Below are 227,979 nucleotides of genomic sequence, written 5' to 3' on the forward strand. Positions count from 1 at the left end.
CTCTGCGAGCGCGATGGGGGTACGGGCGAGGGTGCCGTCGGCGAAGTTGATCCCGTCGAAGGAGTCCTTCCAGCCCTGGTTGATCAGTCCCTGGTCGGTCTTGCGCTGGTACCACAGCAGGCCGTCGGGCCCGCCGTATTGCTCGATCCAGTCGAGAGCGGCGTCGGCGTGCGGCAGCAGCTCCTCGGCGGCCCCCTCGTGCAGGCCCCAGCAGCGCAGTTCGCCCAGCAGCATGACGAACAGGGGAGTGGCGTCGACCGACCCGTAGTAGGCGTGGCCACCATGCGGCGACACCCCGCTCTCCACCCCGAACCGCAGCTCGTGCATGATCTTGCCGGGTTCCTCCTCGGTCAGGGGGTCGCTCTTGGTCCCCTGCAGCCGGGCCAGCCGGCGCAGCGTGCCAAGGGCGAGGGACTGGTCGAGCGGCAGCACCATCCAGGAGGTCAGCAGCGCGTCCCGGCCGAACAGGGTCATGAACCACGGCGCGCCCGCGGCGATCGCCGGTGGGTCCTCCGGATGGTCGGGATCGAACAGCCGCAGGCTCCCCAGATCCTCGCGCGAGCGGTGCAGCGCCTTGGCCAGACCGCTGTGCCCGGTGCGGACGACGGGGCTGCGGCGGGTCCAGTCGGCCAGCCGCCTGACCGGCTTGGCGTGCTCCAACGCGTGATCGACGGGGAACCAGGCGGACGACTCCTCCCCCTCGATGACCGGGTTCACCAGAATCGTGGTCCGCCACTCCCCGCGGGCCGGGACGACGATGCGGAAGCAGAGCAGACCGGGCGCCGCCGTCACCGGTGTGTCGGGTGACTCGACGACGATCCGGGCGCCCCGCGACCGGCTCGCCGCGAAAACCCGCAACCCCGTCTCCTCGGGCGCCATCTCGACATCGGCCACGTGCCGGGCGCGTCCGGCCTTCACCTCGAACAGGTCGGCCACGTCGGAACCCACGTAGATGGCCACGGTGCAGCCGATCGGCTCCTCCGAGAGGTTGCGCAACCGGAGATCCTCGCGCAGGCCGCCGCCGACGTACCGGTCCCGCACCACCAGCAGCGTGCTCTCCACCCGTCCCGGTCGCGGGTGCGCCCTGCCGAGGAAGGTGGAGTGGTACGGCTCGGCCGGGATCAACGCGAGCGTCTCCACGGGCGCGTCGTCCACCCGCAGCTCCCAGCGTGACAGCAGCCGGGTGTCAGAGTGATAGACCCCCTGCGCGTCGCCAGGCAGAATGTCCCCGCTGCGAGCGCACACGCAGAAGGAGCTCCCCTCAACCAGTGTGACCGTGTCGCCGAGCGCCCCTGGCTGTCCCTCGAAAGTCCACGCGTTCACTGACGTGCTCCTTCAAGTAGTCCCCCCGTGCACTCTTACCTGCCCACTTCCGAGGCGCCGAGTCGACTTCATCTCGGGCCCGGCGAGACGTCTTCGCTGGTCCGGGCGTGATCGTGGGGGAGAGGGGAGCACGTGACGGAAAACCTGCCGCCCAGTCTCGCGCTGGGCGGGCAGGCCCCCCTTACCGCGAGCTCCGCCTGGCCGGACGCGTGCCCTTCCGAAGGCCGAGGACCCCGAAGGTCACAGTCACCGCGGCTGCGGCCGCCGCCAGGATGGCGAGTGTTTTGATCATGGCATTCCCTCGATTACGGAGCGTAGCTGACTTCTACTGATTGCAGTGTCTCCGGAGGTTTGTCGCAGAAACGCAACAGATGCCCTTGGATCGTCAAAAGGTTCAGCGGCGACCCCAGGCCCGAGATCGGCACGGGCCCGGGATCGCCGCTGAGTTTCGGGGAAAACCGGGTCCTACCGGTTGCCCTCCGCTGCCGAGATGTCGGCCAGGGCGGAGTCGGAGTCTCGCTCGATCGCCAGATCGCCGATGCTCACGATGCCCACCGCGGTTCCCTTCTCCACGACCGGCACACGGCGTACCGCCGCCGAGCGCATGAGCTGGACGACCTGCTCGAGGCTCGTGTCGGGCCCGACGGTCTCGACGTCTTCGCTGCAGGCCTCGCGGACCGGAGTGTCGGATCCCTTCTCCTCGGCCACGACCCGCACCGTGATGTCACGGTCCGTGACGATGCCGCTGACTTTCCCGTTGTCGGTGACGATCACCGCCCCGGCGTCTTGCTCGACCATGAGCCGGGCCGCCACAGATACCGGCTGGCTCGCCTCCACGGTCGCTGGATTGGCCGTCATCACGTCGGCCACGGTCCTGGCCATGACGTTCTCCTCTCTCGGATCGAGTCCCCATACCCGCCCTGCCTCCGGCAAACGAAGACCGAGCTCGGCGCGGTCATCGGCCGTAGGTGCCGACCAGGGTGCCCGACGCGAGCACGGTTCCCTCGGTCGCGCGACGGAGGTCCTCCGCGGAGAAACCGTCGCTGAGGTCGGTCGGCGCGCTCAGTGCGTACAGGCGGAAGAAGTACCGGTGCGGATCGTCACCCGGCGGCGGGTGCGGCCCGCCGTACCCCTGCCGGCCGAAGTCGTTGCGGCCGACGACGTACGCCTTCAGCTCGGCGCCTGCCTCCATCTGCGTGGTGTCGGGCGGGATGCCGGCGACCAGCCAGTGGGTGAAGGTGCCGCTGGGGGCGTCCGGATCCTCGCATACCAGTGCCAGCTCGGCGCTGCCGTCCGGCACGTCGGACCACTGCAGCTGCGGGGAGACGTCCCCGGCCTCGTGGGAGTGGTCGCGGGGGATCATCGCGTGATCGTTGAACGCGGTACTGCGTAGCGTTATCCCAGCCATGCCGGTCCGCTGCCCCCAAGGCTCGCCTTCGAACAGGCAGAACATCTCGCCGAAGAGGACAACGGGTCGTTTTCCACCGATCGTGCTGGGCAGTCGGAGGACGAGACCCACCGCGGGCCCTCCTCGCCGTCATGGAGGTGCCGATGCTCGAGGTGCTGCAGGTCCTGGCGGTGCTCTTCTTCGTGCTGGGCACCGTCCCGGCGCTGGCGCACGCCCTGGAGTCGCCGGGCAAGCGCCGCCTGGACAAAGACGTGTATCTCGCCGTCCAGTCGATCTACCATCCGGGGTTCACGCTGGCGGCCGGGATCGGGAAGGCCGTGGGGCTGATCGTCCTGATCGTCCTGCTCCTGTCGACCCCGGCGGGCACCGTCCCGTTCTGGCTGACGCTCGTCGCCGTGCTCGCCCTGGTCGCGATGCAGGCCGTCTACTGGACGGTCACCCATCCGCTCGATCGCCATTGGATGGTGGCCGAGCTCCACCGGCGGCGGGATGAACACCGGCATCTCGCCTACCGGCTCCTGTTCGGTGACGCCGCCGCCACGCGAACCGGGCTCCACGTCGAGCCGGTGCCGGCGGACTGGCAGCCGGTGCGCGATCGCTGGGAGTACTCCCACGTCGCCCGGGCGGCCCTCGCCGTGGTGGGCCTGGTGGCGCTGATCATCGCGGTGTCGGGGTGAGAGCAGGGTGGTCATATGAGCCTGTCATGGAAGGAATGGCGCAGCCTCGCCGATCTGGAGCAGTCGCTGGCCCACGACGACCCGGAGTTCGTCCGGCGGGTCGAGGCGATCTACCGGGTCGAGTGCGGTGGCGAGGTCGCTCCACAAGGCGACTGGTCGGCTCTCCGGCTGTGGTTGGCGCGGGCGCGGACGGCACTGCTCTGGCTGGGCCTGGTCGCCGTCCTCATGGGCCTGGTGCTGGCCGTCGTCGCGGCCGGGTGAGTGGCGGTGCGGCCCGGAGCGATCGTGGAGCTGGTCGAGGAGACACCCTTCCGGTGGCGAATCGAACGCCAGGGCGCGATGCGCGTGCCAGGGGTTGTCTTCGCCACCCGCGAGCTGCTGCCCGACCCGTCGGCCGATCAGTCGCTGGCCCAGGTGGCGGCCGTGGCCACGCTGCCCGGCATCGTCGAGGCCGCCTACGCCATGCCCGACATGCACTGGGGCTACGGATTCCCGATCGGCGGCGTGGCGGCCACCGACATCGAGCGGGGCGGGGTGGTCTCACCCGGCGGGGTCGGGTTCGACATCTCCTGCGGTGTGCGGCTGCTCCTCGCCGACCTGCACGTCGACCGGCTACGGCCGCGCCTGACCGCGTTGATGGACGCGCTGGACGCGGCGATCCCGCGCGGCATGGGCCAGGGCGCGGTGTGGCGGCTGCGCCGTACCGCCGAGTTGGAGCAGATCCTGGCAGGCGGGGCCAGGTACGCCGTGGAGCGGGGCCATGGCGAGCCGAACGATCTCGACCGCTGCGAGGACCGCGGGGCCGTCGCCGACGCCGACCCGGGCGCGGTCGGGCGCCGGGCCCGTGACCGCGGGCTGGAGCAGGTCGGCAGCCTGGGCTCGGGCAACCACTTCCTGGAGGTCGAGGCGGTCGCCCAGGTCTACGACGAGCCGATCGCCCAGGCGTATGGGCTGTGGCCGGGCCGGATCTGCCTGATGATCCACACCGGGTCGCGGGGGCTGGGCCACCAGATCTGCACCGACTTCGTGCGGACCATGGAGGCGGCCATGGCCCGGTACGGCATCAGCGTCCCCGACCGGCAACTGGCGTGCGCACCGGTCGCCTCCGCGGAGGGCAGGGCATACCTCGCGGCGATGGCGGCCGCCGCCAACTACGGCCGGGCCAACCGGCAGCTGCTCGGCCAGGCGGCCCGCCGCGCCTTCGACCGCGCCACCGGCCACGGCGACCTGATCCTGCTCTACGACGTCTCGCACAACCTGGCCAAGCTCGAAACCCATCAGGTCGACGGCCAGGCCCGCCACCTGTGCGTCCACCGCAAGGGCGCCACCCTGGCGCTGCCGCCCGGCCATGAGGACCTGCCGCCCGACCTGCGTCCTGTGGGGCAGCCGGTGCTGGTGCCCGGGTCGATGGGGGCGGGCTCGTACGTGCTGGCCGGGATGCCCGGTGCGCCCGCGTTCGCCTCGGCCTGCCACGGAGCCGGTCGCCGGCTGAGCCGCCACCAGGCGATGAAGACCACCACGGCGGCCCGGTTGCGCGCGGAACTGGAGGCGGCCGGGATCGCCGTGCGAGGCGCGTCCGCCCGTGGCCTCACCGAGGAGACGCCGCAGGCCTACAAGGACGTCGACGCGGTGGTCGATGCCTGCCAGCTCGCCGGTCTGGCCCGCAAGGTGGCCAAGCTGGCGCCCGTCGGCGTGGTCAAGGGCTAAGGCGTGGTCAAGGGCCAGGCGTCGTCAAGGGTCAGACGTCCACCAGCACGTGCGCCCGCCACAGCCCGCACTCCCGTCCGAACCGCAGACTGTGCACGGCGATCGCCTTGGGCATCGCGCCCACCTGGTCGGCCGTCTCCACCGGTACGGTGGCCAGCCGTACCTCGACCTGGCCCTTGGTGGCGCCCGTCCGCTCGTCGATCGACACGTCCACCGCCAGGCGGCCGTACACCTCGATCTGGTAGATCACCTCGTCCAGCACGGCGACGAGCAACGCCTCGTCGGTCTCCTCGGCCATGGCGAGGGTCACGCAGTCGTCGGGTACCGCGCCCCCGCTGTCGGCGAAGCTCTCCACCAGCGCCTGGACCGCCTCGGCCAGGCACTCCTCCCGGTTGTCCGCCCACGCCTCGACCGCGATGTCGGCGGTGTGCGGGACCGCGCGATGGCCCTTGCTCATACTGCCACTCCACCAGCAATTCCGGCCGCTGGGAAGCCTTGGTAGGGACGATCGCGAAGGGGCAGGGAGTCAGCCATGACCACCGATGACGTGAGACGGCTGGCCCTGCCGCTGGCCGGCGGGGAGGATCTCGACCCGCTGCTGGATCGGGTGGGCGAGGCCCGCTTCGTCCTGATCGGCGAGGCCAGTCACGGCACGCACGACTTCTACTCCTGGCGGGCGCGGCTGACCCGGCGGCTGATCGTGGAGAAGGGCTTCGGGTTCATCGGCGTCGAAGGCGACTGGCCCGACTGCGAGCGGGTGCACCAGGCCGTCACCGGCGGGGCCGACCCCTTCCAGGCGCTGTACGGCTTCGCCCGCTGGCCCACCTTCATGTGGGCCAACGAGGAGGTCGTCGCGTTCGCGCGGTGGCTGCGGCTGTGGAACGACACCCGACCGGCGGAACGCCGCTGCGGCTTCCACGGCCTGGACGTCTACAGCCTGCTGGACTCCCTGCGGGCCATCCGCAGATACACCATGACCCACCTGCCCGAGCAGGCCGAGACCGTGCTGAGCGCGATGCAGTGCTTCGAGGCCTACGGGCATGATCCGCAGCAGTACGGCCTGCTGACCCGGCTGCTGCCGGAATCGTGCGAGAAGGAGGTCGTGGAACTGCTGTGCCAGCTGGCCGAGCGGACGCCGCGGGACGAGGCCGGCTTCGCCGCACGGCAGAACGCGGAGGTCGTGGCGGGCGCCGAGCGCTACTACCGGGCGATGGTTCGCGGCGGCCCGCACTCGTGGAACGTGCGGGACATCCACATGGCCGACACGCTGGACCGGCTCGCCGGCCACTACGGCGCCAAAGGCGTCGTGTGGGCGCACAACACCCATGTGGGTGACGCGCGCGCCACGGACATGGCCAGGGCCGGCATGACCAACCTCGGCCAGCTGGCCAGGGAGCGGCACGGCGAGGAGGCGGTGCTCGTCGGGTTCGGCAGCCACCGGGGCACGGTGATCGCGGCCCAGCGGTGGGGCGCCCCGTCGAGGATCATGGACGTGCCGCCGGCGCGGCCCGGATCCGTGGAATCGATCATGCACGACGCCGGGCCGGAGCGGGCGTTGTTCCTGCTCGATGGCTGGCCGGAGCAGCCGATCGGGCACCGGGCCATCGGCGTCGTCTACCACCCGGAGCGCGACCACCGGGCGAACTACGTGCCCTCCGTGCTCGGCCGCCGCTATGACGCGTTCATCTGGCTGGACCGCACCGAGGCGCTGCGCCCGCTGCACCAGGAGCCGCCGGAGGCCGCGGAGTACGAGACGTTCCCCTCCGCGGTCTGATCCTTCTTCAGAGGGGCGGGAGGGACGGGGCCTGCGGGCCGCGGTACGGCAGGGGCTGGCTGTAGACGAGGTTGGTGGTGGTGCTGCCGAACTCCGTCAGCTCGTTGACCAGTTGTTCGAGGTGGCCCATGGAGGTGGCGGCGACCTTGAGCATGTAGCAGTCGTCACCGGTGGTGCGCAGGCACTCCAGGATCTCGGCGCGCTCGCCCAGGAGCCGGTGCAGCGGCTCGTGCCGGTTACCCGGGTACTTCAGGCGAACCACGGCGAGCACGGGGAACCCGACCTTCTCCACGTCGACCTGCGCCCGGTAGCCGGTGATGACGGCCGCCGACTCCAGCCGCTTGACCCGCTCGGTCACCGCGGAAGCGCTGAGGCTGACCCGCCGGCCCAGCTCCGTCAGGGAGATGCGGCCGTCGCGCTGGAGCTCCGCCAGGATCATCCAGTCGGTTGCGTCAAGAGTCACGGCCATTTGGCCAGAATAGCGGGGGATCCACGGGGAACCGAGGGTTATGCCGTGAGAAATCCCTTCCAGTGGGATTGTCTGGTGAATAGTCTTGACCGGTGCAGATAGGGATAAACGTTCCGAACTTTGGGCCGGGCACCGACCCGGCCACGCTCCGGCAATGGGCGCAGACCGTAGAGGGCCTCGGCTTCGACCTGCTGATGGTCTCCGACCACGTGGCGATCACACCCGACGTCGCCGAGCAGTATCCGGCCCCGTTCTACGAGCCGTTCACCACGCTCGCCTGGCTGGCCGGCATCACCAGCACCGTCAGGCTCGGCACCACGGTGCTCATCGTCCCTTATCGGCATCCCCTGCTGATCGCACGCATGGCCGCCAACCTCCACCAGCTCAGCGGCGGACGCCTGGTGCTCGGCGTGGCCTCCGGCTGGGCCCGCCAGGAGTTCGAGGCGCTCGGTGTGCCGTTCGAGCGGCGCGGCCCGCTCACCGACGAGCACCTGCGTGCCGTACGGGAGGCCTGGAAGAACGAGGGTGACTACGGTCCAGGGCCGATCCCGATCTGGGTGGGCGGCAACAGCGACGCCGGCATGCGCCGCGCGGTACGGCTGGGCGAGGCGTGGCATCCGCTGCGCCGCACGATCCCGTGGCTGCGCGACGCGGTGGACCGGCTGAAGGCCATCGCCGACGCGGAGGGCAGGGCCGTACCCGCGCTGGCGCCGCGCATCATGCTGCGGATAACCGGCACGCCGGTCACCGGCGCCGAGCGGCGCGCGGGCGAGGGCACGATCGAGCAGATCATGGACGACCTCGACCGGCTGCGCGCCATGGGCGCCGACACCGTCGTGCTCGACCCGTTCGACAGCGACCCCGAGGAGACCCGCCACCCCGAGACGGCCTGGCACGCGCTCGCCGCCGTCGCGGCTCACAGAGAGAGGAAGCTTCCGTGACACCCGAGGACGAGCGTCACCTGCGCAGGGCCGTCGAACTGGCCGCCGCGTCACGAGAGGGCGGCAACCCGCCGTTCGGCTCGCTCCTGGTCGGCCCGGACGGCGACGTGCTCGCCGAAGACCACAACACCTCCATCACCGACTCCGACATCACCGCGCACCCCGAACTGAAGCTGGCCAGGTGGGCGGCGCGCGAGCTGGATCCGGGCACGGCGGCGGGCACCACCATGTACACCAGCTGCCAGCCGTGCGGCATGTGCACGGGCGCGATCGAGCGGTCGGGGCTGGGGCGGGTGGTGTTCGCGCTGTCGAACGAGCAACTCGCCGAGCTCAAGCCGGGCGGCGGCTTCCCGCAGCCCCTCCTGGAGGGCCCCGCACTGTACGACGTCGCCAGGATCCCGGTGGAGGGCTACTACACCGCTTGACGGAGGACCCGGCGCCGATGGTGGTCCGCAACGTCGTCGACACCCCGCGGGCCTCCGGCGGGGGTGTGCCGGTCGAACCCCCGCGGACCTGGAACCGGTGCTTCGACACCTCGCAGATCGCGTCATCAGCGGCGGTCCGGCTCGCGCCGTACGGGAAACTGGGAGGGTGACCACAGAGAACGGCCGACCCCGCCCGCCCGTGACGAGCACCTCCATCGTCGTGCTGACGCTGGCGCGCCGGATCGAGGTCGAGCTCAACGCGGCTCTCGCGCCTTTGGATCTCACGGTCAGCAGGCTCGGGCTGCTCGGCCACATCGCCGGTGTGCCGGGCGTCTCCTTCAGCGACCTGGCGCGGATGTCGGGCATCACGGTGCAGACCGTGCACGCCGCGGTGAAGTCGCTCGTCGGCGCCGGGCTGGTGCGTGACCACACCGCCCGGGCCGGATCCGCTTCGACGATCGAGCTCACACCGGAGGGCGCCCGCCTGCTCGAGGCGGCGACGCAGGCGGTGTCCGAGGTGGACGACCGCCTGTTCGGCCCGGACGCGGACCCGATCCAGCGGCAGGTCGCCGAGGCCGTCCGCGCGGCGTTCGCGGGCGAAGCCGCCTCCTGATCCGGCCGTCTTCACCGGCCGACCGGCCGGTGAACCCGCGAAGGCGCCGCCCTGCGAGGCGACGCGCACGCAGGTGAGGTCAGGTCTTCGGCTGGTAGTCGTCGTAGTCGTGGCCGGGTCGCAGGCCCTGCCGCTCGCCGAGGAAGCGTCCGTAGAGATAGGTCCGCATGCTGTGGTTGAAGATCGCCGGGTCTTCGATGCCGCGCGCGAAGCGCATGGCGTTCAGCGCCACGTCGGTGCGGGGAAACGGCAGGTCGCCGTATGCGTCCATCACGTCGACCCGCCAGGGGAATGGGTGCGCATCTGCCGTAGCGCGAGCAGCCCGCCGATTCCCGGGACGACGGCGCGCCATCTGATGCCGGACGAGGAGGCGGAGGGGGCCAGCAAGGCGGCCATGATGACCACGAGGTACGCCGTGCCGTGGACGGGGCCGACGAGCGACGTGATCGCTCTCGTGTGGGTGGTGAGCAGATTGCCCAGCAGGATCACCAGGGAGGCGGCCTCGATCCCGGCCGCGATGCGAAGTGTGCGCACGCCGATCACGTGTCCGAGCCGGGGCGGACGATCATCAGCACGACGACGATCGCCCACAGCAGGTTGTAGACGCCGGCGAGCATGCTGAGCGTGCGCAGCCGGGCGCCGTCGCCGGGTTCGGCGAGCGCGTCGCGCTGGCGCGGATAGATCTGCAGGGCCAGCAGGGCGCCTGCGGCGGCGGTGAGGATCATGGCGAGAGTGATCCAGATCTCGCCCATCCGGTTCTGGGCGAGGGCCAGGGCGATCCCGGCGGCGGGCACGATGACACCGAAGACGCTGTAGCCGCGGGTGATGCGGTGGAGCGCGACGGCGACGGCGCGGCTGCGCTCACCCGAAGCCTCCGGCGGCGAGCCGCTGGGCGCAGTGGCAGGTCCAGCGGCTGGAACGGCTTCGACGGTCGGCGCATAGCGGGGAAACAGGCTTGTCGCGACGGCCGAGCCGCCGACGAACACGATGCTGGCGAGCACATGCACGGACAGCAGTAGAGCTTCCACGGGTTCTCCCTTCAGGCTGCCTGAAGCCTAGCAGGTAAGCTTCAGGCTTCCTGAAGGCCCCTGTCGGACGGCGTCGCCTTCAAGGAGGGCGCAGGGAGAGCCGGGCCGCACGCCTCACGGCAACAGAACGATCTTCCCCACGAAGCGCCCGGCGTCGGCCCCGTGACCGCACGTGACCGGCCGCCGCCGGGAGGGGTGTGTCACGCCGGGTGGCCGATGCCGGGCAGGGCCGCTTCCAGGGCGGCGGCGAGCTCGAAGACCGTCACGTCGTCGTACGTGCGGCCGACCACCTGCACCCCCGTCGGCACGCCGTTGGCCGCCAGCCCGGACGGCACCGACAGGACCGGGCAGCGGCTGGCGATGTTGAAGGGGATCGTCATCACGCCCAGCATGTAGTGGCCGAGCTCGCCGTTGATCGCCAGCGGTCCGCCGTCGTGCTCGGCGGGGAAGGCGGGCACGGCCGTGGTCGGGCAGAGCAGCGCGTCGTAGTCCTCGAGCAGCTCGCCCAGCGGCCGGTAGATCTCGCCCTCCAGCTCCAGCCCCTGGTAGAAGCCGAGCTCCGAGCGCGTCATGGCGAACTCGCGCGCGTAGTCGGTCAGCAGGTCCGCGTGCTCGGCGGCGAGGTGGCCGATCCCGGCGCCGAAGATCCCGGCGAAGTGGGCGTCGGCCGCGGCCATGATCTGCTTCCTGGTCCAGGGCAGCTCGACCTCCTCCACGATCGCCCCCGCCGCGCGCAGCGCCTGCGCGGCGGCGAGCGTGCCCGTCACGACGTCCGGCTCCACCAGGTAGTCGCCGAGCGTCAGGGACAGCGCGACACGGAGTCCGCGCACGTCGCCGGTGAGCCGCGGCAGCTCCAGCTTGGGCCGGAGGGAGACGACGTCCCACGGGTGCGGCCCGGCGATGACGTTCTGCAGCAGGGCGACGTCGCCGACGGTGCGGGCCATGGGACCGTCGTGGCAGTACTGGTCGAGGTTGAACGGCGGCAGCGCGGGCACCCGGCCGAAGGGCGGCTTGAACCCGACCACCCCGCAGAACGACGCGGGGATGCGGATGGAGCCGCCGATGTCGGAGCCCGTGGCGAGAAGGGAGGTCCCGGCGGCCAGCGAAGCGCCGGAGCCGCCCGACGACCCGCCCGGCGAGTAGTCGAGATTCCACGGGTTGCGCGTCACGCCCCAGAGCCTGCTGTGCGTGAAGGCGGCGCAGCTGAACTCGGGGGTGGCGGTGCGGGCGTGCACGATGCCACCGGCCGCCACGATCCGGGTGACCACCGGATGGGTCACCGTCGCGATGGTGCCCTTGAACAGCAGCGAGCCCTCCTCGTGGGTACGGCCCTCGATCGGCTGCTCCTCCTTGACCGCGACGGGGATGCCCTCGAGGGGCCTCGCGGTCCCGTTGCGGAAGGCGCTCTCGGCCCGCCTGGCCTGCTCCATCGCCGAGTCGTACAGGCGCTCGGTGAAGGCGTTGATCCGTGGTTCCACCTCCTCGGCGCGGTCGATCACGGCGGTCAGCAACTCCACGGGCGACAGCTCGCGGCGAGACATGAGCGCGTGGGCCTCGGTGGCCGACAGGTAAGCCAGCATTTCGCGGAGTGTCCTCTCAGAAGGGGCGGCGCGGCACGGAGTCGAGCAGGAGCCGGGTGTAGTCGTGCGCGGGCGCGGTCAGCACGCGCGCGGTCGGGCCCGACTCGACGATCCGGCCGCGCCGCATGACCGCCACGTGGTCGGTGACGCAGCCGACCACGGCCAGGTCGTGGGTGATGAACAGGTAGGAGACGCCGCTGGCCGCGCGGATCTCGGCGAGCAGGCCCAGGATCTGCGCCTGCACGGAGACGTCGAGCGCGGCCACGGCCTCGTCGAGCACCAGGACCCTGGGCCTGACCGCCAGCGCCCTGGCAATGGCGACGCGTTGCCGCTGCCCGCCCGACAGCTCCCTGGGCAGCGCCCCCGCCTCCCGCGGCCCGAGACCGACCTGGTCGAGCAGCTCCGTCACCCTGGACGCGTGCGGCTCGCCGGGAAAGTGCAGCCGCAGGACCTCGGTCAGGGACTCCCGTACGGCGAGGCGGGGGTCGAGCGAGCCGAACGGGTCCTGGAAGACGATCTGGATCAGCCGGGCCCTGGCCCTGCGGTCGAGCACGGCCAGCGGCCTGCCGGCCACGAGCACCGTGCCTGCGTCGGGCCGCTCCAGGCCGAGCAGCAGCCTGGCCGTGGTGGTCTTGCCCGAGCCCGACTCCCCGACCAGGCCGAGCGAGCCGCCCGCCGCCAGGTCGAAGGAGACGTCGTCCACCGCGGTCGCCGTGCCGTATCGCTTGCGCAGGCCACGCACCTCGAGGTCATTGCTCATGATCCCGCCTTGACGCAGGCCACGCCGTCCGCCAGGGACGGGGCGGCAGCCGTACAGGACTCCGTGACGTGCGCGCAGCGCGGCGCGAACGGGCAGCCGGGCAGCGCGGTCAGCAGGTCGGGCGGGCGTCCGGGGATGGCGGGCGGCAGGGCGCCCAGGTCGGAGACGCGCGGGGTGGCGGCGAGCAGGCCGGAGGTGTAGGGGTGACGCGGGTCGGCGAACAGCCGTCGCGTCGGCCCGGTCTCCATGATCCGCCCCGCGTACATCACGTAGACGCGGTCGCAGATCATCGCCGCCAGCTCCAGGTCGTGGGTGATGAAGAGCATCCCGGCCGCGGTCCTGGCACGCAGGTCGCGCAGCAACCGGATGATCTCGGCCTGCGTGGTCACGTCCAGCGCGGTGGTCGGCTCGTCGGCCAGCACCAGCCTGGGCTCTCCGGCCAGGGCCGCGGCGATCACCACGCGCTGCAGCATGCCGCCGGACAGCTCGTGCGGGTGCTGGCGTACGTGCCGCTCCGGCTCGGGCAGGCCGACCAGGCCCAGCAGCTCGACGGCCCTGGCCCGGGCCGCCCTGGCGCCGAGCTCCTCGCGGAGGATCTCGGTGAGGAAGTCGCCGATCCGCCGGAAGGGGCTGATCGCCGCGCGCGGATCCTGGTAGATCATCGCGGCGCCGTGGGTCCGGTGGCGGCGCAGCGCGGCAGGCGACATGCGCAGCACGTCCGCGCCGTCCATCAGGATCCGCCCGGCCGTGAGCGCGGCGGCGGGCAGCAGGCCGAGCACGGCCCGGGCGGTCAGGGACTTGCCCGATCCTGACTCCCCGACCAGGCCGACGGTCTCGTTCTCCGCCACGGTGAGCGAGATGCCGTCGATGGCCGGTCGTGCGGTGTGCGGGAGCCGTACCGACAGCTCGTCGATCTCCAGCACGGTCACCTCCTGGAGACCCGGTCGGCGAGGCTCTCGCCGACGATGTTGAAGGCGATCACGCTGATCACGATGGCCAGGCCGGGGACGAGGATGGGGCCGAGGGCGCCCTGCAGCACGGCGGTCTGCCCTTCGTTGATCATCGCTCCCCAGTCGGCGGCCGGCGGCTGCACGCCCAGGCCGAGGAAGGCCAGTCCGGCCAGGTCGAGCAGGGCGTAGCCGAAGTTGATCGTGGACTGGGCGAGGATCACCGGCGCGATGTTCGGCAGCAGGTGGCGCAGGCAGACGGCCAGGCCGCCGAAGCCGAGGGCCCGGTAGGCGGCCAGGTAGGGACGGCCCAGCTCGGCTCTGGCCACGCCGCGGACCAGGCGGCCGACGAACGGGGTGTAGGCGACGGCAAGGGTGATCACGGGTCCGGTCTGGCCGGGGCCGTACATCGCGACCACCAGGATCGCCAGCAGCAGGCCGGGGAAGGCGAAGATCAACTCCATCGATCTCGACAGCGCGGCGTCCACCCAGCCGCCGTGCCACGCGGCCGTCAGCCCGACCACCACGCCGAGCAGCGTGGAGATGGCCACGACGCCCAGCGGGCCGAGCAGTCCCGTCCGGGCTCCGTAGATCACCCGGGAGAGCAGGTCGCGGCCCGAGGCGTCGGCCCCGAGCGGGTGGTCGCCGCCCGGTCCCGCCAGCGCGGCGGACAGGTCGACGGCGTCGGGATCGGCGGGGGCGATGAGCGGGGCGAGCAGCGCGGCGAGGACGAGCAGCGCGATGACGACGAGCGCGGCCGTACGGAGCCCGTCGCCCTTGAGCCTGCGCAGTCCCGGTCTGACGACGAGGGTCTCCATCAACGCCTCACTCGGGGGTCGGCCAGCGGCGCGATGAGGTCCACGACGATGTTGGCGAGCACGAACACGGCAACGGTCAGCAGGGTCAGCGCCTGCACGACGGGGAAGTCCTTGACCGTCACCGAGTACTGCAGCAGCTGGCCCAGTCCGTTGACCCCGAAGGCCGTCTCCACCAGCACGGTGGAGATCAGCAGGCCGGGCACCAGCAGGCCGCCGTAGGTCAGGGTCACGGTCATGGCGCCGCGCAGCACGTGCCTGCGCACGATGGTGCGCTCCGGCACGCCCCGGCCTCGGGCGACCGTGACGTACTCCTGGCCCAGCTGGTCGATCATCGCCGTGCGCGACACCCTGGCCAGCACCCCGGTGAAGGTGAGCGCCAGGGCCACGGCGGGCAGCGCGAGGTGGTGCAGCCGGTCGGCCACGCCCTCGCCCGCGCCGATGGAGGGAAACCAGCCGAGGTTCACGGAGAACACCGCGATGAGCACGAACCCCAGGACGAAGGACGGGGTGGCGACCGCGACCGAGCTGCCCACGAGCACCGCCTTGTCGACCGCTCCCGGCCTGGTCGCGCTCCACACGCCGAACGCCAGGCCGGCGACGATCGTGAGGACGAAGGCCATGCCGATGAGGGTGAGCGTGATCGGCACGCGGGCGGCGATCAGCCCGCCGACGTCGGTGCGGAACTGCACGGAGCGGCCGAAGTCGCCGGTGAGCACGCCCCCGATCCAGTGCAGGTACTGCACGGGGAACGGGTCGTCGAGCCGGTACTGGGCGCGGATCGCGGCGATCGCCTCGGGTGTGGCCGAGCGCCCGCTGAGCAGGAAGCTGGCCGGATCGCCGGGGGCGAGCTGGAGGGCGGAGAACACCAGGAACGACGCCGCCCCCAGGATTCCCGCCATCCCGGCCAGCCGCCGCAGCAGGAACCGGGCCATCAGCCCGCCGCCCCGACGTCGGCCGCCCACGGGTAGTAGAGGTAGGAGATGCTGGTGGGCGCGCCGGTGATGCGCTTGCCGAGGAACATCACGTTGTCGAGGTCGGCCAGCGGGATCCAGGGCAGCTGGGTGGCCGCCGTCTCCTGGAGCCTCGCGGTCAGCCGCGCCCGCTCGGCCCTGTCGTGCTCGGCGCGGGCCTCGGCCACGAGCTTGTCGTAGGCGGGGTCGGAGAAGCCGCCGTAGTTCTCGAACTGGCTCGACTCGAACAGGCCGTAGAGCTCCAGCGGGTCGGTGGCCGACAGATACCACAGGGTCGGGAACAGGTCGATGCCCTTGCGCGCCTCGGGGTCGGAGAACAGCGCGGTGTAGGCGTCGGGCGCGATGGTCCGCACCTCGGCGACCAGGCCGATCTCCTTGGCCGCGGCCTGCACGGCGTTGGAGATCACCGGGAACTCGGGCGCCGCGTTGGAGGTGGCGATCACGATCTTCCGGCCCGCCGCTCCCGCCTCGGCGATGAGCTTCCTGGCCGCCGCCACGTCCCGCTTCACCGGGGGAGCGGCCGGCCGCGCCTCGGGGACGTTGCGCCACGCCTCGACGGGAGCGGGCACCGTCGTGGGCTTGCTGTACTCGCCGAGCGCCGCCTTGACCAGGCCGTCCCTGTCGATGGCGAGGGAGAGCGCCTGCCGTACCCTGACGTCGGAGAGCGGGCCGCGGCGCAGGTCGGCCACGATCAGGTCGGCGGTGGTCAGGTTGGGGCCGCCGTAGACGGTGCCCGCGCCGGAGGCGCGCAGGCGGGCGATGGAGCTCGCGGGGATCAGGTAGCCGCCGTCCGCCTCACCGGTCACCAGGGCGTTCGTGCGGGCCGCGGCGTCGGGGACGAAGGCGAAGGTGACCTTGCCCGCCTTGGCCTTGGCTCCCCAGTAGCCGTCGAAGCGGTCCAGCCGGATCGACTGACCCTTGGTCCAGGTGCCGAGCTTGAACGGGCCCGTGCAGTCCAGCCCGCCGTCCGCGGTGCCGAACGCCTTGCCCATGGCCTTGATCGAGGCCGCGCTGGCCACGGTGCCGGGCGAGGCGCCCATCTCCAGGTTGAACAGCGCGTCCGGCTGCTTGAAGGCGACCGTCACCTCCATCGGCCCGGTCTTGGTGATCGACTCGACGTTGCGGAAGGTGGAGATCCAGTACGAGCCGACCTGCTCGTCGAGGTGCCTGTTGAGGCTGGCCACCACGTCGTCGGCGGTCATCTCCGCGCCGCTGTGGAAGCGCACGCCCTTGCGGATCGTGTAGACGAGGGTCCTGGGATCGGGCCGGTCGACCTTCTCCGCCAGACCGGGCGCCTCCTTCAGGTCCGGCGTCCACCGCATGAGGCTCTCGCAGACGTTGGAGAGCACCATGTTCTGCGGGTAGTCGAAGGCGTGGACGTAGTCGAGCGTCGGGGGCTCGGCATAGGAGACCCAGGTGAAGCCGTCGATGTCGCCCTTGGGCTCGGGGGTGTCCGCGCTCAGGCCCGCGCTCTGCGCGGGCGCCGCGCTCCTGCCGCCACCGCCGCCGCACGCGGCCACGCCCAGGGCCAGGACGGCTGTCGCCGCCAGCAGTCGTTTGCTCATGTGTCGCGCCTTTCGGGGGCTTCCGGGGGATGTATCAGTCTTGGAAGACGAGGCGGCCCTCGACGTAGGTCCTGACGACCCTGGTCGTGCCGATGGCCTCCGGCGGCCCCGCGAAGGGATCGCGGTCCAGCACCACCAGGTCCGCGTACTTGCCCGCCTCGACGGTGCCGGTGACGTCCTCGAGGTGGTTGATCCAGGCGCTGCCTGCCGTGTAGGCGGTGAGCGCCTGCGCCAGGGTGAGCGCCTGCTCGGGCAGGAAGGGCGCGCCCGGCTCGCCCTCGGGCGCCGTCCTGTTCACCGCGACGTGCACGCCCCACAGCGGGTTGGGGCTGCTCACCGACCAGTCGCTGCCGGCGACCAGGCGGGCGCCGGCGCGCAGCAGGTCGCCGAAGGGGTACTGCCGCACCGCGCGCTCGGCCCCCAGGAACGGGATGGTCAGCTCGTCCATCTGGGGCTCGTGCGCCGCCCACAGCGGCTGGATGTTGGCCGCCGCGCCCACCTGCGCGAACCTCGGGATGTCGGCGGGATGCACGACCTGCAGGTGCGCGAGGTGGTGGCGGTGGTCGTTGCCGCCGTTGGCCGCACGCGCCGCCGCCAGGGCGTCGAGTGCCTCCCTGACCGCGCGGTCGCCGAGGGCGTGGAAGTGGATCTGGAAGCCGAGCCGGTCCAGCTCGCCGACCGCCTGGCGGAGCAGCCCGGGCTCGACGAAGCTGATCCCGCTGTTGGCGGTGGCGCACCCGCAGGCGTCCAGGTACGGCTCCAGCATCGCGGCGGTGAAGTTCTCCGCGACGCCGTCCTGCATGATCTTGACGGTGGTGGCGGCGAACCTGCCGCTGCGGCCGTTCCTCCGGCGTTCGACCAGCTCGGGGATCTGCTCCAGGCCGCGCTCGCGATCCCACCACAGGGCGCCGACGACGCGGGCCAGCAGCGTCCCCTCCTGCGCGGCGCGCAGGTAGGTCTCGTAGATGTCCGGCCGGCCGGGGAGGGCGCCGACCATGGCGTCCTGCCAGCCCGTCACGCCCATGGAGAAGAGGTGACTCTGTCCGGCGAGCAGTCCTGCGTAGGCCTCCTCGGCGTCCGCCACCGGGACGTGCCTGCTCACCAGGGTCATGGCCCCCTCGTGCAGGGTGCCCTGCGGGGTGCCGTCCGGCTCCCGCTCGATCCGGCCGTCCACGGGGTCGGGGGTGTCGCGGTCGAGGCCCGCCAGGTGCAGGGCCAAGGTGTTGGCCCAGGCGCCGTGCCCGTCGCGGTTGGTCAGCAGGGCGGGCCGATCCGGCACCACTGTGTCGAGCAGCCGCCTGGCCGGCGTCCCGCCGGGGAAGACGTCCATCGACCAGCCGCCGCCGTGGATCCAGGCCGCGTCAGGGTGCGCCGCGGCGTAGGCGGAGATCGCCGCGAGGTAGCCCTCGACGTCGTGCTCGGCCGACAGGTCGCAGCGGAGCATCTGGCCGCCGCCGAACGCCGGGTGGACGTGGGCGTCCTGGAAGCCCGCCATGAGCAGCCCGCCGGCGAGATCCACCACCTCGGTGCCCTCGGCCGCCATCGCCCGCACACTCTCCTGGTCGCCGACCCGCAGGACGCGCCCGTCACCGACCGCGACCGCCGCCTCGATCGGGGCATCGGCGGTGCCGGTGAACACCCGACCTCCCAGGAAGATCGTCTCCACCATGTCAGCACCTTTCGTCGAGGCCCGTGTTGGAGAGGAGTGAACGCGAGCGCAACATAGATGTCAACACTGTTGCGCTATCCGGAGACCGAACCGATACACTGGCCCGATCATGGCGAAGACACCTGTGAGGACGAAGCGCTCCGGCAGCCAGCTCAGCCCCGAGGCGATCATCGAGGCCAGCCTGCGGCTGGCCGCCCGTGGCGGCGCCGACGCGTTCACCGTGCGCCGCCTGGGCGAGGAGCTGGGAGCCGACCCCACGGCGATCTACCGGCACTTCCGCGACAAGGACGAGCTGGTGCTGTCGGTCGCCGACCGGGCATACGGCGAGGTCCTGGACGGCATCCCCGACGGCCTGTCCTGGCAGGACCGCCTGCGGGCCCTGGCCAGGGAGTCGCTGCGGGTCGCGCTCAAGTATCCGGCGGTGGCCTCGTTCACGGCGAGCCGCACCACCAGGCGGAACAACGAGTTCAGGCTCGTCGAGCTCATCCTCGGCGCGATCGGCGAGGCGGGGCTCGACGGGGCGGAGGCGGCGCTCCACTACCGGGCGGTCGCCGACGCCCTGCTGGCGTACGCGGGCCAGTCAGCCGCCTACGCGCTGTTCGCCCCGGAGATCAGGGCGGGGGACGAGTCGTCGTGGGCGCGGGAGTACCGCATGGTGGACGCCGCGCTGTTCCCCAGGATCACCCGCCTCAGCAGGGAGCTCGCGGAGGTCCGCATCCAGGAGATCTACGACGTGCAGGTGGAGGCGCTGATCACCGCGATCGAGGTCCGCGCCCGCGCCGTCCAGAGGTGAGGAAAGGAAAACGGCTGCAACCTTTCGTCCGTCGAGTCGCGTTGGGAACGGGCGAGAGGAGATCACATTGGATCGTCACGACGACTTCCGCGAGTTCGTGCTCGCCCGCCAGCAGGCGCTGATGCGGACCGCGTACCTGCTCACGGGAGACGCCCACCTCGCCGAGGACCTGCTGCAGAGCGTTCTGATCAAGATCGTGGGGCAGTGGCCGAAGCTGCGCAAGGGTGGCAACCCCGAGGCGTACACGCGGAAGGCGCTGGTCAACCAGTACATCTCCTGGAGACGCCGGCCGCACCCCGAATTACCGAGCGCCGACCCGCCCGACCACGGCGCCTCCTACGACGAGGCCGCACTCGACCGCATCGTGTTACGGCAGGCGCTGGTCAAGCTCACGCCCAAGCAGCGGGCCGTGATCGTGCTGCGCTTCTGGGAGGACCTCACCGAGGCGCAGACGGCCGAGGCGCTCGGCTGCGCGGTCGGCACGGTCAAGAGCCAGGTCCATCACGCGCTGGCCCGGCTGCGCGCGCTCGCGCCCGAGCTGGAGCATCTGCTGTCCGATCCCGAGCTGCAGGAGGTCGCCCGATGACGAGACTGCGTGAAGTGCTGGACGGCATCGCCGACGAGGCCCCCGCGGTGAACCTGGTCGATCTGGCCGTCGCGGGCCACCGCCGCCGGCGGCGCATCATCCTGACGTTCACCGCCGTCGCCGTGGTCGTGGTGACGGCGCTGGGCGTGGCAGCGGCGGCGGTGGTGCTGCCGGGGCCGCGGGGGGCCGACACGGCCACGGCACAGCGCGTGGACACGGTGCCCGACCTGCCCGGCGGCAACGTGGGGCCGCTCAGCCACGCGTACCAGACGCGCTGCAAGTGGAACGGAGATCGGCGGCGGCCGCCTGACTGCAGTGCCGTCGAGTGGCGGGTGGTCACCCGCACCGGCACGGCCTACCGGGTGCCGCAGGCGCTCGTCAGCACCAGCAAGGGCCGGCAGGTGCCCGTCTCGATCAGCAGGGACGGGCGGATGCTCGCGTACTACAGCCGTCAGGCTCAGGCACACGTGGTCCGGGATCTGACGAGCGGCGCCGAGGTGATCTCCGCCGTCACGGTGGCGGAGGAGCGGATCGGCATAGGCTCCATGCTCGTGGTCTCCGACGACGGCCGCTACCTGATCTTCGACCCTAAGGAAGGGACCAAGGACCCCGGGCTGCTGATCGACCTGCGGACCGGCAGGACGGTGTCGGTGCCGGGCAAGTTCGAGGCGATCAGCATCAAGGACGGCGTCGCCGAGCTGGTCCGGTACGTCAAGACCGATCTGTGGCTGATGCCCGTCACCGGTGGCGGCCGGCCGGTGCGGTTCGACGGCGTGTTCATCATGTTCAGCGAGCTCGCCCCGGACGGTCGTACGGTGGCCGCCTTCGAGATGCCGGACATCGAGAAGCGCACGCTCACCCTTCTCGACGCCAAAACCGGGCGGACCTTGCGAAAGGTGGCCATCCGCGGCCTGCCCAAGGATCTCGGCGGCGTTACCGGCACCTCCCTCTGGCGGAGCGGATCCGAGGTCATGCTCCGCTACCTGGGCAAAGGTGGCACGCGCAGCTACGCGGTCGACGTCAACACGGGGCAAGCCCGGGAACTGGCCCGCTACACCGACAGGTACGCGCGCCTGACCCTGCCCGGAGCCGAGGGCGGCAAATAAGGGATTGCCCGCAAGGCGGAGTGGTTGCTAACGTCGCCGCGGCGAGAGAGACGCCTGATCACCGCGTGGCGAGGGAGGTTGATGAATATGGCTGCCAGCAGCCTTCTTCAGCATGCCCTTGTCCGGTCCGCGCGAGGCTAGCGCGCGGCCCGGTCGTTCGAACGACCAGGAGTGTCACGTGTCTTCTTTTCTCTCACCGACCGCCGCCGACCTGAGCACCGACCGCCTCATCCTGCGGACGTGGAGTAGCGGCGAGGTCGAGGCCGTCCTGAACGGCGCCCGGCCCGCGCACTGGGCCGAGGACTTCCCCGCCGAGGGCGACCACGTCATCGCCGGCCTGTTCGGCGAGCACCCCGGATGGCTGGGCGAGTACGGCCACCGGCAGATCATCGAGCGGGCCGGCGGACTGGTGGTCGGGTCCATCGGCCTGTTCTGGCCGCCCGCCGACGGCACCCTCGAAATCGGATACGGCATCGTCGCCTCGCGGCGGGGCCGCGGCTACGCGTCCGAGGCCACCAGGGCCCTGACGGAGTTCGCCTTCACCGCCCCGGGCGTCCACACGGTGTACGCCAACGTGGAGCTGTCGAATCCGTCATCGGTCCGGGTGCTGGAGAAGGCGGGCTTCGAGCGATGGAGCACTGAGGAGAACCTGGCCAGGTTCCGCGCCACCGCGCCGGCTCCCGTCCAGTAGCAGTACCTAGGGGGTTGGCAGTGGCCCGCCGCTGCCAACCCCACACCCTTGAGCGGACTCGATGTCATCGGTTGATCTCCGTGATCCTGTATGTGAAGTGTCTAGAATGTGCAGATTGGCGAAGGCGTCGAGTGGGCACTGCATTGCTGCCTGAACCTGGCCTGGGCCGAGCCTGGAGAAGCCGTCACGGCGGCGAAGCTGGCGGCCTTCTACGACCTGCCCCCGGCGTAAGCAACTGCAGGCGCTGGCGCGCGCGGGGATCGTCACCTCCATCTCCGGCCCGCGGGGCGGGTTCCGGCTCGCTCGCAGCCCCCGGGATGTCACCGTGCTCGACGTGGTGACCGCCATCGAGGGGCCGCGGGAGGCGTTCCGGTGCCAGCAGATCCTGCGGCGGGGGCCGGGGGGTCGCGAGAACGTCGACTACCGCAAGGCGTGCGTGGTCTCACAGACGATGGGCCGCGCGGAGCTGGCGTGGCGGCGCGAACTCGCCTCCCAGACCCTCGCCGACATCCAGGCCACGGTGGAGCAGCGCGCGCCGGGAACACCCGACGCGACCCGCCGTCACCTGGCCGGCCTGAGCAGGTCCTGGAGCTGGTGCGCCTGCGTGCCAGCCAGATCAACGGCTGCGGCATCTGCGTCGACATGCACGCGTACCAGGCCCGACAGGCAGGGGAGTCCGAGGAACGGCTGTGGGCCGTGGCGGCCTGGCGGGACGCGCCGTACTTCACCGAGGCCGAACGGGCGGCGCTCGCGCTGGCCGAGGCGGTCACCCGGATCGCCGACAACCCGGCGGGCGTGCCCGACGAGGTCTGGGACCGGGCCGCCGAGTTCTTCGACGACCGCGCCCTGGCCGTGCTGCTGATGGCCATCGCCGCCGTCAACGCCTGGAACCGGATCAACGTGGCCACCCGCCAGGTCGCCGGCTCCCACCGCCGGCACGCGGCGCGATAGGAGGCCCGACGGTGCGACCCAGTTCCTCGCCGCGCTCGTGATCGCGGTGACCGTGACGACGGCCACCAAGGCTCCGTGTTCGACGGCCGCTGGGCCGCGGGCGACCAGGCGGCGCGGGACGACTGGTTCCACCGCGGGGCGCACAAGCTGTCGGCCTGGGCAGGGATCTCCTTCCACGCCAAGCCGGGACCGGCCGCGCCCTGATCGCCCGCTACCTGCGATCATGCGTGAATCGATATCGATCCTTTCCCGATATCGGTATTAGACATCGGCCGTGCGGTTCTGCTTCGCTGCTGCCCTCTGATCGACGAGAGCAAGGACATGACATGCGACATCCCCACGCCCGCCGCTTCCCGGCGGCGCTGGAAGCCGCCGCGCTGACGATCTCCCTTCTGGCCGGCGGCGTCCTCGGCGCGGGCACCGCCTCGGCCGCGACCACGGGGACGCCGGTGACGGCGACGGCGGCGCCGTCCGCGGCGCAGGACGGCGCCGCCGTCGCCCGGAGGGAACTGCGGGCGCTGGAGGCCTCGTTCAAGGGCCGCATCGGCGCGTACGCCGTGGACACGGCCACCGGGAAGACGATCGCCTACCGGTCGGGGGAGCGCTTCCCGCTGCTGTCCACCTTCAAGGCGGTGGTCGCCGCCGCCGTCCTGCACAAGGCCCGCACCTCCGATCCTGGGCTGATGAGCCGGGTCGTACGGTGGACGGCCGCCGAGGTGAAGCCGCACTCGCCGGTCACGGGGAAGCACGTGAAGGACGGGCTGACCGTCGCCCAGCTCTGCGACGCGGCCGTCACCCAGAGCGACAACACCGCCGGCAACATGCTGCTGAAGCAGATCGGCGGACCGGCAGGCCTGACCCGGTACTTCCGCACGCTGAAGGACCCGATCTCGCGCCTGGACCGCTGGGAGACCGAGCTCAACGACTGGAATCCCAAGGAGAGGCGCGACACCACCACGCCCGCGTCCATGGCCCGCGACCTTCGCGCGCTCACGGCCGGTGACGCGCTCCACCCCAAGGACCGTGACCGGCTGAACGCCTGGCTGATCGCGAACCAGACCGGCGACAAGCGCATCCGCGCGGGCCTGCCCAAGACCTGGACCGTGGGGGACAGGACCGGCACCGGCGGCACGTACGGCACCGCCAACGACGTCGCCGTCATCTGGCCCGCGAAGGCCGCCGCGCCCATCATCATGTCGATCTACACCAACCGCCGGGCCGCGGACGCCGCCAACGACGAGAAGGTCATCGCCGACACCGCCACCATCCTCGCCCGCGCCCTCGGCACCCTCTGACGGGGGTGCGGTCCGCGACCGTAAGCGGCGGGCGCACGGGTCGCGCGTGTGGGCGGTCGCGAACGCACGGGTTGCGGGCCCAGGGGGCGCGCGCGTGGCGGTGGCGGGCGCACGTGTTGCGGGCGTGGGGTGGCGGCGGGCGGGTCGGACCGTGGGGCGGGGTTCGGCTTCGCGACGGCTCCCGATCAGACGGACCTCGCCCCCACCGCCCCGCCGCCCCACCCTGTCGTCTTCGTCGGCCCGCCCTCCTCGGCCGCGTCGCTGTCTCTTGTTGGCCCGCCGTGTCTCGCGGGCCCGCGGTCTCTCCGCGCCCCTGCGGCCTCCTCGGCCCCGTGGTCTCCTCGGCCCTGGCCCGTCCCCGCGGCCTCTCCTCGGGTCGCCGTTCTTCTCGGGTTGCGGCCCTCCAAAGGCTGCTCACCGGGCGCTGCCGTACCGAGCCCCCGTGGCAGTTCGAGCAGGCTCCTCTGCTCGTCGGCGCTACGGGATCAGGAGGGTGCGGCGTTTCGTGGTGGCTTCGGGATCCGTCGTCGCGCTCGTGAGAGACGTCAGGTTGGCGCCGCGGTAGGCGGCCTTGGTCTCCAGCGCGTCCCGAGCCGTGGCGCACACCGCGCGCAACGCCGGGCGGAGCCGGGCGCGGGCCACCGGGTCGGCGAGCCTGCCGAGGATGTCGAACTGCCGGGCGCCCGGGCGGACGGGCAGATCGGCGCCGTGCACGATCGCGCCGCCCGCGCGGAGGAGCCGGTGCAGCTCCGCCTGCGTCCACATCGCCTCATGCGGGCTCACGCAGGAGGTGACCACCGCGGCGGGCTTGCCCACCAGCGCCCCGCCCGCCATGGGTGACGACGCCCAGGAGAGGGCATGCGTCAGCTGGGGCGGCAGAAGGCTGTGCTCCGGAGCCGCGATCAGCACGGCGTCGGCCGCGGACAGCACCCGGCACAGCTCGGCGGCCTCCGCCGGGAGCGGTCCGCCGCGGATCGGGGGGATGCGTTCCAGTCCGTCCCACAGCTCGACGTCCTTCGGCTCGGGCAGTTCCAGCGCGATCGCCTTCAGCAGGCGGCGGACATACGCATGCGGGCGGAAGACGCCCGCGATTCCTACGATCTTCATCCTGTCCCGTTCGTGCGCCGGGGTGTTGAGCCCCTGGTGCCCTGGTGCCCGGGTCCAGGCGATGGCGAACGCCCGTTCAGGTATCCATCGCGTCGGGAACGGCAATATTGCGGCAAGCAGCACGGCTCGCCGAAGAATCTCCCGGACGAAGAACCACCAGCGCCTTCAGTCCTGCCGCTCCTGAAGGTCCACCAGCTCCAGGCCCGGGATCGGCACGATCCCGAAGACACGTGAGCAGCTCGAGCGTGGCCGCGTCCGCGGCGGCCTCGAGGCTGGTGCCGTACCGCTCGGACACCGTGGAGCACGTCCTAGCTCTGGCGGGGCAGGCGCAGGGCGAGTCCGTGCAGCCCGGCCTGGCCCGCCACGTAGAGGCGGGTGCCGCCGGGCGTCCACGCGCACCCGTTCAGCCCACTCTCCAGATGGATCGCCGCGATGCACTCGCCCGCCCGCACGTCCCAGACCCGCACCGCGTCGTCGAAACACACGGTGGCCAGCCACGACCCGAACGGGCCCACCGCCAGGTGCGTCGCCCCCGCGGCCGCCTCGAACTCGGAAAGGAGGTTGCCGTCGCGGTCCCACCGCAGGATGTCGCCCTGCCCGGTGGTGGCCGCGACCCAGTCGCCCTGCGGCGCGACGGCCAGTCCCGTGATGGTGGCGCCCGCGCCCAGCGCGGGGCCCAGCCGCCGCCCCCGCGCGTCGAAGAGCAGCACGTGGTCGGCGCGGGCGGCGGCCAGCCAGCTGCCGTCGGGCGCCATGGCCAGGTGCTCCGCCCCGGCAACGGGCACCTCGGCGCGAGGCTTGCCGTCGGCGTCCCAGAACCCGAGCTCCTCCTCCGTCGCCACGGCCGCCCACGAGCCGTCGGGCGCGATGGCCAGCGCCGCGCCGGGCCGGCTGAGCCGTACCTGGTGGCGGATCCGGCCGTCACGCTTCAGCAGCCACAGCAGGCCCTCGTCGTCGACGGCGGCGAGGGCGGAGCCGTCGGCGCAAACGGCCACCGCGGTGAACCGCTCGTCGTCGTGTGCGGTCAAGAGCGCGCTGCCCTCCGCGTCGCGGAACGTCAGTCCGCTCGTGCCCGCCGTGACCAGCACACTGCCGTCGCCCGCGACGGCGAGCGACCTGATGCTCTCATGACGAAGGTGCTCATCGGGGGCGGCACTGCCGGCGGGACCGTCGGCGTCCCAGAGGCGGACGGTGCCGTCGTGGCTGACGCTGGCCAGCCAGCCGCCGTCCGGGCTGAAGGCGATGTCGGTCGGCAGCATGCTGTGCCCGGTCAGGCGCGATTCGGTGACCGGTTCGAGGGTCCGCAGCAGGATGTCGGTGCCCGATCCCTCTCCCGCGACCATGGTTCCGTCGGGAGCCGCGGCCAGGGCGCCGAAGATGAGCCCGTCCGTCTTGATCGCGCCCAGCGGCACGCCGTCCGGGCTCCACAGCCGCAGATGGCCGTCCCAGTGTTCGGTCATCAGCAGGTCGCGGACCGGGTGGGCGGCGATCTGCTGGGCGCCGTCCTCGCCACCGGCCAGTTCGGCGCGCAGGCGGCCCTCGCGCGTCCACACCAGCACGCTCTCGCGCTCCTCGTCGAGATGCGCGACCCAGGAGCCGTCCGCGCCGATGACCGGCTTGCGGTCCGTCATGACCGTCACGTCCAGCCGCCAGAGGGGGGTGCCGTCCGCGGACCAGGCCCGCAGGTCCTCGGCGCACGAGACGAGCCAGCCGCCGTCCGGCGCGATCACCACGTGCCGCACCTCGTCCTCGTGCCCGTGCAGGACGGCGCGCTCCGTCCCGTCGGCGTCCCAGAGCCGCACTGTCTCGTCGTCGCCGGCGGTGGCCAGCCAGGTGCCGTCCGGCGCGATCGCCACGCCGTTGACGATGCCGTCGTGGCCGGAGAGCGTGGCGCGGATGCTCCCGTCGAGGTTCCAGATCGTGACCCTGCCGCCCGCGGTGGCCAGCCATGACCCGTCGGGGCTGATCGCCACGCCCCACAGCGGCTCGGCGCCGCCCATGACCCGGCGCAGCGCCGGATGGGGCAGGTCGGGCGGCGACCACAGGCACTCCAGCCAGGCGGCGCCCAGCCCGCCGAGCAGCGTCCGCAACTCCCCTGCCGTCTCGGGGATCCCGTGCAGCCGGGCGGCGAGCGTCGCCGCCGCCGTCGTGGACGGGGGCGCCGTCATCTCCGGCCGCTCCAGCACGGTCATACTCTGCGCGAGGGTACGGCGCAGCCGCTCGGCCAGCGGGGTCCCGGCCCGCATCAGGTCTCGCTCGACGGCCGCGACGCCGAAGCGGTGCAGCTTTCCGGCCAGCCACGCGCCGTCGCACACCACCTCGGCCACCTCCCCTCCGGCCTGTTCCGCATGGCCGGGCAGGTGGGAGAAGACATAGGTGACGTCCTCCGCGGACAACGCCACGCGGGGGGCCTCGTCGACGGCGTCCACCAGGGCGCGGTGGACCTCGCCGGGTCCGGCGGCCGCCAGCGCGGCGCGCAGGTGACCGCGTATCACCTCGGGGATCATCACCACCTCGCGGTCGGGCGCCCGGGTGAGCAGGCCGAGCGCGCTCAGCCCGGTGAGCGTGAGCTCGCAGTCGAGCGGTTCCAGCTCGGCGGTGCGCTTCCACAGCAGCCGCACCAGTCCGGCGGGGATGTTGGCGTCGTCGGCGAAGACGCCCAGCTCCATCAGGCGGGCCACGCTGCCGGGCGCCTTCAACCCGGGCAGCCCCGCACGCAACACCTCGTCCACGGCCGCCGCCCGCGAACGGGGATCGGTCAGGTCGGGCTCCTCGCCGGGCCGGACGCCGAGCTCGCTCGACAGTCTCTCCAGCAGCGGCCAGCGCGGTGTGGGCAGCCTGATGACCAGGGTGTCGTCGGGCAGCCCGCGAGCGGACCTGGCGGTGACCAGCACGCTGACGTGGTCGGCGATGGCCATGACCAGGATGGGCACATAGCCGTGGCGCAATCCGTCCAGGACCACCAGCCCGTCTCCCGGCGTGCCGGCCAGGTCGCCGTCATCGCCGATGGCGGCCAAGGCGTCGAACCAGTCCACGTCGGGGTCGGGCTCGCCGTTCACCCCGAGCGCCCGATCGACCAGCTGGTTCGTGACCGCCTCCGGCGGGTCGGCGCCCAGGCTCAGCCAGGCGACGCCGTTGGGGAAGCGCTCCACGACCCGGGGGTCGGCGCAGGCCAGGGTTGCGGCCGTGGTGACGCCCGCCCCCTCGAGCCCGTCGATCTCGGGCACGAGCGCGACGATCCGGCTCTCGCCCTCCGTCAACGCCTTGATCAGTTCTTCCATGCGTCGAGGGTCGCAGCTGCCCGTCGCGCCTGTCATCAGGAGCGGCCGAGGCCCGCTTCGCGGGCCCGGACGATGGCCTCGGCGCGGTCGGCCACGTGCAGCTTGGCGAAGATGTTCGACACGTTGTTGCGCACCGTCTTCGGCGACAGGAACAGCGCCGAGGCGATGTGCGCGTTCGGCCGGCCGGCGGCGATCAGCGAGAGTATCTCCCGCTCCCGCGGCGTGAGCTGCGGGAACACCGAGTCGGCCGCGGCCTTGCCGGCGAAGAAGTCGGCGACGCGGCGGGCGACGGCCGGGCCGAAGATCGCCTCACCGTGGGCCACCGCCGTGATCGCGCGGACGATCTCGGCCTGGTTGGCGCCCTTCAGCAGATAGCCGCGCGCGCCCGCCCGCATCGCGGCGAACAGCGTGGCGTCGTCCTCCGACATGGTCAGCACCACCACGCCGATGTGCGGGCTGTCGGCGGCGATGCGCCTGGTGGCCTCGATGCCGTCGAGCCCGGGCATCCGCACGTCCATCACGACCACGTCCGGCTGCAGGTCGGCGGCCTGCTCGACGGCCTCGAGACCGTTCGCCGCCGTGCCGGCCACCTCGATATCCGGCAGCGAGCCGAGCAGCACCGCCAGGCCGTCGCGGTAGACCGGGTGGTCGTCGGCGAGCAGCACCCGGATGGTCTCGTCAGACACCCGCCACCTCCATCGGGAGCCGCGCGCTGACCAGGGTTCCGCCGCCGGGCGGGCAGCCGACCTGGCAGTCACCGCCCAGCTCGGCCGCGCGCTCGCGGAGCGAGAGCATGCCCACTCCGGCGGCCCGGTCAGGGGCGATGCCGGCGCCGTCGTCGCGTACCGCCACCTCGAGCCTTCCCTCCCGCACGCCCAGCGTGATCTCGCAGCGGGTCGCGCCGGAATGCCTGGCCACGTTGGCCAGCGCCTCCGACACGATCCGATAGGCCGCCACCTCGACCGCCGCGGGCAGCATATCCAGCGCCTCGTCGCCGGTCACCACGATGTCGAGCGCGGGTGAGCGGAACCTGTCGGCCTGCTGCTCGATCGCCCGCAGCACGCCCAGCTCGTCCAGGGCCGGTGGGCGCAGGTCGTGCACCAGCCGGCGGACGTCGGCCAGCACGCCGGTGACCTCCTCGGCCGTCTGGGCCAGGATGCGGTCGGCCTCGTCCGGCCTGGCGCCCGCCAGGTTCCTGGCCGCCTGGATGCGCAGCGCCACCGCCCCCAGGCTGGGGCCGAGACCGTCGTGCAGGTCCCGGCGCAGCCTGCGGCGTTCCTCCTCGCGGGCCACCACCAAGCGGGCGCGGATGCGCTGGAGGTCGGTGCTGAGCTCGACGGCCCGCGCCGCCGCGGCCGCCTGCCGGACGAGGTCGCCGAGCAGGCGCTGGTCACGGTCGGTCAGGTCGGTACGGCACAGCACCAGCCGGCCCACCACCTCGTCGCGGTAGGCGACGGGCAGCGACACGGAAGGGCCACGGGGCGAGCCGTGCTCCACCACGGACCGCTCGCCGCCCGGCCGCTCGATCTCCACCCGCAGGTACGACAGCCGGAACGACTCGACCAGCGTCGTGGCCACCGCGAGCAGCTGCTTGTCCGGGTCGGTGGCCAGCTCCAGCCGCTCGGCCAGCGTCGAGACCGCGGCGTAGGGGTCGTCGCGCCTGCCGCGCACCAGCAGCCGCACCACACGCCACAGCCGGGCCCGCAACGGTGCGTAGACCACCGCCACGATGGCGACCGCGGCCAGCGCGGAGTCCCGCTCGCCCAGGACGCTGCCGGCCAGCGTGAACACCGCCACGTCGACCAGCACGACCAGCGCGGCGAGCACGCCGTACGTGACCGTGGCCGACAGCAGCCCGTCGATCTCGTACAGCCGGTACTTGGTCACCGCCACGACCACGGCGGCGGAGGTGAGCCCGATGGCCAGCCCGAGCAGCACGGCGGGGATCCGCGGCGGCAGCGTGAGCGGCATCAGCAGCACGATCATGTCGACCAGCGCCGCCCACATGAGCCACCGGATCTGCGCCCGCCGTTCCGGACCGGCCGCCCGGTGGCGACGCACCATCACCAGGAACGGCACCACCAGGCTCACCAGCACGGACGCGTACGCGACCCGCAGCGCCGCGTCCCACACCGGATACGGCAGCGCGACGGAGACGGGGTCGAGCCCGAGCCGCATGATCTCCGGCGGCGGCGAGATCCCGTGGAAGCGCCCGAGCACCGCCACCGGCACCACGATCAGCAGTGCCGGCAGCAACGCGGTCAGCCCGAGGCTGACGACCGACAGCCACCGCCAGAGTCGCGCGGCGGGCAGCCGCCCGTCCGGGAAGAGCAGGATCAGCGCGGGCAGCCCGAGCAGCAAGGTCGCCCCGAAACGGGCGTAGAACCAGAACGCGGCGGCGGCCCCTGGCGCTCCGGGGGACACGTACACGGCGTAGATCGCCCAGCTCGCGGCGAGCCCGTCCACCAGCCAGAGCAGCCCGAAGCCGGCCAGCACCCAGGCCACGGGGTGTCGGGGCAGCCGGCGCAGCAGCAGCACCCCCGGCCCGAGCAGGGCCAGCCCGGACAGCGCGGACGGCCACCCGGGCTCCAGCTCGGCGGCGGCCGGGACCGCCACCCCGGCGCTCCGGACGTCCAGCGCCACCGTCGCGGCGGTGATCGCCAGCGCCACGACGGCCGGCACCACCGGCAGCCTGGCCGTTCTCACGTTCAGCACGACAGGCATTACATCGGATTTCGCGCCCTATGTCCCGGGACCTGGGTCCCGGCGAAAGAGGGACACCGAGCTCTGCGAGCCCGGGGCGGCCCGCCACGAGTCTGGTGCCGCCAACAGAAAGGAACCACCGTGGACGCCCATCTCAGCACCACCCCGGCCAGAGCCCGCACCGACGTGCCGGCCGACCGGCCTGCCCCCGCCGAGCCCCCCATCGCCCTGGCCGCCGTCCGCCGCCGCGGCCTCGCGCTCGCCGCGGGTACCGTCGCGTGGGCGACGAGCATCTACCTGTACGGCACCGTCAACGACGGCTTCGAGGCGCGCGTCGGGGATCTGACCGCCCTGACGTTCCAGCTCGGCGTGTTCGCCCTGCTGACCGTCCAGTTCTGGACCATGGCCACGGGCCTCACCCGGGCCTCCCGGATCATGCTCAAGGTCGAGGCCGTGCTGCTCGGGCTGGCGAGCCTCTGGTCGCTGCTGCACGGCGTGCTTCCCGAAAGCGTCCAGGACGACGTGTGGCTGGCCGTCCTCGACGTCTTCTGGCCGCTGTCCATGCTCGGCATGTTCGTGATCGGCGTGAAGCTCGCCGTGGCCGGCCGCTGGCGGGGCCTGCTGCGCTGGTGGCCCCTGGTTGCCGAGAGCTGGGCCGCGGTGACGGTGCCGACGTTCGCCGTGGCCGGCGAGGAGGCCGGCCGCTGGGTCGGGGCCACCCACCTGCTCATCGGGTACGCCGCCCTCGGCGTCCTGCTCGCCTGGCGGCCGGAGTGGGTCTTCCCTGAGGCGGAGATCCGCTAGCCGGCTCCTCGCTCAGTCGTCGTCGGCCGCGAGGTGCTCCAGCACGAGGTCGGCGATGTCGCCCAGGGTCTCGAGCTGCTCGTCGGTCAGCAGGTCGATCAGGTGCCGGCGGACGGATTCGACGTGCATCGGCGCGGCATCCCGGATGGCGCGCCAGCCGCCCTCGCTCAGGACGATGACCGCGCCCCTGCCGTCGGTGGCGCACTCCTCCCTGATCACCAGGCCGCGCTCCTCCATCCGGCTGATGTGGCGGGACAGGCGGCTCTTGGACCACAGCATGCGGTCGGCCAGCTCCTGCAGCCGCCAGCGCCGGTCGTCTCTCGAGGTCAGGGCGGAGAGGACGTCGTAGTCGGCGTCCGAGAGGCCGGAGTCGCGATGGAGGTCGCGCGAGATCCGGGCGTCGAGGAGCAGGCGCATGCGCCGGTAGCCGAGCCAGGCCCGGAATTCGCGGTCGTCAAGCCAGCGTGGGTCGGCCATGCCGTCCACATTATCGCTTGTTGACATGTAAACAAAAGCCGGGCACGCTTGGTTTACACGTAAACCACATCCGGAGGAGCGCAGGCCATGCCCACCTTGAAGGTCATCGTCGCCAGCACCAGGCCGACCCGCATCGGACGGACCATCGGCGACTGGGCCGCCGCCCACGCCGTCCGCCATGGCGGCTTCGACGTCGAGCTCGTCGATCTGGCCGAGGTGGGGCTGCCGTTCCTGGACGAGCCCGAGGACGCGACCACGGGACGGTACGTGCACCAGCACACCAAGGACTGGAGCGCGAGGATCGACGCGGCCGACGCGTTCGTGTTCGTGATGCCCGAGTACAACTACTGCTTCAACGCGCCGCTGAAGAACGCCCTCGACTTCCTGTACCGCGAGTGGGCGCACAAGCCGGTCGGGTTCGTCAGCTACGGCGGCCTGTCCGGCGGCCTGCGCGCGGTCGAGATGATCAAGCCGGTGCTGGTCAAGCTGCGCATGGTCCCCGCGGGCAACGCCGTGGCGGTCTTCCGCCGCCAGATGATGGACGCCAACGGCCGCCTGATCGTCGACGACGACCTGACGGCCTCGGCCGACGGCATGCTGGACGAGCTGCGCCGGCTCACCGAGGCGCTCTCGGCGATGCGCCTCCCCGCGTGACCCGCCGTTCGCCGTGGCAGGCGTGCGGCGCGCCCTCAGTCCTGGCGGGCGGGGCGCTCCATCCTCGCCGGCAGCGCACGGCGGGCGCCGATCGCGAGCAGGAGGATCAGGGCGGCGGCCGTGCACGAGAGGGCGAATCGCGCTGGTCAGGCCCATCCCAGACGCCCCTTTGCGGGTGAAGTGTCCTGTAAGCGGGATCAGGTTGCCGCGAGGGATCACCCCTCCGCCGCCCGCTGATCCGCGTTCAGCCGCGGAACAGCTCGGGGGTGAGATCGGGCGAGAATCCCTCGTCGAGAGGGTGGATCGGCCGGTTCAGGTGGTGGTAGACCAGCCCGAGCAGGTCCTGGTTCACCGCGCCAGGGGTCAGGGCCAGGACCGAGCCGGCGGCGGCGCGGTACAGATCGGGCTCCAGGTAGCCGATCTTCACCACGGTCACGTCGTGCGCCGCGGGATCCAGCCCGAGCGCGGTGAGATCCGCCACGAAATGGAACGGCTTGCGCCGCGAGGTCAGCACCGCCGACACGCCTCCCGAGCGCACCACCGCCAGGTCGCCGCCCACCGGATCGCCGGCCAGCAGGCGGGTGACCGTACCGCGAAGGCGCTCGCCGGAGAGCCGGAGGTCGACGTCGGCCCCCTCGCCCGCGGCGACGCACGCGGCCACCGCCTCGGGGGCCACGCAGGAGGCCCAGACGGCGGTGCGCGCCCCGGAGGCCAGCTCGGGTGTGGCCAGCAGGACCGACAGCATCGCGGTGGCGTCCCCGGATCCGCCCGCCGTCGGGTTGTCGCCCGAGTCGCTGACGAAGTACGGCCGGGCGGGGGAGTGCAGCGCCTGCCCGACGGCCCATTCCGGGGTGCCCGCGGGAACGCAGAACGCGAAGCCGTCGCGGGCCGCCCACCACGCGCGCGCCAGCGCCTCGGCCGCCTCCCGCACGGCCGCCTCGGCGGTGCCCGAGACCAGCACCGCGACGGAGCTGCGCGGCTCGTCCGCCCACGCGTACCCCACCCAGGTGGAGGCGTCGAGCACGCCGGGACGCCGGTCGATCTCGCCGAGCCGGGCGTAGAGCGACAGCGCGGGCTCCAGCCGGGTGCTGGTCTTCTCGCCGGGCAGCAGCAGCGGCACCCGCACCCAGGCGCGCACCGGGCTGATCCCCTCGGCCAGGCACCTGGCCAGAAGCCGGCAGGCGCGCTCGCGCGTCTCCTCGACGTCCACGTGCGGCGCGGTCCGGTAGGCGGTCGGCAGGTCCACGAGCCGAGCGAACCGCCGGGAGACCTGGCCGTGCAGGTCCATCGACGCCGCCACCAGGCACGTCTCGCCCACGACCGACCTGACCCCGGCCACGAGGTCGGCCTCGATGTCGAAGCGGCCCTCGACGTGCATCGCCCCGTGCAGGTCGAGGTAGACGGCGTCGAACGGGCCCGCCGCGGCGAGCCGGTCGAGCAACTCCCTCTCCAGCGCGTCGTACGTCTCGGCGGTGACCGGGCCGCCCGGCAGCGCCCTGGCCACCATCAGCGGCACGAACTCCACACCGTCGACGTCATCGAGGAACGGGTAGCGGGCGGCGAGCTCGCCGCCGCGCCACACGGTGAAGTCCGCGGTCGTGGTCCGGTGCTCCGCGAACGTGCTCGACTCGGTCCCGATCCCGCACATCGCCACGCGCCAGGTCATGACCGAGGCTCCAGCGTGAGGACGGCGGCCGGCAGTCCCCGCAGGCCCTCGGGGACGGTGACGTTTCCGGACCTGTCGACGTCGGCGGGGCCCTCGCCCCACGAGGCGGTGGCCCTGGCGGGCGCCACCAGGTCCTCGGCCAGCCGCAGCCGCCCGGCCGCCGGGTCCAGGGCGATCACGTGGAGCGTGCCGTCCGGGGCGGCCGTGTAGCGGACGGGGTCACCGGCCGGTTCGGCGTGCCGGGCCCACGGCCTGGTGCCGTAGATCGCGTGGCCGTGCGCGTCGAGCCAGGCGCCCAGGCGGCGCAGCCGGTCCACCTGTGACTCGGGCAGCGAGCCGTCGGCGCGCGGGCCGATGTTGAGCAGGAGGTTGCCGTTCTTGGCGACCGTGTCCACCAGCAGGTGGACCAGCTCCTTCGGCCCGAGGAGGTGCCGGTCGTCCTCGGCCCTGTTGTAGCCGAAGGATCGGCCGAGGCCGCGCGTCGCCTCCCACACCCACGGCGAGGTCTGCTCCTCCGAGACGTACTCGCGGGTGCGAGAGCCCAGGTGCGGGACGCCCCACCGGTCGTTGACGAGGCCGTCGGGCACCCGCTCGTAGTAGAGCCGGAACAGCGTCTGCAGGCTGTACGGCCCGGCCGCCTTGGCCGAGTCCGGCCAGTCGATGTCGTTCCAGAGCATGTCGGGGGCGTGCGCGTCGATCAGCTCCATGGCCTGGTCGAAGCAGTACCGCGCGAAGGCCTCGTCGTTGCGGCGCAGCGTGAACAGGTCCGTCATGGACTGGATCGGCGGGAAGTCGGAGACGTGCCAGTCGAGCGCGCCCGAGTAGTACAGCCCGAACCGCAGTCCCGCCGCGCGCGCGGCGGCCGCCATCTCGGCGATCAGGTCGCGGCGCGGCCCGCGGTGCGCGCTGCTGAACGAGGTGGTGGCGGTGTCCCAGAGGCAGAACCCGTCGTGGTGCTTGGCCGTGGGCACGACGTAACGCGCGCCGCAGTCGGCGATCAGCCGCATCCAGCCCTGAGGGTAGAACGCCTCCGCCGTCCAGGAGTCGGCCAGGTCCTCGTAGGAGGTGCCGACGCCGTACTCCCGCTCGTGGAAGACCCGCGCGGGCGAGCCGGGGATGCGGACGGTGTTGGCGTGCCATTCGGCGTACTGGTGGTGGCTGAACTCCAGCTCCACCGGCACGTGCTCGCCCGGCAGCCGGGGGGTCGCCCAGGCGGACACCGAGTACAGCCCCCAGTGCACGAAGACGCCGAACTTGGCGTCCCTGTACCAGTCGGGCACGTCCCTCGCCGGGTAGTCGGCGCCCAGGTCGGGGCCGACACGGCGGTCGAAAAGCAACACTGCGATCCTTTCAGCGGCCGGCCAGACCGGCGGTGGCGATGCCCTTGACCAGATGCTTCTGCAGGGCGATGAGCAGCAACAGCGTCGGCAGGATGGACACGATGGACGCGGCCATCACCAGGTGCCACTGGTTGCCGTTCTGGCCGAAGAACAGCTGGAGGCCGAGCGGCACCGTGCCGCGCGCGGTCACATCATTGATCATGATGAGCGGCCACAGGAAGCTGTTCCAGTAGGAGATGAACGTGAAGACCGCGAGCACCCCGAGCGCGGGCCTGGCCAGCGGCAGCATGATCCGGAGGAAGATCCGCAGTTCGCCCGCGCTGTCGATGCGCGCGGCCTCCTGCAGCTCGCGCGGCACCGCCCGGAAGAACTGCCGCAGCAGGAACGTCCCGAACGCGGTGAACGCCCACGGGAAGATCAGCGACTGGTAGGTGTCCACCCAGCCGAACGCCTGCATGAGGATGAACATGGGCACGACCAGCACTTCCTGCGGCACCATCAGCGTGGCGAGGAACACCAGGAAAACACCGTCGCGGCCGCGCCAGCGCAGGGAGGCGAAGGCGTAGGCCGACAGGGCGGAGGCGGCCAGCACCACGAGCGTGCCGACCCCGGCCACCAGCACGCCGTTGAGGATGTAGCGCTGGAACGGCACGTAGCTGAAGACGTCGGCGAAGTTCTGCCAGCGGATCTGCGACCCGACCAGCGAGCCGGGGTCGGCGAACGTCTCGCCCGCGGGCTTCAGCGCGGTGGCCACCGCGAAGATCAGCGGGTAGAGGAAGGCCAGCGTGACCGCGGCCAGCAGCACGTGGGAGACGACGCTCTTAGCTCTCATAGTGCACCCACCGCTTCTGGCCGAGGAACTGCACGGCCGTCACACCCAGGATGATCGCGAACAGCACCCACGCTCCCGCGGCCGCCAGCCCCAGCTCGCGCGACTGGAAGCCGGCCTGGTAGACGGTCATGACGAGCGTCTCCGTGGCGTTGCCAGGCCCGCCCGCGGTGAGGATGTACGGCTGCGTGAACACCTGCATCGAGCTGATCACGGTCATCGTGGTGGCGAAGAACAGCGCGGGCGAGATCAGCGGCAGCTGGACACCGATCAGCTTGCGCCATCCGGTCGCCCCGTCGAGCGAGGCCGCCTCCAGGACGGACGGCGACATCTCGTTGATCGCCGCCGAGAACACGATCATGTTGTAGCCGAAGCCCTGCCAGACGCTCATCGCCACCACCGACAGCAGCGCGGTGCTGCCGTCGGCGAGCAGGTTCGGCTCGGTCCCGACGAGCTGGAACAGCAGCTTCCAGATCACCGCGTTGGCCACCATCGGGGTGATCGCCGGGATGAAGAAGAGCACCCGCCACAGGTTCTGCCAGCGCGACCTGCTGATCCAGAACGCCAGTCCGAGCGCCACGAGGATGTTCAGCGGGACGTACAGGCCGGTGAAGACGAACGTGTTGCGCAGCGACGACAGGAAGTCGGGATCCTCGCCGAACAGGTAGCGGAAGTTCTCCAGCCCGATGAACTCGCTCTCGCCCAGCATCGGCCAGTCGAAGAAGCTCATCACCACGGCCATGCCGACGGGGAACAGCGTGAACAGCCCGAGCCCGAGCACGCTCGGGGTGGCGAACCCGAGCGCGCTCCACTCTTCGCGTGATCTCACTGCCCGCGCGCCCCCTGCTGCTGGATGGTGGCCAGCGACTCCTTGGCGCTCTGCGCGCCGGTGTAGACTTGGAGCAGGTGCTGCGCCATCAGCTTGGTCACGTCGTCCCAGTTCTTGGTGGTGAACAGCGGCACGCCGCCGGCCAGACCCTCCTTGACCGCGGACATCGCGGCCTGCACGTCGGCGGCCTTGTCCTGGTTCTGCTTCACCAGGAAGTCCTCGTAGGCGGCCTGCTGCTCGGTCCTGGCGGGGAAGCCGCGGCCCTGACCGGCGAGGTAGGCCTGGGCCTCCTTGCCGCTCAGCACGGACACCGCCTTGATCGCCTCCTCCTTGTACGCGCAGCCCTTGGCCACGCCGAAGCCCGAGTTGGCCACGTAGGTCTTGGACCCGGCCTGGCCCGCCGGCAGCGGCGCGATGCCGACCTTGAACTTCGCGTCCTTGATGGTGGACCCGATGTTCCACGAGCCGTCGACGGCCATCATCGCGTTGCCGTTGACGAACTGCGTCTCGCCCCAGCCCGCCTCGGCGGAGCCGGCCGGCACGCTGGCCGACTTGCTCGCGCCCAGGCCGGCGTACCAGGTGACCGCGTCGATCATCGGCTGGCTGTCCATCTGCAGCTTCACGTCGTCGGTGACCGGCTTGGCGCCGTTGTAGGACAGCAGCAGCGACAGCGTGTGCAGGTCGGAGAAGGACATCCCGAACCCGGATTTGCCGCCGGTGCTCAGCGCCTTGGCGGCCTTCTCGAAGTCGGCGATCGTCCAGCCCGCCTTCGGCTCGGCGACTCCCGCCTTCGCGAAGGCGTCCTTGTTGTAGTACAGGAGCATCGGCGACAGGTCGTACGGCAGAGCGAGTTGCTTGCCGTCCATCTTGAGCGCGTCGAGCGAGGCCGGGGCGAAGCCCTCGGGGGCGGCCAGCGGCTCGAGGAGGTCGGCGTAGGCACCCAGGCGCAGGCTCTGCATCGAAACGACGCACGCCTGCTTGCCGGCGGCGAACTCGGTCTGCAGCTTGGTGAAGTAGGCGTTGAACGGCGCGGTCCGCAGCTGGAGCCTGATGTTCGGATGCTGCTTGGAGACCAGCTGCGCCAGGTGGTCGAGCTGGGCCTTCTCCTCCTCGCTGCCCGCCCACATCTCCCAGTCGAGCGTGACCGTGCCGTCGTCCTTCAACGGCAGCGAGGTGCGCCGTTTCACGCTGCCCTTCGACCCGCGCGCCGACCCGGTCGAGCAGCTCGTCGCGGTGCGCGCGGAACAGCTCGCCGACCCGGACACCGGTGACCGGATCCGCGGCATCGGGCTGGCCGTCCCCGGCGTGATCGACCCGGCCAAGGGCGTCGTACGGCTCTCGCCGCACCTGGGCTGGTCGGACCTGCCGCTCCAGCCGGTGCTGGCCGACCGCCTGCCCGTCCCCGTGCTCATCGACAACGACACCCGCGCCAGCACCACCGCCGAGCTGCTGTTCGGCACCGGCCGCGACCACGACGACTTCCTGGTGCTGGCCGTGGGCGGCGGCATCGGCATGGGGATCGTGCTCGGCAGGCGGATCCACCGGGGCCCCGACGGGGTGGCGGGGGAGTTCGGGCACGTGCCGATCGACGCCGCGGGGCCGCCGTGCGTGTGCGGGCGGCGCGGCTGCCTGGAGACCTACGCGGCGGACTACGCGCTGGCCGCCCGAGCACACGCGCGGGGGCTGACCGCCGAGGTCGTGCCGGTGGCCGAACTCCACCGGCTGGCCGCCGTGGACGCGCCGGGCATCCGCGACCTGATGGCCGAGGCGGGCGCGGCGCTGGGGCAGGCGGCGGCGGGGGTGGTGAACGTGCTGGCCGTACGGGCGCTGACGGTGATCGGCGAGAGCCACGTGCTGTGGCCGTACCTGGAGAAGGGGTTCCGGCCCGCGGTGGAGGGCGGTGTGCTGTCGGGGTTGGAGATCATGGTGCGGCCGTGGGACGACAGCGCCCACGCCCGGGGGGCCGCCGCCCTCGTCCTCTCCGCCACCGTCGCCTCCCGCTGACCACGAGCCGGGGGCCGTGTTACAGCCAGCCTCGTTCCTTGGCGAGCAGCGCGGCCTGGAAGCGGTTGCCTGCGCCGAGGCGGTCCATCAGCTCGGCCACATGGGTGCGGAACTTGCGCACGGAGATGTTCAGCGCGCGGGCCGCGGTCTCGTCCTTGTCGTGCAGGGCGAGCGCCTGGAGCACCTGCCGCTCGATGGGGGCGAGCTGCGGCTCGTTCAGGTCGCGCGCGCGGGCCCACATGCCCTCGAACATGTCGACGAGGACGGCGACCGCGCCGGGCTGGCGGATCAGCAGCGCCCCCGCCGTTCTGTCGGCGGGGTCGATCTGCACGAACGCGACCGACCGGCTGATGATGAGCACCTGCCTGGCGCATTCGGTGCTGACGCGGCACAGGTCTCCCAGGGTGTGCCCCTCGCGCGCGAGAGCCAGCTGCTCGGGGTCGGCCAGCGTCGCCTCGGGAACCAGGCTCCTGCTCACCAGACCCGCCGACAGCCGCTTGCGGAAGCGCACCACCTTCTCGTCGTCGCGCCGCAGGGTCGACACGACGTTCTTGATGTTCATGACCTCCTTTGCGGAGGAGAACTCCCTGATCCGCCGGTTGACGTTCTCCACCCCCTCGATCCGCTCGACGAGCTCGACGGGGCGGCCGCTGCGCTGCTCCTCCGCCAGGTCGCGCACGATGTCCCAGGCGGCGCTGAGCTGATGGAGCTCGCGTGAGGTCTGCTCCATGCGGCGCCGGATGAGCTGGGCGACGGCGACCGCCGGGGAGAGCGCGGCCAGGCTGTCGTCGATGACGCCCAGTGTCCTGAGCCTGTCGAGGACGGCGGAGAGGTGCGGGATGCCGAGATGGGCGGCGGCGGCGTCGAGGTCGGCGTGAGGTGATCGCAGGAAGTAGCGGTACACCCGCTCCTGCTCGGCGGTCAGCCCGAGGCCGGCCAGATTCAACGCCACCTCCCTGAGGGACGTGCCGCACGTCCACGCCTCCGCATCCTATTCACCGTCCGCCGGGTTCCCTGCGCCTGCCACCCCCGGCGTGGGGGCGGTCAGGAGTGGGCGGCGCGGATCTCCGTCACGGTGAACTCCTCGACGATGTGGCGGTTCTGCAGCAGGAACCCGACCACGCCGGCCACCGCCTCCGCGCCCAGGGCCGCCCTCACCTGCCCGCTCAGCAGGTAGACGAGGGGCGTCGACGGCTGGGTGAGCGCCAGATCGCGGTCGTGCCGGTGGACGTCCTGCAGGGCCCTGATCGGGATCGGCCGCGCGGTGGTGAACCAGGCCGCGACCTCCCACAGCGGCAACGCCGGATCGGCCTCGGCGGAGGCGTGGTAGCAGGCGACGCAGCCGCGACCGGCGTGCTCGCCGTGCGGGCAGGTCCACTGGACGACGTCGGCCTTGCTCTGGTCGCGGGAGTTCAGGATCGCCGCCTCGGTGACGCGGCGGCGCACCGGCGGATCCTGCGATGGGGGATACGAGTCGCTGATGATCAGATCCCTTCACGTCCGAGATCTCCGAGCCTAGCCCCGTACGGCGCCCGGCCGTCTCAGGCTGGCTGAAAGTTTCACGGCGGAGGTGCGCACGTGACAACGAGCCGTGAAACTTTCATCCGTCCGCCGTCGATGGCGGCCACCGCGGATCGTGGCTGGAGGTGAGAGGGGCCGCGCCGACCGGGCTCGAACCGGCGTCCACCCGGTCCCGAGCCGGGCGCTCTACCACTGAGCTACAGCGAGGCCGCTCTCATTGTCTCCCACTCCGCCGGCCGGGCTCGAACCGGCGCCCACCCGGAGGAAGAGCCGGGCGTTCTACCTCTGAACTACAGCGGAGTCAGGGCCAGTCTGCCGACCTTCCCGCCGCGGACGCCACCGGTTTACGCCGGGGCGTCCTTGACGGGCAGGTCGCTGACCACCACCCCGGACGCGAGGCCGTGCGCGGCCTCCGCCGCCAGCTCCGGCTTGACCGGTCCGCCGCTGAACACCCCCGCCCGGCGCAGCAGCGCGGCCCACACGGGGTCGGCGACGCTCACCCCGTGGACCAGCTCCGGCGTCGGGCGGAACACCGCGACGCCGCGCCGGGGCGCGGGCGCGGTCCACCCCGAGGTCACGGGATCCAGCCCGGCCGTACGGCAGGCGGCCTCGACGTCGGCCCGCGCGCACGTCTCGGACCCGTCGAGCACCCGCCACGGCAGCGGCAGCCGCGCCCACACCGCGGTGTTCGGATCGACGTCGCCGCCTGCGCCGCGGTGCCACGCCGCCAGGTCCGCCGCCATCAGCCGCATCACCTTGCCGGGGCATGCCACGTCCAGCAGGTCGAGCGCGTCGAGCGACTGGAGGCAGGCCAGCCATCCGGCACGGGCGGCGTTGTAGGCCACGGCCAGGTTGTTCCACGTGGTGGAGTCGTCCCCGCGCGCGACGATCATCGCTTCGCGGTCGGTGCCGTCCTTCCATCGGGTGCGCAGGAGATCCGCGCTGGCCCGCATGACCGCCGACCACTGCCCGAGCAGGCGTCCGCGCTCCTCGTCGGTCAGTCGCGCCAGCACGTCAGGAGTGGCTCTGACCTGTGCGATCATCCACCAGTCCGCACCGGTCCCGCAGCGGTCGAGCAGCATCCGGGCGATCTCGTCGAACGGGTTCTCCCGGCCGGAGAGGCTGAACTCCCTGCGCAGCTTGCGCCGCGCCGTGTAGTAGGCGACGAAGCACGCGGCGGCGACATCCGCCCGGAACCGCTCCAGCGGGATGTCCGCCGCGAACCCGGCCACCCCGATGAGGAGCAGCCGGCGCTTGTCGTGCTCGACGCCTAGCACGCCCGCCTTGCCGGCGATCCGGCGCAGGACACGGAAGCGGCGGTTGTACTGCCGCTTGGAGATGTCCATCCCGGCCGCCTCGCGGGCCTCCCTGTTGAGCCGGTCGGCCAGGAAATCGGTCCGCTCGGGCGCCCATCCGATGGGCTCGCCGGTGCGCGAGGCGAATTCCAGCAGGGCCGCCGGGTCGTCGGCGTCGACCGCGAGATCCTGCTCGAACAGCCGGTTGGCCGCCGCGACCTGCCGGGCCCCGCCCACCGGGCGGGCGTAGTCGGCCGACATCGAGGAGAACCACTCCTGGCGGCGGGCGGAGTGCTTGGCGGCGCGCTCGAGCACGACCCGCTCGCGCCGCGTCAGCTTTCCCGCCAGGAGCGCCAGCACCAGGTCGGCCACGTCCTCGGGCCGGTACCGCCGGTCCAGCGAGGCGTGCAGCTCGGCCAGGATCTCGGGGTGGCGGGACTTGTCGCGCTCCTTCCTGAAGATACTCATGCGGCCATCATCCAGGCACGTCCTCTTGGGTGCGACCGGATTATGGACCACTGGCCAGGGCGCCTGCCCGGGACCGCTGGGCCGGGTCCACTGGCCGGGTCCACTGGCCGGGTCCGCTGATCGGGACCGCTGACACGCGCCGAGGAGCCTTGGCGCGTCTGGCTGGGGAGCCGTTCCCAGGTGCTGTCCGCAAGGCGCGCGTCCGTCCACCTGCGTTCGCGCTCGGTGCGATCCGGCGGCCAAGAGAGGTCAACCGGGTAGCGCGAAGGCCCGGCGGGCATGGACGAGGAACTCGCGCACGGCGGGGCTGCGCGTGCTCCTCCAGACCAGTGCGAGCACCGCGGGCAGGTCGACGTCGTCGATGGCGACCGCGGTGAGCCGGTCACGGTAGTGGGCGGCCATCGACTCGCTGAGGACGGCCACGGCGAGCCCGCGGGCGGCCAGGTCCGCGATGGCGTCCGAGGCGCCGGCTTGCAGCGCGATCACCGGCTGGAGGTTCTGCGCGGCGCAGGCCCGGTCGAACACCGTGCGCAGGCCGGTGCCCGGCGGCATGCACACGAGCGGGTACGCGCCCAGCTCGCGCAGGGTGACGCCCGGTCGCGTAGCCAGAGGGTGCCCGCCGGGGACCACCGCGACGAGGCGCTCGCTGATGATCGTCAGTGCGTCCAGCCCGTCGGGGGTGGCGGTCGCGGTGCCGACCAGGGCCAGGTCGACGGCGCCCGCGCGGACTCCTTCGACGAGCCGGTCGGAGTTGTCCTCCAGCAGCGAGATCTCCACGCCGGGATGCGCCCGGTTGAAGGCGGCCAGCGCGTCGAACAGCGGGGTGATGGTGCAGCCGATGACCATCCCCACCGTGAGCCTGCCCCTGATCAGGTCGGTCACCTCGCCCACCGCCTGGCCGAGCGCCGCGGCGGCGGCGAGCGCGGCGCGGGCGTGCTGGAGTGCCGCCTTGCCCGCGACCGTGAGGGTGGCGGTGCGCGCCGACCGGTCGAACAGCTCGGCGCCGAGCTCCCGTTCGAGCTGGCGGATCTGGGCGCTGACGCCGGACTGGCTGATGTGCACCCGCTCGGCCGCCCTGGTGAAGTTCCGCTCCTCGGCGACCGCGACGAAGTACTCCAGCTGCCTCAGTTCCATAAGAGTCAATTCTAGTTCCTAGCATTTCAATCTGTTGGACTTCTGGTGGACGGCAGGCCAGGCTGGAAGCACCGAAAGCACGAGACCTTGGGGAACCATGACGGAGTACGAGAAGGCCATGCGGCCCGAGGACATCACCCGCCTGTTCGTCGAGCGATCCAACGCCGGTGACACGGCCGGAGTCGCGGCGCTCTACGAGCCGGACGCGGTCATGGCCTACCCGCCCGGCAGCCAGACGGTGGGCCGCGAGGCGATCCGCGCGTTGTGGGAGATGGTGCTGGCCAACCGTCCCCGCTTCGAGCCCGAGCAGCCGCTCCCGACGCTGATCAGCGGTGACCTCGCCCTCACCTCGACCCCGCCGAAGGACGGGTCGGGCGCCCGCGCGCAGGTCGTCCGCCGCCAGCCCGACGGAAGCTGGCTGCGCGTGCTCGACCAGCCCGAGTTCCGCGCCCCCACCAGCTGACGCGCCGCCCTGGCTGCGTGATCTCCGGTTGCCTCGTGGGTCAGACGCCTGGGAGGCGGGACAGGTCGTGCTCGGTCAGGGTCAGATCGGCGGCGGCGGCCGAGTCGCGGATCGTCTCGGGGCGGCTGGCGCCGGGGATCGGGATGACCGTGGGCGACAGGGTGAGCAGCCAGGCCAGGCAGACCCGCTGCGGGCTCACCCCCCGCTTGCGAGCGACCTCATGGAACGGCGTGTCCGCCGTCTCGCCGGCCGACGGCCCGTCCAGGGAGCTGCGCGAGATGCCGCCGAGCGGGCTCCAGGGCAGGAAGGCCAGGCCCAGCTCCGCGCACAGGCGCAGTTCCGGTGCGCTGTCCCGGACGGCGGGCGAGAAGCGGTTCTGCACCGAGACGAGCCCCTCGCCGAGGATCTCGCGGGCGGTCAGGATCTGCGCGGCCGTCACGTTCGAGAGCCCCGCCATGCGGATCTTGCCCTCGTCCAGCAGCGTGCGAAGGGCGCCGACCGAGTCGGCCCAGGGGACGTCGGGGTCGGGCTTGTGCAGCTGGTACAGGTCGATCACCTCGACGCCGAGCCGTCTCAGCGAGCCCTCGCAGGCGCGCAGCAGGTGGTCGGGCCTGCCGTTCACCGTCCAGGACCCGTCGCCGGGACGGCCCCTGCCGCCCTTGGTGCCGATCAGCGCCTCCCGTGAGAAACCCGCCAGCAGCCGCTCGTTGTGCCCGATCTCGTCCGCGTGCCAGTGGTAGGAGTCGGCGGTGTCGATCAGCGTGATCCCGGCGTCGAGCGCGGCGCGGACGGTGGCGAGCGCCCTCGCGCGGTCGGGACGTCCCTCGATGGACAGCGGCATGGCCCCCATGCCGATCGCGCTCACCTCTGCCTGTCCGATCAGGCGCATGCCACGGCCTTCCTCAGCCAGTCGTGCACGTTCGAGAAGGGGAAGCCGAGGCTCGCGGCGCGGCCGTTGTCCATCGCGTAGTAGCGGTCGAAGGAGTAGGGCGACGCGCCCCGCTCGTACACCGGCCGCCTGCCGACCTCGGCGGCGATCGCCTCGCACAGGTCGTGGACGTCCAGCTCGCCGTACGAGCAGGCGTTGACGGCGCCGGTGAAGTCCGCGCGTGCGGCCCACTCGAGGACGGCGGCGATCTCCCTGTCGTTGATGAAGCAGGCCGGCTTCGGATCGGCGTGGACGGCGACGGGGCGGCCCTGCCCGATCCGCTCCTTGTAGTGGGCGAGGCGGCCGGTGAAGTCCTGGCCGCCGAGCACGTGGGCGCTGCGCACGCTGACGAGGTCGAACACCGGGTCCTGGGCGAGGACCGCCTCGGCCTGCCGCTTGCCGTCGCCGTAGGCGTACTCCGGCAGGCCGGGCCGTACCGGCAAGGTCAGCGGATCCACCGCCGCCTCCGTCACGGGCCCGCTGTGCCGGAGGTCGGCGTACACCTCGATCGTCGAGGTCAGCACGTAACGGCGGGTACGGCCCGCGAAGACCTCCCGGGCGATCCGCGCCTGGCCGGGGGTGTAGCAGACCTGGTCGATGACGACGTCGAAGGTCTGATCGCCCAGGGCGCGCGCCATGGCCGAGGCGGAGTTCCTGTCGGCGACCAGCTGCCGGACCCCCGGGGGTGGCGGCGCGGAGCCCCTGTTGAGCAGGGTGACCTCCGCGGTGGCGGACAAGGACTCGACCAGGTGGCGGCCGAAGTAGCGGCTGCCGCCGATGACGCACACGGTTCTCATGAGCACCGAGCCTGCCCCGCTATGGTCGTAAGCAGAAGTGGCCGCCTGCTGAACGCGCCTTAAGGAGAACTGATGATCGACGTGGCGCGCCTGCGGGTGCTGCGGGAGGTGGCCAGGCACGGCAGCTTCAGCAAGGCCGCGGCCGCGCTGCTGTTCACGCCGTCGGCGGTCTCTCAGCAGATCTCCGCGCTGGAGCGTGCGGTGGGCGCGCCGGTGGTCGAGCGCAGCACGCGCGGAGTGGAGCTCACCGAGGCGGGGCGGCTGCTCGTCGAGTCGGCCGACGCGATCTTCGCCGAACTGCACCGCACCCGCGAGCGGATCAGCCGGCTGACGACGGGACGCAGCAGGCTGACGGTCGCCACCTTCACCAGCGGCGGACGCCGCCTGCTGCCGTACGCCCTGGAACGGTTCGTCGCCGCCCGGCCCGACGTCGAGGTCAACGTCGTGGAGGGCGAGCCGGAGGTCAGCCTGTCGCTGGTGCGCGAAGGAAAGGCCGATCTGGCCGTCGCCTACCATTTCGACGAGCCGCTGCCGATCTCCACAGGGCTGCACTGGACCCCGCTCATGGACGATCTCATGTCGGTGGCGCTGCCCCCCGGCCACCCGCTGGAGCGCAGAGACGATCTCGACCTGGCCGAGCTCGCCGCCGAGTCGTGGGTGATCGGGTGCACCAAGACCGAGGGCTTCCTGCGCCGCTACGCGGCCGCGGCGGGGTTCGAGCTGCGGGTCTCGGGCAGCACGACCGACTACTTCTTCGCCCAGGCCCTGGTCGCGGCGGGGCTGGGCGTCACGCTGGTGCCCGAGCTCGGACTCGACCCAGGAGCCGCCGACGCCACGCTCGTGCCGATCCGCCCGCCGCGTCCGGCCAGGTACGTCGGGGTCGCGACCTCGCGCAGGCACCACTCGCCGCTGGTCGAGGCGATGAGCGGCGCGCTGCGCGAGGCCGCGTCTCAGCTCGTGGACCGGACGAGCTCCTCGAGGGTCACCGGTCGCTCGAACAGCCGTCAGCGCGGGCGGACGCCTTCGGCCACCGCCATGAGCTCACCGGAGCCGAATCTCTCGGCGTCGATCGTGACGGAGACGCCGACGCCCGGCTCCACCAGCCAGAACACGTGACCGTCGGCGCGCAGCCCCGGCTGGGCGCCGACCCTGGTCGCGCTCCAGGAGTCCGGCGCCCGCTCGTGGTGGCGCGCCATGACCGAGCGCAGCTCGCCGAGCGAGGTCAGGCCCGCGCCGCGCAGGACGACGACGGTCAGGTCGACGGCGTGACCGCCGGACCCCGTCGATCGCTCCCAGACCCGCGAGGCGCAGGCGATGCCCTCGTCGGGCTCGTACGCGAAATCCGACACGCTGGAGCCCACGTCGCGCGGAACGTGCCCGATCATGAACCCGTCCAGCGGGGCGCCGGTCACCGTCGAGGGGCCGGCCAGCGCGAACACCAAGCCGATCGTCGCCAGAACTCCCTTGAGCACCCCGAGATCCTGTCACGGTTCGGCTCCCCACGGGGACGGCGCCGGCGGCGCCACGACCGGCGGGCGGTCGTCGCAGGTGATCGTGTTCGGCAGCGTCCAGGGGGCCGGCCACGGGCCCGCCGTCCCGCCGCCGTCGTTGCCGCCGAGGTCGGTCAGCGAGAACTCCGACCCGGTGGGCGGGAAGGCGAACGCTCCGCAGTTGTTGACGCCGACCGCGCCGACGTTGCGGGCGTCCACGTTCTCGAAGGTCACCGACCCCTTCACGCGAGGGAGGTGCCGCCGCCGTCAGGCCGTGGCGACCCAGGGCAGGTCGCCGCCGTGCCGGTGCTCCCGCGCGGCCTGGTGCGGCTCGCGGCCAGGGCTGTCGCCGCCGGGATCCGAGCACCGCCAGCACAGGGCGGGGCCGTCCAGCGGAACCGGGTGCGCGCAGCGCGCGCACGCGGCGCCGCCGCAGCCGATGCACAGGGGGATCTTGATCCCGGCCTCGGGGTGCTCCTGCGGCGGCGTGTGGGTACGGCAGCCGCCCGCGCAGCGCGTCCTGCCGACGGCGCGGTCGTGCAGGATCCGCCGCAGGTCCTGGTGGTGCAGCGGCCTGACGGCTGCGACCAGATCGGCCAGCACGGCGTGCACGTACATGATGGCCTGCTGTAGCTCGTCGCGGTCGGCGTCGGCGTGCCCGAGCTGGCCGGCCAGGAACTGGACGCACGCGCCGAAACGCGCGCACTCGCCGATGACCAGTGCGGCCGCATCCGCCGTCTCGGTGGTCCCGGCCGCGCCTGCCGGCAGGTTGTGGTTGGCGCTCACCCCTCCCACGGTAGGGCGCGAGGGCGGCCATGGCCGCGCGGCGCGCAGGCGGAAGATCGAGGTGTCACGAATCGTGCGGCTCGCGGGAAAGCCGCAGCTCACGCTGGTATGCGGACAAATGGGTCCCCTCAGCGGCGATCAGCCCGTTTACGCTGTCGAAAGCTCTCGTTCACCGTATAGACAGACAGCCGACCGGAAGCGCTCCACCTTGTCCCGAGGAGAAGCACACATGACCGGGCTTGATCGACGATCCTTCCTTGGCCGCGGCCTCACCACCGCCGGTGGTGTGCTGGCTAGCGGCATCGCCGTCCAGACCCTGGGCGCCCACGCCTCCTGGGCCGACGCCGGGCGGCCCGCCGCCGATCCGGGCGCGGCGGGGTACGGCCCCCTGCGCCGTACCCCCTCGAAGAACACCGGAGAGGAGCTACTCGCCCTGCCGGCGGGCTTCTCCTATGTCGTGCTCGGCAAGACCGGCACGCCCATGACCGACGGGGTGCCGACGCCCATCGCGCACGACGGCATGGCCGCCTTCCCCGGCACCCGCCGCCACACTGTCCGCCTGATCCGCAACCACGAGGTGCGCACCCCGCCGGGATCGCCGACGGGACGGGTGCACGTGCCCGGCTCCCAGCGCTACGACGAGCTCGGCGTCGCCGGCACCACCACCCTAGAGGTGGACCTCCGCACCGGTGAGGTGCTGCGGCACTTCGTCAGCCTCAGCGGCACCATCGTCAACTGCGCCGGCGGAATGATGCTGCACCGTCGTGGCTGGCTGACGTGCGAGGAGACCACGGCCGGCCCGAAGCAGGGCTGGCAGCGCAAGCACGGCTACATCTTCCAGGTGCCCCTGGACGGCCCCGAGCCGGGCAGGCCCGCCGCCTCGATGCCGCTCACGGCGATGGGACGCTTCTCCCACGAGGCGATCGCGGTCGATCCCCGTACGGGTTACGTCTACGAGACCGAGGACGACTCCGGCAAGCCCGACGGCTTCTACCGCTTCCGCCCCCATGACGCCCGCGATCTGTCCGCGGGCGGCGTCCTGGAGATGCTCAAGGTCCAGGGCGTCGACAACTACGACTGCAGGGAGGGCCAGAAGATGGGCGCCCGGCTCCCGGTGGAATGGGTCGTCATCGACGATCCCGACCCCGACCTGGAGAACGGCGCGCAGACCTGCACGCAGCAGGGGCTGGCGAAGGGCGGCGCGAAGTTCAACCGCCTCGAGGGCTGCTGGTACGGCGACGGCGGCATCTTCTTCAACTCCACCAGCGGCGGTGACGCCAAGAACGGCGACGCGCCCAACGCCGACGGCTTCAGGGAGGGGTACGGGCAGGTCTGGCAGCTGGTCCCGGGCCGCGGTCAGCGCGGCGACACGCTGGTGCTGGTCTACGAGTCGCCCGGCCGCAAGGAGCTCGACTCACCGGACAACCTGACCTTCACGCCGCGCGGCGGGATCGTCCTGTGCGAGGACGACGCCTCGTCGGCCGACGCGGACCCGCATCCGCTCGCGCCGGGGCTGACCAACGTCAATCGCCTGATCGGGCTGGCGCCGGGCGGCCAGCCGTTCGAGTTCGCCGTCAACATCAGCGACGACAGCGAGTTCGCCGGAGCGTGTTTCAGCCCCGACGGGTCCGTCATGTTCGTCAACAACCTCGGCTCCACCGTCGAGCTCGACCCGCCGGGGCGTACCTACGCCATCCGCGGACCGTGGCGGCGCGGGCCGCTGTGAACGCCGGCGCGGCCCGCCGTACGGACTTTCCGGTACGGCGGGCCGCGGCGGGCTCGATCAGAAGGTGGCGACGTTGAGCAGTCGCTCCTTGGTGCCGTCAGGGTCGTCGGCGGCGTTCCAGTCGGTGGTGCCGGCCGTCTGGAGCGCCGACTTCACCGTGGCGGGACTCGCCCCCGCGTGGGTGGCCTTGTAGAGGGCCGCGCCGCCCGCGACGTGCGGGGTGGCCATCGAGGTGCCGGAGATCGTGTTGTACCCGCCGCCCTTCCAGGTGGACAGGATGCACACGCCCGGGGCGATGAGGTCGACGTCCGCGCCGAAGTTGGAGAAGCCGGCGAAGGTGTCGTCGACGTCGCTCCGGCAGGTGGCGGCGGCGCCGCCGCCCGGCAGGCCGTTGAAGTCGGCCAGCGCGCTGACCGTGATGACCTCGTCGTACGCGGCGGGCACGTGGTTGGCGGCGTTGTCGCTCTCGTTGCCGGCGGCGACCGCGTAGGTCACGCCCGCCGCGACCGAGGCGCAGATCGCCTTGTGCATCGCGTCGTTGTTGGTGTTGCCGCAGTTGCCGTCGTCGGCGCCGAGGCCGCCGAGGCTCATGTTCGCGACCTCGATCTCGCTCGCATGCGCGGTGACGTAGTCGATGCCACAGATGACGTCGGACCAGCTGCCGCTGCCCCGGTTGTTGAGCACGCGCACCGGCCAGATCCGGGCGCCCGGCGCCACGCCGACGACGCCGTCGGCGTTGTCCAGCGCGCCGATCGTGCCGGCGACGTGGGTGCCGTGGCCGTTGCCGTCGTCGGCACTGCGCCCGCTCGAGCAGTTCACGGCGCCCGCGGTGTGCACGTTCAGGTCGGGGTGGTCCAGGTCGACGCCGGTGTCGATGACCGCCACGTCGACGTTCACCCGCTGGTCGGACCCGTCGATCCGGGCGGTCGGGCTGGCGTCCGCGTCGACCCGGTCGATCCCGGTCGGCAGGGTCTGCGCGCTGATGCTCACCACGCCGTCGGGCTGGACCCAGCGGACGCGGGAGTCCTGGGCGATCGCCCTGGCGGCGGCGGGGGTCATCTTCGCGGAGTACCCGCGAAGGGCGTGGCGGTAGACGCGGCCGGGCACGGCGCCCTTGTCTCGGGCGTGCTCGTTCGCGACGGATGGGGAGTCGGCGCCGTCCTGGAGCACCACGATGTAGTCGCGGGCAGGTTCGGCGTCGGCGCCTGCGGCGGGGCTGAAGGCCGCCACGAGGGCACCGGCTAACAGGACGGTGAGGAGGGACGTGCGCACAGGGGATCCTCCGCTCTGAGGTCCACGACAACAGAGCTGATATTGACGCCGATTGTCAGGATCTCCTAGATGAGGGGTTGATTGTTACCGGAAATTGACCGATAGCGATTTTCTCCCGCCGTTGGACGGCGGAGCCTGGCGAGATCGCCCGGTGGCGGCGAGTGCGGGGAGGCGGGGCTGTCCCCGCGCTCGCCGGCGCCCGAGGCCCTGTCCTGCGGCGCGGGCAGGGCGCGGACCTGTGGTGGCGGACCACGCGATGAGACGATGGAGGATGTCGCGGCCTCGCGGCCGAGGTGCCGAGGGGGACCTGCCGGGGGCCGCGGAGGGAGCGCGCGTGGTCGACCCGTTCGGTCATCACCCCGGTGGGCCTTCCCCGCCCGGCGGTCTGCTCGACATGCTGAACGTCGCGGCCGTGGTGGTGGACACGGGCGGGCGGATCGTGCTGTGGAGCCCGCAGGCCGAGCAGCTGTTCGGTTACCCCACGCAAGAGGCGCTCGGCCAGTACGCCGGGCGGCTCCTGGTCGATCCCGAGCACCTGACCCTGGTCATGGAGCTGTTCGAGGAGGTGATGGAGACCGGCAGGCCGTGGGTCGGCGTCTTCCCCGTCCGGGTCAAGGACGGCTCGATCCGGCAGGTCGAGTTCCGCAACATGCGGCTGCAGGATGACCGGCACAACCTCTACGCGCTCGCGATCGCCACCGATCAGGCCACCGTACGCCAGGTGGAGACCGACCTGGCGCTGTCGGACAAGCTGATCGACCAGTCGCCGATCGGGCTGGCGATCCTGGACACCGACCTGCGCTACGTCACGGTCAACCCGGCCCTGGAGCGCATCAACGGCCGGCCCGCCGCCGAGCACACGGGACGCACCGTGCACGAGGTCCTGACCTTCGTGGACGCCGCCGCCGTCGAGGCCGCGATGCGCCAGGTCCTGGCCACCGGTGTGCCGCTGATCGACCTGCACGAGGTCGACCTGCCGAGCGGGCAGCACGCCTGGTCGACGTCCTACTACCGGCTGGAGGACACCGCGGGCCACGTCCTGGGCGTGGCGGTCTCCGTGGTGGACGTCACCGAACGGCACAAGGCGGCCGTCGAGGCCGCGGTCGCCCGCCGCAGGCTGGCCATGGTCGCCGAGGCCACCGTCCGCGTCGGCACCACGCTGGACCTGCAGCGGACCGCCCGCGAGCTGGCCGAGGTGGTCGTGCCCGACCTCGCCGACTTGGCCACGGTGGACGTGCTCGAGGAGATCCTGACCGACCGGCGGGCCGAGTCCCAGGACGACGGCCTCGCGCGGTTCCGCGCGCTGGCGGTGGTGTCGGCCTACCCCACCGAGGCCATCGGCGCCGCCGACCCCGTCGACGAGGTGGTGACGTACGACGCCGACCGGCTGGCCGCGCGGTGCGTGACGTCGGCCGCCCCGATCCTGGTGCCGCGCGTGGAGCCCTCGGCCCTGCACCGCATCGCCAGGGACGCCGCCGCCGCCGTCCACCTATCCGGCGCGGGCGTCCACTCCTATCTCGCGGTGCCGCTGATCGCCCGCGGCGAGGTCCTCGGCGTGCTGTGCATGGTACGGGCGCGCAACCAGACCCCGTTCGACCAGGAAGACCTCGTGCTGGCCACCGAGCTGGCGTCGCGGGCGGCGGTGTGCATCGACAACGCCCGCCTGTACCGCAACGAGCGGAACACCGTGCTCACCCTCCAGCGCAGTCTGCTGCCCCAGCCGCCGCCGCACCGGCCGGGGTTGAAGATCGCCTATCGCTACCTGCCCGCCGGAGCGGGGAACGAGGTCGGCGGGGACTGGTTCGACGTCATCCCGCTGGCCGAGGGGAAGACGGCGCTGGTCGTGGGCGACGTGATGGGCAGCGGCATCGCCGCGGCCACCACCATGGGGCAGCTGCGCACGGCGACCTCCACGCTGGCCGCGCTCGACCTCGACCCGGCCGAGGTACTGCGCCACCTCGACGACATCGCGGCCGGACTGAGCCGTCCCTTCGTCACCTGCGTCTACGCCGTCTGCGACCCGGCCCATGGCCGGTGCCGCGTCTCCACGGCCGGTCACCTGCCGCCGGTGCTCGTCCCCGCCGAGGGCGCGCCCGAACTCGTCGCCATCCCGCCCGGCGCGCCGCTGGGAGTGGGCGGGGTCGACTTCACCACGGTCACGCTCCCGCTGGCCCCCGGCAGCCTGCTGGTCCTCTACACCGACGGCCTGGTCGAGACCAGGGACGAGCCCATCGACCAGCGCCTGGAGACCCTCTGCCGGCTGCTGGACGGCCCCCGCCGCCCGCCGGAGGAGACCTGCGAGGCGCTGCTCCGCGCGCTGCGCCCGCCCGACGACAGGGACGACGTGGTCCTCCTCGTCGCCCACATCCGTCCCGGCCCAGCGGAGGGACGGCCGGCGACCGGGTGATCTCACCAGCCACCCCCGGCACCCCCCCGGCGGGACGGCGCCCACCCGTCCTCGCGACACCCGCCCTCGCGACGCGTCGCCTCGCGACTCCTTGCCCAGTGACTCACGACCTCGCGCGCCCGGCGTTGCCCACTCGGGGGCGTCCGCCCGGGTCGTTCTCCAGGGGGTGGTCCGGCTGGTGTCGTCCGGCTGGCGTCGCCGTCCGAGATGGCTTGCAAGGTGGGAGGCTCGGGCCTCAGCGGTCGCCGTCGCCCTCGGGGGCAGCGGCGTAGCGAACCAGGAGGTTGTCCGAGCCCCCGAAGGAGCGGGTGCCGATCAGGCGCAGCCGTGGCGTCCCGCCGTCGGTGAACACCGGCGTGCCGCCGCCCAGGACGACCGGGCCGATCATCAGGTGCAGCTCGTCGACCAGCCCGGCGGCCAGCAGGTCGTTCCACAGGATGTGGCTGCCGAAGACCACGATGTCGCCGCCGTCCCCGCCCTTCAGCTCGGCGATCCGCTCGTGCGCCTCGGCGCGGCGGACGATGCGGGTGGTCGCGGTCCACGGCGCGGTGTCGCCGGGGGTCAGGCTGTCGGAGACGACGACCTTCTCGATCGCGTTGTTGAGCCGCGAGATCTCCTGGATGACGGCCCTCTCCCGCGGGTCGTCCCTGAACGTGGCCACGGTCTCGGCGTCGTCGGCCAATGACGGCCAGAAGGCCTTGAACCCCTCGTACGAGGCGCGCCCCACCAGTAGCGTGCTCGCGGCCCGCAGCCGCTCGGCGTTGTAGGCGTCGAAGGCGGCGTCCATGGGCAGGGCCATCACGTCGCCGCCCTTCCCCTCGAAGTAGCCGTCCAGCGAGACGATGTTGGTGACGATCAGCTTGCGCATCGGAACTCTCCTGTCGTGAGCGTGCTTCACAGGTGGAGAGACACCGGCCGCCGCGGATTCATCGCTCCGGCCCGGATTCGTCGACATTTTCTTTCGGGAGCTCTCGTGGCAGGCCGAACAGGTGGTGGAGCTCGGGGTCGAGAAAACTGCCCAGCTCGGTGATCCGTCCGGACCTGAGGCTCAGCACCGTGATCGCCCCGAGCCGGAACCGGCCGTCGTCCGGGTTCTGCGGGTAGCAGGCCAAGGCCGGCTGGCCGTTCGCCCGAACGGGGACCAGCCGCCACGCGGTGGCGAAGACCCGCTCGGTGAGGAAGCGGGCGACGTCGTCGCGCCCGTCGAACCAGGCGGGCAGCGGCGGCATGGTGAACCGGGCGTCGTCGGCGAGCATGGCCACGATGGCGTCGACGTCGGCGCGCTCCCACGCGGCCACGAAGGCGTCGACCAGCTCGCGCGCTCCATCGGAGCCGAGGGCGGCCAGCTCCGCCCGCTGGGTGACGGGCGGCACCCGCCGCTCGACCGCCTTCCTGGCCCGCTGCAGGGCACTGTTCACCGAGGCGGGGGTGGTGTCGAGGAGGCTCGCCACCTCGACGGCCGAGTACTCGAGCACCTCCCGCAGGATCAGGACGGCGCGCTGGGTGCCGGGCAGGTGCTGCAGCGCCGCGACGAAGGCCAGCTCCACCCCCTCACGCCGCAGATAGCTCGCCGCCGGGTCGGGCTCGTCGGCGGGCACGTCGTCGGGCCACGGTTCGAGCCAGACCGGGCCGGTCACCGGCTCGCCGAGATCGGCGGTGTCGCGCCGCGCGGGGCCGTGGTCGGGCGAGAGCAGCCGCCGGGGCCGCCTGGCGCTCATGCGCAGGCAGGCGTTGGTGGCGATCCGGTACAGCCACGTGCGCAGCGAGCTGCGTCCTTCGAACCCGGCGAGCCCCCGCCACGCGCTGAGCAGTGACTCCTGGAGGGCGTCCTCGGCGTCGTGCGGCGAGCCGAGCATCCGGTAGCAGTGCGCGGCCAGCTCCCGCCGATACCCGGCGACCAGCAGGTCGAACGCCGCCGCGTCGCCGCCGCGGGCCAGGGCCAGCAACTCCGCGTCGTTCGGTCGCGAGGTGTCCACCGGCCGAGCCTACTCGCCGGGGCCCGCTCCACGTTCGCGCATTCAGGTGGCCGTCGAGGGTAGGGGAAGCGTATGACAAAGATCATTGATCGGGTGCGCGCTTACCTGCGCAGCCCGCAGGGAAAACAGCAGATGGACAAGGCCAAGCGGATGGCCCGCGATCCACACAACCAGGAGAAGGCACGGCGGTTCTTCGACCGATTCCGCCGCCGACACCACTGAACGTGCCGGGGAAACCGCTGGCGGTCAGACCGTCAGCGCGGGGTGCCGTCCGCCTGCGGTCCGATCGTCCACGCCGGGGCGCCGTCCGCCGAACGGCCTGATTATCAACGGCGGAGTGCGAACCATGCGCGGGAGGAACGCGGGCCCACAAGCAGCGCGACGAGCGCCTGCAGGGCCATGAACACGGCCAGGACGATCGCCACCACCCGGGAGCCACGCCGGCCGCGCCATAGCCCCTGGGCGCTGGCGGCTGCCAGCAGCAGGACGACGGCGGCGAGCACGACCGCACCGACGACGGGCGCAGGCGGCCTGGACAGATCACGGGAGGACATGACGTGACCATACAGACACGACACCCACCCGGGTCAGGATCGCAGTCTCTTTGAGGACAGTCTCAGGCTCCCCGGAAACCCTTCCCCAGTCGGCAGGACCGCCTCCCCCCGAACCCCGACCCGTGCGGCAGGACCGCCTCCGAATTCCCGGAATAGCGCCCTCACCTAGCGGGACAATTGCCCTGAGCGGCGGGGCCGCCCCCGGATTCGGGCGATGCGCGTCGCCACTAGGCGGGCCGGTCTCCGTCTCCCCACGACGCACCCGCCACCGGCGGGGGCTGTTTCCTGCTGCTTGCCGCGGGCCTGGCGATGCGCGAATGGTCGGGTGAGGTCAGCGGGCCGGTTTCGGCCGCGGGGCTTCCGCTCCACCGCCTCGCCGTGCGATGAAGCGATCACGCCGTCTGGTGATCAGGAGGTGCTGACGACGTTCGGTGGACGCTGCGGATCGCGGCGACGTCCGGATGCGGACGAAGCTCCGGCACGGCCGCCGCCAACGCGTTGAGCTCACGTTTCACCCGGGAGGCGATGCCACCGCCCAGAACGTACCTGGTCGGGGCCGGCGCCCGCCGGGCGCCGGCGAGCAGGTGCAGCGCGCCCCGGCTGGTGAGGCCGGTGTGGCGCAGATCCACGTGGGAGAGTCGGTGCGGGGCATCCGACAGCGCCCGCGCGATCAGGGCCGCCGCCTCCGTGTCGAGGCGGTTGGCCGTCGCGCCGAGGTGCCCCGCCGCGGGCACACGCCCGAGGTCGAGTGTCTCCACCCCGGCCTGCGCCGCCGCCGTGACCAGTTCGACCAGCGCGGCGGGGCCGATGCCGTTGCTGGCCACCGACAGGCGGCGCAGCCGTCCTGGCCGCAGCGCGGCCGCCACGAGCGCCGCCCCGCGATCGCCCAGCCCGGCCGCGGAGACGTAGAGTTCCTCGGTCCCGTCCCCGGCGATGAGGCGGGCCAGCTGCTCGGCGCCCTCACCGCCGAGCGGGTTGCCACTGAGGAACAGCCGTCCCACCCCTCCGGCGCCCAGCAGGCGGTCCACCAGGACGGCGAGCCCCGCCGCGTCCAGGCCGGTCTGGACCAGATCGATGGTGCGCAGCCCCGCGCCGGCGGCCGCCCCGACGATCCGGCCGCCGTCCGGTCCCAGCGGGTTGCGCTTGAGCCAGAGCCCGCGCACGATGCCGGGAGAGGCGACCAGGCGGTCGGCGATGCGGCACGCGCCTGCCGTGGTGATGGCGTTGCAGCCCAGGTACAGGGTCGTCGCCCCGGAGCCGATCGCGCCCGCCGCGGCGATCTCGGCTCCCGCGTCGCCGAGTCCGTCGGTGCCGAGCAGCAGGTGGCGGGCGGGGCCGCCGACCGGCAGGGCGTCGGCGACCAGCCGCATGCCGTACGGCCCGAGCGCCTGCTTGCACAGGTCGAGCCGCCCGTCGGGCATGGCCGTGCCGGACGCGAAGTCCGTGCGCCGCGTCACCGGCTCGCCGCCGCGCAGCCACGCCAGCAGGTCCTCCAGCGGCGGGGTCACCACGGCGCGACCTCGTAGTCCTTGAGGAAGACCCCGTGCACCGGCTCTCCCGCTTCGCCGCGCACGATCGGGTCGTAGACGCGGGCGGCGCCGTCGATCACGTCCAGCGGGGTGCGCCGGTCCAGCCGGTCCCTGACGGGGGCGGGCTGCTCGTCGGTGATCCAGCCGGTGTCCACGCTGCACAGGTGCACGCCCTGCCGCGCGAGGTCGGCGGCGCTGGTGCGGGTCAGCATGTTCAGGGCCGCCTTGGCCATGTTGGTGTGCGGGTGGCGGCCGGTCTTGTTGGCGACGGCGAACTGGCCCTCCACCGCCGAGACGTTGACGATGTAGCGCCGCTCGGCGGGCGAGGCCAGCAGGAGCGGCAGCAGGCGGTCGATCAGCAGGAACGGCGCCACCGCGTTGACGAGCTGCGTTTCCAGCAGCTCCACCGGGTCGACCGCGCCGATCCGCGCCGACCAGGAGTTCGTCGGGGACAGGTCGGGCAGCAACCCCGACACGTCGGGCAGCAACCCTGGCACGTCGGGCAGCGGCCCCGAGAGGTCAGGCAGCCCCGGCACGTCGGGCAGCGGCCGTGACATGTCTGGCAGCCCCGCGACGGGGCCCGTGACGAGTGCGATGGCGGCGGCGCGCCGCTCGCCCTCGGCCAGCACGGCGTAGGCCGACGGGGGCCTGCGGATGGTCTGCGCGGCGTTGTTGACCAGGATGTCCAGCGGGTCACCCGCCTCGAGCAGCCGGTCGGTCAGCGCGATGACCTGACGAGGGTCGCGCAGGTCGACGCCGACGACGCTCAGGCGGCCCGGCCAGTCGCCTGCCTCGGCGAAGCGGCGGGCGGCGTCGTGGGGGAAGCGCGTGGTGACGGTGACGTGGGCCCCGTCCCGGAGCATCTTGAGCGCGAGCTGATGGCCGATCTTCACACGGCCGCCGGTGACGAGCGCGCGCCGTCCGGTCAGATCCGTGCGGGCCGTACGGCGAGCGGCGTTGGCCGCCGCGCACGCGGGGCACAGCAGGTGATAGAGCCCGTGCACCCGGTCGTAGCCGGCCTTGCAGACGTAGCAGGTCCGCGTCTTCCTCAGCCGGAGCTCGGTCGCGGTCTCCGGCGGGCCGACAGGAGCGTCCGCGATCCGGTCGCGCGCGCCCATGGCGGTGGCGGCCATGGTCTCGGCGTCGGTCCGCGCGGTGGCCCGCTCGCGCTCCCTGCGGCGGCGGCGCTGGCCGTCGCGGACCAGGGCGAGGGCGGCGTGTTCGAGGCGGAGGCGGCCGGGATCGTCCAGCGGCAGCTCGCGCGCCTGTCCGAGGTGCCGCAGCACCGCCGAGACGTCCACGTTCGTCCTCCCTCTGGGGTGGAGCCCGGCTGGAGTCGAACCAGCGTCCTCCTCCATGCAATGGAGGCGCGACGGCCACCTGCGCTACGGGCTCCCCTGCGAAGCGTGGGGTCCAGCCGGATTCGAACCGGCGTCCTCCGCCTTAGCTAGGCGGCGCGACGACCGCTGCGCTATGGACCCCACCCCGGCAATCTACCGGTGGCGATCACTGGGCCGACACCGGTTTGCACCAGCCCCGCGATCAGCGGGGCGGTGGGCGGTGCGGGAACCGCAGGTCCGCCCCGGCCGTGAGGCGTACCACGGGCAGGCCGGTGCCGGAGTCGAGGACGAGGCGATCGCCGAGCGGCCTGCCGAGCTTGACGGCGGCCTGCGCTAGGCGGAGCACGGCGGGGCAGGGCCCGCTCCCGGACTCCTCGTAGGCGTCGACCACGACGAGGTCGGCGCTCTCGTGGGCGCGGACCCCGTGGCGTCTGGTGCAGGCGCCGTGCCCGTAACCGAGGAGCAGTGCGTCCGGCGCCGTCAGGAGGTAGGCCCTCACCTCCTCGGACTCCTCTGGCCTGGCCGTCGGGCGCGGACGGATCGCCGACGGGTCCACCGCCACTCGCCGGAACGTCCCCTTCACGCCCTTCACCGTGAACTCCCACGCCGGCACCTGGGTGATCCCCCTGCTGGTGCGGAAGGCGACCTCTACCAGGGAGGCGCCGACGACCCGCAGCGCCCTGCACCCCGTGGCCGGGCATTCCTCGTCGATGAAGTTCGCCGGTCTGCTCAGCTCCGCGAAGGCCGCTGACGCCGAGACCAGCGGGACCGTCAGCGTCGAGCCGTCCGCCCACCGCAGCGTCGCGGGGCGCGGCGGGGCGGAGGGCAGCTCGACGTCCGGTTCCCAGACGCCGTTGTGTGCGCTGAGCCCCGCCCACATGGGGCTCGGCCGGTCAGGCGCGAGGTCGAAGTCCTCGAGCGGCACGAAGCCCTGCCGCCAGTTCCGGTCCGCCGTGGAGCCTCGCCAGCGCTCCATGACCTCTTCGGCGCGGTCCTCGAACTCGGCGGCGGATCGCCGTCCGTCGAGGAACGCGCAGCCCGAGGTCAGCGGCAGCGCCGCCAGTAGCAGCGCCAAGGGCCAGACCAGCGTGCGCATCGCGACTCCTCGGGTGACAGGAGTGATCTTCCCATGGATCCGCCGGTTGGTCGTCAGCGCTCGTGGACGACCTCGCCGCCGACCACCACGAGGTCGGCGCGCACCCCTGGGATCGCCTCCGCCGGGATCGCGAACAGGTCCTCCGACAGGATCGTGAAGTCGGCCAGCTTGCCCACGCTCAGCGAGCCCCTGTCGTGCTCGCAGAAGTTGGCGTAGGCCGACCCCATCGTGTACGCGCGGATCGCGGTCGCCAGATCCACCGACTCCTCCGGCATCCAGGCGGGGCCGCCGGCCAGGCCCTTCCTGGTGACCGCCGTGTAGATGCCGATCATGGGGTCCATCTCGGCCACGTTCCAGTCGCTGGAGAAGGCCAGGACCGCGCCGGCCGCGTGCAGCGACCGCATCGGCCACGCCTTGGACCAGCGGGACGGCCCGACCGCCTCCGCCCAGTCACGTCCGGGTCCGGCGATGTCGGGGGAGCAGTGCCTGGGCTGCATGCAGGCGACGACGCCCAGCTCGGCGAAGCGCGGCACGTCGGCGGGGTCGAGGCACTCCACGTGCACCACCTGGTGGCGGGCGTCGCGCGGGCCGTTGACGCGCCTGGCGTGCTCGACGGCGTCCAGGACCGTCCTGATGCCCCTGTCGCCCGTCGCGTGCACGAACGCCTGGAACCCCGCGGCGTCCAGCGCGGCCAGCAGGCCGGCGAACTCCTCCGGCGGGTAGAAGGTGTCGCCCCGGTGGTCGCCGTGCCCGCAGTACGGCTCCAGCAGCGCGGCGGTGTGCGGCTCCACCACGTCGTCGATGTAGAGCTTGAGCGGCCCCGCCCGGAGCCACTCGTCGTCGTACTTCGCGGCGGCCCGCGCGAACTCGGCCAGGTCGGCGGCGCCGGTCCCTCGCGGGTGGAACAGCGCCGCGATGAGGCGGGAGCGCAGCCGTCCCTCGGCCCTGGCGCGCTCGAACAGGGCCAGGTCGTCCACCGAGTTCTGCGGCTCGACGATGGTCGTGATGCCGTACGCGGTGGCCATGTCGAGGCTGTCGAGCAGGCGGGTGTAGGCCCGCTCTGGCCCCGCCCACGGCACGCCGAGCTCGGCCATCGCCCGGTGCCCGTCGCGCGAGAGGCCGCGTACGGCGAACTCCGTGACGAAGCCGGTGGGCCGTCCGGAGTCGTCGACCTGGGCGACGCCGAACGGCAGGTCGGTGTGGTCCTCGTCGATGCCGAGGCGGCGCAGCGCGGCGGTGTTCGCCCACATCGTGTGCACGTCGTAGCTGAAGACGATCGCGGGCAGGTCGCCGGTGAGCGCGTCGAGAACGGCGGCCGTGGGCAGGCCGGGGATCGCGGAGTAGTCGAAGCCCTCGCACTCGATCCAGGTCGCATCGGGATGCGCGGCCCGCCACGCGTCGATCCTGCGGCCGATCTCGGCCAGGTCGGTGGCGCCCGCGAGCTGCACGCAGGCCGCGTCGGAGCCGAGGCGCACGTGGTTGTGCGCGTCCACGAAGCCGGGCAGCACCAGGCGGCCGCCCGCGTCGATGGTCCGCGCCGCATCGGGCGCGTCGGCGTCCGCGCCGAGCCAGACGATGCGGCCGTCCTTGACGGCCATCGCCGCCGCCAGGGGAAGGGCGTCGTCGACGGTGTGGATGCGGGCGTTGCGGACGATCAGGTCGGCGGTCATCAGGAGTGCGTCTCTCAGTCCTCGGGAGCGGTGACGATCCAGTGGGTCGCGCGGCGCGGCCACAGGTAGAAGGCGTAGTAGGCGGTGAACAGCACGACGATCCCAGCCGCGACCAGCAGGTCGGTCGCGCTCTGCTCGAACAGGGCGTAGCCGAGGGCGGCGATCACGACCAGCGGGGGGAGCGGCCACAGCGGCATCCGCCAGGCGCGCAGCGGCCGGTGCGCCGCCGTACGGGAGCGGAGCGCGGCGGCGGCCAGCAGCAGCGACACGACGGTCACGATCACCGAGGTGAGACCGAGCAGCTGCTCGATGTCGAGCAGCCAGGCCATCACGGCGCCCGGCACGCCGACGACGAGGGTCGCGATGTACGGCGAGCCCCAGCGCGGGTGGATCCGCGTGAGCGCCCTGCTGACCGGCGCGGGCCAGGCGCGGTCGCGGGCGGAGGCGAACACGACGCGGCCGTTCTGCAGCACCATCACCAGGACGGCGTTGAGGATCGCGATCGCGATGCCCAGGTTGACCGCGGTCGCCACGCCGTCGCCGCCCCATGCTCGCACGTGGTCGGAGAAGGAGCCGTTGACCAGGTCGTCGAGGGAGCCGACGCCCAGCACGGTGGCGGTCACGGGCACGATGATGATGACGGCGGCCAGGCCGAGCGACCAGAACACGGTGCGGGCGATGTTGCGCCGGGGGTCCTTAATCTCCTCGGCCAGGTAGGTCGCCGTGCCGAACCCGTTGACGACGAACATCGCGACGGTGAGCCCCGCCATCAGCGCGGCCAGCCCGAACGCCGACACGCCGCCCTGCCCGTCCGGCACGACGGGCGACACCAGGGTGTCCACGCCGCGCTGGGTGTTGGCGAAGCCGAGGAAGGCGACCACTCCGGCCGCGATGACCTCGATGGCCAGGAAGATGCCGGTGATCAGGGCGTTCGACCTGATGTCGAGCACCGCGAAGGCCGTGGCCGCGAGCATCACCACGGCGCCGGCCAGCGCCCGGTCCACGGCGAACAGGTCGCTCAGGTAGTCGGCCGTGCCGAGGGCGATGATCGGCGGGATCACGATCAGCAGGGTGATGGACAGGGCGAAGGTGAGCCAGCCGCTCAGCCGGCCGAGCATGGCGGTCACCATGGCGTACTCGCCGCCCGAGCTCGGTTTGAGCGTGCCCAGCTCGGCGTAGCAACAGCCGACCGCGATCGAGACGGCCACGCCCGCGAGCAGGGTGAGCACCGCGCCGCCGCCCTGGCCCGCGAGCACCTCGGGAACGATGATGAACAGCGAGGACGCGGGCGTGATGCACGACAGGGTGAGCAGGACCGCGCCGAACAGACCGAGCACCCTGGACAGTGACGGCGGGGCGGACGGGGCGGGCGCGGCGGGGGGCGCGGTTTTCGGCTGGATCATCGAGACTCCTTGGAACGGTCTTGAATGCCGTTCAAAGTTTTTGAATGACATTCAAAATGCCCTGTCGTACTGTTGTCCGTCAAGACACGTCATCGACCGTTATCGCAAGGTGAGCAATGGCACGGGAGCGTCGCCGGCTGGATCGCCCGCGGGAGCAGATGCTGGAGGCGGCGATGGCCGCGATCACCGAGAACGGCCTGGCCGAGCTCACGATGGCCGGACTCGCGAGGCGGCTGGGCACCAGCGGGGGCCACATCCTCTACTACTTCGGCAGCAAGGATCAGGTGCTGCTGGAAACACTGCGCTGGAGCGAGGACCGGCTCGCGCCCAGGCGGCGCGAGCTCGTCGGGCGCGCCGCCCCGGCGCGCGAGCGGCTGGCCGCGTACGTGGATCTCTACCTGCCGACGGGCGCCGCCGACCCGCGCTGGCTGCTCTGGGTCGACGTGTGGAGCCGCACGATCGCGGTGCCGGAGCTGCGCGAGACCCAGGCCGAGCTGGACCACGGCTGGCACCTGGACCTGGTGCGGCTGGTGGAGGACGGCGTGGGCGCGGGCGAGTTCGCCCCGACCGACACCGGCGCCTTCTCGGTACGGCTGCGCGCGATGCTCGACGGCTTCGCCACCCAGATCGTCATCGGCGTGCCCGGCGTCGACAGGGACTCCTTCGCGGGACACGCCATGGGCTACGCGGACCAGACCCTATCGATCGATAGTTAAATTCGCCCCGGCCCCTTGTGTCGGCTCGCGCGCGTCCGCCAAGCTATCAATCGATAGTTTCCGGACGTGAAGGGGACAGCCATGACGCACGCCGCAGTGCGGCACACCCGAGACCTCGACGCGCTCGACTCGCTGATCACTCGGCAGGAGAGCCTCCTCGTCTCACGGATGAGCCGCTCCCTGGAGTTGCGCGAGAGCGCGCGGGAGACCCTGGCAGGCGGCGTGGCCTCCTCCTGGCAGGACACCGTCCCCGGCGCCATCTGGATCGAGTACGGCCAGGCCCAGCGCATCCGCGACGTCGACGGCAACGACTACGTCGACATGCACGGCGGCTTCGGCGTCGGCCTGGCCGGACACGCCCACCCCGCCGTCGTCGAGGCGCTGACCGGCAGGGCGCGCCTCGGCACGCACTTCGGCCAGCCGACCGAGGACCTCATCGCCGTCTCCAGGCTGCTGCGCGAGCGCTTCGGCCTGCCGGTCTGGCGGTTCGGCAACTCCGGCACCGAGGCCACCATGGACGCCGTCCACCTCATGCGCGTCGCCACGGGCCGCAAAAAGATCATCAAGGTGGAAGGCTCCTACCACGGCCACCACGACTCGGTGCAGGTCTCCACCTACTCCGCCGACGGCGACATCGGCCCCGACGACGCGCCCCGCTCGGTGGCCTTCGGCCCCGCCTACCCCAGCGAGGTGGTCGAGCTGACGCTCGTGGTGCCGTTCGGCGACCTCGAAGCCGTGCGCCGGGTGCTGGAGGCCCACGCGGGACAGGTCGCCGGCATGATCATCGAGCCGATCATGATGAACATCGGCATGATCACCGCGGACGAGGGCTACCACGCCGAGCTCAAGGCGCTGCTCCACTCGCACGGCGCCTACCTCGCCTACGACGAGGTCAAGACGGGGCTGGCGGTCGCGCCCGGCGGGGCGACCGAGCTGTACGGCGTCACGCCCGACATCGTCTGCCTGGCCAAGGCGCTGGGCGGCGGCGTCCCCTGCGGCGCGATCGGCGCCACGGCCGAGCTCATGGAGCTGGTCGCCGACAACACCTACCAGCAGGTCGGCACGTTCAACGGCAACCCCCTCACCATGGCCGCGGTGCGCGCCGTGCTCACCGAGGTGCTCACCCCCGCCGCCTACGCCCACCTCGACGCGATGCGCGCGCACATGGCCGACGGCGTCACCGAGCTGATGGCCCGCTACGAGATCCCCGGCTACGTCGCGTCGGCGGGCGCGAAGGGCTCGGTGATCTTCACCGACCGGCTGCGGAACTACCGTGACTTCCTGCGCTACGCCGACCAGTGGGGCCACGCCCACTGGCTCTACCAGATCAACGGCGGGATCTTCCTGCCGCCGTGGGGCAAGACGGAGCAGTTCACGCTCTCCGTCCAGCACACCATGGACGACGCGCGGCGCTTCGTGGCCAACTTCGAGACCCTCTGCAGGGCCGTCCGCGGGGAGAGCCGATGACGGCCGACCTCGTGGTCGATCCCGCGACGGGGGAGCCGATCGCGGAGGTGGCGCGGGCCGCGCGGGACGAGCTGGAGCGGGCGGTCGCGGGCGCCCGCGCCGCCTTCGACGGATGGCGGCGGACCACCCCGGCCGAGCGCTCGGACGCGCTGCACGCCATGGCCGACCTGGTCGCCGGCCACGCAGGCGAGCTGGCCGAGCTGGAGTCGCGCAACGTCGGCAAGCCCATGGCGGGCGCCCCTGGAGAGATCGCCTACTGCGCCGACAACCTGCGCTTCCTGGCCGGGGCCGCCCGCACCGCCGAGGGCAGGGCCGCCGCGGAGTACCTGCCGGGCGCCACGTCGATGATCCGCCGCGAGCCCGTGGGTGTGGTCGCCGGCATCGCGCCGTGGAACTACCCGCTCATGATGGCCGTGTGGAAGATGGCCCCGGCCGTCGCGGCGGGCTGCGCGGTCGTGCTCAAGCCGTCCAGGCAGACGCCGCTGACCACGCTGCGTCTGGCCGAGCTCGCGTCGCGGGTGCTGCCCGAGGGCGTCTTCACCGTCGTCACCGGCGGTAGGGCGGCGGGGGCGGTCCTGTCCTCGCATCCCGGGGTGGACATGGTCTCGGTCACCGGCTCCACGGTCACCGGCAGGGCCGTCGCCGCCGCGGCGGCCGGCACCGTGAAGCGGCTCCACCTGGAGCTCGGCGGCAAGGCCCCCGTCGTGGTCTTCCCCGACGCCGACGTGGACCGGCTGGCCGCGAGCCTGCGGGTGGCCGCGTTCGCCAACTCGGGACAGGACTGCACGGCGGCCACCCGCGTGATCGTGGTGGGCGAGCGCTTCGACGAGGTCGCCTCGGCACTGGCCGAGACCGCCCGCTCGCTGCGCGTCGGCCCGTCCGCCGACCCCGCGACGGAGATGGGCCCGCTGGTCACCCGCGAGCACCGCGACAGGGTGGCAGCCTACGTCGGCGCCGCCGTGGCGGCGGGCGCCAGGGTCCTGACAGGTGGGACGGTGCCCGAAGGTCCTGGCGCCTACTACCTGCCTACAGTCCTGACCGGGGTGGAGCAGCGCTCCCCGATCGTCCAGGAGGAGGTCTTCGGCCCCGTGCTCACCGTGCAGCGGGCGGGCTCGGACGAGGAGGCCCTCGCGATGGCGGCGGACGTGCCGTACGGCCTGGCCGCCAGCGTCTGGACGGGCGACGTCGGCAGGGCGATGCGCGCCGCCGCCGAGCTGCGCTACGGGGCGGTCTGGGTGAACGACCACATGACCGCCGCCTCCGAGCTGCCGCACGGCGGCTTCGGCCAGTCCGGCTACGGCAAGGACATGTCGGCGTACGCGCTGGACCACTACGCCGAGCCCAAGCAGGTCACGATCCGATGGTCGGAGGAGAGCGGATGACGCGCGAGGTGCGCGGCGGCCACGCGATGACGGAGGAGCAGGCCGAGTTCGTCAGGCTGGCGCGGGACTTCGCCGCCGCCGAGATCAGGCCGAGGGCGCGTGAGGTCGACGAGGCCGACCACGCGCTTCCGGCAGAGATCTGGGAGAAGGCCGCGGCCGTCGGCCTGACCTCCTTCATGATCCCCGAGGAGTACGGCGGCGGCGGGGTGACCGACCTGGTCACCCAGTGCCTGGTGCAGGAGGAGCTGTGCCACGGTGACATCTCCCTCGGCAACCTGACCACCTCGGCGGGCTTCTTCGCCGCTCCCGTGCTGGAGCTCGGCACCGAGGAGCAGAAGCGGCGCTTCCTCACCCCGCTCTGCTCCGGCGTCCCGCCGCTGACGGCCCTCGCGGTCACCGAGCCGGGGGTCGGATCGGACGCCGCCGCGCTGACCACGCGTGCCGTCCACGACGGCGACTCCTACGTGCTCAACGGCCAGAAGGCGTGGATCTCCAACGGCCCCTTCGCCGACCTCTTCGTGATCTTCGCGACGGTCGCGCCCGGCACCAGGTCGAAAGGGATCACCGCCTTCGTGGTCCCGCGCGACGCGGCAGGGCTGACGATCGGCCGTCCCATGCCGAAGACGGGCCAGCGCGGCATCGCCTGCGCCGAGCTCTTCCTCGAGGACGTCAGGGTCCCGGTGGCCGACCGGCTGGGGGAGGAGGGCCAGGGCTTCCGCGGCCTGATGCGCACCTTCGACGCCTCGCGCGTCCTCATCGGCGCGGCCTGCACCGGCCTCTCGCGCGCCGCGCTCGACGCCACGCTGGCCTACGCGCGCGAGCGCGAGCAGTTCGGTATGAAGATCATCGAGCATCAGGCGGTCGCGTTCAGGCTCGCCGACATGGCCGTCAAGGTCGACGTGTCGCACCTGGTGACGATGCGCGCGGCCCGGCTGTTCGACGCGGGGGAGAGCATCACGCAGGAGGCGGCCGTCGCCAAGCTGACCGCGTCCGAGAACGCCATGTGGTGCGCGTGGGCGGCGGTGCAGACACACGGCGGCTGGGGGTACTCCCGCGAATACCTGGTGGAGAAGTGGATGCGCGACGCGAAGCTTGAGGAGATCGAGGAAGGCACCTCCGACATCCAGCGGCTGATCATCTCCAGGTCCCTCAGGTCATGACCGGGCTGCGGGTGTTCGCCGATCCCGGCTCGGTGGCGGTGGTCGGCGCGTCGGCCGACCGGGCCAAGTGGGGGTACTGGCTGGCGCGAGGAGCGATGAAGGGCGCCCACCGGCGCGAGGTCCACCTGGTCGGACGGCAGGGCGCGATCGTCGAGGGGGTGTCGTGCGTCTCCTCGCTCCACGACCTGCCGCGGGCGCCTCGCGCCCGTCACCACGCGGGCGGCCATGGAGATGCTTCGCGGCCTGCGCTGCCACCGGCTGCTGACCGGCTGGAGAGGCGGCCCGCCGCTGGCGGTCGGCGCGCTGGCCGAGGTGCTCGTGGCGGTCTCCCGCCTGCTGTCCGACCGGCCCGACGTCGCCGAGGTGGAGGTCAACCCGGTCAGAGTGGGCGTCGAGGGGGTGCTCGCGGTCGACGCCCTGGTCGGCTACGCCGACTCGCCCGGGCTCAGGTAGCGGCGCGGTAGGCGGCGATCACCTCATCGGCCGCCGCCCTCACCTCTCCCACGCGCCCGGGATCGGCGAGCAGGCCGCGCAGCAAGAAGGACGCGGTGTCGTCCGGCCTGCTCCCCGCCCTGCGCCGGGCGCCGCCGTGAGAGACCCTGATGACCTCCCACTCCACGCCCCAGATCGCCTGCCTGGCGAACTCGGGGTCGATCGCGGCCAGCTCGCCCGCCTCGACGCCCTCGCTGACGAGCGCGCGCACCGTGGCGTACCAGGCGCGCAGCTTGCGGTACCACGACTCGAGGCCGGGCTCGCGGATCAGGTCGTCCGGCAGGCCGCGCATGTCGATCGGCGCCTCGAGGCAGTACTCCACGTCGAGGCTGACCGCGGCGTACAGCCTGGCGGCCGCCGGAGCGTCCGCCCCGGCCAGCCACCTGGCCCGCGCCTCGGGGACGCCGATGTCGAAGGCGCACAGGTCTTCGAGGATCGCCAGCTTGGACGGGTAGTGGTTGTACAGCGACGGCTGCCGGATGCCGAGGGCGTCGGCGATGTCCCGCGTCGAGGTGCCGTGGTAGCCGCGCTGGGCGAACAGGCTCGCCGCCTCGCAGAGGATCTGCTCCCTGCGCGGCCAGCGCTCGCGCGGAAGCGCTCTGAGCTGGGTGAAATCCGGGCGGTTCGCGGTGCTCGTCTTCGCGCTCATATGGCTGCGGAGGATATCAGCTGATAGTAGATCGCCGCCTCCCGGCTCTGGACGCGAGCGAGGCAGACCGCCTAAGTTCGACTATCAATCGATAGCTTCTGCTGATTGAGGAGTCCGGCGTGACCACACCCCCCAGGTCGCCGGCGTTCGCGCTGGCCGCCATCTCCATGGCTCTCACTGCCGCCTACATGGTCCCCACGATGCTCCCGACCCTGATCGACACCCTCGGCTCCGGCCTCGGCCTGAGCATGGAGGGCGCCGGCTTCGTCGGCACGGGAGCGCTGCTCGCCTCCGCCGTCACCGGTGTCCTGATCACCGGCCGTGCCGCCAGGCCCGGCAGGGCGAGGCTCGCCGTCGTCAGCCTCGCGGCGATGGTCGCGGGCTTCCTGGCCGCCGCCCTCGTCCCCGTGCCCGCGCTCGCGATCGCCGGCATCCTGCTCGGCGGGGTCGGCGGCGGCGCGGTCCTGTCGCTGGCCAGCGCGGGCATCGCGGCCATGGCCAACCCGGACCGGGCCACCGGTGTCGGGCTCATCGCCAGCACGGTGATCGGCTCGGGCATCTACATGGCCCTGCCGCTGTTCGGCGGCGGGCTGGCCGTCACTGTCGGCTCGATCGCGGTGGTGTGCGCCGCGACCGTGCCGTTCATGCGCGGCATGCCGGAGGCCCCGGTGGAGACCGCCGCCGCCACGGGCCCGCTGCGGTCCAGGGGCATGGGCCTGGTCCTGGTGGCGGGCATCTGCCTCTGGGGCGCCGTCGAGTACGCCCTGTGGGCGGTGACCGGCACCATCGGGGTGGACGAGATCGGCATGAACGAGGACGTCGTCAACCTGATCCTCTCGGGATCGCTGTTCGCGGGCCTGATCGGCGGCGGCGTGGTCGCGGTGATCGGCGACCGGTACGGCAGGGCCGTGCCGCTGGCGGTGTTCCTGCTCCTCGGCGTGGCCTCCAAGGTGATGATCGCGGCCGGCGGCACCCCCGCCGTCTACACCGCGGGACAGCTGCTGTGGAACCTCACCTACCAGGGAGCGCTCACCTACATGATCGCCATCGCCGCGACCCTGGACGCGAGAGGGCGATGGGCGGTGCTCGCGAACGCGGCGTTCGGCTTCGGCACCGCCCTCGGCCCGGTCGCGGGAACCGGGATCCTGTCGGCGGGCGGGATCGGCGGGCTGTCGACCGTCCTCGTCGCGGTCAGCTGCGCCGTGGTGATCCCGCTCGTCGCCGTCGCCCGCAGGTCCGGCGCGATCAGGGGCGAGGCGGGGGTGGAGCCACGCCCGGTCGCCCCCGCGTGAGGCCGGAGCCGGCGAGCGCTACGACAGGGCGCCTTCCGCGGGCCGCGGCGCGGCGGCCCGCTCACCCCCCGCCCGCCCTCCTGGCCGGGCTGCGGGCTCAGGCGAAGACGTCTTGCTGATAGCGGCCCGCGGCCTCGAGCCCCGCCAGCCACGCCTCCGCGTCGCCGTCCGACCTCTCTCGATGGATCGCGAGCAGCGCCTGACGTACGGCGGGCGCCATCCGCAGACCGTCGCCGCAGACGTAGACGTGCGCGCCCTGCTCGAGCAGCTCCCACACCGCGTCGGCCTGCGCCGCGACGGCGTCCTGGACGAACCGGTAGGGATGCCCCTGAACCGCGGAGAAGGCCGTGTGCACCCGCACCTCTCCCGCCGCGGCCCACGCCTCGAGCTCCTCCTTGTAAAGCAGGTCGTGCTCGGGATGGCGGCACCCGGTGAACACCTCGGCCCGGCCGGCGGCGCCCGTCAGCGCCCGCTGCTCCAGGAAGCCGCGCAGCGGGGCGAACCCGGTGCCCGGCCCGACCAGGATGACCGGCGTGGCCGGGTCGTCAGGCAGCCTGAACGGCGGCGCGGGCACCCTGATGTAGCCGTAGAACACGTCGCCCTCGCCCAGCCCCGCCAGGTAGGCCGAGCACATGCCGCGGTAGGCGCCGCCGCCCGACCACGCGGGCCCTTCCACCAGTCCGACCGTGATGCGCACCCGGCCCGGCTCGGCCAGCGGCGAGGAGGAGATCGAGTAGTAGCGCGGCCTGATCGGCCCCGCGAGCTCGAGGAAGACCGGCAGCGGCAGCTCCACGGCGGGAAAGAGCTCCAGCAGCGTGAGCACCGACAGCCGCTTGGCGAGCACCTCCTCGGCGTAGTCGGCGGTCAGCGCCGCCAGCCGGCCCTTGGTCCAGGGGCAGCCGGTGTGCGCCGCCAGCGCCTCCAGGTCCGAGCGGGTGGCCACCTCCTGCAGCTCGGCGAAGTCGGTGAGCAGCAGGCCCGCCGTCACCGGGATGTCCACCGGCAGGTGCGTGTGGCCGTGGGCGCGCAGCCGCACCACCCTGTCGCGGGGGACGCGCAGGCACCGCAGCGCCCACTCCACCAGCTCGGGGTCGTTCTTGGCGAAGACCGCCAGGTGGTCGCCCGCCTCGTACGCCACGCCCTCGGGGAGCTCGGCCACGATCGAGCGTACCCCTGGCCTGGGCTGCTCCAGCGAGAAGTCCCACAGGCCCGACGGGTCGCCGGTCAGCTCCTCGTTGGAGACCACGGTCAGCGGGACGGCCCGGTCCGACACCACGGCGGGCCGCACCTCGGCCTCCGTCAGGACCTCCATCTCGTAGCGCGGCCCGGCCTCGGCGGCCGACGCGCTGTACTCCGCCGCCAGCGCCGCCCACAGCTTCGCCGTCCACGCCGAGACGTCGCCGTCGAAGTCGCCGTCGGCGTCCGCCTCGCCGCGCTCGACCAGCGGCACGGCTCCGGCGGCCGTGAGCTTGTCGAAGGCGCGGCGGGGGAAGTCCTGGTAGGTGGGCCACTGGGTGTTGCCGCAACCGAGCACCGCCAGCCGTACGCCTGACAGGTCGGGCAGGTCCGCCATGGCGTCGAAGCGCTGGGCGTTGTCGGGCGCCCTGCCGTTGTAGGAGGAGGCCACCACCAGCAGCAGCCCCTCAGCCGGCGGCTCCATGTCGTCCAGGCTGGTCAGCGTGGTCGCGAAGCCCGACCTGCCGGCCCGCTCGGCCAGCCGTTCGGCGATGTCGGCGCAGGTGCCGAGGTTGGAGCCGTAGGCGACGGTGAGCGGCACGCCCGTCACCGCGATGTCGTGCTGCTCGGCCTGCTCGGCGGGCTGCTCGTGGACGGTGGAACGCTCGTGCGGCCGGCGCTCGCGCACCCTGATCGTGAAGCCGTCGGGCTTGAGCGTGAGCGTCTGCTTGATCTCCATCCGGTAGACGGCGGGGTCGGAGACGGCGAAGCGGCGCAGGATCATCGCCAGCGCCAGCCTGGCCTCGGTGAGCGCGAACTGGCGGCCGATGCAGGCCCGCTCGCCGTTGCCGAACGGCTTGTAGGCGGCGGGGTGGTGCTTCTTCTTGTTCTCGGGCAGCCAGCGGTCGATGTCGAACTCCTCGGGCCGCTCCCACGCCTTGGGATGGTGATGGAGCGACGGCAGCAGCACGACGATCTTCTGGTTCTTCGGCACCGGGTAGCCGCCGATCGTGGTGTCCTCGTAGGCGTTCACGCCGTAGGCGGGGATCGGGGACCAGACCCGCAGCGTCTCCTCGAGGATGCGCGGGATCACCTCGAGCTTCATGATCGTCTCGTAGGTGGGCGGCTCGTCGCCCGGCAGCAGCCTGTCGACCTCGTCGTAGGCCCTGGCCAGCGCGTGCGGGTCGCGCAGCAGGTTGTAGAGGGCGAAGGAGAGCAGGCCGCTGGTGGTCTCGTGACCCGCGATGAGGAAGGTCAGGACCTGGTTGCGGATGTTCTCGTCCGACAGCCGCTCGCCCGTCTGCGGGTCGGACGCCTCCAGCATGAGGCCGAGCAGGTCCTTCGCGCCGCCGCCCTCGGCGCGGCGCCGCCTGATCACGTCGTCGACCAGCTCCTGCATGACGGAGATGTCGTCGCGGTAGGCCACCTCCTGCTTGCGCCTGAGCCTGGTGACGATCGGCAGCTGCTGGAGGCGGAGCATGGCCTCGGTCAGTGCACCGCCCATCGCCAGCAGGAACGGGTGCAGCTCGGGGGAGTCGAAGGAGCGGAACCGGTAGCCGAACCCGGTGAGCGAGATCGTGTCGAGGGTCAGTCTCGTCATGTCGTCCGTCACCGGCAGGTCCTGCCCCTGGCGGCCGGCCCACGACTCGGTCAGCTGCTCGGCCACCTCCAGCATCTGCGGGAAGTACGCCTTCATCGAGCGCTGGCTGAAGGCCGGCATCAGGATGCGGTGCGCGTGGCCCCAGACCGGCTCGTCGTGCCTGGCGGTGAACAGGCCGTCGCCGGCGAAGTCGCGGACCGTGCTCAGCGGCGGGTCGATGCCCTTGTAGAAGCGGGTCTCGTCGCTGACCTCGGCGACCAGGTCGGGGTCGTAGACGAACACCACGCGGCGGCCGACCAGCTCGAGCTGGAAGATCCCCTCGTCGTACCTCTTCGCGACCTCCTCGAAATGCAGGGCGGGCGCGTGCGCGGGAACCTGCAGCGTGTTGCCGAGCAACGGCAGACCTTGCGGGGCCGGAATCACCTTCATGAGCACTCCCCAGGAGTAGCCATACACCGTATGGATGACGCTACCATACGGTGTATGGCAGTGAACGCACGGCGGGGCACGCCCCTGACCCTCCAGGAGATCCTCGGTGCCGCGTTGCGGCTGATCGACGCGGGCGGGGTGGAGTCGCTGTCCATGCGCAAGCTCGCCGCCGAGCTCGACGTCAACCCGATGTCGCTCTACCACCACGTGGCCAACAAGACGGAGCTGGTCAGGCAGCTCTGCCTGAATGTGGCCCCCCTGCTCCAGCTGCCGCCCGACGACGGCGCCCCGTGGCCCGACCAGCTGCGCGCGCTGGCCCACGCCTACCGCAGGCTGACCCGCGAGCATCCCTGGCTGTGGCGGTACGTGCAGAGCCATCCCGAGGTGATCGAGCACAGGGAGGGCGGCCTCTGGGACGTGCTCGGCCGGATCCTGCGGGCGGCCGCGGTGCCCGAGGACGAGATCGAGCGCATGGCGGAGGTGCTGCACGCCTTCGTCTCGGGCTTCGTGCAGGCCGAGCACATCGGCCACATCGCCGACGAGGAGACCGAGCTCGCCTTCGGCACCGCGATCGACCTGATCGTCGCCGGCCTGCGCCACTACCGCTGAGCCGGTGCACCATAGAGGGGTGATTCAGGCCCTACGTGGCGAACCGGGCGACATGGTCCGTGCGCTCGCGTTCCACATGCTGGTCGATCTCGTCGGCGACGGCGGGGTGGTGGTCCTGAGCGGGGCCGGGCTCTCGACGGAGTCGGGCATCCCCGACTACCGGGGCGAGACGGGCCGCAGGCGCAGGGCGGAGCCGATGACCTACCAGACGTTCGTCGGCAGCGCGGCCGCCCGGCAGCGGTACTGGGCCCGCAGTCACCTGGGCTGGCGGCACATCGCGCACGCCGCGTGGAACGCCGGTCACCGCGCCGTCGCGCAGTTGCAGTCCATGGGCCTGGTCGGCGGGATCATCACCCAGAACGTGGACGGCCTGCACCAGGCCGCAGGCGCCGAGCAGGTGGTCGAGCTGCACGGCAGCCTGCACCGCGTGGTCTGCCTGTCCTGCGGTGAGCGCACCTCGCGCGAGTGGCTCGACCAGCGGCTGCGCGCGGCCAACCCGGGCTGGGGAGGCGCCGCGGACGTCATCAACCCCGACGGTGACGCCGTCCTCGCCGACGACCAGGTCGGTTCGTTCGAGATCGTCGACTGCGCGAGCTGCGGCGGCCTGCTCAAGCCCGACGTGATCTTCTTCGGCGAGAACGTGCCGCGCCCCCGCGTCGCCCGGTGCTACGAGCTGGCCGAGCACGCCGGCCTGCTGCTGGTGCTGGGCTCCTCGCTGACCGTGATGTCCGGCTACCGGTTCGTCCGCCGGGCCGCCGAGCACGGCATCCCCGTCGTCATCGTCAACCAGGGGCCGACGCGCGGCGACGACGACGCCCACCTGGCTCTCGACGCCCCGCTCGGCCCCACCCTCACCGCGCTGCTCGCGGAGCTCGGTTCATAGATCACGAATGTCCTGAAGGCGATACGATCGGGGCCGTGGAGCGCGACGAGCAGGTACCGCAGGCCATCGACCCGAACACGCCCAGCGTGGCGCGGATGTACGACTACTACCTGGGCGGCAAGGACAACTTCCCCGCCGACAGGGAGGCCGCGGAGAAGATCATCCAGCTCGTCCCGACGATCAAACAGATCGCCCGCGACAACCGCGACTTCCTGATCAGGGTCGTCCGCACGCTGGCCGCGGCGGGCATCCGCCAGTTCATCGACATCGGCGCGGGGCTGCCCACCCGGCAGAACGTCCACGAGGTGGCCCTGGAGGCGGCGCCCGACTCGAGGATCGTCTACGTCGACAACGACCCGATCGTGCTCGTGCACGCCAGGGCGCTGCTCGCGGACAGCCCGCAGACCGCCGTGGTGCGCGCGGACCTGCGCGACCCCGCCTCGATTCTCGACGCGCCCGAGGTGCGGGCCCATATCGACTTCACCCGGCCGGTCGCCGTGCTGCTGTTCGCGATCCTCCACTTCGTCCCCGACGACAAGGAGGCCGAGGAGATCGTCTCGAGGCTCCGCGCCCCGCTGGTCGGCGGCAGCCACCTGGCCCTGTCCCACAGCTACGCGGGCGACATGACGGGCGAGGCGCTCAGCAGCGGCCGGTCGGTCTACCGCCCGGCGACCAGCGGCTCGCTCACCCCCCGGTCGGCCGAGCAGGTCGGCGCCTACTTCGAGGGCCTCGACCTGCTGGAGCCCGGCGTGGTGCCGATCGACGCGTGGCGTCCCGAGTGGCCCGACGTCGAGCCCGACTTCGGCAGGCCCAGCCTGCTCGGCGGCGTCGCCAGGATCAGGTAACCCGGCTCTCCCCTCCTCCCAGCGCGAGGTCCGAAAACCGCCGATGTTGGCGGCTGGAATCGCGTTATACAGAACGAGGAGGAGAGATGACGATCTACACCACGACCGGCGGCCCGCTGGGCCCGCTGCTGCTGACCGGATTCAAGAGCGCCGACGGCGTACGGCTGACGTCGCTGACGTTCGCCACCGCCGTTCGGCCCGAGTGGACCGAGGACGCGGCGGCGTTCGCCGAGATCACCGACCGGCTGCGCGCGTACTTCGACGGCGACCTGCGGCGCTTCGACCTGCCGCACGCCGTCACGGGCACCCCGTTCCAGGAGAAGGTCTGGAGCGCGGTGGACGACATCCCCTACGGCACCACGACCACCTACGGGGAGCTCGCCGAGCGGATCGGTGCGCCCAGGGACCGCATCCGCGCCGTCGGCGCGGCGATCGGCGCCAACCCGCTGCTGATCATAAGGCCCTGCCACCGCGTGATCGGCGCGACGGGCTCACTGACCGGATACGCGGGAGGGCTGGAGCGCAAGCGGCTCCTGCTCACCCACGAGGGAGCCCTCCAGCCCCTGTTCGGGTGAACCCCTCCACGGAAGGACAGTCATGCTGAATACAGACGGCTGGGCGCAGGAGATGGACGCCTACGGGTGCGCGCCCACGGGCCCGCTCCTCACGGAAGGCCAGTGCCGCGAGATCTCCGGACTCTACGACGACGTCACACGTTTCAGGTCGACCGTCGACATGGAGCGCTTCAGGTTCGGCCGGGGCCAGTACCGCTACTTCGCCAGGCCCTTCCCCGACCTGGTCGAGGAGCTGCGCCGGACGCTCTACCCGCTGCTGCTGCCGATCGCCAGGGACTGGGCGGCCAGGCTGGGGCAGCCCGCCCCCTGGCCCGACAGCCTGGACGAGTGGCTGGAGAGGTGCCACGCGGCCGGACAGACCAAGCCCACCCCGATCCTGCTGCGCTACCGGGAAGGCGACTGGAACGCCCTGCACCGCGACCTGTACGGGGACCTGGTCTTCCCGCTGCAGGTCGTGATCGGGCTCGACCGGCCCGGCGACGACTACGACGGTGGCGAGTTCCTGCTGGTGGAGCAGCGTCCGCGCGCGCAGTCACGCGGCACGGTGACGCTGCTGCAGCAGGGTCACGGGCTGGTCTTCACCACCCGCGACAGGCCGGTGCGCTCGGCCCGCGGCTGGTCGGCCGCGCCCGTACGGCATGGCGTGAGCACCGTGCGGCGGGGCCTGCGGCACACGCTCGGCCTGGTCTTCCACGACGCCGCCTGACCCCTACGGCCGGTGGGCGGCTCCCGGGGTCCGGAGGCTCGAGGCCCTCGAATGAAGGGTGGTGGGGATGAGGCGGGGCCCGGCCGGCTCGCCGCCCTCGATGCGGTGGATGAGGAGATCGACGGCCTGCCGCGCCGTACTCGCGGGGTCGAGGTCGACGGCGGTGAGCGGCGGCTCGCTGGTGCGGGCCAGATGGCTGTCGACACCGACGGAGACGAGCAGGTCGCCGGGAACGTCGACCCCGCGCTCCCTCGCCACCCGCAGCAGCCCTGACGCCAGCCACTGCGGCGGCACGTAGACGGCGTCGGGGCGGTGGTCGAGGACTTCGGCGGCGGCGGCGACCGCGCTGCTCTCGAGCTTGTCCGGCCGCGCCAGCACCAGGATCGGCTCGATGCCCCTGCGGCCGGCCCACTCCCTGTAGGTCTGCTGGGCGTCGGCGAACCAGGACCACCCGATGTCCACCGAGAGCATGGCAATGCGCCGCGCCCCCGCCTCGGCCAGGTGGTCGAGCACCATGCCCGTGCTGCCTGCGCTGTCGGCCGCCACCCACCACGGATCCTGCGTGCGCAGGATGTCCCTGCCGATGGTCACGACGGGCACACCCAGCTCGTTGAACATCGCGACCCTGGTGTCGAGGGGCAGCGGGTCCACCACGATGCCCCCGTCCACGCTGAAGCGGCGCAGGTCGTCGAGGCCGCGCAGGGGAGGGAGCTGCAGCAGCGCCTGGTCGTGCTCGAACGCCGCCTCGACGGTGTTCATCGCGAGCGTCAGGTAGAACTCCACGGCGAGCACGTGATGCGCCTGCTCCAGATCGGCCCCGACCGGCAGCAGCAACCCGATGGTGTCGGCCCGCCCCGAACGCAGCCCCTTGGCGTTGCTGTTGGGCCGGTAGCCCAGGCGCTCGGCGGCGGCGGTCACCCGGGCGCGCGTGGCCGCGTCGACCCTGCCCTTGCCGTTGAGCACGTGCGACACCGTCGTCGCCGACACGCCCGCCACCTCTGCGACGTCACGGATCCGCGGACGTGGTTGTGAGGCCATGGTCATCAGCATAGTGCCAAATCGTTTGGGCAGACCTCTTGTGATGCCAAATCGATTTGGCATACAGTCGCCGCCATGGTGAAGTCGCTGGCGCGGCGTCTCGACGATCTGTGCGAGACGCAGCCCTTCCATACCGGCTGGTCGTTGCTCGATCTCGACACGGGCGCCCGGGCCGCGCGTTCGGGCGCGCGGCAGGTCCCCTCGGCCAGCACCCGCAAGGTCGCCGTCATGATGGCGGTGCTGCGCGCGGTGCACGAGGGCGAGCTGGACCTGGCTCAGCGGGTCACCATCGACGCGCGCTACCGCGACCGCGTCTTCACCGGATCGCTCCAGCACCTGGAGCCAGGACTGTCCCTGTCGCTGCGCGAGGCGGTCACATTGATGATCATCTTGAGCGACAACCTCTGCACCGCCCACGTCATCGACCTGATCGGGCTGGATGCGGTCAACGACCTGTGTGACGCGGCGGGCCTGACCGGCACCCGCCATCGCCACGCGCTGATTCCCCCACTGGCCCCCGACCATCCGGTGGACGCGAGCAACGTCACGACGCCCGACGACCAGGCTCGCCTGCTCGAACTGGTCGTCAGGGGCGCGGCGGGCGAGGACACCCCCCTCGGCTGCCCGAAGGAGCTGTGCTCCCTCGCCCTCGACGTCCTGCGCGGCCAGCAGTTCCGCGACGCGCTGCCCGCGCTGCTGCCACCGGGAACCGAGATCGCGCACAAGAGCGGGGTCGGCTGGCGGGACGTGAGCGACGCCGGCGTCTTCTACGCCGACGGCCGGCCCCGCTACGTCCTCGCCGTCTACACCGACGAGATCCCCGCCGTCCTGCCGGACGGACTGCCGGGTGTCTCCAGGGCGCGAGCCCACATCGCCACTCTCAGCCGGGCGTGCTGGGAGGAGATGCAGCCGTGAGGAGGCTCTTATGACACGTCTGACCCGCCGCTTCGCCGCGGCCTCCCTGGCCGTGCTGACCGCCTGCGCCGTGAGCGCGGCGTGCGGGGGCGCGAGCAGGCCCGCTTCCCAGGGGACGGCGGGAGCGGGCGGCGCCGTGTTGCGCTTCGCCTACACCGCCTTCCCCTCGACGCTCGACCCGCACAAGGCCTCGACCGCCTGGGACGAGCTGTACATCCTGCCCATCTACGACCGCCTGGTCACCATCAAGCCCGACGGCCAGATAGCCCCCATGATCGCCGAATCGTGGCGGAAGGACGGCGAGAAGATCGTCTTCACGATCCGCTCAGGAGCGCGCTTCCACGACGGCGCGGCGCTGGACGCCGAGGCGGTGCGCGCCAACCTCGACCGCGCCGTCAACGGCAAGGGCTCCACGGCCAAGCCGCTGCTGAAGATGATCGAGTCGGTGACGGCGTCCGCCGGCACAGTGACGATCGCCTTCACCGGCTCCGAGCAGGACCTGCTCACCGCCCTGGCCCACCGGGGCGGGGCGCTGATCAGCCCGAAGGCCTTCGACAAGCCCGACCTCGACCGCGCGCCCGTGGGCTCGGGCCCCTACCAGGTCACCACCTACCGCAGGGACGACCGCGTCGTCTACCAGCCGTTCGCGAACTACTACGACAAGAGCGCGCAGCGGCTCGGCGGCCTGGAGATGTCGTTCGTCAACGAGGACGACACCCGCCTGAACGGCGTGCGCTCCGGGCAGTACGACGCCACGCTCATCCGCCCCGAACAGGTCGACACCGCCCGTGACGCCGGACTGAAGGTCAACGAGTTCCTCACCGGGCTGGTCTACCAGCTCAACCTCAACACCTCCAGGTCGAAATTCGCCGACCAGCGGGTACGGCAGGCGCTCAACCACGCCATCGACCGCCGCGCCATCACCGAGAAACTGCTGCTGAACTCCTGCCGGCCCACGGTCCAGCCGGCCCCCTCCGGGCACTGGGCGCACGAGCCGTCACTGGAGTCGGCCTACCTCTACGACCCCGCCCAGGCCAAGCGCCTGCTGGCCGAGGCCGGGGTGGGCGGCGGCTTCTCCTTCACCGCGCTGGTGTGGAACAACACCGCCTTCGTCCAGCTCGCCGAGGCGCTCCAGGACCAGTTCAAGGCGGTCGGCGTGGACATGAGGCTGCGGCCCATGAGCGCCGACCAGTCGATCGACCTCTACCAGAACCGCGGCGAGGCCGACGCCCTGGTCAGCCAGATCGGCGCGGCGGCCGCCGACCCTCGTCTGATCACCCAGCAGGACTACCTGAAGGGCGGTCTCAACAACCCGGGCGACCTCAGCGTTCCCGAGATCGAGAAGCTGGCCGAGCAGGTCGCCACCGTCACCGACAGGAGCGTCCAGCAGCAGAGCTACCGCGAGATCGTCAAGCTCGCCGCCGACACCGCGTACAACGTGCCCATCTGCAACCGCAAGCTCTACTTCGCCACCAACGACAAGGTGCGAGACTTCGACAAGCTGCTCACCGGCTACGACGACATCCGCGTCGTGGGCATGGGCTGACCATGATCGTCTACTTGGCCAAGCGCCTCGCGGGCGCGGCGGTGGTGCTGGCCCTCGTGTCGGTGATCACCTTCGGCCTGGCCCTGCTGGTCCCCGGCGATCCCGCCATCCACCTGGCCGGCGAGCACGCCACCCGCGAGGAGATCGCCGCCGTCCGCGCCGAGCTGGGCCTCGACCGGCCGATGGCGGTCCGCTACCTCGAATGGGCCGCGGCCGTGCTGCGCGGGGACCTCGGCACGTCGCTGTACAACTCCCAGCCGGTCACCGAGATCCTCGCCGAGCGGCTGCCGGTGACGCTCTCGCTCGCGCTGGCCGCCATGGCGGTCGCCGTGGCGATCTCGCTGCCGCTCGGCGTCCTCGCGGCGCTGCGGCAGGGCGGCCGGCTGGACCGGGTCATCTCGTCGGGTACGGCGCTCGCGGTCGCCACGCCGTCCTTCTGGCTCGGGCTCATGCTGATCCTGGCCTTCGCGATCACCTTTCCGCTCTTCCCCGCCACCGGGTACCGTCCGCTCGGCGACGGCTTCGCCGCCTACGCCGCGCATCTCGCGCTGCCCGCGCTGACGCTGGGCGTGGCGGCGGCCGTCGAGCCGACCCGCCAGCTGCGGGCCGCGCTGGCCGACGTCCTCGACACCGACTACATCCGCACGGCCAGGGCCAAGGGGCTGCTGCCACCCGCCATCGTGGGCAGGCACGCGATCCGCAACGCCGCGGTGCCGTACGTGACCGTGATCGGGCTGGAGACCGGGCAACTGCTCGGCGGCGCGGTCGTCGTGGAGGCGGTGTTCGGCCTGCCGGGTCTCGGCACCCTCGCCGAGACGACCGTCACCCGCCAGGACCTGCCCGTGCTGCAGGGCATCGTGCTGGCCGGCACGGTCGTCGTGGTGGCCGCCAACCTCGCGGTCGACCTCGCCTACCGCTGGCTCACCCCGGGGGAGGTCGCGTGAGCGCCATCACGCTGTCGCCGGGGGAGCACGTGGGACGGCGGCTGGTCCGCCGCCCCGACGTCGTGCTCGCTCTCGCCGTCCTCGCCTTCCTGGTGCTCGCCGCGCTGGCGGCGCCGCTGGTCGCGCCGTACGACCCGGTCGACCAGGATCTGATGCGCCGGCTGGAGGGTCCGGGCGCGGCCCACTGGCTCGGCACCGACGAGTCGGGCCGCGACGTGCTCAGCAGGCTGCTGCACGGCACCCGCGTCTCGCTCGGCGCCGCGCTGCTCGCGGTGTCGGTGGCGGTGGCCGGCGGGGTGCCGCTGGGCCTGCTGGCCGGCTACCTCGGGCGCGGCTTCGACCTGGTCGTCTCCCGCTTCGCCGACGCCGCCCTGTCGATCCCCGGGCTGGTGCTGGCCATCGCCATCGCCACCGCGCTCGGGCCCAGCCTCACCAACGCGATGCTGGCGGTGGGCCTGGTCTACGCGCCGGGCTTCTACCGGGTGACGCGCGGGGCGACGATCACGGTGCGGGGACGGACCTACGTCCAGGCCGCGATCACGACGGGCTGCTCGGTGCCCAGGATCGTGCTGCGGCACATCCTGCCGAACGTCGGCACGCCGGTGATCGTCAAAGTCTTCCTGACGTTCGGCTACGCCATCCTCGCCGAGGCGAGCCTCAGCTTCCTCGGTCTCGGCGTGCAGCCGCCCGAGGCGAGCTGGGGCTCGATGCTGAAGCGGGCGGTGCGCTACCTCGAACAGGCCCCGCTCCTGGTGATCCTCCCCGGGCTGGTCATCCTCGTGGCGGTCCTGGCCTTCAACACGATCGGCGACGGCCTGCGCGACGCGCTGGCCCACAGGGAACGGGAGCCGTCATGACCCTCGAGGTCGCAGGGCTGTCCATCTCCGCCAGAGCGGGCGGACGGCTGGTCCCGCTGGTCCAGGACGTGTCCTTCACGCTGGGCCCCGGCGAGGCGTTCGGGCTGGTGGGGGAGTCGGGCTCGGGGAAGTCGATGACCGCCCTGGCCCTGCTCGGCCTGCTCCCGCGCGGGGTGCGCATCACGGCGGGCTCGGTACGGCTCGGCGGGACCGAGCTCGTCGGCGCCGCCGACAGGACGCTGGCCGACCTGCGCGGCCGCAGGATCGCCATGGTGTTCCAGGACCCCATGGCCAGCCTCAACCCCGCGCTGCCGGTCGGCGCGCAGGTGGCCGAGGTGCTCAGGCGCCACCTCGGGCTCGGCCGCGCTCCGGCCGCACGGCGCGCGGTCGAGCTGCTCGACGCCGTCGGCATCGACGACGCGCGGCGGCGGGCCCGCGAGCACCCGCACACCTTCAGCGGCGGGATGCGGCAGCGGGCCATGATCGCCATGGCGCTGGCCTGCGAGCCCGACGTGCTCATCGCCGACGAGCCGACGACCGCCCTCGACGTGACGATCCAGGCGCAGATCCTCGACCTCCTCGTGGGCATGCAGGACGAGCTCGGCATGGCCGTCCTGCTGGTCACCCACGACCTCGGCGTCGTGGCGGGCACCTGCCACCGCCTGGCCGTGATGTACGCGGGCAGGCTCGTGGAGGAGGGCCCCGTCGGAGAGGTCTTCGACCGGCCCCTGCACCCCTACACGGCCGCGCTCCTGGCCGCCGCCCCCGAGAACGCCATGCACGGCCGCAGGCCCCAGGCGCTGTCCGGCACGGTGCCGCTGCCGGGGTCGCTGCCCGAGGGCTGCGCGTTCAGCCCGCGCTGCCCGCACACCCGCGCGGATCCGTGCGACTCCCCGCTCGCCGAGCAGCCGCCGACGAGGTCGTCGCGGCGGGTCCGGTGCGCCAGGAGCGGCGAGCTGACCCTGACGGGGGTGAGCCGATGAGCGTGCTGGAGGCGCGCGGCCTCGTGAAGCGGTTCGGCCGCGCGACGGCACGGCCCGCCGTGCACGAGGTGTCCTTCGCCGTACGGGCCGGCGAGACGCTCGCCATCGTCGGGGAGAGCGGCTCGGGCAAGTCGACCACGGCCCGGATGCTGGTCGGGCTGGTCAGGCCCGACCGGGGCCGGGTGCTGCTGGAGGGCGACGACCTGGCGGCCCTGCGCGGGCGCGCGCTGCGCGCCCGCCGCAAGGACCTGCAGATGGTCTTCCAGGACCCCCTCGGCTCCCTCAACCCCGCCATGCGGATCGGCGACAGCATCGCCGAGCCGCTGCTGCTGCACACCGGACTGGACGCCGCGGGCTGCGCGGAACGCGTCGCCGAGCTGCTGGCACAGGTGGGCCTGCGGCCCGAGCACGCCCGGCGGCTGCCCAGGGAGTTCTCCGGCGGGCAGCGCCAGCGCATCGCGATCGCCCGCGCGATCGCGTGCGGGCCGCGCGTGCTCGTCTGCGACGAGCCGGTCTCGGCGCTCGACGTCTCGACGCAGGCGCAGATCCTCGACCTGCTGGCCGGGCTGCGGGAGGCGACCGGCTTCGGCTGCGTGTTCATCTCCCACGACCTGGCCGTCGTCCGGCTGATCGCCGACCGGATCGGCGTCATGCGCCACGGCGAGCTGGTCGAGCTCGGTCCCACCCAACAGATCTACGACGATCCCCGCCATGCCTACACGCGGGAGCTCGTCTCGGCGGTGCCGTCGCTGCGCGCCCGCCGTCGCCCTGTCACGAAGGAGGTGGGCGGGTGAACGACCCCGTCCGGCTGATCGAGATCGACGTCCATGGCGATGGACGACCGGCAGGCCACGCGTACGGCGAGGCGGCGCGCGCGCTCGTGCGGCGCCACCACGAGCTGATCGCCTCCGGGCTGGCCGCCCGCGGCATGGCGCTCGACGACGCCAGGCGGCACGCGCTCGCCGTACGGGCCGCCACGCGGGCCGTCGCGCCCGAGCTGGCGGCGGAGGTGGACGGCGTCGGCGAAGGCGCGGGCATGACCGCCGCCGACGGCTGGATCCTGCAACTTCGAGCAGAGCTGACCGGCTGGGGCACCGCCGCGCCCGAGTGCAGCTCGCTCGCCCTGGTCGATCCCGCCAGGCCCGGCGGGCCGCTCGCCGCCCAGAACGCCGACCTGCCGCCCGCCTACGGGAACCTGTTCCTGGTGCTCAGGCGGTGGCCCGCGCGCGGGCCTGCGCTGATCACCGTGACGCCCGCCGGCCAGCTCGGCCACCACGGGATGAACGCGGCGGGCGTCGCGGTGTTCGGCAACTTCCTGCGCGCAGGGCAGTGGGGCGTCGGCGTGCCCCGCTACCTGCTGACCCGCATCGCGCTCGCCGAGACCGACAGGCACCGCGCGGCCGACGCCGTCGCCGCCGTGCCTCGCTCGGGCCCGCGCAACCTGCTCGTCGCCGACGACGAAGGGGCGCTCGACCTCGAGACGACACCGTCCGCCGTCCGACGCCTCGAACCGGCAGGCGGCGTCCTGACGCACACGAACCACTTCCTCAGCGAACTCGCCACCTTCGAGAACGCGCCACCGGAGTGGCTGCGCAACTCGCGCGCCAGGCTGGCCCGCCTCGGCGAGCTGCTCGCCAAGGCGGGGAACGACGCAGGCCCCGTCGAGGTGGCGGCGATCCTGGCCGACAGGGACGGCGCGCCCGACGCGCTGTGCCACCACGCCGCCGACGCGCCCGACCTGGACATCGCGACCGTGGTCTCGACGATCGCCGAGATCCGCGCCCGCAGGCTGCACGTCTGCGCGGGCGCGCCCGACAGCGGCGGGTACGCCGGCTACGACCTCGAGGAGACCGGGTGAACGACCCCGTGAACGAGCTGGTATATCTGTCGGCGACCGAGGCGGTGGCCAGGTTCGCCGCCCGCGAGCTGTCGCCCGTCGAGCTGCTGACCGCCGTGATCGAGCGCGCCGAACGCACCGAGAAGGACGTCAACGCCTTCGCCGAGCAGAGCTTCGAGCAGGCCATGGAGCAGGCGCGCGAGGCCGAGCGCCGCTACCTGGACGGCACCGCCAGGCCTCTGGAGGGGCTGCCGGTCGCGCTGAAGGAGGAGCAGCCGATCGCCGGGCGACCGCTGCGCGACGGTTCGCTGCTGCTGGCGGACAACATCGCCGACGTGACGCATCCGATCGTCGACCGGATCACCGCCGCGGGAGGGATCGTCCACGCCCGTACCACCACGCCCGAGTTCTGCGCGGGCGGCTTCACCCACAGCGACCTGTGGGGGGTGACCCGCAACCCGTGGAACCTCGGCTACTCCTCCGGCGGCTCGTCCGGCGGCTCGGGCGCTGCGCTGGCCGCCGGTACGGCGCTGCTGGCCACCGGCTCCGACATCGGCGGCTCGATCAGGATCCCGGCCTCGTTCAACGGCGTCGTCGGGTACAAGCCGCCCTACGGGCGCGTGCCCGCGCTGCCGCCGTACAACCTGGACCACTACTGCCACGACGGGCCCATGGCGCGGACGGTCGCCGACTGCGCGCTGCTCCAGAACGTGATCGCGGGACAGGACCCGCGCGACCCCGTGTCGCTGCCCGCGCCGCCGCCCCTTCCGCCCTACTCCGGCTCCCTGGCCGGACGGCGCGTGGCGCTGTGCCTCACGCTCGGCGACTATCCGATCGAGGAGGACGTCGCCACGGCCACCCGGCGGGCCGCGGACGCTCTCGTGGCGGCGGGCGCGACCGTGGCGGAGATCGAGCTGCCGTGGAGCCGCGCCGAGATCATGCGGGCGGCGTGGGCGCACTACGGCGCGATCTTCGGGCCGATCCTCGCCGAGGCGGTGGCCGTACACGGCGACGGCCTCACCCGCTACGCCCGCGACTTCATGGACCGGAGCCTCAAGGCCCACGCCGAGCTCGGTTTCTACGGCGCGCTGAAGATCGAGGCGCGGGTCCACGCGGACCTGGCCGCCGTCTTCGAGCGCTTCGACGCGCTCCTCTGCCCCACCTCGGGCACACCCGCCCTCCTCGCGGGAGAGGACCACGTCGAGACGCCGCTGGTCGTGGCCGGCGTCACCCTCGACCACAACCTCGAGGCGCCGCTCACCGTCCCGTTCAACCTCGCGAGCCGGTGCCCGGTGCTGAGCGTCCCCTCGGGCCGGTCCGCCTCCGGCGTACCGACGGGCGTGCAGGTGGTCGGCAGGCCGTACGACGACCACACCGTCTTCGAGGTCGGCGCGGCCGTGACCGCGGCCCTGCCCTGGTACGCCGACGACAAGTGGCGGCCCGCGACATGACCCGCCGGCACGGCATCGACCTCACCTACTACGACCTCGGGCGCACGCCGTTCTTCGCCTGCCAGGCCGACCAGCGCTTCTCCTACTGCCTGTACGTGCCGGAGGACTACGACGAGCGCGGCGCCAAGCGCTACGACCTCGTCGTCCTGGTGCACGGCACCGACAGGACCGCGGGCGAGTACCGCGACCGCTTCGCCGCCTACTGCGACGAGCACGACTGCATCGCCCTGGCGCCGCTCTTCCCCGCGGGCATCGGCGAGCCCGGCGAGCTGCACGACTACAAATTCATCGACTACGGGGGCATCAGGTTCGACCGGATCCTGCTGTCGATGGTGGACGAGGTCGCCGCGAAGTACCGCCTGTCGGGGCCGCGGATGAAGCTGCACGGCTTCTCCGGCGGCGGGCAGTTCGCCCACCGCTTCCTGTACCTGCATCCCGGACGGCTGAGCGCGGTGTCCATCGGCGCGCCCGGACTGGTCACCCTGCTCGACCCGCGCTGGCCGTGGTGGGCCGGGATCGGCGACTTCGGCCAACGGCTCGGCGCCGAGCTCGACCTCGGCGCCATGCGCGGCGTCGCCGTACAGATGATCATCGGCGACGAGGACACCGACACCTGGGAGATCACCGTGACGGAGAAGGACGCGCTGTGGGTCGAGGGCGCGGACGCGGCGGGCGCCACCAGGCTCGACCGCCTGGAGAGCCTGCGCCGCAGCTTCGAGCAGGCGGGCGTCCCGGTACGGCTCGACGTGGTGCCGGGCGCCGCCCACAACGGTTTCGCGGTGCTCGACACCGTGCGTGACTTCTTCGGCCGAGTGAAGGACTGACCCATGCCGTTCCTCGTCAAGACAGGCGTCGTCGAGCTGACCATCGGGGTGCTGACCGGCTGGTTCATGGTCTACATCACCCGCACGCCACGCGCCGAGCGCATCCGCAGAGGGCTGCGCGACCCGCGCCGGATCCGTCAGGGGCACATCGAGCTGCTCATGATGGGCACCATGCTGATCGCGATCGGGGCGGCCGTGCCCGATCCACCGCTGCCCGCCCTGGTGCTCATCACGGTCTTCTCGTGGCTCGCGCCCCTGTCGTTCTTCCCCGCGGCCGTCCGGCCCGACCTCGCCGACCACCCCGCCATGAGATGGACGGACAACCTCACCTTCGTCGGCCTCTCGGCCGGCTACCTCACCCTGGCAGGGAGCGTCCTGCTGACCTGAGTCCGGATGGCCCTCGTCATCGGTGCGGTCGCCGCCGGGCCGCTCGGTCAGCGTGGCGCCGAGGTTGGTCTCCGTTCGTGAGGGCGGGATGCCGGCCAGTCGCCAGGCGGCTTCTTCCATCGGGTCACGAGCAGTATCGGGCCTGGATGAAAGCCATGCTCACCCGCATTTCCCCAGCAATGCGGGTGAGTCGACGATCACCTGAGCGGCGGCCCGCGGCCCTGCCATCCTGGACCACGTCATGGCGGATCACACGGCGGCCCTCGAAGCGTTCGGGCGAGTGGCGGCGCTCGCCGCCGAACACCACACCGGCCTCGACGGCGCGACCCGCCTCATGCGGTCGCACGCCTGGGTCGGCGGCGGCGCCCCCGCCTTCGCCGGCGCGCTCGCCCGCCACCGCGCCACCCTGCAGACCGCCCTGACCGGCGCCCTCACCTCCCTGGCCCACCTGGTCATACGGCACGGCGGCCCCGCTCCCGCGCTCCCCGCCCTGACCACCTCGGTGACCTCCATGAGCGCGACGCCCGCCACCTTCCAGGGCATCGACCCCCAGGCCATGGCGGCGCTGATCTCCGCCCTCGACCACGCCGGCCACACCCTCCCCCCGGCGGCCACCCGCCTGGCGGCCGAGCTCTCCGCCCACGGCCTGCCCGCCAACCCCGGCCACACCCTCGGCCAGATCGCCGACTGGGCCACCGCGCAGAGCGCGGACCTGCGCCGCCGCCTGACCCGCATCCAGCAGACCGTCCCCGGCACCGCGCTGCCCGCCGGTCTCGCCGCCTACGACCTGTTCGCGGCCCATGCCGGCGACCCCTCGGCCGCCCGGACCCTGCTGGCCCGCGTCGCCGGCGGCGACGGCGCGGCGATCACCTCGCTCCTCGCCCTCCAGGACCAGGCGCGGGACCCCGGCCTGGCCGCCGGCGTCCACGCCTGGTGGCGGGCCCTGCCACCCGACCAGCAGGACCGGCTGATCCGCCTGGCAGGGCTCGGCCTGCTCAACGGCCTGCCCGCGAGCGTCCGCGACCGATCCAACCGGCTGTGGCTGGCCACCGAGAAGGCCAGACTGAAGCGCGAACTGGCAGCGGCCACCGCCGAACTCGACAACCCCGCCCTGCTCGGCGGCTGGGAACGCATCGCCAACGGCCTGCGCCGCATCGAACGCATCGAGAGGGAACTCCGGCCGGTGGCCGGCCATCCGACACCGCTGCTGCTGGCCTTCGACGTGACCGGACAGGGACGTCTGATCGTCTCCTGGGGCGACCCCGACACCGCCGACATCACCGTCACCTCCGTCTCCGGCCTCACCTCCGGCCTCGACGCCGCCCACGGCGACCTCCAACGCTCCCGCGCCCTCTGGCAACAGGCCACGAAGACGAGTGGGGAACAGGTCATCGCCTCGATCACGTGGCTCGGCTACGACGCTCCCCAGATCGACCCCGGCATCTTCGACCCTGGGAAGTCGGTGGCTTTCGAGAGCGCCGCAGCCAAGGGAGGCGCGGCGCTCGCATCCTTCGCAGACGGGTTGCGCGCCTCCCACAGCCCTTCTGGCAGGGCGCGTGCCGTGATCGTCGGCCACAGCTACGGCTCCCTCACCACCAGCCACGCCGCCGTCCTTCGCCCGGGGAGGCTGGCTGACGACTTCATCTTCGTCGGCAGCCCGGGCGTAGGCGTCGATCACGCCTCGCAACTCGGCGTCAGGCCCGAGAACGTCTGGGTGGGGGAGGCGGGCAACGACCCAGTCGCCGCGCTTGGCCGCTTTGGCACCGACCCCGGCAACGCTTCCTTCGGCGCCCAACACTTCCCTGTCGGACGAGACGTCTACACCAAAGCCCACAGCAGCTACTGGAACCCGGATTCTGTGCCCTTGCGGAACATGGGCCGCATCATCAACCGCCAGAAGGACGAACTCGACCACCCTGAGCCTCTCAATGAGCAGCCTCAGGTGCTGATGCCCGAACTTGCCCCTGACCTGGCTCTCAAACCGAACAGGTGAATCGCCGTGCCCCGAGCCTTTCTCGCAGTCCTTGTTCTCTTCCTTTCGGGGTGCACAATGAGCGAACCCCCTTTGACTCAGGCCCAAGCCCTTGCTCGTGTTGACCGGCTCGTCCACGACACCGCCGCAGCTCTCACTCCCAAGCCGCGGCTGGAACTCGTCGCTTCCTCAGTCCCGTTCAGCGCATGTCTGGATGGTGGAAAGTCGGAGAGCCAGATCGTGATCAACCGCGCCTACTGGCTTCGGGACCTGCCCAAAAGCGAGAACATGAGCATCGCGCGGCAGGTCCGCGCCTTCTGGGAACGCCAGGGACACGTCATCACGTCCACAGGAGGGTGGCAGGTGGGTCATCCGAGCATCGGTGGTGAGTCGCGTCCCGACGGGTTCGTCCTCGCGCTCACGTGGTCTGCGGGCGACGACCTCTACCTCGCGGCCACCTCTCCCTGCGTGTGGCCAGATGACACCATCGGCACGGCTAGCGGCGCACGAACCTGATCCCTCCCACGGCGGAAGGAAGAGGCAGGGTCAGCCTGAGGCCACTCTCAGCGGGACGCCGGCTGCGCGGAGGGGCGCGAGGTCGGATTCGGCGGCGCCGTCGTCCACGATCACCAGGTCGAAGGCCGTGAGCGGCGCCAGCTGATGCAGCCCCCGCTTGCTGAACTTCGTGTGGTCGATCAGTAGCACCTTGCGCCCCGCCGACTCCATCAGCGCCCGCTTCACCGCCACCGTCTCCTGCGACTGGTGGTAGCAGTGCCCGTTGGTCACCGCGGTGGTCGACATGAACAGCACGTCCGCGTGCAGCGACCTGATCGCCTCCGTGGTGCGCATGCCGAGAAAGGCGTCGTAGGCGGGGTAGTAGGCCCCGCCCAGGGCGATGAGGTCGATGGTGGCCTCGCCCGCCAGCAGGTTCACCACCGCGAGGAAGTTGGAGATCACGGTCACCGGGCCTCGGGCCGGCAGCAGCCCCGCGACGGCCAGGCCGGTCGTGCTCTCGTCGATCATGACGGACGCGCCCGGCTCGACCAGCGTCACCGCCTCCTCCGCGAGCAGGCGTTTGGCCTCTGACATCGCCTGCACGCGATGACGCACGTCGCCGTGATAGAGCGCGGACGGCTGGGCGGTGGCGCCGCCGCGCACCTTGCGCAGCCACCCCTCGCTCTGCAGGACGTCGAGGTCGCGGTGGATGGTCATCAGACTCACGCCATGGGCCTCGGCGAGCTGCTCCATGCGCACGAATCCCTCGCTCGCGACGAGCTGGCGGATCTGGTCGCGGCGTTCCCTTGGGCCGAGCGCGGGGTCGCCGTCTGCCACGAGTCGCCTCCTGATCAGTGTGAAGTCGGCGCTAAAGATAACACGAGACTAAGCAGGAAGTTCTCACACATCAACCTGTTGGAGTTATCAGACTCTTGACATATTTGGCCTGCTGGGTGTTGTGTTCCTCACACAAACGCAACACGACACCACACCCCCGACCACCCTGCGAACCTCGCGTCGATGAGCCAAGGAGCAGTCATGAAGAGGGTCACCTTCGCGGTCGCCGTCGCGCTGGCGGCGGCGACCGCCTGTTCGTCCACCACCACGTCGGCAGGGCAGGGCGAGACCGCCGCCCAAGGTGCGAAGATCGCCTTCCTCATGCCCGACATCGCCTCCACCCGCTACGAGCTCTACGACGCGCCGCTGTTCAAGGCGAAGATGAAGGAGCTCTGCCCCACCTGCGAGGTGCTGTACCAGAACGCGGGCGCCGACGCCGCCAAGCAGCAGCAGCAGGCCAACTCGGCCCTGGCCCAGGGCGTCAAGGCGATCGTGATCGACCCGGTCGACTCCGCGGCCGCGGCGACGATCGTCCAGTCGGCGCAGGCGCAGAAGGTCCCGATCATCGCCTATGACCGGCCGATCCCGGCCGCCAAGGCCGACTACTACGTCTCCTTCGACAACGAGAAGATCGGCTCGCTCATCGCCCAGTCCCTCGTGGACGAGGTGAAGAAGAAGGGCGGAGACGGCGGCCTGCTGGTGGTGAACGGCTCGCCCACCGACGCCGCCGCCCAGCTGATCAAGAAGGGCATCCACAGCGCGGTCGACCCCAGCGGCCTGAAGCTGCTGGCCGAGTACGACACCCCCGGATGGCAGCCGAACAAGGCGCAGGAGTGGGTCAGCGGGCAGATCGCCCAGTTCCCCGGCCAGATCGCCGGTGTGGTGGCCGCCAACGACGGCACCGCCGGCGGCTCGATCGCCGCGTTCAAGGCCGCCGACACCCCCGTCCCGCCGGTCAGCGGCAATGACGCCGAGCTGGCCGCGGTCCAGCGCGTCATCAACGGCGACCAGTACAACACGATCTCCAAGCCGATCAAGATCGTGGCCGAGGCGGCCGCGGTGGTCGCGAACGAGTTCGCCCAGGGCAAGAAGCCGGCGGGCAAGACCACGCTCTTCGACACCCCCTCGGAGCTGTTCACCCCGACCGTGGTGACCAAGGAGAACGTGGCGAAGGAACTGCTCGGCCCCGGCGGCGCGCTCAAGGTCGCGGAGGTGTGCACCCCCGCCTACAAGGCCGCCTGCGACAAGCTCGGGATCAAGTAGATGCCCATCCTGTCCCTGAGCGGCATCACCAAGACCTTCGGCGCCGTCGCCGCGCTCACCGGCATCGACCTCGACGTCGAGGCCGGTGAGGTCGTCGCGATCGTCGGCGACAACGGCGCGGGCAAGTCCACGCTGGTCAAGATCCTTTCGGGCGTCCACGCCGCGGACTCCGGGACGATCACCTTCGAGGGGGAGCAGGCGCACATCTCCGTGCCCGCCGACGCCCACCGGCTCGGCATCGCCACGGTCTTCCAGGACCTGGCGCTGTGCGAGAACCTCAACGTGATCGAGAACCTCTTCCTCGGCCAGGAGCTGCGCGCGCTGCGCCTGGACGACGTGGCGATGGAGGTCCGCTCGTGGGAGTTGCTGCGCCAGCTCTCGGCGAAGATCCCCTCGGTCCGCACCCCCGTCGCCTCGCTCTCGGGCGGCCAGCGGCAGACCGTGGCGATCGCCAGGTCACTGCTGGCCGACCCCAAGGTGGTCATCCTCGACGAGCCGACGGCCGCGCTGGGCGTCGCGCAGACGGCCGAGGTGCTCAACCTGATCGAACGGCTGCGCGACCGGGGCCTCGGCGTGATCATGATCAGCCACAACATGGCCGACGTGAAGGCCGTCGCCGACAAGGTGGCGGTGCTGCGGCTCGGCCGTAACAACGGGACCTTCGCCGTCGGCGAGGTGTCCCAGGAGGACATCATCGCGGCGATCACCGGTGCCACCGACAACGTGGTGACCCGCCGCGCGCAATCGCAGGAAAGGCTCCGGCAATGACCGATCTCGAGACTCCGACGGACCTGCGGGACGAGCGGCTGATCGGCAGGCAGGGCCTGCGCGGCGCCGCCGAGGGCCTGCTCGACCGCGTCCGCGGCGGCGACCTGGGCGTATTGCCCGTCGTCATCGGGCTGATCGTCATCTGGTCGGTGTTCCAGGCGCTCAATCCGATCTTCCTGTCCAGCGTCAACCTGGTGAACCTCACGCTGGAGTGCGCCCCCGTCGGCATCATCGCGCTGGGCGTGGTGGTCGTGCTGCTCGTCGGCCAGATCGACCTGTCGGTCGGCTCGGTCAGCGGCCTGACCTCCGCGGTCATGGCGGTCTTCTTCGTGGACAGGCGGCTGCCCGTGTGGCTGGCGATCCTGGCCGCGATCGTGATCGGCTGCGCGATCGGCTGGGTCTACGGGCAGATCTTCAACAGGTTCGGCGTACCGAGCTTCGTCATCACCATGGCGGGCCTGCTGGGCCTGCTCGGCGTGCAGCTGTGGGTGCTCGGCGCCAAGGGCTCGATCAACCTGCCCTTCGACTCCGGCCTGGTCGGTTTCGCGCAGCTGGCGTTCGTGCCGGCCTGGCTGTCGTACGTGTTCGTCGTGGTGGCCGCCGCCGGGCTGTTCGCCAGCGGATACGCCCACGCCAGGCGGCGCAGGCAGGCGTCGCTGTCGGCGGTCTCCACCCAGCTGCTGGTCGCGAGGAGCGTCCTGGTGCTCCTCGGCCTCGGCGTGGTCGTCTGGTACCTCAACCAGACGCGTGGCGTGGGCTGGATGTTCGTCCTGTTCCTCGCGCTGGTGCTGGTCATGCACTACGTGCTCGGCCGTACCAAGTTCGGCAAGTCGATCTACGCGGTCGGCGGCAACGCCGAGGCGGCCAGGCGCGCCGGCATCAACGTCAGGGCCGTCTACACCTCGGCGTTCGTGCTGTGCACCACGCTCGCCGCCGTCGGCGGCGTGCTGGCCGCGGCAAGGCTCGCGGCGGTCAACCAGAGCAGCGGCGGCGGCGACGTCAACCTCAACGCCATCGCGGCCGCCGTCATCGGCGGCACCAGCCTGTTCGGCGGCAGGGGTACGGCCTTCGCCGCGCTGCTGGGCATCGTGGTGATCCAGTCCATCTCCAGCGGGCTGACGCTGCTCAACCTCGACTCGTCCTTCCGCTTCATGGTCACCGGCGCCGTCCTGCTGCTGGCGGTGGCCGTGGACTCGGTGGCCCGCAGGTCGCGGGTCTCCCACGGCAGGGCCTAGGGAGCGAAGCGATGGCTGTCGTCTGCGTCGACGCGGGCACCACGATGATCAAGGCGGTCGGCTACGACGAGGAGGGAGAGGAGGCGGTGGTGGCGCGCAGGGCCACCACCGTGGCCAGGCCCCGCCCCGGCTGGGCCGAGCAGGACATGGACGCGGTGTGGGCGGCGGTCGCCTCCTGCGTGCGTGAGGTGGTCGAGGAGATGGCCGTGCCCGTCGACTACGTCGCGGTCACGGCGCAGGGCGACGGCTGCTGGCTGGTCGGCCCGGACGGCGCGCCGACGGGGCCCGCCGTCCTCTGGAACGACGCCCGCGCCGCCGCCTTCGTCGCGGACTGGACGGAGGCGGGGGTGCTGGAGCGGGCCTTTCGCCGCAACGGCTCGCTGACCTTCCCCGGACTGCCCAACGCCGTCCTGGCCTGGCTGCGCGTCCACGACCCCGAGCGGCTCGAGCGGTCCGCGGCCGCGCTGACCTGCGGGGGCTGGCTCTTCTCCAGGCTCACGGGCCGGATCGCGACGGACAGCTCCGACGCCTCGGCGCCGTTCACCGACCTCGCCACCGGCCGCCACTCCGCCGAGCTGCTGGCCCTCTACGGCCTGGAGTGGGCCCTGCGCCTGCTGCCCGAGCAGCTCGGCGAGGACGGCAGGGCCGCGCCCCTGACCGCCGAAGGACTCGGCCTTCCCCTGGGCACCCCCGTCGTCCTGTCCTCCTATGACATCGCCTCGACCGCTATCGGTGTCGGTGCGGTCACGCCCGGCCAGGCGTGCACGATCCTCGGCACGACGCTGTGCACGGAGATCGTCACCGACCGGGTGGAGCTGGGCGAGCGGGCCTCTGGCCTGACCGTCGCTCTCGGGCTGCCCGGGCTCCACCTGCGGGCCTTCCCCACGCTGGCGGGCGGCGAGGTGATCGGCTGGGCCTGCGAGATGCTCGGCCTGCGCCACCCGGCCGACCTCGGCGAGCTGGCCACGCACGCGCCACCGGGCGCGGACGGGCTGGTGTTCCTGCCGTACCTGTCACCCGCGGGGGAGCGGGCCCCCTTCCTCGACCCCTCCGCGAGAGGCGCGTTCGTCGGCCTCTCCTTCGAGCACCGCCGCGAGCACCTGGCCCGCGCCGTCATGGAGGGCCTCAGCATGGTCATCAGAGACTGCCTCACCGCCTCCCACGTCAGGCCCACCGAGCTGCGCGTCTGCGGTGGCGGCGCGGCCAGCGTGGTGTGGACCCGGCTCATCGCCGACGTCACCGGGCTGCCCGTGCTGCGGACGGCCGACGCCGAGGCGGGCGCGAGAGGCGCCTACGTCCTGGGCGGCCTCACCACGGGCGCGCTGGCCAAGGTGCCCGAACCCCGGGTACGGCAGGCGCTCGAACCGGCAACCGGGCCGTACGACGAGCTCTTCGACCGGTTCGTGCGCGTCAGGGAGAGCGTCAGGAGCGGCCGGTGAGCGGCGTCTGGGTCGGGCTCGATCTCGGCACGCAGAGCGTCAGGGCGCTGGCCGTCACCGGCGACGGCACGGTCGCGGGCATGGGCACCCGCAAGCTGACCAGCCACCGCGACGGCGAGCGGCACGAGCAGGACCCCGAGCAGTGGTGGCGCGCCACCGCCCTGGTCTGCGCCGAGGCGCTCGCCGAGGTGCCCGGCGCCGAGGTGAGCGGCGTGGCCGTGGACGCCACCTCGGGCACCGTCCTGCTCGCCGACCCGCGGGGCCGCCCGCTCACGCCAGGCCTGATGTACGACGACACCCGCGCCGCCGCCCAGGTGGAGCGGATCAACGAGGTGGGCGGCCGGGTCTGGGCCGAGCTCGGCTACCGCCGCATGCAGGCCGCGTGGGCACTGCCGAAGCTGCTCTGGCTGCTCGGTGAGTACGGCCGCAGCGGCGTCAGGCTGCTGCACCAGAGCGACTTCGTCAACCGCCGCCTGGTCGGCCACGAGGTCCCCACCGACCTCAGCAGCGCGCTCAAGACCGGCGCCCACCTGATCGAGGAGGACTGGCCGTCGGACGTGCTGGCCACGCTCGGCGTGCCGGGCGAGACGCTGCCCGAACTGGTCCGCTCGGGCACGGTCATCGGCACGGTCTGCGCGGCCGCCGCCGAGCTCACCCGCCTGCCCGAGGGCACCCCCGTCATCGCGGGCGCCACCGACGGCTGCGCCGCCCAGCTCGGCGCGGGCGCGCTCACCCCCGGCAGCTGGAACTCGGTGCTCGGCACCACGCTGGTGATCAAGGGGGTGACCCGCGACCTGGTCCGCGACCCGCTCGGCGCGGTCTACTCGCACCGGGCGCCCGACGGCGGCTGGCTGCCCGGCGGCGCCTCGAGCACCGGCTCGGGCGCGATCGCCCGCGACTTCCCCGGCCGCGACCTCGACGAGCTGACCGCCGTGGCCGCCGGGCGCGAACCCGCGCGGCCGCTCGCCTACCCGCTCGTCTCGGCGGGCGAGCGCTTCCCCTTCGTCGCGCCGCAGGCCAGAGGCTTCCTGCTGGGCGAGGTGGCCGACGAGGCCGAGCACTTCGCCGCACTGCTGCAAGGCGTCGCCTTCGTCGAACGGCTCTGCTTCGACTACCTGGACCTGCTCGGCGCGCCCGTGGACGGCGCCCTCACCATGACGGGCGGCGCGACCCGCAGCGCGTACTGGACCCAGCTGCGCGCCGACGTGCTCGGCCGCCAGGTGACGCTGCCGGAGAACGCCGAACCCGCGCTCGGCATGGCGGTGCTGGCCGCCTCGCCGGGGCGCAGGGTCGCCGACGTGGCCGCGGAGATGGTCCGCGTCGGCGACACGATCGACCCTCGCCCGGGCTCCGCCGACCGCTTCGACGACGCCTACCTGCGCCTGGTCGACGAGCTGGCGCGCAGGCAGTGGCTGCCCGCCGAGGTCGCCGCGCACGCACACGAAAGGACACCTTGATGACCCGCCTGGTCCTGGTCCGTCATGGAGAGTCGGTGTGGCACGCCGAGAACCGCTACGCGGGGATCAGCGACATCGCGCTGACCCCGCTGGGCGTACGGCAGGCCGCCAGGCTCGCCGAATGGGCCGCGGGCGCGGGGCTGTCGGCGGTGTGGGCCTCCACGCTGTCCCGCGCCAGGATCACCGCCGAGCCGTGCGCCAAGGCGGTCGGCGTCCCGCTGCGGATCGACGAGCGGCTGCGCGAGCTGGCCTTCGGCGAGGCCGAGGGCCTCACGGCCGCAGAGATGAGCGAGCGCTTTCCGCAGGCGCGCGCGGCCTTCACCGACGACCCCGTCACGCACCACCTGCCGGGCGGCGAGGATCCCGCCAAGGCCGCCCAGCGCTTCACCGAGTGCCTGTACGACATCGCCGCCGAGCATCCGGACGGCCGCGTGCTGGTGGTCGCGCACACCACGATCATCAGGCTCGCCCTGTGCGGGCTCATCGGGGTGCCGCTGCGGGAGTACCGGCGGCTGTTCCCCTTCCTGAGCAACGGGGCGCTGACCGAGATCGATGTCCGCGACGGCCGCACCGCCCTCCTTCAGTACAACGGAGCCCTCTCATGACCACCCGTGTCCTCGCCGCAGGCGACCACTTCGTCCTCAACCGCCTGTTCGCCGAAGCGCTCCAGGGCGTCGGCGATCTGGAGCTGTCCGAGCTGACCCTGCCGTGGCCGGTCGAGCCGTTCGGCCCCGTCGCCGAGGTACGCGAGGCGTCGGGCACCGAGGAGGATCTGATCGAGGCGCTGCGTGGGGTGGAGATCTGCGTCACCCAGATGGCGCCGCTCACCGAGCGGGTGCTCGCCGCCTCGCCCGGCCTGCGGCTGTTCTGCGTGGGCAGAGGCGGCCCCGTCAACGCCAACCTGGAGGCGGCCACCAGGCACGGCGTCGCCGTCTGCTACGCCCCTGGCCGCAACGCCACCGCCACCGCCGAGCACACGATGGGCATGATCCTCGCGGCGATCCGGCGCGTCCCCGCCACCCACGGCGAGCTCGTCGCGGGCGTCTGGCGAGGCGACTACTACACCTATGACAGCGTCGGCCCCGAGCTGGAGGGCGCCACGGTCGGCCTGGTCGGCTACGGCGCCATCGGCCGCAAGGTGGCCAGGATGCTGGGCGGGTTCGGCGCCAAGGTGCTCGTCTTCGACCCCTACGCGGAGGAGGACGGCCTGGCCGAGCGGGTGTCGTCGCTGGAGGAGCTGCTGTCGAGGTCGCTCGTGGTGTCGTTGCACGCGAGGGCCACCCCCGAGACCGCCGGCCTGATCGACGCCGACCGCCTGGCCGCGATGCCGAGGGGTTCGGTGCTGGTCAACTGCGCCCGCGGCAGCCTGGTCGACTACGAGGCGGTGTGCGACGCGCTGGAGTCGGGACGGCTGTTCGCCGCGGCGTTCGACGTCTTCCCCGAGGAGCCGCTGCCGAAGGACTCGCGCCTGCGCACCGCGCCCAACGTGGTCATGACTCCGCACCTGGCGGGGGCCAGCAAGGAGACGGCGGGCAACGCGGCCCGCATCGTGGCCGCCGAGGTGGGCCGCTACCTGCGCGGAGAGCCGCTCGCGCACTGCGCCAACCCGGAGGTATTCCGGCTCCGTTAACGGGAGATTTCGCACCAGACATTTACTCTAGGCACGCACTTGCTTGTCATGTTAGATGGAGGAGCGGCAAACAATCTTGCACCGGGAGAGAGGACCTGGGCTCGATGGCGCTGGTTCTTGACGGTGTTGGCGTGCGACAACGTGACGAGATCTGGCTCGCCGACATAAACCTCGAATTATCCAGCGGAATGACCGTGCTCATCGGCCCGCTGGGCGCGGGGAAGACCACGCTGATGCGCGTCGTGGCAGGTCTGCATCCGCCGACGACCGGCAGGGTCATTGTCAATGGAAACGACGTCGCCTCGATTTCGGTGCGAAAGCGCTCGGTGGCCTTCGTCTATCAGCAGTTCATCAACTACCCCTCACTGACGGTCCACGAGAACATCGCCTCCCCACTGCGTCTCGACGCCGCCTTCCCCAAGGATCAGGTCGACCGGCGGGTGCGCGAGGTCGCCGAGCTCATGGGCATCGGCGACCTGCTCGCGCGCCGGCCCGCCGAGCTGTCGGGCGGCCAGCAGCAGCGCACCGCCATCGCCAGGGCGCTGGCCAGGCCGGTCGACGTGCTACTGCTCGACGAACCGCTCGCCAACCTCGACTACAAGCTCAGGGAACAGCTGCGCGGCGACCTGAAGAGCATGTTCAGGCACTCCGAGGGCGTGGTCCTGTACTCCACCTCCGATCCCGCCGAGGCGCTCGGCTTCGCCGCGCCGACGGTGGTCCTCGGCGAGGGGCGGATCCAGCACGTCGGCGAGGCGGCCGACATGTACGACCGGCCGCCGACGCTGGCCGTCGCCGCGACGCTCAGCGATCCGCCGCTGAACCTCCTGCCGGGGGTCGTGCGCGACGGCTGGATCGAGTGCATGGGCGCCTCGTTCCCCGCGCCGCGGGCGCACGCCTCGGCCCAGCGCGTCGTCCTCGGCGTCCGCCCGCACCAGGTGAGCATCGAGCGGGCGGGCCCGGGCGCGCTCGCCTTCCCCGCGGAGATCCGGCTGGCCGAGGTGACGGGCAGCGCCACGTTCGTGCACCTGCTGCTGCGCGACGGCCCGCACCTGGTCGCCCAGCTGCCCGGCACCCGGCTGTTCACCCCGGGCGAGCGGGCGACCGTCCACGTCGACCCGGCCCACGTGCTGGTCTTCGACGAGGCGGGCGGAGAGTTGCTCGCCGGCTCGGCGGCGGAGGTCGATCTGCATGGCTGACATCCGCCTCGAGGGCGTGGGGCACAGCTACGACGGCGGCAGGACGTGGGCGCTCAAACCCATGACCTGGACGTGGCGCGACGCCAGGGCCTACGCCCTGCTCGGACCGAGCGGTTGCGGCAAGACCACCCTGCTGAACATCGTCTCCGGCCTGCTCTCCCCGACCGTGGGGCGGATCTGGTTCGGCGACCGTGACGTGACCGCGGTGCCGACGGCGGGCCGCAACATCGCGCAGGTCTTCCAGTTCCCCGTCCTGTACGAGCAGATGTCGGTCTACGACAACCTCGCCTTTCCCCTGCGCAACCGCGGATACCCCAAGGCGGAGGTCGACCGGCGGGTGCGCACGGTGTCGCGGCTGCTCGGACTCGACGACCACCTCCAGCGCAGGTCGCGCCGGCTGGATCCGGGCCGGCAGCAGATCGTCAGCCTGGGCAGGGGACTGGTCCGCTCCGAGGTCGCCGCGGTGCTGCTCGACGAGCCCCTCACGGTGATCGACCCCGCGCTGAAGTGGGCGCTGCGCAGCAAGCTGAAGGAGATCCACCGCGACACCGGCCACACGCTCATCTACGTCACCCATGACCAGACCGAGGCGCTGACCTTCGCCGACGAGGTGGTCGTGCTCAAGGACGGAGCGGTCGTCCAGTCCGGCACCCCCGCCGAGCTGTTCCTTTCGCCCGCCCACGAGTTCGTCGGCCACTTCATCGGCTCTCCCGGGATGAACGTCCTGCCGGCCGAGGTCGTCGACGGGACGGTCAGAGTCGGCGAGGCGGTGATCGGGCGGGCCGTGGGCGAGCTCCCGCCCGGCCCCGTGCGCGTCGGCGTCCGGCCGGAGTTCGTACGGATCAGCGCCGCGCAGGAGACGCCCGGCGTGCCGGCACGGGTGAAGGGGGTGGACCGCATGGGCGCCTACCACCTGGTCCGCGCCGAGGTGGCCGGCCACGACCTGGTCGCGAAGGTGGACCCGGGCTCGCCGCACGCGCCGGGCGCGGTCGAGTTCTTCCACTTCGCCGCCGACGGGGCGTTCCTGTTCAGGGACGAGGTCAGATGCGGGTCCATAGCGCCTCTCGAAGGAGGGAAGGGAGCGTGACCAGCCGGTTAGCCGACGAGGCCGGTACGGAGGCCGTCACCGAGGCCGCGCCGCGGGAAGAGGAACAGAACAGGCAGGCCGACCTCAAGCCGAAGAACAACCGCGCCTGGCTCCTCGTGCTGCCCGTCGTGGTGTCGGTCGCGTTCACCGCGGTGATCCCGCTGATGACCGTGGTCAACTTCTCCGTGCAGGACATCTTCACCCCCACCGACAGGATCTTCGTGGGGCTCGACTGGTTCAGGTCCATCTCCCGCGACCCCGAGGTCCGCGCCGCCTTCCTGCGGACCCTGCTGTTCTCGGCCCAGGTGCTGCTGGTCGAGATCCCGCTCGGCGTCGCGATCGCGGTGTGCATGCCGCGCCGGGGGGTCTCGGTGTCGGTGGCGCTGGTCGTCGTCGCACTCCCCCTGCTCATCCCGTGGAACGTGGTCGGCACCATCTGGCAGATCTTCGCCCGCGGCGACATCGGGCTGGGCGGCTGGGCCATCAACAACGTGCTGGGCATCGGCTTCAACTACACCCTCGACTCCACCGACGCCTGGATCACCGTTCTGCTCATGGACGTCTGGCACTGGACGCCGCTGGTCGCGCTGCTGGCCTACGCGGGCCTGCGCTCCATCCCCGACGCCTACTTCCAGGCCGCGCAGATCGACGCCGCCTCGGCCTGGGCGACCTTCCGGCACATCCAGCTGCCCCGCCTGCGCGGCGTGCTCACCATCGCGATCCTGCTCCGGTTCATGGACAGCTTCATGATCTACACCGAGCCGTTCGTGGTGACGGGCGGCGGTCCCGGCAACGCCACCTCCTTCCTCAGCATCCTGCTGTCGAAGATCGCCGTCGGGCAGTTCGACCTCGGCCCGGCGGGGGCGTTCTCGCTGCTCTACTTCCTCATCGTGCAGATCATCTCGTACGTCTTCTTCACCGTGCTGACGAGGAGCGGCAGATGAGGCTGCCATGGGCGCGCACGGTGTTCTGGCTGTACGCCGCCACCCTGATGCTGCCGCTGCTGTGGATGTTCGGGATGTCCATCAGGCCGAACGAGGACATCCTCGGCAGCTTCTCGCTCATCCCGCAGCGGGTGACGCTGGAGAACTACGAGACGTTCTTCACCAACGAGGTGTGGTACTCGAGCTATCTCAACTCGATCCTCTACACCTCCATGAACGCGGTCATGTCGCTGATCGTGGCGCTGCCCGCGGCGTACGCCTTCTCGCGGTTCAGGTTCGCCGGCGACAAGCACCTGTTCTTCTGGCTGCTGACGAACAGGATGGCGCCGCCCGCCGTCTTCCTGCTGCCGTTCTTCCAGATCTACCAGAGCGTCGGCTTGTTCGACACGCACCTCGGGGTGGCCATCGCGCACATGCTCTTCAACGTGCCGCTCGCCGTCTGGATCCTCGAAGGGTTCATGTCCGGGATCCCACGCGAGATCGACGAGACCGCGGCCATCGACGGCTACTCATTGCCGCGCTTCTTCCTGCGCATCTTCCTGCCGATGATCCGCTCGGCGATCGGCGTCACCGCGTTCTTCTGCTTCATGTTCAGCTGGGTCGAGCTGCTCATCGCCAGGACCATCACCTCCGTCAACGCCAAGCCCATCGCCGCCACCATGACGAGAACGGTGAGCGCGGCGGGCGTCGACTGGGGGCTGCTGGCGGCGGCGGGCGTGCTGACGATCATCCCCGGGGCGATCGTCATCTGGTTCGTCAGGAACTACATCGCCAAGGGCTTCTCCATGGGGAGGGTCTGACCGTGCTCGAGTGGATGGTGTGGACCCCGCCCACGGCCCTGGTGTTCGCCGGGCTGTTCCTGCTGTTGTGCGGGATGGCGGTGTGGGCCAGGATCTCGCCGCCCGTGGCACGCCGCGGGTTCCTGCGCATCGAGACCGACAGGGGCGACCGCCTGTACATCGGCCTGATCAGCGCGGCCGTCGTGCTGGCCGGGTGGATCGCGCTCACCGACCTGTCCATGTGGCTGGCGCTGGGCTGCGCGCTGCTGGTGGCGCTGGTCATCGGCATATGGGGATGAAGGAGGGACGATGTCGTCAACGCTCAAACGGGCAGGTGCCGTACTCATCCTGCTGGTGGCGGGTTGCAGCACAGGTGGAGGAGGCGGGAGCGGGAGCGACTTCAGGGAGGAGGACGGCAGGGCCGCGGCCCGTCGCTGGGTCAGCGAGGAGTTCACCCCCAGCACGCTCTCCCGCGACCAGCAGCTCGCCGAGATGGACTGGTTCATCAAGGCGGCCGCGCCGTACCGCGGCATGGAGATCAACGTGGTCTCCGAGACGATCACCACCCATGAGTACGAGTCGCAGAAGCTCGCCAAGGCCTTCACCGAGATCACCGGGATCAGGCTCAAGCACGACCTGATCCAGGAGGGCGACGTCGTCGAGAAGCTCCAGACGCAGATCCAGGGCAACCAGAACATCTACGACGCCTACGTCAACGACTCCGACCTCATCGGCACCCACTCGCGCGGCGACTACGTCTTCCCGCTGTCGGACTACATGGCGGGAGAGGGCAAGGCCGTCACCTCGCCCACGCTCGACCTGCAGGACTTCATCGGCATCAGCTTCACGACCGGCCCGGACAAGAAGCTCTACCAGCTGCCCGACCAGCAGTTCGCCAACCTCTACTGGTTCCGCTACGACTGGTTCACCGATGAGAAGATCAAGAAGCAGTTCAAGGACGCCTACGGCTACGACCTCGGCGTGCCCGTCAACTGGGCGGCCTACGAGGACATCGCCGACTTCTTCACCAACAAGGTGAACGGCGACGGCACGATCGACGGCAAGAAGGTCTACGGCCACATGGACTACGGCCGCAAGGACCCGTCGCTGGGCTGGCGCTTCACCGACTCGTGGCTGTCCATGGCCGGCAACGGCGACCCCGGCATTCCCAACGGCCTGCCGGTCGACGACTGGGGCATCAGGGTGGAGAACTGCCGTCCCGTCGGCTCGTCGGTGACCCGCGGCGGCGACACCAACGGCCCCGCGGCCGTCTACGCGCTGAACAAGTACGTCGACTGGCTGAAGAAGTACGCGCCGAAGGAGGCGGCGGGCATGAACTTCAGCGAGTCGGGACCGGTGCCCGCCCAGGGCACCATCGCCCAGCAGATCTTCTGGTACACCGCCTTCACCGCCGACCTGGCCAAGGAGGGCCTGCCCGTCGTCAACGCGGACGGCACGCCGAAGTGGCGGATGGCGCCCAGCCCGCACGGCGCGTACTGGAAGGAGGGCAACAAGCTCGGCTACCAGGACGCGGGCGCGTGGACCCTGCTGAAGAACACGCCCCAGGAGCGGCGGGCGGCCGCGTGGCTGTACGCCCAGTTCGTCACCTCCAAGACGGTCTCACTGAAGAAGTCCATCACCGGCCTCACCTTCATCCGCGACTCCGACATCAGGAGCGACTACTTCACCGAGAACGCCGCCAAGTACGGCGGGCTGATCGAGTTCTACCGCTCGCCCGCGCGCAAGCAGTGGACCCCGACGGGCACCAACGTCCCCGACTACCCGAAGCTGGCCCAGCTGTGGTGGCAGAACGTCGCGACGGCGGTCACCGGCGAGACGACGGCACAGCAGTCCATGGACAACCTGGCCAAGCAGCAGGACGACATCCTGTCCAGGCTGGAGCGCCGCGGCTACGGTGGGGACTGCGCGCCGAAGCTGAACCAGGAGAGGGACGCCCAGTACTGGCTGGACCAGCCGGGCGCCCCCGCGCCGAAGCTCGCCGACGAGCGGGGCAAGCCGGAGACGCTCGACTACGACAAGCTGCTCGCCCAGTGGAAGGGCACCGACTGACGTCACCTGCCCCTTGGGCTACCTGCGGCTGAGGCCGGTCGGCCGGAGCCGCGCCACCTGCGGGGCACACCGCCGAGGCTCGCCGGGTTCCCCGAACCCGGCGAGGCCCTCGGCGAGCTCGTGACCAGGACCCATCGAGGGGGCTGACCACTCCACGACCACGCGGGCAGCTCCTAGGCGTTCAGGTGGACCGCTTCGATGTTCCTGTTCGTCGCGCGCATGATGTCGGTCATCTCGTGGTAGGGCTGGTCCTGCTGGTTGGCCAGGCCCATGTTGAACGCCTCGGTGGCGCCGGGTTTGCGGGTCACCGCCTGGTCGTAGTAAACGAACCACGCGTAGCCCACGAACACCGGACTCTTGGCCTGCGCCTCGACGAACGCCTTGAACTTCTCGCCCCTGTTGGCGATGCCGGTGGCGGTGATCGAGGGATTGTGCGAAGTGAGGCCGCGGTCGGGGTAGCAGAAGGAGAACTCGATGTTGATGATCGGCTTGTCGTAGCTCTCGTACTGCCGCAGGTAGTCGGCACTGTCGGAGTACCAGTCGAAGGAGATGGCGTCCAGGTGCTCGATCCCGCCGACGTTCCACTCCGGGCTCGTCCGCCATGTCGGCACCAACGAGGAGCCGAGGAACAGGTGGTGCGGGTCGTGACGCTTGATCGCCTGGCGCACCTTGCGGAAATAGGTCGCGGAGGCCCGGGTGATGAACGCCCGCACGTCGCCGTCCGGCACCCTGCTGATGTCGATCACCTCGTCGGCCAGCGCGGGGAAGGAGCGGGCGCCGGTGCCGAGGATCTCGTTGACGCGGGCGAGATCCTCGCCGTAGGCCTGCTCGAGGTAGCGGACGAACGCCTTCTTGGCCGGCAGCTCCGCGCCCCGCCGCACGACCTGGGCCACGATCTCCCTGTTCCAGCCCCGCTCGTTCTCGAAGAAGTAGCCGATGAGCCACGAGTCGTCGCGCAACCGGCGCATGCCGAAGTCGCCGAAGGCGCGATCGAGCTTGGCGGAGAAGTCAGGGTCGAACGGGTCGATGCCCCAGCCCACCTTGATGACGTCGGTGGGCGTCGGCGCCCGCTCGATGTAGGGCATGACGACGGCCGGATCCCTGTGCCACTTGCCCTGGGCGTTGAACCCCCAGTCGATCATCCGGCGCCGGCTGATGTCGCGCCACCTGTCCTTGTAGTCGTCGCCGTACTTGCGCATCAGGTTCGCCTTCAGGAAGCTCACCGTGTGCAGTCCCTGCTCGACGACGGCGTACGCGGCGGCGAACCGGTCACGGTCGGGCAGCTCCTCGAACACCTCGCGCGGACTGCCGTCGGCGTTGAGGTACAGGGTGCCGTAGCCCCACTCCTCCGCGGAGAAGGCGTCGACGCCCTTGAGGAAGAACAGGTGGCCGTCGGGTGTGACGAACCACCAGCGGCCCTCGACCTTCTCCAGGCGGAAGTATCCGGTCGCCTCGCGCCGCCCCAGTCGCCTAAGCCCGCCGTAGTCGTCATAGGTGGCGCTGTCGAAGGTGACGTCGGCCAGCCGCGCCGCCTCCTCGGTGTATTCGCGCCGGAGCTGCTCGTCCGAGGTGACCTTGCCGGGCCAGTCCTGGTGGAGGTACTGGCCGTAGCGGTCGACGAGCTTGGTGTCGGCCGCGCTCGCCGGTGCGGCCGTGGCCGCCATGGCCGCTCGACCTTCGGCGAGCACGCCGGCCGCGGCGAGGGCTGGTATGCCGAGGAGCAGGCGTCGTCGTGATATCGGGGACATGGGCGTGGACTCCTTCTTGTGGGAGGGGGAACGTGTCCGGGTGCTACCTGTCGAAGGGCGTGGGCTCGGCCGGTGCGCACACCCGCAGGCCGTCCCAGCGCCAGCGGAGCAGGCCGTTCCCGTCGGGCTCGCCGGTCACGGCGGCGGTGCCGGGCTGCTCGCCTGCGGCGAGCAGCTCCAGGGCGAAGGCGGCCCGCAGCCTGGCCTGGTGGAAGTCGAGCGGCATGCTCGGCCCTTGGTACAGCCTCACCTCGATCCGCGCCTCGTCGCCGTCGTTGACGGCCTGCCAGGTCCTGCTCCGGCCGAGGAAGCGCGCCGGCGAGGTGTGCACCACCGCCTGCCGCTCTCCGGCGCGCAGAGCGAACACGCCGTCGCCCAGCTCGCCGGCCTCTACTCCGCGACCCCGCAGGGCCACGCTCAGCCGCAGGTCGCCGACGTCGAAGACGCTGCCCGCCGGCCGGTCGAGAACGGGGTGGAAGTCGCCGGAGTCGTAGCTGAGCCACCAGGCCGACAGCACGCGCGGACCTTCCTGATGCTGGCGGCACCAGGCGGCGCTCAGGTCGTGGCCGTTGAGCACCATCCGAGCCCGCAGGACCACGGCCGGGTCGTCGGGCGTGCGCCAGTATCCGAGCAGGGGGCGGCGCTGGACCCAGGCGAACTCCTCGTCGGCAGAGCCGAGGCAGGCGTCCTCGGCGAACCAGGAGGTGCCGGCAGTGTCGGAGCTGAAGCGGGTGCGCACCTGGTAGGGCACGGAGGGCAGCGCGCGGAAGCGCTCGGCGATGGGGCGCGGGCATGGCAGTGGCGGCACCAACAGTGGCGGCACCAACAGTGGCGGCACCAACCGTGGCGGCACCAACAGTGGCGGCGCCTGCGGTGGCCGCTCCTGCAGCGGCACGCGCGGCTCAGCCGGGCGGTCCTCCCGCACGGCCACGATGGTGGCGCCCGTCTGAGCGCGCAGGTACTCGGCCAGGTCCGGCTGGATCCAGTCGTGGTAGGCACGGCTCATCGGGCCGGCGAGCTGGCCGGTACCGGGGTGAAATCGCTCGGCCAGCGCCGCCCAGGTGAGCTCCCTCAGCCGCTCGGCGACGGCCCTGAAGTCGGGATCGGTCACGATCAGCGCGGCCCGCTCCAGCTCCTCCAGCACGACCCGCCCGTAGGCGGGGGAGTTGTACTCGGTGAACCCGCCGGCCTCGTCGTGCAGGGCGAGCACCGCGCGCAGGCGCCGCCTGCCGAAATCCAGCAGCAGCCCGCCGTCCACGAACTCCAGGACCTCGTCGACGTCATGGGTGTCGCGGGGCGCGGGGCCCGGGGCCGGCTGAGGGCCGGGACGCAGCAGCTGCCCGGCCGCGGCGGCCGTCACCGCGCCCATCACCGCGATGTTGGTGTAGCCGGGATCGACGTTGCGGCGGAAGACGGACATCGCCGCGTGGTGGAGCGCGGCCCGCACCCGCTGCCGCACGCGGAGGTCGAGCAGTTGACCGTGGACGGCGAGGACCTGCGCCAGCCGTACCCCGATGAAATCGGCCCAGTTCCAGTCGGCCGGGCTCATCTGGTCGGGCGGCTCCTCCAGGAACCATCCCCAGATCCCGTAGTGAGCCGAGAGCGGGTCGGTCACCTGGAGGCCGGCCAAGGCGTTCAGCACCTCGCCCGCACGATCGGACCGGCCCAGCCGCAGGAGCGCGATGGCGTAGTCGGCGGCCTGCTTGGTCTGGTGCACCCGGGCGCCCTCGGGGACGCGGGTGTGGTAACCGGGCCCGGTGGCGGGGGACCAGGGCATCCGCACGTCGGCGTCGTATCGCGCGTCGAGCTCTGCCACGAACTCCTCGAGTCGCATCCGCGCTACCTCCTGTCGTTGACGCAGCGCAGCACCGGGGCGCAGATCAGCGACTGGGGATCGAGGTCGCGGGAGCTGCGGACGTGGAAGACGGCTCGCTCGCCCGGCAGCAGCGTGATCATCATGTCGTCCACGGTGGCGTCCGGATCGAGCCGGTCGGGCAGGAGTGTCAGGTCGCGCAGCACGGTCCGGGCGGTGACGGTGACGAGGTAGCCGTCGGCCACTGGCCGCACGCCTGCGTCGAAGCCGGCGGGTGGGAGCGCCAGGTCGACGTCTTCGGCCCAGAACCGGATGACGCGCGTCTGGTCCAGTGCGGCCACCAGCAGTTCGGCCGAGGGGTCGGCGGCGGTGGCCACGTGATGCGGCAGCGCGATCCTGCTCACGCTCCTGGGCGGCACCCGCACCCACGTCGAGTCCTTGGCCAGCGGCTCGCCGGTGAGGCTGCGGCGCACCAGCTCCAGCTCGCCCGACCACGGCTCGGGGCTGTCGTTGACGGCGACGAGGGCGCCGTCCTGGACGGTCAGCAGGCGGTCGGCGTAGACGCGGCGCAGCGCGTACCAGAGGGGTTTGCGGCGTCCGTCGCCGTCGATCGCGGACCAGGAGGTGACCGGCCAGCAGTCGTTGAGCTGCCAGACGATCGTGCCCATGCAGGACGGCATGAGCGAGCGGAACCTCTCGACGCCGAAGCTCACCGCCCTGGCCTGGTTGAGCTGGGTGAGGAAGTGCCAGTCGTCGAAGGTGGCGGGCGGCGGCAGGTGCCCGTCCAGGCCGCGCAGGAGCTTGCGCTGACCGTCGTCCGCCTTCTGGTGGGAGGAGTCGGCGGTGAGGGGGCCGTGCGTGACGGACCGGCGCAGGGTGGCGTGGGTGGGAGGTCCCTGGAAACCGAACTCGGCGACGAAGCGCGGCCGCCAGTCGGCATAGCGGGTGTAGTCGCGCTCGTTCCAGACGTCCCAGATGTGGACGGTGCCGTGCTCGGGCGCGTTGGGATGGCGGCTGTCGTCGCCGGAGTACGGCGTGCCCGGCCAGTACGGCCTGGAGGGGTCGAGCTCGGCGACGATGCCGGGCAGCACGTCCAGGTAGTAGCCCGCGCCCCAGCTGCGGTCCGCCAGGCGCTCGCGCCAGCCCCAGTCGGCGTAGCCCACGAAGTTCTCGTTGTTGCCGATCCACAGCACCAGGCTGGGGTGCGGCGCCAGGCGGACCACCTGCTCGCGGGCCTCGGCGATGACCTCGGCGGCCAGGGGGTCGTCCTCGGGGTAGGCGGCGCAGGCGAACAGGAAGTCCTGGAAGATCAGGAGGCCGAGCTCGTCGGCCAGGTCGTAGAAGTCGTCGCTTTCGTACAGGCCGCCGCCCCACACCCGCAGCAGGTTGACGTTGGCGTCGCAGGCCTGGGCGAACCGCTCGGCCAGGCGTTCGCGAGTAAGGCCTGCGGGGAAGCAGTCGTCGGGGATCCAGTTGGCGCCGCGCACGAACACCGGCACGTCGTTGACGACGAGGGTGAAGGCCGATCCCTGCTCGTCTGCGGTGGTGTCCAGGCGGATCGAGCGGAAGCCGACGTTGCGCCGCCAGGTTTGTCCGGTCTCCTCGAGCACGACGGTGAGAGGGCTGAGCGGCTGCGGGCCGTAGCCGCGGGGCCACCACAGGTCGGGCTCGTTCACGCGCATCTCCAAGACCGCTTCGCTCGCGCCCGGCGCCAGCCGCGCCCGGGCGAAGGCCCCGGCGACGGTGGCGGTCAGCGTGATCGGGACATCGGCGGCGCGTTCCACCGAGACGTGGACCCGCACCAGGCCGTCGCGCCCGTCGAGGGTGATCTCCGGGCGGACCTGGGCAAGGCGGGCAGTGCTCCAGGTGTGCAGGGCGGCGGGCCGCCAGATGCCGGAGGTGACGAGGGTGGGGCCCCAGTCCCAGCCGAAGTTGCAGGCCATTTTCCGGATGAACTGGTAGGGCTCGGGATAAGGGCTCGGGCGTTCGCCGCTGACGGCCCGCTGCGCGTCGGCGTGGTGGTACGGGGATTCGAACTGGACGGCCAGCGTGTTGCGGCCCTGACGCAGCAGCTCGCGGACCGGGAAGCGGTAAGAGCGGTGCATGTTGGCGGCCGTGCCGATCCGCTCGCCGTTCAGAGTCACCGTGGCGACGGTGTCCAGACCCTCGAAGACCAGGTCGGCCCGGTCGAAGCCGTCGTCGTCGACGGCGAAGTCCGTCTCGTACCGCCACGCCGTACGGCCGATCCAGGCCAGCCGGTCCTCGTTGTCGTCCAGGTAGGGGTCAGCGATGAGCCCGGCCGCGAGCAGGTCGGTGTGCACGCAGCCGGGGACGGTGGCGGGCACGTTCTCGATGGCCACCTCGGACGAGACTGCGGTCACGGTCCAGCCGCGATCCAGCGGTCGGTACACACTCACATGATCTCCTCTGGCTCCACTTAAGCGCATAAGCAAATCGGACCATATGACCGTCGATCCTCCGGGTCAATAGTGGGTCAGACTGGTATTAGGTAGGTGATCGACCTTTATGAGACGCTTCAGCAAACTATTGACAACGGGATGAAGTTCAACCCATAGTGACGGCCCACCCCCCTTGAACGGAGCTCTCATGCGAGAACGACCGCCGGGCCTGTACGCCGCCGCACTCACCGCGCTCGCCATCACCGCCGTCGCCGGCTGCTCGAGCGGCCCCGCCGAGCCCGCCGCGGGCGGGCGGACCCAGATCACCGTCGCGGACCTGCCGCCCACGACCCAGCAGAACGTGCGCCAGCAGTTCCTGGACCAGGTCGCGGCCTTCGAGAAGGCCAACCCCGACATCGACATCGAACCGCGCGAGTCCAAGTGGGAGGCCAAGACCTTCGCCACCCGCCTGGCCGGCGGCCAGGTGGAGACGGTCTTCCAGGTCCCGCTCACCGAGCCGCAGGGGCTGATCAAGCGGGGCCAGGTCGCCGACATCACCGGCGAGGTCCGCGCACTGCCGCATGCGGGCAAGTTCGACAAGCGCGCGCTGGCGCCCGCGACCGACCAGGCCGGCCGCATCTACGGCCTGCCCACCAGCCAGTTCGCCCTCGGCCTGGTCTACAACAGGCAGCTGTTCGACAAGGCGGGCCTCGACGTCGCCAAGCCGCCGTCGACCTGGGACGAAGTCCGTGCGGCGGCCAAGGCGATCACCGACAAGACCGGGGTGCCCGGCTTCGGCGTACCGGCCACCAACAACACCGGCGGCTGGATCTTCACCACGATGACCTACACCTACGGCGGCCGCGTCCAGCAGGACAGCGGCGGCAAGGCCGTCGCCACCCTCGACACCGAGCAGTCCCGCGCCGTCCTCGGCCTGCTCAAGGCGATGCGCTGGACCGACCGCTCCATGGGCACCCAGCACCTGCGCAACGCGGCCGACCTGGCCAAGGACTTCGCCGCGGGCAAGGTCGCCATGATGATCGCCACGCCCAGCTCCTACACCGAGTTCGCGACCCAGTTCGGGGGCGCCGCCGAGGTGTTCGGCATGGCCGCCCTTCCCTCGGCCGGCTCGCCCGCGACGCTGCTCGGCGGCAAGGTGGCCGTGGTCAGCCCCAAGGCCACCGCGGCCGAGCGGGCCGCCGCGGTGAAGTGGATCGACTTCTTCTTCCTCAAGCCGAGATACGACACCAAGGCCGCGGCGACGGTCGCCGCCGCCAAGGCCGCCGACGACGTCCCCGTCGGCTTCCCCTACGTCTCCCTGTACGGCCCTGCGGTCGCGGACCCGGTCCTGCGAGCGGAGCGCGAGCACGCCAACGTGCCGGTCGCCAACTTCGAGCCGTACGAGAAGGGCGTGGCCGCCCAGCAGTTCGTCACCGAGCCGGCCGTCGCGGGTCAGGACATGTACGCGGCGCTGGACACAGCGGTGCAGGCGATCCTGACGCGCGAGGACGCCGAACCTGCCGAGGAGCTGCGCAAGGCCCAGGACAAGGCCACCGCCGCGCTGGATCGGGCCCGGCAGTGACCGGAGGACGGGAGTGCCGCCGATGACGACGCTGCACCGGCGCCCGGCACGGGATCGGCCGCAGGAAGCGCCGGCCGGTTCCGGGTCCGGGCCGGTCGGTCGCCGGCTCGGCTTGCCGCGCCGGCGCCCGCGTCCGGCGGGCTGGCTGTTCGTGCTGCCCATGGTGGCGGTGTTCGGGTGCTTCGCGTGGTGGCCGATCCTGCGCGGCGCGGTGCTGAGCGTCCAGCGCACCAACCTGGTGGACGCTCCCGTGTGGGTGGGCGCGGACAATTTCGCCGCGCTCCTGGCCGACCCGCTGCTGTGGATCACGGTCCGCAACACGGTGTGGTTCGTCGGGCTGGCGCTGGTCTTCGGCTTCCCGCTGCCGATTGTGCTGGCCGTGGTGATGTCGGAACTGCGCAGGTTCGGCGGCCTGTTCCGCGTGCTGGTCTACCTGCCGGTGGCGGTCCCGCCCGTGGTGGCGGTGCTGATGTGGAAGTGGTTCTACGATCCGGACCACGGCCTGTTCAACCAGGCTCTGGCCACGCTCGGGCTCGGCCCGTTCCTCTGGCTGCAGGACACCGCCACCGCGATGCCGAGCCTGGTGCTGGAGGCCACCTGGGCCGCCGCGGGCTCCACCGTGCTGATCTACCTGGCGGCTCTCACCTCGGTGCCGGGCGAGCTGTACGAGGCGGCCGAGATGGACGGTGCCTCCATCTGGCGGCGGCTGTGGCACGTGACCCTCCCGCACCTACGCGGAGTCCTGCTCATCATGCTGCTGTTGCAGATCATCGGCACCTTCCGGGTCTTCACCGAGCCGTTCGTCCTCACCGACGGCGGGCCCGAGGACTCCACGGTGACGATCCTGCTGCTGATCTATCGCTACGCGTTCATCTACGGCGACTACGGCACGGCCGCGGCGCTCGGCGTCCTGCTGGCGATCGCGCTCGGCGTCGTCTCCGCCGTCTACCTGCGTCTGACCAGGAAATGGAGCCGTGCATGAGTGACGACCGCGGCCGGGGCATCGTCTCCGACCTCGACCGGCGGCGGCCCGGCATGCGCTGGTCCCTGCGGCTGACCCAGGGCGTCATGCTGCTGGCCACGCTGCTGGTCGGGCTGGGTCCGATCCTGTGGACCGCGAAGGGGGCGCTGTCTTCCACCCAGGAGCTGTTGCGCGAGCCGCTGCGGCCATGGCCTTCCGATGTCCGGTGGGAGAACCTGGCGGCGGCCTGGACGGAGCTGAGAGTCGGCCACTACCTGCTGAACACCGTCGTCCTGGTCGGCGGCTCCTGGTTCATCCAGTTGTTCGTGGCCGCCACGGGCGCGTTCGCGCTCTCGGTGCTCAGGCCCCGATTCAGCCGGTTGATCTACGGCGCGGTGCTGGTCACCCTCTTCGTCCCGGCCACCGTGTCGCTGGTGGCGCTGTACCTGACGGTGCTGGACCTGTCTCTCGTGGACACCCCGTGGGCGGTGTGGCTGCCCGCGGGCGCGCACGCCTTCAACGTGCTGATCATGAAGCAGTTCTTCGACGCGCTGCCGCGAGAGCTGTACCAGGCCGCCCAGGTGGACGGGGCGGGTCCGATCCGGCTGTTCTGGCAGATCGTCCTGCCGATGTCGCGGCCCATCCTCGCGGTAGTGTCGCTGCTGGCGGTGATGGACGCGTGGAAGGACTTCCTGTGGCCGATGGTCGCCATCTCCGACGCCGAGGCGCACCCGCTGGCCGTCGCGCTGCCCAGGCTGGCCGAGACGGCCGAGCAGAACCAGGTGATCGCCGGCATGCTCGTCGCGATCGTGCCGCCGGTGCTGCTCTTTCTGGTCTTCCAGCGGCACATCATCCGCGGCATCGGTTTCACCGGACTCAAGGGGTGACCAGAGTGATCCATCCTGTACGGCGGGCCCGCACCAGGCCCGCTGTACCAGCGGGTAAGGTGCGAGCGTGAAGCGGCCGACCATCGCCGACATCGCCCAGCGAGTGGGGGTCTCCCAGGGCGCGGTGTCCTACGCCCTCAACGGTCGCCCCGGCGTGTCGGCGGCGACACGAGCACGGGTGCTGAAGGTCGCCGACGAACTGGGCTGGCGGCCCAGCGCCGCGGCCCGCGCCCTCACCGGCGCCCACTCCGGCGCCATCGGCCTGGTGCTGTCCAGGCCGCCGAGCGTTCTCGGCGCCGAGCCGTTCTTCATGGAGTTGTTCAGCGGGATCGAGACAGCGCTGAAACCCCAGTCATACGCGCTGATGGTGCAGATGGCCGACGACCAGGACGCCGAGATCGAGGTCTACCGCCGCTGGTGGGCGGAGGGTCGCATCGACGGCGCCATCGTGGTGGAGGTGCACGTCGCCGACCGCCGCACCCCGGTGCTCGAGGCGCTCGGCATGCCCGCCGTGGTGATCGGCGGGCTGCCGGGCAGCGGCTCGCTGGTGTCCGTGCGGTCGGACGAGAGCGCGCCGGTGCACGAGACGGTGCAGTACCTCGCCGCGCTGGGCCATCGCCGGATCGCCCGCGTGGCCGGCCTTTCCCACCTCGTGCACACCAAGGTGAGGGACGAGGCCTTCGCCGAGGCCTGCGCCAGGCTGGGCCTGGAGGAGTGCGCCACCCTGCACACCGACTACACCGGCGAGGAGGGAGCGCGCGCCACCCGGCGCCTGATCAGCTCCCCCACGCGGCCGACCGCGATCGTCTACGACAACGACATCATGGCGGTGGCCGGCCTGTCGGTGGCGCAGGAGATGCGTCTGCGCGTGCCCGACGACCTGTCCCTGGTCGCGTGGGACGACTCGCAGCTGGCGCAGGTGGTACGGCCGGCCCTGACCGCGATGCGGCGCGACGTCCCCGCGCTCGGCACGGCCGCGGCCCGCCTGCTGCTGTCGCTCATCGGCGGGGAGACGGTGTCCGACCTGGAGACAGAACCGGCACGGCTCGCCCCACGGGGCAGCACGGGCCCGCTGGCTCAGGACCGCTGAGGACAGGACCGCTGAGGACAGGGCGGCGCCGGATCGGCGCCGCCCTGTCCCGCTCCGCCCCCTTTCAGGTCGGTCGCGACCGCTGGGCGGGCCTTACCGTTGCGGCGCTCGCGGCACCTTCAGCCGCAGCGGCGCGGTCGTGGCCGTGCCGCCGCCGCTCGTGCCGGTGACCTTGAGGACGAGGGTGACGGTGGTGGAGCGGGCGGGAACCCGGACGGTCCCGTCCGGCGCGACGATGTCGGGCCTGCTGGAGGAGGCGATCTCCAGAGCGAACGCCCGCGGCAGCCGCGGCAGCGCCAGCGCGGGGTCGTGCCCGCGGGTCACGGGCCCGAGCCGGGTGATGGAGTCGGCGACCATCGGGGCGGTGAGCTCACGGGTGCCGTGCCGGTGCACCAGTTCGAGCGTGAGGTTGGCGTCCCGCATGAGGTCGGTCATCTCGGTGTAGGGCTGGTCCTGCTGGTTGAGCAGGCCGAAGTTGAAGCTCTCCCCGTCGCCCGGCCGTCCGGTAACGGCCTGGTCGTAGTAGACGAACCAGCCTGAGCCGACGAAGACCGGGCTGGTGGCCTGTGCCTCGACGAAGGAGCGGTACTTGGCGCCGCGCTCGGCGATCGACGCCGAGCGGGTGGCCGCGTTGATCGCCCGCAGGCCGCGCTCGGTGGTGCTGAAGGAGTACTCCAGGTTGAGCACCGGCTTGTCGAGCGCCTCGTAGTCGGACAGGTAGCCGGCGCTGTCGCTGTAGACGTCCAGTGACACCGCGTCCAACTGGTCGATTCCGCCGATGTTCCAGTCGAGGCTGGTCCGCCAGGTGGGCACCAGCGCGGAGCCCAGGAACAGGTGATGGGGATCCTGCTTCCTGATGGCGGTGCGCACGGCGGTGTAGTAGGTCTTGGACGCCAGGCGGATGAACCCCTTCATGTCCTGCGCGGGCAGCTTGGCGACGTCGATCGGGGTAGCCGCCAGCGCCTCGAAGGAGTCGGCGGTCACACCCAGGACCGCGTTGACCCGCGCCAGGTCATGTCCGTAGGCGCCGGCCATGTAGGTCGCGAAGGCCCGCTTGGCCGGGAGCGTGGCGTCCTTCAGCAGGATCTCCTTCACCACGTCGGCGTTCCAACCGCGCTCGTTGTCGAAGAAGTAGCCGATCAGCCAGGGATCGGTGCTCTGCGCAGCCAGGTCGCGAGCGGCGATGTGCCGGTCGAGCTTTGCCGCGAACTCGGGGTCGAACGGGTCGATCGCCCACAGCACCTTGATCACATCGGCCGGCGCCGGAACCTGGTCGATGTACGGCAGGCGCAGCCCCGGATCGCGGGCCCACTTGCTCAGCCCGTTGAACCCCCAGTCGACCAGCCGCCGGGTGGTGACCTCCCGCCATTCGCCCTGCCAGCCGCGCCCGTACTTGCGCATGAGGTTGGCCTTGACGAAGCTCACCACGTCGCCGCGCTCGGTCGTGGCATAGGCCTCCTTGTAGCGCACTGGGTCGGGCAACGATTCGAACACGTCACGCGGGCCGCCGCCGGGTTCCTTGTACAGCGTGCCGTACCCCCACTCGTCGTGGGAGACCGAGTCGACGCCCTTGAGCAGGAACGGATAGCCGTCGGGGGTGACGAACCACCATTTCCCCTCGATCTTCCTGAGCCGGAAGAACCCGTCGGCGGGCTGCTTGCCCAGCGCCTTGACCCCGCCGTACTGGTCGTAGACGGCGCGGTCCAGGGACACCTTCCGCAGCCGTTCCCACTCCTGCTCGCGGTCTTCGCTCAGGCGGGCGTCGGAGGTGACCTTGCCCGGCCAGTCCTCGTACAGGTACTGGCCGTACTGGTCGGCCAGTTTGGTGTGGCGGCTCAGCTCGTGTCGCAGCCCGTCCGCATCCAGCGGCGGCGCGGGGTTCTGGCCCGTCTGGCCGCTGCCCTGGGTCAGCTCGATCTCCGAGAGCGGGATGTGCAGGTACTGGTTGCCTCTGCTGAGCTGGATCCGAAGGAAGCGGGCCGTCTTGCCGGTCATCGGGATCTCGAGCCGGTAGTCGAGCTCGGCGCGGGTCCGTACTCCGCGGGCGGCGATCCGGTAGGTGCTCTCCGCCTCGGCCCGGTAGGTGACGGTGATCTCGTCGAAGCTCCAGAACTGGTTCGGCGCTTTGCTGAAGATCTTGATCGTGTCGAGCGGGTGGTCGGCCAGCAGGTCGAAGACCACCGACACGGTCTTGGGGGCGTTGGCGCTGCCTCGCCATCCCACGCTGCGGGTCAGGTCGCGGTCGAACAGCTCGCCGTGGCTGAACGGCACGACCCCTCCGCCGTTGTCCGGCACGCCGTCGTGCGGGGTGACCTCGGCGTAGTAGTTGCCTGCGTCCACCATCCCTGGGCGCGGGATCTGCCGGACGGGCCGGGTGATCTCCGTGCGCAGCGCGTCCGCCGAAAGCGGTGGCGCGGGGGCGGTCCCCGGCTCGCCGGGGCCCGGGTGGATGGAGATCTCGTTCAGCGCCATGTGCTGGTACTCGTGCAGGCGCGCGATCGTGATGATGACCAGGCGGGCGGTGCGGTTTCCCAGGTCCACGGTGAGGGTGTTGTTCAGCGGCACGTCCGCGGGTAGCGGGCTGGCGGTGCCGTACCAGGGCTGGGACCTGATCGAGGTGTAGTCGTCGTCGGCCTCGGCGCGGGTGCGCACGGATAGGGCGGCGATGCCGAAGTAGCGATTGGGGGCGTTGCTGACGATCGTGATCTGGTCGAGCGGGTGGTCTCTCAGCAGGTCGATGACGATGGAGACCTCCTTGTACCTGGCCGAGCCGTCGCCGGCCCACTGGGCCCGGGTGGTGACCGACGCGTCGGCCAGCGCGCCCTGGCCGAAGGCCAGCAGTCCGCTCTGGCCGAGGTCGGGGCCCGCACCGGAGTTGGGCGGCTGGTCGTAGGCGTAGGCGCCGGTGGTCAGAGCGGGCTGGAGTTGGGCCCGCGCGGGCAGGGAGACCAGCAGCGGGACGAGGAGCACGAGGAGTGCGGTGAGAAGCCTGGGTAACACGAGCTGAAACCCTTCAGTGCTGTGGCTCTGCGCCGGAGGCTTCATCGGAAAATGGCAGGACTTCCCCGAGCGTTTCTCTATTCTCCCTGCTCATCCGCTAGGAGTCACCGGTGCGGACACCAGAGTGGCCTGCTTCTTGCAGACGACACGATGACGAAACATTCACGACATGTCAACGACTTGTTCGCCCTTTTGCTTAAGCGCTAAAGTTGATGTGTGTGCTTAACTCACATCCACCGTGGAGATCCTGGTGCTGCGCGCTTCATCGGCCGCATGCTGATCGGCGTAGGCCGGCCGGGACGCGCGGGCGGCGGCCTGGCGGGTCAGTGGCTGCCCGCGTGGGGGACTACTGACAGGTCAGCGGCCCTCTTCCCTCAGCACCCGCTGGGCGACGGCGAAGGCGGAGTTGGCCGCGGGCACCCCGCAGTAGATCGCCGACTGCAGCAGCACCTCGCCGATCTCGTCGGGGGTGAGCCCGTTGCGCAGCGCGGCCCGCACGTGCATCGCCAGCTCGTCCAGGTGGCCGTGCGCGACGAGGGCGGTGAGCGTGACGCAGCTGCGGGTGCGGCGGTCGAGGCCGGGCCTGGTCCAGATCTCCCCCCAGGCGTAGCGGGTGATGAGGTCCTGGAAGTCGCGGGTGAACGGTGTGGTCGCGGCGATCGCCCGGTCGACGTGGGCGTCGCCGAGCACCTCCCGCCGTACGCTCATGCCGGTGACAGGACCGCCCAGGTGGGCTTCCAGGGCTGCGGTGACGGGTTCGGGACGGTCGACGTTGGCCAGGTGGGCGGCCGACGGGATCTCCACGAGGGTGGCGTCGGGCAGGCCGTCGGCCAGCTCCCTGGCATGGGAGGGCGGGGTGGCCGGGTCGGCGCGGCCCGCGACGACCAGGACGGGCCGGTCGATCCGGCCGAGGTCGGCGCGCAGGTTGTAGCGGGCGAGCGCCTCGCAGCAGGCCGCGTACGACCCCGGATCGGCCGCCGCCAGGTCGTCGAGGAGGGCGGGGGAGGGCGCGCCCGCGAACCAGCGGGCCCTGGCTCCCTCCAGCAGCGGGGCGGTGCCCTTCTCGCGCACCAGCGCGGCCCGCTCCAGCCACGCCCGCGGGTCGCCGAAGCGCGCGGAGGAGCAGACCATGGCCAGGGACCGCACCCGCGAAGGGTGATGGAGCGCGAGGTGCGCGCCGATCGCGCCACTGAGCGAGATGCCGGCGTAGTGGAAGTCGTCCCAGCCCTGGGCGTCGGCCAGGCGCAGCACCAGGTCGGCCAGCTCGCCGACGGTGGCCGCCTCGCCCGGCGCCGACCCGCCATGCCCCGGCAGGTCGAAGCGGAGCACGCGGTGGCGGCGGGTGAGGGCGGCGAGCTGCGGCTCCCACACCCGCAGGGAGGTGCCGAGCGAGGGACCGAGGATCAGCGGGACCCCACCCTCGCCGCCATCGAGCCGGTGGTGCGGCAGAATCACGAACTCTCCTGAGCGGTACGGCGCAGCACGCGGGTCACGGGCTCTCCTCGGTGGTGCGGCGGAGTGCGCGGTCGACGAGGGTGGGTGCGGCGCCGAGATAGTGGGTGGGATCCAGCAGGTCGTGGAGGTCGAGCCGGTCGCCCGCCGCCTGCTGGAGCGCCTGCCTGAGGCCGGAGCCGGGGGTGGCGGCGGCGAGCAGGGCCCTGGCGCGCTCCCTGCCCAGCACGGGGGCCAGCGCGGCGGCGACGCGTTCGGAGACGATGAGACCCCCGGTCAGGTCGAGGTTCGCGCGCATCCGCTCGGTGTGGACCCGCAGCCCCTCGGCCAGCTCGGCGGCGTCCCGCGCCGCGCCTCCGACCAGGCGCAGCGCGTCGCGCAGGGTCTGCCACTCGGCATGCCAGGCTCCGGCGGGCCGTTCGTCCTCCGCGGCCAGCGCGCCGTACAGGACGGCGGCCAGCGCGGGGGTCCGGCGCGCGGCGGCGGCGATCCAGGTGGCCCGCACCGGGTTGCTCTTGTGCGGCATGGCCGACGAGCCGCCACCCGCGCCCTCGTTCACCTCGCCGATCTCGGTGCGCGAGAGCACCAGCACGTCGGCGGCCAGCTTGCCGAGGGCGCCCGCGGCGAAGGCGAGCGCGCCGCCGAGGTCGGCCACCGGCGTGCGCAGCACGTGCCAGGGCAGGGCGGGCTCGGCCAGCCCGGTCTCGCGCGCGAAGGCAGCCACCAGCAGCAGCCCTATCTCGACGGACGCACCACCCGAGCCACCCGAGCCCGCTTCCGAGGTGCCCGCGACGGCGTCCCAGCCACGCGGGCCGACGTCCGAGGTGCCCGCGACGGTGTCCGAGACGGTGTCCGAGATGGTGGAGAAGGCGGCCAGGGTGCCGGCCGCGCCGCCGAGTTGGGCGGGCAGGCGTCGCCGTACGGCCAGCAGCCGGTCATGGGCGTCGAGGGTCAGCGCCCGCCACCCCGCCGCCTTGAGCCCGAACGTGGTCGGGACGGCGTGCTGGGTGAGCGTGCGGCCGGGCATCGGCGTGTCGCGGTGCTCGGCGGCCAGGACGGCCAGCGCGCCCGCCGTACGGGACAGGTCGGACAGGATGCCGCCGAGCGCGCGGTGGGCCACCAGCATGAGCGCGGTGTCCATGATGTCCTGGCTGGTCGCGCCCAGGTGGACGTAGCGCCCCGCCCGGTCGCCGACCGCGGCGGTGAGGTCGGCGACCAGGGGGATCACCGGGTTGCCGCCCTCGCGGGCACGCAGGACCAGCGAGGGCAGGTCGAAACGGTCGGCCCGGGCGGCCTCGGTCACCGCCCGCGCCGCCCAGCCGGGAACAGGAAAGGCGTCATCGGGCACGGTCCCGCCAGAAGCGGGAGTGGCCCCGCCCGAAGCCGCCTGATCAGAAGCGGCCTCGCCGGAAGCGCGGGCGGCCGTGGGGGCTTCGGGGGTGAGGCCGGGAGTGAGCGACGCCCATGCCCTGGTGAGCGCCGCCTCCGCGTCGAGCATCGCCTGGAGGAACGCCTCGTCGCCGGTCGCCGCCGCGGCCGCGGAGCCCGCCGACAGCAGCCCGACGTCAGCCGAAGTCTCAGCCGAAGTCAAGGAACACCGTCTCCCGCTCTCCCTGCAGGCGCACGTCGAACACGTACACGCCCTGCCGTTCCTCGGTCGCCATCAGCGTCGCCCTGCGGCTCGGCTCGAGGGCGGCCAGCAGCCGGTCGCCCGGCTCGTCGCGCAGGTAGGCACGAGTGTAGAGGTGGTGTCCGAGGCCGCGCGCGAAGACACAGACCGAGATGTACGGCAGGCCCGGCGGCAGCGTGCGCAGCATCCAGCGGCCGTCGGCGTCGGTGGCGACCCTGCCGAAGCCGGTGAAGTCGAGCCCGTGCCTGCCGATGATCGCCCCCGTCACCGGGTCGCGCCGCATCGAGCCCGGCGCGCCGCGCAGCCCCCCTTGCGGGTCGGACTGCCAGAACTCCAGCAGCGCGTCGGGGACGGGCTCGCCCGCGCCGTCGTGGACCCGGCCGTGCACGACGATGCCGCCGTGGGCCAGGTCGCCGCCTCCCGCGAAGGGCAGCGCGTAGCCGTAGAAGGGGCCGACGGTCTGCGAAGGGGTGGGCTTGATCATGACTCCGTCCAGGTGGCAGAGGGGCCGTCCAGCACGATGTCCCAGCGGTAGCCGAGCGACCACTCCGGCACCGACAGGTCGTGGTCGTAGGCGGCGATCATCCGCTGCCTGGCCCGCTCGTCCAGGACCGAGTTGAAGATCGGGTCGTAACGGAACAGCGGGTCGCCCGGGAAGTACATCTGCGTGATCAGCCGCTGCGCGAAAGCCGTCCCGAACAGCGAGAAGTGGATGTGCGCCGGGCGCCAGGCGTTGCGGTGGTTGCGCCACGGGTAGGCGCCCGGCTTGATCGTCGTGAACGCGTAGCGGCCCTCGTCGTCGGTCAGGCAGCGGCCGACGCCGGTGAAGTTCGGGTCGAGCGGCGCGGGGTGGTCGTCGCGCTGGTGGGCGTACCGCCCCGCGGCGTTGGCCTGCCACATCTCGACCAGCTGGCCGCGCACGGCTCGCCCGGCCCGGTCGAGCACCCGCCCGGTGACCGTGATGCGCTCACCGAGCGGCTCACCCTGATGCTGGCGGGTGAGGTCGGCGTCCAGGGCGGTCACGTCCGTGACGCCGAAGACCGGGCCGGCCAGCTCGGCGGCGTCGGGGTCGTCCACCACCACGAGCGGCTGATGCGGGTGGCGCAGGGCGCTGCTGCGGTACGGGGCGAAGTCGCGGGCCGAGTGGTGCCGCTCGACCCCCTCCTTCAGGTACGCCTCGTGCAGGTCGGCGATCTCGGCGGAGATGCGTTCTTGGGTCATGGGGGTCCTCATCGCTCCAGGACGACGGCCAGGCCCTGGCCGACGCCGATGCACAACGCCGCGAGGCCGAGGCCCGAACCCGCGGTGGCCAGCTGGTGGGCGACGGCGCCGGTGATGCGGGCGCCCGAGGCGCCGAGCGGGTGACCGAGGGCGATTGCGCCGCCGCGGGGGTTGACGATCGCCGGATCGAGTTCGGGCAGTTCGGCCAGACAGCCGAGCACCTGGGCTGCGAAGGCCTCGTTCAGCTCGACGACGGACGGCTCGCGTCCCCTCAACGCCTTCCTGATCGCCTCGACCGGGCCGAGGCCGAAGTACTGCGGCTCGATCGCGCTGACGGCGCTGCCGGTGATCCTGGCCAGCGGTTCGCGCCCGATGGCGGCCAGCCCGTCGGCGTCGCACAGCAGCAGGGCGGCGGCGCCGTCGTTGAGCGGCGAGGAGTTGCCGGCGGTGACCGTGCCACCCTCGCGGAAGGCGGGCTCCAGCCTGGCCAGCGCCGCCATCGAGGTGTCCTCGCGGATGGACTCGTCCCTGACCACCTCGCCGACGGGCACCACCTCGGCGCCGAAGTCGGCCTTGGCCGCCTTCTGGTGGCTGGCCAGCGCGTAGGCGTCCTGCGACTCACGCGAGACGGCGTACCGGTCGGCGACCAGCTCCGCGCCCTCGCCGAGGGCGACCGTCCACTCGGGGGCCATGCGCGGATTGACCAGGCGCCAGCCGAGCGTGGTCGAGACCAGCTCCTGGTTGCCCGCGGGGAAGGCGCGCGACGGCTTGGGCAGCACCCACGGCGCGCGGCTCATCGACTCGACGCCGCCCGCGACCACCACCGAGGCGGCGCCGACGGCGATGGCGCGGTAGGCCTGGATCACCGCCTCCATGCCCGACCCGCAGAGCCTGTTGACCGTCACGCCCGGCACGGTGACGGGCAGCCCGGCCAGCAGCGCGGCCATCCTGGCGACGTTGCGGTTGTCCTCGCCCGCGCCGTTGGCGTTGCCGAACACCACGTCGCCGATCGCGGCGGGGTCCAGGGCGGGGGAGCGGGCCAGCAACTCCTTGACGACATGGGCGGCCAGATCGTCGGGACGGACGCCGGACAGCGCGCCGCCGTACCTGCCGATGGGCGTGCGGACCGCGTCGACGACGTAGACCTCGTTCACAGCGACGACGCTAGGGCGCGGCCGGGCGTCCCGCACGCACCGGCTTCCGGTGAGCGGAAGACAGCGCGATCAACCGGTAGACGGGGTCGGCGCGCGGGCGCTCCTGCTCGGGCAGCGCGGCCAGCAGGGCGTCGAGCCGCTCCAGCTCGGCGGGCGGCGCCGCGCCGGGCCAGCCGTTCGCGGACGCGGCCAGGCTCTCGCGCCACGCCTTCGGGCTGCGGCCCTGCCCGGTCCCCGCGAAGCTCGTCCGTCCCGCCGCCACGAGCCCGAGCCCGGCCGCCACCTCGCTCACCCAGGCGTAGGCGTCGGCCTGGACGGGAGCGTGGGCGTCGCGCAGCGGGCGCACCAGCGCGGCGGCGTCGCCTCCCACCGCGTAGAGGGCGTCGTTCTTGTCCACGGTGGTGATCAGCACGCCGCCTGGGCGCAGCACCCTGGCCGCCTCCGCGAGCACCGCCGCCGACGTCGGACGGTCGAGCAGGTGCAGCAGCCAGATCATCGTGACGGCGTCGACCGAGGAGTCGGGCAGCGGCAGGCGGGTGGCCTCGCCCAGCACCGCGGCGCCGTCCAGACGGGAGGCGGCCACCCGCGCCATGCTCCGCGACCTGTCGACGCCCACGACGAGCCGGCCGGGGCGGCGGAGCAGGGCGGTGACGCTGCCGGTGCCGCAGGCCACGTCGGCGACCACCGCGGCGGAGCCCGGCAGGAGCGTCTCGACGGCCCGCGCCGACGCCCGCGCCCTGGCCTCCCCGCCGCGCGTCGCGTCGTAGCAGGCCGCCTCGCTGTCGTAGTCGAGCACCAGCACCTCCCTTTCCGTCAGAAGCCGAACTGCGCGTACGGCTCGCCGCGCAGGATCGCCCGCAGCGCCGCCTCGGGGTAGGGGACCAGCTCGGCGGGCAGGTCGTCCAGCGGGTGCCACTCGAGGGCGGCGCACTTGCCCGGCTCGGCGTTGTACGGCTCGCCGCTCCACCGCTCGGCCCTGAAGAACAGCCCGACGCGGTCGGGCGCGCGGTGCATGGCGTGCACGAAGGTGAGGTCGTCGGGGCCGATCACCACGCCGACCTCCTCAAGGGCCTCCCTGACCGCGCCGGCGACCGCCGACTCACCCTCCTCCAGATGTCCTGACGGCAGGTGCCACAGGCCGTCGGCGTACCCGGTGTTCGCCCGCCGTCCGAGCAGCACTCTCCCCTCGCGGACGAAGAGCACGTGCACGTCCACGATCGCCTTGAACCTGGCCCTCTTCACCTCGTGCGGGGCGCGCTCCCCGCCGCGCCGTCCCAGCGCCTGCGCCCACTTCACGGCCACGGCGGCGACCTGGACCAGCTCGGCGCGCAGCAGGTCGGGGTCCGCCTCGGCGAAGGCCTCCATGACCTCCTCGTGCAGGACGTGCCGCCAGGTCGGCGCACCGTCCCGCGCGGCCTCCTCCAGCTCGGCCCTGGCCAGGTCGGCCGCCGCCGTGCGCTCGGGACCCGTGCCGTCGGCGAGGTCCTGCACGCCCCACATCGCGTCCTGCGCCACCCGTTCGGCGGCCACGTCGGCCAGCACCGCGGACAGCGAGCCCGGCACCCCGTAGTCGCCGTCGCCGAGAGGGAAGAACTCCTCCGCCCGCCAGCTCGTGCCGTCGAAGGCCACCAGCGTGACCCCGCCCGCCTGGGCGGTGAAGGGCAGCCGGGCCGCCAGGTCCGCCTCCATCGCCGCCAGCACGCCGGGCTCCGCGCCGTCGGCGACCGTCAGGTGCGGGACCACGTCGGGATGACGCCCGCCGTACGGCGGAGCCTCCGGCCAGCGGGCGGCGACCGCCTCGGTGAGCTCGCGCAACGGACCCTCGGGCTCGGGGGCCAGGTAGAGCACGCCGGGAAAGCGCCCCGCAGCGCGGAAGGTCACGTCGAACGCCCTGCGCGCGGCGAACAGGCGGCCGAGCTCGGCCCGCACTCCCGCGTCGATCCGCTCGAGCCGCAGGAACGGGTAGAGGACGGTGACGTGCGCGCTGACGCCGTAGGCGGCCGAGGAGTCGTAACGCTCCCGCCAGCGCCCCACGACGGGCTCGGCCGCCGGGACGTTCACCACCAGAGCGGTCTGGCCCATCTCGAAGTGACCCACGCCGCACATTGTCCACCCGGTGCACCGCCGCCGGGTGCCGGGCGTGAGATGAGCCAGGTGGGACTACCCTGGGGCGCGATGAACGAGCTCGACCTGACCCGCTTCCCCGTCAACCCCCGCGACCAACTGCGCGCGTGGGACGCCGCCGACGAGTACCTGCTGCGGCACCTCGGCGGCGACCTCCAGGGCAACGTGGTCGTGTTCGGCGACCGGTGGGGCGCGCTGGTCACCGCGCTCGCCGCGCACCGGCCCACCCAGATCACCGACTCGTTCCTCACCCAGGAGGCCACCAGGGCCAACCTGAAGCGCAACGGCGTCGACGAAGGCCAGGTGCGGCTGCTGACGACCAGGGACACCCTGCCCGACCGCGTCGACGTGCTGCTGGTGCGCGTGCCCAAGAACCTCGCGCTCCTGGAGGACCAGCTGCACCGCCTGGCCCCCGCCGTCCACGAGGACACGGTCGTGGTCGGCACGGGCATGGTCACCGAGATCCACACCTCGACCCTGCGGGCCTTCGAGCGCATCCTCGGCCCCACCCGCACCTCGCTGGCCGAGCGCAAGGCACGGCTGATCTTCTGCACCCCCGACCCCGCGCTGCCGAGGACGCCGAGCCCCTGGCCGATCAGCTACACCCTGCCCGACGACGTCGGCCCCGCCTCGGGGCGCACCGTCGTCAACCACGCGGGCATCTTCTGCGCGGACCGCCTCGACATCGGCACCAGGTTCCTCCTCCGCCACCTGCCCGGCAGCAGGGGCCCCGAACGCGTCGTGGACCTCGGCTGCGGCAACGGCGTGGTCGGCCTGTCCTTGGCCCTGGCCAACCCCCAGGCCGAGGTGCTGTTCGTCGACGAGTCGCACCAGGCGGTGGCCTCGGCCGAGGCCACATATCTGGCCAACTCCGCCGCCCTGCCCGACCCGCCCGCCGCCCGCTTCCTGACGGGCGACGGCATGGCGGACGTCGAGGTGGGCTCGGCCGATCTGGTGCTCAACAACCCGCCCTTCCACACCCACCGCGCCACCACCGACGACACGGCCTGGCGGATGTTCACCGGATCCCGTACGGCGCTGCGCCGCGGCGGCGAGCTGTGGGTGATCGGCAACAGGCACCTCGGCTACCACGCCAAGCTGCGCAGGCTCTTCGGCAACTGCGAGGTCGTCGCCAGCGACCCGAAGTTCGTCGTCCTGCGCGCCGTCAAGCGTTGAGCCCGCGGGCCGTCACGGGCTGGACGGGGCGCCGGTAACGTCGCGCGCATGGAGCCTGACCAGTACGTCCGGGTACGCGGCGGGAGAGTGCACAACCTGCGCGGAGTGGACGTCGTGCTGCCGCGCGACACCTGGTCGCCTTCACGGGCGTCTCGGGTTCCGGCAAGTCGTCGCCGGGAACGGTTGTATCAGCATGCTCATGCGATCCGTTCGCGCATCGCTGATGCACCCGCCCCGCGCGGCGGGCTCGCGTCAGCCGATCTGTTCGGCCAGGGCGACGATGATTCCCGCGGGACCGCGGAGGTAGCAGAGCCGGAAGATGCTCTCGTACTGCGCCACCTCGCCGAGAAGTTCGGCGCCGTGGGCGCGCAGGCGGGCGATGGTGTCGTCGATGTCGTCGACGGTGAACATGACGCGATGCAGGCCCAGCGTGTTGGGCGGCGGGTTCTCCGGCTCGGCGCTGGACGCCGCGGGGGTGTGGTACTTGGTCAGCTCCAGCTTGCTGTGGCCGTCTGGGGTCCGCATCATCGCGATGTCGCTCCGGACGCCGTCGAGTCCGACGGTGCGGTCCGCCCAAAGGCCTTCGACCTGTCCCTTGCCTTCCAGTTCCATGCCGAGCTCGGTGAAGAACGCGACAGCCGCGTCCAGGTCGTCGACGACGATGGCGACGTTGTCCATCCGCTGAATGGTCATGTCTCCGAGCATAAAGAACGCTCGCCGCTGGTGGGGATCGGCGGCGCGGGTGCGCCGGCCGTGCTCGCTGCGGCGGTTGGTGTGCGGTGGGTGGCGGCGGAAGGAGCCCTAGCTGCGCCGGGCTTTCGAGACCTAGGACGGATAGTCGATACTGAAGTCCCAGGTGGGCGCGCCCGAATCGCCGGGGGCGAGGGGGCCGTCCACCAGTACATCGACGGTGCCATGCGAGAACGTCTTAGTTGCCACCACCTGGATGTCGGACGGATCGAGTTCCTCGAAGGGGGCGGTGAATTGCCAGCCTTCCCGGTGCATGGCAGCCAGTGCCTCCCGCACGTGATGGGCATCCGCCACTGTTACGGCCACCCAGGCGCCACTGTCCGGACTGTTCTGGCATTCGTCCTCGCGGTCGATCGCTGTGACCGAGCCCGCGGGAAGCAACCGGGTCACTTCCTTCTCCAGTACGGCTTGCTGCTGCGCCACCCGTTTCTTGCACTTCGCCACATGGAAACCGCAGGACGGGATTGGAGACAACAGCGCCGCGACGGCTAAGGCCGAGACCGCCATCTTGATCATATTCACGGGCTCAGCCTGCCACGTTCTGCGGCCGGAGCGCGCGTCGTCGGATAGAACACCCCCACCTGGCCACGGGCCCGGCGGCGGCGCGGCTCACACGCTGACGAGCGCCTCGCTGCCAGCCGGCCACCGTTCGAGAAGCTCGGCGTCGAGGGTGCCCAGCTCGCGGCGGATATGAGCCGACCCGGTCTGCTGGGCGACGCCGAACGCCTCGTGCCCCGGGTGCGCGGCCCGCGCCGGGTCCGCCTGCGGCGACTGGACGACCGCGATCAACGGGGAGCTGACCTCACCAAGACCGTTAGCGCGACACGAGGAAGTGGACCTCGCGGGGCCTGACCTCCAGGTCGCTCAGGCCGTCGGGCGTCGCGTCCATCTCGCGGGCGAGGTCGGCCGTCGCCAAGAAGGCCTCCTCGGACTCGAACGCGCCGGTGGTGACGACGGCGTCGCCGTCCGGGGTGACCCAGACCCCGACGGACTCGAAGCCCGGCTGCCGTCGCATCGCCTCGGCGACCTGGTGGCACTCGGCGAGGAACGCATCGACATGCTCGGGGGCAGGGTAGTGGAAGGCAACGAAACCGAATGACATGACGTGTCTCCTCCTGGGTTATACGATACCGTACAACGTGAGGCTAGACCTGTTGTACGGCTTCGTACAACAGGTCTGACAGGGTGAGGTGGGCCACAGATGGGCGCGTTGCGCACACCGCGGGAGCAGTGGATCGAGGAGGGGCTGCGGGCGCTGGCCGCAGGCGGTGTGGACGCGGTGCGGATCGAGGCGCTCGCCAAGGCGCTGGGGGTGACCAAGGGGGGCTTCTACGGCTACTTCGCCGACCGCGACGCACTGCTGACCGAGATGCTGGACACCTGGGAGCGCGAGAGCATCGACGACGTAATCGACCGAGTCGAGCGGGAGTGCGGCAACCCGCGCGACAAGGTCCGCCTGGCCGGGCAGCTCACCTTCTCCAGCGACCGCCTGCTGCCCATCGACCTGGCCATCCGCGAATGGGCCCGCCGCGACCACACCGTCGCCGCCCGCCTGCGCCGCGTGGACAACAAGCGCATTCAGTTGGCGCGCGACGCGATCAGCACCTTCTGCGCCGACCCTGACGAGGTCGAGGCACGCGCCCTGCTCGCATTCTGCACGGCCATCGGCAGCCACTTCCTCGCCGCCGACCACCCCGGCCGCACCCGCGCCCCGGTCATCGCCCGCGCCGCCGACATCATCCTCGACCTCCCACGTAACCCCGGTGGATGACACCTCCCCAGACCCCTGCCCGCCGCCGGCAACGCCGGGGTGCTCATGACGCGCCAGCCGGATGCGGTGAAGCGCGCTGCTGCTCCCTCGCTGTTCGGCTTGACCGCACGGCGGACCCGTCGGCGACCTGGCCGGGGTCGAGGAGTCGGTCACGCGGCGCTACCTGTGCCGCCGGCCCACCCCCCGGGGGAGCGCGCCGCGCACGCCTCGCGGCTGGCTGAAGCTGCGCGGCGTGACCCGCAACAATCTGCGCGACCTCGAGGTGGACGTGCCTCTCGGCGTGTTCACCGCGATCACCGGCGTGCCGGGCTCGGGCAAGACGACCCTGCTCGACGCGCTGGCCGCCACCGACGAGGCCGACCGGGTGGTGCGGGTCAACCAGCAGCCCATCGGCCACACCCCTCGCTCCAACCTAGCCACCTACACCGGGCTGTTCGACATCGTCCGCAAGCTGTTCGCGGCCACCGACGAGGCCGGGCGACGCGGCTACGACGCCGGACGCTTCTCCTTCAACGTCCAGGGCGGGCGCTGCGAGACGTGCAAGGGCGAGGGCTACGTCTCCGTCGAGCTGCTCTTCCTGCCCAGCACCTACGCCCCCTGCCCCGACTGTCACGGCGCCCGCTACAACCCCGCCACGCTCGAGATCGCCTACCACGGGCGGACGATCGCCGAGGTGCTCGACCTGACGGTGGACGACGCCTACGCGTTCCTGCCCGCGGCACGACGGTCGCTGCGAACGCTGCGCGACGTCGGTCTCGGCTACGTGCGGCTCGGCCAGCCCGCCACCGAGCTGTCGGGCGGCGAGGCCCAGCGCGTCAAGCTGGCCGCCGAACTCCAGCGCACCGGCAAGGGGCGCACTCTGTACCTGCTCGACGAGCCCACCGCGGGGCTGCATCCCGCCGATACCGAGGTGCTGATGCGGCAGCTCGGCGCCCTGGCGGACGGCGGCGCCACCGTCGTGGTCGTCGAGCACGACCTCGACGTCATCCTGGCCGCCGACCACGTCATCGATCTGGGGCCCGGCGGCGGTGAGGAGGGCGGCAGGATCGTCGCCCACAGCACGCGCGACGAGGTCGCCGCCGCACCCGGCAGCCGCACCGCTCCCTACCTGCGAGCCCACCTCTGGAACCCGCCTCCCGGCTGTCGCCGCCGGATTTCCGCACCGTCCTTGACAAAAAAAGTTGTCGGTGGGAGGCTGGAGCCACACCGCAAGGAACACCGACAAGGAGATCGACATGCGAAAGATCGTGGCCTGCTTCTTCATCTCCCTCGACGGCGTCGTCGAGTCGCCCGACCAGTGGCACTTCCCCTACTTCAACGACGAGATGGGCGCCGCGATCGGCGCGCAGATGGCCGAGTCCGACGCCATGCTCATGGGCCGCGTCAACTATGAGGAGTGGGCCGCCTACTGGCCGGCCAAGAGCGGCGAGGGCGACCACTTCGCCGACCACATCAACAACGTGAAGAAGTACGTCGTCTCGAACACCCTCGACTCGGCCGACTGGACCAACACCACGCTCATCAAGGGCGACTCCTTCGTCGAGGAGCTCACCGCGCTGAAGCGGCAGGAGGGCGGCACCATCTCGATGAGCGGCAGCGCCACCCTGGTCAGGTCGCTGCTCGAGCACGACCTGCTCGACGAGCTCTACCTCATGGTCCACCCGATCGTCGTCGACGCCGGCCAGCGGCTGTTCGAGGGCACCGGCCAGATCCCGCTCAAGCTCGTCTCGTCCACGACCTTCGAGACCGGTGTCCTGTCCCTCACCTACTCCACGGAGACGAAGTGACCACCAAGACCGTCGCCGACAAGCTGCTCGTCAAGCCGGGCACGACCCTGTGGCTGTCGCACCCCGACAGGCTCGCGCTGGTCGGGCCGCTGCCCGACGGCGTGCGGGAGGCGGCGGGGCCGCAGGAGGCCGCCGTGGCGCTCGTCTTCGGCGACGACGCCGCCTCGCTGAGGGAGGTCCTCGCCGAGCACGAGGACGGCATCGCCACCCCGCCCGTGGTCTGGGTCGCCTACCCCAAGGCCAACAAGACCGACATCAACCGCGACACCGTCTGGCCGATCGTCGGCGAGTTCGGGCTGCGTCCCAACGGCCAGGTCGCCATCGACGAGGTCTGGTCGGCGCTGCGCTTCAGGGCGCTGAAGCCGGGTGAGGCCCCCTTTGCCGGAGGCAGGTGAGCCTCACGCCTTGCGGTAGACGGAGACGGAGAACGGCCGGTGCGTGTCGGTGTCGACCCGGCCGGCGACGGGTGAGAGCGAGTGGTCGGCGTCGGCGAACCTGTGCAGGCTCGCCGCCTCTGGCCACGGATGCACCAGCACCAGCACCCCGCCGTCGGCCAGCAGCCCGACCAGCCGCTCCGAGGCCTGGCGAAGCCGTCCCGCCCTGCCCACGTAGTAGAGCGTCTCCGCGCAGAACACCAGGTCGAACCCCTCCTCAAGACCATGGCTGAGGAGGTCGGCGTGGACGAAACTGGCTTTCTCCGTCCGCTTCCTGGCCCGCTCCAGCGCTCGCGTGGAGATGTCGATCCCGGTGACCTCGGCGTCGGGGAACCGTCCCACCAGAGCGTCGGTGAACACCCCTTCCGCGCACCCCACCTCCAGAATCCGCCGGTACGGCAGGCGGGGAACCGCGTCCAGCGTCGTGGCGTACTTGTGCCGCTCGTAGTCGTCGGTCCCGAGCTTCCACGGATCGGGCGTGCGGTGCCACCAGTCGAAGTAACGGCGCAGAAAGACGCCCTGCCCTCGACGGGAGAGCAGGGACATCATCCGGAAGAACGCCCGGTGAATCCGCTCCGCGAGCTCCGACATCGGTCCCCCTTGATCGAGAAGCGCTCAAGGGCAACCTAGGATCTGGATCGCCGACCGGCTAGTACTGTCGCCGTGTTCCCTTGTACGTGGCCCGATGCGCGCCGGTCCCGGTGAGGGAGCGGACCGACAGCTCGTCGAACCTGTCGGCGTCCGGCTGCTCCTTGCTCAGCAGCGCTCCCGCCACCGCGCACAGGAAGCCGAAGGGGATCGACACCAGCCCCGGGTTCTCCATCGGGAAGACGGCGAAATCGACGCCACGGGGGAGTAGCGACAGGCTGGCCCCGGTGACCGGGTCGACCTTCCCCGACACCACGGGGGAGAAGAACACCAGCAGCAGCGACCCGGACAGCCCGCCGTACACCCCCGCGACGACGCCGGTGGAGTTGAACCTCTTCCAGAACAGCGACAGCACGATCGCCGGCAGGTTCGCCGAGGCGGCCATCGCGAAGGCCAGCGCCACCAGGAAGGCGACGTTCTGGTGCCGGGCCACCACGGCCAGCACGACCGCCAGCAGGCCGATCACCAGGGCGGAGAAGCGCGCGACCCCCACCTCCTGCGACTCCCTCGGCCTGCCGAACATCAGCACGTGGCCGAAGTAGTCGTGGGCCAGGGAGGTGGAGGAGGCCATGACCAGACCCGAGACCACCGCCAGGATGGTGGCGAAGGCGACCGCGCCGATGAAGGCCAGCATGAGGTCGCCGCCGACGGGGCCGCCGACGTACTCGCCCAGGACCTGCGCCAGTTGCAGGGCCGCGGCGTTGCCCGCGGGGTCCTGGGCGGCGATCGCCTCCCGGCCGACCAGGGCGGTCGCGCCGAAGCCCAGCGCCAGCGTCATCAGGTAGAAGACGCCGACCAGGCCGATGGCCCAGTTGACCGAGGCGCGGGCGGCGCGGGCGTCGGGCACGGTGAAGAACCTCGTGACGATGTGCGGCAGGCCCGCCGTGCCCAGGACCAGCGCCAGGGCGAGGCTGATGAAGTCGAGCTTGTTCAGCAGTGTCCTGACGGGGTCGCCCTCGACGTCCTGGGCGAACCTGCCGCCCGGCTGCAGGAAGTCGGGCCGGCCGCTGGCCTTGGCGGCGGCGCCCAGCATCTCGCTCAGGTTGAACCCGAACCTGCCCAGCACCAGCACGGTCAGCACGATCGTGCCCGTCATCAGCAGCACGGCCTTGATGATCTGCACCCAGGTGGTGCCCTTCATCCCGCCGAACATCACGTAGAAGATCATCATCGCGCCGACCGCGACGATCGTGACGACCTTGGCGGTGTCGGTGGAGACGCCGAGCAGCAGCGACACCAGCGCGCCGGCGCCCACCATCTGGGCCAGCAGGTAGAAGACCGAGACGGTGACCGTGGAGATGACCGCGGCGGTGCGGACCCTGGGCTGCTGCCGTACGCGGTAGGACAGGACGTCGGCCATCGTGAACCTGCCGGCGTTGCGCATCAGCTCCACCAGCAGCAACGTCAGCAGCCACGCGACCAGGAAGCCGATGGAGTAGAGGAAGCCGTCGTAGCCCGACAGCGCGATGATGCCCGCGATGCCGAGGAACGAGGCGGCCGACATGTAGTCGCCGGCCAGCGCCAGGCCGTTCTGCGGGCCGGAGAAGGTCCTGCCGCCCGCGTAGAAGTCTTCGGCGCTGCGGGTGTGGCCCCTGGCCCAGAAGGTGATCACCAGCGTGATCACGATGAACAGGATGAACAGGCCGAAGGTCAGCACGGTCCCGCTCATCGGCGCCGCCTTCCGTGTCGGGGCTGGGGGGACCAGTTCTCGATGCGCCTGCGCTCGGCGAGCATCTGCTCGTGCCGCTCCAGTTCGGCCTGGCGCTGGTCGGCCTCGTCGCGCAGCTGCGCCGCCAGGGGATCGAGCATCCTGCGGGCGTAACGGGTGTAGCGCCAGGCCAGGACGAAGGTGGAGACGAACTGCAGGATGCCGAGCAGCAGCGCGACGTTGATGTTGCCGATGGCCGGATAGGCCATGAAGTCACGGGCGAAGGCCGACAGCGAGATGTAGAGGAAGTACCAGCCCAGGAAGGAGGCGACGATGCCGATCGCCAACCGGCGAAAGCGCGTTCTGAGGAGGCGGAACCTCCGGTCCTGGACCACATCCGCATACGGCCCCGGTGAGCCGTGACGCCCTGAGCCACCCATCATGCGGCCCTCCCTGACTGTGATCACCCTCTGTGTCGGTGCGACTCCACAGTGAGATGAAACGATACGGACGGCTCCGCGCTTTTTCCGGGAAATGCGGGAACTCCCACTGCGCCCCCTGCCGGTCGGAGAAATGTCGGCGCCGTGAGGTTGAATGCAGGGATGGATCGACAGTTGACAGTGATGGCCGTGCACGCACACCCCGACGACGAGGTGATCAGCACCGGCGGCATCCTCGCCCGCTACGCCGCCGAAGGCATCAGGACGGTGCTGGTCACGTGCACCAACGGTGAGCAGGGCGACGGGCCCGGCGGGGTGAAGCCGGGCGACCCCGGCCACGACGACGCCGAGGTCGCCGAGCGGCGGCTGGCCGAGCTGCGCGAGTCCGTGGCGCACCTGGGCATCGAGCACGTCGAGCTCCTCGGATACCGCGACTCCGGCATGGACGGGTGGGAGGGCAACGCCCACCCCGACTCCTTCTGGAACGTGCCGGTGGAGCGGGCGGCGGCCCGGTTGGCGGAGTTGATGGAGCACTACCGGCCGCAGGTCGTGGTCACCTATGACGAGACGGGCGGCTACGGCCACCCCGACCACATCCAGGCCCACCGGATCGCGGTGGCGGCGACGGAGTCGACCGGCATTCCGGACAAGCTCTACTACACGGCCGTGTCGCGGGCCGGGGTCCAGGAGATGTTCGAGTACATGCGGACGGCGGGCATCGAGATGGACGAGGTCGAGCTGCCCGACGACTTCGGCACACCCGACGAGCTGATCACCACGGTGGCCGACGTATCGCCGTATGTGGAGCACAAGGTTAAGGCGTTGCGCGCGCACGCCAGCCAGAGCGACAGCATCTTCCTGCTGCAGATGCCTGAGGAGGCCCAGCACCGCGTCTTCGCGACGGAGTCCTTCGTACGGAAGATCTGCAAGGTCGCCGCCCCCGACCACGAGGACGACCTGTTCGCGGGCCTGCGCGACTAGCCCGCCCCTCGGACGGCGCTTCTCGGGCCTTTCTGCCGGAGGGCGCCGTCTTCGAGCAGCTCCCCTCGGACGGCGCCGCCGTCGAACGGCCCCCTCGGACCGCTGTCGGCGGGCGGATTCCCCTGGAAGACCCTTGGATCGCCCCCCTCGAACGGCCCGGCTGGGCGGGCGCCTTCCCCCGGCGGCCCTCCCGAATGTGGCCACCCCTGGGCAGCTCTCCCCAGTGGGCGCCATCCCTGAGCGGCTCCTTGAGGCGGTCCTCGGGGCTGCCTCAGGTGCTCGCTCCGGGCGGTCCTCGGAGGGTGGCGCCGTCTCCTGGAGGTGCCCCTCAGACGGCCCTTCCGAGATAGCGCTTTCTCTGGCTGCCTCCGGGATCTCCGGGTTCACAGGAAGAACTGCAGCGGTCAGGTGGGGGATTCCTGGAGGACCCAGCCATTTCCGTCGGGGTCGGAGAAGAAGGCGAAGGAGTTCCATCGGCCGCCGGGGCCGTCCGCCAGTGTCCCGTCCTTCTCGTAGTGCTGGATGCCGCTGACCTCGACGCCCCGCTCCACGAGCTGCGCGCGGGCGGCGGCGATGTCGCGGACCACCAGCTGCAGCCCCTGCACCACGCCCGGCGGGGTGCTGACCGGCGCACCGATGACGATCGAGCAGGCCGAGCCGGGCGGAGTGAGCTGCACGATCCGCACCGTGGCGTTGACCTGCGTGTCGTGGTCGGCGTGGAAGCCCGCCTGCTCGGTGTAGAACCGCTTGGCCCGCTCCACGTCGGCGACGGGGACGGGCACGACCTCGAGCTTCCATTCCATGGCGGACCTGTCCACGAGGGCACGGCTCCTTCACGAGAGCAGGGTGATGGTCCTCCAGATGGTAAGCAACGTGTTGCCGATGGCATAGGGCATGGTGTGGCCGAGCACCGTCACCTGCCTCTTGGCCGCGTCGGTGACCTGTGGCTCGTATCCGCATCGTGCGCACCGCTCGAAGGGCCTCACCGAGTGCGGAGAACGACGAGGAGCCCGCCATGGCGACCCCGAAAGCGATTGGCGACTTCAACGGCGACATCAGGGGAGAACTCGTCCTGGCTCTGTTCGAGCAGGACCGTCCTGCCACATGGTGGGCCTTCGACGGCGATCGGGAGATCGCCCGTTTCCCCGCCTAGAGGGACGTGGTCTTACCGAACACGCCTGGATCGGGTTCGGAGCCGGATGAGCCAGGCTGCGACTATGAGGGCGCCGCGCCGCCGACGAGCGCCGCCTGCAGCAGGGCGCGTGCCGACCAGCACATGGTCTCCACCGCCTCTTCATGGGAGAGGCTGGCGATGTCGGTGAGCCATATCAGCGCTTCGATGCCGCTGGCGGATCGGATCGCCACGGCAAGCCGATGCACATCGATCTCTGGGTTGGTCTCACGCAGGGGTGCCAGGGCGTCCTCGATCCAGCCGATGGCTCGCCCTTGGCGGAGAACCGGCTGGTCGGCGTCTTCGGCCGGTTCCAGCGACAGACGCAGGGACGTGCGCAGTTGCGGCTCCCACTCGACCGTCATCCGGGTGAAAGTCCTCATGACCAGGTCGAGCCGAGCCTGCGGATCGCTGGGCGCATTCTCGGGCAGCAGCGACTGCCGCTGGGTCTCGGGATGTACGGCAAGCAGCAGCGCGCGCTGATTGGGGAAGTACCGGTACGCCGTCGTCCGGGAGATCCCCGCTGCTGCCGCGGCCTTCTCCACGGTGGGGATAAGCCCCTGGGTCAGCAGCTCACGCGTGGCCGAGATGAGCGCTTGACGCGTGCGAGCCTTCTGCTGATGACGGCCACTCAATTCATATGGTACGGACATTCCCATCATGGTACCTTCGTCCCATGGGACTTGAGTCCCATATCGGAGTCCCATATCGGCGTCAGTGACATGACGAAGCAGACCGGGTGATGCGCTCATGGACCACGATCCCACCGCGACGAATCCCGACCTCTATCGACTGATCTTCGAGAACGAGCGCATCCGTGTCCTGGAGTACAAGGACAAACCGGGCGACAAGACCACACCCCATCGGCATCCCGACAGCGTCATGTACACGCTGAGCTCCTTCAAGAGGAGGGTTGCGGCCGGCGCCCGACAGGTGGATGTCGAACTCCAGGCCGGGCAGGTGCGATGGGTCGGTGCTCAAGAGCATTCCGGCGAGAACATCGGCGTCACCGACACACACACGATCTTTGTTGAGCTGAAGGAACCACCGGCGAACGGCTCGCCATCGCCCGACAGCCCTCTGGGGCCTTCTGCTCAGAAGTAGGTCGCGTCCCTACCAACCCAATGTGCCGCTCCTGACGTCGATCGAGAGACCAAGGGCCCGCGGCCCTCGTCGGGATGCCCGGCGTGGAGAGCCAGGCCCAGGTGACGCGCTCGTCCAACGATCACGTGGTGCCGCACGCTTGGCGCGACCCGAAGGAACCTCACCACACCACCAGAATCGAGACGATCACATCATGGCAAGTGTTGGCACCAGCCGTACATCCACAGCAATGGCCTTATGCCGCGCGCTATCGGTCAGCACTCCGCTCGCACTGACCGCAACACTGTGCGCCGTGGTCCCCGCCCATGCCGGCAGCACCACGGCGGCCGCGACGAGCGCCTGCGGCATCCGGCCCTACGGCCTGATCGGCGCGCGGTGGAGCGAACTCGGCGGCGAGAACAGCGCGCTGGGCTGCCCGCGCACCTCCGAGGTGGACGTCTACCTGAACGGTGTCTGGGCCGGACGCAGGCAGAACTTCCTGCGCGGGCAAATGGTCTGGTCACCCCGGCAGGGGCCCAAGTTGGTGGTGTCGGCCTGGTCGATCGGCGGATACGCCTACGTCGACTGGCATACGACCGCCCCCCGCTCCTATGACCGCTTCCTCGTCCGCTGGACCAGCGCCGCGGACAGAGCCGGAACCCAGCGAGACCTCGGCGGCGGCACCGGCGGCCGGATGCGGGTCCGCGTGATGACCACCAGCGGCTACCGATTCATCGTCGAAGGCTGCGACAACGGAACCTTCAGCTCCAGCTGCAAGCAGGGCTGGACCCTCTCGGTGACCGCCTGATGGAAAGGGTCTCGAGGAACGCCCTGCTGGCCATCGCTCTCGTCATCTCGTCCGGCTGCGGCCAGGCGGGATCCGGCCTACCTTCGCAGAGCCCACCGCCCGGGGACGGTCAGAGCGCAACGGCGGCACCCGCCCAGGAGTCCTGCGGAGAGACCGCCGACAAGGTCACGCAGCATGCGCGGCAGCCCGAAATCCGATCGGTCACCATGCAGGGCCAGTGCACGCTGGTGTCGATCGAGACCACCCTCGGCGACGGCGAGTCGAGCACCGCCAAGAAGATCTGCGATTCGGCAGCCGAGGTGGCCTACTCCGGCGACACCAACTCCATCAGTGTGCAGGGCAGATCCGGCAAGGAACTCTCCGTGGGAATCGCCGGCGCCAAGTGCCTGGCACAGCCGTGAATCGCGGCTCTCCGCAATCCGGGGTGAGGCGGATGGCCCTATCGTGTCCGAGCGCGGCGGTGTCGCCCCGTACGCGCCCAGCCGCGCCCGATCACGCCGCGACACGTCTGGTCGCCACAAGATAGGACCTGGTCATCTCCAGGGACAGCCCGATCGCGACGACCCCGAGAACTCCGTGGTACCACTGCCAGCCCACGCCGATGCCGACGAACCCGTCCACGATCATGATCCCCGCACCGCCGACGACGGCCAGCAGCATCCCGGCCAGCACGAGCAGCATCAACGGTCTCGGCGCCCGGCGCCCCAGCGCCGTGACCGTGGCGATGGCGACGCACGCACCCAGCACGCCGGTCGCGGCTGCGAGCCACTGCCCGGCGGCCGCGTCCATGAAGTAGCCTTCGGTCTCCGCGGCAGATACCGGCGGGCCGCCAGGGAACCCGAGCCGGGCCTGCAGGGCGAAGGCGACCTTCCCCGCGGCGTACCCGAGGAACAGCACCGCCATCGCGTACGACGGCCAGCTTCGCGGGCGATCAGAATCAACCATGACTGCGACCGTAGAGGCCGCACAGCGGCCATCACTCCCCATGGTGAGGGAGGCGCCTCCCCTACAAGGGGGAGCTCCAGGAGGGCGCTCGCCACAGCACCGCATCAGGATCACTCGGTTCCCGCCCGCGCCAGCTCACTTCGGAGCGCCAGGACGGGGAAGATGTTCCGCCGCCGAGCTCATCAAGGCGCACCAGCGGGGGGTGAAGGTGCGCGTCCTCGTGGACGGAGATCAGCGCGGCGCGGCCGTCGCCACCCAGCTCGCGGCCGCGCTCGGCACCGACGTCGCCGGCGACTCGTGGCTGCACGTGTGCACCGGGCCGATGTCGGGCGGCACCGCGGCGTGCATCGGTGACAAGGGCCAGCACAACAAGTTCTACCTGTTCTCCCGCGCCGGGGAGGCCTCCGGTGTGGTCGTGCAGTCCTCGGCCAACCTCACCGACCTGAACTCCGGGCGGCGCATCTCTTCTCGAAAGACGTCGTCGCTCGCGAGCGGCGGACTCGATAGAGCAGGTGCAGCACCCGGTCGCCCTGGATCACCACGTGCGGGTCCTCGAGCAGATGCTGGGCATCGACCGACCCGAAGTACCGCTTGCCTGAGCCGAAGACCACGGGCACGACATCCATCGCCACCTCGTCCACCAGACCGAGGGCGAATGCCTGCCCGCCGACGTCGCCGGCCGCCACGGCGACGGTGCGCTCCCCGGCCAGTTCCTTGGCCTTCGCGATCGCCTGGGCCGCATCGTCGACGAAGTGGTACGACGCCTCGGGGTGCCACCCGTCGGGCTTGGGCCGGTGCGACTCCACGACCACGTGTTCGCCCGCCGGCGGCGACCCCTCCCAGCCGTTGGTCATGTCGAACAGGTGACGCCCGATCACCATCGACCCGATGCTCGCCCACATCGGCTTGACGTACTCGGCCGAGGCCTGCGACACCTTCCCCACACCACCTTCGCCGAGCTCGACGTCGCCGTTGGAGTACCAGTCGAACAGCGGGCCGACCTGATCCTCCGCGTCGGCGATGAAGCCGTCCACCGACACGACGTTGTGCATCACCACGGTGCTCATCACATCTCCCAGGTGTTCCGAGGGGTTGGCCTTGCTCCGTTGTGAACCCGTTGGCCGGGCTCTCCTTTGCGGGTCGGCCGAGCCCTTGTCACTCAACGGCGTCGGCGGAACGCCCATCCGGCTTCAAGCCGATCTGCCAGATGGTCGAACGCCTCGGCCGGGATGTCCAGCAGGACGTCCACCCCGCCGACCGTCCTGCGGGACGCGGCTCTCCCGCTCCTGCCCGACGTGCTCTTCGAACGCTCGCTCACCCCCGACCTACATCATGCGTGCGCGGCTGCTCTGCTTCGCCGCAGTCCTCCCCACGCCGCGGGTCGGCATGATCGGAGCGCTCCTGTCCACGGCACCGCCACCTACGATCCGGAGTTCCCCTCGGCCTGCACGGACAGGTGTTCATGGCGATAGACCTGACCCTGCTGGGCGCGACAGCGGCGGCACTGCGCCGCCCCCAAGACCCACACTCCCTGACCATGAGCCCGGCCGCGTTTGTGTGATCCCCACAACTCCGGCCGCGAAGCACGCTTAGTCCCCGACATGACAGTTTCCGGGAGCAGCCGACAGTATGGAGGCCGGTTGGGGCGGGACGGCCGCCGTGTTCCACGTCTTCGAAAGGCCCGCTCAGTGTTCAGTCGTGTCGCCATCGTCAACCGCGGTGAAGCCGCCATGCGGCTCATCCACGCCGTTCGGGACCTAGCCGCGGAGACGGGAACACGGATCGAGACTGTCGCCCTGTACACGGACTCCGACAGAACGGCCACGTTCGTCCGCGAGGCGGACCTCGCCTACGACTTGGGGGCCGCCGCGAACCGGCCCTATCTGGACCATGCGGTCCTCAAGAAGGCCCTGGTCGAGACCGGCGCGGACGCGGCCTGGGTCGGTTGGGGCTTCGTGGCGGAGGACCCGGCGTTCGCCGACCTGTGCGCCGAGATCGGCGTGACGTTCGTCGGCCCGAGCGCCGAGGCGATGCGCAAGCTGGGCGACAAGATCGGGTCGAAGCTGATCGCCGAAGAGGTCGGTGTGCCCGTCGCGCCGTGGAGCCGCGGTCCGGTGGAGACGCTGGAGGAGGCGAAGACGGCGGCGGACCGGATCGGCTATCCGTTGATGCTGAAGGCGACCGCGGGCGGCGGTGGTCGCGGTATTCGGATGATCTCCAACGCCGACGAGCTGACCCAGGCCTACGAGCTGACGCGCAGGGAAGCCGCGCGCGCGTTCGGCAGTGGCGTGGTGTTCCTGGAGCGCCTGGTGACGGGCGCCCGGCACGTCGAGGTGCAGGTCATCGCGGACGGGCAGGGCACCGCGTGGGCGCTGGGCGTGCGCGACTGCTCCGTGCAGCGGCGTAATCAGAAGATCATTGAGGAGTCCGCCTCCCCGGTCCTCGACGCCGAGCAGGTCGCCGAGCTGAAGGCATCGGCCGAGCGGCTCGTGCTCGCGGTGGGCTACCAGGGCGCGGGCACCATCGAGTTCCTCTATCACCCCGGTGAGCGGCTGTTCGCCTTCCTCGAGGTCAACACGCGCCTGCAGGTCGAACACCCGATCACCGAGATCACCACCGGCGTCGACCTGGTGAAGGCCCAGTTGCACGTCGCGGCGGGCGGCAAGCTCGAGGGTGACGCGCCCGAGGAGTGGGGTCACGCCGTCGAGGCGCGCCTCAACGCCGAGGACCCCGACCGCGACTTCACACCCTCGCCCGGCCGGATCTCGCGGCTGGCGCTGCCCAGCGGCCCCGGCATCCGGGTGGACACCGGGTTCAGCGAAGGTGATGTGATCCCCGCCGACTTCGACTCGATGATCGCCAAGATCATCGCGCACGGCCGTGACCGCACGGAGGCGTTGGCGCGCCTGCGCCGCGCGATGACACAGACGACTGTCATCATCGAAGGCGGCGTGACGAACAAGGGCTTCGTCCGCATGCTGCTCGACGAGCCCGCGGTGATCGACGGGTCCGCCGATACCGGCTGGATCGACCGCGTGCGCGCCCGGGGCGCTCTCGTGTCGCACCAGCACTCCGCGATCGCGCTGATCGCCGCCGCCATCGAGGCCTACGAGGACGAGGAGGCCGTGACGCGGCAGCGCTTCCTGTCCACCGCGCACGGCGGCCGTCCGCAGTCGCAACACGAGAGCGGCCGGGCGCTGGAGCTCAAGCTCCGCGACGTCGGCTACCGCGTCCAGGTCGCCCGCACCGGCGGCCACCGGTTCCGCATCGGCATCTCGGCGGGCGGCCCCGAGCACGCGGCCGACGTCGACGTCGAGCGCTTCGACGAGCACAGCGGCCAGATCACCGTGAACGGCGTCCGTTTCAAGGTCGTCACGAGCACGCACGGCCCGATCCACCTGGTCGAGGTCGACGGCGTCACGCACCGGATCAGCCGTGACGAGGGTGGCATCGTGCGCTCGCCGGTGCCCGCGCTCGTGGTGGCCACGCCGTTGCAGGCGGGCGACGAGGTCGAGGCCGGTGCGCCGCTGCTCGTGGTCGAGAGCATGAAAATGGAGACCGTGCTGCGCGCGCCGTTCCGCGCCCGCGTGCGGGAGCTCGCGGTGTCGGTCGGCAGCCAGGTGGAGGCGGGCGCCCGCCTGCTCCGCCTGGAGCCGTTGGGCGATGGCGACGAGACGGCCGGTCCCGCCGCCGTGGCCGAGGAGGTCGAGCTGGATCTGCCGTCCGAGCCGGTGGACGTGCCCGCGGCCGCGCGTGCCGCGCGGGGCCTGCAGGACCTGCGCAGCCTCCTGCTGGGCTTCGACATCGACTCGCAGAACGAGAGGCGCCTGCTCGCCACCTACCTGGACGCGCGCGCCGAGCTGGTGGCGGAGGGCCGACACGAGCCGGCCGGAGAGGTCGAGCTGCTGAGCCTGTTCGCCGACCTGAGTGAACTGAGCCGCAACCGGCCCGCCGGCGAGGAGTCGAAGTCGGACTCCGCGGTGCACAGCCCCCGCGAGTACTTCCACACCTACCTGCAGTACCTCGACGCGGACCGGGCCGGGCTGTCGGAGAGCTTCCGGCAGCGGCTCACGCACGTGCTGTCCCGCTACGGCGTCGAAAGCCTGGACCGCACGCCGGAGCTGGAGGACGCGGTCTTCCGGATCTTCCTGGCCCAGCAGCGCGCGTCCACCGACGTCGCCGTGGTGACGACCCTGCTGCGCCAGTGGGTGAAGGAGGCCCCGCCCGCCGAGGCGGACCGCGTCACCGTCGGCCTGGCGCTGGAGCACCTGGTCGCCGCCACCCAGGTTCGGTTCCCCGCCGTCGCGGACCTGGCGCGCGGCGTCGTGTTCGCCTGGTTCGCCCAGCCGCTGCTGCGCCGTAACCGCGCCAAGGTCTACACGGCCGTGCGCAAGCACCTGCGCCACCTCGACCAGCACCCGGGCGCGCCGGACCGCGCCGAGCGGATCTCCGCGATGGTCGCCTGCGCCGAGCCGCTCGTCCGACTGGTCGGCCAGCGGATCGGCCGTGAAGGCGCGGACCCCGTGCCGCTGCTGGAGGTGCTGAGCCGCCGCTACTACGGCAACCGTGCGCTGAGCGACCTCCGGGTGAGCAAGGTGGCGGGTTGTACGTTCCTCGTCGCCGATCACCGTACCGCGACCGGCAACGGCCGCGTCGTGACCACCGCGGTCGACTTCCCGGCGCTGGCCGAGGCGGTCAAGGCGGTCGGCGAGTTCGCCGGTGACGGTGAGCTGGTGGCGGACGTCTACCTGACCTGGCCGGACGGCCCGAGCGACCCCGACGAGATGGCCACGCGCCTGCGCGAGGTCCTGATCAAGCAGGAATCGCCGAACCGGATGGGCCGCATCACCACGACCGTCGCGGGGAACAGCGGCGCGGTGATGCACCACCACCACTTCACCTTCCGGCCGTCCGCGGACGGCTTCGTGGAGGAACGGCTGCTGCGCGGTCTGCACCCGCGCATCGCCGAGCGCATGCAGCTGGAGCGGCTGCGCGACTTCGACCTCACCCGGCTGCCCTCACCCGACGAGGAGGTCTACCTCTTCCGGGCCGCGGCACGGCAGAACCCGTCCGACGAGCGCCTCGTCGCCCTGGGTCAGGTCCGCGACCTGACCCCGTTGCGCGACGAGGAGGGCAGGATCGTCGCGTTGCCCGCGGCCGAGGACATCCTGGCCACGTGCCTCGACGCGATCCGCAGGGCCAAGAAGCCCGGCGCGAAGACGTCGGGGACGAACCGGATCGTCATCTACGTGTGGCCGCCGACCGACCTCTCGACGGACGACCTGAACACGGTGGCGAAGCGCGTGGTGCCGACGACGGCGGGCGCGGGCCTGGAGGAGGTGCTGTTCCTCGGCAGACGCCGAGACAGCGCCACGGGCGAACTCGTCGACATCGCCGTCCAGATCGGCTACGACGTGGGATCCGGCGTGCGGCTGTCCGTCGTCCCGCCGCCGACCGAGCCCGTCGAGCCGCTGGACGACTACCGCCAGGAAGTGCTGCGCGCGCACAGCCGCGGCACCCCCTACCCGTACGAGCTGACCGACATGCTCGCCGGGCCGTTCGGTTCGTTCACCGAGTACGACCTGGACGAACACTCGAAGCTGGTGCCGGTGAACCGGCCCAAGGGGCGCAACACCGCCGCGCTCGTCGCGGGTGTCGTCAGCACGCCGACGCCGCGCCACCCGGAGGGCATGACCCGCGTCGTACTGCTGGGCGACCCGACGAAGGCGCTCGGCGCGCTGTCCGAGCCCGAGTGCGCGCGGGTGATCGCCGCGCTCGACCTGGCCGAGCGGATGCGGGTGCCGCTGGAGTGGTTCGCGCTCTCCGCGGGCGCCCGGATCTCGATGTCGTCCGGCACCGAGAACATGGACTGGGTGGCGGCCGCGCTGAAGCGGATCGTGAACTTCACCCAGGACGGCGGGGAGATCAACATCGTGGTCGCGGGCATCAACGTCGGCGCCCAGCCGTACTGGAACGCCGAGGCCACGATGCTCATGCACACCAAGGGCATCCTGGTGATGACGCCGGACTCCGCGATGGTGCTGACGGGCAAGCAGTCGCTCGACTTCTCCGGCGGTGTGTCGGCCGAGGACAACCACGGCATCGGCGGGTACGACCGGATCATGGGCCCGAACGGCCAGGCCCAGTACTGGGCGCCGGACATCCGCGGTGCGCGGGAAGTCCTGATGTCGCACTACGACCACAGCTACGTCGCGCCGGGGGAGAGCGGGCCGCGCAAGACGGTCACCAGCGACCCGGTGGACCGCGACGTGTCGACGTTCCCGCACGCCGCGCCGGACAGCGACTTCACGACAGTGGGTCAGATCTTCTCCGCCGAGTCCAACCCGGACCGCAAGAAGCCGTTCGACATCCGCACGGTCATGCGCGCGCTGTCCGATCAGGACCACCCGGTGCTGGAGCGATGGGCGGGCATGGCCGACGCGGACACCGCCGTGGTCCAGGACGTCCACCTCGGTGGCCGGCCGGTGTGCCTGCTGGGCATCGAGTCCCGGTCCGTGCCGCGTCGCGGATTCCCTCCCACCGACGGCCCGGACACCTACACCGCGGGCACCTTGTTCCCGCGCTCGTCCAAGAAGGCCGCTCGGGCCATCAACGCCGCCAGCGGCAACCGTCCGCTGGTCGTGCTGGCCAACCTGTCAGGGTTCGACGGGTCGCCCGAGTCGATGCGCAAGCTGCAGCTGGAGTACGGCGCGGAGATCGGCCGCGCGGTGGTGAACTTCAAGGGGCCCATCGTGTTCTGCGTGATCTCGCGGTACCACGGCGGCGCGTTCGTGGTGTTCTCCAAGGCGCTCAACCCGAACATGACCGTGCTCGCGGTCGAGGGCTCGTTCGCCTCGGTACTCGGCGGTGCTCCGGCCGCCGCGGTGGTCTTCACGCGGGACGTCGACAAGCGGACCGGCAACGACCCCCGCGTACTCGCGCTCGCCGCCCGTGTCGCGGAGGCGCCGGCTGCCACGCGGGCCGCGTTGGCCGCCGAGCTGGCCGAGCTGCGGGCGTCCGTGCGGGCCGAGAAGCTCACCGAGGTGGCCACCGAGTTCGATCGCGTGCACAGCATCCAGCGGGCGGTCGATGTCGGCTCGGTGGACGCGATCATCAGCTGCGCCGAGCTGCGGCCGCGGATCATCGAGACGGTCGAGAAGGGCCTCGCCCGACAAGTCTGACCTGGCGCTGAAGCCGGACGCCTGTGCCTTGTCGGGCGGGCGTCCGGCTGCTCGCGTTCCCGCGCAGGCAGCCGGTGAACGCGAATCACTCGCCGCACCTGGATGGGGGAGGCGCGAGCGCTACCACGTGGCGATCGCCGCGGCCGTCACGGGCACGTTCACCTGGACGGGCGCGGTGGGCGAGCTGGTGCTGTCGGGTGTGGTGGCGGTCGCGATCGGCGTGGCGGTGGGCTGGGCGGCCGACAAGCTGATGGGCTTCGTCGCCGACGCGACCCTGCAGATCGGGCTGTCGCTGCTGCCGTTCGTGAGCTACGCGCTGGCCGACGATCTGAGGGTTCAAGTTAGGAAGGTTTCCTAACTTCCTTGACAGTCGCCCGAACCGCTTGCCAGGATGCCGATTAAGCGGCTTGGCGCGGCGTCGGCGACGACGTGACGCGCTCAGTGATCTCTGCCCCGGCCGTGCGTCGTGTGTAGTTCCCCTATGCCTTGGAGCTCTCGATGCCGCGTGTGCTGCTGTTATCCCTCCTCCTCGTGGCTGGGCTGCTCGTCGGCCCCGCCACCTCCTCCACCGCCTCCTCCTCCGCGTCCGCCACTGCCGCCGAATCCCTGCTCTCGCAGGGCCGACCGGCGACCGCCTCCTCCGTCGAGGACGCCACCCTGGGCGCCGCGAACGCCTTCGACGGCGACCTCACCGCCACCCGATGGGCCTCGGCCGAGGGCCATGACCCCGAATGGCTCCAGGTGGACCTCGGCGCCGTCACCCCGCTCACCCGGATCAAGCTGACCTGGGAGGCCGCGTACGGCAGGGCCTACCAGATCCAGGCCTCCAGTGACGGCGCCGCCTGGACCACCCTCTACTCCACCTCCAGCGGCGACGGCGGCACCGACGATCTGACCGTGTCGGGCTCGGGCCGCTACGTCCGCGTGTACGGCACCGCCCGCGGCACCTCCTACGGCTACTCCCTGTACGAGATGCAGGTCTACGGCGAGGGCGGGGGCGGCAACCCCGGCGGCCCCGACTACCAGGCCGAGGACGCCACGCTCTCCCAGGCGAGCGTCGCGAGCAACCACGCCGGGTTCACCGGCAGCGGCTTCGTCGACTACGTCAACACCGTGGGCGGCTACGTCGAGTGGACGGTCACCGCCGCCACCGCGGGCGCCCACACCCTGACCTTCCGCTACGCCAACGGCACCACGGCCAACCGGCCGCTGGCCGTCGCGGTGAACGGCGCCGCCGCCGTCAGCCGCGACTTCCCCGGCACCGGCGCCTGGAGCACCTGGGCGGACGTCTCGCTCACGGCGACGCTGAACGCCGGCGCCAACACCGTGCGGGCCACCGCCACGGCCGCGAGCGGCGGCCCCAACCTGGACCGGCTCACGGTCGGCCCCGCCTCGGGCGGCGGCTCGTTCGTGGTGGCGGCGGCCGGCGACATCGCCGAGCAGTGCACCGCGAGCTCCAGCTCGTGCATGCATCCCAAGACCGCCAACCTGGTCAAGACGATGAACCCCGAGTTCGTCATCACGATGGGCGACAACCAGTACGACGACGCCAGGCTGCAGGACTTCACCGCCTACTACGACAAGACGTGGGGCGCGTTCAAGAGCAAGACCCGTCCGGTGCCCGGCAACCACGAGACCTACGACCCCGCGGGCTCGCTGGCCGGCTACAAGTCGTACTTCGGGTCGATCGCCTACCCCAACGGCAAGAGCTACTACAGCTACGACCACGGCAACTGGCACTTCGTCGCCCTCGACTCCAACGCCTTCGACCAGAGCGCGCAGATCACCTGGCTCAAGGCGGACCTGGCCGCGAACACCAAGCGCTGCGTGGCCGCCTACTGGCACCACCCGCTGTTCAGCTCGGGCGAGCACGGCAACGACCCCGTCAGCAGGCCGGTCTGGCAGATCCTCTACGACAAGCGGGCCGACCTCGTGCTCAACGGCCACGACCACCACTACGAGCGCTTCGGGCCGCAGAACCCGAGCGCCCAGGCCGACCCGAACGGCATCGTCGAGATCCTCGGCGGCATGGGCGGCGCGCCGCCGTACAACATCGAGAACGTGCAGCCCAACAGCCAGAAGCGGCTGTCGGGGACCTTCGGCGTGGTGAAGCTCAGCCTCGGCGAGAGCACCTTCTCCTGGCAGCTGGTCGGCGTCGACGGCGCGGTCAAGGACACCAGCCCGACCTACACCTGCCACTGATCGATGTACATCGCAGGATTCCGTTATCGCGGGCTGACCATGGCCGTGCCGGCGAACGTGCTGGCGCTGGGCATGGTCAGCCTGGTGACCGACGTCTCCTCCGAGATGGTGACCGCGGTCCTGCCGTACTACGCGGTCCTCGTGCTGGGGCTGAGCCCGCTGGCCTACGGGCTGCTGGACGGGCTCTACTTCGGGGTGACCGCGGTGGTACGGCTGGCCGCCGGGCACGCCGCCGACCGGTGGCAGCGCCGCAAGCTGGTCGCGGGGCTCGGCTACGCGCTGTCGGCGGTGTGCAAGCTCGGCCTGATGGCGGCGGGCGGCTCGGTGGGGCTGCTCGGCGCCGTCGTGGCCGCCGACCGGACCGGGAAGGGCCTGCGCACCGCGCCCCGCGACGCGCTGATCTCGCTCAGCGCCGCGCCCGAGACGCAGGGCCAGGCCTTCGGCGTCCACCGGGCGATGGACACCGTCGGCGCCTTCCTCGGTCCGCTGGCCGCCTTCGCGGTGCTCGGCGCGACGGGCGCCTACGACGTGGTGTTCGTGGTCAGCTTCGCGATCGCCGTCTTCGGCGTCGTGCTGCTGGTGCTCTACGTCAGGGAGCAGCCGTCCGCCGTGACGCCGGTGCCGCGGGTGCGGCCGAGGGTCGGCCTGGCGCTCCTGCGCGAGCCGCGCTTCCGCCGGATCTGCCTGCTGGCCGCCGCGCTCGGGCTGGTGACGGTCAGCGACCCGTTCGTCTACCTGCTCCTGCAGAAGGGCACCGGCATCGCGCCCGAGCACTTCCCGCTGCTGCCGCTCGGCACGGCCGCCGTCTACCTGCTGCTGGCCGTGCCCGTAGGGCGGCTGGCCGACAGGTGGGGGCGCATCCCCGTCTTCATGCTCGGCCACCTCGCGCTGGTCGGCGTCTACGCGCTGCTCGGCGGCGGCGCGCCGTACTGGCTGGTCCTGGCGATGTTCGGGCTCTTCTACGCGGCCACCGACGGCGTCCTGATGGCCGCCGCGGGCCCGCTGCTCCCCGCCCACCTGCGCACCAGCGGGCTGGCGCTGCTGCAGACGGGACAGGCCGTCGCCCGCATGCTCTCCTCGATCATGTACGGCGCCGCGTGGACGTTCTTCGGGCCCGTTCCCGGGCTGGTCGTGATGGGCGCGGGCATCGTGGCCTGCCTGGGGTTCTGGAAGGTGGTCCGATGAGGAAGGCGCTGATCCTCGCCGTGACGCTGCTCGTGCTCGGCGGCGGCGCGCTGTTCTACGCGGTGCGCGCCGCCAGGGTCGCCCCCGCGCAGGAGGCGGCCTTCGACCTCGCCAAGCCCGGTCAGATCGTGGTGCGCGACCACGCGAGCGGCCTCGTGCGCGGCAGCCGTACCAGGTGCGAACGGTTCGCCACCGCCTCGGGGACGGGGGTCTGCCTGGTCACCGAGGTCGCCAAGACCTACGCCGTCGTGGTGGACAGGACCATGAAGGAGATCAGGCGGCTGCACATCGCGGGGATCCCGAGCCGCGCCAGGGTGTCGCCCTCCGGGCGGATGATCTCCTGGACGGTCTTCGTCACAGGTGACTCCTACAACAAGGGCGGCTTCTCCACCTGGACCGGGATCCTCGACAACCGCACCGGCTACGCGATCACCAACATGGAGGAGATCCCGCTGACCAAGGACGGCCGCCGCTACTTCTCCGCCGACGTCAACTACTGGGGCGTCACCTTCGCCCGCGACGACAACCGCTTCTACGCCACCGTCTCCACCCGCGGCAGGACCTACCTCGTGGAGGGCGACTACGGCAGGTGGCAGGCGCGCGTGCTGCGAGAGAACGCCGAGTGCCCCTCGCTGTCGCCGGACGGCAGGCGCCTGGTGTTCAAGAAGCTCATGCCGGGAGGCGCCTGGCGGCTGCACGGCCTCGACCTGGCGACGATGGAGGAGACGCCGCTGGCCGAGCGCGCCGCCATCGACGACCAGGCCGCCTGGCTCGACGACCGCACCGTCATGTACGCCAAGGGACCCGATGTGTGGGCCGTGCCCGCCGACGGCACCGGCTCCCCCCGCCTGCTGGTCGCCAACGCCTCCTCGCCCTCCGCCGTCCGCTGAGCCGTCCGCCGTCCGCTGATCGGAGTACATTCGCGGCATGCGCTCAGTGCTCGTGCTCCTGGCGGTCGCGATGGTTGCGGAGTGGCCGAGTCCGCGCTGCTGGGCAGGCTCGACGCGTGGCTCGGCGGCTGAGGCCGAGGCTGAAGAGGAGGCTAGGCCACCAGTCCGCTCAGGACTTTCTGGTAGTTGGCGATCCGGTCCTCGCGGGTGTCCAGGCAGCAGCTGGCGCAGAGGGTCTTCTCGGCCGAGGTGTAGTAGAGGCAGCAGGTGTCGCGCAGATAGAACAGGCCCTCGCGCCCGCCCTCACGCAGCCGCACCATCCTGCCGAGCCGGTCGAGCCCGCCGCCCGCCGCCGCCATGAACCGGTGGTAGGCCGCCTCCAGCAGGTCGGCGTCGCCGCCGCGCAGGCTGGCCGAGCAGAACGCCGCCGCGCAGCCGTACGCGATGCCGCCGTGGAGCTGCCGCACCCCCGCTCTGGTGCGCGTGTGCAGGGCGTCCGCCAGCGGCAGCAGGTGCTCGTCGAGCACCCAGGAGACCAGCGTCTCGACCGGGCCCTCGACCACGGACGGCTCCCGCAGGCCCACCGCCTCGAACCCGTGGTGCTCCGACAGGCGGAGGGCGACGTTCGAGGGGCGCACGTCCACCAGCACGCCCTCCAGCGCCCAGGCCAGCAGCGCGGCCGTGGTGACGCGGCTCGCGTAGACCGCGATGACGGTCAGCGCGGTGGCGTGCTCGGAGACCTGGCCGCTGGCGTGCCGCTCCGCCTCCAGGACGCGGGCCAGCTCGGGCGAGCCGGGGTCGAGCAGGCGCGAGCAGGCGATCCAGTCGTCGTCGGGAACCAGGGCGCGTTCGAGTCGGTAACGCTCGCCGTAGGCGTCGAGCCTGGCGAACACATCGTGCATGGGAATCCTCCGTCGAGACCAGAGCTACGACGAGGAATCGTAGTTCATCGCCCCATGAGCGCGTGGCAGTGGTGAGCGACGAACGCGCTCACCGCGGGCGCCGCGGCCACCACGGCGGGCCCGCCCAGCAACAGGGCCACGGCGGCCAGGCCCGCCACCCGCTCGCCTCTGGCCAGCGGCGCCGCGGGGCTCAGCATGCGGCGCACCCTGGTCAGCGCGCTCTGTCCGCCCGCGCCCATCACGAACGCGGGCACCCGTCCGGTGGCCAGGCCCACCAGCGCGGCGGCGATCTGGGCGCGCGGGTGGCGGCTGGCGGCCACGTCGTCGGCGCGCAGCTCGACCAGGCGCGCCACCTCCCGCCGCGCCGAGGCGAACAGCGGTACGAAGGGGAAGGCGCGGGCGAACGCCTCGCCGGCCGCCAGCACCAGATGGTGCCTGCCGCGGACGTGCGCCCGCTCGTGCGCCAGCACCGCGGCCACCTGCGGCCCGCTCAGCGAGCGGAGCGCCGCGGTGGTGATCACGGTCTTGGCGCCGCGCCCGGGCAGGCAGTAGACCAGCGGCTCGGCGTAGTCGACGACGACGGCGCCGAGCGCCCGGTCGGGACGGCCCAGCAACGCCAGCATCGCGGCATGCCGGCCGCGCTCCCGCTTGGCCCGCATCAGCACCGCCGCCAGGCAGGCCGCCAGCCGTACCGCCACGAGCCCGCAGACGCCGAGCGCCGCCCACGCGCCGGCGCCCGGGCCCTCGGTCAGGATCATGGTGCAGATCTCCAGCAGGTCGGCCAGACCGTGCCCGATGGCGTCGGCCGGCACGGCCGCGGTCAGCACCGCCAGCGACGCGGAACCCGCGACCGAGACGCAGGCCGCCAGCCACATGGCGATCGCCAGCCGCGGCGCCCGCTCGGCCCAGCGCGCCGCCGACAGCGGCCTGGCCAGCACCAGGGCGGCGACGACGGCGTAGCCGGCCAGGAGGGCGGCGTCGGTCATGCCTGACGGCCCTTCGGCGGGTAGACGCGCAGCGCCGACTCGAGGGCGGCGGCCTCCTCGGGGGTCAGCCGCTCGAGGAAGTGGACGAGCGTGGCCGCCTGGTTGCCGCCGCTGGCGAGGGTCTCGCGCATGAGGCCCGCGGTGTAGGCCTCCTTGCTGCTGACGGTCTCGTAGACGTACGCCTTGCCGACGGGGTGGCGGCGCAGCAGGCCCTTCTTGTGGAGCTTGTCCATCACGGTCATGACCGTGGTGTAGGCGATCTCGCGCTCGCGCCTCAGGTCTTCGAGCACGTCACGCACGGAGGCGGGGCGGCGGTACGACCACATCCTGTCCATGATCGTGGATTCGAGATCACCCAGTGCGCGCACCATGGGCTCATGCTACCTGCGATCGTAGGAGAATCGAGGGCTGAAGGCGGGCCGGGCCCGGGGTTAGGTGAGCCGGGCCAGGCGGTTGCGGACCCCCTCGAAGTGGGCGTGGACGGCCGCGACCGCCGCGGCCCTGTCGCGCGCCGCGACCGCGGTGTAGATGTCGCGGTGGCGCCTGGCCAGATCGGCGGGCGACTCGTCCGGCGTGCCCAGATGGTCGCGGAGCTGGTGGTAGACCTCCCAGAACGCGCCGAGGAGCTGGCCGACCAGCGGGTTGCCGAGCGGCCGGTAGAGCACGTCGTGGAAGAGCCGGTCGGTCTCAGGGGAGATGACGCCCACCTCCGCCTCGGCGCTCATCCGCGCCATCACCTCGGCCACCGGCGAGAGGTCGGCCGCGTCACCCAGGTCGATGAGGCGCTCGACCAGCCCGGCCTCGAGCACCTCGCGGATCTCGACGAGGTGACCGAGCTGGCGCGGACCGTCGTCGTGCATCCTGATGCGGCTGTGGAAGGCGAGCTCGTCGACCAGCCCGTTGAGCGACATGCGGCCGACGAACATGCCGAAGCCGTGGCGGATGTCGACGATGCCGACCGCCTGCAGCGCCTTGAGCGCCTCTCGCACGGAGTTGCGGCTGGCGCCCAGCTCCTCCATGAGCTCCGTCTCGGTGGGCAGCGGATCGCCCGCCGCGAGCCTGCGGCTCACGATGAGCTCCTTGACGGCCTGCTGGACCTCGACCGCGCGGCTCAGTCTCACGCGTGCATCCTAGGAAACATTGCCGAAACCTTCTCTTGACCGGAACCTTCATGGAGCCTAACCTCCACTTTACCTTATTGGTAGGACGTCCCACGTCCTAGGAGAGGAGACGCCCATGTCCAGGTTGAGCCGTCGCGACTTTCTTCGCTACAGCGGGGCGACCGGCGCCGCGGCGTTCATCGCGACCACGGTCGCGGCCTGCTCCGGCGGCCCCGCCTCGACGGGATCGGTGGGCGCGGGCTCCGACACCGACCTGATCACCGCTGTCATCGGCTACGGCAACGACGGCAGCTGGGACCCCACGCAGACGGCCTCCGCCTTCGCCATGGCCGCCAACAACCACATCTACGAGGGCCTGCTGGAGACCGATCCGATCACGCGCGAGCCGTACGCCGCGCTGGCGACCGCGCTGCCGTCCGACGTGAACGCCACGAACTGGACCTTCACCCTCAGACAGGGCGCCACCTGGCACGACGGGCAGCCGGTCACGGCCGACGACGTGGTCTTCACCTTCCAGCGCATCCTCGACCCCGAGGCCAACGTGCTGACGGGATCGTTCTTCCGGCCGTTCCTGCAGGAGGTCAAGAAGGTCGACGACCGCACGGTCGAGCTGGTCTTCAAGTTCCCCTTCCCCGACGCCGCGCCCAGGCTGTCGATCGCCAAGATCATGCCCAAGCACGTCTTCTCCCAGCCGGGCGCCTGGGACGCGGCCAAGGGCGGCAAGGCGGTCGGCTCCGGTCCCTACAAGCAGACCGCGCACAACCCGAAGTCGAACACCACCTTCGAGGCCTACGCCGGATACAACGGGCCGCGCCCCGCCACGGCCAAGAAGATGAACTGGCTGACCATCGTCGATGCCTCGGCCAGGGTCGCCAAGATCTCCGGCGCCTCGGCGGAGGCGCAGATCGCCGACAACGTGCCCTACGCCAACATCGAGCAGCTCAGGCAGCAGGGCCTGACCGTCGAGGGCGGCAAGGGCATGAACCACATGTTCCTGATGTTCAACACCGCCACCGAACCCTTCGACGACGTCCGCGTACGGCAGGCGCTCCACTACGCCATCGACAAGCCGAAGATGATCGAGGTGGCGCTCAAGGGCCACGGCAGCGCGTCCAGCTCCTTCCTCAACGAGCAGCACCCCGACCACCGGCGGGCCGCCACGGTCTACGACCACGACCCCGAGAAGGCCAGGGCGCTGCTGGCCGAGGCGGGTGTGAAGGACCTGTCGATCAACCTGATGTCGGTCAACGTGAGCTGGATCGTCGACTGCCTGCCGACCATCGCCGCCTCGTGGGAGGCGATCGGCGTCAAGACCACCCTGGAGCCGCAGGAGACCACGGCCGTCTTCACCAAGATGGACCAGTCGCAGGACTACCAGGTGGTGGCCGCCGCCTCGAACCCCAACCAGTTCGGCATGGACGCCGACCTGATCCTGCACTACAACTACGTGCCCGGCGGCGTCTGGATGAAGTACACCAAGTGGGCCGAGAGCGACGACGCCAAGAAGCTGTTCGCGCTCATGGACAAGGCGACGCGGGAGCTCGACCAGGCCAAGCGGCGAGAGCTGATCCACTCCTACCTCGACGTCATCGCCGAGCAGGCCGTGCTCTACCCGGTCGTGCACACCGAGCTCATGACCGCGTGGGACCCGAAGAAGCTGTCGGGCATCAGGGCGCAGGCATACCCCGGCATCAACCTCCTGCAGGCCAGGCGGGCATGATCGTCGTCCTGCGGATGCTGCTGCGGCGCGTCCTCATCCTGATCCCGCTGCTGCTCGGCGTGATCGCGTTCGTCTTCGTCGTGATGCGCTTCTCCAACAACAAGCCGGAGTACGCCTACTTCCAGGGCGCCAACCCGACCGCTGAGCAGATCCGCCAGTTCCAGCTGGAGAACGGCCTGCTCGACCCGCTGCCGCTGCGCTACGTGCGCTTCGTCGGCGACCTGCTCCAGGGCGACCTCGGCACCAGCGTGCTGACCAAGAAGCCGGTGTTGGAGTCCGTCGTTACCGCGCTGCCGCTCACCCTGCAGCTCACCTTCCTCGGCCTCGGCGTCGCGATCGTGCTCGCGCTGGTCTTCGGCGTCACCGGCGCGCTGTTCCGCGACCGCTGGCCCGACCAGGTGATCCGCATGGTGTCGCTGGTCGGCGTGGCCGCTCCCGCCTTCTGGCTGGCGCTGCTGATGATCCAGTGGCTGTCGGTGGGGGAGGGGCTCTTCCCGACCGGCGGTTACATCAACCCCGCTGACTCGCTCTCGGGATGGCTGCGCTCGATGACGCTGCCCGCCCTGTCGCTGTCGCTGCCGGTGGCCGCCCAGCTCACCAGGATCATCCGCACCTCGATGGTGGAGGAGCTCGACCGCGACTACGTGCGCACCGCGATCGGCAGCGGCCTGCCGCCGGTCGTGGTCGTCGGCCGCAACGTGCTGCGCAACGCGCTGATCAACCCGCTGACCGTGCTCGGCCTGCGCATCGGCTACCTGATCGGCGGCGCGGTGGTCATCGAGCAGATCTACGGCCTGCCGGGCATGGGCCAGCTCATGATCAACGCGGTGCGTGACGGCGACCCCGCGGTCGTCCAGGGCGTCGTGCTGACCATCGCGGTCGGCTTCATGATCGTCAACCTCGCCGTGGACGTCCTCTACCTGCTGATCAACCCCAGGCTCAGGAGCGCGGGCTGATGAGAAACGGACTCACCGAACGGCTGTCCCGCCCGGGCGTCGCCTTCCGCAGGCTCTCACCGCTGTCGTGGGTCGCGCTCGGCGTCCTCGGCCTGGTGGTCGTGGGCGCGCTGCTCGCGCCCTGGCTGGCGCCGCACTCGCCGTACTTCCAGCAGGCCGCCGGTGGCGGCCCCTCGGCGGCGCACTGGATGGGGCTCGACAGCGCCAACCGCGACATCCTGTCCAGGCTGCTGTACGGCGCGCGCTGGTCGCTCCTCATCGGCCTCGGCGCGACCGGCCTGGCGCTGGTGGCGGGCGCGATCATCGGAGCGGTGGCGGCGACCTCCCGCAAGGCCGTCGACGAGACCGTGATGCGGATCCTCGACGTGATCATGGCCTTCCCCGGGATCGCGCTGGCCGCGGTGCTGGTCGCGGTGTTCGGCGGCAGCATCCCCGTGCTGGTCATGGCGATCGCCTTTCTCTACATGCCGTCGGTGGCCAGGGTGGTGCGGGCCAACGTGCTCGCCCAGTACGGCGAGGACTACGTCGCGGCCGAGCGGATCATCGGGGCGCGCACGCCGTACATCCTGGTCAGGCACGTCGCGGTCAACTGCGCGGCGCCGGTGCTGGTGTTCTGCACGGTCATGGTCGCCGACGCGATCGTGTTCGAGGCGTCGCTGTCGTTCATCGGCGCGGGCGTGCGCCCGCCGAACCCCTCGTGGGGCAGCGTCATCGCCGACGGCAAGAACCTCGTGCTGCTCGGCGGCTGGTGGGCGACGGTCTTCCCGGGCCTGCTGATCCTCATCACCGTGCTCGCGCTCAACATCCTGTCCGAGGGCGTCTCCGACGCCTGGGCCGCTCCCGCCGCTCGCGCGAGGCCGGCGAGGAAGAGGGCGTTCGAGCAGCCCGTCCCCGGCGAGGTCACCCCGCTGCCCGGCCTGGCCGAGGCGGCAAGGCGCCTGGCCGAACGCGCGCGACCGCTGCCGACGGGCGAGCCGATCCTCCAGGTCACCGGATTGAGGATCACCTTCGACGAGGTGGACATCGTCGACGGCATCTCGCTGGAGGTACGGCCGGGCGAGGTGCTCGGCCTGGTCGGCGAGTCGGGCTGCGGCAAGTCCCTGACCGCGCTGACCGTCATGGGCCTGCAACCGCGCGGCGCGAAGATCGGCGGCTCCCTGCTCTTCGAGGGACGCGACCTGCTGACGCTCTCCAGGCGGGCCAGGCGGCGGCTCATGGGCCATGAGATGGCGATGATCTACCAGGACGCGCTCTCCTCGCTCAACCCGGCGATGACCATCAAGTCGCAGCTCAAGCAGGTCGTCCGGCGCGGCGGCACCCGCAGCCCCGCCGAGCTGCTCGAGCTGGTCGGCCTCGACCCGCCGCGCACGCTGTCGTCCTACCCGCACGAGCTGTCGGGCGGCCAGCGCCAGCGGGTGCTCATCGCGATGGCGCTCTCCCGCGACCCCAAGCTGATCATCGCGGACGAGCCCACCACCGCCCTCGACGTCACCGTCCAGGCCCAGGTGATCGAGCTGCTGCTGCGCCTGCGCGCCGAGCTCGGCTTCGCGCTCGTGCTGGTCTCCCACGACCTCGCGCTGGTCGCCGACGTCACCGACAGGGTCGCCGTGATGTACGGCGGGCAGATCGTCGAGACCGGCCCCACGGCCGCGCTCGTCGGCAACCCGCGCCACCACTACGCGCGCGGTCTGCTCGGCTCGGTCCTGTCGCTGGAGGCGGGCGCCGAACGGCTCACCCAGATCCGCGGCGTCGTCCCCTCACCCGCCGACTTCCCCGCCGGATGCCGGTTCGCCGACCGCTGCCCGATGGCCACCGAGGTGTGCCACACCGACGCTCCCGCGCTCCTCGACGGGGTGGCCTGCCACCACCCCGCGAAGGTGGAGGTGCCCGCATGATCTCCCTGACCGACGTGCACGTGGTGCACAGGGCCCGCACGGGCGGGCTGTTCTCCCGCGACCGCGTCCACGCGCTCACCGCCGCCGACCTGACCGTGTCGGCGGGAGAGACGGTCGGCGTGGTGGGGGAGTCGGGGTGCGGCAAGTCCACGCTGGCCAAGGTGCTGGTCGGCCTGCAGCGGCCGACCTCGGGCACGCTCTCCTTCCACGGGCAGGACGTGTGGTCCATGCCGGAGTCGCGCCGCCGTCCCCTGCTCGGCGCCAGCGTCGGCATGGTCTTCCAGGATCCGTCGACGGCGCTGAACAGGCGGCTGCCGATCAGGCAGATCCTGCGCGACCCGCTCACCGTGCACGGACGGCCGAACAGGGACGCCCGCGTGGCCGAGCTGCTCGACCTGGTCGGCCTGCCCGCCTCCAGCGCCGACCTGCTGCCCGGGCAGCTGTCGGGAGGGCAGCGCCAGCGCGTGGCCATCGCCAGGGCGCTCGCCCTCGAGCCGGCCCTCCTGATCGCCGACGAGCCGACCAGCGCGCTCGACGTCTCGGTCCGCGCCCAGATCCTCAACCTGCTGCTGGACCTGAAGGAAAGGCTCGGCCTGGCGATGGTCTTCGTCTCGCACGACATCCAGACCGTCAGGCGGATGAGCGACAGGGTCGTCACCATGTACCTCGGGCGGATCGTCGAGGAGACGCCCGCACTGGCCGTCCCTCATCGGGCCCGGCATCCCTACACGCGCGCGCTGTTCTCGGCGACGCCGGGGCTGCTGTCGCCGATCAACCCGATCCCGCTCGGCGGGGCGGTGCCCTCGGCCACCCGCCCGCCCAGCGGCTGCCCCTTCCGCACCCGCTGCTGGAAGGCCGACGCCCAGTGCGCGTCGTCGATGCCCGAGCCGACCGGCGCCGAGGGGCACCTGTTCCGCTGTCACCACCCCGTGCCCGCGGGGGCCACGGATGTCGAACTGATCAACCAGGCTATGGAGAATTCGTGAAGCTGACCGGCGTGATCCCTCCGGTGTGCACCCCGCTGACCCCGTCGTTCGACGTGGACCGGCCGTCGCTGACGCGCCTGGTCGACCACCTGATGGACGGCGGCGTCGACGGGCTGTTCGTGCTCGGCTCCTCGTCGGAGGCCGCCTACCTCCCGGACGGGCATCGCAGGGCCGTGCTCGACACGGTGGTCGGACACGTGGCGGGACAGGTGCCGGTGCTGGCCGGGGTGATCGACATGACCACGCTCAGGGTGCTCGACCACGTGCGCGCGGCGGTCGCCGCGGGGGTGGACGGCATCGTGGCCACCGCGCCGTTCTATGCTCGCACCCATCCTGTGGAGATAGCCCTCCATTTCCGGACAATTGCTGATACGGCGGGGTTGCCGGTCTATGCCTACGACCTTCCGGTCTCCGTGCACACCAAGCTCGGCTGCGACCTGCTGCTCGAGCTGGCCGCGGCGGGTGTGCTGGCGGGGCTGAAGGACTCCAGCGGCGACGACGGAGGGCTGCGCTCGGTCATCCTCGCGCGGCCCGCGTCCTTCAGCGTGCTGACGGGATCGGAGGTCACCGTGGACTCGGCGCTGTGGATGGGCGCGGACGGGGTCGTCCCCGGGCTCGGCAACGTGGACCCGCACGGCTACGCCCGCCTGTTCGCCGCGGCGAGGGCGGGGGACTGGGCGGCGGCGCGGTCGGAACAGGAGCGGCTGGTGCGGCTGTTCTCCCTGGTGGCGGTGGGACTGCCCAGGATGGGCGGGGGCTCGTCCGCGCTCGGGGCCTTCAAGGCGGCGCTGCACCTGCGCGGGGTGATCGACCACCCGACCACGGCTCTGCCGCAGGTCCCGCTGAACGAGGACGAGGTCAGGCGGGTCGGCAAACACCTCGCCGACGCCGGCCTCCTCTGACCCGCCCGGTCTCTCGAGCCCTCCGGAGCTCCCGCCTTCCGGAATTCCTCCCAGGAACCGGTCTTCCGAAACTCCAGCCTTCTGGAATCCGGCCCCGAACTCCGGCCTCTGGGCAGGTCCCTCGACATTCGAGAGGGCACGCGGCCGCATCCAGGGCCGGCCCGGGTCGGCGATTCAGTCGGCCAGGGGTGGGAGGGAGGCGGCGGCGTGCTCGCGGTCCGAGCCCGTGGCCTGGAGCAGGTCCACGATGATCGAGCGGAGCTGCGCCGTCATCACGTCGGCCGAGAAACCCGTCCTGGCGCCGGTCTGCGCGGCGGCCACCGCGGCGATCGCCTCCCTCGCACCGGCGGGCTCCCGTCCCGCGGCCAGTTCGTCACGCAGCAGCAGGACCGCCGCCGACAGCTGCCGAAGGGCGGGCGCCAGCCCGTCCGGGACGCTCGCGCCCTGGTCCAGGGCGACCAGCGCACGGCGGGCCAGCACCCTGGCGTTGCGCAGCGCGTGGTCGACGGGCGTGGCCGCGTTCTCGTACCTCAGCAGCAGCAGGCGGCGGTGCCGGCGGCGCACCGGCGAGATGGTGGCGAGCTCCTTGCCCGTCTCCAGCGCCCCGGAGAACTGCTCGATCATCCCCTGCGTGCCCCTTGCCTCCTCCAGTGTCTCGGCGGCCAGCTCGGGGTCGGCGCGCTCGACGGCCAGCGCCGTGCCGTCGAGCGCCGCGGCGAGCGCCTCGAACACCGCGGAGGCGTGGCGGCGCACGATGGCGGCCGGGCTGGCCGGCATGAGCGCGCAGGCGGCGAGGCCGAGGACACCCCCGAGCAGGGCGTCCACCATGCGGTCGAGGCCGCCGGTGCCTGAAGGCGGCAGCAGGGTGGCCACCAGCACCGCCGACGAGCCGGCCTGCAGCACGATCAGCGACCCGCTGTCCAGGAGCACCGCCACGACCATGGCCAGCGCGACGACGAGCGCGAGCTGCCACGGGCCCGAGCCGATACTGGAGATCAGCAGGTCGCCCACCCCGATGCCGAGGCCGACGCCGACCACCAGCTCGGCCACCCTGCGCAGCCGCGCACCCAGTCCCACGCCGATGCTCAGCAGCACCGCGATCGGCGCGAAGAACGGGCGGGGGTGGCCGAGCAGGTCCTTGGCCACCAGCCATGCCAGCGCCGCGGCCACCGCGCACTGTCCGATCGAGGGCGCCATGAGGGCGAGGCGGTCCAGCCGTCCTCGCAGGTCAAGAGTCACGCCGTCAGCATGCCCAGAAAATATGACAAACCAGTTACCGGGGCGGAAGCTGGCAGCGAGCTGAGCGTTGGATGTCAGCCCTCGGGCCAGCTGCCGTCGGGGAACTCGCCGCCGCCGGACTGCCCGACCACGACCTTGTCACCGGCCCGAAGGCCGTCCTTGATCTGGACGTACTGGTCGCCGCGCACCCCTGTCGTGACCTGCCGCTCGCTCTCACCCCCGGCGGTCCGTACGGTCACCGTCGCGGTGCCGTCCTTCCCGGTCCGGACGGCCCGCGCGGGAACGTAGAGCGCGTCGTCGGCCTCGCCCGTCGTCACGGTGACGGTCGCGGTCTGCCCGAGCAGGAGGTCCTTGGGCGGCTCGTCGAAGGCGATGGTCACGGCGTAGCGGACCAGACGTCCCGTGGTGGTGGCGGTGGGCGCGATGTGCGTGACGGTTCCCGTGTAGCGCTCGCCCTGGCGGCTGGCCAGCGTGACGGCGGCCTGCTGGCCGAGGCGGAAACTGTTGACGTCCGACTCGGTGAACAGCGCCTGAACCTGCAGCTCGTCCAGGTCGCCGAGGGTGATGAAGGCGCCGGTGCCCGCGGTGGCGCCCTTCGCACCCGCGACCGACAGCACGGTGCCCGAGGCGGGGGCGACGATCCTTGTGCCCCTGACGGCGTCGGCGGCCCGCTCCATGGCGGCCCGGGCTTTGGCGAGACCCGACTCGGCCTGCTCCTCGCTCATGCCGCAGGGCGTGTTCGACTGGTCGCCGCGCCGGGAGTCGGCCTGCGCTCCGGGCGTGGTCTTGCCGCTGGGGCCGCGCTCGGCTTGCCGCTGGGCCGTGTCGATCGCCGCCGCGCTGGTCGAGGCGCACGGCGGCACGATCGGCGCCGCCTCGCCCCAGGGCGGAGGCGCGGTCTTCGTGGTCAGGCTGCCCGCCTACGCGCCGCCGGCCGCCTCCTCGCCTGCTGCCTCCTCGAGGAGCACGCCGAGCGCGCCCTCGGGCAGGTAGGGGGAGTAGAAGTCGCTGAGCGCCTGGCGGGCCAGCCGCGCGGCCAGCGGGCCGTCGCCGGCCCTGACCGCGGCCAGCGCCTCCTCGTGGTGGGCGATGCTGCGGGCGCGCAGCTCGGGCGCCCTGATCTTGTCGGCGATCAGGTTCACCACGATGGAGCGCACCACGTCGCTGCAGATCTGGATGAGCTTGTTGCCGCTGGCCCGCGCCACCGCGTCGTGGAAGTCCACGTCGGCCGCGCCGAACTCCTCCTCGCCCTCGGCGGCCCGCATCCGCGCGATCGCCGCGTCCATCTCCGCCAGCTGCGAAGGGGTGTGGAGCCTGGCCGCCAGCAGGTAGGCGGCGCCCTCCAGCACCATCCTGAACTGCACCAGCTCGGCGAGTGACAGCTCGTCCACCCTGGCCAGCGTGGTCATCGACTTGTGCAGCGCGGCGGGCGTGAACGGCAGCACCTCCGCGCCGTGCGGATCGCCGGGCCGCGACCTCACCATCCCGCGCGCCTGGAGCACCCGCAGCGCCTCGCGCACCGTGGAACGGCTCACCGAGAACTGCACCATCAGGTCGCGCTCGCTCGGCAGCCGCTCGCCGGGGCGCAGCTCACCGCTCTCGACGGCGTGCTCGATCTGCTCGACGATGCGCTCGTAGGCGCGGACAGTCCGTACAGGTTGGAACCGAGGTCCGCTCATCACGCCCCCTCTTGACCGGAAAGTCCTGGGCTGGCAGTGTGCGTAGCCTACTGGTCAGACCAGTGCACTAGCCAGGAGGCTTAAGGCATGAGGCGCTTCGGCATCTGGATGGCCCTCGGCGGCCTCCTTCTCAGCGCGGCCTGCGGTGGCGGCTCCGCGGGGACCCCCGCGACCGCGGCCAAGCCGCTCGCGGTGGGCTTCGTCGCCGAGCCCGCCAACCTCGACTTCACCGCCACCGAGGGCGCGGCGATCCCGCAGGCGTTGCTGGTCAACGTCTACGAGGGCCTGGTCAAGCTCGACCAGGACGGCAAGATTCAGCCCCTGCTGGCGGAGAAGTGGGAGGTCTCGCCCGACAACAAGACCTACACCTTCACCCTGCGCAAGGGCGTCACCTTCACCAACGGCGCGCCGTTCACCGCCGACGACGTCGTCTTCTCCGTCGACAGGGTGAAGTCCGACTGGAAGCTGAAGATCAAGACCCAGATGGACGTCGTCGACAAGGTGGAGAAGAAGGACGACCACACCGCCGTCGTGACGCTGAAGCGGCCGAGCAACGGCTGGCTCTACTCGATGGCCACCAGGTTGGGCGCGATGTTCAGCCGCACCGGGGTCGCCGACCTGGCCAACAAGCCCGTCGGCACCGGCCCCTACCAGCTCGGCTCGTGGAAGCGCGGCGACTCCATCCAGCTCACCGCCAACGAGAAGTACTGGGGGACCAAGCCGCAGGTCCCGCGGATCACGCTGAAGTACTTCAAGGACGCCACGGCGATGAACAACGCGCTGCTCACCGGCGGCATCGACATCATCTCCGCGGTCCAGGCGCCCGAGTCGCTCGCGCAGTTCGCCGACCCCAACCGCTTCCAGGTCGTCGAGGGCACCACCAACGGCGAGGTGGTGCTGTCGATGAACAACGCCCGCCCGCCCTTCAACGACAAGAAGGTACGGCAGGCCGTCCGCCACGCCATCGACCACAGGGCGCTGCTCGACACCGCCTGGGCGGGGCGCGGCCAGCTCATCGGCAGCATGGTGCCGCCCACCGACCCCTGGTACGAGGACCGCACCGGCGACTACCCCTACGACGTCGCCAAGGCCAAGGAGCTGCTCGGCGGCAAGACCCACAACGTGAAGATGCGCATCCCCAACCTGCCCTACGCGGTCGCGGCGGCGCAGGTGGTCAAGTCGCAGCTGGCCCAGGTCGGCATCAACGCGGAGATCGACCCGCTGGAGTTCCCCGCCAGGTGGCTGGACGTGGTGTTCAAGCAGGGCGACTACGACCTGTCGATCATCAACCACGTCGAGCCCCGCGACATGGGCATCTTCGCCGACAAGTCGTACTACTTCCACTACGACAATCCCGAGTTCGGCAAGCTGCTCGCCTCCGCCGACTCCGGCACCGAGGAGGAGCAGGCCGCCGACCTGAAGGCCGCCGCCAAGCTCCTGTCCGACGACGCCGCCGCCGACTGGCTGTTCCTCTTCCCCAACCTCATCGTGGCCAGGAAGGACGTCACGGGCGGGCTGCCGAAGAACGGCATCTCCGAGGCCTTCGACTTCACGGCCCTCACCAAGCAGTGATCGCGTATCTGGCCAAGCGGGTCGCGGTGCTCCTGGCGAGCACCGCGACCGCGGGTGTGGTCGTCTTCGCCTTCATGGCGCTGCTGCCGGGCGATCCCGCCGAGGTCGCGCTGGGCGTCAACGCCACGCCGGAGGCGGTCGAGGCGCTGCGCGGGCAGTGGGGCACCGACCGGCCGCCGCTGACGCAGTTCCTCGACTGGATCGGCGGGCTGGCCACCGGCGACTTCGGCGTCTCCTACGTCACCAGCTCGCCCATCGGCCAGCAGATCGGCGAGCGCCTCGGCGTCACGCTCACCCTGGTGCTCGGCGGGATGGTGATCGCCCTGATCGTCGCGGTCCCCGCCGGCACCTTCGCCGCGGTCCACCACCGCAACCCGCTCGGGGCGCTCATCAGCGCGTTCAGCCAGGTCGGCATCGCCGTCCCGGCCTTCCTCGCGGGCATCCTGCTGGTGTTCGTCTTCGCGGTGCAGGCCCAGGCGCTGCCGTCGGGCGGCTACGTGCCGCCGGCCGAGAACCCGTCGATGTGGTTCCAGTCGCTGCTGCTGCCGTGGCTGTCGCTCGGGCTGGTCCAGGGCGCGGTCCTCACCAGGTACGTGCGCAGCGCCGTGCTCGAGGTGATGCGCGAGGACTACCTGCGCACCGCCCGCGCCAAGGGCAGGGGCCGCATGGGCGCGCTGTGGCGGCACGGCCTGCGCAACGCGGCCATCCCCGTCGTCACCGTGCTCGGGCTCCAGCTGGCCACGCTGCTGATCGGCGCGGTCGTCGTCGAGCGGGTCTTCGTCATCCCCGGGCTCGGCGACCTGCTGCTGAACGGCGTCGCCCAGCGCGACCTGCTGCTCGTCCAGGGAGTGGTCATGCTGCTCGTGGTGGCCGTCCTGCTGGTGAACTTCGTGGTGGACGTCGCCTACGCCGTCCTCGATCCGAGGTTGCGATGAGAGGGAACCTGGTCATCGGCGCCGTCCTGGTCGGCCTCACGGTGCTGGCCGCGCTGGTGTCGTTCGTCTGGACGCCGCACGACCCCACGCTCGTGGACGCCGCTCATCGGCTCGCCGCTCCCGGCGGCGACTACCTGCTCGGCACCGACAAGTTCGGCCGCGACACGCTCAGCCAGCTCATGGTCGGCGCGCGCACCACACTGTACGTCGGCATCGTCGCGGTCGGCATCGCCGCCGTGATCGGCACGCCGCTCGGCATGGTCGCGGGCATGACGCCGCACGGCTGGCTCTCCGAGCTGATCATGCGGGTCAACGACCTGGTGTTCGCCTTCCCCGCCCTGCTGCTCGCGGTCATGCTCGGCGCCGTCTACGGGGCCGGCACGCTCACCGCCATGGTCGCGATCGGCGTGGCCACGGTGCCCGCCTTCGCCCGCATCGCCCGCGCGGCGACCATGCAGGTCATGGTGACCGACTACATCATGGCCGCCCGCGCCGCCGGACGGCGCGGCTTCGCCATCGCGCTGCGGCACGTCCTGCCCAACATCGGCTCCATGCTCATCGTGCAGGCGTCGGTCTCCTTCGCCATCGCCATCCTCGCCGAGGCCGCTCTGTCCTTCCTCGGCTTCGGCACCAGGCCGCCGACCCCCTCGTGGGGCCGGATGCTGCAGGAGGCGCAGGAGCTGCTGTTCTCCACGCCGCGCCTGGCCCTGTGGCCGGGGCTCGCGATCGCGCTGGCCGTCCTCGGCTTCAACCTGCTCGGCGACGGCCTGCGCGACCACCTCGACCCGAAGCTCAGGAGGATCCGTGCTGAGCGTTGAGGGACTCACCGTCCGGGCCGACGACGTGGAGTTGGTGCGCGACGTGTCGTTCGGCATCGCGCCCGGTGAGCGCGTCGGCCTGATCGGCGAGTCGGGCTCGGGCAAGTCGCTCACCGCGCTCTCGCTGATGGGACTGCTGCCCGAGGGGGTCAGCGCCACGGGCTCGGCGACCCTCAAGGACCAGCCGCTGCTCGGCGTGCCGGAGAAGCGGGTGAAGAGCCTGCGCGGCAGGGTCGTGTCGATGGTGTTCCAGGAGCCGATGACCGCGCTCAACCCGACCATGCGCGTCGGCGCCCAGGTGGCCGAGGTCATGACGCTGCACGGCGTGCCGCGCGCCGAGGCGAGGGAGCGCTCCCTCGACCTGCTGCGGCGGGTCGGCGTCGAGGCCCCCCGCGCCTACCCGCACCAGCTGTCCGGCGGGCAGCGGCAGCGGGTGATGCTGGCCATCGCCCTGGCCAACGAGCCGTCGCTGCTCATCTGCGACGAGCCCACCACCGCGCTCGACGTGACCGTGCAGAAGCAGATGCTGGAGTTGATCGTCGAGCTCGCGCCCGCGGTGCTGTTCATCACCCACGACCTCGCCGTCGTCGCCTCCGTCTGCTCCCGCGTGCTCGTGATGTACGGCGGGCGCGTCGTGGAGAGCGGCCCGCTGCGCGAGGTGTTCGCCAACCCCCGCCACCGCTACACCGAGGGACTGCTCGCCGCCTCCAGGCTCACCCCGCGCGGCACCCGCCTGCCCACCATCCCCGGCGCCGTCCCCTCCAGGTTCCCCTCGGGCTGCCCGTTCAGGGACAGATGCGCCCACGCCTCGCCGACGTGCGAGGACGCCCCAGCGTTGACAGGAGAGGGCCATGCCTACGCCTGCTGGCACCCCCGTGATTGAGGCCCGCGACCTCACCCGCGTCTACCGCTCCTCACGCTTCAAACCCGGCGTCGAGGCGCTGCGCGGCGTGTCGCTCGAGATCGGGCGCGGTGAGCGGTTCGGCATCGTCGGCGAGTCAGGCTCGGGCAAGTCCACGCTGCTGCGCCTGCTGTGCGGCCTCGACCGGCCGACCAGCGGCTCGGTCCGCTTCGAGGGCAGGGAGATCACCGGGCTCGGCGAGCGGCAGCTGCGCTTCCTGCGCGACGACCTGCAGATCGTCTTCCAGGACCCGATGAGCTCGCTCGACCCGCGGATGAGGGTCCGCGACATCGTCGCCGAGCCCCTCGTCGCCCTCGGCAGGCCGGTCGGCGACCGCGTGGCCCAGCTCCTGACCGAGGTCGGGCTGCCCGCTTCGGCGGCCGACCGCTACCCGCACCAGTTCTCCGGCGGGCAGCGCCAGCGCATCGCCATCGCCCGCGCTCTCGCGCCGAACCCGAAGGTGCTGGTCGCCGACGAGCCCGTCAGCGCGCTCGACGTCTCCGTGCGCGGCCAGATACTCAACCTGCTGGCCGACCTCATCGACACGCACGGGCTCACCCTGGTCTTCGTCTCGCACGACCTGTCCGTCGTGCGGCACGTGTGCGAGTCCGTCGCGGTCATGCACCGCGGCGTCGTCGTCGAGCGCGGCCTCGTCGACGACGTGTGGTCGGCTCCCCAGCACGACTACACGCGGACGCTGCTGCAGGCCGTACCCACTCTGGAGGGACTGCTGTGATCGAGATCGATGCCCAGGGAGTCGTGGAGTTCACCCAGGAACTGGTCCGCGTCCCCAGCACCAACGACCCCGCCCGCGGGCGCAGCGAGCAACCGGCCGCCGACCTGGTCGCGGCGAAGATGCGTTCGTGGGGCTGGGACGTCGTGGTCGAGGAGGCCGCCCCCGGCAGGCCGAACGTCGTCGCCGTGGTCGAGGGCGGCGGGGGCGAGGGCCCCACGCTGATGTTCGAGGGCCACACCGACGTGGTGACCGAGGGCGACCTGTCGGAGTGGACCGTCGACCCGTTCGGCGGCGAGATCCGCGACGGCAGGCTGTGGGGCCGCGGCAGCGCCGACATGAAGTCCGGCCTGGCCGCCGTCCTGTACGCCACCAGGGCGCTGCAGCTGGCCGGGCCCTTCCCCGGCCGGATCAAGGTGTGCGCGCTGGCCGACGAGGAGGGCCTGATGATCGGCGCCCACCACTTCGTCAACTCCGCCCTGTCGGAGGGCGTCGACGCGGCCATCGTGGCCGAGCCGGAGGCGGGCGAGATCTGCGCCGTCGCCAAGGGGGCGCTGCGGCTGCGCGTCGACTTCACCGGCAAGATGGCGCACGGCGCGATGCCGCAGCACGGGCGCAACCCGATCCAGGCGGTGGGCGCCCTGCTCGTCGCCCTGCGCGCCTACCAGGAGGAGCTGCAGGCCGCCCATCCCGCGCACGAGCACCTCGGCGAGGTGTACGTCACGCCGACGGTCGTTCAGGCGGGCAGCCAGGAGCAGGTCAACGTCATCCCCGCGGTGGCCGCCGTCTTCGTCGACGTGCGCACCGTTCCCGGCGTCGCGCACAAGGAGGTCGCCGACAGGGTCGAGGAGCTGGCCGCCTTCGACGGGATCGAGTCGCGGGTCGCCATCCTGGTGGACCGGCCGCCCGTCGAGGTGCCCGTCACCCACCCGGTCGTCACCGCCCTCGCCGCCGCGCACACCGCCGTGACCGGCGACGAGCCGGTGTACGGCGGCGTGCCGGGCTCCACCGACGGGACCGTGCTGACGCACTGGGGCGGGATCCCCTCCGTGGTGTACGGGCCCGGCGGCAAGTGGATCGCGCACCAGGCCGACGAGTTCGTGGAGGTCGAGGAGATCGTCCGCTGCACCCGCGTCTTCGCCGAGGCCGCGCGGCGCTTCCTCACCGGCGCCGGCCAATGAGGCGGGGAGCGACCAACTCGCTGGCCGACGTCGAAGGGCTCAGGGTCGGCCACGCCCAGCGGGTCGGCGACGGCTACCGGACCGGCGTGAGCGTGGTGCTGGCCCCGCCCGGCGGCGCGGTCGCGGGCGTGGACGTGCGCGGCGCGGCCCCCGGCACCCGCGAGACGGAGCTCCTCGACCCGCGCAACCTCGTCGAGCGCGTCCACGCGATCGTGCTGACCGGCGGCAGCGCCTACGGGCTGAGCGCCGCGTGCGGCGTCATGGCGCGCCTGGCCGACGCGGGGACCGGCTTTCCCGTCGCCGGTGGCGTGGTTCCCATCGTGCCCAGCGCCGTCATCTACGACCTGGGCAGGGGCGGCGCCTTCCGCGCCACGCCCGACGCGGCGATGGGCGCCGCCGCGTACGACGCGGCCATCGCCCCCGCAGGCGGCCCACCCGGCCTCGCCCAGGCCGGTTCCGTGGGTTTCTCGCCGGACGGGGCCGGGCCCGGTCATGCGGCCAACGGGTCGGTGGGCGCGGGCACCGGCGCGGTGGCCGGAGGGCTGGCCGGCGGCGTCGGGACGGCGAGCGCGGTCCTGCCCTCGGGGATCACCGTCGCCGCGCTGGCCGTCGTCAACGCCGCGGGCTCGGTCCTGGACCCGGGCAGCGGCCTGCTCTCGGGCACCCGGTACGGCCTGCCGGGCGAGTTCGACCACATCGTCGAGCCCGACGCCGGCGAGTACGAGCGGTGGCGCCCGGAGAAGGCGCCCTCGTTCAACACCACGATCGGCGTCGTCGCCACCGACCTCACCCTGTCCAAGGCCCAGTGCGGCAAGCTCGCGGGCGTCGCGCACGACGGGCTGGCCAGGGCGATCAGGCCCGCGCACACGATGGTCGACGGTGACACCATCTTCGCGCTGTCGACCTGCGGCCTGCCGGGCCCCGAGGACACGGACCTGCACGACGTGCTGGCCGCGGCGGCCGACGTCTTCAGCAGGGCCGTGGCGCACGCCGTCCTGCATGCAACGGGCAGGGCCGGCGCCCCCGCGTACCTGGATGTGTTCTCTAGCGCACGGAGCGGACGATGAGAGAAGGGCTGCCGATCGGTGCAGGCTGGCTGCCGGTCGAGGAGACGGCCGAGGTGGTCTTCCCCTACGACGGGAGCACGGTGGGGCGGGCCCCCGTCGGAACCGTCGAGCTGGCCAGGAGAGCCGTCGACGAGGCGCTCGCGGTGGCGGGCGAGATGGCCAGGACGCCGTCGCACGCCCGCCGCGCCGCGCTGATGGGCGCGCACGACGCGTTGCGGGCGCGCACGGAGGACTTCGAGCGGCTGCTCGTGCTGGAGACCGGCAAGCCGCTGGTCGACTGCAGGGTCGAGGTCGCCAGAACCCTGGTCACGCTGGCCACGGCCGCCGAGGAGGTGGCCAGGCTGCACGGGGAGACCGTGCCGCTCGACCTGCTGCCCGCGGGCGAGGGCCTGGTCGGGTTCTGGACCAGGCGGCCGATCGGCGTGGTCGTCGGGATCACCGGGTTCAACTACCCGCTGCTGCTGGCCGCCCACAAGATCGCTCCGGCACTGGCGGCGGGCTGCCCGGTGATCGTGAAGCCCGCTCCGGCCACCCCGCTGGCGACGCTGCTTCTGGTGGAGCTGCTGCGCGAGGTCGGCGCCGTGCCCGCCGCGGCCGTCCAGCTCGTCACGGGCGACGTGGAGGTGGGCAGGGCGCTGGTGGAGGACCGGCGGATCGGCGCCGTCTCGTTCACCGGCTCAGCCGCCGCGGGCCACGCCATCGCCCGCAACGCCGCCCCCACCAAGGTGGTGCTGGAGCTGGGGTCGAACGCCGCGCTGGTGGTCGCGGCCGACGCCGACCTCGAGGCCGCGGCCGACGCCGTGGTGCGCGGCGGGTACTACGCGTCGGGTCAGGCGTGCATCTCGGTGCAGCGGGTGGTGGTCGAGGAGGCGGTGCGGGCCGACTTCCTCGACCTGCTGGCCGCCCGGATGAAGGACGTGGTCGTGGGCGACCCCCGCCTGCCGGAGACGAGGGTGGCGCCGCTGATCGACCAGACCGCCACGCGACGCGTGCTCGGCTGGGTCGAGTCCGCGGTGGAGGCGGGCGCCCGGCTGGTGACCCCGCCCACGTCGCCGGATGCGGGCGTGATCACGCCGACCGTGCTGGCCGACGTGCCCGACGGCGTGGCCGTGTGGGACGAGGAGATCTTCGGGCCGGTGGTGTGCGTGCGCGCCGTGGCCGACCTGGACGAGGCCTTCGAGACCGTCAACCGCTCCAGGTACGGCCTGCACGTCTCCGTCTTCACCCGATCGCTGGCCACGGCGTTCGCCGCCATCGAGCGGCTGGAGGCGGGCGGCGTGGTGGTGAACGAGGTGCCGGGCTTCCGCGCCGACAACATGCCCTATGGCGGCGTCAAGGATTCGGGCATCGGCAGGGAGGGCCCGCGCTTCGCCATCGAGGAGTTCACGGTGACCAGAATGGCGATCATCCGCCCCTGACCCGCCATGGCCGAAGCAGCGCTCTTGGCCTCCGCTCGCGGCTCGGCGACGACCAGGCGTGGCGCCCTGGTCACCCCGCGGATCACCGGCGGCAGGACGGCGCTGGAGTTCGGGACCACCCACGGCGCGGGTGCGGGTCAGTTCGGCGGGTTGAACCTGCCGTCCACCGCGGTCCAGCCGCCGTCCACGTAGAGGACCGAGCCCGTGACGAAGGTGGCCGCGTCGGAGGCCAGGTAGACCACGGCGCCGGCCATCTCCTCCGGACGCGCCCACCTGCCGAGCGCGGACTTGGCGGCGTAGGCGTCGTACCAGGCGGGCTCGTCCTTGATCTGGCGGGTGAGCGGCGTCTCGACCACGCCGGGCGCGATCGCGTTGACCCGCACGCCCGACGGGCCGAACTCGGCGGCAGCGGTCCGCAGCAGCTGGACCAGGCCCGCCTTGGTGGCGGAGTAAACCCCCTGCCCAGGCTCGGTCACCGCTGCCCTGATGGAGGCGAAGCCGATGATCGAGCCCGTGCCACGCTCCACCATGCCGGCGCCGAAGGCCCGCACCACCTCGAAGGAGGCGCGCAGATTCAGGTCGACGACCCGCTGGAACTCCTCGCCGGAGTAGTCGAGCAGCCGCTTGCGGACGTTGGTGGCGGCGGTGAACACCAGCACGTCGACGGCCCCGAGCGCGCCGGCCGTCTTCCGCACCGCCGCGGTGTCGAGCACGTCGAGAGACAGGGCCGAGCCGCCGCACGCCGCCGCGGTCTCCTCGGCGGCGGGCAGGTCGCGGTCGGCGCAGATCACCTCCGCGCCCTGGGCGGCCAGCGCCAGGGCGGCCTGCCTGCCGATGCCGCTGCCCGAACCGATGACAACCGCCCGACGCCCGTCAAGGCGGAACAACCGCTCGTAGTCCATGGCCGAACCCTATCTACTGGTCGGACCAGTGCACTAGGTGCGCTGCTGTGTAGAGTTCCCGGGTGCTCATCGAGGAACGCCCGCTCGCCGACCCCGAGCTCCAGACCCTGCTCGAGGCGGCCTTCGCGGAGCTCGTCGCCCGCTACGGCCCCGAGGGGCGCTCGGGCGTGGACCCCGCCGCCCGCTTCCTGGTCGCGGTGTCCGACGGGCGGGCGGTCGCGTGCGCCGCCCTCCAGCCGGTGGACGGCCGGACGGGCGAGGTCAAGCGGATGTACGTCCTGCCGTCGCACAGGGGACGGGGCGCGGCCAGGGCGCTGCTGAAGGCGTTGGAGACGCTCGGCGCCGAACTCGGCCACACGCGCCTCAGACTGACCACGGGAATCCGCCAGCCCGAGGCGATCGCGCTGTACGAGAGCTCGGGATACACGCGGATCCCCGCGTACGGCAAGTACGTCGACGAGCCGACGAGCCGGTCCTACGGGAAGGCGCTCGGGGGGTAGGGCAGAGCTCGCGTCAGGTCGCGTCAGGCCAGACACAGGTGGAGGTGACCCCGATCCCCAGCACGTCCCCCTGTGTCCAGGACAGCGAAAGAATGAAGTCATCGGGCCGGCTCCTTCCGGAGATGTCTGGCTCTCCGGCCTGGAGCCCGTTGACACCGGTGATGACGTGCCCCTCCTTCTGCCAGTGGGCTTTCACCTGATGGGCCACTTCAACGAAACGGTCTTTCGGGATCCCCCGGAGGTAATAGCGGCGATTGACGACGACCCGCTCCTCCGAGCCGCCGTCTGCGGGGTCGACGCAATAGCGGCGGTTGAGACTAGGAAGAAAGGCGTCAAGTCGTGGTCGCGGCTCGATGACCCTCACCGTGTCGCGGATCAGCTGCTCAACCCGAGTTGTTGCTTGCTGTTCGTTCACGGTGGGCTTCTCCGCACATCCGGTGAGAATAAGGATCAGAAGGACAATCGTCCGCGTCATCGAGAGACCTTGTGATAGTTGCCGTTGACAATGTTGGCGAGGTTCTTGAGCGATTGTGAATCGTCGTCCCAGTAGCTGGAATGCGCCCCGAAGACGGAACCTCCCCGCGTGCCGAAACGACGGGCGCCGAAGCTCGTGTCGCAGGGGTCGTTGCCGAAGCGGGCCAGATCGGCGACGAAGTCTCCCGGCGCCTCTCCAGCCCACACCCTGCCAGGCCCGACCCCCAGTTCCTCCGCCGACCTGACGCCCACCCCCGGACTCCCCACGAACACCAGCTCGTCCGCGAATCCCCCAGATCGCAGCGTCGCCGCCTTCCCCGTCACCAAGGACCCGTAGCTGTGTCCCAGCACCGTCAGCTTCGCCGATCGGGATGGGTCGTGGCTCGCCCGCAGTCCGTCCGCGAGCGACACCAGTGACCGCGCCCCCACCTCCGCCGCCCCGTCCGCCGCCACGCTCCGGCCCGGCACGTTCAGCTGCCAGTCGATCTGCGGCGCCCGGTACCCCAGCCACGCGATCGAGGCGATCCGCTGCCCCGGGGCGAAGTAGTGGGCCTGGTCCCAGAGGACCGCGGCCCTGTTCAGATCGCCGCCGAAGGAGGCCAGCCTGGTGTTGAGCCCGGGGACATAGGCCACCACCCGGTCCGCCGCGTCGGGGTCGCCGAAGGAGATGACGGCCTGGCCGAGCGCCCTGGTGTCGAAGGACAGCAGCAGCGCGGGCGGCCGCCCGTTCCTGCCGCCCGCCGCCAGGCCGTCCTCGATCGCCTGGACGTGCCGCAGCTCGTGCAGCACGCGGTCCAGGAAGCCCGGCCAGGTCAGCCGCAGGTGGGGGTCGGCAGGGACCGTGGTGAGCAGCACCGCGAGCCTCGTCTTCTCGCGGGCCAGCAGCGCCCGGTTGGCGCGGTCCCTGACGGCTGCGGGCAGGCCGTCCAGCAGGCCGAGGCCCGGCAGCGACGTGAGCGCCCGGTCGCGGGAGGAGGGGTCGAGCAGCCGCCACCAGGCGTTGACCCGGGCGGCGAGCGTGGGGTCGGCGGCCCGGCGCTGCAGATCGAGCAGGCGGGCGAGCGCGCCGGTGTCGCCCGCCGCGGCCCGCGTGAGGAGGTCGGCGGCGGGGGAGGGGGCGTGCCCGCCGTACAGGCCGAAGGCGACCAGGGGCGCGGGGGCCAGGGCGGCGTCGTCGCGCTGGATGAGGGCCAGGCGGCGGCGGAGGTCGTCGGACCGGTCGGCCGACCACACGCCGATCGCGGCCACGCCGGGCGCGCCGAGGCTGTGGGCCGCGCGCGGCAGCTCGTCCGCGGCGGCGGCCAGGCCGTTGACGAGGCGGTGCAGCTGGGCGGGCTCGACCCCGGCGAAGACGCCCCTGGCAGCGCCCAGGTAGGTGGCCGGTCCGGCGAGCGACGGGACGGCGTCGCCCTCATCGGCGAGCCTGGCCAGCGCCGCCTCCAGCGCGGCGGCCAGCGCCCTGCGCCGCCGGTCGAGCTCGGCGGCGAACGCGGGCGCGCCGCCGCCGACCCAGGCCTGCGCCGCCATCGCCCGCGCCGGGTCGTCGAGCGCGCGGGCGGCCTCGGAGGCCAGCCGTACGGCCAGCTGGAAGCCGGACATGACGACGAAGCGTAGCCAGTCGCGCACGCACCGCGCTGGGATCCGCGAGAAGAACCCCTACACGGCGAGCAGGGCGGCGGCGCGGGCCCGGTAGTCGGCTACCCCGCGCAGCTTGACGTGCTCGTAGCCGCGGATCACCTCGGGCAGCTCCACCAGCTCCATGACCGTCTCCTCGGGAAGCCCCGACGACAGGGCGCGCAGCACGTCGCGGGTGTACTCCTCGGGCAGCGACCGCTCGGTCCTGCGCACCTCGCCGAGGCCGAAGACGTCGAGCCGGGTGCCGCGCAGCGTGCGCAGGCCGTACAGGGCCTTGAAGGCGGGGTCGAACCACGGGCCCAGGCTCAGCTTGCGCTTCATCCCGAGCGCGCGCAGCACCGGCGGGTGCAGGTTGTAGGCGACGCGGGCGCCGTGGCCGAACTCGGCGGCGATCCTGGCCCGCTCGACCGGGTCGAGATGGAGCCTGGCCACCTCGTACTCGTCCTTGTAGGCCATCAGCCGGTGCAGCTGCTTCGCGTACGCCTCGGCGATCGGGCCGGGCGCGCGCGAGTGAACCTCGCGGACCGCCTCGAGGTAGCGCAGCGCGTAGCGCGGGTTCTGGTAGGCGACCAGGTCGGGCACCCGTACGGCGAGCAGCCGGTGCAGCTCGCCGTCGGCGAAGGCGATCTGCCGCAGCACCTCCGCCGAGGGCTCGGCGGGCTCGGGCACGGTGAAGAGCGCCTCCACCGCCGCGGGAGCGGAGATCACCGCGCGGCCCCAGTGGAAGGCGGTGGCGGACTTGCCCAGCGCCTTCTCCATCGACGCGAGCGACAGCGGGATCAGCCCCCGCTGCCACGCCGCGCCCAGCACGATCGTGTTGGCCTGCATATGGTCGCCGAACAGCGCCTGCGCCAGGCGCTCGGCGTTCAGCGCGACCACCGAGCGGGTGCGCGACTCCAGGGCGGCCAGCTGCGGGCCGAGGTCGGTGACGTGCTGCGAGGGGTCGAGCACCATCGCCCCCGTGGGCGACAGGTGGGTGGAGACCACGGCCACCGTGCGCTCGGGGGAGGCGGTGCGCAGGTGCTTCGGGTCGGTGCCGCCGATGACGTCGAGGGCGAGGTAGGCGTCCACGGAGCCGGCGGAGGCCTGGGCCGAGCGGTCCTCGTCGCCGTCGAAGAGCCGCAGGTCGGAGACGACCGTGCCGCCCTTCTGGGCGAGCCCGGTCTGGTCGAGGCCGCGCGACTGGCGGCCGTCCAGCATCGCCGCCTTGCCGAGCAGCCTGGCCACCGATACCACGCCGGTGCCGCCGATGCCGACGAGCCTGATCGTGGTGTCCCTGACCGTGATGTCGGGCTCGGGCAGCGCGGGGGGCGTGGGGACGGCCGAGCGCCTGCGCGAGCCGGGAACGATCGTCAGGAACGACGGGCAGTCGCCGTCGACGCAGGAGTAGTCCTTGTTGCACGAGGACTGGTGGATCTCGGTCTTGCGGCCGAACTCGGTCTCGACCGGCAGCACCGACAGGCACTCGGACTTCTGCCCGCAGTCGCCGCAGCCCTCGCACACCCGCTGGTTGATCGCCACGCGCTGCACCGGGTCGGGCAGGTCGCCCTTCTTGCGCAGCCGCCGCTTCTCCGCCGCGCACTGCTGGTCGTGGATGAGCACCGTGACGCCCTCGATCGCGGCCAGCTCCCGCTGCGCCGCCTCCAGGTGGGCGCGGTCGCGGACGGTGGCGATGCGCGAGAGCCGTACGCCCTTGTACCGGGAGGGCTCGTCGGTGGTGACGATCACCTTGCGCACGCCCTCCAGCTCGAGCCAGCCGGTCAATGCCGCCACCGACAGCGCGGGAGTGATCGTCTGGCCGCCGGTCATGGCGATGGCGCTGTTGTAGAGGAGCTTGTAGGTGATGTTCACCCCCGCCCCGACCGCCGCCCTGATGGCCAGCGAGCCGGAGTGGTGGAAGGTGCCGTCGCCGAGGTTCTGGAAGATGTGCCTGGTGCCGGTGAAGGGCGCCTGGCCGATCCACTGCGCGCCCTCGCCGCCCATCTGGGTGAGCCCGGTCAGCTCGCCCTTGCCCTCGGGGTTGAGCACGACCATGGTGTGGCAGCCGATGCCCGCCGCCACGACCGAGCCCTCGGGGACGGCGGTGGAGCGGTTGTGGGGGCAGCCCGAGCAGAAGAACGGCGTGCGCGAGGGGCCGAGCAGCTTCAGCGGCTCGCGCGGGCGGGGCAGGTCGAGGGAGAGCCGGTCGGCCAGCACCCTGGCGACCAGGTCGGCGTCGACGCCGCCGTGCTGCGGGATGACCGCCTTGCCGGTGACGGCGGGCGCGTCGGGCGTGCCGTACAGCACGTCCTTGATCAGGCCCTCCAGCAGCGGCGCCTTCTCCTCGACCACGATGATCTCCGAGAGGCCGCGCGCGAACTCCGTGACGACCGTGGGCTCCAGCGGCCACAGCATGCCGATCTTCAGCAGCCGGATCTCGTCGGTGAGCCCGAGCTTCCGCAGCGCCTCGCGCACGTCGTAGTAGGCGGTGCCCGCCGCGACGACGCCGAGCCGCGCCTCCGGCGCGGGGCAGGTGATCTGGTTGAGGCCGTTCTCGCGGGCGTAGGCGCGGGCCAGCTCCAGCCGCGGCCCGACCAGGGTGCGCTCCATCTCCAGTGAGTACGGCGTGAGCAGCGTCGCGTCGGGCGTGTGCCGGTACGGCGTGCCCTGCCACATCACCTCGGGCATGACCGGCTTGACCCGATCGGGGTCGACGTCCACGGTCGCGGTGGCGTCGACCACGTTGGCCACCGCCTTGATCGCCACCCAGAGGCCGCTGGCCCGCGAGGCGGCGATCGCGTGCCTGCCCAGGTCGAGCAGCTCCTGCACGGTGCCGGGGTAGACCACGGGCATGCCGAGCGCGACGAGCGTGCTCTCGGTGGCGCTCGGCAGGGTGGAGGACTTGCAGGTGGGGTCGTCGCCGCAGAGCGCGATCAGCCCGCCCTCGGGGTGCGCGCCGACGAAGTTGCCGTGCCTGAACGCGTCGGCGGCCCTGTCGACGCCGGGGGCCTTGCCGTACCAGACGCCGAGGACGCCCGCCTTGCGGGGATCGGGCAGCGAGGGGACGAGCTGGCTGCCCCACACCGCGGTCGCGCCCAGCTCCTCGTTCTGGCCGGGGCGGTGCACCACGCCCTCGGGCGTCGACCTGGCCAGCTCCTGGTCGAAGCCGCCCAGCGGAGAGCCGGGATAGCCGGAGACCATCGCGCCGGTGTCCAGTCCCGCCCTGCGGTCCGCGGCGAGCTGGTCCTTGATGAGGCGCACCAATGCCTGGGTGCCGCTCATGAACGCGTCGGTCGTCATGTCGAGAGATTATTTCAGGGGTCGGGATATCCGATGTCAATACTTGCGGTGTTTTCCGTAGTGGTTAGCATCTATTGCCATGGACGCCACGGATCGCGCAATTCTCCGCCTTCTGCAGGAGGACGGGCGGCTCAGCAACATCGACTTGGCCGAGCGGGTGCGGCTGACGCCGTCGCCATGTCTGCGCAGGGTGCGCAACCTGGAGGAGACGGGGGTGATCTCCGGCTACCGCGCGGTCGTGGACGCGGGCGCGGTGGGGCGCGGGTTCCAGGTGCTGGCCTTCGTGGAGCTGGAAGGTCAGGACGCCGAGACGGTGACGGCCTTCGAGGCGGCGGTGATGCAGGTCGAGGACGTCATCGAGTGCCTGCGCATGTTCGGCCGCCCCGACTACGTGCTCAGGGTGGCGGTGGCGGACATGGAGGCCTACAGCCGCCTGTGCCTGGAGAAGCTGGGCCGCCTTCCCGGCCTGGACAAGCTCACCTCGCAGATCGCGATGAAGGCGCTGAAGCCAGGCGGCTCACTGCCGCTGTGAGTTCAGCCCGGCCTCGGTGAGGATGAGCAGGCCGAGGCCGATGAGGACGACGGGCAGCACGACGTGTCCCCAGCGCGCCAGGGTCGTGGCGACGAGGGGCCTGGTGGCGAGGAAGCGGCCCGCGGCGCACCAGACGGCGACCAAGGCCAGGAAGACGAGCACGTAGACGAACATCGCTCCGGCGCTCGCCGTCGCGAAGACCGGCACGTAGACGCCGATGTTGTCACCGCCGTTGGCGAAGGTGACGGCGGCCACCGCCAGCGGCCCCGTAGCGCTCGTGACCTCGGCCCGCGCCGCCTCCCCCCGCTCTCGCCAGGCGCGCCACGCGGCCCTGAGCCCGAGGGCCAGCGGCAGCAGGCCGAGGAAGGGGAGGACCGCGGGCGGCAGCAGGGTGGCGCCGAAGGCGGCGGCCACGGCGACGGCGAGGATGGCCACGAAGCCGAGGTACTGCCCCGCGACGATCCACGCGCCGGAGCCGGGACGCCCGGCGGCCCTGGCGAAGAACAACGCCAGGATGACCAGGTCGTCGACGTTGGTGACGGCGAACAGCCCGGCGGCTGGTCCGACGAGTCCGAGGTCCACGGGCGCGAGGATCCTCTCGGGCTGGCGGCAGCGGTCGAGGTTCGACGATAGCGGGAGCGGGGTCAGAAGTAGTCGGCGCCCCAGTGGATCGCCGACGGCGCGGTGAGAGTGGCGGACGGGTCGACGGCGAGCGGACGGGCCATGCCGCTGGTGTCGGCGACCGTCTCGTACTCGGCGAACAGCAGGGGCAGCGCCGGCTCGCCGGGCGTGAGACGGGCGCGGCCCTGGGTGACCCCGCGGGCGGCGGCCTCGGCGGCCACCCACGGCAGCAGCTCCGACAGCTCGCCCGCCGCCTCGAGCAGCTCCACGGAGTCGGGGCTCCAGCGCAGGACCACGTAGCCCGAGCCCTCGACTAGACGCAGGTCGATCGAGTCGTTGTAGTAGGCGGGCACCCGGTGCCGCCAGTCGTCGGCGGTGCGGACCGTGGTGAGGGGGCGGCGGGCGTTGTGCCGGTCGTACAGCTCCGCCAGCAGCGGCCACTCGGCCGCGGAGGCCTGCCGTACGGCTGAGGCCGACGGACGCGTCGCGGCGGCGAGGGTTCCGCGCGTCAGCGACTGGGAGAAGACCTTGAAGCCCGAGCTCTCGTAGACGCCGGGGCTGCCGGTGAACAGCAGCGACCAGTCGCAGCCCGCCGCGGACATGTCCGCGATGGCGAGCGCCAGCAGGCTCCTGATGTGGCCGCGACGGCGCGCGTCGGGGCGGGTGGCGACGTTGGCGACCCCGCCCACGAGGTCGACCCCGCCGTCGGCATTGCGCAGGCGGCGCGGCAGCCAGTAGACGACCGCCTCGACGCCGTCCGCCCCTGCGGCCACCAGGGTGCGGGGCAGGCGGCCCGGGTCGCTCTCGTAGAGGGGCAGGAGGTGCGGAGCGGTGAAGCTGGCGGCCCACAGAGCGTGCAGGCCCGCCTCGTCGGCAGGGGTGGCGGCGCGGTAGGTGGTCATCTATCCCATCCGGTCGAGGAGCGTGGGGGTGATCGCGTGCTCGAGCAGCCGCACCTCACCGAGCGACCGCAGGGTGGCGGGGTCCGGGTGGCGTCGGTCAGCGCCTCGGCTCTCCCTGCCCACAATTCGGGATCTTTCGCCAGCCCCGCGACCATGTCAACGGCCGCCGCCACACCGCCCAGTGACCGAGCGGCCCGCCGGAGAACCAGAGCCTCCCGGCAGGCCGGCGAGCGGATCCCGCCGCACGGAGGGTACGGCGGGCCCGCCCGCTCAGCCGCGCAGCACCTCGGCGAGCTTCGCCGCGAACGCCTCGGGGGCGTCGGCGAAGCCGCCGTGGCCGCCGGGGAAGACCACGGTCTCGAGACCCGCCTGCTCGGCCAGCGCGATCGCCGAGCGGCGGGCCAGCTGCCCCTCGGTGCTCTCGCCGATGCCGACCACGATCCGTGGCGTGCCCGTCCGCAGCGCCTCGACCTCGGGCCGGTAGCCGCTGATCGGGCGCACGCCCTTGCCGAGGAAGTAGTCGAGGTTGCCCATGAGGCGGCCGAACATCTCCTGCTGCTCGGGGCTCGGCGGCCCCTGTGGGGCATCCTGCTCGGTCATGCCGATGAGCTCGTTGAACTTCTGCATGCCGGCCGGAACGCCCTCGCGCTCGTAGGTGGCGGCCACCTCCTCCATGCCCGCGACGACCTGGTCGGCGTCGGGCAGCAGCCGCACGCACGGCGGCTCGTGCGCCACCAGGACGCGGACGAGCGCGGGGTGCCTGGCGGCCAGATTCAGCCCGATCTGGGCGCCGCCGCTGCTGCCGAACACGTGGGCGGGCCCGTCGCCGAGCTCGGCGATCAGGCGGGCCGCGTCGTCGCCGTGGACGTCGATGTCCTGCTCGAGCGTGGGGTCGTCGGGGACGCTGCGCGAGTTCCCGCGAGGGTCGTACGGCACGACGGTGAAGTGCTCGGCCAGCAGCGGGGTCACGGCGGCGAAGATGCCCGCGTCCGTGGGGCCGCCGGGGATCATCAGCAGGACCGGGCCCGAGCCCTGGACCTCGTAGTAGAGCCGCGCGCCTGGCACCTGCAGGGTTTCTGTCTTCATGGGAGGAGCATTTCACCGACAACTTTTTTTGTCAACAAGGGGCGTACAGTCGAAGTATGGAGAGCACTCCGTGGGCTTTCGACCGGCCGATCACCTCGCCGTTCGCGCAGCCGCGCGGTCTGGCGGGGCGCCTGGCGGGTCGCTTCATGCTGCTGACCAACGAGCAGCGCGAGCTGGTCGGCCTCATCGACGTCCGCGAGGGCGACCACGTGCTCGAGGTCGGCTACGGGCCGGGAGGGCTGGTCCGGATACTCGCGAAGGGGCCCGCCGCGCGCATCTGCGGCGCCGACCCCTCGCCGGACATGCGTGACCTCGCCAGTCGCCCGCACCGCGCCGACAGCCGGGTCGACCTGCGGCTCGGCACTGCCGACGCGACCGGCTTCGAGGACGGCTCCTTCGACAGGGTCGTGTCGGTCAACAACGTCGCGCTCTGGCCCGACCTCGGCGCGGGGCTGCGGGAGTTCCGCAGGGTGCTCAGACCGGGCGGGCGGGTGGTGATCGCCTGGCACGGCGGCTCGCTGCCTGGACGCATCGCCAGGACGCTCACCCTGCCGGAGGACAAGCTGGCGATGATCTCGGCGGGGCTCGAGGAGCTCTTCGCGCAGGTGACCCGGCATGAGTTGCGGACCCTCACCGCATTTACCGGGATAGCCGTGTAAATCCGGGCTTGACGCGCTGTGGAGAGTTGTGGTCGGCTCTTACCTTTCGTAATTGCGCAACCACATTCCCGGGGGAATGCCCGTCATGTCGCGGCTGTCCTGCGTCCTGCTCGCCTGCGCGTTGGTCTTCGGCGTGCCCACTGTGGCTCATGCCGTACCAAAGGGGGGCAAGCCACAGATCGAGCCGGTGGCGCGGGTGGAGGTGCCGGGCGCGGCCCCCGCGGCCCCGGCGGGCGGGCCGTCGCTCGCGTCCCAGGTCGGACAGGACACGCCCAAGGGGCCGGGCGAGCTGCAGGTCACCGTGCCCGCGGGCCCCGAGCTGGCCGGCAAGGTCGCGGCGGAGGCGAAGCGGCGGATGGGCGCCGACAGCCCGTCCGCGGAGGCGATCCTGCCCGCGGACGCGCGCGACGGCCTCGGCCTGCTGCCGGTGAAGGGCACGCGCGCGCTGACGGGCGAGCGGGAGGGGGTGCCGCTGGTCACCTTCAGGCTGTGCGCGGCCGCCGAACGGCTGCCCGCGGCGTGCTCGTCGGCGCGGCCGGTGGCCACACCCGTGCAGGCCGACGTCACGGGCGACGGCCTGCCGGACCTGACCGCGACGCTGGTGCCGCGCAAGGCGGAGGGTGGCAGCGTGGGGATCGGCCTGGGTGTCGTCCAGCTGGGAGAGCCGGTCAGCGCGCAGGTGTGGGCCGAGTACGGCGTCGGCGAGGGACGCGTGGTGAAGGTCGGCTTCGACGGCTACCGGCGGGGCACAGCCCTGTCGGGCCGTGACTGGGGCCTGTTCACCGTCGACCTGGCCGCCCTCGCCGAAGGCAAGATCGACGTACGGGCCACCGTACGGCGCAGCGACCCGGGCGCCTCCGTCGCGACCATCGCGGGACTGGAGGGCAAGGCGATGCTCAGCCTCGGGCAGACGCCCGCGACCGAGCGTTTCGCCGCCCACGCCGCCTTCGACGGGGACAAGAGCACGCTGAGCGCCACCGCCTCCTCGCCCGCCCGCCTCGACGCGCTCGCCGTCGCAGGGGGGCGCCGGTTCACGCAGGTCACCGTCGACAGGATGGGCGCGGAGTTGACCGCCGAGCTGACCAGGCCGGGGGACGTCCGCTTCGCCAGCGCCGCGCCGATCGCCTCGGCCACCTTCCACGACTACCTCTTCCAGGAGGGCAGGCTGACGAGAGCCGCGGGGCTGTCGATCAAGCGGCTGCCCCGGGAGTTCCGCGCCACGGCGCGTTCCGGCGGGCTGTCGGTCACGGCCGGCGCGCCCCGGCCCAAGGCCGCGGAGCTCACCTTCTACGACGCCGCACGCGACCAGACGCTCGTCCAGGCGAGCCTCACCGGCCTGCCGGCCAGGATGACGATCGAGCACGACGCCGCGGCCAACCGCGTCGTCCACACCGCAAGCTCCGCGCTCGGCGGCTGCACCCTGCTGCTCCAGCGGGGCGGCGGCGCGATCGCGGGACTCGACGGCGACCACGTCACCATGATCAAGGATGGGCCGCGGCTCGGCGTCTCCGCCAGGCTGGCGCGGGTCGCGGGCTTCGACGTGACGTACGGCGCCGCACCGCGCGTCAAGCTCAGGCTCGGCTCGGGCGGCGGGCCGTTCGTCGGCGCGGCCGGTATCGACGGCAGGCACCTGGCCAGACTGGAGCTCTCCAACACACCCGCCACGCTCGAAGCCGAGCTGGACCCGGCCGCCCGCAGGGCCGTCTACGCCGCGGACGGCGCCATCGAGCGCCTGCGCGCCGCCTACGCCGACCCGGCTTCGGGCCTGAGCGTGGACGCGAGCGTGCGCGGGGTGCGGGACAGCGTGCGCGCCTCGTGGGAGCTCGGGCCCAGGACCAGCCTGGAGGTGCGCAGCCCCGCCAGGCTGGCGCGCGTCGACCTGCACGCGGCGTCGGGGCAGGGAACGCTGCGGGCCGGAGTGCGAGGCGTGCGCGGGCGGGTGTCGGTCGTGGCCGACAGCGTGGCCAGGCGGCTGGACTGGACGGCCGACGCCCCGGTGACCTCGGTGACCGCCTCGGCCAGGGCGGGCGACCTACGCGCGGCCGTCAGCGCCACTGGCGTCCCGGCCCGCTGGCAGGCCACCTGGGGCGCCCCCGCGCAGGGCACGACGCCCACCCAGAGCACGACACCCGCCCAGAGCACGACGCCCACGCAGAGCGCGACGCCGACGCCCACGCAGAGCGCGACGCCCGCGCAGGGCGCGGCCGGGGAGGCGGTGAGCTTCCGCGGGCTGTCCGGTCCGATCGGGTCGGCGACGATCGCGGTGGCCAACCACGCGGACGCCACCGCGCCCAAGGGCCCGCACCTGGCCGCCCACCACGACACGACCACCGGCAGGTTCGACGCCAGCGCCCGCCTCGACGAGCTGCGCACCGCCGACCTCGCGATGAACCCGGCCCGCACGGGCTTCCACGCCGACGTGCGAGCCGCCCGCCGTCCGGTCACGCTCGACGCGGACCTGCGCACCGCGGGCGGTCAGCGCTGGGGCGCCCTGGCCACCGTCGGCCCCGCCCCTGGTCGCGTCGCCGTCTCGACAGAGGGCGGCCGACTCACCTACGAGGGGAGCGAGGTGGCGCTCAAGGGCCGGGTCTGGCTCGGCGACTCCGCCGCCATCGCCGACCCCCCGCACGTGCCTGGCGGGCTCTCCCTCGTCGACGGCGGCACCCGCGACCGGCCGGGCCTCAAGGGCTACGTCGACGTGCGCGGACTGCCCGGCACGGTGCGGGTCGACCTGGCCAGAAAGACCTTCACCTTCGCCGGATTCCGTCCGGAGGGCCGCCGGCTGGCGCTCTACCTCGACAGCTCGGTGCTGGCCCCGGTGCCGATCAGGGCCAGCGCCACCCTCACCGGCCTGCCGTCCGCGATCACCAGCATGACGGTCGGCCCCATCGGCGTCGAGGGTAGATCCGTGACCGCCGCCTACACCATCCTGCCGCCCGCCACGCTGGGCACCCTCGACGTCCGCGCCGAGGCCGACGGGGGCGGGCTGCGCGGGCGCGTGCTCGTCGACCCCGTTCCCGCCACCGTCTCGATCACCGGCCGGTACGGCGGGCAGACCCGCGTCAGGGTCCGCAACTCCGCCCCCGTCAAGCGCATGGAAGCGGCCGTGACCATGGACGGGGCCACCGGCCTGCTCCGCTTCACGGACGTCCCCGCGGTGTTCGGCATCGACGCCGACACCAACCCCAACGGCCTGCAGGTGCCTCAGCTGACCTACAAGGCGGACGCAGGCACCCTCGACGGCCTGCTCGCCGTCCAGGCCGCGCTGGTCGAGAAGGCGTACCAGCCGCCGCAGGGCCGCCTGCTCGACACCGTCCTCGAGGTCGGGGACCTGGCCCAGGAGACCACGGCCAGGCTCAACCCCGACCTGTCCATCGACCTGGTGTCCAAGCCGACGCCGACCAGGCTGCTGCGGGCCCGCACCGGCCTGGACCTCGCCCCCGTCGCCGCGCGGAAGGTCGCGGCCCGCAAGGACGTGCCCTACGCGGGCGGGTTCCTCGCCTACCAGCTCGACGGCAGCTTCGGCCTGGGCCGCAGCAGGATCGAGGACGTCACGCTTGCCGTCCACGGGATGTCGTGGCTGCGGGTCCGCCCCGGCAAGGTGCCCTTCGGCGGGTCCGCGCCGGCCGCGGCGGGCTTCGTCTCGCCCGGGTTCGAGGGCGGCTACGACCGGCTCGACCTGCGCACCGCGGGCGTCGACCTGCGGCCGGACGTCAAGCTGGACGTGAAGGTCACCAGGAGCGTCGGCCCCGACGTCTTCGACGAGAGCGTGCGGATCGGGCCCGCGACGTCGCTGCGGCTGCGCCGCTACGACCAGCGGATGCGGCCGATCAGCTCCAGGCAGGCGGTGAAGGCGGGCAGCGTGCCGCTGGCGTGCGTGACCGTCGACACCAAGCCCGGCCTGGTGCCGGCCCGCCGCGGGGGCTCGCTGACGCTGCGCGGCGCGGACGGGCCGCAGGTCGTCTCGCTCCTCGACGCGGGAGGCCAGACCCCGGGCTACGCGGTCGACCTGCTGGCCTCCTTCATGTCGCCCTTTCCCGGGGCCGACTGGAAGGTGGCCTCCGTCGACCCGGGCGGCTGCCGCTAGGACGCGCGACCGCCGACCTTGGCGAAGAACAGCAGACGCCCGTCGGCACCACGTCCTGGGTCGATTCATTCCGCGTCAGCAGGGAGAAGCGTCGAAAGGTTGCGGGGTCAGGCTCACAAGCGTTCACGACGCTTGGGGACCCGGGGTCGCTGTCGCCACCATTCGGCGAGTGCGGCACGATCGACCCCTGCCACCTGACCCTCCGGAGGTAACGAAGTGATCCGCCCGCCTGCCCTGCGTCCCGGCGACCGCGTGGCGGTGATCGCCGCCAGCGGCCCGCCCAACCAGGCCAACCTCGAACGCGGCCTGCTCGCCATGGAGAGCGTGGGGCTCAAGCCCGAGGTCTTCAGCGCCGTGCGCGCGGGCGGCACCGAGTACGACTACCTGGCCGGCGACGACGCCACCCGGGCCGCCGAGCTCACCGCCGCGCTGGCCGATCCCGCCTTCGCCGCCGTCTTCTGCGCCGGCGGCGGGTACGGCATGCAGCGCACGCTCGAGCTCGTCGACTGGAGCGTCATCGACCCGGCCAGGCCCAAGGTCGTCGTGGGCTACTCCGACGTGACCGCGTTGCTGGAGGCGATCGCGGTCAAGCTCGGCTGGGTGTCGCTGTTCGGCCCGATGGTCGCCTGCGACGGCTTCTACCAGGGGCCCGGCCAGTACGACTTCGACCAGCTGATGCGGCTGATCTTCACCCCCGCGGAGGTCAAGGAGCTGACGTTTCCCGACTTCAGGACGGTCGTCCCCGGGGTCGCCGAGGGCATCACGCTCGGCGGGACCGTCACCCTGCTGGCCGCCTCCCTCGGTACCGACACCAGCCTTCCCGCCCGCGGCGCCATCCTCTTCCTCGAGGACGTGGACGAGGAGCTGTTCCGCCTCGACCGCTACGTCACCCAGCTGCGGCGCGCCACCTACAGCGACGGCGTCGCGGGCATCGTCCTCGGCACCTTCACCGACTGCGGCGACCCGCGCGACGTCGAGCGCATGCTGGTCGACCGCCTCAGCGACCTCGGTGTCCCGGTCATGGCGGGCGCCGACATCGGCCACAACGTCGCCATGCAGACGTACCCGATCGGCGTGCGCGCCCGCCTCGACACCGTGAAGGGCACGCTCACCTTCCTGGAGCCCGTGCTGACCGAACCCGAGGAGATGTAGCGAGGCGGCTACTGGCGGGGCGCCCTGGTCAGGAGGGAGGGGCGCAGTTCGCCCAGGCCCTTGGCCGTCATCGGTTCGGCGGGGGTCAGGGCGAAGCCCGCCGTCCCCGTCAGTCCGCCGGCCAGCTCGGGATCCACCAGCACCCCGCCAGCGGGCGCCAGCGAGGTCAGCCTGCTGGCCAGGTTGACGGTCGTGCCGAACACGTCGCCCATCCTGCTGATCACCAGGCCGAGCGCGAGACCGACCCGCAGGTCGGGCATCGCCCGGTCGGGCGCGTGCACCTGGATCAGGCGCAGCGCGATCTCGGCGGCCACGGCCGCGGAGTCGGCGACGAACAGCACCGAGTCGCCCAGGGTCTTGACCACCCTGCCGCCCGAGGAGGTGACCACGTCGGCCGATCGGCCCTCGAACCGCTCGACCAGGCCCGCCAGCTCCTTCTCCGGGATCTGGCGGCTCATCCTGGTGAACCCCACCATGTCGGCGAAGCCGACGGCCAGCCGTACGGTGCCGACCTCCTGGTCCACGATGCGCCCAGCGGCGGAGGCGAGCTGGCGCCGCCAGGTGTAGACCAGCAGCTGCTCCAGCGAGGGCACCACGCGGTCGGCGCGCGCCCGCCACGCCGTCGACCGCTCGGCCAGCGGCACGCCCGCCTGGTCGAGCGTCTCGGCGCCCAGCTCGGCCTGCGACTCGGCCAGCGCGGCCGTCGCCCTGCCGAGCGCCCTGGTGACCAGCAGCATGTGCTCCTCGTCGTAACTCCCGTCGCCGACCAGGCTCACCAGGGTCCTGAGCGCCTCCACGTCGGCGTCGGTGAAGACCACCGCATCGTCGGCGACGTTCGCGAACCCGAGCGCCCGCCAGTAGCGGCGCGCGCGGTAGACCGGCACGCCCGCCATCGCCGCCACCTGATGACTGGTGTAGCGCGCGGGCTGGCGGAGAAAGGCCTCCGTCAGGAGGTCGATCTCAGGGTCATCGACCGTCATGGGGACATTGCACCACACACCCGGCATAGTTAGCGTTCATCATCATGAGGTCTTATGCCGTGCAGCTCTACACCCTCAGAGACCACCTGGCCGCCGACCCCACCGCAACCCTCACCAGGCTCGCCGCACTCGGTTACGAGGCGGTCGAACCGTTCGACCTGACCCCTGTCGAGGGGTTCGAGGTCCCTTCCGCCCATGCCCCGCTGCTCGGCCCGAACAGGGACGACTACCTCAAGGTCGCGGACACCCTCATCGTGCCGATGGTGCGGCCCGAGGAGTTCACGACCGAGGAGGGGATCAGGCGGACCGCCGACGCGCTGAACGCCGCCTCCGCGTGGGGAGCGGGCCACGGCGTCACGGTCGGCTACCACAACCACCACTGGGAGCTGGCCTCGCGGGTCGGCGGGCGGCCCGCCCTGGAGGTCCTGGCCGACCTGCTCGACCCCGCCGTGGTGCTCGAAGTGGACGTCTACTGGGCCGCCGTCGGCGGCGCCGACGTGCCCGCGCTGCTCGGCAGGCTCGGCGAGCGGGTCCGGTTCCTGCACGTCAAGGACGGCCCGGCCACGCTAGGCGAACCGATGACCGCGGTCGGCTCGGGCACGCTGCCCATCCCCGACATCCTCGCCGCCGCCCCGCAGGCCAGGCGCGTGGTCGAGCTCGACAGCTGCGCCACCGACATCTTCGACGCGCTGGCCGACTCCCTCGCCTACCTGCGCGAGGTGGAGGGCCGGTGACCGGGATCGCCATCGTCGGCTGCGGCAACATCAGCCAGCAGTACCTCACCAACCTGACCTCCTTCCCCGAGCTGAACGTGATCGCCTGCGCCGACCTCGACGTGGACCGCGCGCGGGCCGTCGCCAAGGAGTACGGCGTGCCCGTCGCGGGGGAGGTCGCGCAGGTCGTCAACCACCCCGACGTCGAGATCGTGGTCAACCTGACGGTGCCGGCCGCGCACGCCGAGGTCGCCGCGGAGGTCGTCGCCACGGGACGGCACGTCTACAACGAGAAACCGCTGACCCTGGACCCCGCCTCCGCCCGTGACCTGCTGGAGGCGGCCCAGGCGGCGGGGGTCAGGGTCGGCTGCGCGCCCGACACCTTCCTGGGCGCGGGGCTCCAGACCGTCGCCCGCAGCCTCGCCGCCGGCGACATCGGCACCCCGTTATCGGCGATCACGCTCCTGCAGGGCCCGGGACCCGACCGCTGGCACCCGAGCCCCGAATTCTTCTTCAAACCGGGCGCGGGACCGCTGTTCGACATGGGCCCCTACTACCTGACCGCGCTCGCCGTCCTCTTCGGGCCGGTGACGAGAGTGGCCGCCAACGGCAGCAGGGCGCACGCGCGGCGGCGCGTCGGCTCGGGCCCGCTGGCCGGCACCGTCTTCGACGTGGAGGTGCTCACGCACGTCAACGCCCTGCTGGAGTTCGCCGGCGGACAGCGGGCCACCACCGTGTTCTCCTTCGACTCGCCGCTGTCGCGCGGCGACTTCCTCGAGCTCACCGGCACCGAAGCCACCCTGGCCGCGCCCAACCCGAACAACTTCGACGGCCCCGTACGGCTGCGCCGCACCGGCGCCCCCGACTGGACCGACCTGCCGGTGCGCGGCAGCACCGCGGGACGGGGCATCGGGGTGCTGGAAATGGCCCGCGCCATCGCCGAGGGACGGCCGCACCGGGCGTCGGGCGAGCTGGCGCTGCACGTCGTGGAGGTCATGACCGCGATCCTGACCTCGGCCGAGGAGTCCCGCTTCGTCCCCGTCACCTCCACCTTCACCCCGCCCGAACCGTGGGAGGCCGCCATCTGAGGTCGTGACCGCCTACGAGATCCGCCGGCTGTGCTCCTCGATGACCCGCGCCACCAGGCCGGGAGCGCGCAGGTGGCGGCCGTGGCCCTGCTTCGGGAGGGTCACCCGCTCGCTCGCGGGCAGCACCCCGGCCAGGGCGTTGGACGGCGGCGATCATCCCGACCAGCCGGGCCTGGGACGGCGGTAGCCGTACGACGCCGCGCAGGAAGATCCTGAGCGCCTCGCCCGTACGCCCGCGCGCGAGGGCGGCCCGGGCCGCCGCCGTCGCCGCGCCGCCCAGCGACGTCCCGACCACGACGGGCGGCTCGTAGAGGACCAGCCCGGTGAAGGCGGCGCCAGACACCCACGAGGACGACCCGCTCCAGCCATAGCTGGCGGTACTCGACCTCGGTGACGTCCTGAAGCTCCGTGGAAAAGGCCCGCCACACGGCGGAGCGCATGGCGCTCTTCCAGATCCAGCTCGCCGAGCTCGACCGTTCGGACGTCCCAGAATCATCCCCGACATATGGGCCGTCAGTCACCTGGTTAACCGGGCAGTACCTTCACGTTGCCCGCGCCCGAGCGAATGATGATCTTGCGCGGCGAGCCGGGGTCGTCGGTCACCTTCACCTCGGCGTCGCCCGCACCGACCTCGGCGGTGACGTCGTAGGAACCCCGCGGGAGGTGGAGCGTAGCATCGCCCGAGCCGACCGTCACCTCGACGTCGTCGGGTGCGCCGGCGAACTTCAGCTCGAGGCTGCCGGAGCCGGACTCCGCGACGACGCGCTTGGCGCCGAGGCCGTTTCCGTCGATCGTGCCCGCGCCCGCCTTGGCCTCGACCTCCCCGGTCAGCGAGCGCAGCGTGAGGTCGCCCGAGCCGGTGTCACTCTTGACGCGAAGACCCTTGGGAACCTCGATCGTGTAGTCGACCCAGCAGCTGTCGCCGCTTTCGCAGCTGTAGGCGAGCTCGAGCGTGTCGCCCTTCACCTCATGCGAGGTCTTGGGCTCGCGGTCGCGCCAGTGCCGCTTCTCCGTGACCTTGATCCCGGTCCTGTCGACCTCGTTGACCACGACGTCGCCGGCACCGCTCATGACGTCCAGGCCCGCGACCTTGTCCGACACCTCGTAGGTCTCGGTCTTCTCGTCCGATGCCCTGCCCATACCGACAAAACCGCAACCCGTCAGCGCCGTGCCGGACAGCACCAGCGCACCCAGGGCGATCACGCCTTTTCGCTTCATGTCTCCATGCTCTCCCGGGGAAGGAAAAGGCGGCATCGGGGATCGCCCTTGCCTTGTCCTGGACCAACCCCGTGAAGTAGCGTCCCATGATCCAGAACTAAGTTTCCATGATGCGGAAAGAGGCTCCAATGGAGATCGCCGGCCCCATGCTCGACCGGTCCTCCAGGAGCAGGCCGCCCGTCCGCCCGGCGCCACGTCACTCGACCCTCTGATCGCGCTCCTGGACGGTGACGCCGAGGCACCGCTGATCGTGGCGTTGAGGGAAGGATACTCAGCGCACGGCGACGCGGCCTTCGAACGGGCTCCAGGCCATCATCGCCGGAACGTTCGCGGCGGGCTCGCGTGCGTGAACCCTACGAGCCTCGGCCCGGATCCCGTCACGACGTCCTCGGGGCGCAGGTCGTACCACTTGAGGTCGGGCCCTGGCAGGCTGAGCCGCTCCCGGGCGTGAGCAGCTTCCTGATGTGCTCGTATCCGGGATCCACGCTGATCATGGGCCGACCGTAGGGCTCGCCGCCGGACGGTGGAAGAGCCACTTGCGGCGGGTTGCCGGGGACCACCGTACGGCTCAGGGCGGCCCCTCGAAATCGGGCGGAGGGAGGTCGCCGGTGTACGGTTCGAGCGGGCGTCCGGCGAGGAAGGCGCGCACCGCCGCCAGGTAGGGCCCCGGCCTGTCGCGGTAGGCGTCGTGCCCCGCCTGGCGCAGGTAGACCAGCCGGGCGCCGGGCAGCAGCGTCCGGTAATCGGCGGCCGACGACCAGCTCTGGTAGTCGCAGGACCCCTTGATGATCAGCGCGGGGACCTGGCTGCCGGTGATGCCCTCCCGGATCCACGGAGGAATGGGACGGCGCACCAGGTTGGCGTACGCGCCGGTGGAGGTGGCGGGTGCGGCGCCTCCCGCGCAGCGCAGGGCGGGCAGCAGCAGCCGGTGGTAGGCGTCGAGCCGCGCGTCGAGTTCCGCGTCGCCGACGACGGAGCGCGCGGTGGCGGGGTTCACCTGGAGCAGCGTGGAGGCGGTCAGGACGCGCGGATGCAGCAGGGACAGCGCCAGCCGCCGGTTCTGGGCGGCGTCGAGGCGGGTCAGCACCGCCCCCGTGGGCGGGGCATGGAGTCCTGCCGGTGACGACAGGACGAGCCTGTCCACCCTGTCGGGGTGGCGGGCCAGGTACGCGGACGCCAGCAGGGCGCCTTCCGCGTGGCCGACCAGGACGAGCCGGTCGGCCCGCAGCCGCAGGCGGATCGCTTCGAGGTCGTCGAGGTCCCTGGTCAGGCCGTACTCTCCGGGGTCGGACAGCCGGGCCGAGCGGCCCGCGCCGAGCTGGTCGTAGACGTAGACGGGGTGGCCGTCGGCGGCCAGCGCGCCGAAGAACGCCGAGTCGCCGTCCAGGTCCGCCCGGCCGGGGCCGCCGTGCAGGACCACCACGGGCGGCAGCCCGCGCGGCCGCTTCGGCGTCGTGGCGACGTAGGCGAGCCTGGAGCCGGTGGGCAGGTCCCACATCCGCTGGCCCGCGACGGGCGGTAGCGGCGGCGGGCTCTCGAGCGGGCCGAGAGTGGCCGCCGCGACCTGCCAGACGACCAGGGTCTCGACGCCGAGGACGACGACGGCGCGCAGCCAGCGGGGGAGCCGCGCGGCGGGACGCGGCAGGATCAGCAGGAGGCCGAGGAAGAGGATCGCGGCGAAGACGCCCAGAGCGGCGCCGAGCAGGACGGCGGGCGTGGTGATCAGGGTGGCCAGGCCGCCGAGGGTGGCCAGGGCCAGCACGGGAGCGAGCCCGACGACGACCGCGCCGGCCAGTACGCGGCCCAGCAGGCGCAGGCCGCGCCGGGCGAGAGGACGCCACAGGGGCCACGGCACACGCCCGAACCTACTCGAAGACCCACGTATGTGACCAGTTGTGCTCATGTCACTTCATGTGGCGACATCAGCCAGGCTTTGGGCGCTCACCATCAAACTTCTGATGATTTGCGGCAAATATCTGGACGTAGTTCGCCAGAGATCTTACGGTTACGGCGAAACGTGACGGAAATCCGCCGAAGGGACGCACTGCCATGTCCGTTCGCACCCCCCGATGGCTGGCGCAGACCTGCGCCTTACTCCTGGCCTTATCCGGCACCGTGACCTTCACCGTGGCAGGGGCCGCGCCGGCCCAGGCGCACGCCGTGATCGATCCCGCCGACTACCAGCGGGTCGAGCTGGCCAAGGGCGTCGCCGAGATGGGCGAGCCCATGACCATGGCCGTCCTGCCCGACCTCTCGGTCCTGCACACCTCGCGGGACGGCACGCTGCGCCGTACCGACGCGAGGGGGGAGACCGCGGTGGCGGGGACGCTGCCGGTCTACACCCACGACGAGGAGGGTCTGCAGGGGATCGCCGTGGACCCGCAGTTCGCGACGAACCGGACGATCTACCTGTACTACGCGCCCAAGCTGAGCACCCCCGCCGGTGACGCGCCCGCGACCGGCACCGACTGGAGCGCGTGGCAGGGCGTCAACCGCCTGTCGAGGTTCACGCTGAAGCCGGACTGGAGCCTCGACCGGGCCAGCGAGAAGACCGTCCTCGAGGTGCCCGCCGACCGCGGCCTGTGCTGCCACGTCGGCGGCGACATGGACTTCGACGCGCAGGGCAACCTCTACCTGAGCACCGGGGACGACACCAACCCGTTCGACTCGGCGGGCTTCGCGCCGATCGACGAGCGGACGAACCGCAACCCCGCCTACGACGCCCAGCGCACCTCGGCCAACACCAACGACCTGCGCGGCAAGATCCTGCGGATCAAGGTGAACCCCGCCGACGGCACCTACACCGTCCCTGCGGGCAATCTGTTCCCGCCCGGCACCGAGAAGGCCAGGCCCGAGATCTACGCCATGGGCTTCCGCAACCCGTTCAGGATGAGCGTCGACCGGGCGACGGGCGTCGTCTACGTCGGCGACTACGGGCCCGACGCGGGCAGCACCGACCCCAACCGCGGCCCGAGCGGCCAGGTGGAGTTCAACAAGGTCGACAAGCCGGGCAACTACGGCTGGCCGTACTGCACGGGGACGAACACCCCCGTCGAGACCTACAACGAGTACACCTTCCCCAGCGGGCCCTCGGGCGCGACGTACGACTGCGCGGGCGGCCCGGCCAACAACAGCTTCCGCAACACGGGACTGCCGAAGCTGCCTGCCGCGCTGCCGGCCTGGATCAGGTACGGCGGAGACGCGGGCAGCCCGCCCGAGTTCGGCAGCGGCTCGGAGTCGCCGATGGGCGGCCCGGTCTACCGCTACGACGCCGGCCTGAACTCTGCGGTCAAGTTCCCGCAGGAGCTCGACGGGAACTTCTTCGCGGGCGAGTTCGGCCGCAGGTGGATCAAGGCCATCCACGTGGCCGACGGAGCGATCGCGAACTTCCCCTGGACCGGCACCCAGGTCATGGACCTGACCTTCGGCCCAGACGGCGCCCTGTACGTGCTCGACTACGGCTCGGGCTACTTCGGCGGCGACGCCAACTCGGCGCTGTACCGCTACGAGTACATCAAGGGCAGGGACCGCTCCCCGATCGCGGTGGCCAAGGCCGACAGGACCTCGGGCAAGGCCCCGCTGACGGTCGCCTTCTCCTCGGCGGGCTCGACCGACCCCGAGGGCCAGGCGATCACGTACGCGTGGGACTTCGGCGACGGCGGCTCCTCCACCGAGGCCAACCCCACCCACACCTACACGGCCGAGGGCACGTTCTCCGCGACCCTGACCGTGCGCGACCCCGGCGGCAACACCGGTACGGCCAGCGTCGTCATCACCTCCGGCAACACCGCGCCCACCGTGACGATCGACCTGCCGGACGAGGGCACCCTGTTCGACTGGGGCGACAGCGTGCCGTACGACGTCAGGGTCACCGACCCCGAGGACGGCACGGCCGACTGCGCCAAGGTCAGGATGACCTACGTGCTCGGCCACGACAGCCACGGCCACGAGATCACCGCCAAGGACGGCTGCGAGGGCGAGCTGACCATCCCGGTCGACGGCGAGCACGACGACGCGGCCAACATCTTCGCCGTCTTCGACGCCGCCTACACCGACAAGGGCGGCCTCACCACCCATACGCAGCACATCCTGCAGCCCAGGCACCGCCAGGCCGAGCACTACGCGACGATGCAGGGCGTCTCGCAGATCAACAAGGCCACCGCGCACGGCGGCAAGACCGTCGGCAACGTCCACAACGGCGACTGGATCTCCTTCAGGCCCTACCGCCTCGACGGCGCCAAGTCGATCAGGGCGAGGGTGTCGTCGGGCGGCGTCGGCGGCTTCCTCGAGGTGCGCACCGGCTCGGCCACGGGCCCGCTGCTCGGCAGGGCGGCCGTGCCGGTGACCGGCGGCTGGGAGACCTTCGTCGAGGTCTCGGCGCCGCTGGAGAACGCCCCCGCCGCCTCGGGCGCCCTCTACCTGGTCTTCACCGGCGGCTCGGGCGCGCTGTTCGACCTGGACGACTTCACGCTGTCGAAGGAGCCCGCCACCGGGGGCCCCGTCATCGGCGCGATCAGAGGGCCGGGCGGCGCCTGCGTCGACGTCGCGGGCGGGAACAGCGCCGACGGCACCAAGGTGCAGCTCTACGCCTGCAACGGCACCGCCGCCCAGACCTGGCAGTTCGACGGCGCGACGATCAAGGCGCTCGGCAAGTGCCTGGACGTCGCGGGCGGCGTCAACGCCGACGGCACCAAGGTCCAGCTCTACACCTGCAACGGCACCCCGGCGCAGAGCTGGACCGTGGCGGGGGAGCAGATCAAGGTGTACGGCACCAGGTGCCTCGACGGCGCCGACCCCGCGCAGCTGGTCATCAGAGCCTGCGACGGCAGCGCGAACCAGCGGTTCGCGACCCCCGCGCCGCCGCAGGCGGGCGACCTGATGATCTTCTCCCGTACGGCAGGCTTCAGGCACGACTCGATCGACGCCGGGATCCAGGCCGTCAAGGACCTCGGCTTCAAGGTGACCGCCACCGAGGACCCCGCCGCCTTCACCGCCGACAACCTGGCCAGGTTCAAGGCCGTCGTCTTCCTCAACACCACGGGAGACGTGCTCGACGCCGCCCAGCAGGCGGCCTTCGAGGCCTACATCAAGGGCGGCGGAGGTTACGCGGGCATCCACGCCGCGGCCGACACCGAGTACGACTGGCCGTTCTACGGCGACCTCGTCGGCGCGTGGTTCGCCTCGCATCCCGCGATCCAGAAGGCGAAGGTCAAGGTGACGGACAGGGCGCACCCCTCCACCGCGCACCTGTCGCCCGTCTGGGAGCGGACCGACGAGTGGTACAACTACCGGACCAACGCGCGGACCCACGCCCACGTGCTGGCCACCCTCGACGAGACCTCGTACTCGGGCGGCAGCATGGGCGGCGACCACCCGATCGCCTGGTGCAAGCCGTATGAGAAGGGCAGGTCCTTCTACACCGGCGGCGGCCACACGAAGGAGTCCTTCGCCGAGCCCGACTTCAGGAAGCACCTGAAGGGCGGACTCGACTACGCGATGGGCGCCGCGCACGCCGACTGCCGCCCCGAGAGCGGGTACACGCCGCTGACCACCGGGTGGGAGCAGGCCGGGCCCGGCCGCTTCGTCCAGGCCCCCGACGGCACCCTCACCTCAGAGGGCGGCATGGGCCTGTACTGGTACAAGGCCCAGCAGTTCACCCAGGGCTACTCGCTCAAGCTCGACTGGAAGATGGCGGGAGACGACAACTCGGGCGTCTTCATCGGCTTCCCCGCTTCCACGGACCCGTGGTCGGCCGTCAATAACGGCTACGAGATCCAGATCGACGCCACCGACGCCCCGGAGAAGACCACGGGCGCGGTCTACGGCTTCAAGTCCGCCGACCTGGCCGCCCGCGACAAGGCGCTGAACCCGCCCGGACAGTGGAACACCTTCGAGATCCGCGTCGAGGGCGAACGGGTGCGGGTCTTCCTCAACGGTGTCCAGGTCAACGACTACACCAACACCGACCCCAACCGCTCGCTCAAGGACGGGCACATCGGCCTCCAGAACCACGGCGCGGGCGACGAGGTCTCCTTCCGTGACATCAGGGTGAAGGAGCTCGGCCCGCCGACCGGCGACACCGTCGTCCAGGCGGAGAACTGGTCGCAGGCCGGCGGCGTGCAGACCTACCCGCACGGGCCGGCCCACGGTGGCACCGTGCTCGGCTTCGTCAATCCCGGCGACTGGGCCGCCTACGACGGCGTGGACCTGACCGGCGTCACCGCCTTCAAGGCCCGGGTCGCCGCGCCCAGTCCGACGGGCGGCTTCGAGATCCGCACCGGCTCGCCCTCAGGGCCCGTGCTGGGCAGCGTCACCGTCCCCGCCACCGGCGGGTGGGAGTCGTACGCCGACGTCTCCACCGCCCTGACGGGCGTTCCCAGCGGTACGGCGAAGCTGTATCTGACGTTCAACGGCGCCGACTTCGACGTCGACGACTTCACCCTCGTCCGCGGCCCGAAGGACACCGCGGCCCCGGTCACCACGGCGAAGCTGTCGTCGGCGGCGGGGCCGTCGGGCTGGCACACCGGCCCGGTCACGCTCACCCTGACCGCCGCCGACGAAGGCTCGGGCGTGGCGGGGACCGAGTACCGGCTGGGGGAGGAATGGCGGCCCTACACCGCGCCCGTCGAGGTGAAGGCCGACGGAGCCCACACCGTGGCGTTCCGCTCGCAGGACAAGGCGGGCAACAAGGAGGAGGCCAAGGAGATCGCGTTCAGGATCGACGCCACCGCGCCCACGCTGACCGTGGGCGAGCTGGCCGCCGCGTACGGCGACAGCGCCCAGATCACGCCGACCGCCACGGCCGAGGACGCCGGGTCGGGCCTGGACGGCGCGGCGCAGGCCACGCTCGACGGCGAGCGGGTGGACCTCGGGGAGCCGATCGACCTGCATCCGCTGGCGCTCGGCGAGCACACGGTCCGCGTCACCGCCAAGGACAAGGCGGGCAACACCGGCGAGAAGGTCGTGACGTTCACCGTCACGACCTCCTATGCCGATGTGCGGGCGCTGATCGAGCGGTTCGAGCTGGAGCAGGGCGAGCGCGCCCCGCTGCTGGCGCTGCTGAAGGCGGCCGAGCAGACGCCTTCCGTGGCCTCGGTCACGATCCTCGAGCAGTTCAGGAAGAAGGCGGAGAGCGTGGCGGACGCGGCCGCCCGCGCCGTGCTCCAGCGTGACGCCGACGCACTGATCGCCGACCGGCGCTGAGCTGCGACCGAGGATGCCCCTTCCTGATGATGGGAAGGGGCATCCTCGGTTGGAGCGGCGCCCGCCTGTTCGCGCAGCGCCCGCCTGTTGGAGCAGCGCGCGCCTGTTAGAGCGGTGCCCCTTCTCTAGAGCAATGCCCTGCCTGGAGAGCAGTGCCCCGCCTCTAGAGCAGCGTGCCGCCGACCACCTGGAAGGAGGCGAGTGCCTCATCCAGCCGCTTCAGCGTGTCGGCGTGCAGCGCGATGCCCGCCGTCTGCAGGTTCTCGCTGATGTGCGCCGGCGTCCTGCTGCCGGGGATCGGCACCACGTGCTCGTCCTGGTGCAGCAGCCAGGCCAGCGCCAGTTGGGCGGGCGTGATGCCGAGCTCGGTGGCCAGGTGCCGGATCGGCGCGTACCTGTCGTTGTTCGTGGCGAGGTTGGCGGCCTCGAAGCGCGGCGCGTTGTGCCGGAAGTCGCCCTCCTCCAGCTTCGAGACGCCGCCCGTCAGGAAGCCCGAGCCCAGCGGGCTCCACGCCACCACACCGACGCCGAGCTGCCTCGCCGTGGCCAGTAGGTCGGGCTCGATCGGCCGCCACATCGACCACTCCACCTGGACCGCCGCGATCGGCACGACGGCATGGGCCCGGCGCAACTGGTCGGCGGTCACGTTCGACAGGCCCGCGTGCCGTACCAGACCGGCCTTCACCAGCTCCGCCACCGCGCCCATGGTGTCCTCGACGGGCACGCCGGGGTCGGGGTAGTGCAGGTAGTAAAGGTCGATCACGTCGGTGTCAAGGTTGCGCAGGCTGCGCTCGGCGTAGCCGCGGACCAGGGCGGGATCGGCGTTGCCGCGCAGCTCGCCGAAGGCGTAGCCGACGGGGATGGACCTGGTCTCCACCCCCTCGGGGACGGCCAGGCCGAACTTGGTCGCCACCACGACCTCGTCCCTCCTGCCCTTGATCGCCCGGCCGACCAGCCGCTCGTTGTGCCCGTCGGGCCCGTAGGCGTCGCTGGTGTCGATGTGCGTGCCGCCCTCGTCGAGCGCGTGACGCAGCGCGGTCATGGCCCTGTCGTCGTCGATCTCGCCGTAGATGCCGGGTGACAGGACCATCGCCCCGAAACCGATCGGGGGAACGGTGAGCTTCCCAAGAGTTCTCATGCCCCCGATCCTGCAGGCCGGCTTCTGGCCGTGTCCAAGACATCCCGGTATAACCGATGGTTATGGAGATGCACCTGCGTGAGAGGCGGTACTCCTGGCATGGGCCCCTCAGGACGCAGGGAGGACGGCCCGACGCACTCGTATGGATCTTGTTAGCCAAGGAGTCCGCAAACCGGCCCGACCAGATCACCCGCCAGTTCGCTGATCTCGAGGCAGGGCGCTGCTTCACGTCCCCGTTGCCCATGGCCGCGTCAACATGCGGGAGATTCGCGCACGAGCAGGAGTCGGGAGGCGGGTGCATGTTTCCGTCCACGTAGAGTGGCCGTCTCCGAGTCCACCTGATCGAGGATCGCGCGGTTGGTCAAAATGATCTTCTTGCAACATAACCCCTGGTAGCGGCATGGATCTCAGGTTGCTTAAGAGCTTTGTGGTCGCCGCCGAGGAGCTGAACGTCACCAGGGCCGCCGAGCGGCTCTTCGTGTCGCAGCCCGCGCTGTCCAAACAGCTGAGGACGCTGGAACGGCAGCTCGGGTTCACCCTCTTCGACCGCGTGCCGAGCGGCCTGGTGCTCACCCGCCAGGGCACGGCGCTGCTGCCGGTCGCCCGCGACCTGCTGGCCCGCTGGGACGAGGGCCTCGACCTGGTACGGCAGGCCGCCCCCACCGGCACGCTGGTGATCGGCCTGCAGACCGCCGTGGGGCGGGGCATCCAGGCCGAGGCGCTGCGGCGGTTCAGGGAGCGGATGCCGGGCTGGATGGTGTCGCTGCGCGTGGTCGGGTGGGAGGACCCGAGCGCCGGGCTGTCGGACGGCGGCTCCGACGTCGCCTTCGTGTGGCTGCCCGCCCCCGAGGGCCTGGCCACCAAGGTGCTGGCGACCGAGCGGCGGTTCGTCGCGATGCCCGAGGGACACCGGCTGGCCGGGCGGGAGGAGATCGACTTCGCCGAGCTGCGCGAGGAGCCCTTCGTGGCGCTGCCCGAGGCGGCCGGGCCGCTGCGGGAGTTCTGGCTCGGCGGCCCAGGGACGATCGTCGGGGGCGAGGCGTCCTCGCCCGACGGCGTCTTCGAGGCGGTCATGGCGGGGCTCGGGCTCGTGCTGCTCGCGGAGGGGAACGCCGAGCTGTACCGGCGTCCTGGCCTGGTCGCCCGGCCGGTCACCGGGCTGTCGCCGGCCCGGCTGGCCGTCGCCTGGCGCGCCGCCGACCACCGCCCGGCCGTCACGGCGTTCCTGCGGAGCTTCGCCTAGCTCGGGCCCGGCAGCGGGCGGGCGAAGGTCGAGACGGCACCGATAGCATGGCGATCACGTTGAATGAGGTGAAGGAGACACTCTTGAGCGAGCTGGAGCGGGTTCCTCCAGGTGTTGATCCCAGCGTGCCGAGTTCCGCCCGCGTGTACGACTATCTGCTCGGCGGCAAGGACCACCTCGCCGTCGACAGGGCGGTCGCCGACCGGCTGCTGTCCGTCGCCCCCGACACCAGGCTGGTGGCGCGGGCCAACCGGCTCTTCATGGTCAGGGCGGTGCGCCACCTGGCCGAGCAGGGCGTGCGGCAGTTCATCGACCTCGGGACCGGCATTCCCACCTCGCCCAGCGTGCACGAGACCGCCCGTGAGGTGAGCCCCGCGTGCCGGGTGGTCTACGTGGACTACGACCCCATGGTGCGGATGCACGCCGACGTGCTGCTGGCCACGACCCCCGGCGTGGCCAGCATCCAGGCCGACGTGCGCAAGCCGGGTGAGATCCTCAGCGATCCGCACATCACCGGTTTGATCGACTTCGACCAGCCGGTCGGCGTGCTGATGGTGGGGGTGCTGCACTTCATCATGGACAGCGAGGACCCGGGCGGCATCGTGGCGGCGTTCAGGGAGCGGATGGCGCCCGGCAGCCACCTGGTGCTGTCCCACACGATGGCGGAGAGCTCGCCTGAGGCGATCGCCCAGCTCACCATGGCCACGGCGAACTCGCCCGCGCAGGCCACCTTCCGTACGCGGGAGCAGGTGGAGCGGTTCTTCGAGGGGTTCGACCTCATCGGCCCAGGTCTCGTGCCGGTGCAGGAGTGGCGCCTCGGCCACGAGGACGAGGCGCAGATCCCGCTGCTGGACGAGGCGCCGCGGCTGCGCGTCGACGGCGGCGTCGGGCGGGTGTCGTCCGACCTGACGTGACGGAGGCCGTCGCCGAGCGGACCGCCGGCGGCTTCCCTCTCTACAGCGAGACTGACATCCGCCGGCCAAGCGGATGAAGCCGCTGGGATTCAGCCCGGAGGAGAGGCGCGACCTGCCGGGCGACACGATCCTGATGACGTGCGCATCGACCTGACGAACGCCCACATCTGGGACGCCTCGTCGGTGGCGGCGCTGGACGCGGTGGAGACGAAGTACGCGGCGCGGGGCAAGATGGTGACGGTCGTGGGACTCAATGAGCGCAGCGCCGAACTCCACAAATCTCTCGCCGGCCGGCTCGCCAGCCACTGACCCACCCTGCCCAAGAGGCCGAAGCTCCCGGCTGACCGGTCACCCACGACGGACCTTCAGGCGTGTCACTCTCCCCGTGACGGTCTCCAGGCGCGCCGTTTCTCCGGCGAGTCTGAAGGGCGTGACAGGCCTGCTGGTGGGCCGCGCGTGTGGCGGGCCTTTGCGATGGAGTTTTTGTGCGCGACGTCCTCTGGGCGGGCCCTTCGCAGGCGACCGGTCATAGTAGAACGCTCGTGCCTGTCTCGCTCGGCGGGAACCGGCGGGTAGGGATAGCGCTTTCACAGGTGGATGGGGTGGAATGTCAGGGCCCGTTGAACGACCCCTTGGGAGACCCCTGTGCCCCTGTTCGACCTCCCCCTCGACCAGCTGCGCGAGTACCGCCCCGAGCGGGACGAGCCCGCCGACTTCGACGCCTTCTGGAGCCGCACGCTGGCCGCGGCCGCCGAGCACGACCTCGCCCCCGCGTTCACTCCCTACGACCTCCCGCTGACCACCGTGGACGCCTACGACATCTCCTTCGCCGGATGGGGTGGCGACCGGATCAACGGATGGCTCGTGGTGCCGCGCGGCGCCGAGGGGCCCGTGCCGTGCGTCGTGCAGTACATCGGCTACTCGGGCGGCAGGGGCTTCGTCCACGACCACCTGGCCTGGCCGTCCGCGGGTCTTGCGGTGCTGGTCGTCGACACGCGCGGCCAGGGCGGGCACAGCCTCAACAGTCCCGGCGCCACCGCCGACCCCCACGGCGGACAGTCGCCGCAGGCGCCCGGCATGATGACGAGGGGCATCCTCGACCCCGACGACTACTACTACCGCCGGGTCTTCACCGACGCCGTCAGGGCGGTGGAGGTGGCCGTGGGGCACCCCGCCGTCGACGGCGACAGGATCGTGGTCTCGGGCGGCAGCCAGGGCGGCGGCATCGCCCAGGCGGTGGCCGCGCTGTCCCCCTCGGTGAAGGGCGCGCTGATCGACGTGCCGTTCCTCACCCACTTCCGCAGGGCGGTCGAGATCACCGGACGCGACCCCTACCAGGAGATCGTCCGCTTCCTCGCCAGCCAGCGGCCGAGTGCCGAGACCGTGTTCCGCACGCTGTCGTACTTCGACGGCCTGAACTTCGCCGCCAGGGGCCAGGCGTCCGCGCTGTACTCGGTGGCGCTGATGGACGACGTGTGCCCGCCCTCCACTGTCTTCGCCGCCTACAACCACTGGCAGGGGCCGAAGGAGATCACCGTCTGGCCGTGGAACAACCACGAGGGCGGCGGCGGGTTCCAGCGTGAGGAGCAGCTCCGTTACGTGAGCAAGCTGTTCAGCTGACATCCCAACGGGCCGGTACGGCACGCCGCACCGGCCCCGGCTCCCACCGCCGACCCGACGGACGGTCGCAGAAAGGCCGACTCGGCCGGACGCGCACGCGGCCCCCGCGGCGCCTCCTGACGAGTGGGCCAGGCAGGGTGTCTCGTGGATCGCCTGGCTAAGGGTCCGGCAGACAGGTCGCGTCGCGGTCAGCCGAGGTTTTTGACTGAGTCCAGCAGGGCGCGCACGCGGGGCTCCGTGTCCTCGGGTTCGCCTCTGGTGAGCTCGCCGCCCATCCCGACGGCCACCGCTCCGGCCGCGATCCACTCGGCCGCGGTGGCCGAGGTGATGCCGCCCGTGGGCACGATCGGGGCATGGGGCAGCGCCTGCAGCAGGTCTCGCAGCGCCTTGGGAGAGCTCTGCGAGGCGGGGAAGAGCTTCACGAGGTCGGCGCCCGCCTCCAGAGCGGCGACGATCTCAGTCGGTGTAGAAGCCCCCGCCACCACCGGGACGCCGTGACGGTTGCCCGTGCGGATCACCTCGGTGCTGAGCGTGGGGCACACCAGGAACCGCGCGCCCGCCTCGATCGCCAGCACGGCCTGGTGCGGGTCGATCACCGTGCCCGCGCCGACCAGCGCGTCGCGCTCCTGGGCGACGAGCGTTCCGATGGCGTCCAGCGCGTCGGGCGTCGAGAGGGAGACCTCGATGGCGCCGAGTCCGGCGGCGGCGAGCCGCGTGCCGTACGAGACGGCCAGGTCCGCCGAGGACGCGCGGATGATGCCGATCACCCTGTCCGCCACCATCCGCTCGGCCAACCGCCATCTGAAATCCCGCACGATGTGCCTCCGTGGAAATGGATTGCGATATATGGGATGCTTTCGCACATATTGCAAGACTGTCAATTGCTCTGCATGGTAGCCCCAGCCTGTATCGTCACCGATCAAGTGTGCGCGAACCTAGGAGAACGTGGTGATTCGTCCGGACGTGGTCGGGGTCGGCGAGGCGATGGTCCTGCTCCAGCCCGCGCAGGGTGCCGATCTGGCGACCGCCGAACGGATGGACGTGCACGTCGGCGGCGCCGAGTTGAACGTGTGCGCGGCCGTCGCCAGGCTCGGCGGCACCGCCTGGTTCGCCTCCCGCGTCGGCGCCGACCCCTTCGGCGAGCGCGTGCTGAACGCCGCCCGCGCCCTCGGCGTCGGCACCTCTCTGGTGGGCCGCGACTCCGCGCGGCCCACGGGCGTGTTCTTCAAGGAGGTACGGCCGGACGGTGCGAGGCGCGTCCACTACTACAGAAGCGGTTCGGCCGCTTCGGGCATGGACGAGGGAGACGCGCCCGCCATCCTGGCCACCAGGCCGAGGGCGATCGTGGTCAGCGGCATCACCATCGCGCTGGGCGAGGGCCCCGAACGCCTGGTGCGGGCGCTGGCGGACGGGGCACGCGAGGCGGGCGCGCTGCTGGTCCTCGACCCGAACCTCCGCCCGAGTCTGGGACGGCAGGACCGGGTGCTGGCGACGGTCCGAGAGCTGCTGCCGCTGACCGACCTGCTGGTGCTGGGCCAGGACGAGGCCGAGCCCCTCTTCGGCACCACCGACCCGGCCGCCGTCTTCGCCGCCGCCTCGACCGCCTGGGCCGCCGCCGGGCGAAACCTCGATGGTTCGACCGAGGGACCGGACTTCGCCGGAAATGCCGTCAGCGGGGGAGAGACCGCGCGAGGTGTCGTCGGCGACTTCGCCCAGGAGATCGGGCGAGGTGATGACCGGGCTGCCGGGGGAGACGTTGCCCGGGGTGCTGGGGAGAGTGCCCGCGGTGCGGAGCCAGAAGCGTTCGCGGGTGTTGCGCAGGAGGCGGGGCCGGAGGGGCGAGAGGGGTTGCTTGGTTCTTGGGCCCCGGTGGGGCGGGGGATCGAGGTGGTGCTGAAGGCGGGGGCCGAAGGGGTCTACTGCCTGGGCGCGGATGGAGCGCCCGTGCACCTGCCGAGTGCCGCTCGGGTGGTGCGCGACCCGGTCGGCGCCGGTGACGCGCTCCTGGGCGGGTACCTGGCGGCCCGGCTGGCGGGGGCAGGTCCCGAGCGCGCCGCGTGGGTGGGAAGCGAGCTGGCCGGACGCATCGTCGAGGTGTACGGCGACGTCGAAGGCCTGCCCTCGCCCGCCGAAGCCGCCGCCCTCCTCCGCCGCTAGCACAGCCGACCAGACGTCCACAAGACACCACGAGACCGACGAGACGGCGACACGCCCCGCCCCGACACCCCCCGATGCGACGGCGGTAAGGCGCGACGGGCCCAGGCTCCGATCACATGGGGCGGCGTATGGGAAAGAGTGCCGCTCCGTGGTGGAGGGCACTCTTTCGGGATAGGTCTCGGGCGCCCCACCTGGGGGCGGCTCGTCACTCGGTGACGTGGAAGGCGACACCACCCTGCCCATCCGTGTCGGCGTCGAGCGACTTGTCGTCCAGCACGCTGGCCGCCACGGGGTCGAGGTACACACGCGCTCCTTCCGTCTCCACCACCTCATCGGTGGGCTCGGGCGCGGTGGCCATGCTGAGCACCAGGGATCCCTGGCCCTCCCCCTGTGCGGAGATGCGGATGCCGGCGGCCTCCACATCCTGCTGGGCGGTCAGATCCTTGATGACCTGAGCTGCATTCGGTGTCAGGGTGAGCACGACGGCTCCTCCTCGTTCTCGGTTGCGGGATCCGGAGTCCTTGCCCCCTCAGGACGGCCCTACACAGATGCTCAGCCGATTTCATCCAGGTAGGCGGAGTAGGCCCAGCCGTGGAAACCGTTCGAGCCCCACACCGCGGTCCAGTCGCCGCTGGTACGGCACGTGCCTTCCACGGTCGCGCCGAAGGCGACGTCGTCGACCTGTTCGTACTGCGTGCCAGGGCCCGAACGCACCCACAGGTCGGCCGGATAGGGCGGATCCACCACGTACACGCAGGTGGGCGCGGCCTGAGCCGGGCCGGCGGACAGTCCGGTGACGGCCAGCAGAATCGCTCCCGTGAAGCAGATGCGTCCGCGCATCGCGACCTCCTTCTGCCGAGGAGTCTCCGCCGACCGTTTTGTCCCACCATAGGCAGATAAATCTGGTTTTGAGTAGTCAGGCCCCGATCTTCATACGCCCTTCGGATCTTTGATCTGATCTACCTCCTGCACCGGAGGGACCAGGATCACCGGTGTGCCCTATTTGCGACATCGAGGGCCAGAGGTGGTACGGGATCCCGTAAGTGTGTTTTCCGGGATCCCGAGTCGCGTGGTCAACAGGGGTGGGAGGGGGACGGGAGTCCCCCGGGAAAGGGAGCCCCGAGCCGGAGGTGAGGGACCGTGCTTGTTCAGGTGAACGCGGGCATGATGCGGTCGTGGATGAGCTGGAGTTGCGTCTCCACGGACGCCACCTCCGGCAGGTCACGTCCCATGAACTGCTTGACCAGAGTCGCGTCCGTCACCGCCAGGATCATGTGGTTGACCCCCGAAGGTTCGATCTCCCTCCTGATCTTCTCCACGCACTCCTCGGGCGTTCCCGCGATCGACAGCCGGTCGCCCAGCTCCGGTGTGGTCAGCTCGATCGCCCGCGCCAGATCGCCCGCCCCCAACGCGTCGACGATCGGCTTCATCGCGTTCGGGTCCACCCCGTTGCGCTCCAGCTGCTCGGCCGGCATCGACGAGGCGTACAGGCCGACCATGCTGCGGGCCGCCTCCTTCGCCACCGCCGAGTCGGGTCCGGTGGCGAAGACGACCCAGGCGCCGATGTCCATCGACGACCAGTCCTTGCCCGCCTTCTCCGCTCCCGCCCTGAACTCCGTGACCAGGTAGTCGTAGGCCTCGCGGGTGTAGCTGAGCGCGTGGTGCACGCCGTCCGACAGCTCGCCCGCCGCGCGGAAGGAGCGCGGCCCCCGCATCGCGCCCAGCTTCACCGGCACGTGCTCCTGCACCGGCCTGGCGAAGGTGAACAGCCCGTTGTACCGGAAGAACTCGCCCTCGAAGGTGATCGCGCCCTCGTCGAGGAGCGTGCGGACGACGTGCGCGGCCTCCTTCACGCGCGACAGCGGCTTGGTGACCGTCCAGTCGATGCCGTACTGGGCCAGCAGGCCGAAGTTGCCGCTGGAGAGGACCACCTCGGCGCGTCCGCCGCTGAGCTCGTCGAGGGTGGCGGCGGCCTGCGCGATGAGGGTGGGTTCGCGCAGCACGACCGAGGAGACGCTCGGGCCGAACCTGATCCTGCTGGTCTGCTGCGCGGCCGCGGCGAACAGCAGCCACAGGTCCTTGTGCCAGGTCTCGTCGGCGGCGTAGCAGGCGTGGAAGCCGAGCTCGTCGGCCAGCCTGATCGCCGACAGGGAGTCCTGCAGGGGGTAGTCGGGCAGCATCACGTAACTGAACTTCATCTGATGATGTGGCGTCGAGTCCCGGGGTCTGAAGTTCGGAAGAGACGCCACCCTCCTTTCGATAACTCTATGGAAAGCTTCGATGGCATTCGGTAACTTGTCCGATGGGCTAAACGCTTGGGACAGGAGGTGCACGGCGATGGCGTTGCGAAGGTCTCAGGCAAAACACGACGGTTTGCCTTCGGTGGTGCAGGTACGGCTTTCGCCCACCTCCGAACAGGCTCAAGCGCTGAGCGCGGCGACAGCGCTGTGTAACGCGGCGGCCAGTTTCATCTCCAAGATCGCCTGGCGATCGCGCACCTTCACGGTGGTGGAACTGCATCGGATGGCCTACTACCAGGTGCGGGCCGAATTTGTTGGGTTGGGGGCGCAGGCGGCGGTGCGGGCCATCGCTCGGGTCGCCGGCGCCTACGCCAACCGGCGCAGCGCCAAGACGCGCGCGCACCTGTTCCGGCCGCACGGGGCGGTGCCGTTCGACGCCCGTATGCTCAGCTTCCGCCGCGACGCCCGTACGGTATCGATCTGGACCCCTGGCGGACGTCTCACCGTGCCCTACAGCGGGCGGGAGGCAGATCTGAAGGCGATCGAGACGCTGCCGGTCGGGGAGACCGATCTGGTACTCCGGGGTGGCGTGTGGCTGCTGCAGGTGGCCGTCACGCTCCCTAGGCCAGAGACCGCCGATCCGGCGAACGGGTTCATAGGGGTGGATCAAGGGATCGCCAATCTGGCGGTCACCTCCGATGGAGCTGTGCTGCCAGGCAAGGTGTTGCCCGGAACGATCGCAGGGAACGGTCATGTGCGTGCACTGCGCGAGCGCCGGCACCGCCAACGCCGGCGGCTGCAGCGGAAGGCCACATCCTCCGCGCGCCGCGTGCTGCGCCGCCTGTCCGTACGTGAGCACCGGATGATGACCGACCTCAATCACCAGATCAGCGGATTCGTGGTGCGCGAAGCCGAACGCACCGCCAGGGGTGTCGCCATGGAGGACTTGGCCGGCATCCGGACGAGGGTCAGGGCTCACCGGCTCCAGCGGCGCACCCTGCACTCTTGGGCCTTCGCCCAGCAGATCACCTTCACTCGTTACAAGGCCGCGCGGGCCGGGATCGCCTTCACCCTGGTCGACCCGGCCTACACCAGCCAGGCGTGTCCGCGATGCGGGTGTGTGAGCAAGAGGAACCGGCCAGCTCGCGGCCGGTTCCTCTGTACCAGGTGTGGCCTCGCTGGGCACGCCGACCACATCGCGGCTCTCAACATCGCCCGACTTGGCGTTGTGGGCCGGGGGTCTGTCAACACCCCACACGCTACAGGCCTCCCTTCAGCCAGACGGGACCGTGAGAGCAGGCCGCCGGGTTCACTCGGCGGCAGTTGATCGCTCCTCCTGGGGGATGGCGTCGCCCGCGGGGGCCACGCCGTCGTACGGCCTGGCGGTGAACAGGTACAGCGCTCCCAGTCCCACCACGACCAGGCCGGACAGCGCCACCAGCCAGTTGTCGTACCAGGGAGCGCCCGGGGTCCTCGGCCAGATCATGTTCACGATGGCCAGCACGCCGTACACCAGCGCGCCGACGTTGATCGCCAGGCCCGCCGTCCCCAGCGTGAAGGGACCGGAGGGCCGCCAGCCGCGCAGCCGCGCGCGCAGCGCGGCCAGCACGACCATCTGGAAGCCGAGGTAGATGCCCAGCGTCGCGAACGAGATGATCTTGACGAGGGCGTCGGCCGAGATGATGGAGCCGAGCACCACGAGCGCGGGCACCACCGCGGCGACCAGCAGCGCGTACGGCGGGACGTGCCGCGCCGCCGAGAACCTGCGGAACAGCCCGCTGCCGGCGATCATGCCGTCGCGCGCGTAGGAGTAGAGCAGCCGGCCGGCGGCCGCCTGCAGGCTCAGCGCGCACGACAGGAACGACAGCAGCACCACGCCGAGCACCACCCGCAGCCCGGTGGGCCCGAACGCGGCGGTCAGCACCTCGGAGACCGGATCGGCGCTGGCGCCGGAGATCACCGCGCCGAAGTCCGGTACGGCCAGCAGCAACGCCAGGCAGACGAACGTCGCCGCCGCCCCGCCCACGTAGATCGTCATGCGCATGGCCTTCGGGATGCGGCGCGTCGGGTCGGGCACCTCCTCGGCGACGTCCCCGCACGCCTCGAACCCGTAATACTGAAATATCCCGATCAGTCCGGCGGCGAGGAAGGCGGCGAAATAGCCCGTCTCCGCGCCAGCCCCGAACGAGTCGAACAGCACGCCGAGCCCGTGGTGCCGCTGGGTGAACAGCAGCCAGCCGCCCACCGCCAGCGCCCCCACCAGCTCGGCGGTGAACCCGACGATCGCCGCCATCGCCAGCGCCCTGGTCCCGGCCAGGTTGATCGCCACCGCGACCGCCAGGATGACCAGCGCGCACAGGATCGTGTTGGTCGTGCCCACCTCGATGCCGAGGAAGGCCGACAGGTAGGGCCCCGCGCCGTACGCCACGCTGGCGATGGTCACCAGCAATGCGATCAGGTAGACCCACCCCGTCATCCACGCCCACCTGCGCCCCCACAGGCGGCGCGCCCACGGGTAGATGCCGCCGGTCAGCGGGTACTGCGAGACGATCTCGCCGAACACCAGCGCCACCAGGAACTGCCCCGCGCCGACGATCAGCAGGCTCCAGATCATCGGCGGCCCCCCGGTGGCCAGCGAGACCGCGAACAGCGTGTAGATCCCGACGACGGGCGACAGGTAGGTGAAGCCGAGCGAGAAGTTCGCCCACAGGCTCATGTCCCTGCGGAACTCGGAGGTGTAGCCGAGATCGGCCAGCCTGCCGTCATCGGTCGAGGTCATCGAGCAACTCCTCGCCGGAGACGACCTTGTCGGCGAAGTGGGCGTGCATCCAGGCCAGATGGTCGGCGCGGGAGCGGACCAGGCGCAGGGTGTCCCAGTTGGGGAAGGTCTGCTGGGTGACGTGCTCGGTCATGAGCGCGGGATCCACCTCGTAGACGTGCTCGAAGCGGGTGACCGCCACCTCGGAGGCGCGCTCGGGCGGCGGCGGGGTCATCTCGTCCTGGTAGCGGTAGCTCACGACTCCTCCTCGCCTGGCGGCTCGTCGGTCGGCGCGGGTGGTTCGGTACGGCTCGGCGGCGGGACCTCGGCCGGTCCCGGTGAGGGCGTCATGGGGCGCCGTCCGGGTCGGGATAGGCATCGGAATAGGCACGGTCGAGCAGGTACTTGCCGGGATTCATGATGTTGTGCGGGTCGATCGCCCGTTTGATCGCGAGCATCACGTCGAACCCGCCGCCCAGCTCCTCGGGCACCAGGTCCACCTCGCCCTCGCGGCACGAGCCGTGGCAGGCGCTGATCGAGCCGCCGTGGGCCAGCGCCACCGCTGCGAGGTCGCGCTTGGCCGCCACCCACGCCGCCCAGGCGGCGTCGTCGAGGCGCTGCTCCCAGATGCCGATGTCGATCTCGGTCAGGTAGTCGGCGCCCGTGGCGCCGTTGGTGTAGGCGAACATGCCCCAGTCGTCGAAGACGTCGGAGGCGCGCCGCAGCCGGTCGGCGATCTCGTGCCAGGCCAGCCGTACGGCCGGCAGGTTCGTGTAGTTGATCGCGGCGTCCTCGCAGTGCCAGCTCATCGGCACCACCTGGCCCGAGCGGGTGCGCCCGTGCAGGGGAGTGGCGTAGCGGTCGTGGCGGGCGGCCCAGTCGCCCTGCGAGATCTCGTCGCCGAGGTAGCGCGCGCCCATCGAACGGGCGATGCGCATCAGCCGGCCGCCGCCCGCGCGCACCTCGTCCTCGTAGCCGTAGAGCGCCGCGCAGACCAGCGCCTTCACCGAGGCGGGCTGCGGGATGTAGGCCTCGTCGTCGCGCCGCAGGTAGGCGACCTTCCACTCGTCGAACAGCACCGCGCCCGCGAACGTCGCCACGCCCGCCCTGGCCAGCTGCCCGACGGTCCGGTAGGCGGTGTCGTAGTCGTCGAAGGCCCAGAACGGCGAGAACTCCGCCTCGGGCTTGGGGAACAGCTTCAGCGTGGCCTCGGTGGCGATGCCGAGCGTGCCCTGGTGGCCCATGAACAGGTGCTTCAGCTGGTAGCCGCTGGACGACTTGGTGATCTTCCGGCCGATGCCGTCGCCGACGTGGATGACCCGCCCGGTGGGCAGCACGTGGTCGAAGCTGAGCACGAGGTCGCGGGTGTGGCCGTAGCGCGAGCCGATGAGCGACCATCCGCTGGTGCCGATGCGGCCGCCGACGAGCGAGCAGGGATACGACGCGGGGTCGTCGGGGTAGAGGAGGCCGTGCCGTGAAAGGACCTCGTTGAGCTTCAGCGCGTTGATGCCGGTGCCAACCGTGCACGTCCTGTTCTCGAGGTCGATCTCCTTGATCTGGTTGATCCGCTTCACATCCACGACGATGCCGCCGCGCAACGGCACCGCCCCGTCGGTCAGGCCGGTCCCCCCGTCGCGTGGCACGACCGGGATGCGATGCGCGTGGGCGAGCCTGAGCACCTCCGCCACCTCCTCGGTGGAGGAGGGCAGGACCACCAGGTCGGGCATCCGCTCGGCCCAGCGGTGCACGGGGAACGGCGCGGGCACCCGGGTCCTGTTGAGCCGGTCGGCCTTTCCCGTGAGGACGTGGTCGTGGCCGAGGATCCCCCGTAGCTCCTCCACCACGGGATCGCCGAGCGTGACGGTCACGGCGCCACCCCCAGCGACTCGGCGAGCAGCTCGTGCAGGTCCACGACGCCGATCGAGCGCGCCTCGCCGGCCGCCGTCAGCGGGCGCTCGGCCCAGGGGCAGGCGGTGACCAGGGTGTCCACACCCAGCTCGGCGGCCTTGCCCATGCGCATCTCGCTGATCTTCGCGGTGAGCTCGGGCTTCTCCACCGCGAGCCCGCCGCCCGCGCCCGAGCAGTACGACCACTGGCTGACCCGGTCCACGTCGTGGAAGGTCAGCCCGGGGATCGCCCGCAGGACCTCGCGCGGCTCCTGCCAGATCCCCTTGCGCTTGTTGAGCCTGCAGGGGTCGTGGTAGGTGACGGTCCGCTCGACGGGCAGGTGCGGGACCAGCCGTCCCTCCCTGATCAGCGCCGCCAGCAGCTCCACCACGAGCACCACCTCGATGTCGAAGGACTCGCCGAAGTACTTCGGGTAGTCCTCGGTGAAGGTGATGTAGTCGTGCGGGTCGAGCACCAGCACCCGCCGCACCCCGGCGGCCCGCCAGTCGGCCAGGTTGTGCTCGGCGAAACGCCGCGCCTGGTCCTCGTAGCCCATCTCGGCGGCGGGCCCTCCGCAGCACCACTGCTCGTTCATCAACCCGAACTTGTATCCGGCCAGCTCCAGCACGCGCGCCACCGACCTGGGCACCGACGGGCGGTAGAAGGCGGCCTCGCAGTCGACGAACAGGATCGTCTCGCCGCCCACCGTCAGGTCGAGGCCCTGGGCCCAGTCGCGCACCCGCTCCTGCGAGACCCCGTCGGCCACGGGCTCGTGGGTCCGCTCCGCCGTCAGTTCGTTCCAGCGCTGCCAGCCCGGCTGGTGCACGCCCTGACGTACGGCCAGCGAGCGCACGCCCTTGACCAGGTCGACGGTTCTGGTGCGGAACCGGTAGAAGTCACCGGTGAACAGCGAGTTCGGGCAGCGCAGTTCGCAGGCCCCGCAGCCGGTGCAATTGACGTAGTCGGCCGCGACGTCCGACACCTCAAGCGAGCCCTGCTCCATCGCCACCACGTTGGCGTGGAAGGCGGTGGGGCTCCACGACTCATTCCGCGTGACCTGCATGACGGGGCAGACCTCGCGGCAGAACTTGTGTCCTGAGGAGAAACAGTTGTAGGCGGCGTCGCGCCACTCCTCGGCGAACCTCTTCTCGGGATCAGGCAAGGCGGCCTCCCTCAGATCGGGTTGCGCTTAAAACTATGAGTTCATATTTCAAAAGGCAATAAGCTGTCCTGGTGAACCGGCTCCCCGACGCGGCGGTCTTCGCCCCTGTCGACGACGGCTCCGGCAGGGTGGAGGTCGTGGTCCGGCGCCTGGCCGAGGCCATCGCGCTCGGCCTGATCGCCGACGGCGACCAGCTCCCCGCCGAGCTGGAACTGGCCGCCTCGCTCAACGTCTCCACCGTCACCCTGCGCGCCGCCCTCGCCGCCCTGCGCGAACGCGGTCTGGTCGAGACCAGACGCGGCAGGGGCGGCGGCACGTTCGTGCGCGGCCCGGCCGATCCCTCGATGACCAGGCTGCGCACCAGGCTGCGCGAGCTGAGCACCTCCGAGCTGCGTGAGATCGGCGACTACCGCGCCGCCATCGCTGGCACCGCGGCCCGCCTGGCCGCGCAGCGCGCCTCCGCCGACAACGTCACCCGCCTCCACCAGCTCGTCGACCGCCTCGCCGCCGCCACCTCGGTCGGCGAACGCCGCCGCGCCGACGGCCGCTTCCACATCGAGGTCGCCGCCGCCGCCCAGTCCGTCAGGCTGACCCGCGCCGAGATCGACATCCAGTCCGAGGTCGGCGAACTGCTCTGGCTCCCGTACGGCGAGGCCGTCGACCCCGACGAGGTCGTGCGCAGCCATCGCCAGGTCATCGACGCCATCGCGGCGAGGGAGGCCGACCGGGCGCGAACGCTGACGGAGGAGCACCTCGACAGGGGCACGGAGCGTCTGATGGAGTTCCATTGGCGACTTGTCACCCAGGACGCACGGGAGTGGCGATGAGCGATCCACATGTTGCCCAGGTGGCCGAGCGGGTCCAGGCGATCGTCGAGGACGTCTTCCGCGCGCTGGAGGAGATCAGGTCGGGCATGGAGGCCTGCTACCGCTCCTGCCCGTCCTTGACCTCGGCGGACCTGGCGCGGGTCCGCCCCCAGATCTTCGACTGCCTGCGCCGCCTGCGCGGAGTGGCGGCGGGCACCGGCATGATCGTGGCCCCGGGGGTGCTGGCCGACCGGCCGCGCTGGCTCGACTGGTGGCAGGCCCCGCCCGAGGACGACCCGATCTTCCTCGACGTCGACCTCGACCCCGACAGCCTCGACTTCTACGACTACACCGCCGCCGAGTGGTTCTCGGTGCCGCAGCGCACCCGCTGCCGCCACGTGGTCGGGCCGTACGTCGACTACGGCGGCACCGACACCTACGTGCTCACCTTCACCACGCCCGCGCAGGTGGACGGGCGCTTCCTCGGCGTGGTCGGGGCCGACGTGCGGGCGGCCAGGTTCGAGGCGCTGCTGCTCGGCGTGCTGGCCGCGTGCCCGACGCAGGTGACGCTGGTCAACGCCGAGGGCAGGGTGGTGGCGGCCAACACGCCGCGGCTGCCCGCGGGCGCGCTGCTGCCGGAGGCGGGAGCGGCGGCCGAGCGGCTGCCTGACCCGCCGTGGCGCATCGTTTCCACCGCGCGGGAAAGGGCAGTTAAGCTGGCCTGACGATCTTGCATGAAGGGGCTGGCCTTGATACCGCGGCACGACTTCGCCTTCGACCCGACCTACGGTTACGACCTCGAGGGGCTGCTGGCCGTACCGGCGCCCGAAGCACCGGCGGACTTCGAGGAGTTCTGGAGGGAGGCGCACGCGCGGGCGACGGCGGTCAGCGTCGCGCCCAAGCTCGGCCCCGTGGAGTGGGAGGCCGACGGCCTGCGCTTCCATGGCGTGAGCTACACCTCCGTCGAGGGGTTCAGGGTCGGCGGCTGGCTGAGCGTGCCGATCGACGGCGAGATCACCAGGGCCCGCGTGGTCGCCCACGGCTACGGCGGCAGGGACCGCCCCGAGGTGCGGGTGGACATCCCCGGCACGGCGACCATCTGGCCGTGCGCGCGCGGCCTGCCCGCCCGCAGCCTCCACCCCGACCTGCCCTCCGACGCGCAGAAGCACGTCCTGCACGGCATCGGCGCGCGCGAGAGCTACATCCATGGCGGCTGCGTCGCCGACATGTGGTGCGCGGCGACCGCGCTGACCGAGCTCGTGCCCGAGACCCGCGACGTCAGGCTCGACTACATCGGCACCAGCTTCGGCGGCGGCATCGGCCCGTTCGTGCTCGCCTTCGACGACAGGTTCGCCAGCGGCGCGCTGGTCGTGCCCAGCTTCGGCAACCACCCGCTGCGGGTGACGCTGCCGTGCACGGGCAGTGGCGCGGCGGTCCGCGACCACTACGCCAGGCATCCCGAGGTGCTCGACGTGCTGGCCTACTTCGACTCGGCCACCGCCGCCACGTTCGTGCGCAGGCCGGTGCACGTCGGCGCCGCGCTGTTCGACCCCGCCGTGCCGCCGCCCGGTCAGTTCGCCGTATACAACGCCCTCGGCGGGCCGAAGGAGCTCTTCGTCCTGGAAACCGGACACTTCGCCCACCCGGAAGAAGCCGCGCAGGAAGCGGCGTTGACCCAGGCGCAATACGGGTTCATGACCGCTTGATAACCTCCCGCGGTGCGGTGGATCTCTCATCGCGGGTAGGTCGTCGGGTTGAGAGTGCGAGGAGGAGACGTGGACATCAGTCGGAGCGGCGAGTGGGCGGCACTGGAGGCCAACCACGAGGCGGTGGCCGGAAAGCACCTGCGCGAGCTGTTCGCCGAGGACCCCGGCAGGGCGGAGCGGATGAGCCTCACCGCCGGCGACCTCTACCTCGACTACTCCAAGCACCGTGCCACGGCCGAGACCATGGAGCTGCTGCTGGCGCTGGCCGACAAGGCCGGCCTGCGCGAGCGGATCGACGCCATGTTCTCCGGCGAGCACATCAACGTGAGCGAGGACCGCGCCGTCCTGCACGTGGCGCTGCGCATGCCGGCCGACGCCAAGCTCGTGGTGGACGGCCAGGACGTGGCCGGCGACGTGCACGCCGTGCTGGACAAGATGAGCGACTTCAGCGCCAGGGTCCGCTCGGGCGAGTGGAAGGGCCAGACCGGCCAGGCCATCAAGACCGTGGTGAACATCGGCATCGGCGGCTCCGACCTCGGGCCCGCCATGGCCTACGAGGCGCTGCGCGACTACGCCGACGCGGGCATCACCGCCAGGTTCGTCTCCAACATCGACCCCGCCGACATCCACGGCGCGCTCAAGGACCTCGACCCCGCGACCACGCTGGTCATCGTCAGCTCCAAGACCTTCACCACGCTCGAGACGCTCACCAACGCCAAGGTCGCCCGCGCCTGGCTGGTCGGCGCGCTCGGCGAGAAGGCCGTGGCCAAGCACTTCGTCGCCGTCTCCACCAACGCCGAGAAGGTCGCCGCGTTCGGCATCGACACGGCCAACATGTTCGGCTTCTGGGACTGGGTCGGCGGCCGCTACTCCTACGACGGCGCCATCGGCCTCTCGCTGATGATCGCCATCGGGCCCGAGCGCTTCCGTGAGATGCTCGACGGCTTCCACACCATCGACGAGCACTTCCGCACCGCGCCCTTCGAGGCCAACATGCCGGTGCTGATGGGGCTGCTCGGCATCTGGTACGCCGACTTCTTCGGCGCCCAGACCCGCGCGGTCCTGCCCTACAGCCAGCGGCTGCACCGCTTCCCCGCCTACCTGCAGCAGCTGACCATGGAGTCGAACGGCAAGTCGGTCCAGGCGGACGGCACGCCGGTGACCGTACCGACCGGGGAGATCTTCTGGGGCGAGCCTGGCACGAACGGTCAGCACGCCTTCTACCAGCTGCTGCACCAGGGCACCAGGCTGGTGCCCGCTGACTTCCTGGGCTTCGGCGAGCCTCACGAGGACGCCGAGGGCATGCACGACCTGCTCACCGCCAACCTGCTGGCGCAGACCTCGGCGCTGGCGTTCGGCAAGACCGCCGAGGAGATCGCCGCCGAGGGCACGCCCGCCGCCGTCGTGCCGCACAAGGTGATGCCGGGCAACAGGCCCACCTCGACCATCCTGGCCCCCAGGCTGACCCCCTCCACGCTCGGCCAGCTCGTCGCCCTCTACGAGCACATCGTCTTCGTCGAGGGCACGATCTGGGGCGTCGACTCCTTCGACCAGTGGGGTGTCGAGCTCGGCAAGAAGATGGCGATGGACCTGGCGCCCGCGCTCACCTCCGAGGAGCCCCCCGCGCAGGTGCCCGACGCCTCCACCGCCGCGCTGGTGCGGAAGTACAGGGAGATGCGCGGACGAAAGGTCTGATCGATGGCTCTGGTCCTGTTCGGCGTCACGGGCGACCTGGCGAAGAAGATGCTGCTGCCCGCGTTGAACACGCTCGCGGGAAGCGGCAGGCTCGGCGTGCCGGTCGTCGGCGTGGCCAGGACCGATCTCGACCTCGACGGCCTGCGGGCGATGGCCCGCGAGGCCGTCGGCGGTGAGCTGTCCGACCGCCTCGACCTGCGGCTGGTCGCCGGCGACCTGGCCGGCCAGGACACCTTCGCCCGGCTGCGCGAAGCGGTGAAGGACCTCGGCGACCTCACTCACTACCTCGCCGTGCCGCCCGGCCTGTTCGCCACGGTCGCCAAGGGCGTGGCCCAGGTGGGGCTCAACACCGGCGCGCGGCTGGTGGTGGAGAAGCCGTTCGGGCACGACCTCGAATCGGCCAGGCGGCTCAACGCCGAGCTGCTCGGCTACTTCGACGAGGACCACCTGTTCCGCGTCGACCACTTCCTCGGCCTCGAGCCGGTCGAGGACCTGATGGTCTTCCGCTTCGCCAACACGCTGCTGGAGCCGATCTGGAACCGCACGTACGTGCGGAGCGTGCAGATCACCCTGGCCGAGGACTTCGACGTCGCCGACAGGGGCGCCTTCTACGACGCGGTCGGCGCGCTGCGTGACGTGGTGCAGAACCACCTGCTGCAGGTGCTGGCGCACGTCGCCATGGACGCGCCGCCCTCGGGCGACGCCCGTGCCGTGCTCGACGAGAAGTGGCGGGCGCTGCGCTCGGTCCGCACGATCGACCCCGCCGACGTGGTGCGCGGTCAGTACGAGGGCTACCTCGCCACCGAGGGCGTGGCTCCGGGCTCGCGCACGGAGACGTTCGTGGCGCTGCGCGCGTTCATCGACAACTGGCGGTGGGCGGGCGTGTCGTTCTGCGTCCGCACCGGCAAGAATCTGCCGCTGAACGCTCTGGAGATCGTCGCGGAGCTGCGCAGGCCGCCGGTCGCCTACTTCCGCCCGGCCGGGGGCGGGCAGACGGCGCCGAACCTGGTCAGGTTCCGGCTCGAACCCGACGCGGGCGTGACGTTCGACCTGCTGGCCAAGGAGCCGGACGTTCTCGACAGGACCAGGCAGGTGCCGGTGTCGGTCGACTTCTCCAAGGCCCTCGGGCCGATGGAAGCGGCCTACGAGCAGGTGCTGCGGGACGCGCTGGCGGGCGATCCCCGGCACTTCGTCCGGTTCGACCTGGTCGAGGAGTCGTGGCGGATCGTCCATGACATCCTGGAGTACGACGAGCGGCCGGAGCCGTACCGGAAGGGGGAGTTCGGCCCGGAGAGCGCGGCCCGCATCGCCCCCGGCGGCTGGCACCCGGTCGGCTGACCTCGCTAACGCGGCGACCGTGCGTATCCGTGACCAGGGCCGCCGCCGCCCTGCGCCAGGATCAGGGCCGACATCGCCCAGTCGATCACCATCGGGCCTCGTGGCGTCATCGCCGCGTCGGCCAGGGCCCGCAGCATCGTGGGCCCCGGCAACCGCTGCATCACCAGATCGGCCCGCGTGCGGCCCCGACCCACCAACTCGCCGATCCGTATCGGTCGCACCACTCCCGCTCAGCCGAACACCGTGTCGCGGGCCAGGTCGAGGGCGGTCAGGACGGCGCCCTGGAGGATGGCGTTGCCCTCCACCGTGCTCGCCCTGACCTCCGTGGGCGCCGGTGACCTGGCGGCCACCCGTTCCTCGACCTGGGCCGCCAGTTCCACGCCGCCCTCCCTCCCCATCGTGCCGCCCAGCACGATCAGCCCGGGGTCGAGCACGGCGGCGACCGTGAAGGCGCCCTGGGCGATGCGCTCCACCAGCTCGGCCCGCGGCAGCTCGCGCGCCACGCCTGGTTCGATCGCGCAGCAGAACGTCGTGCCCGCCATGTCCAGCAGGCCCACCTCGCCCGCGCCGCCCGACCTCCCGCGGCGCAGCTGCCCGCCCAGCACGACCGCGCCGCCGACGCCGTCGTCGAGCCACAGCAGCGCGAAGTCCGCGTGACCCACGGCCGCGCCGAGCCGGTGTTCGGCGATCGCGGCGAGGTTGACCTCGTTCTCCAGGACGACCTGGGCGCCGAGGCCGCGCCGTACCTCGTCGAGGAGGTCGGGCCGCCAGCCGGGCACGCCGTTGTCGCCGGTCAGGCCGCTGGTGTGCGGGTGCACCAGTCCCGGCGCGCCCAGGGCGGCGGCCTCGATGGGACGGCCGCCCGCCGCCTCGGTCACGGCCGCGACGATGAGTGAAGGCAGCGGCCCCGGGAGAGAACGCGCGGCCGTGCCGACCGTGCGCCCGGCGAGGTCGGCGACCGTGACGGCGATCCCGGTGCGCCTGATGTCCACGCCCGCGACGTGGGCGCGGTCGGTGACCACCCCGTACAGCCTCGCGTTCGGGCCCCTGCGGTCCTCGCCGTACTCGCCGGCCACCTCGACCAGCCCGGCGGCGCGCAGCCGCTCGATCAGGTCGGCGACCGTCGGACGGGAGAGACCGGTGAGTTCGCGCAGCTGGGGGGCGGTGAGCGGGCCCTGTTCGAGCAGCAGGTCGAGAGCGAGCCGATCGTTGATCGCACGGGCCATGGCCGGGGTCGCGGTCTTCACGCCTCCCATAATAATCAGGAAGCCTGCCTGATATCTCTTTCCATCAGGAAGCCTGCCTGTTAATTTCTGCGGTGTGACGAACCACCGCGCCATCGCGCTTGTCTTCGCCGTTCACGGAGCGGTCGCGGGCACCCTGTCGACCCGCATCCCCTGGCTGCAGGAACACCTCGACCTGACCCCCGACGTGCTCGGGCTGATCCTGCTCTGCCAGCCGGTCGGCGCCTTCGTGGCGATGCCCATGGCCGGCCGGCTGGCCCATCGCCTCGGCGGGCGCACGGCGACCAGGCTCATGCTCGCCCTCTGGTGCGCCTGCCTCGCCCTGCCCGCGCTGGCGCCCTCGCCGCCGTGGCTGGCCGCGATCTTCCTGCTGTACGGCATGGCCGCGGGAACCTGTGACGTGGTCATGAACTCCCAGGCGCTGGTGCTGGAACGGCGCCTCGGCCGCTCCATCATCGCCGGGCTGCACGGCATGTGGTGCGTGGGCAGCCTCGCGGCGGGCGGCGTGGGCGTGCTGGCGGCCCACCTCGGCATCGACGCCCGCGTGCACCTGGCGGTCGTCTCGGCGGTCCTGCTGGTGGTGGGCGGCTTGGCCGGGCGGGGGCTGGCGGCGAACGAGTCCAGCGAGGGCGTCCCGGCACCGCGCCGGTTCGCGCTTCCCTCGCGCGCCATCCTCGCGGTCGGGCTGGTCGGCTTCTGCGGCACGTTCGCCGAAGGGGCCTCGGCGAACTGGGCGGCCGTCTACGTGACCGCGGTCGCCTCGGCGGGCCCCGGCGTCGCGGCGGCGACGTACACCGTCTTCATGCTCTGCATGGCCGCGACGCGGCTGGTCGGCGACCGGTTCGTGCGGTGGATGGGAGCGGTCGCCGTGGTCAGGGGCGGCGGGATCGTGGCCGTGGCGGGCGGCGTGCTGGTGGTGGCAGGACGGACGCCCTGGGTGTGCATGGCGGGCTTCGCCCTGGTCGGCGTGGGTGTGGCGGTCGTCGTGCCGCTCGTCTTCGCCGCCGCGGGCGGCGCGGGCGTCACGCCGGGCGAGGGGGTGGCGGGGGTGGCCACGATCACCTACCTGTCCGGGCTGATCGCGCCCGCGGTGACGGGGTGGGCGGCGGGCGCGCTGTCCTACCCGGCGGCGTTCGCGATGATCACCGCGATCGTGGCGGGGATGACGCTGCTCGCGGGGGCGCTGCGACCCCGTCCGGCGGGCGCGGTCGCGCAGGACAGGCAGCTCGAGCCGATGGCGGGCTGAGCCCTCGAATGTGCCGCCGTCAGGCGACGCCGAGGTCGTGGCGCAGCGCCACCACCGCCGCCCCCCTGGCCCACTCGGTGAACGCGAAAGGCTGCACCCGCACCTCCACCGGCTCGCTGGTCCAGTGGGTGTGCTCGCCCAGCGCCGCCTCGAACGCCGCCGCGCACACCTCGTGCATGTGCACCGTCTCGCCCGACAGCACCACCACCTCGGGCCCGATGAGGTTGGCGATCGTGGCCACGATCCGGCCCAGCGCGAGGCCCGCCTCGTCGAAGATCCGCCTGGCCACCGGGTCGCCCTGCCTGGCCAGGTCGAGCGCCTGGTCGAAGGTGAGCGTGGGACGGTCGAGCGCGGCTCTGGCCGTCCGCCTGATCGACGGCGCGGCCAGGTAGGCGCGGGCGCAGCCACGGTGGCCGCGCTCGCAGATCGGCCCCCTGTCGTCGATGGCCAGGTGGCCGATCTGCCCGCTCACCCCTGCCGTGCCCGCGACCAGCCGGTTGTCGACCACGATCCCGCAGCCGAGGCCCTCTCCCATGGTGACCAGGGCGAAGGTCTCGCGCCCCGCCGCCGCGCCGAACCAGTGCACCGCCGCCGTCAGTGCCCGCACGTCGTTCTCCAGGACGGCGGGCAGCCCGGTCGCCACCGCCACCAGCTCGGCCAGTGGGACGTCGCGCCAGCCGAGGAAGGGCGAGTGGCGGACCAGCGCGTCGGCGCGCGAGACGGGACCGGCCAGGCTGACCCCCACCGCGGCGGGCGGCTCGCCACCCGACAGCAGCGTCACCGCCTCGGCGATCCTGGCGACCACCCGCGGCACCTCGTGGCCGTCGAGCGGCAGCCGTACCTCGGCGGTGACCGCGCCGCCCAGGTCGGCGCGGACCGCGAACAGCTCCGAGCCGGTCAGCTTGACCCCCGCGTACGCGCGGCGCGCGGGGTCGACGCGCAGCGGCACCGAGGGCCGCCCGGGCACCCCGGACGGGCCCGGCTCCTCCACCAGGAAGCCCTCGGCGAGCAGCGGCCTGGTCAGTTTCGTCAGCACCGAGGGCGACAGCTCCAGCCGCCTGGCCACCTCGGCCCTGGACAGCGGCCCGCGCACGAGCAACTCCACGAAGACCGCGCGGGCGGCGGGCGAGAGATTCATGAGGTGAACAAACCTCCCCTCTGGCGACAGACGATGGGATCTGTTCTCATGGGGTTTGTGTCTAGCGTGAATATACTCCGGGTGGGCGACAGCGCGTGGGCGGCTGTCACGCAGAGTTCCGCTTTCGTCTTCGGCCTCGAGGCCGCGGGCGAGGACAGCCGCGTCGTGCAGTGGTACTGGGGCCCGAGGCTGCCCGACGAGGCGCTGGCCGAGGTGGTCCGGCAGGCGCCGAGGCGTGTCCACTCCGGCTTCCACGACCCGCGCGACGTGGACGAGTTGCTGCCGGTCGAGGGCGGCAGGCGCTGGGGCGTGCCGTCGTTGCAGGTGACCTACGAGGGCGGGGTCCGCTCGGTCGAGCTGACGTTCGCCGAGGCCGTGGTGTCCGGCTCGGAGATCGAGCTGGTGCTGCGCGACCCGCTGGGGCTGAGAGTGGGGCTGCACGTCAGGGTGGCGTCCGAGGTCGTCGAGCGGTGGGTCAGCCTGACCAACGAGGGCGCCCACGCCGTACGGCTCGGCAGGGTCGACTCGGGCAGCTGGGTGATCCCCGAGCGGGCCGGCTACCGCTACACCGGGGTGGCGGGGGCGTGGGCGCAGGAGACCCAGTTGCACCGGGCCGAGCTGGCGGTGGGCGAGACCACCTTCACCAGCAGGACCGGCACCACCTCGCACCGCGCCAACCCATGGATCATGATCGACGCCGGCGACGCCACCGAGGAGCTGGGCGAGGTCTGGACCGTCGCGCTGGCCTGGAGCGGCTCGTGGCGGCTGACCGCGCAGCGCCGTCCCGAGGGAGACGTCGCCGTCACCGCCGGATTCGGGCACGACGGCCCCACCTGGCCGCTGGCACCCGGAGAGAGCCTGGTCACTCCGCCGGTTCTCGGCCTGCACACCACGGGCGGGTACGGCGCGGCGAGCAGGGCCTGGCACGACTACGCCCGCCACCACGTGCTCCCCACGCCGTTCGAGGAGCGGCCGGTCCTCTACAACTCCTGGGAGGCGACCTGGTTCGACGTGCACGAGGAGGGCCAGATCGAGCTCGCCCGCCGGGCCGCCGACCTGGGCGTGGAGCTGTTCGTGGTGGACGACGGCTGGTTCGGCGGGCGCGTCGACGACCGGCGGGGGCTCGGCGACTGGTGGCCCAACCCCGACCGCTTCCCCAACGGCCTGTCCAAGCTCTTCGGCACCGTCCGCGAACTCGGCATGCGGGCCGGTCTCTGGGTCGAGCCCGAGATGGTCAACCCCGACAGCGACCTCTACCGCGAGCACCCCGACTGGGTCCTGCACTACCCGGGCCGCCGCCGTGACACGCTGCGCCACCAGCTCGTGCTCAACTACGGCCGCGCCGACGTGCGGGCGTGGGCGATCGGCTGGCTGTCGGGGCTGGTGTCGGAGTACGGGCTCGACTACTTCAAGTGGGACATGAACCGCAGCTTCACCCAGGCGGGCTGGCCCGAGGCGGGGGAGCGGGCCGACCTGCTCTGGATCGAGCACACCCGCGGCGTCTACGCCGTCATGGACATCCTGCGCGAGCGCCATCCCGGCCTGCGCGTCGAGTCGTGCTCGGGCGGCGGCGGCCGCGTCGACTTCGGCATCCTGCGCCGCACCGACGAGGTGTGGACCTCCGACAACACCGACGCCCGCGACCGGCAGACCATCCAGGACGGCTTCTCCTACCTCTATCCCGCCAGCGTGATGTCGGCGTGGGTCACCGACAGCCCCAACCCGCACACCCGCCGAGAGGTGCCGCTCGCCTACCGCTTCCACGTGGCCATGGCCGGGGCGCTGGGCATCGGCGGCGACCTGACCAGGTGGTCCGCCGAGGAGCTGGAGCAGGCCCGCGAGCTGATCGCCGCCTACAAGGCGGTCAGGCCCGTCATCCAGCACGGCCGCCAGTACCGCCTGGCCGGCCACCCCGGCGTCACCGCCTCGGCCGTGCAGTACGTCCACGAGGACCGGGTGGTCGTGCTCGCCTACCATCCCTTCGCCCTGGCCAAGCAGCCCCCTCGCAGGGTACGGCTGGCGGGGCTCGACCCCGCCGCGCGCTACGAGAGCGCCTGCGGCGAGCGGTGGCACGGGCAGACGCTCATGTCGCACGGCCTCGACCTGCCGACCTGGTTCATGAACGGCCCCGACTATCGCAGCGAGATGGTGGTACTGCGCCGCGTCAGCGGATAGAGATGACGGTATGGACATCATGGAGCTGGTGGAGAAGACCAAGGACGGGGCCACGGTCCAGCGCGTCTTCGGCGAGCCGATCACCCAGGGCGACGTGACGGTCATCCCCGTCGCCAGGATCGCCCAGGGCGGCGGTGGCGGAGGGGGCAAGTCGGAGGGCGAGTCGCCCAGCCAGGGCTCGGGCGGCGGCTACGGCCTCGGCGCGTCCCCCGCGGGCGTGTACGTCATCAAGAACGGCGAGGTCCGCTGGCAGCCCGCGATCGACGTGAACCGCATCGTGCTCGGCGGCCAGGTCGTGGCCGTCGTGCTGCTGCTCACGATCAGGGCCGTGGTCAAGCGCTGGCGAAAGGGGCGCCGTTCGGGGCGGCGCTGATCGTCCTCGGCGTGCGGCTGGCCACCTCGACCATGCCGTAGGTCTCCCGTGCCCAGCCGCCTCGCCTCAGGGCTAAGGCGTCAGCCGGGCCGGCCCGCGACGCCTGCGCGCACGGTGCCGCCGGGCGCCGTCGCGCCGTGGGCCCGCGGGTGGGCGCGGGGCATCATCGCCTGGCACTCGGCGATCGCGGCGACCAGGAGCTCGCGGAGCATCCCGTCCGGATCGGGGATGCACGCCTGCGCGATGCCCACCACGGACAGCTGCACCGCGTTGGGCGCGGCGTACCTGCGGAAGCCCTTCTCGGTGATCTTCTGGGCGCGGCTGAACCGCCGGGCGGATTCGGCGGCGTGCGGCGCCTGGGCGAAGGCCCACCTGCTGCGCTCCTCCAGCGTCGCGGGCCTGCCGTCCAGCCGGGCCAGCATCTCCTCGGCGGCGAGCACCGACACGGCCAGCGCGAGCTGCCGGTCGGCGGCGGCCACGGGCAGCGCGGTGGTCGCCGCGCGCAGGGCCAGCCTGGCGTCGATCCGCAGGTCGTCACCGGTCAGTCCGATGATCGAGGGAACCAGCGGGACGAGTTCGCTCCTGCTCTCGTCGCTGGTGTGGTCGTTGACCAGGCGGGCCAGGCCCGCGAGGAGCGGGTGTGTGCACGCGGGATGGTCGCTCCACCGCTCGCCCGCCAGGTAGGAGGCCAGCTCCATGAAGCAGGCGCCCTTGCGCGGGTTACGGTGCCTGCCTCGCGACAGGATCGGCATGTGATCGTACAGAGTGTCCACGGCTGCTCCACGCGTTCTGCGCTGATCTGCCCTTTCAGTCTGCGTTCCCGTCTACCCGAAAGCCAGGGGTTAAGGCGTGACCTCGGCGATCCCGTCCCAGCTCAGCTGAAATTATCTTTTAGTTCATCGTAAAGTCTTGAAAATTGTCACCACTGCGCGATTGAGTTCGGTCGTGCAGACCCTCCGCTACGTGGCCTCCGCCGCGCTCGCCTTAGCTTTCATCAGCGCCCCCGCGCAGGCTGATCCGCCCGTTCCCGCAGAGGACGCGCCCGCCGCGTCGTCCTACAGGTCCGACTCCACGCTGCTGCTCAACGCCCCCGCGGGGCGGACGCTGGAGACGGCCAAGAAGGTCCGGCCCGTCGCGCCGGGCATCACGCTCACCTCCTTCGACCGCTTCAACGCCGCCGGATGGCTGCGCGCCGACGCGCTGTCGGCCGACCTGTCGGGCGGCGTCACCACCGGCTACCTCAACTCGGGCGAGGTGTCGAAGACCGAGCCGCTGTCGGGGCCCGCCGGACGGGCACGCGCGGTGGCCGCGGTCAACGGCGACTTCTTCGACATCAACCGCTCCGGCGCGGCCCT

216 protein-coding genes, 4 tRNA genes and 3 pseudogenes (2 of these 223 only partly in view) are annotated in these 227,979 nt (G+C 71.7%); 119 read left to right on the forward strand and 104 right to left on the reverse strand.

Annotated elements, in window-relative coordinates:
• The 3 genes from H4W81_RS10025 to H4W81_RS10035 all read right to left on the reverse strand — a co-directional run.
• Positions 1–1,323: the 5' portion of an amylo-alpha-1,6-glucosidase gene (locus tag H4W81_RS10025; protein WP_192774550.1), read on the reverse strand. 849 nt of this gene lie to the left of the window's left edge; the window shows 1,323 of its 2,172 coding nt (coding positions 1–1,323); its start codon is at positions 1,321–1,323; its stop codon lies off the left edge, out of view.
• 465 nt (positions 1,324–1,788) lie between these two features.
• Complete coding sequence (locus H4W81_RS10030; RefSeq protein ID WP_192774551.1) at positions 1,789–2,205, reverse strand: CBS domain-containing protein; 417 nt, start codon at positions 2,203–2,205, stop codon at positions 1,789–1,791.
• A gap of 73 nt (positions 2,206–2,278) precedes the next feature.
• Positions 2,279–2,686 carry a YbhB/YbcL family Raf kinase inhibitor-like protein gene (locus H4W81_RS10035; protein WP_225958533.1) on the reverse strand — a complete coding sequence of 136 codons (408 nt, stop codon included), beginning with the start codon at positions 2,684–2,686 and terminating at the stop codon, positions 2,279–2,281.
• Between the two features lie 188 nt (positions 2,687–2,874).
• Between H4W81_RS10035 and H4W81_RS10040 the strand changes: the two genes are divergently transcribed.
• From H4W81_RS10040 to H4W81_RS10050, 3 genes are read left to right on the forward strand one after another with little or no spacing between them, the layout of a single operon-like run.
• A complete protein-coding gene (locus H4W81_RS10040) occupies positions 2,875–3,408 on the forward strand; it encodes a DUF1772 domain-containing protein (RefSeq protein WP_192774553.1) in 534 nt (177 codons plus the stop codon).
• A gap of 15 nt (positions 3,409–3,423) precedes the next feature.
• Entirely contained in the window at positions 3,424–3,669 is a 246-nt protein-coding gene (locus H4W81_RS10045; protein ID WP_192774554.1) for a DUF3040 domain-containing protein, read from the forward strand.
• A 6-nt stretch (positions 3,670–3,675) separates the two neighbouring features.
• A complete protein-coding gene (locus H4W81_RS10050) occupies positions 3,676–5,115 on the forward strand; it encodes an RtcB family protein (RefSeq protein ID WP_318781635.1) in 1,440 nt (479 codons plus the stop codon).
• Positions 5,116–5,146: 31 nt separating this feature from the next.
• On the opposite strand, the gene H4W81_RS10055 is transcribed toward H4W81_RS10050, so the two are convergent.
• The gene (locus H4W81_RS10055) at positions 5,147–5,572 is read right to left on the reverse strand and encodes an archease (RefSeq protein ID WP_192774555.1); all 426 of its coding nucleotides are present in this window, start codon (positions 5,570–5,572) and stop codon (positions 5,147–5,149) included.
• 75 nt (positions 5,573–5,647) lie between these two features.
• On the opposite strand from H4W81_RS10055, the gene H4W81_RS10060 reads away from it, so the two are divergent.
• On the forward strand, positions 5,648–6,889 hold the full coding sequence (locus H4W81_RS10060; protein ID WP_192774556.1) for an erythromycin esterase family protein: 1,242 nt from the start codon (positions 5,648–5,650) through the stop codon (positions 6,887–6,889).
• 7 nt (positions 6,890–6,896) lie between these two features.
• Here the strand turns inward: H4W81_RS10060 and H4W81_RS10065 are convergent, their stop codons facing one another.
• On the reverse strand, positions 6,897–7,358 hold the full coding sequence (locus tag H4W81_RS10065; protein ID WP_192774557.1) for an Lrp/AsnC family transcriptional regulator: 462 nt from the start codon (positions 7,356–7,358) through the stop codon (positions 6,897–6,899).
• A gap of 92 nt (positions 7,359–7,450) precedes the next feature.
• Here H4W81_RS10065 and H4W81_RS10070 point away from each other — a divergent pair, with 92 nt between their 5' ends.
• The 4 genes from H4W81_RS10070 to H4W81_RS10085 are packed head-to-tail and all read left to right on the forward strand — an operon-like array spanning position 7,451 to position 9,337.
• Positions 7,451–8,299, forward strand: coding sequence for an LLM class flavin-dependent oxidoreductase (locus tag H4W81_RS10070; protein ID WP_192774558.1), 849 nt, complete (start codon positions 7,451–7,453; stop codon positions 8,297–8,299).
• A complete protein-coding gene (locus H4W81_RS10075; RefSeq protein ID WP_192774559.1) occupies positions 8,296–8,724 on the forward strand; it encodes a nucleoside deaminase in 429 nt (142 codons plus the stop codon). Before H4W81_RS10070 ends, H4W81_RS10075 begins: the two co-directional genes overlap by 4 nt.
• On the forward strand, positions 8,721–8,894 hold the full coding sequence (locus H4W81_RS10080) for a hypothetical protein (protein ID WP_192774560.1): 174 nt from the start codon (positions 8,721–8,723) through the stop codon (positions 8,892–8,894). The genes H4W81_RS10075 and H4W81_RS10080 overlap by 4 nt, the downstream gene beginning before the upstream one ends.
• On the forward strand, positions 8,891–9,337 hold the full coding sequence (locus H4W81_RS10085; protein ID WP_192774561.1) for a MarR family winged helix-turn-helix transcriptional regulator: 447 nt from the start codon (positions 8,891–8,893) through the stop codon (positions 9,335–9,337). Before H4W81_RS10080 ends, H4W81_RS10085 begins: the two co-directional genes overlap by 4 nt.
• Before the next feature lie 79 nt (positions 9,338–9,416).
• Here H4W81_RS10085 and H4W81_RS10090 read toward each other — a convergent pair whose 3' ends face one another.
• The 10 genes from H4W81_RS10090 to H4W81_RS10135 form a co-directional block, all read right to left on the reverse strand.
• The gene (locus H4W81_RS10090) at positions 9,417–9,608 is read right to left on the reverse strand and encodes an HD domain-containing protein (RefSeq protein WP_225958534.1); all 192 of its coding nucleotides are present in this window, start codon (positions 9,606–9,608) and stop codon (positions 9,417–9,419) included.
• Entirely contained in the window at positions 9,608–9,871 is a 264-nt protein-coding gene (locus H4W81_RS10095) for a DUF3817 domain-containing protein (protein WP_192774563.1), read from the reverse strand. Before H4W81_RS10095 ends, H4W81_RS10090 begins: the two co-directional genes overlap by 1 nt.
• A gap of 5 nt (positions 9,872–9,876) precedes the next feature.
• On the reverse strand, positions 9,877–10,365 hold the full coding sequence (locus H4W81_RS10100) for a hypothetical protein (protein ID WP_192774564.1): 489 nt from the start codon (positions 10,363–10,365) through the stop codon (positions 9,877–9,879).
• Positions 10,366–10,565: 200 nt separating this feature from the next.
• Positions 10,566–11,945: an amidase gene (locus tag H4W81_RS10105; protein ID WP_192774565.1), complete on the reverse strand. Its 1,380-nt coding sequence runs from the start codon at positions 11,943–11,945 to the stop codon at positions 10,566–10,568.
• A gap of 16 nt (positions 11,946–11,961) precedes the next feature.
• The gene (locus tag H4W81_RS10110; RefSeq protein ID WP_192774566.1) at positions 11,962–12,705 is read right to left on the reverse strand and encodes an ABC transporter ATP-binding protein; all 744 of its coding nucleotides are present in this window, start codon (positions 12,703–12,705) and stop codon (positions 11,962–11,964) included.
• Complete coding sequence (locus H4W81_RS10115; RefSeq protein ID WP_318781636.1) at positions 12,702–13,628, reverse strand: ABC transporter ATP-binding protein; 927 nt, start codon at positions 13,626–13,628, stop codon at positions 12,702–12,704. Before H4W81_RS10115 ends, H4W81_RS10110 begins: the two co-directional genes overlap by 4 nt.
• 2 nt (positions 13,629–13,630) lie before the next feature.
• Positions 13,631–14,470 carry an ABC transporter permease gene (locus H4W81_RS10120; RefSeq protein WP_192774568.1) on the reverse strand — a complete coding sequence of 280 codons (840 nt, stop codon included), beginning with the start codon at positions 14,468–14,470 and terminating at the stop codon, positions 13,631–13,633.
• Positions 14,470–15,432 carry an ABC transporter permease gene (locus tag H4W81_RS10125; protein ID WP_318781637.1) on the reverse strand — a complete coding sequence of 321 codons (963 nt, stop codon included), beginning with the start codon at positions 15,430–15,432 and terminating at the stop codon, positions 14,470–14,472. Before H4W81_RS10125 ends, H4W81_RS10120 begins: the two co-directional genes overlap by 1 nt.
• On the reverse strand, positions 15,402–17,006 hold the full coding sequence (locus H4W81_RS10130) for an ABC transporter substrate-binding protein (protein WP_192774569.1): 1,605 nt from the start codon (positions 17,004–17,006) through the stop codon (positions 15,402–15,404). The genes H4W81_RS10125 and H4W81_RS10130 overlap by 31 nt, the downstream gene beginning before the upstream one ends.
• A gap of 34 nt (positions 17,007–17,040) precedes the next feature.
• Positions 17,041–18,675 (reverse strand): amidohydrolase, encoded by a 1,635-nt coding sequence (locus H4W81_RS10135; protein ID WP_192774570.1) that lies wholly within the window; start codon positions 18,673–18,675, stop codon positions 17,041–17,043.
• Between the two features lie 109 nt (positions 18,676–18,784).
• Between H4W81_RS10135 and H4W81_RS10140 the strand changes: the two genes are divergently transcribed.
• The 9 genes and pseudogenes from H4W81_RS10140 (at position 18,785) to bla (ending at position 24,097) form a co-directional block, all read left to right on the forward strand.
• Positions 18,785–19,468 carry a TetR/AcrR family transcriptional regulator gene (locus H4W81_RS10140; RefSeq protein ID WP_192774571.1) on the forward strand — a complete coding sequence of 228 codons (684 nt, stop codon included), beginning with the start codon at positions 18,785–18,787 and terminating at the stop codon, positions 19,466–19,468.
• Between the two features lie 67 nt (positions 19,469–19,535).
• Positions 19,536–20,054, forward strand: coding sequence for a SigE family RNA polymerase sigma factor (locus tag H4W81_RS10145; RefSeq protein ID WP_192774572.1), 519 nt, complete (start codon positions 19,536–19,538; stop codon positions 20,052–20,054).
• Entirely contained in the window at positions 20,051–21,160 is a 1,110-nt protein-coding gene (locus H4W81_RS10150) for a hypothetical protein (RefSeq protein WP_192774573.1), read from the forward strand. The genes H4W81_RS10145 and H4W81_RS10150 overlap by 4 nt, the downstream gene beginning before the upstream one ends.
• Before the next feature lie 178 nt (positions 21,161–21,338).
• Positions 21,339–21,851, forward strand: a complete 513-nt coding sequence (locus H4W81_RS10155; RefSeq protein ID WP_318781638.1) for a GNAT family N-acetyltransferase — start codon at positions 21,339–21,341, stop codon at positions 21,849–21,851.
• A gap of 108 nt (positions 21,852–21,959) precedes the next feature.
• The gene (locus H4W81_RS48440; RefSeq protein ID WP_264083145.1) at positions 21,960–22,082 is read left to right on the forward strand and encodes a hypothetical protein; all 123 of its coding nucleotides are present in this window, start codon (positions 21,960–21,962) and stop codon (positions 22,080–22,082) included.
• A gap of 40 nt (positions 22,083–22,122) precedes the next feature.
• Positions 22,123–22,305: pseudogene (locus H4W81_RS46900) on the forward strand (Rrf2 family transcriptional regulator); the annotation flags it as partial.
• A gap of 17 nt (positions 22,306–22,322) precedes the next feature.
• Entirely contained in the window at positions 22,323–22,802 is a 480-nt protein-coding gene (locus tag H4W81_RS10165; RefSeq protein WP_192774575.1) for a carboxymuconolactone decarboxylase family protein, read from the forward strand.
• A 75-nt stretch (positions 22,803–22,877) separates the two neighbouring features.
• Positions 22,878–23,006: a hypothetical protein gene (locus H4W81_RS48445; RefSeq protein ID WP_264083146.1), complete on the forward strand. Its 129-nt coding sequence runs from the start codon at positions 22,878–22,880 to the stop codon at positions 23,004–23,006.
• A 122-nt stretch (positions 23,007–23,128) separates the two neighbouring features.
• On the forward strand, positions 23,129–24,097 hold the full coding sequence (bla, locus tag H4W81_RS10170) for a class A beta-lactamase (RefSeq protein WP_192774576.1): 969 nt from the start codon (positions 23,129–23,131) through the stop codon (positions 24,095–24,097).
• A 477-nt stretch (positions 24,098–24,574) separates the two neighbouring features.
• On the opposite strand, the gene H4W81_RS10175 is transcribed toward bla, so the two are convergent.
• The 4 genes from H4W81_RS10175 to H4W81_RS10190 form a co-directional block, all read right to left on the reverse strand.
• The gene (locus H4W81_RS10175) at positions 24,575–25,204 is read right to left on the reverse strand and encodes an NAD(P)H-dependent oxidoreductase (protein ID WP_192774577.1); all 630 of its coding nucleotides are present in this window, start codon (positions 25,202–25,204) and stop codon (positions 24,575–24,577) included.
• 308 nt (positions 25,205–25,512) lie between these two features.
• Positions 25,513–28,485: a WD40 repeat domain-containing protein gene (locus tag H4W81_RS10180; RefSeq protein ID WP_192774578.1), complete on the reverse strand. Its 2,973-nt coding sequence runs from the start codon at positions 28,483–28,485 to the stop codon at positions 25,513–25,515.
• 35 nt (positions 28,486–28,520) lie between these two features.
• The gene (locus tag H4W81_RS10185; RefSeq protein ID WP_192774579.1) at positions 28,521–29,171 is read right to left on the reverse strand and encodes a response regulator transcription factor; all 651 of its coding nucleotides are present in this window, start codon (positions 29,169–29,171) and stop codon (positions 28,521–28,523) included.
• Positions 29,164–31,200 (reverse strand): sensor histidine kinase, encoded by a 2,037-nt coding sequence (locus H4W81_RS10190; RefSeq protein WP_192774580.1) that lies wholly within the window; start codon positions 31,198–31,200, stop codon positions 29,164–29,166. Before H4W81_RS10190 ends, H4W81_RS10185 begins: the two co-directional genes overlap by 8 nt.
• A gap of 129 nt (positions 31,201–31,329) precedes the next feature.
• Here H4W81_RS10190 and H4W81_RS10195 point away from each other — a divergent pair, with 129 nt between their 5' ends.
• Positions 31,330–31,992, forward strand: a complete 663-nt coding sequence (locus H4W81_RS10195) for a hypothetical protein (RefSeq protein WP_192774581.1) — start codon at positions 31,330–31,332, stop codon at positions 31,990–31,992.
• A 12-nt stretch (positions 31,993–32,004) separates the two neighbouring features.
• Here H4W81_RS10195 and H4W81_RS10200 read toward each other — a convergent pair whose 3' ends face one another.
• Positions 32,005–32,469: a MarR family winged helix-turn-helix transcriptional regulator gene (locus H4W81_RS10200; protein WP_192774582.1), complete on the reverse strand. Its 465-nt coding sequence runs from the start codon at positions 32,467–32,469 to the stop codon at positions 32,005–32,007.
• Between the two features lie 87 nt (positions 32,470–32,556).
• Here H4W81_RS10200 and H4W81_RS10205 point away from each other — a divergent pair, with 87 nt between their 5' ends.
• A complete protein-coding gene (locus tag H4W81_RS10205) occupies positions 32,557–33,123 on the forward strand; it encodes an NADPH-dependent FMN reductase (RefSeq protein WP_192774583.1) in 567 nt (188 codons plus the stop codon).
• Between the two features lie 244 nt (positions 33,124–33,367).
• On the opposite strand, the gene H4W81_RS10210 is transcribed toward H4W81_RS10205, so the two are convergent.
• The 5 genes from H4W81_RS10210 to H4W81_RS10230 are packed head-to-tail and all read right to left on the reverse strand — an operon-like array spanning position 33,368 to position 38,974.
• Positions 33,368–34,789, reverse strand: coding sequence for a M81 family metallopeptidase (locus H4W81_RS10210; protein ID WP_192774584.1), 1,422 nt, complete (start codon positions 34,787–34,789; stop codon positions 33,368–33,370).
• Positions 34,786–36,129 carry an alpha-L-fucosidase gene (locus H4W81_RS10215; protein WP_192774585.1) on the reverse strand — a complete coding sequence of 448 codons (1,344 nt, stop codon included), beginning with the start codon at positions 36,127–36,129 and terminating at the stop codon, positions 34,786–34,788. Before H4W81_RS10215 ends, H4W81_RS10210 begins: the two co-directional genes overlap by 4 nt.
• Positions 36,130–36,139: 10 nt before the next feature.
• Positions 36,140–36,961: a carbohydrate ABC transporter permease gene (locus H4W81_RS10220; RefSeq protein ID WP_192774586.1), complete on the reverse strand. Its 822-nt coding sequence runs from the start codon at positions 36,959–36,961 to the stop codon at positions 36,140–36,142.
• Positions 36,951–37,787 carry a carbohydrate ABC transporter permease gene (locus tag H4W81_RS10225; protein WP_318781639.1) on the reverse strand — a complete coding sequence of 279 codons (837 nt, stop codon included), beginning with the start codon at positions 37,785–37,787 and terminating at the stop codon, positions 36,951–36,953. Before H4W81_RS10225 ends, H4W81_RS10220 begins: the two co-directional genes overlap by 11 nt.
• Positions 37,784–38,974, reverse strand: a complete 1,191-nt coding sequence (locus tag H4W81_RS10230; RefSeq protein WP_192774587.1) for an ABC transporter substrate-binding protein — start codon at positions 38,972–38,974, stop codon at positions 37,784–37,786. Before H4W81_RS10230 ends, H4W81_RS10225 begins: the two co-directional genes overlap by 4 nt.
• Here H4W81_RS10230 and H4W81_RS10235 point away from each other — a divergent pair.
• On the forward strand, positions 38,928–39,791 hold the full coding sequence (locus H4W81_RS10235; protein WP_192774588.1) for an ROK family protein: 864 nt from the start codon (positions 38,928–38,930) through the stop codon (positions 39,789–39,791). The two genes, H4W81_RS10230 and H4W81_RS10235, sit on opposite strands and share 47 nt — an antisense overlap.
• A 19-nt stretch (positions 39,792–39,810) precedes the next feature.
• Here the strand turns inward: H4W81_RS10235 and H4W81_RS10240 are convergent, their stop codons facing one another.
• The 6 genes from H4W81_RS10240 to H4W81_RS10265 all read right to left on the reverse strand — a co-directional run bounded on the left by H4W81_RS10240 (position 39,811) and on the right by H4W81_RS10265 (position 44,209).
• A complete protein-coding gene (locus H4W81_RS10240; protein WP_192774589.1) occupies positions 39,811–40,737 on the reverse strand; it encodes a helix-turn-helix transcriptional regulator in 927 nt (308 codons plus the stop codon).
• 98 nt (positions 40,738–40,835) lie between these two features.
• On the reverse strand, positions 40,836–41,237 hold the full coding sequence (locus tag H4W81_RS10245; RefSeq protein WP_192774590.1) for a hypothetical protein: 402 nt from the start codon (positions 41,235–41,237) through the stop codon (positions 40,836–40,838).
• 210 nt (positions 41,238–41,447) lie between these two features.
• Positions 41,448–41,519, reverse strand: a tRNA-Pro gene (locus H4W81_RS10250).
• Positions 41,520–41,539: 20 nt separating this feature from the next.
• Positions 41,540–41,612, reverse strand: a tRNA-Lys gene (locus tag H4W81_RS10255).
• A 44-nt stretch (positions 41,613–41,656) separates the two neighbouring features.
• Complete coding sequence (locus H4W81_RS10260) at positions 41,657–43,075, reverse strand: hypothetical protein (RefSeq protein WP_192774591.1); 1,419 nt, start codon at positions 43,073–43,075, stop codon at positions 41,657–41,659.
• Positions 43,076–43,324: 249 nt separating this feature from the next.
• Positions 43,325–44,209: a LysR family transcriptional regulator gene (locus tag H4W81_RS10265; protein WP_192774592.1), complete on the reverse strand. Its 885-nt coding sequence runs from the start codon at positions 44,207–44,209 to the stop codon at positions 43,325–43,327.
• 97 nt (positions 44,210–44,306) lie between these two features.
• Here H4W81_RS10265 and H4W81_RS10270 point away from each other — a divergent pair, with 97 nt between their 5' ends.
• Complete coding sequence (locus H4W81_RS10270) at positions 44,307–44,672, forward strand: YybH family protein (protein WP_192774593.1); 366 nt, start codon at positions 44,307–44,309, stop codon at positions 44,670–44,672.
• A gap of 40 nt (positions 44,673–44,712) precedes the next feature.
• On the opposite strand, the gene H4W81_RS10275 is transcribed toward H4W81_RS10270, so the two are convergent.
• Together H4W81_RS10275 and H4W81_RS10280 are read right to left on the reverse strand one after the other, a co-directional pair.
• Positions 44,713–45,561 (reverse strand): aldo/keto reductase, encoded by an 849-nt coding sequence (locus H4W81_RS10275; RefSeq protein WP_192774594.1) that lies wholly within the window; start codon positions 45,559–45,561, stop codon positions 44,713–44,715.
• A complete protein-coding gene (locus H4W81_RS10280) occupies positions 45,552–46,397 on the reverse strand; it encodes a Rossmann-fold NAD(P)-binding domain-containing protein (protein WP_192774595.1) in 846 nt (281 codons plus the stop codon). The genes H4W81_RS10275 and H4W81_RS10280 overlap by 10 nt, the downstream gene beginning before the upstream one ends.
• A gap of 72 nt (positions 46,398–46,469) precedes the next feature.
• Between H4W81_RS10280 and H4W81_RS10285 the strand changes: the two genes are divergently transcribed.
• Positions 46,470–47,513, forward strand: a complete 1,044-nt coding sequence (locus H4W81_RS10285) for a LysR family transcriptional regulator (protein ID WP_192774596.1) — start codon at positions 46,470–46,472, stop codon at positions 47,511–47,513.
• On the opposite strand, the gene H4W81_RS10290 is transcribed toward H4W81_RS10285, so the two are convergent.
• The 3 genes from H4W81_RS10290 to H4W81_RS10300 are packed head-to-tail and all read right to left on the reverse strand — an operon-like array spanning position 47,402 to position 48,673.
• The gene (locus H4W81_RS10290; protein WP_192774597.1) at positions 47,402–47,869 is read right to left on the reverse strand and encodes a hypothetical protein; all 468 of its coding nucleotides are present in this window, start codon (positions 47,867–47,869) and stop codon (positions 47,402–47,404) included. The genes H4W81_RS10285 and H4W81_RS10290 overlap by 112 nt on opposite strands.
• Before the next feature lie 12 nt (positions 47,870–47,881).
• Positions 47,882–48,121, reverse strand: a complete 240-nt coding sequence (locus H4W81_RS10295; protein ID WP_225958537.1) for a hypothetical protein — start codon at positions 48,119–48,121, stop codon at positions 47,882–47,884.
• A gap of 33 nt (positions 48,122–48,154) precedes the next feature.
• The gene (locus tag H4W81_RS10300; RefSeq protein WP_192774598.1) at positions 48,155–48,673 is read right to left on the reverse strand and encodes a hypothetical protein; all 519 of its coding nucleotides are present in this window, start codon (positions 48,671–48,673) and stop codon (positions 48,155–48,157) included.
• Positions 48,674–48,902: 229 nt separating this feature from the next.
• On the opposite strand from H4W81_RS10300, the gene H4W81_RS10305 reads away from it, so the two are divergent.
• The gene (locus H4W81_RS10305) at positions 48,903–50,399 is read left to right on the forward strand and encodes an alkaline phosphatase PhoX (RefSeq protein WP_192774599.1); all 1,497 of its coding nucleotides are present in this window, start codon (positions 48,903–48,905) and stop codon (positions 50,397–50,399) included.
• Positions 50,400–50,456: 57 nt separating this feature from the next.
• On the opposite strand, the gene H4W81_RS10310 is transcribed toward H4W81_RS10305, so the two are convergent.
• The gene (locus tag H4W81_RS10310; RefSeq protein ID WP_192774600.1) at positions 50,457–51,671 is read right to left on the reverse strand and encodes a S8 family serine peptidase; all 1,215 of its coding nucleotides are present in this window, start codon (positions 51,669–51,671) and stop codon (positions 50,457–50,459) included.
• Between the two features lie 334 nt (positions 51,672–52,005).
• Between H4W81_RS10310 and H4W81_RS10315 the strand changes: the two genes are divergently transcribed.
• A complete protein-coding gene (locus H4W81_RS10315) occupies positions 52,006–54,078 on the forward strand; it encodes a SpoIIE family protein phosphatase (RefSeq protein ID WP_318781640.1) in 2,073 nt (690 codons plus the stop codon).
• A gap of 235 nt (positions 54,079–54,313) precedes the next feature.
• On the opposite strand, the gene H4W81_RS10320 is transcribed toward H4W81_RS10315, so the two are convergent.
• Positions 54,314–54,946 (reverse strand): dihydrofolate reductase family protein, encoded by a 633-nt coding sequence (locus H4W81_RS10320; protein ID WP_192774602.1) that lies wholly within the window; start codon positions 54,944–54,946, stop codon positions 54,314–54,316.
• A 58-nt stretch (positions 54,947–55,004) separates the two neighbouring features.
• Complete coding sequence (locus H4W81_RS10325; protein WP_192774603.1) at positions 55,005–56,054, reverse strand: sigma-70 family RNA polymerase sigma factor; 1,050 nt, start codon at positions 56,052–56,054, stop codon at positions 55,005–55,007.
• A 72-nt stretch (positions 56,055–56,126) separates the two neighbouring features.
• On the opposite strand from H4W81_RS10325, the gene H4W81_RS10330 reads away from it, so the two are divergent.
• Positions 56,127–56,276 (forward strand): hypothetical protein, encoded by a 150-nt coding sequence (locus H4W81_RS10330; RefSeq protein ID WP_192774604.1) that lies wholly within the window; start codon positions 56,127–56,129, stop codon positions 56,274–56,276.
• A 104-nt stretch (positions 56,277–56,380) separates the two neighbouring features.
• Here the strand turns inward: H4W81_RS10330 and H4W81_RS10335 are convergent, their stop codons facing one another.
• The 8 genes from H4W81_RS10335 to H4W81_RS10370 form a co-directional block, all read right to left on the reverse strand.
• Entirely contained in the window at positions 56,381–56,608 is a 228-nt protein-coding gene (locus H4W81_RS10335; RefSeq protein ID WP_192774605.1) for a hypothetical protein, read from the reverse strand.
• Between the two features lie 392 nt (positions 56,609–57,000).
• Positions 57,001–58,119, reverse strand: a complete 1,119-nt coding sequence (locus tag H4W81_RS10340) for a leucine-rich repeat domain-containing protein (RefSeq protein WP_192774606.1) — start codon at positions 58,117–58,119, stop codon at positions 57,001–57,003.
• The gene (locus tag H4W81_RS10345) at positions 58,113–59,495 is read right to left on the reverse strand and encodes an SDR family NAD(P)-dependent oxidoreductase (RefSeq protein WP_192780720.1); all 1,383 of its coding nucleotides are present in this window, start codon (positions 59,493–59,495) and stop codon (positions 58,113–58,115) included. Before H4W81_RS10345 ends, H4W81_RS10340 begins: the two co-directional genes overlap by 7 nt.
• A tRNA-Ala gene (locus tag H4W81_RS10350) sits at positions 59,459–59,532 on the reverse strand. Before H4W81_RS10350 ends, H4W81_RS10345 begins: the two co-directional genes overlap by 37 nt.
• 13 nt (positions 59,533–59,545) lie before the next feature.
• Positions 59,546–59,618: transfer RNA gene (locus tag H4W81_RS10355), tRNA-Ser, on the reverse strand.
• Between the two features lie 61 nt (positions 59,619–59,679).
• Positions 59,680–60,573, reverse strand: coding sequence for a hypothetical protein (locus H4W81_RS10360; protein WP_192774607.1), 894 nt, complete (start codon positions 60,571–60,573; stop codon positions 59,680–59,682).
• Positions 60,574–60,626: 53 nt separating this feature from the next.
• Positions 60,627–62,243 carry an amidohydrolase gene (locus H4W81_RS10365; RefSeq protein ID WP_192774608.1) on the reverse strand — a complete coding sequence of 539 codons (1,617 nt, stop codon included), beginning with the start codon at positions 62,241–62,243 and terminating at the stop codon, positions 60,627–60,629.
• A 14-nt stretch (positions 62,244–62,257) separates the two neighbouring features.
• Entirely contained in the window at positions 62,258–63,646 is a 1,389-nt protein-coding gene (locus H4W81_RS10370; protein ID WP_192774609.1) for an APC family permease, read from the reverse strand.
• A gap of 116 nt (positions 63,647–63,762) precedes the next feature.
• Here H4W81_RS10370 and H4W81_RS10375 point away from each other — a divergent pair, with 116 nt between their 5' ends.
• The 6 genes and pseudogenes from H4W81_RS10375 to H4W81_RS46910 all read left to right on the forward strand — a co-directional run bounded on the left by H4W81_RS10375 (position 63,763) and on the right by H4W81_RS46910 (position 68,824).
• Positions 63,763–64,362: a TetR/AcrR family transcriptional regulator gene (locus tag H4W81_RS10375; protein WP_192774610.1), complete on the forward strand. Its 600-nt coding sequence runs from the start codon at positions 63,763–63,765 to the stop codon at positions 64,360–64,362.
• Between the two features lie 81 nt (positions 64,363–64,443).
• Positions 64,444–65,829 (forward strand): aspartate aminotransferase family protein, encoded by a 1,386-nt coding sequence (locus H4W81_RS10380; protein ID WP_192774611.1) that lies wholly within the window; start codon positions 64,444–64,446, stop codon positions 65,827–65,829.
• Entirely contained in the window at positions 65,826–67,211 is a 1,386-nt protein-coding gene (locus tag H4W81_RS10385; protein WP_192774612.1) for an aminobutyraldehyde dehydrogenase, read from the forward strand. Before H4W81_RS10380 ends, H4W81_RS10385 begins: the two co-directional genes overlap by 4 nt.
• Positions 67,208–68,371 (forward strand): acyl-CoA dehydrogenase family protein, encoded by a 1,164-nt coding sequence (locus H4W81_RS10390; RefSeq protein WP_192774613.1) that lies wholly within the window; start codon positions 67,208–67,210, stop codon positions 68,369–68,371. Before H4W81_RS10385 ends, H4W81_RS10390 begins: the two co-directional genes overlap by 4 nt.
• Positions 68,368–68,553: pseudogene (locus H4W81_RS46905) on the forward strand (CoA-binding protein); the annotation flags it as partial. The gene H4W81_RS10390 and the pseudogene H4W81_RS46905, both read left to right, overlap by 4 nt.
• A 43-nt stretch (positions 68,554–68,596) precedes the next feature.
• Positions 68,597–68,824: an acetate--CoA ligase family protein gene (locus tag H4W81_RS46910; protein ID WP_225958538.1), complete on the forward strand. Its 228-nt coding sequence runs from the start codon at positions 68,597–68,599 to the stop codon at positions 68,822–68,824.
• Here H4W81_RS46910 and H4W81_RS48450 read toward each other — a convergent pair.
• The gene (locus H4W81_RS48450; RefSeq protein ID WP_192774615.1) at positions 68,817–69,512 is read right to left on the reverse strand and encodes a TetR/AcrR family transcriptional regulator; all 696 of its coding nucleotides are present in this window, start codon (positions 69,510–69,512) and stop codon (positions 68,817–68,819) included. The genes H4W81_RS46910 and H4W81_RS48450 overlap by 8 nt on opposite strands.
• Positions 69,513–69,631: 119 nt before the next feature.
• Between H4W81_RS48450 and H4W81_RS10405 the strand changes: the two genes are divergently transcribed.
• Positions 69,632–70,804, forward strand: coding sequence for an MFS transporter (locus H4W81_RS10405; RefSeq protein WP_192774616.1), 1,173 nt, complete (start codon positions 69,632–69,634; stop codon positions 70,802–70,804).
• Between the two features lie 97 nt (positions 70,805–70,901).
• Here the strand turns inward: H4W81_RS10405 and H4W81_RS10410 are convergent, their stop codons facing one another.
• A complete protein-coding gene (locus H4W81_RS10410; protein ID WP_192774617.1) occupies positions 70,902–74,009 on the reverse strand; it encodes a bifunctional cytochrome P450/NADPH--P450 reductase in 3,108 nt (1,035 codons plus the stop codon).
• A 54-nt stretch (positions 74,010–74,063) separates the two neighbouring features.
• Here H4W81_RS10410 and H4W81_RS10415 point away from each other — a divergent pair, with 54 nt between their 5' ends.
• The 5 genes from H4W81_RS10415 (at position 74,064) to H4W81_RS10435 (ending at position 77,627) form a co-directional block, all read left to right on the forward strand.
• Positions 74,064–74,618: a TetR/AcrR family transcriptional regulator gene (locus H4W81_RS10415; RefSeq protein ID WP_192774618.1), complete on the forward strand. Its 555-nt coding sequence runs from the start codon at positions 74,064–74,066 to the stop codon at positions 74,616–74,618.
• Between the two features lie 19 nt (positions 74,619–74,637).
• Positions 74,638–75,501 carry an NAD-dependent protein deacetylase gene (locus H4W81_RS10420; RefSeq protein ID WP_318781642.1) on the forward strand — a complete coding sequence of 288 codons (864 nt, stop codon included), beginning with the start codon at positions 74,638–74,640 and terminating at the stop codon, positions 75,499–75,501.
• A gap of 35 nt (positions 75,502–75,536) precedes the next feature.
• Entirely contained in the window at positions 75,537–76,346 is an 810-nt protein-coding gene (locus H4W81_RS10425; protein ID WP_192774619.1) for an SAM-dependent methyltransferase, read from the forward strand.
• A gap of 86 nt (positions 76,347–76,432) precedes the next feature.
• Positions 76,433–76,921, forward strand: a complete 489-nt coding sequence (locus tag H4W81_RS49215) for a methylated-DNA--[protein]-cysteine S-methyltransferase (RefSeq protein ID WP_192774620.1) — start codon at positions 76,433–76,435, stop codon at positions 76,919–76,921.
• Between the two features lie 22 nt (positions 76,922–76,943).
• Positions 76,944–77,627 carry a 2OG-Fe(II) oxygenase gene (locus H4W81_RS10435; protein WP_192774621.1) on the forward strand — a complete coding sequence of 228 codons (684 nt, stop codon included), beginning with the start codon at positions 76,944–76,946 and terminating at the stop codon, positions 77,625–77,627.
• Positions 77,628–77,630: 3 nt separating this feature from the next.
• Here the strand turns inward: H4W81_RS10435 and H4W81_RS10440 are convergent, their stop codons facing one another.
• Positions 77,631–78,665 (reverse strand): LacI family DNA-binding transcriptional regulator, encoded by a 1,035-nt coding sequence (locus tag H4W81_RS10440; protein WP_192774622.1) that lies wholly within the window; start codon positions 78,663–78,665, stop codon positions 77,631–77,633.
• Between the two features lie 75 nt (positions 78,666–78,740).
• Here H4W81_RS10440 and H4W81_RS10445 point away from each other — a divergent pair, with 75 nt between their 5' ends.
• The 12 genes from H4W81_RS10445 to H4W81_RS10500 all read left to right on the forward strand — a co-directional run bounded on the left by H4W81_RS10445 (position 78,741) and on the right by H4W81_RS10500 (position 90,897).
• Positions 78,741–79,580, forward strand: coding sequence for a serine hydrolase (locus H4W81_RS10445; RefSeq protein ID WP_192774623.1), 840 nt, complete (start codon positions 78,741–78,743; stop codon positions 79,578–79,580).
• 10 nt (positions 79,581–79,590) lie between these two features.
• Positions 79,591–81,126: an ABC transporter substrate-binding protein gene (locus H4W81_RS10450; RefSeq protein ID WP_192774624.1), complete on the forward strand. Its 1,536-nt coding sequence runs from the start codon at positions 79,591–79,593 to the stop codon at positions 81,124–81,126.
• Between the two features lie 2 nt (positions 81,127–81,128).
• Positions 81,129–82,070: an ABC transporter permease gene (locus tag H4W81_RS10455; RefSeq protein ID WP_192774625.1), complete on the forward strand. Its 942-nt coding sequence runs from the start codon at positions 81,129–81,131 to the stop codon at positions 82,068–82,070.
• Positions 82,067–82,927, forward strand: coding sequence for an ABC transporter permease (locus tag H4W81_RS10460; protein ID WP_192774626.1), 861 nt, complete (start codon positions 82,067–82,069; stop codon positions 82,925–82,927). The genes H4W81_RS10455 and H4W81_RS10460 overlap by 4 nt, the downstream gene beginning before the upstream one ends.
• Complete coding sequence (locus H4W81_RS10465; RefSeq protein ID WP_192774627.1) at positions 82,924–83,910, forward strand: ABC transporter ATP-binding protein; 987 nt, start codon at positions 82,924–82,926, stop codon at positions 83,908–83,910. The genes H4W81_RS10460 and H4W81_RS10465 overlap by 4 nt, the downstream gene beginning before the upstream one ends.
• Positions 83,907–84,704 (forward strand): ABC transporter ATP-binding protein, encoded by a 798-nt coding sequence (locus H4W81_RS10470; protein ID WP_192774628.1) that lies wholly within the window; start codon positions 83,907–83,909, stop codon positions 84,702–84,704. Before H4W81_RS10465 ends, H4W81_RS10470 begins: the two co-directional genes overlap by 4 nt.
• A complete protein-coding gene (locus tag H4W81_RS10475; protein WP_192774629.1) occupies positions 84,701–85,768 on the forward strand; it encodes a C45 family autoproteolytic acyltransferase/hydrolase in 1,068 nt (355 codons plus the stop codon). The genes H4W81_RS10470 and H4W81_RS10475 overlap by 4 nt, the downstream gene beginning before the upstream one ends.
• On the forward strand, positions 85,765–87,198 hold the full coding sequence (locus H4W81_RS10480) for an amidase (protein ID WP_318781644.1): 1,434 nt from the start codon (positions 85,765–85,767) through the stop codon (positions 87,196–87,198). Before H4W81_RS10475 ends, H4W81_RS10480 begins: the two co-directional genes overlap by 4 nt.
• A complete protein-coding gene (locus tag H4W81_RS10485) occupies positions 87,180–88,022 on the forward strand; it encodes an alpha/beta hydrolase family protein (protein WP_225958539.1) in 843 nt (280 codons plus the stop codon). The genes H4W81_RS10480 and H4W81_RS10485 overlap by 19 nt, the downstream gene beginning before the upstream one ends.
• A gap of 3 nt (positions 88,023–88,025) precedes the next feature.
• Complete coding sequence (locus H4W81_RS10490) at positions 88,026–88,409, forward strand: hypothetical protein (protein WP_192774630.1); 384 nt, start codon at positions 88,026–88,028, stop codon at positions 88,407–88,409.
• A 241-nt stretch (positions 88,410–88,650) separates the two neighbouring features.
• Positions 88,651–90,402 carry an alpha/beta hydrolase gene (locus tag H4W81_RS10495; RefSeq protein ID WP_192774631.1) on the forward strand — a complete coding sequence of 584 codons (1,752 nt, stop codon included), beginning with the start codon at positions 88,651–88,653 and terminating at the stop codon, positions 90,400–90,402.
• A 57-nt stretch (positions 90,403–90,459) separates the two neighbouring features.
• The gene (locus H4W81_RS10500) at positions 90,460–90,897 is read left to right on the forward strand and encodes a hypothetical protein (RefSeq protein ID WP_192774632.1); all 438 of its coding nucleotides are present in this window, start codon (positions 90,460–90,462) and stop codon (positions 90,895–90,897) included.
• Between the two features lie 30 nt (positions 90,898–90,927).
• Here the strand turns inward: H4W81_RS10500 and H4W81_RS10505 are convergent, their stop codons facing one another.
• Positions 90,928–91,713: a DeoR/GlpR family DNA-binding transcription regulator gene (locus H4W81_RS10505; RefSeq protein WP_318781645.1), complete on the reverse strand. Its 786-nt coding sequence runs from the start codon at positions 91,711–91,713 to the stop codon at positions 90,928–90,930.
• 201 nt (positions 91,714–91,914) lie between these two features.
• On the opposite strand from H4W81_RS10505, the gene H4W81_RS10510 reads away from it, so the two are divergent.
• The 13 genes from H4W81_RS10510 to H4W81_RS10570 all read left to right on the forward strand — a co-directional run bounded on the left by H4W81_RS10510 (position 91,915) and on the right by H4W81_RS10570 (position 105,581).
• Positions 91,915–92,976, forward strand: coding sequence for a substrate-binding domain-containing protein (locus H4W81_RS10510; protein ID WP_192774633.1), 1,062 nt, complete (start codon positions 91,915–91,917; stop codon positions 92,974–92,976).
• Complete coding sequence (locus H4W81_RS10515; RefSeq protein ID WP_192774634.1) at positions 92,977–93,744, forward strand: ATP-binding cassette domain-containing protein; 768 nt, start codon at positions 92,977–92,979, stop codon at positions 93,742–93,744.
• A complete protein-coding gene (locus H4W81_RS10520; protein ID WP_192774635.1) occupies positions 93,741–94,979 on the forward strand; it encodes a sugar ABC transporter permease in 1,239 nt (412 codons plus the stop codon). The genes H4W81_RS10515 and H4W81_RS10520 overlap by 4 nt, the downstream gene beginning before the upstream one ends.
• Positions 94,980–94,990: 11 nt before the next feature.
• Positions 94,991–96,418, forward strand: a complete 1,428-nt coding sequence (locus tag H4W81_RS10525; RefSeq protein WP_192774636.1) for an FGGY-family carbohydrate kinase — start codon at positions 94,991–94,993, stop codon at positions 96,416–96,418.
• The gene (locus tag H4W81_RS10530; RefSeq protein ID WP_318781646.1) at positions 96,415–97,875 is read left to right on the forward strand and encodes an FGGY family carbohydrate kinase; all 1,461 of its coding nucleotides are present in this window, start codon (positions 96,415–96,417) and stop codon (positions 97,873–97,875) included. Before H4W81_RS10525 ends, H4W81_RS10530 begins: the two co-directional genes overlap by 4 nt.
• Positions 97,875–98,480 carry a histidine phosphatase family protein gene (locus H4W81_RS10535; RefSeq protein WP_192774637.1) on the forward strand — a complete coding sequence of 202 codons (606 nt, stop codon included), beginning with the start codon at positions 97,875–97,877 and terminating at the stop codon, positions 98,478–98,480. The genes H4W81_RS10530 and H4W81_RS10535 overlap by 1 nt, the downstream gene beginning before the upstream one ends.
• Positions 98,477–99,505, forward strand: coding sequence for a 2-hydroxyacid dehydrogenase (locus H4W81_RS10540; RefSeq protein ID WP_192774638.1), 1,029 nt, complete (start codon positions 98,477–98,479; stop codon positions 99,503–99,505). The genes H4W81_RS10535 and H4W81_RS10540 overlap by 4 nt, the downstream gene beginning before the upstream one ends.
• Before the next feature lie 131 nt (positions 99,506–99,636).
• Entirely contained in the window at positions 99,637–100,701 is a 1,065-nt protein-coding gene (locus H4W81_RS10545; RefSeq protein WP_318781647.1) for an ABC transporter ATP-binding protein, read from the forward strand.
• Positions 100,694–101,788: an ABC transporter ATP-binding protein gene (locus H4W81_RS10550; protein WP_192774640.1), complete on the forward strand. Its 1,095-nt coding sequence runs from the start codon at positions 100,694–100,696 to the stop codon at positions 101,786–101,788. Before H4W81_RS10545 ends, H4W81_RS10550 begins: the two co-directional genes overlap by 8 nt.
• On the forward strand, positions 101,785–102,732 hold the full coding sequence (locus tag H4W81_RS10555) for a carbohydrate ABC transporter permease (RefSeq protein WP_318781648.1): 948 nt from the start codon (positions 101,785–101,787) through the stop codon (positions 102,730–102,732). Before H4W81_RS10550 ends, H4W81_RS10555 begins: the two co-directional genes overlap by 4 nt.
• A complete protein-coding gene (locus H4W81_RS10560) occupies positions 102,729–103,532 on the forward strand; it encodes a carbohydrate ABC transporter permease (protein WP_192774642.1) in 804 nt (267 codons plus the stop codon). Before H4W81_RS10555 ends, H4W81_RS10560 begins: the two co-directional genes overlap by 4 nt.
• A 2-nt stretch (positions 103,533–103,534) precedes the next feature.
• Positions 103,535–103,810, forward strand: a complete 276-nt coding sequence (locus tag H4W81_RS10565; protein ID WP_318781649.1) for a DUF2160 domain-containing protein — start codon at positions 103,535–103,537, stop codon at positions 103,808–103,810.
• 10 nt (positions 103,811–103,820) lie between these two features.
• Positions 103,821–105,581 carry an ABC transporter substrate-binding protein gene (locus H4W81_RS10570; RefSeq protein WP_192774643.1) on the forward strand — a complete coding sequence of 587 codons (1,761 nt, stop codon included), beginning with the start codon at positions 103,821–103,823 and terminating at the stop codon, positions 105,579–105,581.
• Positions 105,582–105,754: 173 nt separating this feature from the next.
• Here H4W81_RS10570 and H4W81_RS10575 read toward each other — a convergent pair whose 3' ends face one another.
• From H4W81_RS10575 to H4W81_RS10585, 3 genes are read right to left on the reverse strand one after another with little or no spacing between them, the layout of a single operon-like run.
• Entirely contained in the window at positions 105,755–107,329 is a 1,575-nt protein-coding gene (locus H4W81_RS10575) for a hypothetical protein (protein ID WP_192774644.1), read from the reverse strand.
• 43 nt (positions 107,330–107,372) lie between these two features.
• Positions 107,373–109,163: a hypothetical protein gene (locus H4W81_RS10580; protein ID WP_192774645.1), complete on the reverse strand. Its 1,791-nt coding sequence runs from the start codon at positions 109,161–109,163 to the stop codon at positions 107,373–107,375.
• Positions 109,164–109,168: 5 nt separating this feature from the next.
• Positions 109,169–111,559, reverse strand: coding sequence for a glycoside hydrolase family 2 protein (locus H4W81_RS10585; RefSeq protein ID WP_192774646.1), 2,391 nt, complete (start codon positions 111,557–111,559; stop codon positions 109,169–109,171).
• Between the two features lie 190 nt (positions 111,560–111,749).
• Here H4W81_RS10585 and H4W81_RS10590 point away from each other — a divergent pair, with 190 nt between their 5' ends.
• From H4W81_RS10590 to H4W81_RS10605, 4 genes are all read left to right on the forward strand, one after another.
• Positions 111,750–113,123, forward strand: a complete 1,374-nt coding sequence (locus H4W81_RS10590; protein ID WP_192774647.1) for an ABC transporter substrate-binding protein — start codon at positions 111,750–111,752, stop codon at positions 113,121–113,123.
• A 112-nt stretch (positions 113,124–113,235) separates the two neighbouring features.
• A complete protein-coding gene (locus tag H4W81_RS10595; protein WP_225958541.1) occupies positions 113,236–114,105 on the forward strand; it encodes a carbohydrate ABC transporter permease in 870 nt (289 codons plus the stop codon).
• Positions 114,102–114,971, forward strand: coding sequence for a carbohydrate ABC transporter permease (locus H4W81_RS10600; protein ID WP_225958542.1), 870 nt, complete (start codon positions 114,102–114,104; stop codon positions 114,969–114,971). Before H4W81_RS10595 ends, H4W81_RS10600 begins: the two co-directional genes overlap by 4 nt.
• A gap of 67 nt (positions 114,972–115,038) precedes the next feature.
• Positions 115,039–116,061: a LacI family DNA-binding transcriptional regulator gene (locus tag H4W81_RS10605; RefSeq protein ID WP_192774650.1), complete on the forward strand. Its 1,023-nt coding sequence runs from the start codon at positions 115,039–115,041 to the stop codon at positions 116,059–116,061.
• Between the two features lie 93 nt (positions 116,062–116,154).
• Here H4W81_RS10605 and H4W81_RS10610 read toward each other — a convergent pair whose 3' ends face one another.
• From H4W81_RS10610 to H4W81_RS49220, 8 genes are all read right to left on the reverse strand, one after another.
• Positions 116,155–119,061, reverse strand: coding sequence for a hypothetical protein (locus H4W81_RS10610; RefSeq protein ID WP_192774651.1), 2,907 nt, complete (start codon positions 119,059–119,061; stop codon positions 116,155–116,157).
• A gap of 357 nt (positions 119,062–119,418) precedes the next feature.
• Positions 119,419–120,510, reverse strand: a complete 1,092-nt coding sequence (gene pcaDC, locus H4W81_RS10615) for a bifunctional 3-oxoadipate enol-lactonase/4-carboxymuconolactone decarboxylase PcaDC (RefSeq protein ID WP_192780725.1) — start codon at positions 120,508–120,510, stop codon at positions 119,419–119,421.
• A gap of 40 nt (positions 120,511–120,550) precedes the next feature.
• The gene (locus tag H4W81_RS10620; RefSeq protein WP_225958543.1) at positions 120,551–122,104 is read right to left on the reverse strand and encodes a lyase family protein; all 1,554 of its coding nucleotides are present in this window, start codon (positions 122,102–122,104) and stop codon (positions 120,551–120,553) included.
• Complete coding sequence (gene pcaG, locus H4W81_RS10625) at positions 122,091–122,627, reverse strand: protocatechuate 3,4-dioxygenase subunit alpha (RefSeq protein ID WP_192774652.1); 537 nt, start codon at positions 122,625–122,627, stop codon at positions 122,091–122,093. The genes H4W81_RS10620 and pcaG overlap by 14 nt, the downstream gene beginning before the upstream one ends.
• On the reverse strand, positions 122,624–123,364 hold the full coding sequence (gene pcaH, locus H4W81_RS10630) for a protocatechuate 3,4-dioxygenase subunit beta (protein ID WP_225958544.1): 741 nt from the start codon (positions 123,362–123,364) through the stop codon (positions 122,624–122,626). The genes pcaG and pcaH overlap by 4 nt, the downstream gene beginning before the upstream one ends.
• Positions 123,365–123,372: 8 nt before the next feature.
• Positions 123,373–124,518 (reverse strand): thiolase family protein, encoded by a 1,146-nt coding sequence (locus H4W81_RS10635; RefSeq protein WP_192774654.1) that lies wholly within the window; start codon positions 124,516–124,518, stop codon positions 123,373–123,375.
• Between the two features lie 10 nt (positions 124,519–124,528).
• Entirely contained in the window at positions 124,529–125,314 is a 786-nt protein-coding gene (locus tag H4W81_RS10640) for a class I SAM-dependent methyltransferase (RefSeq protein WP_192774655.1), read from the reverse strand.
• 17 nt (positions 125,315–125,331) lie between these two features.
• Entirely contained in the window at positions 125,332–126,615 is a 1,284-nt protein-coding gene (locus H4W81_RS49220) for a 2'-5' RNA ligase family protein (protein ID WP_318781651.1), read from the reverse strand.
• 78 nt (positions 126,616–126,693) lie between these two features.
• Between H4W81_RS49220 and H4W81_RS10655 the strand changes: the two genes are divergently transcribed.
• Positions 126,694–127,818, forward strand: a complete 1,125-nt coding sequence (locus H4W81_RS10655; RefSeq protein WP_225958545.1) for a methyltransferase — start codon at positions 126,694–126,696, stop codon at positions 127,816–127,818.
• A gap of 252 nt (positions 127,819–128,070) precedes the next feature.
• Here H4W81_RS10655 and H4W81_RS10660 read toward each other — a convergent pair whose 3' ends face one another.
• The 4 genes from H4W81_RS10660 to H4W81_RS10675 all read right to left on the reverse strand — a co-directional run bounded on the left by H4W81_RS10660 (position 128,071) and on the right by H4W81_RS10675 (position 129,670).
• Positions 128,071–128,496 carry a VOC family protein gene (locus H4W81_RS10660; RefSeq protein ID WP_225959530.1) on the reverse strand — a complete coding sequence of 142 codons (426 nt, stop codon included), beginning with the start codon at positions 128,494–128,496 and terminating at the stop codon, positions 128,071–128,073.
• Positions 128,497–128,643: 147 nt separating this feature from the next.
• Positions 128,644–129,090: a hypothetical protein gene (locus tag H4W81_RS10665; protein WP_192774658.1), complete on the reverse strand. Its 447-nt coding sequence runs from the start codon at positions 129,088–129,090 to the stop codon at positions 128,644–128,646.
• An 87-nt stretch (positions 129,091–129,177) separates the two neighbouring features.
• Positions 129,178–129,357, reverse strand: a complete 180-nt coding sequence (locus tag H4W81_RS10670) for a hypothetical protein (RefSeq protein ID WP_192774659.1) — start codon at positions 129,355–129,357, stop codon at positions 129,178–129,180.
• Positions 129,358–129,382: 25 nt separating this feature from the next.
• The gene (locus H4W81_RS10675; protein WP_192774660.1) at positions 129,383–129,670 is read right to left on the reverse strand and encodes an antibiotic biosynthesis monooxygenase; all 288 of its coding nucleotides are present in this window, start codon (positions 129,668–129,670) and stop codon (positions 129,383–129,385) included.
• A 99-nt stretch (positions 129,671–129,769) separates the two neighbouring features.
• Between H4W81_RS10675 and H4W81_RS10680 the strand changes: the two genes are divergently transcribed.
• From H4W81_RS10680 to H4W81_RS10695, 4 genes and pseudogenes are all read left to right on the forward strand, one after another.
• Positions 129,770–130,339 carry a TetR/AcrR family transcriptional regulator gene (locus tag H4W81_RS10680; RefSeq protein ID WP_192774661.1) on the forward strand — a complete coding sequence of 190 codons (570 nt, stop codon included), beginning with the start codon at positions 129,770–129,772 and terminating at the stop codon, positions 130,337–130,339.
• A gap of 106 nt (positions 130,340–130,445) precedes the next feature.
• Positions 130,446–131,462: pseudogene (locus tag H4W81_RS10685) on the forward strand (ATP-binding cassette domain-containing protein); the annotation flags it as partial.
• A gap of 112 nt (positions 131,463–131,574) precedes the next feature.
• Complete coding sequence (locus H4W81_RS10690) at positions 131,575–132,126, forward strand: dihydrofolate reductase family protein (RefSeq protein WP_192774662.1); 552 nt, start codon at positions 131,575–131,577, stop codon at positions 132,124–132,126.
• A complete protein-coding gene (locus tag H4W81_RS10695) occupies positions 132,123–132,521 on the forward strand; it encodes a hypothetical protein (protein ID WP_192774663.1) in 399 nt (132 codons plus the stop codon). Before H4W81_RS10690 ends, H4W81_RS10695 begins: the two co-directional genes overlap by 4 nt.
• A 3-nt stretch (positions 132,522–132,524) precedes the next feature.
• On the opposite strand, the gene H4W81_RS10700 is transcribed toward H4W81_RS10695, so the two are convergent.
• Genes H4W81_RS10700 through H4W81_RS10710 form a run of 3 tightly spaced genes read right to left on the reverse strand, consistent with a single transcriptional unit; the run spans position 132,525 to position 135,203 of the window.
• On the reverse strand, positions 132,525–133,151 hold the full coding sequence (locus tag H4W81_RS10700; protein WP_192774664.1) for a class I SAM-dependent methyltransferase: 627 nt from the start codon (positions 133,149–133,151) through the stop codon (positions 132,525–132,527).
• A 58-nt stretch (positions 133,152–133,209) separates the two neighbouring features.
• A complete protein-coding gene (locus H4W81_RS10705) occupies positions 133,210–134,877 on the reverse strand; it encodes a solute symporter family protein (protein ID WP_192774665.1) in 1,668 nt (555 codons plus the stop codon).
• Entirely contained in the window at positions 134,874–135,203 is a 330-nt protein-coding gene (locus H4W81_RS10710) for a DUF485 domain-containing protein (protein ID WP_420538716.1), read from the reverse strand. Before H4W81_RS10710 ends, H4W81_RS10705 begins: the two co-directional genes overlap by 4 nt.
• Positions 135,204–135,458: 255 nt before the next feature.
• On the opposite strand from H4W81_RS10710, the gene H4W81_RS10715 reads away from it, so the two are divergent.
• Entirely contained in the window at positions 135,459–136,277 is an 819-nt protein-coding gene (locus H4W81_RS10715) for a PIG-L family deacetylase (protein ID WP_192774666.1), read from the forward strand.
• A 404-nt stretch (positions 136,278–136,681) separates the two neighbouring features.
• Here H4W81_RS10715 and H4W81_RS10720 read toward each other — a convergent pair whose 3' ends face one another.
• Positions 136,682–137,095, reverse strand: coding sequence for a VOC family protein (locus H4W81_RS10720; RefSeq protein ID WP_318781653.1), 414 nt, complete (start codon positions 137,093–137,095; stop codon positions 136,682–136,684).
• Positions 137,096–137,292: 197 nt separating this feature from the next.
• Here H4W81_RS10720 and H4W81_RS10725 point away from each other — a divergent pair, with 197 nt between their 5' ends.
• Positions 137,293–137,430: a hypothetical protein gene (locus H4W81_RS10725; RefSeq protein WP_192774667.1), complete on the forward strand. Its 138-nt coding sequence runs from the start codon at positions 137,293–137,295 to the stop codon at positions 137,428–137,430.
• Positions 137,431–137,492: 62 nt separating this feature from the next.
• Here H4W81_RS10725 and H4W81_RS10730 read toward each other — a convergent pair whose 3' ends face one another.
• The gene (locus H4W81_RS10730) at positions 137,493–138,101 is read right to left on the reverse strand and encodes a TetR/AcrR family transcriptional regulator (RefSeq protein ID WP_192774668.1); all 609 of its coding nucleotides are present in this window, start codon (positions 138,099–138,101) and stop codon (positions 137,493–137,495) included.
• Between the two features lie 97 nt (positions 138,102–138,198).
• On the opposite strand from H4W81_RS10730, the gene H4W81_RS10735 reads away from it, so the two are divergent.
• The 3 genes from H4W81_RS10735 to H4W81_RS10745 all read left to right on the forward strand — a co-directional run bounded on the left by H4W81_RS10735 (position 138,199) and on the right by H4W81_RS10745 (position 139,740).
• Positions 138,199–138,552 carry a cupin domain-containing protein gene (locus H4W81_RS10735; RefSeq protein WP_192774669.1) on the forward strand — a complete coding sequence of 118 codons (354 nt, stop codon included), beginning with the start codon at positions 138,199–138,201 and terminating at the stop codon, positions 138,550–138,552.
• A 292-nt stretch (positions 138,553–138,844) separates the two neighbouring features.
• Positions 138,845–139,339: an LGFP repeat-containing protein gene (locus tag H4W81_RS10740; RefSeq protein WP_225958546.1), complete on the forward strand. Its 495-nt coding sequence runs from the start codon at positions 138,845–138,847 to the stop codon at positions 139,337–139,339.
• Positions 139,339–139,740 (forward strand): hypothetical protein, encoded by a 402-nt coding sequence (locus H4W81_RS10745; RefSeq protein WP_192774671.1) that lies wholly within the window; start codon positions 139,339–139,341, stop codon positions 139,738–139,740. The genes H4W81_RS10740 and H4W81_RS10745 overlap by 1 nt, the downstream gene beginning before the upstream one ends.
• 91 nt (positions 139,741–139,831) lie before the next feature.
• Here H4W81_RS10745 and H4W81_RS10750 read toward each other — a convergent pair whose 3' ends face one another.
• The 3 genes from H4W81_RS10750 to H4W81_RS10760 form a co-directional block, all read right to left on the reverse strand.
• Positions 139,832–140,284, reverse strand: coding sequence for a hypothetical protein (locus H4W81_RS10750; RefSeq protein ID WP_225958547.1), 453 nt, complete (start codon positions 140,282–140,284; stop codon positions 139,832–139,834).
• A gap of 434 nt (positions 140,285–140,718) precedes the next feature.
• Complete coding sequence (locus H4W81_RS10755) at positions 140,719–141,351, reverse strand: dihydrofolate reductase family protein (protein WP_192774673.1); 633 nt, start codon at positions 141,349–141,351, stop codon at positions 140,719–140,721.
• 92 nt (positions 141,352–141,443) lie between these two features.
• On the reverse strand, positions 141,444–141,602 hold the full coding sequence (locus tag H4W81_RS10760; protein WP_192774674.1) for a hypothetical protein: 159 nt from the start codon (positions 141,600–141,602) through the stop codon (positions 141,444–141,446).
• Between the two features lie 370 nt (positions 141,603–141,972).
• Between H4W81_RS10760 and H4W81_RS10765 the strand changes: the two genes are divergently transcribed.
• The 5 genes from H4W81_RS10765 (at position 141,973) to H4W81_RS10785 (ending at position 151,742) form a co-directional block, all read left to right on the forward strand.
• Positions 141,973–147,465: an ATP-binding protein gene (locus tag H4W81_RS10765; protein WP_192774675.1), complete on the forward strand. Its 5,493-nt coding sequence runs from the start codon at positions 141,973–141,975 to the stop codon at positions 147,463–147,465.
• Positions 147,466–147,592: 127 nt separating this feature from the next.
• Positions 147,593–147,823 (forward strand): hypothetical protein, encoded by a 231-nt coding sequence (locus tag H4W81_RS10770; RefSeq protein ID WP_192774676.1) that lies wholly within the window; start codon positions 147,593–147,595, stop codon positions 147,821–147,823.
• Positions 147,824–147,963: 140 nt separating this feature from the next.
• Positions 147,964–149,667, forward strand: coding sequence for a discoidin domain-containing protein (locus H4W81_RS10775; RefSeq protein ID WP_192774677.1), 1,704 nt, complete (start codon positions 147,964–147,966; stop codon positions 149,665–149,667).
• Between the two features lie 3 nt (positions 149,668–149,670).
• Positions 149,671–150,852: an MFS transporter gene (locus tag H4W81_RS10780; RefSeq protein ID WP_192774678.1), complete on the forward strand. Its 1,182-nt coding sequence runs from the start codon at positions 149,671–149,673 to the stop codon at positions 150,850–150,852.
• Positions 150,849–151,742: a TolB-like translocation protein gene (locus tag H4W81_RS10785; protein WP_192774679.1), complete on the forward strand. Its 894-nt coding sequence runs from the start codon at positions 150,849–150,851 to the stop codon at positions 151,740–151,742. Before H4W81_RS10780 ends, H4W81_RS10785 begins: the two co-directional genes overlap by 4 nt.
• Positions 151,743–151,894: 152 nt before the next feature.
• On the opposite strand, the gene H4W81_RS10790 is transcribed toward H4W81_RS10785, so the two are convergent.
• Genes H4W81_RS10790 through H4W81_RS10805 form a run of 4 tightly spaced genes read right to left on the reverse strand, consistent with a single transcriptional unit; the run spans position 151,895 to position 154,751 of the window.
• Positions 151,895–152,644 (reverse strand): hypothetical protein, encoded by a 750-nt coding sequence (locus tag H4W81_RS10790; RefSeq protein ID WP_192774680.1) that lies wholly within the window; start codon positions 152,642–152,644, stop codon positions 151,895–151,897.
• Positions 152,645–152,688: 44 nt separating this feature from the next.
• Positions 152,689–153,630 (reverse strand): M56 family metallopeptidase, encoded by a 942-nt coding sequence (locus H4W81_RS10795; RefSeq protein ID WP_192774681.1) that lies wholly within the window; start codon positions 153,628–153,630, stop codon positions 152,689–152,691.
• Positions 153,627–154,001 (reverse strand): BlaI/MecI/CopY family transcriptional regulator, encoded by a 375-nt coding sequence (locus tag H4W81_RS10800; protein ID WP_192774682.1) that lies wholly within the window; start codon positions 153,999–154,001, stop codon positions 153,627–153,629. The genes H4W81_RS10795 and H4W81_RS10800 overlap by 4 nt, the downstream gene beginning before the upstream one ends.
• Positions 154,002–154,061: 60 nt before the next feature.
• Complete coding sequence (locus tag H4W81_RS10805) at positions 154,062–154,751, reverse strand: FadR/GntR family transcriptional regulator (RefSeq protein ID WP_318781654.1); 690 nt, start codon at positions 154,749–154,751, stop codon at positions 154,062–154,064.
• A 115-nt stretch (positions 154,752–154,866) separates the two neighbouring features.
• Between H4W81_RS10805 and H4W81_RS10810 the strand changes: the two genes are divergently transcribed.
• The 5 genes from H4W81_RS10810 to H4W81_RS10830 are packed head-to-tail and all read left to right on the forward strand — an operon-like array spanning position 154,867 to position 161,210.
• Entirely contained in the window at positions 154,867–156,471 is a 1,605-nt protein-coding gene (locus tag H4W81_RS10810) for an ABC transporter substrate-binding protein (protein WP_192774683.1), read from the forward strand.
• Entirely contained in the window at positions 156,468–157,427 is a 960-nt protein-coding gene (locus H4W81_RS10815) for an ABC transporter permease (protein WP_192774684.1), read from the forward strand. The genes H4W81_RS10810 and H4W81_RS10815 overlap by 4 nt, the downstream gene beginning before the upstream one ends.
• The gene (locus H4W81_RS10820; protein WP_192774685.1) at positions 157,427–159,322 is read left to right on the forward strand and encodes a dipeptide/oligopeptide/nickel ABC transporter permease/ATP-binding protein; all 1,896 of its coding nucleotides are present in this window, start codon (positions 157,427–157,429) and stop codon (positions 159,320–159,322) included. Before H4W81_RS10815 ends, H4W81_RS10820 begins: the two co-directional genes overlap by 1 nt.
• Positions 159,319–160,308 carry an oligopeptide/dipeptide ABC transporter ATP-binding protein gene (locus tag H4W81_RS10825; RefSeq protein ID WP_192774686.1) on the forward strand — a complete coding sequence of 330 codons (990 nt, stop codon included), beginning with the start codon at positions 159,319–159,321 and terminating at the stop codon, positions 160,306–160,308. Before H4W81_RS10820 ends, H4W81_RS10825 begins: the two co-directional genes overlap by 4 nt.
• Positions 160,305–161,210: a dihydrodipicolinate synthase family protein gene (locus H4W81_RS10830; RefSeq protein ID WP_318781656.1), complete on the forward strand. Its 906-nt coding sequence runs from the start codon at positions 160,305–160,307 to the stop codon at positions 161,208–161,210. The genes H4W81_RS10825 and H4W81_RS10830 overlap by 4 nt, the downstream gene beginning before the upstream one ends.
• A gap of 174 nt (positions 161,211–161,384) precedes the next feature.
• Here the strand turns inward: H4W81_RS10830 and H4W81_RS10835 are convergent, their stop codons facing one another.
• The 3 genes from H4W81_RS10835 to H4W81_RS10845 form a co-directional block, all read right to left on the reverse strand.
• Entirely contained in the window at positions 161,385–162,449 is a 1,065-nt protein-coding gene (locus tag H4W81_RS10835; protein ID WP_318781657.1) for an FUSC family protein, read from the reverse strand.
• A 74-nt stretch (positions 162,450–162,523) separates the two neighbouring features.
• Positions 162,524–163,312, reverse strand: a complete 789-nt coding sequence (locus H4W81_RS10840) for an efflux RND transporter periplasmic adaptor subunit (RefSeq protein WP_192774687.1) — start codon at positions 163,310–163,312, stop codon at positions 162,524–162,526.
• A gap of 57 nt (positions 163,313–163,369) precedes the next feature.
• Positions 163,370–164,128: a FadR/GntR family transcriptional regulator gene (locus H4W81_RS10845; protein ID WP_192774688.1), complete on the reverse strand. Its 759-nt coding sequence runs from the start codon at positions 164,126–164,128 to the stop codon at positions 163,370–163,372.
• A gap of 87 nt (positions 164,129–164,215) precedes the next feature.
• Here H4W81_RS10845 and H4W81_RS10850 point away from each other — a divergent pair, with 87 nt between their 5' ends.
• From H4W81_RS10850 to H4W81_RS10890, 9 genes are read left to right on the forward strand one after another with little or no spacing between them, the layout of a single operon-like run.
• Positions 164,216–165,700 (forward strand): ABC transporter substrate-binding protein, encoded by a 1,485-nt coding sequence (locus H4W81_RS10850; RefSeq protein ID WP_192774689.1) that lies wholly within the window; start codon positions 164,216–164,218, stop codon positions 165,698–165,700.
• The gene (locus H4W81_RS10855) at positions 165,697–166,635 is read left to right on the forward strand and encodes an ABC transporter permease (protein ID WP_192774690.1); all 939 of its coding nucleotides are present in this window, start codon (positions 165,697–165,699) and stop codon (positions 166,633–166,635) included. The genes H4W81_RS10850 and H4W81_RS10855 overlap by 4 nt, the downstream gene beginning before the upstream one ends.
• Positions 166,632–167,453, forward strand: a complete 822-nt coding sequence (locus H4W81_RS10860; protein WP_192774691.1) for an ABC transporter permease — start codon at positions 166,632–166,634, stop codon at positions 167,451–167,453. The genes H4W81_RS10855 and H4W81_RS10860 overlap by 4 nt, the downstream gene beginning before the upstream one ends.
• Positions 167,440–168,336, forward strand: coding sequence for an ABC transporter ATP-binding protein (locus H4W81_RS10865; protein ID WP_192774692.1), 897 nt, complete (start codon positions 167,440–167,442; stop codon positions 168,334–168,336). Before H4W81_RS10860 ends, H4W81_RS10865 begins: the two co-directional genes overlap by 14 nt.
• Complete coding sequence (locus H4W81_RS10870) at positions 168,305–169,090, forward strand: ABC transporter ATP-binding protein (protein WP_192774693.1); 786 nt, start codon at positions 168,305–168,307, stop codon at positions 169,088–169,090. The genes H4W81_RS10865 and H4W81_RS10870 overlap by 32 nt, the downstream gene beginning before the upstream one ends.
• On the forward strand, positions 169,087–170,268 hold the full coding sequence (locus tag H4W81_RS10875; protein ID WP_192774694.1) for a M20 family metallopeptidase: 1,182 nt from the start codon (positions 169,087–169,089) through the stop codon (positions 170,266–170,268). The genes H4W81_RS10870 and H4W81_RS10875 overlap by 4 nt, the downstream gene beginning before the upstream one ends.
• A complete protein-coding gene (locus tag H4W81_RS10880; protein WP_192774695.1) occupies positions 170,265–171,335 on the forward strand; it encodes a P1 family peptidase in 1,071 nt (356 codons plus the stop codon). The genes H4W81_RS10875 and H4W81_RS10880 overlap by 4 nt, the downstream gene beginning before the upstream one ends.
• Positions 171,332–172,753 (forward strand): aldehyde dehydrogenase family protein, encoded by a 1,422-nt coding sequence (locus tag H4W81_RS10885; RefSeq protein WP_192774696.1) that lies wholly within the window; start codon positions 171,332–171,334, stop codon positions 172,751–172,753. Before H4W81_RS10880 ends, H4W81_RS10885 begins: the two co-directional genes overlap by 4 nt.
• A gap of 24 nt (positions 172,754–172,777) precedes the next feature.
• The gene (locus tag H4W81_RS10890; protein WP_192774697.1) at positions 172,778–172,945 is read left to right on the forward strand and encodes a hypothetical protein; all 168 of its coding nucleotides are present in this window, start codon (positions 172,778–172,780) and stop codon (positions 172,943–172,945) included.
• Here H4W81_RS10890 and H4W81_RS10895 read toward each other — a convergent pair.
• Positions 172,891–173,655: an SDR family NAD(P)-dependent oxidoreductase gene (locus H4W81_RS10895; protein WP_192774698.1), complete on the reverse strand. Its 765-nt coding sequence runs from the start codon at positions 173,653–173,655 to the stop codon at positions 172,891–172,893. The genes H4W81_RS10890 and H4W81_RS10895 overlap by 55 nt on opposite strands.
• 62 nt (positions 173,656–173,717) lie before the next feature.
• On the opposite strand from H4W81_RS10895, the gene H4W81_RS10900 reads away from it, so the two are divergent.
• Positions 173,718–174,155 carry a GNAT family N-acetyltransferase gene (locus H4W81_RS10900; RefSeq protein WP_192774699.1) on the forward strand — a complete coding sequence of 146 codons (438 nt, stop codon included), beginning with the start codon at positions 173,718–173,720 and terminating at the stop codon, positions 174,153–174,155.
• A gap of 13 nt (positions 174,156–174,168) precedes the next feature.
• Here the strand turns inward: H4W81_RS10900 and H4W81_RS10905 are convergent, their stop codons facing one another.
• The 3 genes from H4W81_RS10905 to H4W81_RS10915 are packed head-to-tail and all read right to left on the reverse strand — an operon-like array spanning position 174,169 to position 179,543.
• On the reverse strand, positions 174,169–174,630 hold the full coding sequence (locus tag H4W81_RS10905) for a hypothetical protein (RefSeq protein ID WP_192774700.1): 462 nt from the start codon (positions 174,628–174,630) through the stop codon (positions 174,169–174,171).
• Positions 174,627–176,228 carry an alpha/beta hydrolase gene (locus tag H4W81_RS10910; RefSeq protein ID WP_192774701.1) on the reverse strand — a complete coding sequence of 534 codons (1,602 nt, stop codon included), beginning with the start codon at positions 176,226–176,228 and terminating at the stop codon, positions 174,627–174,629. The genes H4W81_RS10905 and H4W81_RS10910 overlap by 4 nt, the downstream gene beginning before the upstream one ends.
• Positions 176,229–176,285: 57 nt before the next feature.
• Positions 176,286–179,543: an indolepyruvate ferredoxin oxidoreductase family protein gene (locus H4W81_RS10915; protein ID WP_192774702.1), complete on the reverse strand. Its 3,258-nt coding sequence runs from the start codon at positions 179,541–179,543 to the stop codon at positions 176,286–176,288.
• A gap of 79 nt (positions 179,544–179,622) precedes the next feature.
• Between H4W81_RS10915 and H4W81_RS10920 the strand changes: the two genes are divergently transcribed.
• A complete protein-coding gene (locus tag H4W81_RS10920) occupies positions 179,623–180,075 on the forward strand; it encodes an Lrp/AsnC family transcriptional regulator (protein WP_192774703.1) in 453 nt (150 codons plus the stop codon).
• On the opposite strand, the gene H4W81_RS10925 is transcribed toward H4W81_RS10920, so the two are convergent.
• From H4W81_RS10925 to H4W81_RS10935, 3 genes are all read right to left on the reverse strand, one after another.
• Positions 180,061–180,657, reverse strand: a complete 597-nt coding sequence (locus H4W81_RS10925; RefSeq protein ID WP_192774704.1) for a cadmium resistance transporter — start codon at positions 180,655–180,657, stop codon at positions 180,061–180,063. The genes H4W81_RS10920 and H4W81_RS10925 overlap by 15 nt on opposite strands.
• Before the next feature lie 62 nt (positions 180,658–180,719).
• Positions 180,720–181,598: a GNAT family N-acetyltransferase gene (locus H4W81_RS10930; protein WP_192774705.1), complete on the reverse strand. Its 879-nt coding sequence runs from the start codon at positions 181,596–181,598 to the stop codon at positions 180,720–180,722.
• 270 nt (positions 181,599–181,868) lie between these two features.
• Positions 181,869–182,684 carry an alpha/beta hydrolase gene (locus tag H4W81_RS10935; RefSeq protein WP_192774706.1) on the reverse strand — a complete coding sequence of 272 codons (816 nt, stop codon included), beginning with the start codon at positions 182,682–182,684 and terminating at the stop codon, positions 181,869–181,871.
• Positions 182,685–182,740: 56 nt separating this feature from the next.
• On the opposite strand from H4W81_RS10935, the gene H4W81_RS10940 reads away from it, so the two are divergent.
• From H4W81_RS10940 to H4W81_RS10950, 3 genes are all read left to right on the forward strand, one after another.
• Positions 182,741–183,343 carry a class I SAM-dependent methyltransferase gene (locus tag H4W81_RS10940; RefSeq protein WP_192774707.1) on the forward strand — a complete coding sequence of 201 codons (603 nt, stop codon included), beginning with the start codon at positions 182,741–182,743 and terminating at the stop codon, positions 183,341–183,343.
• A gap of 85 nt (positions 183,344–183,428) precedes the next feature.
• Positions 183,429–187,430: a hypothetical protein gene (locus tag H4W81_RS10945; protein WP_192774708.1), complete on the forward strand. Its 4,002-nt coding sequence runs from the start codon at positions 183,429–183,431 to the stop codon at positions 187,428–187,430.
• Between the two features lie 216 nt (positions 187,431–187,646).
• Positions 187,647–188,582 carry a S66 peptidase family protein gene (locus H4W81_RS10950; protein ID WP_192774709.1) on the forward strand — a complete coding sequence of 312 codons (936 nt, stop codon included), beginning with the start codon at positions 187,647–187,649 and terminating at the stop codon, positions 188,580–188,582.
• 8 nt (positions 188,583–188,590) lie between these two features.
• Here the strand turns inward: H4W81_RS10950 and H4W81_RS10955 are convergent, their stop codons facing one another.
• A complete protein-coding gene (locus tag H4W81_RS10955) occupies positions 188,591–189,562 on the reverse strand; it encodes an adenylate/guanylate cyclase domain-containing protein (RefSeq protein WP_192774710.1) in 972 nt (323 codons plus the stop codon).
• A gap of 44 nt (positions 189,563–189,606) precedes the next feature.
• On the opposite strand from H4W81_RS10955, the gene H4W81_RS46925 reads away from it, so the two are divergent.
• The 3 genes from H4W81_RS46925 to H4W81_RS10965 are packed head-to-tail and all read left to right on the forward strand — an operon-like array spanning position 189,607 to position 191,550.
• Complete coding sequence (locus H4W81_RS46925; RefSeq protein WP_225958549.1) at positions 189,607–190,296, forward strand: sugar phosphate isomerase/epimerase family protein; 690 nt, start codon at positions 189,607–189,609, stop codon at positions 190,294–190,296.
• On the forward strand, positions 190,293–191,363 hold the full coding sequence (locus H4W81_RS46930) for a Gfo/Idh/MocA family protein (protein WP_318781658.1): 1,071 nt from the start codon (positions 190,293–190,295) through the stop codon (positions 191,361–191,363). Before H4W81_RS46925 ends, H4W81_RS46930 begins: the two co-directional genes overlap by 4 nt.
• A 4-nt stretch (positions 191,364–191,367) precedes the next feature.
• Positions 191,368–191,550 (forward strand): hypothetical protein, encoded by a 183-nt coding sequence (locus H4W81_RS10965; RefSeq protein ID WP_192781463.1) that lies wholly within the window; start codon positions 191,368–191,370, stop codon positions 191,548–191,550.
• 338 nt (positions 191,551–191,888) lie between these two features.
• Here H4W81_RS10965 and H4W81_RS10970 read toward each other — a convergent pair whose 3' ends face one another.
• Positions 191,889–192,581, reverse strand: a complete 693-nt coding sequence (locus H4W81_RS10970; protein WP_192774711.1) for a DUF4097 family beta strand repeat-containing protein — start codon at positions 192,579–192,581, stop codon at positions 191,889–191,891.
• Positions 192,582–193,149: 568 nt separating this feature from the next.
• Positions 193,150–194,436: an alpha/beta hydrolase gene (locus H4W81_RS10975; RefSeq protein ID WP_192774712.1), complete on the reverse strand. Its 1,287-nt coding sequence runs from the start codon at positions 194,434–194,436 to the stop codon at positions 193,150–193,152.
• Positions 194,437–194,630: 194 nt separating this feature from the next.
• On the opposite strand from H4W81_RS10975, the gene H4W81_RS10980 reads away from it, so the two are divergent.
• Positions 194,631–199,784 (forward strand): ThuA domain-containing protein, encoded by a 5,154-nt coding sequence (locus H4W81_RS10980; RefSeq protein WP_192774713.1) that lies wholly within the window; start codon positions 194,631–194,633, stop codon positions 199,782–199,784.
• Between the two features lie 163 nt (positions 199,785–199,947).
• Here the strand turns inward: H4W81_RS10980 and H4W81_RS10985 are convergent, their stop codons facing one another.
• Positions 199,948–200,922, reverse strand: a complete 975-nt coding sequence (locus H4W81_RS10985; RefSeq protein ID WP_192774714.1) for an aldo/keto reductase — start codon at positions 200,920–200,922, stop codon at positions 199,948–199,950.
• 412 nt (positions 200,923–201,334) lie between these two features.
• Between H4W81_RS10985 and H4W81_RS10990 the strand changes: the two genes are divergently transcribed.
• The 4 genes from H4W81_RS10990 to H4W81_RS11005 all read left to right on the forward strand — a co-directional run bounded on the left by H4W81_RS10990 (position 201,335) and on the right by H4W81_RS11005 (position 204,699).
• Entirely contained in the window at positions 201,335–202,165 is an 831-nt protein-coding gene (locus H4W81_RS10990; RefSeq protein WP_318781659.1) for a LysR family transcriptional regulator, read from the forward strand.
• 83 nt (positions 202,166–202,248) lie between these two features.
• Positions 202,249–203,079, forward strand: a complete 831-nt coding sequence (locus tag H4W81_RS10995) for an SAM-dependent methyltransferase (RefSeq protein ID WP_225958550.1) — start codon at positions 202,249–202,251, stop codon at positions 203,077–203,079.
• Between the two features lie 138 nt (positions 203,080–203,217).
• Positions 203,218–203,388 (forward strand): hypothetical protein, encoded by a 171-nt coding sequence (locus H4W81_RS11000; RefSeq protein ID WP_225958551.1) that lies wholly within the window; start codon positions 203,218–203,220, stop codon positions 203,386–203,388.
• Positions 203,389–203,724: 336 nt separating this feature from the next.
• Positions 203,725–204,699, forward strand: a complete 975-nt coding sequence (locus H4W81_RS11005; RefSeq protein ID WP_192774717.1) for an acetylxylan esterase — start codon at positions 203,725–203,727, stop codon at positions 204,697–204,699.
• A 188-nt stretch (positions 204,700–204,887) separates the two neighbouring features.
• Here H4W81_RS11005 and H4W81_RS11010 read toward each other — a convergent pair whose 3' ends face one another.
• Entirely contained in the window at positions 204,888–205,514 is a 627-nt protein-coding gene (locus tag H4W81_RS11010; RefSeq protein WP_318781660.1) for a bifunctional 4-hydroxy-2-oxoglutarate aldolase/2-dehydro-3-deoxy-phosphogluconate aldolase, read from the reverse strand.
• Positions 205,515–205,644: 130 nt separating this feature from the next.
• On the opposite strand from H4W81_RS11010, the gene H4W81_RS49225 reads away from it, so the two are divergent.
• Positions 205,645–206,856, forward strand: coding sequence for a sugar kinase (locus tag H4W81_RS49225; RefSeq protein WP_192774718.1), 1,212 nt, complete (start codon positions 205,645–205,647; stop codon positions 206,854–206,856).
• A gap of 205 nt (positions 206,857–207,061) precedes the next feature.
• Here H4W81_RS49225 and H4W81_RS11020 read toward each other — a convergent pair whose 3' ends face one another.
• The 3 genes from H4W81_RS11020 to H4W81_RS11030 form a co-directional block, all read right to left on the reverse strand.
• On the reverse strand, positions 207,062–207,337 hold the full coding sequence (locus tag H4W81_RS11020; protein ID WP_192774719.1) for a HesB/IscA family protein: 276 nt from the start codon (positions 207,335–207,337) through the stop codon (positions 207,062–207,064).
• A gap of 71 nt (positions 207,338–207,408) precedes the next feature.
• Positions 207,409–207,696, reverse strand: a complete 288-nt coding sequence (locus H4W81_RS11025) for an SH3 domain-containing protein (protein ID WP_192774720.1) — start codon at positions 207,694–207,696, stop codon at positions 207,409–207,411.
• Positions 207,697–208,004: 308 nt separating this feature from the next.
• Positions 208,005–209,054, reverse strand: a complete 1,050-nt coding sequence (locus H4W81_RS11030) for an LLM class flavin-dependent oxidoreductase (protein ID WP_192774721.1) — start codon at positions 209,052–209,054, stop codon at positions 208,005–208,007.
• 139 nt (positions 209,055–209,193) lie between these two features.
• Between H4W81_RS11030 and H4W81_RS11035 the strand changes: the two genes are divergently transcribed.
• Positions 209,194–210,423, forward strand: a complete 1,230-nt coding sequence (locus tag H4W81_RS11035) for an RNA-guided endonuclease InsQ/TnpB family protein (protein ID WP_192774722.1) — start codon at positions 209,194–209,196, stop codon at positions 210,421–210,423.
• Here H4W81_RS11035 and H4W81_RS11040 read toward each other — a convergent pair.
• The 4 genes from H4W81_RS11040 to H4W81_RS11055 all read right to left on the reverse strand — a co-directional run bounded on the left by H4W81_RS11040 (position 210,406) and on the right by H4W81_RS11055 (position 214,903).
• Positions 210,406–211,875, reverse strand: coding sequence for an APC family permease (locus H4W81_RS11040; RefSeq protein ID WP_192774723.1), 1,470 nt, complete (start codon positions 211,873–211,875; stop codon positions 210,406–210,408). The genes H4W81_RS11035 and H4W81_RS11040 overlap by 18 nt on opposite strands.
• Positions 211,859–212,113: a hypothetical protein gene (locus H4W81_RS11045; RefSeq protein WP_318781661.1), complete on the reverse strand. Its 255-nt coding sequence runs from the start codon at positions 212,111–212,113 to the stop codon at positions 211,859–211,861. Before H4W81_RS11045 ends, H4W81_RS11040 begins: the two co-directional genes overlap by 17 nt.
• A gap of 88 nt (positions 212,114–212,201) precedes the next feature.
• On the reverse strand, positions 212,202–213,722 hold the full coding sequence (locus tag H4W81_RS11050; protein ID WP_192774724.1) for an FAD-binding oxidoreductase: 1,521 nt from the start codon (positions 213,720–213,722) through the stop codon (positions 212,202–212,204).
• The gene (locus H4W81_RS11055) at positions 213,719–214,903 is read right to left on the reverse strand and encodes a (Fe-S)-binding protein (RefSeq protein WP_225958552.1); all 1,185 of its coding nucleotides are present in this window, start codon (positions 214,901–214,903) and stop codon (positions 213,719–213,721) included. The genes H4W81_RS11050 and H4W81_RS11055 overlap by 4 nt, the downstream gene beginning before the upstream one ends.
• A gap of 71 nt (positions 214,904–214,974) precedes the next feature.
• Here H4W81_RS11055 and H4W81_RS11060 point away from each other — a divergent pair, with 71 nt between their 5' ends.
• The 5 genes from H4W81_RS11060 to zwf all read left to right on the forward strand — a co-directional run bounded on the left by H4W81_RS11060 (position 214,975) and on the right by zwf (position 220,448).
• Complete coding sequence (locus H4W81_RS11060; RefSeq protein ID WP_318781662.1) at positions 214,975–215,730, forward strand: FadR/GntR family transcriptional regulator; 756 nt, start codon at positions 214,975–214,977, stop codon at positions 215,728–215,730.
• Positions 215,727–216,434: a PDC sensor domain-containing protein gene (locus H4W81_RS11065; RefSeq protein WP_192774725.1), complete on the forward strand. Its 708-nt coding sequence runs from the start codon at positions 215,727–215,729 to the stop codon at positions 216,432–216,434. Before H4W81_RS11060 ends, H4W81_RS11065 begins: the two co-directional genes overlap by 4 nt.
• 9 nt (positions 216,435–216,443) lie before the next feature.
• Positions 216,444–217,415, forward strand: a complete 972-nt coding sequence (locus H4W81_RS11070) for an acetylxylan esterase (protein WP_192774726.1) — start codon at positions 216,444–216,446, stop codon at positions 217,413–217,415.
• Between the two features lie 69 nt (positions 217,416–217,484).
• A complete protein-coding gene (gene pgi / locus H4W81_RS11075; RefSeq protein WP_192774727.1) occupies positions 217,485–219,110 on the forward strand; it encodes a glucose-6-phosphate isomerase in 1,626 nt (541 codons plus the stop codon).
• 3 nt (positions 219,111–219,113) lie between these two features.
• Positions 219,114–220,448: a glucose-6-phosphate dehydrogenase gene (zwf, locus tag H4W81_RS11080; protein ID WP_192774728.1), complete on the forward strand. Its 1,335-nt coding sequence runs from the start codon at positions 219,114–219,116 to the stop codon at positions 220,446–220,448.
• Positions 220,449–220,453: 5 nt separating this feature from the next.
• On the opposite strand, the gene H4W81_RS11085 is transcribed toward zwf, so the two are convergent.
• Both H4W81_RS11085 and H4W81_RS11090 read right to left on the reverse strand, forming a co-directional pair.
• Positions 220,454–220,669, reverse strand: a complete 216-nt coding sequence (locus H4W81_RS11085) for a hypothetical protein (RefSeq protein ID WP_192774729.1) — start codon at positions 220,667–220,669, stop codon at positions 220,454–220,456.
• 9 nt (positions 220,670–220,678) lie between these two features.
• Positions 220,679–221,695: an ROK family transcriptional regulator gene (locus tag H4W81_RS11090; protein ID WP_318781663.1), complete on the reverse strand. Its 1,017-nt coding sequence runs from the start codon at positions 221,693–221,695 to the stop codon at positions 220,679–220,681.
• A 73-nt stretch (positions 221,696–221,768) separates the two neighbouring features.
• Here H4W81_RS11090 and H4W81_RS11095 point away from each other — a divergent pair, with 73 nt between their 5' ends.
• A complete protein-coding gene (locus H4W81_RS11095; protein ID WP_192774731.1) occupies positions 221,769–222,938 on the forward strand; it encodes an MFS transporter in 1,170 nt (389 codons plus the stop codon).
• A gap of 19 nt (positions 222,939–222,957) precedes the next feature.
• On the opposite strand, the gene H4W81_RS11100 is transcribed toward H4W81_RS11095, so the two are convergent.
• Positions 222,958–224,076 (reverse strand): ROK family transcriptional regulator, encoded by a 1,119-nt coding sequence (locus H4W81_RS11100; protein ID WP_192774732.1) that lies wholly within the window; start codon positions 224,074–224,076, stop codon positions 222,958–222,960.
• A 57-nt stretch (positions 224,077–224,133) separates the two neighbouring features.
• Between H4W81_RS11100 and H4W81_RS11105 the strand changes: the two genes are divergently transcribed.
• Both H4W81_RS11105 and H4W81_RS11110 read left to right on the forward strand, forming a co-directional pair.
• A complete protein-coding gene (locus tag H4W81_RS11105; protein ID WP_318781664.1) occupies positions 224,134–226,251 on the forward strand; it encodes an alpha-galactosidase in 2,118 nt (705 codons plus the stop codon).
• Positions 226,252–226,261: 10 nt separating this feature from the next.
• A complete protein-coding gene (locus H4W81_RS11110) occupies positions 226,262–226,624 on the forward strand; it encodes a spore germination protein GerW family protein (RefSeq protein ID WP_192774734.1) in 363 nt (120 codons plus the stop codon).
• Positions 226,625–226,704: 80 nt separating this feature from the next.
• Here the strand turns inward: H4W81_RS11110 and H4W81_RS11115 are convergent, their stop codons facing one another.
• The gene (locus H4W81_RS11115; protein ID WP_318781665.1) at positions 226,705–227,397 is read right to left on the reverse strand and encodes a hypothetical protein; all 693 of its coding nucleotides are present in this window, start codon (positions 227,395–227,397) and stop codon (positions 226,705–226,707) included.
• 160 nt (positions 227,398–227,557) lie between these two features.
• Here H4W81_RS11115 and H4W81_RS11120 point away from each other — a divergent pair, with 160 nt between their 5' ends.
• Positions 227,558–227,979, forward strand: the start of a protein-coding gene (locus tag H4W81_RS11120) for a phosphodiester glycosidase family protein (protein WP_225958554.1). The gene runs 2,959 nt beyond the window's last position; 422 of the gene's 3,381 nt are visible here — the first part of the coding sequence; its start codon is at positions 227,558–227,560; its stop codon lies beyond the right edge, outside the window.

The organism is Nonomuraea africana, from assembly GCF_014873535.1.
Classification (GTDB): Bacteria; Actinomycetota; Actinomycetes; order Streptosporangiales; family Streptosporangiaceae; genus Nonomuraea; species Nonomuraea africana.

Coding starts and splice junctions, on each gene's coding strand:
- H4W81_RS10030 (WP_192774551.1), bottom strand. CDS start 2,205: ATGGCCAGGACCGTGGCCGACGTGATGACGGCCAATCCAGCGACCGTG.
- H4W81_RS10035 (WP_225958533.1), bottom strand. CDS start 2,686: ATGATCCCCCGCGACCACTCCCACGAGGCCGGGGACGTCTCCCCGCAG.
- H4W81_RS10040 (WP_192774553.1), top strand. CDS start 2,875: ATGCTCGAGGTGCTGCAGGTCCTGGCGGTGCTCTTCTTCGTGCTGGGC.
- H4W81_RS10045 (WP_192774554.1), top strand. CDS start 3,424: ATGAGCCTGTCATGGAAGGAATGGCGCAGCCTCGCCGATCTGGAGCAG.
- H4W81_RS10055 (WP_192774555.1), bottom strand. CDS start 5,572: ATGAGCAAGGGCCATCGCGCGGTCCCGCACACCGCCGACATCGCGGTC.
- H4W81_RS10060 (WP_192774556.1), top strand. CDS start 5,648: ATGACCACCGATGACGTGAGACGGCTGGCCCTGCCGCTGGCCGGCGGG.
- H4W81_RS10065 (WP_192774557.1), bottom strand. CDS start 7,358: ATGGCCGTGACTCTTGACGCAACCGACTGGATGATCCTGGCGGAGCTC.
- H4W81_RS10090 (WP_225958534.1), bottom strand. CDS start 9,608: ATGGACGCATACGGCGACCTGCCGTTTCCCCGCACCGACGTGGCGCTG.
- H4W81_RS10105 (WP_192774565.1), bottom strand. CDS start 11,945: ATGCTGGCTTACCTGTCGGCCACCGAGGCCCACGCGCTCATGTCTCGC.
- H4W81_RS10110 (WP_192774566.1), bottom strand. CDS start 12,705: ATGAGCAATGACCTCGAGGTGCGTGGCCTGCGCAAGCGATACGGCACG.
- H4W81_RS10120 (WP_192774568.1), bottom strand. CDS start 14,470: ATGGAGACCCTCGTCGTCAGACCGGGACTGCGCAGGCTCAAGGGCGAC.
- H4W81_RS10130 (WP_192774569.1), bottom strand. CDS start 17,006: ATGAGCAAACGACTGCTGGCGGCGACAGCCGTCCTGGCCCTGGGCGTG.
- H4W81_RS10135 (WP_192774570.1), bottom strand. CDS start 18,675: ATGGTGGAGACGATCTTCCTGGGAGGTCGGGTGTTCACCGGCACCGCC.
- H4W81_RS10140 (WP_192774571.1), top strand. CDS start 18,785: ATGGCGAAGACACCTGTGAGGACGAAGCGCTCCGGCAGCCAGCTCAGC.
- H4W81_RS10150 (WP_192774573.1), top strand. CDS start 20,051: ATGACGAGACTGCGTGAAGTGCTGGACGGCATCGCCGACGAGGCCCCC.
- bla (WP_192774576.1), top strand. CDS start 23,129: ATGCGACATCCCCACGCCCGCCGCTTCCCGGCGGCGCTGGAAGCCGCC.
- H4W81_RS10175 (WP_192774577.1), bottom strand. CDS start 25,204: ATGAAGATCGTAGGAATCGCGGGCGTCTTCCGCCCGCATGCGTATGTC.
- H4W81_RS10180 (WP_192774578.1), bottom strand. CDS start 28,485: ATGGAAGAACTGATCAAGGCGTTGACGGAGGGCGAGAGCCGGATCGTC.
- H4W81_RS10200 (WP_192774582.1), bottom strand. CDS start 32,469: ATGGCCGACCCACGCTGGCTTGACGACCGCGAATTCCGGGCCTGGCTC.
- H4W81_RS10205 (WP_192774583.1), top strand. CDS start 32,557: ATGCCCACCTTGAAGGTCATCGTCGCCAGCACCAGGCCGACCCGCATC.
- H4W81_RS10210 (WP_192774584.1), bottom strand. CDS start 34,789: ATGACCTGGCGCGTGGCGATGTGCGGGATCGGGACCGAGTCGAGCACG.
- H4W81_RS10220 (WP_192774586.1), bottom strand. CDS start 36,961: ATGAGAGCTAAGAGCGTCGTCTCCCACGTGCTGCTGGCCGCGGTCACG.
- H4W81_RS10260 (WP_192774591.1), bottom strand. CDS start 43,075: ATGAGTATCTTCAGGAAGGAGCGCGACAAGTCCCGCCACCCCGAGATC.
- H4W81_RS10265 (WP_192774592.1), bottom strand. CDS start 44,209: ATGGAACTGAGGCAGCTGGAGTACTTCGTCGCGGTCGCCGAGGAGCGG.
- H4W81_RS10270 (WP_192774593.1), top strand. CDS start 44,307: ATGACGGAGTACGAGAAGGCCATGCGGCCCGAGGACATCACCCGCCTG.
- H4W81_RS10275 (WP_192774594.1), bottom strand. CDS start 45,561: ATGCGCCTGATCGGACAGGCAGAGGTGAGCGCGATCGGCATGGGGGCC.
- H4W81_RS10280 (WP_192774595.1), bottom strand. CDS start 46,397: ATGAGAACCGTGTGCGTCATCGGCGGCAGCCGCTACTTCGGCCGCCAC.
- H4W81_RS10285 (WP_192774596.1), top strand. CDS start 46,470: ATGATCGACGTGGCGCGCCTGCGGGTGCTGCGGGAGGTGGCCAGGCAC.
- H4W81_RS10305 (WP_192774599.1), top strand. CDS start 48,903: ATGACCGGGCTTGATCGACGATCCTTCCTTGGCCGCGGCCTCACCACC.
- H4W81_RS10320 (WP_192774602.1), bottom strand. CDS start 54,946: ATGCGCAAGCTGATCGTCACCAACATCGTCTCGCTGGACGGCTACTTC.
- H4W81_RS10330 (WP_192774604.1), top strand. CDS start 56,127: ATGACAAAGATCATTGATCGGGTGCGCGCTTACCTGCGCAGCCCGCAG.
- H4W81_RS10335 (WP_192774605.1), bottom strand. CDS start 56,608: ATGTCCTCCCGTGATCTGTCCAGGCCGCCTGCGCCCGTCGTCGGTGCG.
- H4W81_RS10345 (WP_192780720.1), bottom strand. CDS start 59,495: ATGGAGGAGGACGCTGGTTCGACTCCAGCCGGGCTCCACCCCAGAGGG.
- H4W81_RS10360 (WP_192774607.1), bottom strand. CDS start 60,573: ATGCGCACGCTGGTCTGGCCCTTGGCGCTGCTACTGGCGGCGCTGCCG.
- H4W81_RS10365 (WP_192774608.1), bottom strand. CDS start 62,243: ATGACCGCCGACCTGATCGTCCGCAACGCCCGCATCCACACCGTCGAC.
- H4W81_RS10370 (WP_192774609.1), bottom strand. CDS start 63,646: ATGATCCAGCCGAAAACCGCGCCCCCCGCCGCGCCCGCCCCGTCCGCC.
- H4W81_RS10375 (WP_192774610.1), top strand. CDS start 63,763: ATGGCACGGGAGCGTCGCCGGCTGGATCGCCCGCGGGAGCAGATGCTG.
- H4W81_RS10380 (WP_192774611.1), top strand. CDS start 64,444: ATGACGCACGCCGCAGTGCGGCACACCCGAGACCTCGACGCGCTCGAC.
- H4W81_RS10385 (WP_192774612.1), top strand. CDS start 65,826: ATGACGGCCGACCTCGTGGTCGATCCCGCGACGGGGGAGCCGATCGCG.
- H4W81_RS10390 (WP_192774613.1), top strand. CDS start 67,208: ATGACGCGCGAGGTGCGCGGCGGCCACGCGATGACGGAGGAGCAGGCC.
- H4W81_RS46910 (WP_225958538.1), top strand. CDS start 68,597: ATGGAGATGCTTCGCGGCCTGCGCTGCCACCGGCTGCTGACCGGCTGG.
- H4W81_RS48450 (WP_192774615.1), bottom strand. CDS start 69,512: ATGAGCGCGAAGACGAGCACCGCGAACCGCCCGGATTTCACCCAGCTC.
- H4W81_RS10410 (WP_192774617.1), bottom strand. CDS start 74,009: ATGAAGGTGATTCCGGCCCCGCAAGGTCTGCCGTTGCTCGGCAACACG.
- H4W81_RS10415 (WP_192774618.1), top strand. CDS start 74,064: ATGGCAGTGAACGCACGGCGGGGCACGCCCCTGACCCTCCAGGAGATC.
- H4W81_RS49215 (WP_192774620.1), top strand. CDS start 76,433: ATGACGATCTACACCACGACCGGCGGCCCGCTGGGCCCGCTGCTGCTG.
- H4W81_RS10435 (WP_192774621.1), top strand. CDS start 76,944: ATGCTGAATACAGACGGCTGGGCGCAGGAGATGGACGCCTACGGGTGC.
- H4W81_RS10440 (WP_192774622.1), bottom strand. CDS start 78,665: ATGGCCTCACAACCACGTCCGCGGATCCGTGACGTCGCAGAGGTGGCG.
- H4W81_RS10445 (WP_192774623.1), top strand. CDS start 78,741: ATGGTGAAGTCGCTGGCGCGGCGTCTCGACGATCTGTGCGAGACGCAG.
- H4W81_RS10450 (WP_192774624.1), top strand. CDS start 79,591: ATGACACGTCTGACCCGCCGCTTCGCCGCGGCCTCCCTGGCCGTGCTG.
- H4W81_RS10455 (WP_192774625.1), top strand. CDS start 81,129: ATGATCGTCTACTTGGCCAAGCGCCTCGCGGGCGCGGCGGTGGTGCTG.
- H4W81_RS10465 (WP_192774627.1), top strand. CDS start 82,924: ATGACCCTCGAGGTCGCAGGGCTGTCCATCTCCGCCAGAGCGGGCGGA.
- H4W81_RS10470 (WP_192774628.1), top strand. CDS start 83,907: ATGAGCGTGCTGGAGGCGCGCGGCCTCGTGAAGCGGTTCGGCCGCGCG.
- H4W81_RS10490 (WP_192774630.1), top strand. CDS start 88,026: ATGCCGTTCCTCGTCAAGACAGGCGTCGTCGAGCTGACCATCGGGGTG.
- H4W81_RS10495 (WP_192774631.1), top strand. CDS start 88,651: ATGGCGGATCACACGGCGGCCCTCGAAGCGTTCGGGCGAGTGGCGGCG.
- H4W81_RS10500 (WP_192774632.1), top strand. CDS start 90,460: ATGAGCGAACCCCCTTTGACTCAGGCCCAAGCCCTTGCTCGTGTTGAC.
- H4W81_RS10510 (WP_192774633.1), top strand. CDS start 91,915: ATGAAGAGGGTCACCTTCGCGGTCGCCGTCGCGCTGGCGGCGGCGACC.
- H4W81_RS10515 (WP_192774634.1), top strand. CDS start 92,977: ATGCCCATCCTGTCCCTGAGCGGCATCACCAAGACCTTCGGCGCCGTC.
- H4W81_RS10520 (WP_192774635.1), top strand. CDS start 93,741: ATGACCGATCTCGAGACTCCGACGGACCTGCGGGACGAGCGGCTGATC.
- H4W81_RS10525 (WP_192774636.1), top strand. CDS start 94,991: ATGGCTGTCGTCTGCGTCGACGCGGGCACCACGATGATCAAGGCGGTC.
- H4W81_RS10535 (WP_192774637.1), top strand. CDS start 97,875: ATGACCCGCCTGGTCCTGGTCCGTCATGGAGAGTCGGTGTGGCACGCC.
- H4W81_RS10540 (WP_192774638.1), top strand. CDS start 98,477: ATGACCACCCGTGTCCTCGCCGCAGGCGACCACTTCGTCCTCAACCGC.
- H4W81_RS10550 (WP_192774640.1), top strand. CDS start 100,694: ATGGCTGACATCCGCCTCGAGGGCGTGGGGCACAGCTACGACGGCGGC.
- H4W81_RS10560 (WP_192774642.1), top strand. CDS start 102,729: ATGAGGCTGCCATGGGCGCGCACGGTGTTCTGGCTGTACGCCGCCACC.
- H4W81_RS10570 (WP_192774643.1), top strand. CDS start 103,821: ATGTCGTCAACGCTCAAACGGGCAGGTGCCGTACTCATCCTGCTGGTG.
- H4W81_RS10575 (WP_192774644.1), bottom strand. CDS start 107,329: ATGTCCCCGATATCACGACGACGCCTGCTCCTCGGCATACCAGCCCTC.
- H4W81_RS10580 (WP_192774645.1), bottom strand. CDS start 109,163: ATGCGACTCGAGGAGTTCGTGGCAGAGCTCGACGCGCGATACGACGCC.
- H4W81_RS10590 (WP_192774647.1), top strand. CDS start 111,750: ATGCGAGAACGACCGCCGGGCCTGTACGCCGCCGCACTCACCGCGCTC.
- H4W81_RS10600 (WP_225958542.1), top strand. CDS start 114,102: ATGAGTGACGACCGCGGCCGGGGCATCGTCTCCGACCTCGACCGGCGG.
- pcaG (WP_192774652.1), bottom strand. CDS start 122,627: ATGATCAAGCCCACCCCTTCGCAGACCGTCGGCCCCTTCTACGGCTAC.
- pcaH (WP_225958544.1), bottom strand. CDS start 123,364: ATGACCCAAGAACGCATCTCCGCCGAGATCGCCGACCTGCACGAGGCG.
- H4W81_RS10655 (WP_225958545.1), top strand. CDS start 126,694: ATGAACGAGCTCGACCTGACCCGCTTCCCCGTCAACCCCCGCGACCAA.
- H4W81_RS10660 (WP_225959530.1), bottom strand. CDS start 128,496: ATGGACAACGTCGCCATCGTCGTCGACGACCTGGACGCGGCTGTCGCG.
- H4W81_RS10675 (WP_192774660.1), bottom strand. CDS start 129,670: ATGTCATTCGGTTTCGTTGCCTTCCACTACCCTGCCCCCGAGCATGTC.
- H4W81_RS10680 (WP_192774661.1), top strand. CDS start 129,770: ATGGGCGCGTTGCGCACACCGCGGGAGCAGTGGATCGAGGAGGGGCTG.
- H4W81_RS10690 (WP_192774662.1), top strand. CDS start 131,575: ATGCGAAAGATCGTGGCCTGCTTCTTCATCTCCCTCGACGGCGTCGTC.
- H4W81_RS10700 (WP_192774664.1), bottom strand. CDS start 133,151: ATGTCGGAGCTCGCGGAGCGGATTCACCGGGCGTTCTTCCGGATGATG.
- H4W81_RS10705 (WP_192774665.1), bottom strand. CDS start 134,877: ATGAGCGGGACCGTGCTGACCTTCGGCCTGTTCATCCTGTTCATCGTG.
- H4W81_RS10715 (WP_192774666.1), top strand. CDS start 135,459: ATGGATCGACAGTTGACAGTGATGGCCGTGCACGCACACCCCGACGAC.
- H4W81_RS10725 (WP_192774667.1), top strand. CDS start 137,293: ATGGCGACCCCGAAAGCGATTGGCGACTTCAACGGCGACATCAGGGGA.
- H4W81_RS10730 (WP_192774668.1), bottom strand. CDS start 138,101: ATGTCCGTACCATATGAATTGAGTGGCCGTCATCAGCAGAAGGCTCGC.
- H4W81_RS10735 (WP_192774669.1), top strand. CDS start 138,199: ATGGACCACGATCCCACCGCGACGAATCCCGACCTCTATCGACTGATC.
- H4W81_RS10745 (WP_192774671.1), top strand. CDS start 139,339: ATGGAAAGGGTCTCGAGGAACGCCCTGCTGGCCATCGCTCTCGTCATC.
- H4W81_RS10750 (WP_225958547.1), bottom strand. CDS start 140,284: ATGGTTGATTCTGATCGCCCGCGAAGCTGGCCGTCGTACGCGATGGCG.
- H4W81_RS10755 (WP_192774673.1), bottom strand. CDS start 141,351: ATGAGCACCGTGGTGATGCACAACGTCGTGTCGGTGGACGGCTTCATC.
- H4W81_RS10775 (WP_192774677.1), top strand. CDS start 147,964: ATGCCGCGTGTGCTGCTGTTATCCCTCCTCCTCGTGGCTGGGCTGCTC.
- H4W81_RS10780 (WP_192774678.1), top strand. CDS start 149,671: ATGTACATCGCAGGATTCCGTTATCGCGGGCTGACCATGGCCGTGCCG.
- H4W81_RS10785 (WP_192774679.1), top strand. CDS start 150,849: ATGAGGAAGGCGCTGATCCTCGCCGTGACGCTGCTCGTGCTCGGCGGC.
- H4W81_RS10790 (WP_192774680.1), bottom strand. CDS start 152,644: ATGCACGATGTGTTCGCCAGGCTCGACGCCTACGGCGAGCGTTACCGA.
- H4W81_RS10795 (WP_192774681.1), bottom strand. CDS start 153,630: ATGACCGACGCCGCCCTCCTGGCCGGCTACGCCGTCGTCGCCGCCCTG.
- H4W81_RS10800 (WP_192774682.1), bottom strand. CDS start 154,001: ATGGTGCGCGCACTGGGTGATCTCGAATCCACGATCATGGACAGGATG.
- H4W81_RS10810 (WP_192774683.1), top strand. CDS start 154,867: ATGTCCAGGTTGAGCCGTCGCGACTTTCTTCGCTACAGCGGGGCGACC.
- H4W81_RS10815 (WP_192774684.1), top strand. CDS start 156,468: ATGATCGTCGTCCTGCGGATGCTGCTGCGGCGCGTCCTCATCCTGATC.
- H4W81_RS10820 (WP_192774685.1), top strand. CDS start 157,427: ATGAGAAACGGACTCACCGAACGGCTGTCCCGCCCGGGCGTCGCCTTC.
- H4W81_RS10825 (WP_192774686.1), top strand. CDS start 159,319: ATGATCTCCCTGACCGACGTGCACGTGGTGCACAGGGCCCGCACGGGC.
- H4W81_RS10845 (WP_192774688.1), bottom strand. CDS start 164,128: ATGAGCGGACCTCGGTTCCAACCTGTACGGACTGTCCGCGCCTACGAG.
- H4W81_RS10850 (WP_192774689.1), top strand. CDS start 164,216: ATGAGGCGCTTCGGCATCTGGATGGCCCTCGGCGGCCTCCTTCTCAGC.
- H4W81_RS10860 (WP_192774691.1), top strand. CDS start 166,632: ATGAGAGGGAACCTGGTCATCGGCGCCGTCCTGGTCGGCCTCACGGTG.
- H4W81_RS10870 (WP_192774693.1), top strand. CDS start 168,305: ATGCCTACGCCTGCTGGCACCCCCGTGATTGAGGCCCGCGACCTCACC.
- H4W81_RS10880 (WP_192774695.1), top strand. CDS start 170,265: ATGAGGCGGGGAGCGACCAACTCGCTGGCCGACGTCGAAGGGCTCAGG.
- H4W81_RS10885 (WP_192774696.1), top strand. CDS start 171,332: ATGAGAGAAGGGCTGCCGATCGGTGCAGGCTGGCTGCCGGTCGAGGAG.
- H4W81_RS10895 (WP_192774698.1), bottom strand. CDS start 173,655: ATGGACTACGAGCGGTTGTTCCGCCTTGACGGGCGTCGGGCGGTTGTC.
- H4W81_RS10905 (WP_192774700.1), bottom strand. CDS start 174,630: ATGACGCGGACGATTGTCCTTCTGATCCTTATTCTCACCGGATGTGCG.
- H4W81_RS10910 (WP_192774701.1), bottom strand. CDS start 176,228: ATGTCCGGCTTCCAGCTGGCCGTACGGCTGGCCTCCGAGGCCGCCCGC.
- H4W81_RS10915 (WP_192774702.1), bottom strand. CDS start 179,543: ATGACGACCGACGCGTTCATGAGCGGCACCCAGGCATTGGTGCGCCTC.
- H4W81_RS10920 (WP_192774703.1), top strand. CDS start 179,623: ATGGACGCCACGGATCGCGCAATTCTCCGCCTTCTGCAGGAGGACGGG.
- H4W81_RS10930 (WP_192774705.1), bottom strand. CDS start 181,598: ATGACCACCTACCGCGCCGCCACCCCTGCCGACGAGGCGGGCCTGCAC.
- H4W81_RS10935 (WP_192774706.1), bottom strand. CDS start 182,684: ATGAAGACAGAAACCCTGCAGGTGCCAGGCGCGCGGCTCTACTACGAG.
- H4W81_RS10940 (WP_192774707.1), top strand. CDS start 182,741: ATGGAGAGCACTCCGTGGGCTTTCGACCGGCCGATCACCTCGCCGTTC.
- H4W81_RS10945 (WP_192774708.1), top strand. CDS start 183,429: ATGTCGCGGCTGTCCTGCGTCCTGCTCGCCTGCGCGTTGGTCTTCGGC.
- H4W81_RS10955 (WP_192774710.1), bottom strand. CDS start 189,562: ATGACGGTCGATGACCCTGAGATCGACCTCCTGACGGAGGCCTTTCTC.
- H4W81_RS46925 (WP_225958549.1), top strand. CDS start 189,607: ATGAGGTCTTATGCCGTGCAGCTCTACACCCTCAGAGACCACCTGGCC.
- H4W81_RS10970 (WP_192774711.1), bottom strand. CDS start 192,581: ATGAAGCGAAAAGGCGTGATCGCCCTGGGTGCGCTGGTGCTGTCCGGC.
- H4W81_RS10980 (WP_192774713.1), top strand. CDS start 194,631: ATGTCCGTTCGCACCCCCCGATGGCTGGCGCAGACCTGCGCCTTACTC.
- H4W81_RS10985 (WP_192774714.1), bottom strand. CDS start 200,922: ATGAGAACTCTTGGGAAGCTCACCGTTCCCCCGATCGGTTTCGGGGCG.
- H4W81_RS11025 (WP_192774720.1), bottom strand. CDS start 207,696: ATGCGCGGACGCATCTGCTTCACGGGAGCGATTCTGCTGGCCGTCACC.
- H4W81_RS11030 (WP_192774721.1), bottom strand. CDS start 209,054: ATGAAGTTCAGTTACGTGATGCTGCCCGACTACCCCCTGCAGGACTCC.
- H4W81_RS11035 (WP_192774722.1), top strand. CDS start 209,194: ATGGCGTTGCGAAGGTCTCAGGCAAAACACGACGGTTTGCCTTCGGTG.
- H4W81_RS11040 (WP_192774723.1), bottom strand. CDS start 211,875: ATGACCTCGACCGATGACGGCAGGCTGGCCGATCTCGGCTACACCTCC.
- H4W81_RS11065 (WP_192774725.1), top strand. CDS start 215,727: ATGAGCGATCCACATGTTGCCCAGGTGGCCGAGCGGGTCCAGGCGATC.
- H4W81_RS11070 (WP_192774726.1), top strand. CDS start 216,444: ATGAAGGGGCTGGCCTTGATACCGCGGCACGACTTCGCCTTCGACCCG.
- zwf (WP_192774728.1), top strand. CDS start 219,114: ATGGCTCTGGTCCTGTTCGGCGTCACGGGCGACCTGGCGAAGAAGATG.
- H4W81_RS11100 (WP_192774732.1), bottom strand. CDS start 224,076: ATGAATCTCTCGCCCGCCGCCCGCGCGGTCTTCGTGGAGTTGCTCGTG.
- H4W81_RS11110 (WP_192774734.1), top strand. CDS start 226,262: ATGGACATCATGGAGCTGGTGGAGAAGACCAAGGACGGGGCCACGGTC.